The sequence below is a fragment of the Dyella marensis genome (genome assembly GCF_049532885.1).
GTDB classification, from domain to species: domain Bacteria; phylum Pseudomonadota; class Gammaproteobacteria; order Xanthomonadales; family Rhodanobacteraceae; genus Dyella_D; species Dyella_D marensis.
The window spans coordinates 3,189,837-3,417,021 of record NZ_CP064029.1 but is presented as its reverse complement, the minus strand read 5'-3'; the positions used below and the strand labels follow the sequence as shown (position 1 = coordinate 3,417,021).

The window sequence follows — 227,185 nt, the reverse complement described above, 5'->3', positions numbered from 1 at the left end:
TCGAACAGGCCGAACTGGCCCGAACCCGGTTCCACGCGGATCTCCGGGAACAGGTGCCAGCGCACGCGGTCGATCTGCGGCAAGGTGAGCGCGGTGGGGAAGATCTGCGGGTACATCGCCCACAGGCGTTCCTGGAAACCCTCGGCGTCGACCGACTCGTACATCTCGTCCTGGCAGATCACCAGGTGCGCGGGAATCACCGCATCCAGCCCGCCCGCGTCGAACTGCTTGCGGCTGATATTGGCCAGCACCACGCCGTAGCCCCAGGGCATGATCAGCTTGCCCTCGTACGGGTGGCCCGGCGGGTGGCGCAGCGCCGGATCGCGCTGCAGCAGCTTGTAGACCTCGCTGGCGCAGTCGCGCGCCTGCATCAGCGGGTTGTGCTCCTTCACGCTGGCGCGGCCGGTGAGCAGGGTGAACAGGGTAGGGTCGGCCTGCTGGATGGTGTCCGGCTTCCAGTCCTTCACTTCCAGCGCGAGCAGGCCGCGGCGGGGATGGAACACGATGAAGTCCGGGCGGCGCTGGCGCGGGCCGATCGGCACGTCGTACCACAGCAGGTAGTCTTCCTCGAGCTTCTGTTCCAGGCGCTCGGAAAAGCGCTTTTCGCCGCTGGTCATGCGCGACAGGCAGCTGTTTCTGGTTGGAATGAGCGTTGCCACCGTCGCTTCCCTTTTGCGTGTGGCGGCGACGTTAGCGGATCGCGGATCGGTGTCAATTCGCGGTTGGCATGGCAGGCCGCATGGGACGGGGCCTGGCGGAGGGTGCATGATGGCCGTTCCCACCCCGAGGAGCCTGTCATGGATGCCTCTTCCTTGCCGCAGATCCACGAGCTCTACCCCTACCTGCGCGTGCACGACGCCGCGGCCGCGCTGGCCTTCTACCAGCAGGTGTTCGGCGCCACGCTGCGCCTGCGCCTGGACGAAGCCGGCACCGGCCGCATCGGCCATGCCGAGCTGGTGTTCGGCGAGCACATGGTGCTGATGCTGTCCGACGAATATCCCGAATACGGCATTGTCGGGCCGAAATCCGTCGGCGGCACCAGCGTCACCCTGCATTTGCACGTGGACAATGCCGACCGCCTGATCGACCGCGCGGTGGCCGCCGGCGCCGAGCTGGTGCGCCCGCCGGCGGACGCGTTCTACGGCGAGCGCGGCGGCACGGTGCGCGATCCGTTCGGGCACGAGTGGCTGATCGGGCATTCGATCGAGGACGTGAGCCCCGAAGAGATGCAGCGGCGCTACGACGCGCTGATGGCCGGCGGCTGATACATTGGTTGCGATCGCAACCGTCGCCGGCATTTTCCAGATTTCACCATCGGGGGTTTGCATCGCCCGGATGCTGTGTTATCCATACGCCCCATGACCTTCTCCTCCGCCCGCTATTACTTTTGGTTTTACGGCTATCCGATGCCGGCGGCGGAGGAAGAGGTGCGATCGTAAGCAGAACCCGACGACCACACTTCCGAAAAGCCGCCAGCCACCACTGGCGGCTTTTTTCATGGCCGCCACTGGACCCCCACCCAGGAATCCGAGCCATGACCTTGCCGCACACCGACGACCTGCGCATCCGCGCGATCACTCCCCTGAGCACACCCGCCGAGGTGATGCGCGACTGCCTTGCCGGCGAACGCGCGCTCGACACCGTGGCGCATGCGCGCAGCGCCGTGCACGACATCCTCGCCGGCCAGGACGACCGGCTGGTGGTGGTGATCGGCCCCTGCTCGATCCACGACACCAGCGCCGCGATGGAATACGCACGCCGCCTGCTGGCGCAGCGGCGCCGCTATGCGGACACGCTGGAGATCGTGATGCGCGTGTATTTCGAGAAGCCGCGCACCACGGTGGGCTGGAAAGGCCTGATCAACGACCCGGATCTCGACGGCAGCTTCCGCATCGACAAGGGCCTGCGCCTGGCGCGCACCGTGCTGCGCGACATCAACGAGCTGGGCGTGCCGGCCGGCTGCGAATTCCTGGACATGATCACCCCGCAGTACATCGCCGACCTGGTGGCCTGGGGCGCGATCGGCGCGCGCACCACCGAGAGCCAGGTGCATCGCGAACTGGCCTCGGGGCTGTCCTGCCCGGTGGGTTTCAAGAACGGCACCGACGGCAACGTCAAGATCGCGGTGGATGCGGTGCAGGCCGCCTCGCAGCCGCATCATTTCATGGCCGTGACCAAGGACGGCCGCACCGCCATCGCCAGCACCATCGGCAACGAGGACTGCCACGTGATCCTGCGCGGCGGCAAGCAGCCGAACTACGACGCGGACAGCGTGGATGCCGCGTGCGAGGCGATCGCACGCGCGGGCCTGGCGCCGCGCCTGATGGTCGACGCCAGCCACGCCAACAGCAGCAAGCAGCCGGAGAACCAGCCGCGGGTGATCGACGATATCGCGCTGCAACTGGAAGACGGCGAGCGCCGCATCATCGGCGTGATGGTGGAAAGCCATCTGATCGGCGGGCGCCAGGAACTGGTGGCGGGCGAAGCCTTGCGTTACGGCCAGAGCATCACCGACGGCTGCATCGATTGGGAGACGTCGCTCGGTGTGCTGGAACGCCTGGACGAAGCCGTGCGCCGCCGCCGTGCGGGTTCGGGCGTGGCGGCGCGGCTGCGGCAGGCGGTGGGTTGCTGAGCCAAGGCCCGGGGCAGTTTCGCGTCGGCTCCGGCTGGGATCGGCCGCGTGCCGGCCTTTCACGGGCGCCGGCACGCGGCCTGCCCTAAGCTGCCTGCTTCATCCATTCCAGGCCACGCCATGAACTACGAGATCAAGCATCAGCCGAACGAGCGACGCTTCTCCACCGCGGTCGAGCTGGAACTGAGCGTGCTCGACTACACCTTGTCGCCCACGCCCTCCGGTGAAGTGATGACCATCACCCATACCGGCGTGCCGCAGCCGCTGGAAGGACGCGGCATCGCCTCGGCCCTGGTGAAAGCCGCGCTGGACCATGCACGCGCGCAGCATTGGAAGGTGCGTCCCGCATGTTCCTACGCCGATGCATGGATGCGCCGCCATCCGGAGTACGAAGACCTGCGCGCGGGCTGACCGGCTCGCTATCATCGCGCGGTCGCTGCGATGGTCGCCGCGGCTTCCAGGGAGATCGCCATGAACAGCACCGCCCCGGGCAAGCCCCGGCCCAGGACGTACCGGCGCTTCCATTATCTGCGCGCGCGTCCGCGCCTGATGGTGTCGATGGGCATCTTCGCCGCCGCGCTGGCCGCCTTGCTGGTGTATGGCACGCGCGCCTCTATGGCGCTGCTGCTGGCTTTCGATTTCGCCGCACTGGTCTACCTCAGCCTGCTGGCCGTGCTGTTCGGCCGCGCCAGCCCGGAGCTGATGCGCTGCCAGGCGCGCGCGCAGGACACGGGGCGCTGGGGGTTCCTGTGGAGCGCGATCGTGCTGACCGCGGTGGTGATGGTCGCGCTGGGCGCGGAACTGCACGGCGGCGCGGAAGGCGGCATGGCCTCGATCGTGCTGGCCGCCGGCAGCATCGTGCTGTCCTGGCTGTTCATGAACACCATGTTCGCCATGCACTATGCGCATGGCTATTACGGCGACTTCGGCAAGAAGCACGAAGGCCTGCAGTTTCCCGAGACGCCGGAGCCGGACTACTGGGACTTCGCGTATTTCGCCATCGTGATCGGCATGACCTTCCAGGTCTCCGACGTGCAGATCACCAGCCGCTACCTGCGCCGCGTGGCGCTGCTGCACAGCGTGATCGCGTTCTTCTTCAACGTGTTCATCATCGCGTTGAGCGTGAATGTGGTGGCGGGCAAAGCGTAGGTTGGGGTGAGCCGCAGGCGAACCCCAACGATGTGGCACGGCTGAATGTTGCGGTGTTGGGGTTCGCCGGTGGCTCACCCCAACCTACGCCGTGGCGTGGTGGCTTCAGTCGCGGAAATTGTCGAACTGCAGCGGCAGCTCCACTTCCGCCTTGCGCAGCACCTGCATCGCCAGCTGCAGGTCGTCGCGCTTCTTGCCGGTCACGCGCAGCTTGTCGCCGTTGATCTGCGCCTCGACCTTCAGCTTGGCCTCCTTCAGCGAGGCCACCAGCTTCTTGGCCACCGGCTGCTCGATGCCTTGCTTGACGGTGATCTTCTGCCGCGAACCGCCCAGGTTGGTTTCCGGATCGGCCACGTCCAGCGCCCGCACGTCGATCTTCCGCGACACCAGGCGGCCGCGCAGGATGTCCAGCATCTGCTCCAGCTGGAATTCGCTGGGCGCGCTCTGGGTGATCACGAACTTGTCCAGCTCGAACTTGGCCTCGGTGCCCTTGAAGTCGAAGCGGGTGGACAGCTCGCGGTTGGCCTGGTCGACGGCGTTGGTGAGTTCGTGCTTGTCGACTTCGGAAACTACGTCGAAGGAAGGCATGTGGGCATCTCGCAAGGGGAAAACGGTAGGGAAGTGTACGCGGGTAGGGGATAATCCGTCCCCTCGCAGCTAGGGTAGGTGATGGCGTGAAGGTGGATGTACTGGTGATCGGCGCGGGTGCGGCCGGCCTGATGTGCGCGATCGTGGCCGCGCAGCGCGGGCGCAGCGTGCTGGTGCTCGACCATGCCAACAAGCCGGGCAAGAAGATCCTGATGTCCGGCGGCGGGCGCTGCAATTTCACCAACCTGGGCGTGACGCCCGCGCAGTACCTGTCCGCCAACCCGCATTTCGCCAAGTCCGCGCTGGCGCGCTATACGCCGGCGGATTTCATCGCGCTGGTGGAAAAGCACCGCATCGCCTACCACGAGAAGGAGCTGGGCCAGCTGTTCTGCGATGAATCGTCGAAACTGATCGTGCGCATGCTGCTGGACGAATGCGCCGCGGCCGGCGCGCGCGTGGAAACCAGTTGCGCGGTGGACCGCGTGCGCAAGACCGACGAGGGCTTCGCCGTGCACACCGCGCGCGGCGAGCTGCATGCGCAATCGCTGGTGGTGGCCAGCGGCGGCCTGTCGATTCCCAGCATGGGCGCCACCGGTTTCGGCTACGAACTGGCGAAGCAGTTCGGCCATCAGGTCTTGCCCACGCGCGCCGGCCTGGTGCCGCTGACCCTGAGCGGCAAGCACCAGGAGCGCTACCAGGATCTGTCGGGCCTGGCCTTGCCGCTGGTGGAGGCGCGCGTCGGCAAGCGCGCTTTCCGCGCCGGCATGCTGTTCACCCATCGCGGCGTAAGCGGGCCGGCGATCCTGCAGATTTCCTCGTACTGGCAGCCGGGCGACGACCTGCGTATCGATCTGTTGCCCGACCAGGACGCGGCCGGTTGGCTGCATGCGCAGCGCAATGCGCGCCCGGCGATGGAGCTGAAGAACGTGCTGGGCGACCTGCTGCCGCGCCGCCTCGCGCAGCGCCTGTGCGAGCTGTGGTTCGAGAGCCGGCCGATGAAGCAGTATCGCCCCGCCGAGCTGGATGCGATCGCCGCCCAGCTGCGCGACTGGCCGCTGGTGGCGAGCGGCACCGAGGGATATCGCACGGCCGAAGTCACGCTCGGCGGCGTGGATACGGACGGACTCTCCTCCAGCACCATGCAATCGAAGCTCGTGCCCGGCCTGTACTTCATCGGCGAAGTGGTGGACGTGACCGGTTGGCTGGGCGGCTACAACTTCCAGTGGGCATGGGCCTCGGGCCATGCCGCCGGGCTGGCGGCCTGAGTCACGTGCCATCCACCTGGCGTGGCGCACGGTGACCGACCTGTGTTCCGTTTTCCCTTGCTGAGGAATTCTCCATGAAAGTCGGTTTTATCGGCCTGGGCGCGATGGGCAGCGCGATGGCCAGCAACCTGCTCAAGGCCGGTCACAGCGTGACGGTGTGGAACCGTTCGCCGGCCGCCACCGAACCGCTCGCTTCGCTGGGCGCCAAGGTGGCCAGCACGCCGGAGCGCGCGGCGCAGGGCGATGCGCTGTTCAGCATGCTGTCGAACGACCAGGCGGTGCGCGCGGTGGTGCTCGAAGGCGGCCTGCTCGAGGAGATGGACAAGGGCGCCGTGCACGTCAACCACGCCACGGTGTCGGTGGCGCTGGCGCGCGAACTGGCCGCCGCGCATGCGCAGCGCGGGATCGATTATCTCGCCGCGCCGGTGTTCGGCCGGCCGGACGTGGCGGCCGCCGGCAAGCTCAACATCGTCACGGCAGGCAAGCCCGCGGTGCTCGAACGCATGCGGCCGCTGCTGGAAGCGATGGGCAGCGCGATCTGGCCGATGGGCGAGGAACCCGAGCGCGCCAACGTGGTGAAGATCGCCGGCAACTTCATGCTCGGCGCGGCGATCGAAAGCATGGCCGAGGCTTCGGCTTTGACACGCGCGCATGGCGTGAGCGCCGGCGATTTCCTGCATCTGATGACCAGCACGCTGTTCGCCTCGCCGCCGTACCAGGGCTACGCCAAGCTCATTGCCGAACAGCGCTTCAAGCCGGCCGGCTTCGCGCTGCCGCTGGGCTACAAGGACATCAACCTGGCGCTTGCGGCCGGCGACGCCGCGCGCGTGCCGCTGCCGTTCGCCAGCGTGCTGCGCGACAGCCTGCTGGAAACGCTGGCACTGGGCGACGAGGACGTGGACTGGTCGGCGCTGTCGACCGTCGCCGCGCGCCGCGCGGGCTTGAAGGACTAAGGCGCGGCTTTGCGGGCTTGGCGCAGCCGCGCCAGCCACACGTCGAGCTGGTTGGCGAAGGCCTGCTTGTCGCGCGGATGAAAGGCGGCGGGGCCGCCGGTATCGACGCCGGCGCCGCGCAGTTCTTCCATGAAATCGCGTAGCCCCAAGCGCTGCGCGATGGTGTCGGGCGTAAACAGCTCGCCGCGCGGATGCACCGCGAGCGCGCCCTTGGCGATCACCTGCGCGGCCAGCGGAATATCCTGTGTCACTACCAGGTCGCCAGCGGCCACGCGGTTGGCGATCTCCGCGTCGGCCACGTCGAAGCCGCCGGGTACCTGGATGGCGCGTACGAAGCGCGACGGTGGCGTGCGCAGGAACTGGTTGGCCACCAGGGTGACGTGCACCTGTTCGCGCTCGGCGGCGCGGAACAGGATCTCCTTGATCGCCACCGGGCAGGCGTCGGCATCGACCCAGATCTGCGCACCCGCTTTGGCGGCGGGCAGCTTCACGGCTGGCCGTTCCAGTGCAGCGTGCCGTCGACCACGGTGTTGGTGCGGCCGCCGATCCAGACCGTGCCGTCGATGATGCGCACGCGCAGGCTGGCGTCGTGGCCGATCTCGCGGCCCTGGCTCACCGTATAGCCGGCAGCCAGCGTGCCCTGCGGCTCGGCGTGGGCGATATAGGCGGCGATCAGGCCGTTGGCGGCGCCGGAGGCAGGGTCCTCGACGATGCCCACGCCGGCGGGGAAGGCGCGCACCACCAGCTGGTAGTCCGGATGCGCGGCACGCGCGAACGCGCACAGGCCCAGGCTATCGGTGGCGCGGGCCAGCGCGCCGATGGCCGCGTGGTCCGGCTGCCAGGCGCGCAGGCTGGCCTCGTCGGCGCATTCGGCCAGCCACCAGTGGCGGCCGCCGGCGACATAGGCCGGCGGCAGCGTGCCCAGCCCAATGCCGGACAGTGCCGCGGCGAGCAGCGGATGGGCGCCGGCGCCGGTCTTCTCGACCGTGGCCTGCGGTGATTGCAAGAGCAACTGTCGGCTGTCGCCCGTGCCTTCGATGCGGATCGGCAGCACGCCGGCGCCGCATTCCTGCCACAGCACGCCGTCGCGCGGCGCGGCCAGGCCGCATTCGAGCACCGCATGCGCGCTGCCGATGCTGGGATGGCCGGCGAAGGGGATTTCCTTGTGCGGGGTGAAGATGCGCACGCGGTAGCTGGCCTCGGGACTGGACGGCGGCAGCAGGAAGGTGGTCTCGACCAGGTCGGTCCAGCGGGCGAAGCGCTGCATCTGCGCGTCGCTCCAGCCGGTGGCGTCGGTGACGACGCCGAGGTGGTTGCCGCCGCCGTGGGCAGCGGCAAAGACGTCCAGATGCAGATAGCGGATGGGGGGCATGAGGGGAAGCGTGTGGCGGGGAAGAAGCACTTAGCCGCGCATGATACGTCGCGCGGGCACGCCAGGGCGAGGTCGACAAGCTCCGGCCGGCCCGCCAAGATGCGCGCTTTGCCGTACCCGCGCACGGAAACCGTACATGCTGATCACCCTGCTGCTCATCGCCGTCAACTGCATCGTGTCCTTCATCGCGTTCAACAACGCGCGCCTGATGCAGGACCTGATCCTGTGGCCGCCGGCGATCGAGAAGAAGAAGGAATACCACCGGCTGGTGACCTACGGCTTCATCCATGCCGACTTCTACCACCTGCTGTTCAACATGATCACGCTGTTCTTCTTCGGCCGCGCGATGGAGCCGAAGTACACGGCCTACCTGGGCAAGACCGGCTTCCTGCTGTTCTACCTCGGCGCGCTGGTGGTCTCGATCCTGCCGACCTATATCGCCAACCGGCATAACGAGCGGTACCGCAGCCTGGGTGCGTCGGGCGCGGTGTCGGCGGTGCTGTTCGCCTTCATCCTGGTGGCGCCGTGGGCGCGCATCGGGGTGTTCTTCGTGCCGATGCCGGCGATCGTCTATGCGGTGCTGTACGTGATTTATTCGATCTGGATGGACCGCCACGGCCAGGACAACGTCAACCACAGCGCGCATCTGTGGGGCGCGGCGTATGGCGTGGCCTTCACCCTGGTCATGAAGCCGGACCTGGTCTCACACTTCCTTAGCGAACTGGCGCGCCCGCGTTTCTGAACGCCGCCGCCCGGGGTTCAACCGGCGCCGGAAGAGGGCGTTTCCGCTCAGTGCGCATTCAACGCACCGGGCCTAGCGTGGCGCCATCAACCTCCGCGAGGTGCCCCATGAAACGCCTGCTTGCCGGCCTGACCCTGGTTGCCGCCACCGCGGCCCTGTCGGGTTGCTACTACGATCCGGGCTACAGCTACGTCCGCAGTTCCAGCTATGTGGGCGACGCCTATTACGGCTCCGGCCGCACGGTGGTCTACGACGACGGCTATTACGCGCCGGCCTATCCCACCTATTACAGCGGCGGCTATTACGGCTGCTGCTACGCCCCGCCGGTGACGGTGGGCATCAGCGGCGTGTGGTACGGCGGCGGTTCGCGCTGGCACGACCGCGGCGGCCGCTATTACCGCGGCGGCGGCAACTGGCGCGGCGGCAACTGGAGCGGACATCGCGGCAATTGGAGCGGCGGCCGCGGCGGGCACTGGAGCGGCCACGGCCGCTGAGTCCGCCCTGGCCCGCTGAGGGCCGGCCCGGCACAATCGCTGGATGGGCTATCCGGGCAAGCTTCTGCCGCAACGACTCAACAGGCTCATCGTCCTCGTGGCGGTGGGCCTTTTGCTATCCGCCTGCGGCGGCCTGCGCTACTACGCCCACGTGGCGCACGGGCAGAGCCAGCTGCTGTTGAAGCAGCGCCCGGTCGACCGGGTGATCGCCGACCCCGCGACCAGCCCCGCCCTGGCCAGGCGCCTGGAGCTGGCCCGGCAGGCGCGCCGCTTCGCCTCGCAGCAGCTGGGCCTGCCCGACAACCGCAGCTATACCCGCTACGTGGAACTGGGCCGCCCCTACGTGGTGTGGAACGTATTCGCCACCCCGCGCTATTCGGTGGATGCCGTGCGGCATTGCTTTCCGGTCGCCGGCTGCGTGGCCTACCGCGGCTATTTCGACGAGGCCAGGGCCAAGGGCGAGGCCGCGCGGATGAAGGCGGAGGGCGACGACGTCTACGTCGGCGGCGTGTCTGCCTATTCCACCCTGGGCTGGTTCGCCGACCCCATCCTCAGCAGCATGCTGCGCTGGGACGACGACGAGCTGGCCGGCACCATCTTCCACGAGCTGGCGCACCAGCTGATCTACGTGCAGGACGACAGCGCCTTCAACGAATCCTTCGCCAGCTTCGTGCAGGAGCAAGGGCTGAAAGAATGGCGCGCCTCGCGCAAGCTGCCGCCGCTGCTGGGCCGCGAGCAGGCCGAAGACGACGGTTTTACCAGGCTGGTGCTGGATCTGCGCAACCGCCTGCGCCAGGCCTATGCCAGGGGCGGCGACGAGGCGGCGCTGGAGGCGGCCAAGCAGGCGGAGATCGCCGCGTTCCGCGAACGCTATCGGCAGTGGCGCGAGGCGAACTGGCCCGACGACCACCGCTACGACGCCTGGGTGGCGGCCCCGATCAACAACGCGCGCCTGCTGCCATTCGGCCTGTACGACCAGTGGAAACCGGCCTTTGCCGCGCTGTTCCACCAGGGCGAAGGGCAGTGGCCGGTGTTCTACGCCGACGTGCGCCGGCTGGCGAAACTGCCCAGGGATGCGCGTAACAGCGAGCTGCGCCGTCTTGCCGGGGCAACGGCCGGCGGGCAGGCTCCATAAGCCTGGATCGTTCCTGAAACGAAACGCTGTGTTGCCGTATGGACGTCCAGACGGCCATAACCGGTGTATGGTCGAGCCTTTCGCGTGCGTGGAGAAGGCCCTTGAAGCTGGTGTCCTGGTGGCTCGGTATCCGTTTCTGGAAGCGCGTGCTCGCGGGTTTCGTGCTGGGCGCGCTGGCCGGCTGGGCGTGCGGACCGGGCGCGGTGGCGTGGTTCCAGCCGCTGGGCGACGTGTATGTGGCCTTGATCAAGATGATCGCGGTGCCGCTGGTGTTCTTCGCCGTGGTCAACAGCGTATCGAGCCTGCACGGCGTGCAGCGCATGGCGGCGCTGGGCGGACGCACCTTCCTGTGGTTCGCGGTGACGGCCGCGCTGGCGGTGGGCGTGGGGCTGCTGGTCGGGCATCTGACCAACCCGGGCCTGGGCGTGGGACAACTGGCGATGGCGGCCGACTACAAGGTGCGCGAAGTGCCCTCGGCGGTGAAGGTGCTGCTAGACGTGGTGCCGACCAATCCGTTCCGTGCGCTGTCCGAGGGCAAGATCCTGCAGGTGATCTTCTTCGCCGGCCTGCTCGGCCTGGCCCTGGTGAAGATCGGCGAGAAGTCCGCGCGCCTGCGCGAGCTGTTCGGCGAGGCCAACGACGCCATGATCCAGGTCACCCGCTTCGTGCTGGAGATGACGCCGATCGGCACCTTCGGCCTGATCGCCGCCCTGGTGGCCGGCTACGGCTTCGAGAAGCTGCTGCCGCTGGGCAAGTTCGTGCTGGCCTTGTATGCCGCGTGCGCGGTGCAGATCGTGCTGGTCTACGGCGGCCTGCTGCTGGCGCACGGGCTCAGTCCGCGCCGCTTCTTCCGCGGCGTGCTGCCGGCGATGCAGGTGGCTTTCACTTCGTCCTCGAGCTTTGCCTCGATGCCGGTGGCGCTGCGCAGCGTGACGCAGAACCTGGGCGTGGCGCCGGCCTATGCCTCGTTCGCGGTGCCGCTGGGCGCCAGCATCAAGATGGACGGCTGCGGCGCGATCTATCCGGCGATCAGCGCGATCTTCGTCGCGCAGTACTTCGGCCTGACGCTGGAACCCGCGCAGTACTTCGTGATCCTGCTGGCCTCGGTGCTCGGCTCGTTCGGCACCGCGGGCGTACCCGGCACGGCTACCGTGATGGTCACCCTGGTGCTCAGTTCCGCCGGCCTGCCGGTGGAGGGCATCGGCTATCTGGTGGCGATCGACCGCGTGCTGGACATGATGCGTACCATGACCAATGTCACCGGCCAGATGCTGGTGCCGGTGCTGGTGGCGCGCGAGCAGGGGCTGCTGGATATGGACGTCTATCTGGGCGAGGCCGCTCCCACCGCCTTGCACGCGGAGCAGGAACCCGCGCGCTGACTCAGGGGCCGTGCTTGCGTCCGGCCATGTGGCGCAGGTAGGCGAGCAGGGCGTCCAGGTCGGCGTCGCCCAGCACCTTGGCGTCGAAGCCCGGCATCTTCGCCTGCGGCCAGTGGCGCAGCGACTGCGGATTGCGCACGTAGGCGCGCAGCAGGTCGGCGCGCAGGTATTCGGTGGGGTTATAGGGCACGTTGAGGTCTGGCCCCAGCCTGGCGTCGCCCTGGCCGTTGAGCGTGTGGCAGGCCAGGCAGATGCGCTGGAACACCTCGAAGCCGCGGCGTTCGGGGCTGGCGGCGGCCAGCTTCGGGTCCGGCGCCATGGCCGGGAAGCGTGCCGCCACCGCGTCGAGCTTGCGGATCGACGCCAGCTGGTAGGGCCACTGCTCGGGATTGATGCCGCCGGCCTCCGGCTGCGTCCACACCACGTAGAACGGCCCGGCGCTCTGGCTCTTGCCGGGCAGGGCGGGCCAGGGCTGGCCCGGGTCTTCAACAGCGAGCCAGGCCTGGGCGCCGTGACCGTCAAGGACGTGACCGTCCAGGATCAGTGCGGCCGGCACCTCGGCGGCGAAACCATCGCTGGCGACGAACTGCAGGTGGTCGCCCGCCGCCGCCCCGGCCAGCAGCGCCTTCAGCGGCACGGCGCGGTAGCGCATGGCGCGGTGGTAGGCGACGTCCTGGGGGATCTCGATGCCGCGGGTGTCGGGGCGCGCGGCCAGCTGGCGGCTGTCCAGCGTCTGCACGCCATGGCCCAGGTCGATCTTGAGCTCGGCGGCGCCGGCGGGCAGGGCGATCAGGAGTGCGAGCAGGCACAGGCGGCGCAGAAGCATGGGTGGTTCCCGGGAAGGAAAGCGCGGCATTGTGGCATGCGCTTTCCGGCCGGCACGGCCGCGGAGGCCGATGCCTGCAGCTCGAAACCCGTTCCCGGATTTTGCCCGGGTTTTCCGAAGCTGGCGGAAACCTGAACCGATCTAAATCCGCTCTTGAACTATGTCCGGCCCGACCGCACTAACCACTCGTATCGCCGTGAGGCGAAATGAGATGGGGCAGAAGACCGCGCCATCGGGGGCCGCCTCTGTTTCTCCCCCTCTTTGTTGAGGACGGCCTGACAAGACCCCGGTAGCTACTCCCCTGGCTACCGGGGTTTTCATTTTTCCGGCCCTTGGAAAGGTTCCCAGGCTCGCGTTCCAGCGCGGCGCACGGGGATAATCGCGGACGGCTCGCGCCGCTTCCTTCCCCGCCGGATACCCGATGATCATCCGCTCCCTGCTCGACACCGACCTGTACAAGTTCTCCATGATGCAGGTGGTGCTGCACCACTATCCGGCCGCCCAGGTCGAATACCGCTTCAAGTGCCGCAACCCGGGCATCGACCTGGTGCCGTACATCGAGGAAATCCGCGCCGAACTCGACGCGCTGTGCAGCCTGCGCTTCAGCGAGGAAGAGCTGAACTACCTGCGCTCCTGGCGCTTCATCAAGAGCGACTTCGTCGACTTCCTCGGGCTGTTCCAGCTCAATGCCAAGTACGTGAGCATCGAGCCGGCGGCCAGCGGCAACGGCGAGATCGAGATCCGCATCGTGGGGCCGTGGCTGCACACCATCCTGTTCGAGGTGCCGCTGCTGGCCATCGTCAACGAGGTGTACTTCCGCACTACGCATCCTGGGCTCGGCCTGGACGAAGGCCGCCAGCGCCTGCGCGACAAGATCGCCCTGCTGCGCGACACGCCCGGCTACGAAGGCTGCCGCATCGCCGACTACGGCACCCGCCGCCGCTTCTCGCGCGAGTGGCAGGCCGAGGTGGTGGAAGCGCTGCGCGACGGGCTGGGGCCGAAGCTGGCCGGCACCAGCAATGTGTGGCTGGCCTGGAAGCTGGGCCTGACCCCGCTGGGCACGCTGGCGCACGAATACCTGCAGGCGCACCAGGCGCTGGGACCGCGCCTGCGCGATTCGCAGGTGGCCGCGCTGGAAACCTGGGCCAAGGAGTACCGCGGCGACCTGGGTATCGCACTGTCCGACGTCTACGGCCTCAACGCCTTCCTGCGCGATTTCGACATGTACTTCTGCAAGCTGTTCGACGGCACCCGCCACGACTCCGGCGACCCCTTCGCCTGGGGCGAGCGCGTGCTGGCGCACTACCGCGCCAACCGCGTCGACCCCAGCAGCAAGGTGCTGGTCTTCAGCGACGGCCTGGACATCCCCAAGGTGATGCAGCTGTACCAGCACTTCCGCGGCCGCTGCCTGCTGGCCTTCGGCGTGGGCACCAACCTGACCAATGACGTGGGCCCGGCGCCGCTCAACATCGTGATCAAGATGATCCGCTGCAACGGCCAGCCGGTGGCCAAGCTCAGCGATTCGCCGGGCAAGAACATGTGCGAGGACAAGGCCTATGTGGCGTATCTGCGGCAGGTGTTCGAGATACCCGCGCCGGCTGAAGAAGCCGCCTGAGAGACAGGTTGCGGTTCGCCACACGCTCGTCATTCCGGCCTGCGCCGGAATGACGAGCAAAAAAAAAGCCGGGCCAGGCCCGGCTTTTTCGCAGGTAACGCCGCTCAAAACGCCGGCAGCACCGCACCCTGGTACTTCTGCTCGATAAAGGCCTTGATCTCCGGGCTGGTCAGCGCCTTGGCCAGCTTCTGCACGCGCGGGTCGTCCTTGTTGTCGGGGCGGCCGACCAGGTAGTTCACGTAGGGCGAATCCTTGCCTTCGATCAGCAGCGCGTCCTTGGTCGGATGGAGGCCGGCGGCCAGCGCGTAGTTGGTGTTGATCAGGGCCAGGTCCACTTCGTCGAGCGTGCGCGGCAGCATGGCCGCTTCCAGCTCGCGGAACTTCAGGTGCCTGGGATTGGCGGTGATGTCCTTCTGCGTGGCCAGCTCGTCGTTCGGATCCTTCAGCGTGATGATCCCGTGGTGCGCCAGCAGGAGCAGGGCGCGGCTGTTGTTGCTCGGGTCGTTCGGCAGGGTGACCGTGGCGCCGTCGGGCAGGTCGGCGATGTTCTTGAGCTTGCGCGAGTAGGCGCCGAACGGCTCGATATGCACGCCGGTAACAATGGTGAGCTGGGTGCCGCGCTGGCGGTTGAATTCGTCCAGGTAGGGCTTGGTCTGGAAGTAATTCAGGTCGATCGCCTTCTCGGCCACCTGGGTATTGGGCTGCACGTAGTCGGCGAAGACCTTGATCTCCAGCTCCACTCCTTCCTTGGCCAGCAGCGGCTTGACCTGCTTGAGGATCTCCGCGTGCGGCACGGCGGTGGCGGCGACCACCAGCTTCTGGCTGCCGCCGGCAGCGTCGCCGGAACCGGAGGACGAGCACCCGGCCAGCGCGAGCAGGGCGGCGAGGGCGAGGAGCAGCTTCTTCATGGGCGTCGGAATCCTTGATGCGATGCACAAGAATAGCCGTCCATACGGCCGCTTGCAAAGCCGGCCCGATGGCTGGCCCGATGGCTGGCGCAGGTTGGGGTGAGCGCAGCGAACCCCAACACCAAGCTGGCCTCAATGCCGGGTATAGCGCGCCACCACGCGGTCGCCGACCATCTGCAGCAGCTGCACCAGCACGATCAGCAGCACCACCGTGACGAACATGTAGTCCGACTTGTAGCTCAGGTAACCGTAGCGATACGCCAGGTCGCCCAGCCCGCCCGCGCCGATCGCGCCGCCCATCGCGGTATAGCCGACCAGGGCGATGGCGGTGACGGTGGTGCCGGCGATCAGGCCGCCGCGGGCTTCCGGCAGCAGCACGTGCAGCACGATCTGCCAGGTGCTGGCGCCCATCGCCTGGCTGGCCTCGATCACGCCGCGCTGCACTTCGCGCAGCGCCGTTTCCACCAGCCGCGCGAAGAACGGCGCGGCGCCGATCACCAGCGGCGGGATCGCGCCGCGGATGCCCAGCTTGGTGCCGACCAGGGCATAGGTCAGCGGCATCAGCACGATCATCAGGATGATGAAGGGGATCGAGCGCAGCACATTCACCACCAGCGACAGCGCCGCATAGAACGCCGGCATCGCGCGCAGCTGGCCCTTGCCGGTGAGGTACAGCAGCACGCCCAGCGGCAGGCCGATCAGCACGGTGAGGGCGAGCGAGCCGCCCAGCATCAGCAAGGTGTCGATGCAGGCGTGGCCGATCTCCGCCCAGTCGTCGATGTTCGGAAACAGGCTTTGCAGCAGGGGCGCGCTCATCGGGTCAGTTCCTCGATCTCGATACCGGCGGCGCGCAATGCCACCAGCGCCTGGTCCACGTTGTCGCCCTGCATCGCCAGGGTGAGCTGGCCGTAGGGCAGGTCCTTGATGCGGTCGATGCGGCCGGCCAGGATGTTGAAATCCACGCCGGTGTCGCGCGCCACGCGGCCCAGCGCCGGCGTCCACGTCGCCTCGCCGCGGAACGACAGGCGCAGGATGCGGCCCGGCACGTGCGTGTACGGCGCCAGTTCGCCGGCGGCTTCCTCCGGCAGCGCCTCGTTGACAAAACGCTTCGTAGTGGGGTGCTGCGGATGCAGGAACACGTCCGCCACCGCGCCGTGCTCCACGATGCGGCCGGCGTCCAGCACCGCCACGCGGTCGCACACGCGGCGCACCACGTCCATCTCGTGGGTGATCAGCACGATGGTGAGTTTCAGCTCGCGGTTGATCTCGGCCAGCAGCTCCAGCACCGAGGCGGTGGTCTGCGGGTCGAGCGCGCTGGTCGCTTCGTCGCACAGCAGGATGGACGGCCGGTTGGCCAGTGCGCGGGCGATGCCGACGCGCTGCTTCTGGCCGCCCGAAAGTTGCGCCGGGTATTTGGCCGCATGGGCTTCCAGGCCCACGCGGCGCAGCAGTTCGTCCACGCGTGCGGCGATCCTGCCGGCGTCGCGCTCGCCGGCCAGGCGCAGCGGGAAGGCGATGTTGTCGGCCACCGTCTGCGAGGCGAGCAGGTTGAAGTGCTGGAAGATCATGCCGATGCGCCGCCGCTGCGCGCGCAGCGCGGCATCGCCCAGGGTGGTCATCTCGGTGTCGCCGATGCGGATGCTGCCGCCGCTGGGGCGCTCCAGCAGGTTGATCAGGCGGATCAGCGTGGACTTGCCCGCGCCCGAATGCCCGATGATGCCGAACACCTCGCCGTCGGCGATGTCCAGGCTGAAGGGCTGCAGGGCGGGGATGTCCTTGCCGTCGACGCGGTAGGACTTGTGGACATCGGCAAAGCGGATCACGACGGGCCTTGGACAGTGACCGGGAGGCGGCATTCTATGCCACGCGGGGCTTTGGCGTAGACTGCCGCCACCCTTGACGGAGCTTTGCCATGACCACGGTCTACGACTTCAGCGCGCGCGACATCGACGGCAACGAGCGTTCCCTCGCCGACTGGCGCGGCAAGACCCTGCTGATCGTCAACGTCGCCTCCAAGTGCGGCTTCACCCCGCAGTACGAGGGCCTGGAAAAGCTGTGGCGCGCCGGCCGCGACCGGGACCTGGTGGTGCTGGGCTTCCCCTGCGACCAGTTCGGCCACCAGGAGCCCGGAGACGAGGCCGAGATCAAGAACTTCTGCAGCCTCAGCTACGACGTCACCTTCCCGATGTTCGCCAAGATCGAGGTCAACGGCGCCGGCACTCATCCGCTCTACAAGTGGCTGAAGAGCGAGGGCAAGGGCATCCTCGGCAGCGAGGCGATCAAGTGGAACTTCACCAAGTTCCTGGTCGGTCCCGACGGCGAGGTGGTGAAGCGCTACGCGCCCACCGATACACCGGAAAAGATCGCCAAGGACGTCAAGGTTCAATTGGCCGGCTGAGCCGCTACGGCTTTCTGTGGCAGCGGCGCTTCCGCGCGCAGCCCGGCCAGCATTTCGGCGATCGCATCGATATCGCGGCTGGCGCCGGGCGCGCCGGCCGGCGGGTCGTAGTTGTTGAGCATGATGGCGAACGCCAGGCGTTCGCCGCCGGCGGTAGTGACATAGCCGGCCAGGCAATGCACCAGCGACATGCTGCCGGTCTTGGCGCGCAGGTTGTTGTTGGCCGGCGTGTCGCGCATGCGCCACTGCAAGGTGCCGTCCACGCCGGCCAGCGGCAGCCCTTCGAACAGCACCGGCGCATACGACTGCGCGGCGAGGAAGGACAGCAGGCGCGCCATCGCGTTCGGCGTGCTTAGGTCGCGGCGCGACAGGCCGGTGCCTTCCTCGATCACCGTGCTGCCCGGCGGCAGGCCCATCTGTTCGAGCAGCTCGCGCAGGCCGCGCATGCCCCAGTTCTCGGTGCTGAGAAAGCCGCTGGGCGGCGAGGGGCCTTGCATCGCCGCGGCCTGCGCGCGCACGCCGGCGATCAGCAGCAGGTTCTGCAGATACAGGTTCTGCGAGCGCTTGAGGCCGCGCTGGAGAATCTCGCCGACGGGCGGCGATTGCACTTCGGCGATGATCTTCGCGTCCTCGCGCAGCTCTTCGTCGCTCTGCGGCCAGTGCAGCGCGCGCACGCCGCCTTGCAGCGCCACGCCATGCCGCGCCAGCGCGCTGCGCAACTGCTCGCCGGCGAACAGCGCCGGATCGTACGCGGCCAGCTTGAAGCGCTGCGGCGGCGTGCGCGCGGCGATGCTGCCGAACGCATACAGCGTGCGGTCGCCCGGCGCGCGGTAGAGATTGATGTCGTTGCGCACGCCGCGCGCGCTGGTGGCGATGCGGTTGGCGACCTCGGGCACGGCGCCGGCGGGGTCCAGCGTCACGATCGCCGGCCGGCCTTCCGCGCCGGGGGCGACCGTCACTTCGACCTGGTTTTCCTGCACGCTCAGCGCGGACGTGGGCACGGCGAACCAGCTCTGCAGGTCCGATGCTTCCCAGCCCGAACCCATCGACGGACTGGCGAAATAGCTGTCGTCCGCGACCAGCCCGCCTTTGACGGTGCGGATGCCGCGCGCCGCCACCTGCTGCGCCATGTGTTCCGCCCAATCCGCCGTGGCGCGGTCCGCACCCAGGGTGGGGTCGCCCATGCCGTAAAGGATCAGCGGGCCGTCCAGCACGCCGTTGCGCACCTGCTCGCCGGCCAGCAGGCGGGTGGGGATGCGGTAGTCGGCGCCGACCTCGCTCAGCGCCAGCGCGGCGGTGAACAGCTTGGCGGTGGAGGCGGTCTGGTACAGCCGGTCGCCGTCGTGCGCGTACAGCGTGCGGCCGCTGTCCAGCGACACCACCGCGATGCCCCAGCGCGCGCCGGCGAAGCGCGGCTGCGCGATCTGCGCGTCGATGCGCGAGGCCAGCGACGAGGCTTCGTCGGCACGGGCGGCGCCGCACAACGCGGCGAACAGGGCGAGCAGGGAGCTGATCCGTAGCAGTTGGTTCATGGCGCGCAGTATTACGCAGCCTCGCGCAGATGCGGCAGCGGGGCGATCCACGCATCGCGCCGGCGCAGCCGCCAGGCGATCCAGCCCAGCCCGGCGCCGCGCACCGCCATGAAGGCCAGGAATGCCAGCCACAGGCCGTCGTTGCCCCAGCCGCGCGCGGCCCAGGCGAGCAGGGCGAACAGCGCCACCGCCAGCAGCATGCCGTCGCGCATTTCGCGTCCGCGCGTGGCGCCGATGAACAGGCCGTCCAGCAGATAGCTCCACACCGCTACCACCGGCAGCGCGGCCAGCCACGGCAGTGCGTGATAGGCCACCGCGCGCACTTCCGGCAGGCTGGTCTGCAGGTCCACGAACAGTGGGCCGCCGCCGGCGAACAACAGCGCAAAGCCGATGCTGCCCAGCAGCGACCAGCCGCCGGCCACCACCAGCGCACGCCGCAGCGCCTGCGCATCGCGCGCGCCGATGGCGTGGCCACACAGCGCCTCCACCGCATTGGCCAGCCCGTCCAGGCCGAAGGCGGTGAGCATCAGCCCGTTGAGCAGCAGCGCATTGGCCGCCACGGTGGCGTCGCCCAGGCGCGCGCCGAGCAGGGAGATGCTGAAGAACACGCCTTCCAGCGCCAGCGTGCGGATGAAGATGTCGCGGTTGACCATCAGCAGCGGCCGCCAGTGCGCCCAGCCGCGCAGCGCCTGCCAGTCCACGCTGCCCGGCCAGCCTTGCACGGCGCGGCGCGCGCGCCACAGGCCGTACAGCGCGCCGCACCACTCGCCGCAGGCGGAAGCCAGTGCGATGCCGGGCACGCCCCAGCCGAAGCCGAGTACGAACAGCAGGTTCAGCGCGATATTCACCAGGTTGGCCACCAGCAGCAGGGCCAGCGTGGTGCCCGCCCGCTGCGCGCCGATGAACCAGCCTGCCAGCGCGTAGTTGAGCAGGGCGGCCGGCAGGCCGAGCAGGCGCAGCTGCACATAGCCCTGGCCGCGTTCGGCCAGCGCCGGCGTGGCGTGCATCTGCCCGATCAGCCACGGCAGCAGCGGCAGCATCAGCAGGCCCACCGCCACGCCCAGCACCGCGGCCAGCAGCAGGGCCTGCACCTGCACCGTGCGCAGGGCGGCGCGGTCGCCCGCGCCCTCGGCCTGCGCGGCGAAGCCGGTGGTGCCCATGCGCAGGAAGCCCAAGCTCCACACCGGCAGGGCGTAGATCGCGCTGCCCACCGCCACGGCGCCAAGATCCTGCGTCTGCGGCAGATGCCCGGCCACGGTGCTGTCGACCAGGGCCACCAGCGGCACGGTGAGGTTGGACAGGATCATCGGTACGGCCAGCGCCCACACCCGCCGATGGGTGGGACGGTGGCGCCAGGCTTCGAGAAGGGTCGACATGGGCGGCGGATGGCGGGGGACGGCGCAGCGTAGCGCTGAGCGCGGCGCCGTGGAAAACAGCGCATTGACGCCCGAGCTGGTAGTCTTGCCGGCCATTGCCTCGCCGGCCCCCATCCATGCATGGGCCTGGACCGGTTCCACTTTTCCCCCTTTGCGAGATCACCATGCAGATTGCCGAGAGCTCCGTCGCTTCCTTCCATTACACGCTGACCGACGACCAGGGTCAGGTGCTCGACAGTTCCGAAGGCCGCGAGCCGCTCACCTATCTGCACGGCGTCGGCCAGATCGTGCCGGGCCTGGAGAAGGCCATGACCGGCCGCCAGGCCGGCGACCAGTTCAAGGTCGACGTGGCGCCGGAAGAAGGCTACGGCGTGCACCACGCCGAGCTCACCCAGTCGGTGCCGCGCGAAGCGTTCCAGGGCGTGGAGGACATCCAGCCCGGCATGCAGTTCCAGGGCCACGGCCCGCAGGGCGTGATCAACGTTACCGTGACCGCGGTGGACGACCAGGTCGTGCATATCGACGGCAACCACCCGCTGGCCGGCAAGACCCTGCACTTCGCCATCGAAGTGACCGACGTGCGCGCGGCCACCGAGGAAGAACTGGCCCATGGCCACGTCCACGGCGAAGGCGGCCACGAGCACTAAGCAGTGATGCGCGCCGGCCCGGTCTCGACCGGGCCGGCTTTTTTTATGGGCGCCGTGCGCCCGCTTGCCCGCTCAAGGATCGAGTCGCCATGCAGGACTCCCTGCGCATCGCCATCGTCGGCTACGGCGCCGCCGGCCAGGCCGCGGCGCTGTTTCTCGCCGCCCAGGGACACGCGCTGAGCGTGTACGAGCAGGCGGCCACGCCCGGCCCCGTCGGCGCCGGTTTCCTGCTGCAGCCCACGGGCCTGGGTGTGCTGTCGCGTCTGGGGCTGCATGAAGGCGCGCTGGCGCAAGGGCAGCGCATCGAGCGGCTGCATGGCGAGAATCGCCGCGGCCGCCGCGTGATGGACATGCGCTACGCCGACCATGCGCCGGCCTGCTTCGGCCTGGGCCTCACCCGCGGTTCGCTGTTCACCCTGCTGCGCGATGCCTATGGCGATGCCGCGCGCATCCATACCGGCGTATGCATCGATGCAGTGGCCGAGGACGGCATGCACCTGCGCGACAGCGCCGGCGGCATGCACGGCCCGTTCGATCTGATCGTGGTTGCCGACGGCGCGCACTCGCGCCTGCGGCGCCATCTGCCGCAAGCGCAGCGCCGGCGCGAGTCGGTCTATCCCTGGGGGGCTATGTGGTGCCTGCTGCCCGCGGGCGACTGGCCGCACCGCGGCGAGCTGCGCCAGCGCTATGCCGGCACGCGCGAAATGATCGGCCTGCTGCCGGTGGGGCGGCGGGTGGACCGCGAGGGCGACTGGCTCACTTTCTACTTCAGCCTGCCGGGCGAGCAGGTGGACGGCTTCGACGACGCGGCGCTGGCGCGCCTGCGGCAACGCGTGGAAGAGCTGTGGCCCGAAGCGCTGTATTTGCTGGACGGCATCGACACGCCCGCGCACTTGCATCGCGCGCGCTATCGCGACGTGGTGCTGCGCCATCCGGTGCACGGCCGCGTGGTCTTCGTCGGCGATGCGGCGCACGCGATGAGCCCGCAGCTCGGGCAGGGCGTGAACATGGCGCTGCTGGATGCGCAAGCGCTGGCCGATGCGCTCGCCGCGCAGGCCACGACCGATGCGGCCCTCGCCGATTACGCGCGCCGCCGCCGCCATCATCTGGCCGTGTACCAGCGCATCAGCCGCTGGCTGACGCCGCTGTTCCAGTCGCAGCGCGATGGCCTGGCGTGGTGGCGCGACGTGGCCTTCCATCCGCTGAGCCGCCTGCCGCTGGCGCGCGGGCAGACGCTGAAGATCCTTACCGGCACGAAAAAGGCCTGGTGGCGTTGACCACCGGGCCTGCCCGGCAAAACGGCGGCGCTCAGTACCAGTCGAGCAGCGAGATGCCCACGCCGAGGTAGGTGGCGTTGTGGTTGTAGTCGATCATGCTCTCGCCGTAGCCCTTGAACAGTTCCATATAGGCGCGCAGGTTGCCGGTGATCGGGAAGGCCCAGCTGAGCTGCGCCGCACCGTGGCTGCGGTCGCCGCCGCGCAGCGAGTGACGCAGCATCAGGCCGAATTCCTGGCCGTTCCATTCGTGCACGATCTGCACGTCGCCGCGGCCCATGTAGTCGCTGATGTCCGGATTGTTGTCGTCCTTGCCGTGCTCCGGCACGCGCCACCACGGGCGGAACATCACCGTCCAGCCGTCGCGCTCGAAGCCGATATTGCCCATCACGCGGTTCCAGCTGCGCGACAGCGGATTGGAGCGGCCGTTGGATTCGTGGTTGATGCCGATGCCGAGCAGGCGGCCGTCCCAGCCTGCCACCTGATAGTTGGTGTTGAAGATCAGCAGCGCTTCGGGTTCGTAGTTGGTCTCGCGGAACGGACGCGAGATCTTGTTGTTATAGACCTGCCAGCGGGACGACTGCGTATAGCCCACCCACAGGTCGCCTTCGTCGCCGAACACGCCCTGCCACACCTTGGTCTTCAGGCTGAGCTGGAATTTCGCTTCGACATTCTGCAGCTGCTGCGGCGTGCCGACCGTGTTCAGCGGATTGGGGCTGTGCGGCTGCGCGTTCTGGTTGCTGGTGGCGAATACCGGCAGCAGATAAAGCGGCTTGTAGCCGCGCACGTTGAAGGTGCCGAGCTTGCTCTCCGGCGACAGCTCCCAGCGCGAATCGAGCAAGGACATCGGGCGGCTGACTTCCGGATTGCCCTGCGTGGCGCTCTTGTCGGAAGCGAACACGCCCGGCGCCGCGGCGTTCTCGTTCATGCGCTTCTGCGCGGTGGGCAGGTTCACGCGGCCGGTGGCGCGGTCGTAGCAGGCCAGGCGCTGCGCGTCGCTCTCGATCGCGGTGCAGGCGCGGATGTCCATCGGGTCGGGATTCTGCGCATGCGCGCGCGGGCCGAGCAGGCCGGCCGCCAGCAGCAGCGCCAGGGTGACGTTCGTTCGCGTCATTGCGTACTCCACCAGAAACGGGGCGTGAGGAATTCATTGAGGGGAAGGCGCGGCCGAACGCGGGTGCCGCACACGAAAACGCCGGCCGCGGCGGACCGCGGCCGGCGTCAGGGTGCCGGAAGCTCAGCGCTGCTTCAACCAGCGCGCATACGCGGCCTTGCTCAGATGCTGCGCGCCGCCGGACGCATGCAGGAAGTCATTGGCGAGCGGCGGATAGGCGGAGGCATCGTCTTCGGTGACGTACGCCTTGCCGTTGGCGAGCGCGGCGAAGTCCGGCGGCGGACCGGCGTCCTTGACCGCGGGCATGCTGGAATTGACGGTGACCTGGCCTTGCGCACTGTTGAACTGCGCGCTGTCCTGGCCGGGTTGCGGTGCGGGTGCGCTCTGCGCCTGCGGCATGGGCTGAGGCATCGGCTGCGGCTGCGCTTGCGGCTGCGGCATGGGTTGCGGTTGCGCCGGTTGCGGCGGCGGCATCGGTTGCGGTTGTGCCTGCGGCGGCGGAGGCGGCGGAGGCATCGGCTGCGCGGGCTGGTTCTGCGCCATCAAGGTGCCGGCGAACAGCAGCGAGCCGGAGGCAAGAAAACTAAGCAGGGGATTGCGGGGATTCATCGTCGATGCTCCATGCCAGAATGACTGGCTCGAGGACGGAAGGCGCGAGGACGTGGAAGCGGCCGCAGTGCCGGGCCGGCATGGCTCGTCCCGCGCTGAGGACAACGCTAACAAAGGCCGGATAAATGCCTGCACAACCATTCGATGTGGTCGGTGTGAAAACTTCGTCGTCGCCGTCTGCACTTCCGCCGGGCAAGCCGCGTCTCACGCTGGCGCAGGCGCAGCGCCTGCAATTGGCCGCACAGGGGCTGCTGCGCGCGCCGCGCCGCCGCGCACGGCGCGCCGACGTGCTGGATGCGATCACGCGCATGCGGCTGCTGCAGATCGACACCATCCACGTGGTGGCGCGCAGTCCTTATCTGGTGCTGCATTCGCGCGTGGGCGATTACGAACCGGCATGGCTGGACGAAGCGCTCGCGCAAGGCAAGCTCGCCGAATGCTGGGCGCACGAAGCCTGCTTCGTGCCGGCCGCCGACTACGCCTGGCATCGCGCGTGGGGCGTGCGCCGCGGCACGCATTGGGCATACCGCCATGCCGAGCGCATGCATCGCGAACAGCGCGCGGACATGGACGGCCTGCTCGAACGCATCCGCGCCAACGGCGCGGCGCGCGCGGCGGATTTCGAACGCGAGCAACCGGGTGCGGCCAGCGGCTGGTGGTCGTGGAAACCCGAGAAGCGCTGGCTGGAAGCGTGGTTCGCGCTGGGCGAGCTGATGGTGAGCCGGCGCGAGCGGTTCCAGCGCGTCTACGATCTGGCCGAGCGCGTGATCGCGCAGCTGCAGCCATCGTTCGACGACGCGCCGCTGGGCATGGAGGAGGGCGCGCTGCGCCGCCGCTTCATCCTCGACGCCGTGCGCGCGCTCGGCATCACCCAGGCGCGCTGGATCGCCGACTACCACCGGCTCAAGCCGGCGGTGACCGACAGCGAGCTGGCGCCGCTGGTGGCTTCAGGCGAGCTGATCGAAGTGGCGGTGGCGGACTGGAAGGTGCCCGGCTACGTGCACGCCGACCATGCGGACGAACTGGCGCAGGTACTGCGCGGTGGCCTGCGCGCGACCTATACGACCCTGCTGTCGCCGTTCGACCCGCTGGTGTGGGATCGCGCGCGGGCGCAGGCGATGTTCGGATTCGAATACACCATCGAGTGCTACGTGCCGGCGGCGAAGCGCCGCTACGGCTATTACGTGCTGCCGATCCTGCGCCGCGGGCAATTGGTGGGCCGGCTCGATGCCAAGGCGCATCGAGCCGAATGTGTATTTGAGGTGAAGGCGCTTTACCTGGAAGAGGGCGAAACGCCGACGCCGGCCTGGATCGCCGACGTGGCCGAGGCGATCGCGGCAACCGCGCGCTGGCACGGCACCCCGAAGATCCGCCTCGGCCGCTGCCGCCCCGCCAGCGTGGCGGCAGCGTTGCGCGCGCACTGGCGCGCCATGGACTGACGGCTCAGTGCGAGCCGCCGCTGGCCGGAACCACCGGCTGCGGCGCGCAGGCCTTGCCGTGCAGCGCCTGGTGCAGCTGGTTGGCCAGCGAGGTGCAGCGGTTGCCGAGCTGCGGGCGGATATCCGGATCCAGCGAATCGCGCAGCAGGCTTTCGCGCATCGCCTCGTAGCGACCCTCGATCTGGTCCGCCGGATAGATCGCCGCGGCCTGGTGGCAGGCGATATAGGTGTTCAGATAGTTATCGCAGGCGGGGATGCCGGTCTGGTCCGGCAAGGCCTGGCTGGGCGCGGTTTTCGGCTTGCTGGCGGGGGCGCGGGTGGTGCTGGCGGGCGCCGTGCCGCGGCTGCTGCTGGTGGTTGTGGTGGAGCTCCCGCTGGAGCTGGGTCGGGTGGTTTTGTCGTTGCATCCGGCCAGGACAAGTCCGCCGGCGAGCACGAGCAGGGCGAGGCGCGAGGGAAGTCTGGTCATGAGCATCTCCTTGACTGTCGGCCCCGGGCGGGCCGTGCCGCGATATGGAAAGTTGAGCAACGCCCGGTTGCCAAAAGGCAGTCGCAATAGACACTGAGCGTCGTAAAGAAAAGCTGAATCGAATGGCGTTTTGGGTGAAGAACGGGCGGAAATGCTGCCGTGATTATTTCTGTTCAGTTTTCCCCGTGCACCCCGTTATTCGCTTTCCGCCCTTTGAAACAGCTATGATGTGCGGACTGTGTTTGCCGGGGTCACCTGTTTTGTGACCCGATGCCGCTGATCAGCGATCCGCTTCATCGCCTCACCCCTAGGGTTTTCCTTAGCAGCTCAGTAAGTCGGCCGTTCCGAAGGAACGGCTGAGCCTCAATCAAAACCTTTAGGAGTGTTTCACATGTCTGATCGTCAGATCGGTACCGTCAAGTGGTTCAACGATGCCAAGGGCTTCGGCTTCATCAGCCGTGACAACGGCCCGGACGTCTTCGTCCACTTCCGCGCCATCCAGGGCAACGGCTTCAAGAGCCTGGCCGAGGGTGACAAGGTCAGCTTCAAGGTCGTGCAGGGCCAGAAGGGTCTGCAGGCCGACGAAGTGCAGAAGGCCTGATCCAAGGCATTCTTGATCGATTGAAAAGGCCGGGCAGCGATGCCCGGCCTTTTTTTACGCCTTTCGGCATGGGGTCTTCCCACATACCCGTGCGAAAAATCCGCTATGCTCGGGCCACTGTGTTTGTCAGGTCACGCGTGCCCCGATGTACGGTTTCACCCGCATCGCTCCACCGATTCCCTGCATGCCCAGTAAGTCGTCGGTCGCAAGGGGGAGACCGGCCTGTCTCAGTGTCGATTCGATCGGAGTGAGTCATGTCGGATGGTAATCGTGAAACCGGCACGGTGAAGTGGTTCAACGACGCCAAGGGGTTCGGCTTCATCAGCCGCGAAAACGGTCCCGATGTCTTCGTGCATTTCCGCGCGATTTCGGGTTCCGGATTCAGGAGCCTCAAAGAAGGCCAGAAGGTCACCTTCAAGGTGGTCACCGGCCAGAAGGGGCTGCAGGCCGAGGACGTGGCGCCTGCCTGAGAGGTCGGGGTAAAAACCGCCGCAAAGAACGAAAGCCGGGCAGCGATGCCCGGCTTTCTTTGTTCATGGGCTCCGGCGGCATCACTTATCCTTGAAAAAAAATCGGCTATGCTCGCTTCACTGTGTTCGCTGGCCACGCGCGTGCCCGATGTCCCGGCCCTTGCCTCGCATCGCTTCACCGGTTCCCTGCAGCCCAGTAAGTCGTCGGCCGTAAGGGGGAGGCTGACTTGTCTCAAATCGAATCGATTGGAGTAAGTCATGTCGGAAGGTAATGGCCGTGAAACCGGCACGGTGAAATGGTTCAACGATGCCAAGGGGTTTGGCTTCATCAACAGGGGAAACGGCAAGGAGGACGTCTTCGTCCACTTCCGCGCGATCCAGGGCACGGGCTTCAAGAGCCTGAAAGAAGGTCAGACGGTGACTTTCAAGGTGGTCAACGGCCAGAAGGGCCTGCAGGCCGAGGAAGTGATGCCGGCCTGATCTTCAGGTCGAACCGAACGGAAAAGGCCGGCGCAAGCCGGCCTTTTTCTTGCGCGCCGCCTGCACGGGAACGCGTGCTAGCCTGCCGTTTTTCCGCTGACGGAGTGCCCTGTGCAGGAAGCATCGGCCGAGCTACCGACCGCCATCGCGCCCGCCACGGCCGGCGATGGCGCATCTTCCGAGCTGCTGCTGACGCTTCCCGCGCAGGCGCCGTCGGCCCTGCTGTACTGGCTGCCGGCGATGGGCGTGGCCGCGCGGCATTACCTGCCGCTGGCGCAGGCGCTGGCCGCGCGCGGCATCGCGGTGGCCTTGCACGAATGGCGCGGCATCGGCTCCAGCAACCGGCGCGCCGGGCGGCACAGCGACTGGGGCTATCGCGAACTGCTGCAGCTCGATCTCCCCGCCGGCCTGGCCGCGGCGCGCGAACGCTGCCCGGGCCTGCCCTGCGCCATCGGCGGGCACAGCCTGGGCGGCCAGCTCGGCTCGCTCTATACCGGCCTGCATCCGCAGGATTTCGAGGCCCTGGTGCTGGTGGCCAGCGGCTCGCCGTACTGGCGGCGTTTCCGCCGCGGCGCGCTGATCGGTGCGGCCTATGCACTGGCGCCCGTGCTGGCCGGCCTGGTCGGCCATCTGCCCGGGCGGCGCCTGGGCTTCGGCGGCAACGAGGCGCGCGGCGTGATCGCCGACTGGGCGCGCAGCGGCCGCACCGGCCGCTACGCCGCCGCCGGCCTGCCGGACGACCTGGAAAGCGCCATGGCGCGCGTGCGGCTGCCGATCCTGGCCCTGCGCCTGCGCGACGACTGGCTCGGCCCCCAGGCCTCGCTGGACTGGCTGCTGGCGAAGATGCCGCAGGCCCGGCCCGCGCGCGCCGTGCTGGATCCGGACGAACTGGGCGTCCCCGCCGACCACTTCGCCTGGATGAAGCAGCCGGCCGCGGTCGCCGCGGCCATTGCCGATGGCCTGGCGCAGGTCCAGCGCCGCGACCGGGTGCAAGCCGCCTCTTGAAGCGGGGAGCTTTCGCCGGCATGTGGCGGATTCGATTCTTTGCCGGCATCTGCCCATGAAACTGTTCACCCCGTTCGTCCAGCGCAGCCTCACGCTGCGCAACCGCATCGCCGTCGCGCCGATGTGCCAGTACTCCGCCGTCGACGGCATGCCCGACCACTGGCACCTGGTGCACCTGGGCAGCCGCGCCGTCGGCGGCGCCGCGCTGGTGATCGCCGAGGCCACGGCGGTGTCCGCGGAAGGGCGCATCTCGCCGCAGGACGTCGGCCTGTGGAACGACGCGCAGCGCGATGCCTGGCGCCCGGTCACCCGCTTTATCGACATGCAGGGCGCCATCGCCGGCGTCCAGCTGGCCCATGCCGGCCGCAAGGCCAGCGCGCAGCGCCCCTGGGAAGGCGGCGGCGCGCTGCGCGAAGGAGCCTGGACGACGGTGGCGCCCTCGGCGATCCCGTTCGATCACGACTGGCACACCCCGCAGGCGCTGGACGACGCGGGTTTGCGCCAGGTGATCGAGGATTTCCGCCGCGCCGCCGAACGCGCGCTCGCCGCCGGCTTCCGCCTGGTCGAGCTGCATGCCGCGCACGGCTATCTGCTGCACCAGTTCCTGTCGCCGCTGAGCAACCATCGCCAGGATGCCTACGGCGGCAGCTTCGAAAACCGCACGCGCCTGCTGCGCGAGATCATCGCCGCGGTACGCGAGGTGTGGCCGGCGGAACTGCCGCTGTGGGTGCGCATTTCCGCCACCGACTGGCACGAAGGCGGCTGGGACATCGAGCAGAGCGTGCGCCTGGCGCGCGAGCTGCCGGCGCTGGGCGTGGACCTGGTCGACGTCTCCAGCGGCGGCCTGGTGCCGCACGTCAAGATTCCGCTCGGCCCCGGCTACCAGGTGCCGTTCGCCGCGCGCATCCGCCGCGAAGCGGGCATCGCCACCGGCGCGGTAGGCCTGATCACCGAAGCGGAGCAGGCCGCGCGCATCGTCGAACAGGACGACGCCGACATCGTGCTGATCGCCCGCGAAAGCCTGCGCGATCCGTATTTCCCGCGCCGCGCGGCGCAGCAGCTGGGTGCGTCGATCGACGCGCCGGTGCAATATCGGCGGGCTTGGTAACCAGGAAAAACGACGTGGACCAGAACCCGCTGCTGATCGAAGGCCGCCTGCACGACCTGGGCGACGGCTTCACCGTGCGCCGGCTTTTGCCGGTGCTGCAGGCCCGCCATGTGGGGCCGTTCGTGTTCTTCGACCTGATCGGGCCGGCTGCCTTCGCGCCGGGCAAGGGCATGGACGTGCGGCCGCATCCGCATATCGGCCTGGCCACCGTGACCTGGCTGTTCGAAGGCACCATCCGCCACCGCGACACCGTCGGCAGCCTGGCCGACATCCGCCCCGGCGAAGTGAACTGGATGACCGCCGGCCGCGGCATCGCCCATTCCGAACGCACGCCGCCGGACGAGCGCCGCGACGGCCAGCGCATGCACGGCGTGCAGGTGTGGGTGGCACTGCCGCGGCACGACGAGGAAGTGGAGCCGGAGTTCCACCATCACGGCGCCGATGCGCTGCCGCGCATCCGCCGGCCCGGCGCCGAGCTGGTGCTGATCGCCGGCACGGCTTACGGCGAACGCTCGCCGGTGAAGGTGTTCGCGCCGATGTTCTTCGTCGAGGCCACGCTGGAAGCCGGCGCCGAGCTGCCCTGGCCGGACGAGCACGTCGAACGCGGCGTCTGCGTGATCGACGGCGAAGTCAGCTGGGGCGGCTTGAACGTACCCGCCACACACACGGCGGTGCAGACGGGAGACACCGCCGCCCCGCTGAAGGCCGCCACGCGCAGCCGCGTGATGCTGTTCGGCGGCGCGCCGCTGGATGGCGAGCGGCATCTGTGGTGGAACTTCGTGTCCAGCCGCAAGGAGCGCATCGAGCAGGCCAAGCTGGAATGGCAGGAGCAGCGCTACGGCAAGGTGGCCGGCGACGAGGAAGAATTCATTCCGCTGCCGGTGCGTTGATGCTGCGTCCGCGCATGCGCCCGCGGGGGCGCGGCGCTAGGCTGCAGCGATGCCAGAGGGAATCCGCATGTCCGCTTATGCCAGCTTCCGCGAGTTCTATCCGTTCTATCTGGGCGAACACAGCGACGTGAATTGCCGGCGCATGCATTTCGCCGGCAGCACCCTGGTGCTGGCGGTGGTCGCGTTCGCCGTGATCACCGGACACCTCGCCTGGCTGTGGCTGGTGCCCGTTGCCGGTTACGGCTTCGCCTGGGTCGGCCACTTCGTGTTCGAGAAGAACCGCCCGGCCACCTTCCGCCACCCGCTGTACAGCCTGATGGGCGACTGGGTGATGTATTGGGACGTGTTGCGCGGACGAGTGAAATTGTAGGTTGGGGTGAGCCGCAGGCGAACCCCAACGATGCGGCAACGTTGGGGTTCGCCTGCGGCTCACCCCAACCTACGCTGGTTTTCAGCGGTATCTCTGATGACACGACTGGCACGTCTCGCCCACCGGCTTGAGCGCCGCCGCGAGCGCCGCGCAATCGGCCGGGGCGGCCTGCACCGCGGCCTGCAGCTGGGTATGCAGCTGGTTGGCCTCGTCGATAAAGCCCTGGTCCATGCCGGGGAAGGCGGGGACGATGTCCGACGAGGTCGACAGCAGCCGCTGCAGATGCCCGGCATTCGCGGCCGCTTCGCAGCGCTGGCCCTTGACCGCGTTGCGCAGCGCGCCGGAGTGGTGCGCCATCACGTCCATCACCGCATGCGGGAAAGGATTGCGCTGCTTGAGCGCGTTCATGGCGAAGACGGTGCCGACGATGCCGATAGCCAGGCCGAGGACGATCAGAAGTGCTGCGCGCATGCTTTGCCTGATTCCTGCTATGAAACGGACCGCCCGCGAGGTTAGCACGCGGCCTCGCGGCGCCCGCCGCCCGCTCCCGCTAAAATGGCGGGCTTTACGCACCGAACGATCCACCCCATGTACATGATTCCTTCGACCCGCCGCGGAGCGCGCGCATGAACGACGTGGCCTTTCCCGCCGAACGCTTCCAGGGCGTGGAGCGCCTGTACGGCGTGGGCAGCGTGGAACGCCTGCGGCAGGCGCACGTCTGCGTGATCGGCATCGGCGGCGTCGGCTCCTGGGCGGCCGAGGCGCTGGCGCGCAGCGGGGTGGGGCGGCTGACCCTGATCGATGCGGACGAGGTCTGCGTCTCCAATACCAACCGCCAGCTGCATGCGCTGGATGGCGAGTACGGCAAGCCGAAAGTCGAGGTGGTCGCGGCGCGCGCCAAGGCGATCAACCCGGCCATCCGGATCGATGCCATCGAACGCTTCCTCACCCCGTCCACCCTCGACGAACTGCTGGACCGCGGCTACGACGTGGTGCTCGACGCCTGCGACGCTTTCCGCGTCAAGCTCGAAGCCATCGCCTGGTGCCGCCGCCGCAAGCTGCCGGTGGTGAGCGTGGGTTCGGCCGGCGGGCGCACCGACCCGACCATGATCCGCGTGCGCGACCTCTCGCGCACCGAGCACGACGCCATGTTCAGCCTGATCCGCAAGAAGCTCCGCCAGGACTTCGGCTTTCCGCGCAATCCCGACCGCTACTTCGGCGTGTCGGCGGTGTACTCGCTGCAGAACGTGCAGTACCCGCAGGCGGACGGCACGGTCTGCGGCACGCGTCCGCCGGGCGGCGATGCCTTGAACCTGGCCTGCGGCGGCGGCCTGGGCGCGGCCACCCACGTCACCGGCACCTTCGCCTTTGCCGCGGCGGGCAAGGTGCTGGAGAAGCTGCTGGAAAAGAAACCGGCGGCCTGAAGCCGCCGGTTGTCGTGGTTGGCCATGCCAGGGCGATGGCGCATTCCTTCCGTGGGCTAGGCCAGGATCGTCAGTTCCATGGCCTTGGCGGTGACGCGGTTGGCGCCGGTCACCCGCACGAACAGCGGGAACCTGCCCGGCGTCGGCGGGATCAGCCATTCGCCCCAGGCGTGATCCGGCTCGCCCCCGGCCAGCGCGCTCAACGCCGTCATGCCCAGCAGTTGTCCACCGTGCTGCGGATCGCCGAGGAATACCTCGGCCCAGCCATCGGCACGCTGCGCCAGGTCGGCGCCGACGCTGATGCGGAAACCGGCGTACCGGCCGCCCGGCAGCTCCGCGTGGTCGGACACCAGTTCGCCATGCGCGTTGCGCACCGCCAGCGGCCTGGCCGGCAGCGTCAGCAGGGTGGGCGCGGCGGGTGCCGACGTGGCCCGCAGCGCCGTCGACGCGACCACCAGCGGGAACCATCCCTCCTTGTTCTGCGCCGGGCTGTCGTTGGTGATGCTGATGGCGTTGTGGGTGGTCGCCTGGCCGCTGGTGCTTTCGACGGTCGGCACGAAGTAGACGGCGCTGTTGTCCGCCAGCACCACGCCGGAGCGGTATTCGTTGCCCGGCTTGACCTTGGCGTTGCCGGTGCTGCTGGAGATGCGGATCACCGAGGCCGACGAGGTCAGCGCGTCGGGGTTGAGCTGCAATCCCGCGTTCTTGAATGCCGCCGACTTCTGCAGCGCCGCAGCCAGCGCATTGAGCACTTCGGCCTGGCCGCCGCCGCCCTGGCTGATGTACTGCACGGTATCCAGCACCCGCTTCTGCTGGTCCTGCAGCACGATCGTGTACTTGACGCCGGGCAGCGGGATATTGCGCAGGCGGATCACCGCGAAATCGGTATGGCGCACGTGCGTCTGCGGAGCCAGCGTGCCGTCCGCGCGTTTCCAGCGGATCTCGTTGTCGGGGTCGACCACGGCGTAGATGCGGTATTCGCGCCGGGTGCTGCCCGCCGGCAGCGCGGGCGGTTCGAACGCGCAACGTGCCCGGCCGATGCCGCGCGGCGGAATCACGTATTTGTCGTCGGCCGCCGAGCGCTGGCTGTCCGGATGCGGACGCGACGGATCGGCCAGGTTCGCGTCGAGGAATTCGACCGCGGCGGTGCCGATGGTGATGCGGGCGCCGGTTTCCTCGCGCGAGATGCTGTCGACCTCGACGTAGTCGAAGCGCACCTTGACCGGCTTGCTGGCGCCGTCGGGTGCCAGGCCGAGCTTGCTGCCGAGGCTGAAGTTATGCACGCGCACCTCGAGCATCAGCTTGGCGCCCGGCGCCACCGCACCCGACACCGGCGTAAGCAGGCCGGTCGTCTTGCTCGGGGTCGCGTAGCAGGCCAGGCCGCCCCGGATGCGGCGGGCATTGTCGAGCGTGTTGAAGCCCGAGCCATCCGGCAGGAAGCGATACGGCAGATTCAGCGCGGCGTCCGGCGCGGCATAGGTTTTCGCCCACCACTCCTGGCCGACGCCCTCGGTGAAGCTGGTGGCGCTGGACATCTTGAGGGTGCCGTCCTTGGTCGCGTAGAACAGCGGCTGGAACGCATAGCCCATGTTCTTGTTGAAGCTCGGCTTGGTCAGCAGCAGCTTGCGGGTGCGCGCGCCGGTGATGTTCTCCAGGCGCTGGTTGTTCCAGCCGTGGCTGCCGCCCGTCGAGGTCTTGAAACTGGCTTTGAAGTTCGTGCTCATGACGAGATAGTCGGCGTTCGCCTCGAACGAGACCGTCGTGTCGGAACTGCCGCTCAGGGTCTTGCTGTACTCGAAGCTCGAGGTGCCGGCCGCCGTGGTGCTCCAGCTGATGTCCTGGGTTTCGCTGTTGCCGTTGCAGAAATACAGGATCGGCGTGGTCAGCGGTTCGGTCACCGTGACGGTTTGCCCGGGCGTGTCGCCGGGGCGGCGGATTTCGCCCATGTCGGCGGGCGCGTAGGCGACGTTCATTCCCGGCGCCAGCACCGGATAGCTCAGCGCGTTGCCGTTCTGATGGGTGGGCTGGTAGACGTCCGGCAGCGTGCTGCCGTCGCAGGAAACCGCCTGCTGCGGAAACGGGCGCGGCATCGAAATATCGACGAATACGAAGTCGCCGTTGTCCGCGGTGCGCCCCAGCAAGCGGTAGCGATAGATGTCCACGGTGCGCAGCACATAGCTCAGCGCGTCGTCGCTGTTGGTGCTTGCCGACAGCTTGGTGGAAAGGCTGCTGACCGCGCTGCTGAATTCGGTGCTTTTTTCGTTGTAGGCATAGCCGAACTTGACGGTCTCGGTCACGTTCAACGACATGCCGGTTTTCTTGACGTCGCCCATCGTGACGCCCGCGCCGATGGTGAGCTCGTCGCTGTGGTTGAAGGTGTTCGCCACGGTGCTGGTGTGGGTGGTGGTCACCTGTTTGCTCTGCTCGTCGGTATAGGTGACGTTGAAGCCCGCCTGGAGGCTGACGTTGACGATGCCCAGCGGGCTCGGCGGATCGTTGTTGGGCAGGTAGTCGATATGCTTGGGCGGCTCCTGCAGGATGTAATTGGTGCTGACGATATTGTTGATGGTGATGCGCACCGGCGGCGCCAGCCGGGTCGAACGCCCCTTGAAATCGTAGGCAACGATGGCGATGCCGGTGTTGTTGGCGTTGTCGAATCCGGGATCGCTCGATGCGTTCTTCTCGTCATAGCCGGCGACGGTGATCCCCTGGTCGCCATCGATGTTGAGCGTGCCCCGGTGCAGCGTGACCACGCCGGGCTTGCCTGAGCCGTTGTTGGTGAGGCTGGCCACTGCCAGGGTGTCGGTCGGCGACGGTGGATTGAGCTGGCCGTCGAACAGATTGGCCGCCTTGGCATCGAGCTGGACGATCAATTCGCCGGTGTCCTGGGTCTGGACTTGTCCATACCAGGCGAAATTCCACGCCGGCGCCGCCGAACCATCGCCTCCGGCCTGCGCCGCCGAGATGGAGAAGCCGACCGCCTTGACGTAGTTGTAAGTCCCTTCGTAGAAGTCGAACTTTCCCCGATTGGTGGCCAGCACCGAATACACCACCGCCAGCTGTTTGCGGCCGAGCGTGTAGCCCTTGGCCGGGTCCAGCCGGTACTGGCCTGCGGCCAGCGCGAACACCTGCTTTCTCGGGCCCTGCAGAAAGACCGGATCCGGCGTCGTGCGGCGGGCCCGGAAGTCGTCCCGGTTGACCGCCTTGTGGTGGTGCCGCACCGCCAGCACCGCGCCCTCCTTGGCGGCGTAGTACGGATCGCGATCGAGCATGGTGACGATCAGGTTGCAGATGTTGTCGTTGTTTCCGCTGCGGCGGCCGTCGGCGTGATAGATCACCGCTACCTGCTCGCGTCCCAGGCCGGCCAGCACGCCATCGATCCTGCGCTGTCCGGTCAGGCCCAGGAAATCGCCCACCGCCATGTCCAGCCCCGTATTGCCCGTGACGTTGTCGGCGACCGTGATCTTCTCGCGTTGCGCCAGGCTGGCCGTGCGCCTGTCGGCATCGACCGAGTAGTCATAGACGACGGCCTGGATACGGATCTTCTCGGGGTTCGCGCGTTCCGCCGCGTGGTAGACCACCAGGATCTGCCGCTTGCCGTTGCCGCTGAAGTCGCCCGTCTTCACGATCACCGTGCCGGGCCGGCGCTGCGACTCGCCCAGGCGAGGCAGGAAAGCCAGCGGATCCGGCAGTCGGATCGCCGTGTGCGAGCCCGGCAGGCCCCATGCGAAGTTGAACACTTCCAGCGTCAGGTCGCTGCCGGTGGTCTCGCGCACGGTAATGATCTCGTCGCGCGTGCGGCCGCCGACCACCAGGCCGTCGAGGTCGGCAATCGCCAGGGCCCCCGGGGTCTGCATATGCATGTGGTCGGCACGCAGGTCCACGTTGTCCGTGAAGGTGAAGGAGGGAAGCGCCGTGCCGGCCGCGGCGGCGGCGCCGCCAAGATTGGAGATCGTCCACGTGACCCGGGCATGCTGGTTATTGATCTTCACCAGCGCATGGCGCTTGAGCGCAAAACATTCGTCGTAGTCGTCCGTCATGACCCGTCCCACGGCGACGGCATGGCGCAGATAAGCGTCCGATGTGCCATCGGCGGCGTCGAAGTCGTGGGACTTCGACTCTTTCAGCTGTCGATTGTCCTTGAACAGATGCGCGTTGAACCTGGCTCGCGCATCGTTTCTGGACCAGGTCAGCACGCCAAGGCCTTCGTCGCGAAACAGTACGCGGCTGTTGGCAGTCCCGAACGGATCGGCGGCGCCCGGACCGGCCGCTGCATGGAGCGACTGCGTGGCAAGAACTTCTTTCGCATCGACGGACATGGCATTCCCCTGGGTGATGACGGTCGCCCGGCCGATGCCGGGTGCAACCACGGAGGGGCGACGCTATCGCCTCGAACGGGCGCGGTATGTAGCACAAATGCGCCACATGGCCGGGGCGGCGGCGTCCGCATCGAAATGCAAACGGGCAGGCCCAAGGCCTGCCCGTCAGGGGGCGCGCCCGCAGCGCGCCGTTCGATTTTCCTCACCGCCATCCCGGCCCGCGCCGGGATGGCGGCTTCGTGCTATTTGAGAAGACGCAACGCTCTTACCAGCCCATGTAATGGCCACCGTTGATGGCCAGGTTGGTGCCGGTGATCCACGCCGCCTCCTCGCCGGTGAGGAAGGCCACCGCATGGGCGATCTCCTCCGGCTTGCCCAGGCGGCCGACCGGGATCTGCGCCACGATCTTCTCGCGCACTTCCTCCGGCACCGCCATCACCATGTCGGTGGCGACGTAGCCCGGCGACACCGTGTTCACGGTGATGCCGAACTTGGCGTTCTCCTGCGCCAGCGAAATGGAGAAGCCGTGCATGCCGGCCTTGGCCGCGGCGTAGTTGGCCTGGCCGTACTGGCCCTTCTGGCCGTTGATCGAGCTGATCTGCACGATGCGGCCCCACTTGCGCCCGCGCATGCCGTCGATCACCGGGCGGGTGACGTTGAAGCAGGCGTTGAGGTTGGTGTTCACCACGTCCATCCACTGCTGGTAGCTCATCTTGTGGAAGGTGGTGTCGCGGGTGATGCCCGCGTTGTTGACCAGGATCTCGACCGGGCCGGCCTGGGCCTCGATCTCGCGCACCATGGTTTCGCACGAAGCCGGATCGGACACGTCGCCCTGCACCAGCACCACGTCGTAGCCTTCCTGTTTCATCGCGGCGCGCCACGCCTCAGCCTTGGCCGGGTCGCGGTAATTGGTGGCGACGCGATGGCCCTGGCGGGCCAGATACCGAACGATGGCGGTGCCGATGCCGCCCGTGCCACCCGTGACCAATGCCGTGCGCTGCGTCATGCCGTTGTCTCCATAGATGCGCGAAGAGTGCGAGAAAGCCGAACTGGTGTTGCCTGGCCATGTTGATAGGGAAACATGGCAATTCGTCGACGTAAGGAAACCGCCATGCGCGCGATGCGCTGCGCCGTGGCGGCTCGGTCTTTATAGCGGTTTATGCGGCCGGAAGGCAGCGCTTCAGCAGGCCAGGCGTTCGCTGCAGTGCGGCAAACGCGTGGGATCGAAATGCGCGAGCGCCTGGGACAGCAAGGCCTCGGGATGGTTCGCTTCCATCCCGCAGGGAAGTTCGAGAAAACGCAGGGCGCGGCGCAGGGCCGGCAGCGGATCGCGCGGATCGACCGGATGCGCATTTTCAGACTTCGAGAGCTTGCGCCCCTGCGCATCCACCGCCAGCGGCAGGTGCAGATAGGTCGGCGAGGCCAGTCCCAGGCAGCGCTGCAGCCAGAGCTGGCGCGGAGTGGAATCGAGCAGGTCGTTGCCGCGCACCACCTGGGTGACGCCCTGCCAGGCATCGTCGACCACGCAGGCCAGCTGGTAGGCGTAGAAGCCTTCCACCCGCCTGATCACGAAATCGCCGGCCGACTCACGCAGGTTCTGCCGCTGCGGGCCTTGCAGGCCGTCGACGAAGCCCACCTCCACGTCAGGCACGCGCAAGCGCCAGGCCGGCGCACGCGACGGATCCGGCGCCGCCACGCAGCGCCCGTCGCGATGCATGCCGCCGGCCGCGGCCAGGTCGGCGCGGCTGCACCAGCAGGGGAAGACCTGGTCGCGCTCGCGCAGCTGCTCGAAGGCCGCTTCGTAAGCGTCAAGGCGATGTGATTGGAACAAGGCCGGTTCATCGGCGACGAGTCCGAAGGCGGGCAGGGCGTCGAGGATGCCGCGTGCCGAACCGGGCACTTCGCGCGGCGGGTCGATGTCCTCCATCCGCAGCAGCCAGCGGCCCCCGGCGTGGCGCGCGCACAGCCAGCTGGCCAGGGCGGCGACGAGGGAACCGAAGTGGAGTTGGCCGGTCGGAGAGGGGGCGAAGCGTCCGCGATAGGTCATCCATGCATTGTAGGGGGCAGCGGCGCGGCCGCTCTTGAAACCGGTACGCTTTGCCACGATTACTTGCGTGCGGCCTCGCCGCATTCCCTTTTCATGACTGCCCAGAGAGACAGCCATGCGTCGCATCGCACTGTTCCTGCTTACCAATATCGCCGTCCTGTTCCTGCTCAGCATCGTGTGCCGGCTGCTCGGCATCGACCAGTGGGCCGCCTCGCGCGGGCTGGGCGGCATGCCCGGCCTGCTGGCCTACGCCGCCGTGTTCGGCATGGGCGGCGCCTTCATCTCGCTGGCCATGTCCAAGTGGATGGCCAAGATGTCCACCGGCGCCCGCGTGATCGAGCAGCCGCAGAACGAGGGCGAGCGCTGGCTGCTCGACACCGTGCGCCGCCACGCGCAGAACGCCGGCATCGGCATGCCCGAGGTGGCGATCTACGACGCGCCGGAAATGAACGCCTTCGCCACCGGCATGAGCAAGAACAGCTCCCTGGTGGCGGTCAGCACCGGCCTGCTGCAGCAGATGGACCGCGAGCAGGTGTCGGCCGTGCTGGCCCATGAGATCGGCCACGTCGCCAACGGCGACATGGTTACCCTGACCCTGATCCAGGGCGTGCTCAACACCCTGGTGATCGTGGCGGCGCGCCTGGTCGGCCGCGCGGTGGACAGCTGGCTGTCCGGCGGGCGCGAGCGCGACGGCGGCGGCATCGGCTACTTCGTGTCGGTGATGGTGCTGCAGCTGGTGTTCGGCCTGTTCGCCTCGATGATCGTGATGGCCTTCTCGCGCTGGCGCGAGTTCCGCGCCGACGCCGCCGGCGCCCAGCTGGCCGGCCGCGGCGCCATGATCTCGGCCCTGCAGCGCCTGCAGGCCAACCACGGCGAGAGCACCCTGCCGCAGACCATCGCCGCGTTCGGCATCTCCGGCCATCTGGCCTCGGGCTTCCAGCGCCTGTTCATGAGCCACCCGCCGCTGGACGAGCGCATCGCCGCGCTGCAGCAGCGGGCCTGAGCACAGGGTTTTTCCCGGGAGGCGGGCGCGCGGCGCCCGCCTCCCTTGTTATGGTTCGACATCGTCAACGTTCCGCATCAGCCATCCACGCCAACACAGCGTCCATGACTATGACCACCGAAACCCGCAAGTTCGAAGCCGAAGTCGCCCAGGTCCTGCACCTGGTCACCCATTCGCTGTACTCGCACAAGGAAATCTTCCTGCGCGAGCTGATTTCCAACGCCTCCGATGCCTGCGACAAGCTGCGCTTCGAGTCGATCGCCCAGCCCGACCTCCTGGCCGGCGATGGCGAGCTGCGCATCGACGTGAGCTGGGACCCGGCCGCGCGCACCGTCACCGTGCGCGACAACGGCGTCGGCATGAGCCTGGACGAAGTGGTGGCCAATATCGGCACCATCGCCAGCTCCGGTACGCGCCGCTTCCTGGAGGCGATGAGCGCCGAGCAGAAGACCGATGCGCGCCTGATCGGCCAGTTCGGCGTGGGTTTCTATTCCGCCTTCGTGGTGGCCGACCGCGTCACCGTGCTGACCCGCCGCGCCGGCGCGCCGGCCGGCGAGGGCGTGAAGTGGGAGAGCGACGGCAAGGGCGAGTACTCGCTGGAGGGCCTGGAGCTGGCCGAACGCGGCACTACCGTGATCCTGCATCTGAAGGCCGGCGAGGACGAATTCCTGCAGCCGTGGACGCTCAAGTCCCTGATCACCCGTTATTCCGACCACGTGGCCTTCCCGATCCGCATGCCGCTGGAAGTGGACGGCAAGCCGGGCGAGGAATGGGAAACCGTCAACGCCGCCTCGGCGCTGTGGACCAAGCCCAAGTCGGAGATCAGCGACGAGGACTACCAGAGCTTCTACAAGTCGCTCGGCCACGACTTCAACGACGCGCTCGCCTGGACGCACAACCGCGTCGAAGGCAGCCAGAGCTTCACCACCCTGCTGTACATCCCCGCGCAGCCGCCGTTCGAGCTGATGATGGGCGGGCGCGACGAGCGCAAGGGCCTGAAGCTGTACATCAAGCGCGTCTTCATCATGGACGCCGCCGAGGAGCTGCTGCCGAACTACTTGCGCTTCGTGCGCGGCGTGGTGGACGCGGACGACCTGCCGCTCAACGTCAGCCGCGAGATCCTGCAGCAGAACCGCCAGCTCGAGCGCATCAAGAGCGCCTGCGTGAAGCGCGTGCTCGACCTGCTGGAAAAGCTGGCGCGCGACGAACCCGAAAAATTCGCCACCTTCTACAAGGCCTTCGGCAACACGCTGAAGGAAGGCATCGTCGAAGACCACGCCAACCGCGAACGCATCGCCAAGCTGCTGCGCTTCGCCTCGACCAAGGGCGAGGGCGCGGCGCAGACGGTGTCGCTGGACGACTACATCGGCCGCATGGCGCCGGGCCAGGAAACCATCTGGTACATCACCGCCGACAGCCATGCGGCGGCGCTGGGCAGCCCGCAGCTGGAGGCGTTCAAGGCCAAGGGCATCGAAGTGCTGCTGATGTCCGACCGCATCGACGAATGGATGCTCGGCAGCCTCAGCGAATACGCCGGCAAGAAGCTGCAGAACGTGGCCAAGGGCGAGCTGCCGCTGGACGAGGCGGACAAGCAGCGCCAGGAAGAAGCCAGCAAGGCCGCCGAGCCGCTGCTGCACAAGCTGAAGGAGCTGCTGGGCGAGCGGGTGAAGGACGTGCGCGTGTCGGCGCGCCTGACCGATTCGCCGTCCTGCCTGGCGCTGTCGGATTTCGAGATGGCCCCGCATCTGGCCCGCCTGCTGCGCGAAGCCGGGCACGACGCGCCCGAGAGCAAGCCGACGCTGGAGATCAATCCGCGCCACGCCCTGCTGCAGCGCGTGGAAGCGGAGGGCGACGAAGGCAAGGCGCGCGACCTGGCCAACCTGCTGCTGGAGCAGGCGGAGATCACGGCCGGCGCGCAGCTGCCGGATCCGGCGGGCTTCGTGCAGCGCATGAACCGCGTGCTGCTCGGCTGAGCGAAGCATCCGCTCGCGCATGAAAAAAGCCCGCCGGCGACGGCGGGCTTTTTTTGTGGGCTCGGACCTGAGGCTCAGCGGCCCCGGCTGGCCGGAGGCGTACCGCCCGGATTGCCGGCCGGCGCGTTCATGGACGGCATCGACTGCAAGGCGCGCTCGGCGCCGGTCGGATAGCCGAACCCGCCCTGGTGGCCGTCGAAGCGCGGAGCGTGCATGCGCCGCGGCCAATCGTCATTGGCCAGCATCAGCCGGCGCCCATCCAGGTTCACCCAGTGCCAGCGGCCGATCGGCACCGGCTGCGCGGACAGATAGGCGAAGCCGGCGTCGTACTTGCCGTCGTCGCGCGGCGAAGCTTGCAGCGCGACGTTGATGATGCACTGGCTGCTGATCGCCTTGCCCTTCCAGTGCGCGGGGCCGGAGACCATCTCGTCCAGGTTGGTGCGCAGCAGCCGTTCCATCACGGGAGGCAGCTCGCGCGCCGGCGAGGCGCTGGTGATCTTGCCCGCGGCGTCGACGTTGACCAGGACGGGCAGGGTTCTTAAGGGAAAATCGCTGAGCGATTCGCTCGCCATCGCCGCCTGCGAGGCGACGAGCGACAAGCCCAGTACCGCGAGGAAATGCATGCGCTTCATGGCTGGCTCCTTGGCTGGAGGGTGGGGGCCTCCGGGCCGCTGTCGCGGCCTCCTCCCGCGCGGACTGTGATCCTGGCCCGGGCCGGTGTCAACGCGGCAGGGCCGCGGCGAGCCGGGCGATGCGCCGCGCCTCGATGCCGATCTCGCGCAGCTGCCCCGTTGGCGAGGGACTCTGGCCGCAGAAGAACAGCCCCGGCGCGGCGGCTGCGCCGGTGACGCGCGGCTGGCCCTGTGCATCGAGCGCTTCGGGCGTGCCGGGCAGCAGCGTGCGCAGGTCGGGGCGGAAGCCGGTGGCGAGGATCACCGCGTCGAAGGCTTCGGTCACCGCCTTGCCGCCGGTAGCAGGCGAGGGTTCGAACGCCACGCTCTCGGCGCTGAAGTGTCCGATGCCGCCGCGCACCTTGATCCGTCCGGCGCGGATCGCCGCCACCGTGCCGATATCCAGCAGCGGAATCTTGCGGTCCTCGGCGATCATCCGGCGCGGCCCTTTGGATGCCTTCACCAGGCCCAGGCGTTCGATGGAACCGACGGCGAGGCGGATCGCCGGCGCGTTGAGCGCATCGGCCAGGGCTGGCGGCAGGGCGGCCTGGCTGACCGCCCAGGTGAGGATGGGCAGGCCGAGCAGTTCGCGCGGCAGGATGCACACCGGGCTGCGCACGGCCAGGGTGGTATCGACGCCGGCATCGGCCAGGTCCAGCGCGATCTCGCCGCCGGAATTGCCGAAGCCTACTACCAGCACGCGGCGGCCGGCGTAAGGCACGGGGTTGCGGTAGCTGCTGCTGTGGATCACGTCGCCGCGGTATTGGGCCTGCCCGGGCCAGGCCGGTACGTGCGGGAAATCCGCCCAGCCGGTGGCGATCACCACGATCGGCGCGTTCCATGCGCGCGTCGGCGTTTCCACCCGCCAGCCGTGTTCCGTGCGCAGAACGGCGCGCGCGGCGCTGCCGAATTCCGGCCGCAGCTCGAAGTGCGCCGCATAGCTTTCCAGATACGCCACCACCTGCGCCCGCGACGGATAGCGCGGATAGCCGCGCGGCATCGGCAGCCCCGGCAGGCCGGAATGGCCGCGGTCGGTGTGCAGGTGCAGGCGGTCGTAGTGGCGGCGCCAGACCGCGCCCACCGTGGCGGCCTTCTCCAGGATGACGCTGCGCAGGCCCTGCTCGCCGAGCATGGCGGCGCAGGCCAGGCCGGCGGGGCCGGCGCCGATCACCAGGGCGTCCGTGTCGCTCATCGGTGCATGCCTTCGTCGGGTGGCGGTGCGGCGATTATGGGCATTCCACCGCGCCTTCGCGCCGGGCCGGCGAAGGTCGCGGCGAAGCTGCGAAACTAGCGGCCTGGTTTCTCTCCAAGCTCCGGTGCCGATGACCGCCCTGATCCTGCTGTTCGCCTGTCTCCTGCTCGGCCTGCTGGTGCAGCGCCATGCGCGGCCGCCGGCCGGCACGGTGCAGGGCATCAACTGGTGGGTGATCAACATCGCGCTGCCGGCGCTGGTGCTGCAGCTGGTGCCGAAGGTGCAGGTGAATGCGCAGCTGTGGTTTCCGGTGGCCACCATGTGGATCACCTTCTTCGGCGCCTGGGCCTTGTTCGCCGCGCTGGGGCGCGGGCTGGGCTGGTCGCGCGGGCGCGTCGGCGCGCTCACCCTGGTGTGCGGGCTGGGCAATACCTCGTTCATGGGCTACCCGATGATGCAGGCCCTGCACGGCTCCGAAGGCCTGACCCTGGCGGTGGTGGCCGACCAGCTCGGCTGCTTTCCGCTGCTGGCTTCGGCCGGCGTGGTGGTGGCCAATCTCTACGCGGGCGGCTCCACCGATACGGGCGCGATCGTGCGGCGCATCCTCACTTTTCCGGCGTTTCTGGCGCTGGTGCTGGGCGGCATCGTCGGTGCGCTGGGCGGCTGGCCGCCGGTGGCCGACGGCGTGCTGGGCGCGGTCGGCAATACGCTGACGCCGCTGGCGCTGTTCTCGGTGGGCCTGCAGTTCAAGTTCAGGCTCGGCGAACGTCAGGCCGCGCCGCTGGCGCTGGGCCTGGCCTGGAAGCTGGCGCTGGCGCCCTTGATCAGCCTGGCCGTCGGCGTGGCGGCGGGCGTGGGCGGCCTGGTGCTGACCGTGGGCGTGCTGCAGGCGGCGATGGCGCCGATGATCTCGGCGGCGATCCTGGCCGACGAGCACGGGCTGGAACCGTCGCTGGCCAATACCGTGCTGGGCGCGGGCATCGTGCTCTCGCTCGCCACCGTGCCTTTGGCCAATCTGCTGCTCGGCGGATAATGCCGGCATGACTGCATCGACCGAACTCAACGCCGTGCGCGTGGACGTATGGCTCTGGGCCGCGCGTTTCTTCAAGACCCGCAGCCTGGCCAAGCAGGCCATCGACGGCGGCAAGATCGACGTCAACGACGCCGGCTGCAAACCCGCCAAGACCCTGCACGCCGGCGACCGCCTGCGCATCAGCCGCGGCGAGGAACGCCTGGAAGTGGAGGTGCTGGCGCTGAGCGAAAAGCGCGGCACGGCCCCAGCGGCACAGGCCTTGTACCGCGAGACCGAAGCCAGCGCCGCGGCACGCGAACAGGCGCGCGAACAACGCCGCCTGGTCGGCGCCGCCGGCCCGCTGCGGCGCCCGGACAAGCAGGAACGCCGGGAATTGCGACGCTTAAAGGACTCTCTCTGAGCAGCGCATCGCAGTTTGTCCGGCGCTTCTGAGCGAGCATGCGCATCGGCTACGGCGCGGCGCGATGGCGTTCCGCCCCGGCAGCCAGCGGAAAAGGGGCCGCGCATCATGTCTGGAATCGGATTCTTCAAGCGCCTGCTCGGTGCCGCGGCACAGGAGCAGGCAGAGGCCGTGCGGCTGCAGGCGCCGGAAGGCGCGCGCGTGCTGATGGTCGACGACTCGCCCACCTTGCTGGCCGTGCTCGGCCGGCAGCTCGGCCAGGAAGGCTATGCCACGCTGCGGGCGCTGGACGGCGAAAGCGCGCTGGAGGTGGCGCGCGCCGAACAGCCGGCGCTGATCTTCCTGGACATCGTGCTGCCCGGCATCAACGGCTTCGCCGTGCTGCGCACGCTGCGCCACGACCCGCTCACCCGCGACATCCCGATCGTGATGATCAGCGGCAACCAGCAGGCCACCGAGCAGTTCTACGTGCAGCGCTTCGGCGCCGACGACTTCCTCAAGAAGCCGTTCGGCCGGCGCGAGGTGCAGGTGTGCATCGACCGCCTGGTGCGCACCGGCCGCCTGCCGGCGCGTGTGGTGGAAGCGGTGGAGGTGGCGGCGATGCCGGAGCTGCCGTGCGAGGAGCTGCCGAGCGGATTGTCCGGCCTGGCCGTATAACGACGGCGTAGGTTGGGGTGAGCCGCAGGCGAACCCCAACACCGGGTTCCTGGGGCGCGCCACGTTGTTGGGGTTCGCCTGCGGCTCACCCCAACCTACGCCGAATGCCTGGTCCCGACAAAAAAAGCGCCGCAGCGTCATCACGCTGCGGCGCTTCGTTTTTCCAGCCCTTCAGGCCGCGGGCAACATCACTTCAGCTCGAACCGGTCCAGCTCCATCACCTTGCCCCACGCCGCCACGAAGTCGCGCACGAACTTCGCCTGGGCGTCCGCGCTGCCGTAGACCTCGGCGACCGCGCGCAGGATCGAGTTGGAACCGAACACCAGGTCCGCACGCGTGGCGGTCCACTTCAGTTCGCCGCTCTTGCGGTCGCGGCCTTCGAAGGTTTCCTTCGACACCGCCTTCCACTCCGTGCCCATGTCCAGCAGGTTGACGAAGAAGTCGTTGCTCAGCGTGCCGGGACGCTGGGTGAAGACGCCGTGGCGGCTGTGGCCGACGTTGGTGTCCAGCACGCGCAGGCCGCCGACCAGCACGGTCATCTCCGGCGCGCTCAAGGTCAGCAGCTGGGCCTTGTCGACCAGCAGCACCTCGGACGGCACGCTGTAGCGCTGCTTGAGGAAGTTGCGGAAGCCGTCGGCCACCGGTTCCAGCACGGCGAAGGATTCGACGTCGGTCTGCTCCTGCGAGGCATCCATGCGGCCCGGCGCGAACGGCACCGTGGCCTCGACGCCGGCCTGCTTCGCGGCCTGTTCTACCGCGGCATTGCCGCCCAGCACGATCAGGTCGGCCAGCGAGACGCGCTTGTCGCCGGACTGCGCCGCGTTGAACTCGTGCTTGATGCGCTCCAGCACCTTCAGCACCTTGGCCAGCTGTTCCGGCTGGTTCGCCGCCCAGTCCTTCTGCGGGGCCAGGCGGATGCGCGCGCCGTTGGCGCCGCCGCGCTTGTCCGAGCCGCGGAAGGTGGACGCCGAGGCCCAGGCGGTGGAGACCAGCTCGGCGGTCGACAGGCCGGAGGCAAGTACCTTGGCCTTCAGCGCGGCGATGTCCTGGGCGTCGATCAGCTGGTGGTCGACGGCGGGGATCGGGTCCTGCCAGATCAGCGCTTCGGCCGGTACTTCCGGGCCGAGGTAGCGCGCGCGCGGACCCATGTCGCGATGGGTGAGCTTGAACCAGGCGCGGGCGAAAGCGTCGGCGAATTCCTCGGGGTGCTGGTGGAAGCGGCGCGAGATCTTTTCGTAGGCCGGATCGATCCGCAGCGAAAGATCGGTGGTGAGCATGGTCGGGCGATGCTTCTTCGAGGCGTCGTGCGCATCGGGGATCACGTCGCCGGCGTCCTTCGCCACCCACTGGTGCGCGCCGGCCGGGCTCTTGCTCAGTTCCCACTCGTAGCCGAACAGGTTGTCGAAGAAGCCGTTGCCCCACTTCGTCGGGGTGGTGGTCCAGGTCACTTCCAGGCCGCTGGTGATGGCGTGCGAACCCTTGCCGCTGTTGAAGCTGCTGCGCCAGCCCAGGCCCATTTCCTCGATGTCGGCGCCTTCCGGTTCCACGCCCACGTGGTCGGCCGGGCCGGCGCCATGGGTCTTGCCGAAGGTGTGGCCGCCGGCGATCAGGGCCACCGTCTCCTCGTCGTTCATGGCCATGCGGCCGAAGGTCTCGCGGATGTCCTTGGCGGCGGCCAGGGGATCGGGCTTGCCTTCCGGGCCTTCGGGGTTCACGTAGATCAGGCCCATCTGCACCGCGGCCAGCGGGTTCTCCAGATCGCGTTCGCCGGAATAGCGCTTGTCGCCACCCAGCCAGGTGGTCTCGGTGCCCCAGTAGACGTCTTCCTCCGGCTCCCACACGTCCGGACGGCCGCCGGCGAAGCCTAAGGTCTTGAAGCCCATCGATTCCAGCGCGACGTTGCCGGCCAGGATCATCAGGTCGGCCCAGGAGATGTTGCGGCCGTACTTCTGCTTCAGCGGCCACAGCAGGCGGCGCGCCTTGTCCAGGTTGCCGTTGTCCGGCCAGCTGTTGAGCGGCGCGAAACGCTGCTGGCCCGCACCGGCGCCGCCGCGGCCGTCGCCGGTGCGGTAGGTGCCGGCGCTATGCCAGGCCATGCGGATGAACAGCGGGCCGTAGTGGCCGAAGTCGGCCGGCCACCAGTCCTGCGAATCGGTCATCAGCGCGTGCAGGTCGCGCTTGAGCGCGTCGTAATCGAGTTCGCCGAAGGCCTTGGCGTAGTCGAAATCGCCATCCATCGGATCGGTCAGCGGGGAATGCTGGTGGAGAATCTTCAGATTGAGCTGGTTGGGCCACCAGTCCTTGTTGCTGGTGCCCGTCTTGCCGGCGTGATGGAAGGGGCACTTCGACTGGCCCGCGTCGGGCGCGGTCTCGGAGGTGGGCGTGACGATGTGGGGATCTTGATTCACAGGGGGATTCCTTCTAGTCGGAGTGGCTGGCGTCGGCTGGCTTGCCGTCCCAATCTACGCAGATGGGTTCCTTAGGTGAACTAGATTGTTCTGATCTTTCTGATAGCTTCGAGCTATGGCTTAAGCCGCCTCGGGGCCGATCAGCTTCAAGGCCATCTCGCGCGCCGCCAGCCGCACTTCCTCGACGAAGGCCGGATCGTCGATGGTGCGCGCCAGCACCATGCCGCCCACGCACAGCGCGGTGATGGCCAGGCCGCGCTTGCGCGCCTCCTCGCCCTCGCAGCCTTCCAGGCCGCCGCTGAGCATGCCGGCCATGTGCTCGACCAGCTTGCAGTAGGCCATCCGCGCCTGCGGCCCGGCGCGCGCCGCGTCGGCGGGCAGGGCCACCAGCGGGCAATGGCCTTCGACATCTTCCAGGTGCGCGGTGGACAGGTAGATGTTCACCATCTGCTGCGCGCAGGCGGTGCCTTTGGCGTCCGGGTCGAACTCGATACCGCTCCAGCGCTGCGACGGATCGAAGTGCATGTACGCCGCGACCGTCTCGGCATACAGCTCTTCCTTGGCCTTGAAGTGGTTGTAGAAGCCGCCGCGGGTCAGCCCCGCCTGCCGCATGATTTCGTCGATGGATACGTCGGAAAAACCGCGGCGATTGAACAGCTCGCGCGCGGATTCGACGATGCGCTCGCGGGTTTTCTGCTTGTGTTCGGCGGTATAGGGCATGGCGGCGTCATGCAGGGGAAGGGAAGCCGCGCAAGCGTACTCCCGCCGCAGAATATGTTCTTGAACATATGAAGTTCGCCGGCAGACTTCGTGGCCATCCCCCCGGGGCAGGAGCCCCTCACCTATGGAGGCACGACCATGAAGCTGTACTACGCAGAGACCATGAATCCGCGCAAGGTCTGCGCGGTGGCGAAGTACCTGGGATCGCCGGTGGAGTTCATCCGCGTGGACCTGAGCAAGGGCGAGCATCGCGCGCCGGCCTTCCTGGAGCAGAACCCGAACGGCAAGGTGCCGCTGCTGGTCGATGGCGAGCTGCGGCTGTGGGAGAGCACCGCGATCATGGCGCACCTGGCGGTGCAGGCCGGTTCCGATCTGTGGCCCGCGGATGCGGCCAGCCAGGTGGAAGTGCTGCGCTGGCTGTCCTGGGACATGGTGCATTTCTCGCGCCACGGCAGCTCGCTGTACTTCGAGCACATCATCAAGCCCTGGGCCGGCCTGGGCGAGCCCAATGCCGCGGCGGTGGAAGAGGCGACCGGCTTCTTCAAGCGCTTCGCCGCGGTGCTCGACGCGCACCTGGCGACGCGCGATTACCTCGTAGGCAACCAGCTCAGCATCGCCGACTTCGGCGCCGGCGTGCTGTTGCCGTGGGCGAAGGAAGCGCGCCTGCCGGTGGCGGGCTTCGCCAACATCGAGCGCTGGCATGAGCGGCTGATGGCGCTGCCGGCGTGGCGCGAGCCGTTTCCGGCGCCGGTGCCGGCGGCTGCGTAAGACCGTTCGCCTCACTTGAGAGAGCCCCTCTCCCCTTGGGAGAGGGGTTGGGGTGAGGGTACGGGCGGAGCACAAGGGTGATGTGCACCGCTCCGGCCGAACCCTCATCCGCCTGCCGGCACCTTCTCTCCCACGGGGACTACCTTCGGGTCGCCGGAGGGAGAAGGATCTGCTTCTGGAGATTGAGGCCGGTCAAAGCAGGGCTTTGAGACGGTACAAAACCTCCAGCGCCTCGCGCGGCGTCAGCGCATCCGGATCCACTTCGTCCAGCGCACGCTCCGCCGCCGACGGTTCCGCCGGCGCGAACAGGCCCAGCTGCGGCGAGCTGTCCGCCTTCGGCTTCGCCGCCGACGCCTGCTGGTGCATGCCGCGCTCCAGCTCCGCCAGCGTGCGCCGCGCATCGGCGATCACCGACTTCGGCAGGCCGGCCAGCGCCGCCACCTGCAGGCCGAAGCTGCGGTTGGCCGGGCCTTCCTTCACCGCGTGCATGAAGACCAGCTGCTCGCCGTATTCCACCGCGTCCAGATGCACGTTCGCGATAGTGGGATATTCGCTGGCCAGTTCGGTCAGCTCGAAATAATGCGTGGCGAACAAGGTGTACGCACGGCTGCTCGCCGCCAGGTGTACCGCCGCCGCGCGTGCCAGCGCCAGGCCGTCGTAGGTGCTGGTTCCACGGCCGACTTCGTCCATCAGCACCAGGCTGGAAGCGGTGGCGTTGTGCAGGATATTGGCCGTCTCGCTCATCTCCACCATGAAGGTGGACTGGCCGCGCGACAGGTCGTCGCCCGCGCCGATGCGGGTAAAGATGCGGTCGACCGGGCCGATCGCCGCCGCGCTGGCCGGCACGTAGCTGCCGATATGCGCGAGCAGCACGATCAGCGCGTTCTGCCGCATGTAGGTGGATTTACCGCCCATGTTCGGGCCGGTGATCACCAGCATGCGGCGCGCGTCGTCGAGATGCAGGTCGTTCGGCTCGAACGGTTCGGCGCGCACTTTCTCCACCACCGGATGGCGGCCGCGCTCGATGTGCAGGCCGGGCTCGTCGGTGAGCGTGGGCGCGCTCCAGTCCAGCGTCGCGGCGCGTTCGGCCAGGGTGAACAGCACGTCCAGCTCGGCCATCGCGGCGGCGGCGGATTTCAGCGGTTCCAGGCGCTGGGTCAGCGTGTCGAGCAGCGCTTCGTACAGCGCGCGCTCGCGCATCAGCGAGCGCTCCTTGGCCGAGAGCACCTTGTCCTCGAAGGTTTTCAGTTCTTCGGTGATGTAGCGCTCGGCGTTCTTGGTGGTCTGGCGGCGCGTGTAGTGCGTGGGCGCTTTTTCCGACTGCGCCTTGCTGATTTCGATGTAGTAGCCGTGCACGCGGTTGTAGCCGACCTTGAGCGTGGCAATGCCGCTGGCGGCTTTCTCGCGCTCTTCCAGTTCGACCAGGTACTGGTCGGCATGCGTGGACAGGCGGCGCAGTTCGTCCAGCTCCGCGTCGTAGCCGTCGGCGATCACGCCGCCGTCGCGCTGCAGCACCGGCGGCTGCGGCACCACCGCGGCGGCGAGCAGGGCGGCGTTGTCGGCATGGTCGCCGATGCGTTCGACCAGCGCGTGCAGCAGCGGGCTGTCCAGCGCGGCGATTTCCGCCCGCAGCAGCGGTGCGGCGGCGAGGCCGTCGCGCAGCGTGGACAGATCGCGCGGACGCGCCGAGCGCAGCGCCACGCGGGCCAGGATGCGTTCCAGGTCGCCGATGCCGCGCAGGCGTTCGCGCAGGCTTTCGTAACCGCGGCCGTTCATCGACGCGTTGTCGAGCAACGCGCCGATCGCCTGGTGGCGCCGGCGCAACGCCTCGCGCGAGCGCAGCGGGCGGTTGAGCCAGCGGCGCAGCAGGCGCGCGCCCATCGGCGTCACGCTTTCGTCCAGCACGCCGAGCAGGGTGTGTTCGGTGCGGCCGCTGGGGTGCGTGTCCAGCTCCAGATTGCGGCGCGTGGCGGCGTCCATCGCGATGGTCTCGCTGGCGCTTTCCACCGACATGCCGGAGACGTGCGGCAGCGCGCTCTTCTGCGTTTCTTCCACGTAGCCGAGCAGGCAGCCGGCCGCGGCGATCGCCAGCGGCAGGTTGTCCACGCCGAAGCCGCCGAGGTCGCGCGTGCCGAAGAAGCGGTTCAGTTCGCGCCGCGCGGCATCGCTGTCGAAATGCCACGGCGGGCGCCGGCGCAGGCCGGGCAGGCCGCTGACCAGCTTGGGCCAGGCCACGGCTTCGTCGACCAGGGTCTCGGCCGGCTGCAGCCGCGCCAGCTCCGCGGCGAGGGCTTCGGCGCTGGGCACTTCGCTGAGCAGGAAGCGGCCGCTGCCCAGGTCCACCCAGGCCAGGCCGTAGCTGGCCTGCGGACCGGCGGCGATGGCCAGCAGCAGGTTGTCGCGGCGTTCTTCCAGCAGGGCGGCGTCGGTGACCGTGCCCGGCGTGACGATGCGCACCACCTTGCGTTCGACGATGCCCTTGGCCAGCGCCGGATCGCCGATCTGCTCGCAGATCGCCACCGACTCGCCCAGGCGCACCAGCTTGGCCAGGTAATTCTCCACCGCGTGATACGGCACGCCCGCCATCGGAATCGGCTGGCCGGCCGACTGGCCGCGCTGGGTGAGGGTGATGTCGAGCAGCCGCGCCGCCTTGCGCGCGTCGTCGTAGAACAGCTCGTAGAAATCGCCCATGCGGAAGAACAGCAGCACCTCGGGGTGCGCGGCCTTGGCCGTCAGGTACTGGCGCATGAGCGGGGTGTGTTCGAGATGCGTGTCCGTCATCGGTGTCCGTGCAATCCGGTGGCTCTTCCGGCTGGCGCTGGCGGGCAGGCGCGGGCCGCGAAGAGTGCGGCGGCCGGGGAAGATGGAGCGAAAGCGCCGAAGCATACGGCCTGGGGCAGCTTCGATCCATGCCGCTTTCCGGCGCCATGCCGTAAGCCCGACGTAAGTCGCTGACGCGGCAGCTATCGGCCGCACGCACGGCGCGATCCCGGGGTATTTCAAAAACGCCGCGCGAGTTCGTCCTCCGGGGGTCTTTGGTCACTCGCGAGCTTTCCGCTTGAACATCCGTCTCACCGTCTCCGATGGCGGCGCCTTGAAGCTGGCGCCGGGCTTGCGCCGCCCGGCGCCCGCCGTGCCGGGGCGCGGCTGGCTGGCCTCGCTGCGGCAGCGCCAGGACTGGCCGCGCGCACCGCGCGCCCGCCTGCGCGAAGCGGCCAAGTACCTGGCGCGCGCGCTATGCCTGCCGCTGCTGCATACCGGCTACCTGCGCTTCGTGCAGGGCGATGCGCGCATGCATGCCTGCTGCCGCCGCGATCCGCGCCTGTTCGAGCGCCATCTGCACCGCTTCGTCAACGACCAGTGGCGCCGCCGCGAACGCCTGCGCGCGCTGCTCTCGCACTACCGCTTCATGCTGGCACGGTTGCCGGCGCCGCTGTTCGACGCCATCTACGTCGAAGGCGGCGTGCCGATCGGCCTGCTGGCGCTGAAGGACGGCAGCGAGCTGGTGCTGAGCCTGCGCCCGTCGATCGACAAGGGCTGCGAAGGCGAGCTTGGCATCCATCTGGAGGAAATCGGCGGGCGCACGCTGTATCGCGTGGTGTGCACGGTGATCGACGACGGCCGCGCGCTCGCCATCGGCTGCCTGCAGGGGCCGGGCGGCGGCGATGCGCGCGAGCTGGTGCGCGAGCTGACCAAGCAGATGCACGGCCTGCGCCCGAAGCAGCTGATGCTGGGCCTGGCCTGCGCCTTCGCGCGCCACGCCGGCATCGCCCGCGTGGTCGGCATCGCCAATCGCGCCCACCCGCTGAACCGCCGCCGCGCCGGGCAGTTCCAGGCGGATTACGATGCGTTCTGGACGGAACAGCATGGCGTGGCCGAGGACGGCTGGTTCGCCTTGCCGGTGGAGCCGCCGCGCAAGAGCGAGGCCGACGTGCCCAGCCACCACCGTGCCGCGTTCCGGCGCCGCGAGGCGCTGCGCCTGGCCGCGGAAGGCGTGCTGACCGCCGCGCTCGGCCGCGCGGCGCCGCAGGCCGAAGCCGTGGCCGCACCCGCGCCGCGCGCCGCCGCACCGTTCATGCCCTTTTTGCCGCAGGAGCCCGCGTGGATACCGTGAGCCCTTCCACCGACCAGCCCGGCACCCGCACGTCCGCGCACGTCGCGCGCCTGGAGGAGCTGTGCCGCACGCATCACCGCGCGCTGCTGGCCTTCCTGCAGTGCCGGCTGCAGTCGATTTCCGATGCGCAGGAAGTGGCGCAGGAAGCCTATGTGCGCATGCTGACGCTGGAGCGTCCCGAAGGCGTCGACGACCTGCGCGCCTATCTGTTCCGCACCGCCTCCAACCTGGCCATGGACCGCCTGCGCCAGCGCGGCATCCATGCCCGGGCGGTGGACGAAGTGGCGATCCGCGAGCCGCAGACCGCGCCCGCGCCGGAGCGCCGGGCCATGGCGGTGGAGCGCCTGCACGGCCTGCGCCAGGCCCTGGGCGAACTGCCGCCGAAAACACGCGAGGCCTTCATGGCGCACATGATCGAAGGCCTGGATTTCCGCGCGGTGGCGAATGCCATGCGCTTGAGCGAGCGCATGGTGCGCTATCACGTTACGCGGGCCCTGGCGCATTGCCGCGCCCGGGTCGACCAGCTGGAGGAAGGCTGATGTCCGGCATCACGACGATCGAAGAAGCGCGCCTGCGCGCCGCCGCCGACTGGTGGCTGCGCCTGCGCGAGCCGGAAGTGTCCGAGGCGACCTTGTCGCAATGGATTGCATGGTCCGCACGCGAGGAAAACCTCGCCGCGTTCGAGCGCCTGGGCGCGCTCGCCGACGACGTGGTGCAGCTGGACGGCGCCTCGCGCGACGTACTGCGGCGCGGCCTGCCCACGCCGCGCGCGAAGAAAAGCGCGCGTCCATGGCTGCCGATGGCGCTGGCCGCGGGTTTCGTGGCGGCGACCGCGGGCGGCTATCTGGCCTGGACTTTCCTCACCGCCACGGTGGCGCGCGACTACGCCAGCCAGGTGGCGCAGCGCCAGGACGTGCTGCTGCCGGACGGCACCAGGGTGGCGCTGGGCGGCGCCTCGCGCATCGCCGCGCGCTTCGACAGCAACCTGCGCAGGGTGGAGCTGAGCGAAGGCGAGGCCTTCTTCCAGATCGCCCCGGACGACATGCCGTTCGAGGTGCGCGTGGGCGAAGTGCGCATCCGCGACGTGGGCACCTCGTTCGACGTGCGGCGCGGCGGCGACCGGGTGATGATCGAGGTGGCCGAGGGCCGCGTGATGGTCAACGCGCCCGGCAACGTGAGCGTGCAGGAAGCCACCGCCGGTCAGCGCATCGTCTACGTGCCGGGGCAGGGCCTGCAGGTGGCGCAGTCCGATCCGGCGCGCACCGCCTCCTGGCGCGAGCACCGCCTGGAGTTCGACAACGAGCCGCTGGACGTGGTGGTGGCCAGCCTCAATCGCTACAGCAAGCGGCCGGTACGCATCGCCGATCCGAAGCTGGCCGCGCTGGCCTTCACCGGCACCATCCGCACCGACGCCATCGACCGCTGGCTGGAGGCGCTGCCGCAGGTGCTGCCGCTGCGGGTCGAGATGCGGCCGGACGAAGTGGTGCTGAGCGACCGGGGGCCGATCGCGCGTCAGTGAGCCGCAAGCCTGGCGGGTATCCGGCTGAATCGATGCCGGCTCCCGTCGCATAAGAACAATTCCTAATGAATTGTCGACCATGTCACACTCGCGGTTTTCGTCGGGGAAGCGGCGGGGGACATGCGGCGTTTCGGTTGGCTGTTCGTTTGCGGCTGCATCATGGCGTCGCCATGGACGCTTGCCGCCGCCGGTGATGACAGCGCTGTCCCCGCCACGCAGCCGTTCGCCATCGCGGCCCAGCCGCTGGCGCCGGCGCTGATCGCCTACGGCGGGCAGGCCAATGTGCAGGTGCTGGTTTCCGGCGATCTGGCCGCCTCGCTGCGCTCCTCGCCGGTGCAGGGCTCGTTCGCCCGCGAGGCGGCGCTGACCGAGCTGCTGCGCGGCACCTCGCTCACCTATCGTTTCATCGGCGGCAATACGGTGGTGGTCAAGCCGGCGGCCGCGCCCGCGCCGGGCCACGCCGAGCCGCCGCCGGTGCCGGTCACCAACCTGGCGGCGGTGCAGTCGATCGGGCTGTTCGCCAACGGCTACCGCGCCGACTACGCCAGCGGCTCCGCGCGCCTGGAGGCCGATCCGGCCGACCTGCCGCAGTCGGTAGGCGTGGTCACGCGCGACCTGATGGACGCGCGCCAGGACCGCACCGTGCCCGACGCGCTGCGCACCCTGGCCGGCGTGCAATACCTGGATACCGAAGTCGGCCTGCCGGAGTTCCGCATCCGCGGTTTCCGCACCGGCAACGGGCTGACCGACGGCATGCCCAATGCGGTGGTCGGCGTGGGCGATCTGCCGCCGCTGGTGGCGGTGGACCGCATCGAAGTGCCGCGCGGGCCGCAGTCGATCCTGGGCGATGTCTCCAGCAACAACAATTTCGGCGGCCTGATCGGCCTGGTGATGAAGAAACCGCAGGCCGCGCCGGTGCACCGGCTGACCTGGGCGCTGGGCAGCCACGGCGACACGCAGCTGGACGGCGACTTCGCCGGCAAGCTCGATCGCGACGGCCGCTGGCTGTACCGCCTGGTGTTCTCGGCCGACCGCACCGACCGTACGCCGCAGGGCTATGCGGGCCGGCGCACCAACTTCGTGGCGCCTTCGCTGGGCTGGGACGGCAGCGATACGCAGTGGATCCTCGGCCTGTCGCGCATGGTCAACCGCTTTCCGGTGCCGGACCACGTGGCCTGGACGGACGACAGCGCCGCTTCCGCCACGCCGCGCGACGTGCTGCTGGGCAATGCGCAGGACCACGCGCTGTTCCGCACCACCCGCTACTACTACCTGTTCGAGCACGCTTTCGACGACGTCTGGTCGCTGCGCAGCCGCGCGCAGTACGTGGACGAGGTGGGCACGATGCAGGCCTGGTGGATCTATTTCCAGGACGACGGCAACGCCTTCGCGCTGGCTGACAAATACCGCTACAAGGACGCGTTCTACACGCTGCAGAACGAACTGGTCGCGGCCTTCGACGCCGGCTCCACGCGCCACAAGGTGATGCTCGGCTTCGACTACTCGCGCGCCCGCGTCGGCCGCTTCGAAGACGTGCAGGCCACCCTCGGCGACGGCAGCATCGACATCCTGGGCGGGGCGAAGCTGCCGCCGGTCGATTCGCTGACTTCGGACCAGGAGCTGCATCCGTTCGGCATGAACAAGTTCGCCTTCTCCGGCGACCCGTGGGTGACCGACAGCGGCCTGTTCCTGCAGGACCACATGCAGCTGGGCGAACACTGGAATGCGCTGGTGGCGATCCGCCGTGCCGCCTATGTGCTGTCGACCCAGCACCGCGACGGCTCGCCGTGGGTGCGGCGCAAAGTGCAGTGGGTGCCCAATCTCGGCCTGGTCTACAAGCCGGCGCCCGGCGTGGCGCTGTACGCCAGCCTGTCGCACGGCTTCCAGCCGGACACCGTGCTGGGCCGCAACGGCAAGCCGCTGCTGCCGGTGCTGTCGCGCCAGCTGGAGGCCGGCGCCAAGTTCGACCTGGCGCAGGACCGGGCGCGCCTGACCGTGGCCTGGTACCGCATCGCGCTGGACCGCAGCACCGACCTGATCTCGCCCAAGCCGCCGTACTTCGGCTACCGCGGGCCGGGGCAGACCAACCAGGGCGTCGAGGCGGAGCTCAACGGCCGGCTGGCGCCGGGCCTGGACGTGAGCGCCAGCTACACCTACGCGCGGGTGGAGAAGCACGACGGCTCGCCGGTGCCGGGCGCGCCACGGCACCGGGTGGACGCATGGGCCAGCTACCGCTTCGATCCGGCGGCGCGGGCCGGCTGGGGCGTCGGCGCCGGCGTGCATGCGCGCAGCCACGCCGACGGACTGCTGACCGACGGCCAGACCGTGTTCCGCAACCCCGGGCAATACAGCCTGGACGCCAACGTCTTCTATCGCGCGCCGCGCTGGAGCGTGACCCTGGGCGTGCGCAACCTGCTGGGCCGGGCACTGCGCGCGGACGATTTCGACGACAGCTTCGTGCCGCTGGTGGAGCGGCGCAGCGTGCTGCTGAGCGGCAGCTACGATTTCTAGCGGCCACCGCCACGGCCAAGTGGCGCCCCCGTCAAGTCTTGGCCCACGCGCGCATAAGGGGTAGAACAGCCCGCTGCGCATCGTCGATCCGATGCGGCCGTTTCCCCACGGAGTTTTCATGTCACTGCCGTCCGTCCCCACCGACGCCGACCTCGCCGCGCTCGCCCGCGACGTCGCCGCGGCCGCGCTGGCCGCCAAGCTCATGCTGGTCACCGCCGAGTCCTGCACCGGCGGCTGGATCGCCAAGGCGCTGACCGATCTGCCCGGCAGCTCGGCCTGGTTCGACGCCGGCGTGGTCACCTATAGCTACGAGGCGAAGGAAGCGCTGCTCGGCGTCAATCCGCGCACGCTCGAACGCACCGGCGCGGTCAGCGAGGAAACCGTGCTGGAGATGGTTTCCGGCGCGCTGGCGCGCTTCGGCGCCGGCATGGCGGTGGCGGTCACCGGCATCGCCGGTCCCAGCGGCGGCACCGCCGACAAGCCGGTGGGCACGGTGTGGATCGGCTGGAAGCGCCGCGGCGGCTACGCGCACGGCCGGCTGTTCCAGTTCGACGGCGACCGCGAGGCGATCCGCCGCCAGACCGTGGCCGCCGCCCTCGCCGGCGTGCGCAAGGCGCTGACCGACTGACCGGGGTTCGCCTACACGGGCAGGCTTGACCGGTATGGGATACTGCCTGTCTGCGTGATCGCAGCCCCTGAGACACGGCCGGCGCATCATGCTTTCCACTTAACCGCCACTCCTCACGCATTCGGGATACAAGACGATGGATGACAACAAGCGCAAGGCGCTCGCTTCCGCCCTCGGCCAGATCGAGAAGCAGTTCGGCAAGGGCGCGGTCATGCGCATGGGCGACCGCACCGACGACGTCATCGACACCGTGTCCACCGGCTCGCTGGGCCTGGATATCGCGCTGGGCGTGGGCGGCCTGCCGCGCGGCCGCGTGGTCGAGATCTACGGTCCGGAATCCTCCGGCAAGACCACCCTCACCCTGCAGGTGATCGCCAACTGCCAGAAGAACGGCGGCACCGCCGCCTTCGTCGACGCCGAGCACGCGCTCGATCCCACCTACGCCGCCAAGCTGGGCGTCAACGTGGACGACCTGCTGGTCTCGCAGCCCGACACCGGCGAACAGGCGCTGGAAATCGCCGACATGCTGGTGCGCTCCGGCGCGGTGGACGTGGTGGTGGTCGACTCGGTCGCCGCGCTCACGCCCAAGGCCGAAATCGAAGGCGAGATGGGCGACTCCCACGTCGGCCTGCACGCCCGCCTGATGAGCCAGGCGCTGCGCAAGCTCACCGCCAACATCAAGAAGTCCAACTGCCTGGTGATCTTCATCAACCAGATCCGCATGAAGATCGGCGTGATGTTCGGCAACCCCGAGACCACCACCGGCGGCAACGCGCTGAAGTTCTACGCCTCGGTGCGCCTGGACATCCGCCGCATCGGCGCGGTGAAGAAGGGCGAGGAAGTGATCGGTTCGGAAACCCGCGTCAAGGTGGTCAAGAACAAGGTGGCGCCGCCGTTCCGCCAGGCCGAGTTCGAGATCCTCTACGGCGAGGGCAGCTCGCGCGAAGGCGAGATCATCGAGCTGGGCGTGGCGCAGAACCTGATCGAGAAGTCCGGCGCCTGGTACAGCTACAAGGGCGACCGCATCGGCCAGGGCAAGGAGAACGTGCGCCAGTTCCTGCGCGACAACCCGAACATCGCCAACGAAGTGGACCGCGAACTGCGCGCCCGCCTGCTGGTGAGCGGCGGCGGCAAGACCACGGCGTCCGAAGAAGCGCTCGAGGAAGCCTGATCGACGCCAGCGCGGCCCGGCCATACTGGCCGGGCCGCGCCGATCCCGGCGATAGAGGGCAGGGAAGATGCCTAAGTTGCGTTGGACTTTTCTTGCTGCGATCGCTCTAGGAGCGGTAGCGGTGCTGGCTACGGCCGCGTTCGATCACGCGAGCGCGGCGCGTCATGCGCAAGCGGAGGCAGGCTTGGATGTGAGGCAGCTGGCGCCGGGCGTATGGATTTCCGAGCAGATCGGGCCTGAGCAGCTGGGCAGCCTGAAGTCGCAGGGATTCCGCACGGTGATCGACCTGCGCCCCGATAACGAAGTCGCCGGGCAGCCGCCCGCCAGTGCGATGAGCACGGCTGCCGCGGGGCAGGGCTTGGCCTTCGACTACATTCCGGTAAGCCACGGGGACGTGCCCGCCGGCGCCGTCGAGGCGCTGGGCCGCAACCTGGCCCAAGGCCAGAAACCCGTCCTGCTCTACTGCCGCAGCGGCCGCCGCGCCGCGCGTACCTGGGCGCTGGCCGAGGCTTCGCGCCCCGGCGGGCTGCAGACGGCCTCCATCCTGCAGGCGGTCCACGCGGCCGGCCAGGATGCCGCCGACCTGGCGGACCAGATCGCGGCCCGCGTCGCCGCGCGGCCCGCCACGCACTGATCGGTACGGAGACAGCGCATGGCCATCACCGAAACCCCCGCCATTCCCCTCCGCCGCAGCCTGACGGCGCGGCTGGTGGCGCAAGCCGTGGTCGCCGCCGTCGGCCTGGCCATCGGTGCCGTGGTCGGCCTGGTCGGGGCGCTCTGGTTCGGCCTGATCGACCTGGTCTGCTGAGACGAACAGCCACGCATGCCGAAAGACCGCTCCAGCGACAAGAAACCCGCCGGGAAAAAGGACAGGGCCACAGCCTACGCCAAGGGCCTGGGCATGCTCGCGCGCCGCGAGCACTCCCGCCGCGAGCTGGGGCGCAAGCTGCGCCAGGGCGGCTACGAGGCCGATGAGGCCAGCGCGGCGCTGGACCGCCTTGGCGCCCAGCACTACCAGGACGACGAACGCTTCGGCGAGATGCTGGTGCGCAGCCGCGCTGCCCAGGGCTACGGCCCCGCGCGCCTGCGCGCGGAGCTCAAGAGCCACGGCCTGTCCGACGCACGCATCCGCGCGCTGCTGGACGCCGCGGAGGTGGACTGGGCCGAGTCGGCCGCCGCGCAGCTGCGCCGCCGCTATGGCGGCAAACCCGCATCGGACCCGGCCGAAAAGCAGCGCCGGGCGCAGTTTCTCTTGCGTCGGGGCTTTGCCGCCGCCACAGTAAGAGGTCTTACCCACGCCGAAGTGGACGAGTTGGCCGACGAAAGCGACTGATCGCCCGGCTGCGTCGCGGCGTGGCCTCCACGGCGCCCACACCGACGATCCGCACGCAATGAAGACGGCCGACATCCGCTCCACCTTCCTCGAATTCTTCCGCTCCAAGGGCCACACCATCGTGCCGTCCAGCTCGCTGGTGCCGGCCAGCGACCCGACCCTGCTGTTCACCAACTCGGGCATGGTGCCGTTCAAGAACGTGTTCCTGGGCAGCGAGAAGCTGCCGTACAAGCGCGCGGCCGACGTGCAGCGCTGCCTGCGCGCCGGCGGCAAGCACAACGACCTGGACGCCGTGGGCTACACCGCGCGCCACCACACCTTCTTCGAGATGCTGGGCAACTGGTCGTTCGGCGACTACTTCAAGCGCGACGCCATCCAGTACGCCTGGGAGCTGCTGACCGGCGTGTTCAAGCTGCCGGCGGACAAGCTGTGGGTCACCGTCTATCACACCGACGACGAGGCCTACGACATCTGGCACAAGGAGCTGGGCGTGCCGGCCGAGCGCATCGTGCGCATCGGCGACAACAAGGGCGCGCCGTTCGCTTCCGACAATTTCTGGCAGATGGCCGATACCGGCCCCTGCGGTCCCTGCACCGAGATCTTCTACGACCACGGTCCGGACATCGCCGGCGGCCCGCCCGGTTCGCCGGACGAGGACGGCGACCGCTACATCGAAATCTGGAACCTGGTGTTCATGCAGTTCGACCGCGCGCCCGACGGCACGCTGTCGCCGCTGCCGGCCCCGTGCGTGGATACCGGCATGGGCCTGGAGCGCGTGGCGGCGGTGCTGCAGCACGTGCATTCCAACTACGAGATCGACCTGTTCGCGCACCTGATCAAGGTGGCCGGCGAACTCACCGCCACGGCGGATCTGGCGAACAAGTCGCTGCGCGTGATCGCCGACCATATCCGTGCCTGCTCCTTCCTGATCGTCGACGGCGTGCTGCCCTCGAACGAAGGCCGCGGCTACGTGCTCCGCCGCATCATCCGCCGCGCGCTGCGGCACGGCTGGATGCTGGGCGTGCGCGGCGATTTCTTCTGGAAGATGGTCAAGCCGCTGGTCGAGGAGATGGGCGCGGCCTATCCGGACCTCGCCGCGAAGCAGGCCTTCGTGGAAGAGGCGCTGCGCACCGAGGAGCAGCGCTTCGGCGAAACGCTGGAGCACGGCATGCGCCTGTTCGACGAAGTGGCGGGCAAGTCCGGCAGTAGCATTCCTGGCGCCGACGCGTTCCGCCTGTACGACACCTACGGCTTCCCGGTCGACCTCACCGCCGACATCGCGCGCGAGCGCGGCATGTCGGTGGACATGGAAGGTTTCGACCGCGCGATGGAAGAGCAGAAGGAGCGCGGCCGCAAGGGCGGCAGCTTCAAGGCCAAGGGCAACATGCCGGCGGAGCTGGCCAGCCAGCTCAAGCCCACCCGATTCCTGGGCTACGACGCCATCTCGGCGCAGGGCTGCCAGGTGGTGGGCATCGTGCGCGACGGCATCCAGCTGCAGCAGCTGGCGCAGGGCGAGGAAGGCCTGGTGATCCTGGACCGCACGCCGTTCTACGCCGAATCCGGCGGCCAGGTCGGCGACACCGGCAGCCTCGCCAACGGCGCCGGCCGCTTCGACGTGGCCGACACGCTCAAGATGGGCGGCGTGTTCTTCGGCCATGCCGGCCAGTGGCAGGGCGCGCAGCCGCTGCGCGTGGGCGATGCGGTGGACGCGCTGGTCGACGGCGCGCGCCGCCAGGCCATCGTGCTCAACCACTCCGCCACCCACCTGCTGCACGCCGCGCTGCGCGAAGTGCTGGGCGAGCACGTCACGCAGAAGGGCTCGCTGGTGGCGCCGGAGCGCCTGCGCTTCGACTTCGCGCACTTCAAGCCGGTATCGCGCGAGGAACTGTCGCGCATCGAAGACCTGGTCAATGCCGAGGTACGCCGCAACGCGCAGGCCGAAGTGCATCACATGGGTTACAACCAGGCGATCGAGTTCGGCGCGATGGCGCTGTTCGGCGAGAAGTACGGCGACGAAGTGCGCGTGCTGCGCATGGGCGACTTCTCCACCGAGCTGTGCGGCGGCACCCACGTGGGCCGCACCGGCGACATCGGTCTGTTCAAGATCGTCAGCGAGGCCGGAGTGGCTTCCGGCGTGCGCCGCATCGAAGCGGTGACCGGCGCCGGTGCGCTTGCCTATGTCACCGACGAAGAGCGCCGCCTTGGGGAATTGTCCCAATTGCTGTCGACCAGCGGCGAGGAAGTGGTCGACAAGCTGCGCCAGCTGCTGGACAAGCAGAAGAAGCTCGAACGCGAACTCGAATCCATGCGCGCCAAGGCCGCCGGCTCGGCTACCGCCGACCTGGCCGCCGCCGCGCAGGACGTCGACGGCATCAAGGTCGTCGCCGCCCGCCTGGAAGGCCTCGATGCGAAGGCGCTGCGCGACAGCATGGACCAGCTCAAGCAGCAGCTCGCCGACTGCGTGGTGCTGCTCGCCGGCGCCGCCGACGGGCGCGTGTCGCTGGTGGCTGGCGTCAACGGCAAGGCGCTCGGCCGCATCAAGGCCGGCGACGTCGTCGCGCACGTGGCGAGCCAGATCGACGGCAAGGGCGGCGGCCGCGCCGACATGGCCCAGGGCGGCGGCTCCGACACCGCCGCGCTGCCTGCCTTGCTGGCTGCTTTGCCGGCATGGATTGGCTCGCGTCTGAATTGATAAAACCTAGGTGAATAGACCACATGCCATAGGCCCAGCGCATTGCGCAGCCCGCGCGCGCTCGGCTAGTATCGGTCGAATGTCGGCTACGCGCGTTGTGGCGTAGCCAGCCGGCGGCCGCTCTCGAGCGAACGCCGTTGTGCCGGGGAAGGCGGTAGGGCCTTCGATGGTTCGTCGAAACTCGGATGGTGTAGCTCAGGGGTGAGGTTTCACCATCCGCTGGCCTGTGACCACATAGCTTTCATGGAGTGGCAAACATGTTGATTCTGACCCGCAGGGTCGGCGAAACCCTGATGATCGGCGACGAGGTGACCGTCACCGTCCTGGGCGTGAAGGGCAATCAGGTGCGTATCGGCATCAACGCGCCCAAGAACGTAGCCGTGCATCGCGAAGAGATCTATCAGCGGATCCAGAACGAGCACAAACCTGAAGACGGCGGCTCCGACAGCCACTGACCGTCTGAAGGCTTTACGAAAGACCCATCGGCCGGTATCCTTGCCGGCTCCGCAGAAATGCGGACAAAAATGGAGAGATGCCCGAGAGGCCGAAGGGGCTCCCCTGCTAAGGGAGTATAGGGTCAAAAGCCTTATCGAGGGTTCGAATCCCTCTCTCTCCGCCAGATACGCAAAACGCCCCTTTCGGGGCGTTTTGCGTATCTGGCGGAGAGAGAGGGTACAGAGAACCGGTTGCTCGGCTATGCCGAGCAACCGGTTCGACAAATTTGTCAGGAACAAATTTGGACAGCCGCAGGCTGGCCCCGCAGCGCGCAGCGCGAAGGGGTTGGGCCCATGGATGGGCCCAACAATCCCACGCGTCACGGCAAAGCGCACCGCACACCGAAGCCCAAAACAAAAAACGCCCCAACGGGGCGTTTTGCATTTCGCGAAGAACGTTTAGTCGAGAGCTAGTCTCTTGAAGGCCCATGCTTACCCACAGCGCACTGCCACTGGATGACTCGCTGCGCTCGCCCCTTTCGGGGCCGCCCTTCGGGCGTTCTTCGCGTTGCGCGCTCGTCCGGCCTACGCCGGAATGACGAACTAGGAGCCGACCGCCAATCCCCGCAACTCGACTTCGCTCGGCGTCACCTTCAACACCGACCCGTGCTCATACCAATCCCCCAGCACGATCCGCTCAGCCGCCTTCCCATCCAGCTCGAAACCATGCACCGCTGGCCGATGCGTATGCCCATGAATCAACCGCGTCACCCCGGCACGCACCATCGCCTCAGCCACCGCACCGGCGTTGACATCCATGATCGTCTCCATGGTGCTCCCCGTATGCGCCTTACTATCCTCTCTCGCCTTCGCCGCAAACGCTCTACGCGCCTCCAACGGCATCGCCAGAATCTGTGCCTGCCATTCCGCCGTCCGCACCTGCTTCCGCACCGCCTGATAAGCCACATCATCGGTACACAAAACATCCCCATGCATCAGCAGGGTAGGCCGCCCGTACAAGTCATGCACGGTGCCATCCTCCAGCAAGCTAAACCCCGCCCGCCGCGCAAACTTCTCGCCCAGCAGAAAATCCCGGTTGCCCACCATGAAATACACCGGCACCCCGGCATCGCTCAGCGCCTTGGTCGCGGCAGCAATCCGCGCCGGCAGTTCCGCGTCGTCGTCATCGCCGATCCACGCCTCCACCAGATCGCCGAGGATGTACACCGCATCCGCACCAAGCGCTTCGTCGCTGGCCAGAAACTCCTCGAACAATCGCGTGATCCGCGGCCGCGCCGCATCCAGATGCAGATCGGCAATGAACAACGTATGCATCAGCCCTTGGTCCCTTTCTTAGGCGCGGGCTTCGCAGCGGGGGCGGCAGGCGCAGCAGCCGGAGGTGTCGCCGCGCTCGCCGCTCGCGCCGGTGCCTCCTCGCCGATCACATAGGCGCTGTCCACCACCGGCAACGGATTCGGCACGTCATTGGCAAACGGCCCCAGCGCCCGCGTCGGCAGCCCGGCGATCTTGTCGACCACGTCCATGCCCTTCACCACCTTGCCGAACACGGCAAAGCCCCAGGTCAGCCCGCTCTGGTTGCCGACGTAGTCCAGCCGGCGGTTGTCCACCAGGTTGAAGAAGAACTGCGAGGTGCCCGAATTCGGATCCGCCCCGCGCGCCACGGCCAGCGTGCCGCGCAGATTGGAAAGGCCGTTGTCCGCCTCGCTGGCGATCGCCGAATGCGTGCGCTTGGGCTGCAGGTCGCGCGTGTACAGCCCGCCCTGCACCATGTAGCCGGCGATCGCGCGGTGCATCACCGTGCCGCTGTAGAAGCCTTCGCGCACGTACTGCAGGAAGTTCGCCACGCTCTTGGGCGACTTGTCCGGATACAGCTCCACCGTGATGTCGCCCACCGTGGTGTGCAGCACCACCTGCGGATGCGGGAGGTTGGACGGCGTCGCGGCCGGCGCCTGCTTCACCGCCTGGGCGGAGAGCGCGAAGGGCAGGGCGAGCAGGGCAAGAAGGCTAAGGATTCGTCGCATGGCGTGTCGGGCGGCGTCAGGCATCCGCGCATGATACGCGGCGCCGGTGAGGGTGGCCTTAAGAGCGTCGGCGCAGGAAAACGCGGGCCGCACGATCAGAAGGTGGTCAGGTCGAGGGTGAGGCCCAGTTCGGCCATCGGCGGGCGCTCCTGCTCCAGGTCCGCCTCGGTCAGCGGATGCTGTTCGATCCAGGCCGCCGGCAGCCCCAGGCGCAGGCGCTGGGCGGTGGCGGCCAGGCGCATCTGCGGCAGCGATTCGGCGCGGCGCGCGCGGCGGAACAGCACGGCCAGGCGCAGCAGGGCGGTGATCTGCCGGGCCAGGGCGCGGTAGCGCTGCGGCAGGGCGGAGAACAAGGTCTTCTCAGGCTTGCGGCGATGCGCTTCCACCACGGCGGCAAGCAACTGCTGCTCCTGGCGCGAAAAGCCGGCCAGGTCGGCGTGGCGCAGGATGTAGGCGCCATGGTGATGGTGCTGGCTGTGCGCGATGGCCAGGCCGATCTCGTGCACGCGCGACACCCACGACAGCCATTCGCGCGCCTCGCCGTCCAGCTTCCAGCTCTTGGCCACCTGGTCGAACAGCATCAGCGCGGTGGATTCCACCCGCCGCGCCTGGGCGCGGTCCACGCCGTAGCGCGCGGCCAGCGCGTCGATGCTGGCGGTGCGCGGGTCGGTGCCGCCGGCGCGGCCCAGCAGGTCCCACAGCAGGCCTTCGCGCATCGAGCTTTCGCACACGCGCATGCGCTGGATGCCCAGCGCCTCGAAGGCGGCTTCGAAGATCACCACGCCGCCGGCAATCACCGGCGCGCGGTCGTCGGACAGGCCCGGCAGCTTCAGCGCGCCGATCTGGCCCTGGGCCAGCAGGGCGTCGCGCAGCTGGGCCAGCGAGGCCGGCGTGATGCCGTCGTCGGAGAACTTCATGGCCTGCACCACGCCGCCGATCGCCTTGGCCGTGCCGGAGGAGCCGAAGGCATCCACCCAGCCGGCCTCGCGGTAATCCTCGGCGAACTGCTGCAGCAGCACGCCCAGTTCGCCGGTGGCGCGCTGCCAGCGCTTGCGATTGAGCTTGCCGCCGGGAAAGAAGCGCATGGTCGAGGCGATGCAGCCGGCCTGTACGCTTTCGGTGTGCATCGGGGCCAGGCCGCGGCCGATGATGAATTCCGTACTGCCGCCGCCGACGTCGATCACCAGGCGGTTCTCGCGCGAGGCGGGCAGGTCGTGCGAGGCGCCCAGGAAGATCAGGCGGCCTTCCTCGCGGCCGGAGACGATTTCCACCGGATGGCCCAGCGCGGTCTCGGCGGCGGTCAGGAAGGACTGCGGCGAAGCCAGCCGGCGCACCGTATTGGTGGCCACCGCGCGCACCCGGGCCGAGGGCAGGCCGGCGATGCGCTGGCCGAAGCGGGCCAGGCAGTTCAGCGCCCGCGCGCGGTGCTCGGCGTCCAGCGTGCCGTCGGCGCGCAGGCCAGCGGCCATGCGCACGGTGTCGCGCAGGCGGTCGATCACCCGGGGTTCGCCATGCTCCACCCGCGCCACGACCATGTGAAAGCTGTTGGAACCCATATCGATGGCGGCGATCAGCTCGCCATCCTTGATCGGGGACTGCTCGCCTTGAATCATCCGGGGCTCGTATTCCGTGCGATTGAGTACGAATTCTCGCACGCAGGCGCCGGCCTGCGTCAGTCCGCGGCACCTCAGCCGCGGACGGCCTTGGGCACCGTGGGGCTGAGCTTGTTCAGCAGATACTCCTGCGCGCTGTGCGGCGCGGCGTCGCCGGCCTCGGCGCGGGTGTAGCGGCCCTCGCTGTCCAGCAGCCAGGCCTGGGTGTTGTCCGCCAGATAGTTGGCCAGGGTTTCGTCGTACACGCGCTGGGCCAGCGCCGGTTCGAGGATGGGGAAGGCCACCTCGATGCGGCGCATCAGGTTGCGCTCCATCCAGTCCGCACTGGCGCAATAGGTTTCCGGCGCGCCGTCGTTGGCGAACCAGTACACCCGGCTGTGCTCCAGGAAGCGGCCGACGATGGAACGCACGCGGATACGCTCGGATACGCCCGCCAGCCCCGGCCGCAGAGTGCAGGCGCCGCGCACGATCAGGTCGATCTCCACCCCCGCCTGCGAGGCGCGGTACAGCGCCTCGATCACGTGCGCTTCGTTCAGCGCATTGAGCTTGGCCACGATACGCGCCGGCTTGCCGGCCCGGGCATGCGCGGTTTCGCGTTCGATCTTGGCCACCACGCTCTTGTACAGCGTGAACGGCGAATGCAGCAGGCGCTTGAGCTGGATCATGGGACCTAAGCCGGAGAGCTGCTGGAAGACCTTGTGCAGGTCCTCGCCGATCTCCGGTTGCGCGGTCATCAGGCCGATGTCGGTATAGGCGCGGCTGTTGGCCTGGTGATAGTTGCCGGTGGACAGGTGCACGTAGCGGCGCAGCACCTCGCCTTCGCGGCGCACGATCAGCAGCATCTTGGCGTGGGTCTTGTAGCCCACCACGCCGTACACCACCTGCACGCCGGCTTCCTGCAGGCGCGTGGCGAGGCGGATGTTGGCCTCCTCGTCGAAGCGCGCGCGCAGCTCGATCACCACGGTGACGTCCTTGCCGTTGCGCGCCGCTTCCACCAGCAGGTCCACCAGCGGCGTGTCGGCGCCGGCGCGGTACAGGGTCTGCTTGATCGCCAGCACGCTCGGGTCCTGCGCGGCCTGGCCGAGCAGTTCCACCACGGTCATGAAGGACTCGTACGGATGGTGCAGCAGCACGTCGCGCTCGCGCAGCACTTCGAACTTGCACTTGCTGGCGTCGAAGGCCTTGGGCAGCTGCGGGGTGAAGCGCGGGAACTTCAGCGCGGGGCGGTCCAGGCTGTCGTACACGCTGCCGGCGCGGATGATGTTGACCGGGCCGTCGCAGCGGTAGACGTCGTTCTCTTCCAGCTCGAAGTTGGCGATCAGCATCGACACGATCGCCTTCGGGCAATCCGCGCCGATTTCCAGCCGCACCGGCTTGGCATAGCCGCGGCCGAGCAGTTCCTCGCTCAGCGCGCGCGCCAGGTTCTCCACCTCGGCTTCCTCGACCATCAGCTCGCTGTTGCGCGTGACGCGGAACTGGTACGAGCCGGCCACCTTGAAGCCGGGGAACATCTGGTCGACGAAGCCCTGCAGCAGCTCGGCCAGGAACACGAAATGGTCGCCCTCGCCGCAGACCTCGTTGGGCAGGCGGATGATCCGCGGCAGCGAGCGCGGCGCGCGCACCAGGGCCATGTGGCCTTCGCGGCCGAAGGCGTCGCGCCCCTTCAGCACCACGGCGAGGTTGAGGGTCTTGTTGAGGATGCGCGGGAACGGATGCGCCGGGTCCAGGCCCAGCGGCGACAGCACCGGCAGCACTTCGTTTTCGAAATAACCCTGCAGCCAGCGGCGCTGGCGCTCGCTCCAGCGGTCGCGGGTGAGGAAATGGATCTCCTCGGCGTCCAGCGCGGGTTTGAGCTCGTCCTGCCAGGTGGTGTACTGCGCGTCGACCAGGTCCAGCACGCGCTTGCGGATGCGCGCCAGCAGCTCGCCGGAGGGAATGCCGTCCGGCCCCGGCGCGGCCGAGCCGAAGCTGTGGTGATGCTTGAGCATGGCCACGCGCACCTCGAAGAACTCGTCGAGGTTGTTGGCCACGATGCTGAGGAAACGCAGGCGCTCCAGCAGCGGCACGGCGGTGTCGCGGGCCTGGGCCAGCACGCGGAAATTGAATTCCAGCGCGGCCAGCTCGCGGCTGAGGTACAGCTCGGGGGCGGCGGGGTCGATGGTGTGGTCGATCACGGGGGACGACGAGGACGGTTTACGGCGCATCGCGGCATTCTGGCCGATGCGGGGCGCAAGCTCATGCGGCGGTGCCGCGTAGTGTGATGTGGGATTCATCTGGCTTCGCCAAATCGAATCCTTCTCCCCTCCGGGGAGAAGGTGGCGGCAGCCGGATGAGGGGCCGGGGCTTGCGGTGGAAGATCGACAGGGCGAGGCGCGCTTGCCGCTCCTGCTTGGCCGCTCCGCCCGACCCCTCACCCCAGCCCTCTCCCCGGAGGGGAGAGGGAGTAAGTCCTCAGGCCTCGTCCGGGCCGCCGGGCTTCAACAGCCGCTCATGCCCGAAGCAGCACGAGAACGTCGACCCCTGGCCCGGCTCGCTCTGGATCTCCAGCCTGGCCTGGTGCAGGTTCAGCACGTGCTTGACGATCGACAGGCCCAGCCCGGTGCCGCCGCTGTCGCGCGAGCGGCTGGAGGAGACGCGGTAGAAGCGCTCGGTCAGGCGGGCCAGGTGCGCGGCGGGGATGCCGAAGCCGGTGTCGCTGACCGAATAGGTGGCGCCTTCCGGGGTGCGCTTCCAGCGGATGGTGATGTTGCCGCCGGTGGGGGTGTAGCGCACGGCATTGCTGACCAGGTTGGACAGCGCGCTGTGCAAGTCCTTGGACGAACCCAGCAGGTCGGCCTCGGCGGTGTTTTCCACCGCGATATGGTGGCGGCCCTGGCTCAGCGCCTCGGCTTCCTTACGCACGGTGGCCAGCAGCGGCGACATCGGCACGCGTTCGTCGGTGACGTGGTCCTGGGTTTCCAGGCGCGACAGGGTGAGCAGGTCTTCCACGATCTGGCCCATGCGCTTGGACTGCGCGCGCATCTCGCCGAGCACCGGCGCCAGTTCCGGCACGTCTTCCGGATCGATCAGTTCCAGATAGCCGTGGATCACCGTCAGCGGCGTGCGCAGCTCGTGCGACACATTGGCCACGAAGTCGCGGCGGATCTGCTCCAGCCGGGTCAGGTGGCTGATGTCGCGCGCCAGCAGCAGGCGCTGGCGGCGGCCGAACGGCAGCAGGGTGACATTGATGTGCCGGTTCGGATGGCCGGGCGCGACCACGTCGTTGAGCGGCTCGTGCGCGCCGTCCTGCAGCCAGCCGGCCAGCTCGGTGGTGCCCAGGCGCTCATGCAGGTGGATGCCGCGGTCCTGCGGGCGGCGCAGGCCGAGCAGGTCTTCGGCGGCGTGATTGAACCAGCGCACGTGCTGCTCGTTGTCGAGCAGCACGACGGCATCCGGCAGGCTGCCGGCGGCGCTGCGCAGATCGCGCAAACTGGAGGCAATGCGACGGGAACGCGTCATGAAGCGGTCATGCTGCAGGGGGCTGATGGTGGGGTGCGGCGGCATGATGTGCCGTGTTTCATGACGGATTCGGGTCAGCAGCAAGACGGTTTCCGCGATAGCGACAAGCGCCACGCCAAGCACCGCGCGGTCGCCCGCCCAGGCGCCGATCAGGCCGCCCAGCACGAGGCCGGCCGCGAGGGCGGCCGGCAGTTTCCACGAACGATCGAACGGCTCAGGCATGCAGTCGGGCCATGGTCGCCACAAGGCGGGCAAGCATATCGGCAAATGCTGTCGACAGCCGCCGCCGGCCCGGCAATCGCCGGCGGGCGCTTAGACGCTGGCCGAGAAACGGTAGCCCGCGCCGCGCACGGTCTGCACCATCTCGTCCAGCTTCCACGGCTCCAGCGTCTTGCGCAGGCGGCGGATATGCACGTCGACGGTGCGCTCCTCCACGTACACGCTGCCGCCCCACACGTGGTCGAGCAGCTGCGCGCGCGAGTAGACGCGCTCCGGATGGGTCATGAAGAAGTACAGCAGGCGGTATTCGGTCGGGCCGATCGGCACCGAGTCCTCGCCGGCGAACACGCGGTGGGCCGGGCCGTCGATGCGCAGGCCGCCCAGCTCCACCATGCCCGAGCCGTCGTCGCCCTGGCTGCGGCGCAGTACCGCCTTGATGCGGGCGATCAGCTCGCGGGTGGAGAAGGGCTTGACCACGTAGTCGTCGACGCCGGCTTCCAGGCCGTTGACCCGGTCCATCTCCTCGCCGCGGGCGGTGAGCATGATGATCGGGACTTCCCGGCTCAGTTCTTCCTTGCGCAGGCGCCGGGCCAGTTCCAGGCCGCTGGTGCCCGGAAGCATCCAGTCGAGCAGGATCAGGTCGGGGACCTGTTCGGCGATGGCGATCTGGGCAGCCCGGGCATCGGCGGCGTGGACTGCGTCCATGCCGGCCTTGCGCAGAGCGAAGGCGACCATGTCGCGGATCGAAGCTTCGTCTTCGACGATAAGAATGCGCTTGTGCACGCGTAGGGGTCCGCTTGGGGGCCTGTGACGCAAATATTGCAACGATTCAATGTTACGCCCCTATGACATTTCACGAGAACGCAACGAAATCGTCGATTTTTGGCCCCGGCGGCGGGGTGCCGGCGGGCTTTCAGCGCCCCGCGCTGAAGCACAGGCGGCCGGCGCAGGCCTGGTTCGGCTGCTGCTGCAGCTGCTGGGTGCGGCCGTCCGGGTTGTCTTCGGTCTGCACGCGGCGCTTGCGCAGCTCCATCACCAGCGGAGTGAGGTCGGCGATGCGGGCCTGGATGCGGGCGCGGGCGTAGTAGTCCAGGTCCTGGCGCTTGAGCAGGCGCTTGAGCTGTTCCATGGCGTCGAACGGGCGGCCGGACAGATAGCTGGCGTCGGCATAGGCCTCGCCCGCGCGGATCGCCTCACCGGCTTTCTCGCTGGCGCGGGCGTAGCTGCGGTAGAGCTCGGGCTCGTCGGCGTTGTCCAGCATCGGGCGCAGCATGTCGGCGGCCTGCACGGCATCCGCATGGCTGCCGCCTTCGGTGAGCGCATGCGCATAGCCCAGCGCGATGGCGCGGTTGCGCGGCGACTGCCCGTTGAGCGTGGCATACATCGCCAGCGCCTCGCCGCGCTGGCCGGACTGCAGTTTCGCGTCGGCCATGGCCAGCTGCACGATCTGGTTGTCCGGATGGTTCTTCAGCAGCGGCTGCAGTTCCTCCACCGCCTTGGCGCCGCGGCCACTGCGGGTAAGCGCGAGCGCATAGCCGTAGTGGTTGGCCGGCGTGTTGAATTCCTGGTGCTTGTCTAGGTTGTTCGCGTAGTAGGTGCTGAGCGGCAGCGCGTCGCCGGACAGCACGCGCACGCGCTCGCGCATCAGCGCATAGGTGTCCAGGCCGTCCTTCTGCCCGCGCGCGCCGGCCAGCACGGTCGGGTCTTTCACGTAGGCGATCGGCGCGGTGCTTTTTTCCCACTGCGTCTTGGTGAGCGTGGGCGCGGTGGGACGCAGCTTCTGCTGCGCGGCCAGGGCGTCGGCGCGCGACTTGGCGTCGCTGATGCGCGACAGCGTCACCGGGTGGGTCTGCAGCAGTTCGGGCACGTCGCGGTCGCCGCCCGCGCCGGCGCGCAGGGTGTCCTGCATGCGCTCGAAGAAGGTGGCCATGGCGTTGGGATCGTAGCCGGCGTTGGACAGCGTCTGGATGCCGGCGCGGTCGGCCTCGACCTCGTCCTTGCGGGTGAAGTTGATCTGCCGCTGCAGCATCAGGCCCTGGCCGCCCATCAGCACCGCGCCGGCGGCGTCGCCGGCATGCGCGCCGGCGCCGGCGGCGATCGCGCCCAGCAGCACCAGGGCCATCAGCGGCGCATCTTTTTTCGAGGACTCGAACGCGCGCTGCAGGTGGTTCTGCGTGATGTGGCCGATCTCGTGCGCGATCACGCCGGCCAGTTCGCTTTCGCTGTTGGTGATGTCGATCAGGCCCGAGTTCACCGCGATATAGCCGCCGGGGGCGGCGAAGGCGTTGATCACGTCCTCCTTCACGATGAAGAAGGAGAAGTGGTCCTTGGGCTTGTCGCTGGCGGCGACCAGGCGGTAGCCGAGGTCGTTGATGTAGTCGTCGAGCAAGGCGTCGTCGACCACCATGTCCATCGAACGCATCTGGCGCAGCATGGCGGCGCCGTATTCCTGCGCCTCCTGCGGGGAGACCAGGGCGTTGGCGGAACTGCCCAGGTCCGGCAGGCGGACATTGGTGTCCTGGGCGCCCGCGCCGAAGCTCAGCAGGGCGCAGGCCAGGGCGGTCGCCAGACGGGTGGTAACGGTACGTGGTGCCATGCGCATAGGTAGGTGACAATAGCACTTGTGACCGCGTCCCATGGGTCCGGTTCACCGTCTCAGGCGGCTTGTTTTCAGGGGCCATGGCCCCCAGTTAGGCCGCCATCGCCGTTTCTTTTCCGGAGTCCGTCGTGCCCAAGATCGAGGTCTATTCGACCGGTTACTGCCCCTACTGCGTATCCGCCAAGAACCTGCTGAAATCCAAGGGACTGGAGTGGACCGAGGTGATGGTCGACACCGATCCGGCGCGCCGCGACGAAATGCTCCAGCGCAGCGGCGGCCGCCGCACGGTGCCGCAGATCTTCATCAACGACCAGCACGTCGGCGGCTTCGACGACCTGGTCGCCGCCGACCGCAGCGGCAAGCTGGCCCAGCTGCTGGGGAGCGCGGCATGAGCGACCATGACAACGGTGCGGACAAGAGCAAGGACCGCGTGGCCGAGTTCACCGCGTTCCGCCAGCGCATGAACGAACGCATCCTGGCCGAGGACAACCAGGTCGTGCGCCGCTTCTTCGCCCTGGACACGCAGACCTACAAGCCCGGCGCCCTGGACGTCAAAACCAAGGAACTGCTCGGCCTGGTCGCCTCGATGGTGCTGCGCTGCGACGACTGCATCAGCTACCACGTGGCCCAGTGCAAGGAAGCCGGGGTCAGCCGCGAGGAATTCTTCGAGACCTTCAGCGTCGGCCTGGTGGTGGGCGGTTCCATCGTGATCCCGCACCTGCGCCGCGCGGTGGACTTCCTGGACCAGCTCGAAGGGCGGGAATAGGGAATCGGGAATAGAGAATAGGACGAGCCCGCCCCCCGACAAGCTGGCGGGGCGGCGTTTTTACCTATTCCCCATTCTCTATTCCCTAATCCCGGCCCGGCTCCGGGCCACCATGCGAGTTTGCGAAATGCTCCGTACGAGGATTTGCAACGCCGCGGCGGGCGCCCGCACTGGCCGCTCCTGCCGGCATCGGGGATAATTCATAGGATTTTTCGGCCGGCCTTCCCCCGCCGCGCCGCCCGATTTCTTTCCTCCAAGGAGTTCCCCCATGAGCAAGACCATCGCCGTAATCCCGGGTGACGGCATCGGCCCGGAGATCATGAAGGCGACGCTGCGCGTGCTCGACGCCCTGGACTGCGGCCTGTCCTACGAGTTCGTCGACGCCGGCATGGTGGCGCTGGAGAAGCACGGCGACCTGCTGCCCAAGGACACGCTGGACGCCATCGCCAGGCACAAGATCGCCCTGAAGGGCCCGCTGACCACGCCGATCGGCGGCGGCTTCACCTCGATCAACGTCACCCTGCGCCGCCACTTCGACCTGTACGCCAACGTGCGTCCGGCGATCAGCTTCCCGGGCACCAAGGCGCGCTTCGAGAACATCGACATCATCACGGTGCGCGAGAACACCGAAGGCGCCTACCTGTCCGAAGGCCAGACCCTGTCCGAAGACGGCGAGGTCGCCACCTCGATGGTGCGCAACACCCGCAAGGGCAGCACGCGCATCGTCAAGTACGCCTTCGAGATGGCGCGCCAGAAGGGCCGCAAGAAGATCACGGCCGTGCACAAGGCCAACATCATGAAGACCAGCTCGGGCCTGTTCCTCAATGTGGCCCGCGAAGTGGCCAAGGAATATCCCGACATCGAGTTCAACGAGATGATCGTGGACAACACCTGCATGCAGCTGGTGATGAGGCCCGAGCAGTTCGACGTGATCGTCACCACCAACCTGTTCGGCGACATCCTGTCCGACCTGTGCGCCGGCCTGGTCGGCGGCCTGGGCCTGGCCCCGGGCGACAACATCGGCGCGGGCGCGGCGATTTTCGAGGCCGTGCACGGCTCGGCGCCGGACATCGCCGGCAAGGGCGTCGCCAACCCCTGCGCGCTGCTGCTGGCGGCGGCGGACATGCTCGACCACCTGGGCATGGCGGAGAAGGGCAACAAGGTGCGCGCGGCCATCCGCGACACCCTGACCAACGACCGCGACGCCGTCACCCCGGACCTGGGCGGCAAGGGCAATACCGACAGCTTCGGCGACGCCATCGTCAAGCGCGTCAAAGCGGCCTGAGTTTTCCGCCGTTTCACGAAAAAGCCGCGGCGTTTGCCGCGGCTTTTTTCTTTTCTGCCGTCATTCCGGCGCAGGCTGGAATCCAGTAACGATGCCACACGATTATCGCGAAAGCGCTGGGTGGTTTTCCGCTTCTATTGCGGCGCTTTCACCACTGGATTCCGGCCTGCGCCGGCATGACGAGCCCTGCTCAGCCGAACATCCCCGGCTGGTAATCCCCGCCCGCCGTATGCGCCGCCAGGTTGATGCGGTTCCAGCTGTTGATCAGCGTGACCAGCAAGGTCAGGTCGACCAGCTCCTTCTCGTTGAACAGCTGGCTGGTCTGCTGGTACAGCGCGTCCGGCACCGAGTCGCCGGGCACCAGGCGGGTCAGCGCCTCGGCCCAGGCCAGAGCCGCGCGTTCGCGTTCGCTGTAGCACGCCGCTTCGCGCCAGCCGGCCAGCAGGTACAGGCGCTGCTCGGTTTCGCCGGCGGCGCGCGCGTCCTTGGTGTGCATGTCCAGGCAGTAGCAGCAGCCGTTGATTTGCGAAACGCGGGTCAGCACCAGTTCGATCATGGCCGGCTCCAGGCCGCCGGACTTGAGGTTCTTGCTCAGCACGAACAGCGGCTGCAGCGACTTGAAGTGATGGGCGATATTGAAGCGGGACATGGCGGTTTCCTTGAAAGGGAACGGCCGCAATGGCCGCTCTTCAATGCAAGGACGCAGACGCCGCGCGTTTCGTGACCGCTTCCAGCCGCGCGAGTTTTTCCGGATGGCGGATCGAGTGAATCGCGGTGATCCGCTCGCCATCGCACTCCACCCACAGCGCGGAAGTGAGGCGGCCGCCGGTCCAGATCAGCAACGCCGGCGCGCCATTGAGCTGGCTCAGCTGGCGCACGGTTTCCGGGCCGCCGGAATGCAGCGCGATCTGGCGATACAGCCGCGCCACGCGATCCTGCCCGTACAGCGGACGCAGCACCGCGCGCACCACGCCGCCGCCGTCGGAGATATGCACGGCGTCCTCGGCGAACAGCGCGCGCAGCGAATCGAGATCCGGGCGGTCCATCGCGGCGAGGAAGCGCTGCAGCATGCGCTGCTGCATCGAATGGTCCACGTTGAAGCGCGGGCGTCCTTCGCGCAGCCGCGTCTTCGCGCGATGCACGCGCTGGCGGCAGGCGTCCTCGGCGATGCCCAGGATGGCGGCGGCCTCGGCGTGGCTGTAGTCGAACACTTCCTTCAGCAGAAACGCCGCGCGTTCCTCGGGGCTGAGCCGCTCGAGCAGCAGCAGGAACGAAAGGCTCAGCGTCTCGGCGCGTTCGAGCTGTTCCGATGGCGCTTCGTCCATCGGTTCGAGCGGCTCGGGCAGCCAGGGGCCGGTGTAGTGCTCGCGCTCGGTCTTGGCGCGGCGCAGGCGGTCCAGGGCGAGGCGGGTGGTGACGGTGACCAGCCAGGCTTCCGGGTCGTCCAGGGTGGAGGTGTCCTGCTCGTGCCAGCGCAGCCAGGCGTCGTGCAGCACGTCTTCGGCATCGGCCGGGCGGCCGAGCATGCGGTAGGCCAGGCCGAACAGGCGCTGGCGATGCTGCTGGAACAAGGCGGTCTGCGGGTCCATGGGCGGCTCCTGAGCGTGGATGACAAGGCCAGGACGCGCCAGGCGGGCGGAACGTGACCGCCTCAGCGGAAGAACGGATACGGGGCCAGGAACACCAGCCAGATCATCAGCACGATGCCGATGTATTTCAGCACCCGGAACAGCCGGGGGCTGCGCTTCTTGAAGGCCCGGCTGCGTTCGCGCGAGCGCTGGTTGAGCGCGAACATGCGATTGACGAAGCCGGTCTTCTCCTCCGGCGATTCGGTATTGGGCGAAGCGGTGATCTTGCCCATGAAGGCGCCGACGCGGCGATTGACCGCGGTCATCAGGCGCGTGCGCAGCGGGCGCTCGACGTCGGCGAACAGGATCACGCGGGTCTGGTCGGTGCGGTTCTCGGCCCAGTGCACGTAGGTTTCGTCGAACACCACGTCCTTGCCGTCGCCCCAGGCGTGGATCTCGCCGTCGACGAAGATGCGGCAGTCCTCGGAGTTGGGCGTGATGAGACCCAGGTGATAGCGCAGCGAACCGGCGAACGGATCGCGGTGCGGATTGAGCTTGCTGCCCGGCGGCAGCAGGGCGAACATCGCCGCCTTCACGCTGGGAATGGCGTTGAGCAGCTTCACCGTCTCCGGGCACAGCGCCTCGGCCGAGGCCAGCGGCTCGCCGTACCACTTCAGGTAAAAGCGCTTCCAGCCCTGCTTGAAGAAGCTGTTGAAGCTGGCGTCGTTGTGCTTTTCCGCGGCACGGATAAAGCCCTCGTCGAACAGGTGCATGGCTTCTTCGCGGATGACCTGCCAGTTCGCCTGCAGCAGGTCCAGCTGGGGGAAGCCGCGGCGGTCCAGGATCGGCCGCGCCGGCACCGCCGAGAAGGTGTACATCAGCAGGTTGTACGGCGCGAAGATCGCCGAATGGTCGACCAGCTGCCGGTCGAAGCGCAGGCGCGAGCGGCCGCGCAGATGCACCGCGAGCACGCACAGCGCGAACACGGCGAAGATGAGCAGCAGGATCAGGCGCGGAGCGAGGATCATGTCGTGGGCGGCGAAGGCGGAAAGACCAGCCGCCATTCTACTCCCAAGCCTGCCGCCGCCTTGAGGCTCAGTGCCGCAGCACCCGCACCGCGCCCTTGCCGGGGCGGTAGCCCTGGGCCAGCGCCCGCTGCACATAGGCCACCGCCTGGCGCACCGCGGCGCGCGGCGTGCGCCCCTTGGCCAGTTCCGCGGCGACCGCGGAGGCCAGCGTGCAGCCGGTGCCGTGGCCTTCCACGCGCAGGCGCGGGTGGCGCAGTTCCATCACGCCGGCGGCGTCGTAGAAACGGTCCACCACCTCGCCGCCGCGGGCGTGGCCGCCCTTGAGCAGCACGGCCTGCGCGCCCAGCGCGCGCAGGTCGCCGCCGGCGCGGTCGTAGTCGCGGGCGTTGCGGATGGAGTAGCCGAGCAGGGCTTCGGCTTCCGGCAGATTGGGCGTGAGCACGTCGGCCAGCGGGATCAGCTCGCGCACCACGGCCTGCACCGCGTCTTCCGCCAGCAGGCGCGCACCGCTGGTGGCGATCATCACCGGATCCACCACCAGCCACGCGGGCTGGCGCCGGCGCAGCTCGCGCGCCACCAGCCGCACGATCGCCGCGTTGCCGAGCATGCCGGTCTTCACCGCGCCGATGGCGAAGTCGTCGAACACCGCATCGAGCTGGCTGCGGATATGCGCCAGCGGCACCGGATGCACGGCGCTGACCCCGCGCGTGTTCTGCGAGGTGATGGCAGCGATGGCGGAAAGGCCGTGCACGCCGCGCGCATGGAAGGCCTTGAGGTCGGCCTGGATGCCGGCGCCGCCGCCGGAGTCGGAGCCGGCGATGGTGAGGGCGATGGAGGGGGGATTCGTCGACACGTTTTTTTGCTCGTCATTCCGGCGCAGGCCGGAATCCAGTTACAGCAACGCTGGGTAAAGGTCGTTCCATTCAGGGTTTTCGCCTTCGATAAGGCGAATCTTCCACTGCCGCTTCCAGTTCTTCAGGGCTTTCTCGCGGAGGATGGCCGACTCCATGGTCTCGTGCAGTTCGTACCACACGAGATCATGGGTGTCGTATCGCCTGGAGAAACCATCGACCACGCCATGTTTATGCTGCCATACGCGCTTCAGGAGGTCGCTGGTCACGCCTGTGTAGAGGGTGCCGTTGTGTCCGCTGGAGAGCATGTAGACGCAGGGTTGTCGCCTGTCCATGGCGTGGTCGCTACTGGATTCCGGCCTACGCCGGAATGACGGTGAAGGGGTGAGGTTGCTCTAATTCTACAAAGCCTCCGAGGCGAAATCCGCCAGCCGCGAACGCTCGCCGCGCCGCAAGGTGATATGCGCCGAATGTTCCCATCCCTTGAAGCGATCCACCGCGTAAGTCAGGCCGGAGGTCGTTTCGGTGAGGTAGGGCGTGTCGATCTGCTCCACGTTGCCCAGGCAGACGATCTTGGTGCCGGGGCCGGCGCGGGTGATCAGGGTTTTCATCTGCTTCGGCGTGAGGTTCTGCGCCTCGTCGATGATCAGGTAGCGCGACAGGAAGGTGCGGCCGCGCATGAAGTTCAGCGAGCGGATCTTGATGCGCGAGGCGAGCAGGTCGTTGGTGGCCTGGCGGCCCCAGCTGCCGCCTTCCTCGGGGTTGGCGAGCACTTCGAGGTTGTCGGTGAGCGCGCCCATCCACGGCGTCATCTTTTCTTCCTCGGTGCCGGGCAGGAAGCCGATGTCCTCGCCGACCGAGACCGTGGCGCGGGTCATGATGATCTCGCGGTAGCGCTGCTGGTCCATCACCTGGGCCAGGCCGGCGGCCAGCGCGAGCAAGGTCTTGCCGGTGCCGGCGGTGCCGAGCAGGGTGACGAAGTCGACGTCCGGATCCATCAGCACGTTGAGCGCGAAGTTCTGCTCGCGGTTGCGCGCCGCGATGCCCCACACGGCATGGTTGGCATGGCTGTGGTCGTCCAGCAGCACCAGGGTGGCTTCTTCCTCGTCGACGTGCAGCACGCGCAGCTCGACGCTGTTGTCGCCGGGCAGGAACAGGCACTGGTTCGGATGCCAGTCCTCGTCGTCGCGGCGCTTGACCTTGTAGAAGGTGCGGCCGCGCTCGTTCCACGACTGCACTTCGGGGTGGCGGTCCCAGAAGTCCTCGGTCAGTTCGGTGGAGCCGGTGTAGAGCAGGGCGAAATCGTCGAGCGCGCGGTCGTTCTCGTAGTCCTCCGCATCGATGCCGTAGATCTTGGCCTTGATGCGCAGGTTGATGTCCTTGCTGACCAGGATCACCGCGCGGTCGGGATTCTGGTCGCGCAGCTCGATCACCGCGGCCAGGATCAGGTTGTCGGCCTTGCCGTGGCCGTTGGTGGCGCGCTGCTGGAAATACAGTCGGCCCACCGTGTTGTTGCGTTTGAGCTTGATGCCCTGCGGGCTGCTCAATTCCAGCCCGTTGCTGATGCCGTGGCCATTGCCGCGCTCGATCAGCTCGTTGAGGAAGCGGCTGACCTGGCGGCCGTTGCGCGAGACTTCCGAGCCGCCTTTCTTCTTTTCGTCCAGCTCCTCCAGCACCGTCATGGGGATGAACACGTCGTGCTCCTCGAAGCGGAACAGCGACGTGGGATCGTGCAGCAGAACATTGGTATCGAGAGCGTAAATGCGCTTGCTTCCGGTCATACGGAAGTTGCCTCGCTGGCGTGCTGGTTGAGAAAACGCGGCATGCGGGATGCCGTGGGAATCCGGCCCCGCGGGCCGGAACATGCGCGTCCGTGCCGCCTGCGCGGTGAGCGCCGACGGGACGGAGCGGATAGGTCGGAAGGGTTCACTTGGCGGGGATGGCGTCGAGCACGGCTTGAGCGTGACCTGGGACTTTGACGTTGCGCCATTCCTGCACCAGCCTGCCTTCGGGATCGATCAGGAAGCTACTTCGTACGACACCCATGTGACGTTTTCCGTACAGCACCTTCTCGTGGATCACGTCGAAGGCCTGGCACCAGGTTTCCTCGGGGTCGGAAACCAGCGGGAACGGCAGCTCCTGCTTGGCGGCGAAGTTGGCGTGCGACTTGACCGAGTCGCGCGAGACGCCGATCACCTCGGCGTTGCGCTTGCGGAACTTCGGGTAGAGATCGCGGAAGTCCTTGGCTTCGTTGGTGCAGCCCGGCGTGCTGTCCTTGGGATAGAAGTACACCACCACCCATTGGCCCTTGAGGCTGTCGAGTTTCAGCTCGCCGCCGTCGCCGAGCGGGCCTTTGAGCTTGGGGGCTTTTTTGCCGAGGTCTGGCATGACTGCTCCTGCGAAGCCAGCACCTGGCTTCGTCTTGTGGTTTTAGTGGGGGAGTGAGGCTGGCGGCCGGTGGCCGGCACGGAGGGGAAGGCGGCGCGTCGTGCGATGGTGCTCGCTCGATCTGCGTACTGCATGCGCGCCGGCCCTCCGGTATTGCCTCTTCGGGGCCAAGACTAGCGCGCCTGCGGCGGCGGATGACAGCCCTTGCCAACCGCGGCGTGGCGGGGGCATGCTGGCTTTCCCTCGCGCTGGGGCCCGGAAGAAGTTTTTGGCGGCCCCGCTCTGGAATCCAGGCGCTTAGAACTTGACCGGATCCATGATGGCATCCAGGTTGAGGCCGTCGCAGAACTCCAGGAAGTCGTCGCGCAAGGCGGCGATGTGCGTGTCGGCGGGAATGCCCACCGTGATCTGCGCCTGGAACATCGCCGCGCCGGTCTGCATGGCCTGGTAGCGCATGGAGTGCAGCTGTTCCACCGCGATGCCGTGGCGGTCGAAGAAATCGATGATGCGCACCAGGATGCCGGGACGGTCGGCCGAGATCACTTCCACCAGGTAGGGCAGCAGGCGCGAGGCCTGGCTGCGGCCGTCGGTGCGGTAGTGCATCAGGTGCACGTCTTCTTCGCGCGCGAACTTGGCCAGGGCGGACTCCAGCTTCGCCACCGCGTCCCAGGAGCCGGTGGCCAGCAGGGTCAGCGAGGTGTCCACGCCGATGGTCGACACGCGCGCGTCGGCCAGGTTGCAGCCGGCATCGGCGATGCGGCGGGCCAGGTTCAGCAGGGGAGTGCGCGGCGACGGGGTCAGGGCCTGGATCAGCAGCTGGTGGTCGTTGCCGGTACGCGAGGAACGGTTCAAGGAGGTCGGCCTGTAGCGTGGACCCGCGCAGCGCGGGACGGCGGCGCAAGGCCCGGCGAGCTTACTTGTCGCCCCTCCGAGGTCGCAAGTAACATGCGATTTCAGCCTTTTACGGGCTCTTTCTCCTGTCAGTCGGGAGAGTCTCTGTATCCGCCTATCCTTTTCGCTCAGAGACTTAAGCGCCTTCTCGATATCTCATGTTTCCAATTGGAAATCGTTTCTGTCACTGAAGCGTTTCCTTTGGTGTGCTGAGTGCCACCGAGTTCTCCCGGAGCTTCCCGAGGGCGTCGGCGGCAGCGACCATCCGGTGGGTAGGCACGTGGGCATAAATCCGGGCGGTCGTGGTGATGACCGAGTGGCCGAGCCACTCCTGGACCAGCTTGATGTCCCCCACGACCTCCAACAGGCGGGTTGCGCAGGTATGGCGGAGGCTATGGATCACGCAGTCGGGGTCAGTGATCCCCGCGTCCTCCCTGGCGTTCTTCCAGGCCCTCTGAGCCCGTGCCTTGGTCAGGATGGAGAAGGGGCCACCCTCGACGTGCTTGCACCTCTCCAGGGCATCTGCGGCCTCTGTGGTGACCGGGATGGTTCGGACCGAGGAGCCCGTCTTAAGCTCATGCCGCCGCCACAAGCGGATTTTAGTGGAACCGCCGGACGTCACGATGTCCCCCCATCGGAGCAGCAGGGCCTCGTTGAGGCGCATGCCGGTCTCCAGAAGCACGCGGAAAAGCTGGAGGCAGTGATGGCCGTCGATATCGGGGCCGCGGGGACGCTTCGTCGCGGTGGTCAGGACCGCGGCAAACAGCTTCTTCTCGTCCTCTGTGCTGAGGACGTACATCCGAGGCTTGGTCTTCTTCAGGAGCTTCACGCGCGGGACGTGTTTGGGACCGTCCGGCCAGGTCGTGCTGACCCGAAGGAGGCGCGAAGTAACCGCCAGGACGCGATCTACACCGCCTGGTGAAAGTTTCCTCTCCACCGCGAGGTAGGAGGTGAACTTCTTGAGCAGAGCTTCATCGATCTCGTCGAGGATTTTGTTCTCTCCGAAGAACTCGGTGACGTGCTTGAGATTCGCCCGGTGCGTCGAGCCGCTGCGGATGTCCCCCCATACTTCAGGGTCACGGAAGCAGCGTTTGATCGCATCTCCAAGTTGAACGCGGGCTGGTCCGGCACGCAACGCTGCTCGGACCGTCGAGGTGTCTTTCCCATGCACCAAGCGAAGAAGGTCCGCTTTAGAGATATCCGGATTCGCAGTGAGGGCATCGACAGCAATGCGCTCCATTTTAAGCGCCGCCTGCTTGTCTCGCGTTTTGGACGAGAAGGGCACGCGGCGGTTGTTCACTTGCACCCGGATCATGTAGTACCGGCGATCAGGTTGGCCTTGGATGGCCTTGCCCTTAAGGGTGACCGACATTTTCGTTCCTCCATAAACAAAAAACCCGCCACATGGGCGGGTTCGTTGGTGTTTCGCGAGCGCTCTTAGCGCTGCAAGCGGTCTAATTTCTTGTTGAGGAAGGTCGCGAACTCGATTGCGAATCGCTGGCCCTCCTCGGTGACGATGATGTCGTTGTGTTTCAAATTGATGCTGTTGCGCTCTTTGACGATGAGTTTCTTCGCCTCTGAAGTCTTGTCGTGCCGGGCGGAGAACATGTCCAACTGCTTGGACAATCCTCCTCCCTTTACCCCTCCCACTGCGTCCTCCAGGTCAGCTTGCTTGATTCCTGGATTCGCTAGCACAGCCAGCAGCGTCGCCGTGCTCGACAGAGTTAGCTGCTTCTGGTCGGGGAATGATTGCCGAAGCTTTTGGATCACCGAGAAGGCGAACTGCGCCGCCTCCGATGGAGTGAGGTTGCTCATCTGGAATCCTGATTGGGGGTAGTCCCCTCTGAATGTAGATCATCCACAACCCGCAAGCAACGCGGATCGTAGAGGGTTGTGACCGATCAATCCAGAACTCACCTCTCCTATACGATTCAATGAGATGGAACGATACGCTTGGGGGGCGAAGGGGTGCCACAAATGCTCCAACAGTTAACGATCTAGGAAAGTGGATGGTTAGCAAAGGATTCGAAGATGACAATACGCCGATGGCGTCACTATTCGACGCTTTGCGACAGGAGGCAGGCACAAACTCTTGCGATTGCCTCTGTTTCGGTCGTGTTGGGGGTTTGGTCGAGTGCGTCATTCAGCCGCACCCAGAATGAGAAGGGGCTCACATTCGGCCTCCGTGCCTGTAGGGGCTCCCTGACGCGCATTTTCCGTTCTGCCTACAGGCAGCGACGATGAACGACACAGCGAAGATCGCGTAGGCCAATAGGAGCCCTGCAAGGAACCCTCGCTCCTTCGTAAGCGTCGCGAGGAAACCCAGGAGGGCGCAGAGGCCCCCCAGGGTCAGGAAGTACCAGAGAGTCCTGCCGGTCATGGGAGGCGCGCCTGGTGCTCGATGGGGTGCATCGTGCCGGCCGATCCGCGGACCACGCACTTCCGCAAGTTCTCTCGACTGACTCCGTTGTGTGTGATGAATCCCATGTTCAGATCTCCGGGTTCAGGGGGAGGGTGACGACGACGCGGAGGTGGCGCAGACGTGCCTGTCCATTCGCCCACAGCTCAGCGTCGTACAGCGCGCCAGCTCGGACGGACTCGCACCAGCGGCGGCCCTCCTGCTCGAATTGGATGGCGTAGAGGTTGGCGTCGACGTTTCTGGTGGTGGCCTTGCGGGGCATGGTGGGTCTCCTAGGGTGGACTGCGGGCATGAAAAAGCGGCCTCGTGGACGGCCGGGGTGGTAGCGCGAGGGTGGTAGTGCGAGCGGCTATCCTTTGACCCAGTGAATTTCACGGGGGCAGGGAATGTCGCTTACGACGGATCAGGTAATCCAGGTTTGGAATGCAGTAGGCACGTGGATATCAGGCATAGCCACCTTCTGTGCTGTCCTTGTTTCCCTTTACCTTTTGCGGCGCTCCGAAAAAGTACGTCTTCATGTAACCGTGGGGACATACGTACGGTTTGGTGGAGAAGGTGAGCCATCCGAAGACATACTGATGGTATCTGTGGCCAACTTAGGCGATCGGCCTGTGCGTATTGAGTCGTTGATCTGGGAGCTGCCTAAGCAGAAGAGTGAGTGGCGACACGCCTATCAGATGTTTAATGAGTCCGATGGTGAACACTTACCCAAGCAGTTGGTACACGGTGAGCGAGCGAACTTCACGCTCTCCGATGAGGACTACTCGTGGTCCCTACGTTTCGCGGGACAGTTTCTGAAGGAGCTGAAGGATAGTGAGATCAGCGGCGTAAGACTCGTCGTTACAACGTCAATTAATCAATCTGTCAAAGTGAAGTTAGAGCAGGAGCTAATTAATCGTCTCAAAGAGGCTAAGGAGTTTGCGCGCAAGCAGAAGTCGAAAAAGGACGCTGCAAACTGAGTTCCACCTGTTCATAGCGGACTGCTATTGGCGAGTGTAGGCTGCCCCCCCATGGATGAGGGCGAGCGCTGCTTCTACTACAAGGGCTTCTTGCTCATGTGCGACCCGACCCCTCTGGAGTCAGGAGGGTTTCGTGCGAACGCCGTGATCTGCCGTCCGAATACTGAGGGACAGCTCGAAGGACAGACGGTGATCGCGGAGTCGCCTAAGGGAATCCACTTGATCTCTGAGGAAGCCGCGGTGGAATACGCGAGGTCATGGGCGGTCGATTGGGTAGACCGAAATCACCCGGGTTAGAAGGGTGCCCGGCTTCACGCATTCATCACAGCCTTGTTGGCGACCATTGAAGGCTCAGGGACTCCTAAGGGGATCGCATGGAATTCGCGACGAGAGTGCGCAAAGCGCTTGTGTGGATCAGTGTTGCATTGGCGTTTGCGGTTAGCTGTGAGGTCGCTGCGCAAGCTGCAAGCGACGTTAGGTACACATACAACGCCAAGGGCGAACGAACTTCCAAAACCGTGGACGGCGTGACCACACGCTTCCTCTACGATGAAGGGGGCCGCCTAATCTCCGAAATTAGCCCTACGGGCACACGATCCTATGTCTATGTAGAAGACATGTTGGTTACCACCGTTGACACGCCTGCAACTGTTGGTGCGAATTCCAGCGTCAACTACGTTACGACAGACCAGACCGGAAGCCCGCGAGCTGTTTCCGATAATGCTGGTAACTTGATTTGGCAGAACCCATATAAGAGCAATGCTTGGGGAGATCAGCCAACCCTGTCGAATGGCTATTCGCTCAATATTCGATCGGTGGGGTCTTACTACGACCCCGAGACCGGAATGATCTACAACTTGAACCGCTACTACGACCCGAACACGGGGCGTTTTATGCAGGCCGACCCTGTAGGCATCGCTGGCGGGATCAACCCGTACGCAGCGGTGAGCAACAATCCTTTGAATCGCATTGATCCTGACGGACTCCGGGATATTTTTGTGGGCGGTGCGGATGATGCCAGTAGCGGAATCGTAAAGGGGTACTACGACAGCTACAGTAAATCGCACCCCGACTCCGCGTACTACTCCTGGAAACAGTTGGACGATATCGTCAAAGACATCAACAACACCGCAAAAAACTCTCCCGGCGACCCCATCAACCTTATCGGGCACAGTTACGGTGGCGATACGGCGGCAGCAGCAGCACTACAGGCGTGCGGCAAGGTCAATCTCCTCATCACCATTGACCCTGTTAGTCGATTCCATTCGCGGGACTTACAGGCACTGAGCGGCAGCGTTGGCACGTGGGTCGACGTTAATGCGCAGGGAGGCAGCGCTTTCCAACGAGACAATTTCATTGCTGGCTGGGGCGGTTCCTGGGACGCTAAGCCGAACGGAGTCGCGGGCTCATACATTGAAGATCATTTCACTTCGCACAGAGATTTCGACCAAATGATGCATGCGTCCGGTCCCGGCACTAATAGCCCCGCACAGGTTCTTGGTGGTGCCCCGCTTGTCAACCCGCCTTTCATTTCTAGGTAACGACGATGACGCAGCTAGGTCGTGGATTTGAGGTGGCCGCTTCAATCGCGGGCGCATGCCTCTTGCTGGGCGCCTGTACTTACGGCCCTAAGGACATCCGAATCACCTCAGTGTCCGTAGTGGATTTTAAAGACCAGCCTCAAATTGATTATGTCGATCAAGGCTCTCGACCTTCGATTGCGCTCTCACGCATCGATTTCAGCACTAATACGGACTTGCTCGCGCTAGCGCGACGGCATGGCTACAACGTCACGTTTGCCATTGGTCCATGCAGCAAAGACGGGGTGGTGGATAACGGCGCTGGAATGGGCTACGTCTATTGGGGTAAAGCGCACATCTATTCGGATACTAGGGAAAGTGACCTGTCTGGATATGCCGAGGCAATTGCCAAAGGTCCGCCATACACATATCAAGCGTACGCAAAGAGGTTGACGTCAGATCCTGCCAAGCCGCTTTGTTTCACACTCAGGGGAGGGGCTATGTGGGGAGCCGGAAAGCTGCGCTCGAATGATGCAGAGATACCGACAGGGCCTTAGTGCCTCCAGAAAGCGTAGGTGACGTCGGCGTGGTCCACAAAGTCCACGTCGCCGTTGAGCTTCATGTCCCGCAGATAGCGTCCCGTGTCGAAGTAGCTCCGCAGGTTCTCGGGGATGCTGCTGAGCGTCCCGCTGTCCTCAAGGAACTGCTCGACCCAGTCCAGTTCGGAATCAGCTTCGCCAGCGCGGCAGTCTTCAAAGTGGCGTTCTTCCGGGGCGCCGCCAATGTCGTCGCAGTGCTGCACATAAGCGGCCCAGGCGTCGCCGTGCGCCTCGATCATCTCGACGTACTCGACCAGTTCCGCGAGGTTCGGCTGTTCACCGAAGGAGGAGGGCAACTCGTCATAGTCGTGGATCGCGTACTCCTCCGCGCTGGGCACCTCGCCGCGCCCATTGCAGACGTGGCACGTCGCCATTACGCCTTCGGATAGGTGGACGTGGCCAGCAGCGCAGGAGTTGTTGGGGCAGCCCACGGCGACGTTCGGGTACTTCGACTCGCGCAGCATCTCGTCGATTTCGCTCTGCACATCGGCAACGTCAAGGCCAGCGAGGTCAATCCAGCGGCCATGCAGCACGCCGTTGTTGTAGGAGGCCAGGCAGGCGACATAAATACGGGGCATCGGCATTCCTTTGGGCAACAAAAAACCCGCCTTGCGGCGGGTTCGGTTATTGGTCGGTGCGTCTGTACTTAGTGTGTCGGGTCGGACACTACGTTGCCCACATAGACATGCGAAGGTGCGTCTTTGATCCCCGAGACACTGTAGTAGTACGAAGGCCACGGATCGGCTGATGTCGGACTGTAGACAAGGAAGACGTACAGCTCGACAGGGGCCTTTCGACTTACAGCTTGCCGGTTAGCCGCGGCTTTCGCCGCGGACTTGGCTTCGTCAATCTTTGCATTGGGTGGGACTACCTGCTCTAACACCGGTCATCTCCTACGCCACATCAGTGAGCCATCAGCACCTTGATTGCGACAACCACGACGGCAGTGATACCGCCTACGCCAGCCACCACGACCGCGCTCAGTGCCGCCACCGGATACCAGCGGGTTTCCGCGAGAATCTTGCGGGTTTGTGCGTGTAACAGCATGGTCTCAGCTCGCTTCTTAGCGATGTCCGCGCGCTCCACGGTGAGGGCGGACGGGTTTGTTCCTTGAGTCATCGTAGCACTCTGCTAGGTCCACTGGTGCCCACTCGGCGAATGGGCACTCATTGAGCTATAGGGCGGCGCTGCGTTTGTGGATCGACCATCCGGCGGGTAAGCCCGACGTCGGCCCGATGTACTCCAGCGACTCCACGGTGGCGTCCATCAGGCGCACGAGTCGGTAGCGGAAGCGGCTCATGCGCAGTACTCCCCATCAAGCCGTGCCCAGGCGTAGGCGCCCAGCTCGGACAGACCGTGTTGCACCTTGCGGCCATTGCGAATCACCTCCCAGGTAGGGCGGCCTCGCGTCTTTCGGATGGTGTAGGAGTTGCTTCCATAGCGGATGCCCATGCTCATGCCTCCGTATCCACAGTGCGGAGGCACCAGCCGTAGATGGTCACGGTTCGCTGCTGTACGTCCTGCTTTACCCAGTGGTGAATTACCCACAGAGCTTGGAATGTGGCATCGAGCGGGTGCCGTCCACCCCTGATCCTCGGGCGCCATCCGCGCACCTCTCCCGCCCACACTCGACGCTTGAACCTCAGCATCCTGCTCGGAGCCATGGTCAGCCCCCCAGGTGCAGCAGGCGGGCCACACCGAGACCCAGCGGAGCCCCGAAGGCGATGCACAGCAGCATCACGAACACGATCCCGGTCATACGTCTTCTCCTGTTCCGTTGAGCCGGCCACCAAGGGCCGGCTGTTGGTCTTCTGCGGTGGCGGTACTCCCCGCCAGTCACTTGCCTGGGCATGTCTGCCTCCCTCGTTCCGTCGTACCTCCGGCGATCCAGCCGGCTCACCGTCACGCCTTCAATGGCGCTTGCGATGAGTCCTGAGGGCTCATGACATGCGTCACTATCGTGAATAGTTTCCAGTTGGATATCGAAAGGGCGTAGTAACCCCTTGGTTGCCGCAGCGGCCCTTGCGAGCCGCCTTGGCTTCCATATCTCGCCTACCGTGCGTTTGCCATCGCAGGGCAGGCATCCTCAGTTGTGAAGGATCAAGAGCCTAGGAAGCCGTTTCGGTCGTCCCGTGTTTCGATCTACAATACTACATCGTTTCCAATTGTCAATCAGTTGTCCGTAAAGCGGTACCCGGTAGACAGGTGGCAGAGCCACCATTCGCCGCTCGTTTCCCTTGGGGGCCAGTTGGCTAGTCCCTTGGTTCCCATGCGGCTCCGCGCTTGCCCTGAGGGCGGCTCGCGGTTGCCTAGTGGTCCATCACCGCGCCGGCAGGAGACCTGCGGGCTAGTCAGTGGCGATCCGTGCCGTGACTTGCTGCGCATCCTACCACACGATTTCCAATCGTCAAGTATTTCCTGTTGGAGCGCATGTGAGTCCCGTGGCTGCCCGGCAAAGATCAGGGCAGGGCGATGCCAGGGACGGACGTTGGGCGGCCCGTGGTGGTCGATTGGTGGCCGATAGGAGCCGAGTCGAAAACGACAGATCAGAACAGACGCGAACACGAACATGCACACGGCCAATAAGGCCAGCATGGGCATCAGCGGGGCGCCATGAGGGCGCCCGTGGGCGCGTGCTGCATAGGCCATGCAATCTGCAACGCATCGAATCAATGAGTTAGCGCGGCAGGTGCCGCACAGGGTGCCGGCGGAGCCTTCTTGCGCATAGATGATCGCGCGCGAGGCCGTGAGGATTCGAGGGGGTACCGGGGGGATCGCGCGATCTTCCGAGAGTCAGATACCCCAACGGAAATCTGCGGTGAACATTTGAGGCCCCTTAGGGGGCTTTGGTGCTGCACCTGGCTAGAGTCTGCTGACTCAACTGAGTCGGCGTCTTGTCCTTCTGCTCATAAACCTGAGCTGCGCCTGCAAGCAACGCAATACGCGACTTCAGAGGTGCCGCCTGGTCACGTGAGATGGTTTCGTATAGGGCGGAAGCAGGTACGCCTGCATCGCGCGCTTGCGCCATCACAGCGGTGAGGTCGGCCACATCTGCACAGGGGGTTGCAGCGAAAGACGGCGCGACAGCGGAGGCCGCCAGAGCGAGTGCAACGAGCTTCATGCTAAGTCCCTGTTCCTGTTGACCGATAAATATAACGCACAGCATAGGAGCGAAGCGACAGAAGGAGTTACCTATAGGTAACCCTTAGGTCACCCTCATGGCCTCCTCGCGATCGTCCCTGAGTTCCTTCTTCCATCACCTTCTTCCACCATCCCCAAGGATTGATGGAGTAGGCGTTGTGGAATTGACATCCCCTATGGATGTCCTCCTGATCCTCAGTGGGGATCGCGGTGAAGCCCATGCCCCAGCAGACGTTGCACGGTAGGCTGTCCTTCCCGCTGCATTGGGGGCATTCTCGGACGTGGTAGAAGCCTGCGTGGATGAACTCACCTTGATGGCAGCTCCAGCACGCGCGGTTGATGTAGTAGACACCGGACAGCACCCCGCATACGTTGCAGATGCCACGTAGCTCCTTTTGAGGTTTCGATGGGGAAGGGGGTGACCAATGCGCCATCCCCCAACCCTATACCTGGTCGGTCTCACCGCTTGCGAGTGGTCCTCCTCGCGGTCTTCACTGCGACCACCTCAGATGCCCTCACGACCTCCCAAGGGCCGTCTGTGGACTTGGCCAAATAGCTAAGCCACGAAAAGGTCTGCTATGGATCGGAAGCGGACATCAGTCATAGGCTTCGGCGTTGCGTGCGACCTCTGCAACCAGATCTTCCCACGGCCACTTGACTGTTGCATATCTGCGATAGAGCAGAAGCTGCTTGTCGACCACGCTGATCAGCTCCGCCAAGGGATCATAGGCAACAACCAGTCCTCTGCCACCCTCATCAACCTGGAGCTCGGGAAACCGAGCCAGCACGGTCTTCAAATTGCCAAACTGAATTCGCGGTTCCTGACCATGGGCGATTTTGTAGATCTCTCTTGCGCTCAGTCCATTTACCAGCTTCTCGTCCGTAGACGACATAATGGCCGCCATGGATAGTGCGTAGATGCCCGTCGAGCGCTGCCTAGTTCGAATGCCCTCGCAAACACGCGCGGCAAATGCCTGATAGAGCTGGTTTTGCTGCTCGGCAACATGCATTGCGGCGTGCTCCACGCCTGCTACGTCATCAATTACGATTTCGCCGTCAGCCGGTACGGCCTCCTCTATTCGCTTCTCGACGTCGAGGTACCGAAGCGCCAACGTTTGCAATAGCCCGACGCTCTCGTAGGAGATGTCCGCAAGCAAGTCCAATACAGCATTGGCCGGGCGCAAATTCAGGCGATTGCATCCCTTCCGGAAAACCTCCTTGAGCTCAGCCGGTTGCCACGTCACATTGATTTCCTCGATCCGACCGGCTAAGTCTGGATTAAGGCTAATCAGCATGTTCTGACTCGTCCAAACACCAACAACAACGACAAATGTTTGGTAGTCCCACAATGTCTTCAGGTCGAATGCAACCAAACGCTGTTGCTGTACCGCTAGATAGTGGAAATCCTCGATCACAAGCGTACGCCCTGACGCCTTGATCACAGAGGCGATGAACTCAAGGTCATTGATGTCTTTGCCGACGGCCTTGTCCTTAATCTCCCATTTTCGTTCGCCCTCGACCACAACCTCGCCTGTAACCTTTGCCAAGAGTTTGAATCCGGCCTCACCTGTCGCAGACGCCTTACCTTTGAAGGAATTGGCTTCTGTGCGCTCGACTTCGAGACGAATCTCAAGTCTTGCGAGTGCATCACGAAAAACGTCGACCGGCGTATAGCCCAGGCGGCACTGAACAATAATGGGGTCGGCCAAGACCTTCTGTCGCAACCAGGACTTGCCCGCCTTTGATGCCCCTCGAATGGCTACATGGCTCTGCTGGCGTTCCATAAGTCGTCGAAACTCGCGATCGAGCGAACCGCGATCCACATACGACAAGTCACTCACCTGCGGTTTAATACCGAAGACTTCGTGGGTTTTCATCGGAGGCCCCTGTAAGACATGAAACACCGATCTTAGTCGAAATATCAGGGAGTGCGCGGCTGTAACTCTGAGGCATGGCTCCCGAATAGGTAGCTTCGCGGCGGTGCAGGTTGTAGCCAAAAAAGAGATCCCTGAATGAGGCGGCTCTTTGAAGCCTCTCGTGCTGGATGAATGTCTGGTTTGGGTCGGAAGCAGGCCTTTTCCGAAATATATCCGCAAAGGCTCTTCCGCGCCGAGATCGTCAGCAGGCAGGTGATCTGCGCCTACCTGGGCGATGTTCAACCCGAGCGAAACCGCGGCCATCACACCACCGAGTTCCAGAGGAGCAGCTCGGCTTCACGGCGATTCGCTAGACCCTGAGATACGAGCTTCTGGCCGTCGATGGTTACCTTGTTCCACAAGCGCCAAGCGGCCGGTACGGCATCGAACTTCAACTCATTGATGACGCGGCGGACCGTGGAAGTGCGGAAGTTGCCGGAGCCGATGTTGAACACCAAGGCCACCAGGGCGTCGAACTGAGGGCCACCAAGTGGGACGTCGATGCCTGAGGCGACAGCCTGGGCTACGGACTGTACGTCTTGTGCCAAGAGGCGGCGGGACTCCACTCGGGAAATGGTCATCCCTGGTTTGACTTCGAGGCCGGCGTGGCCGACACCGATGGTCCAGATGCCCGCTACGTCCTTATAGGCGGTCAGGCGCTCCCCTTCGGCTTCCACGAGGAAAGCTTCGAGGCGCGGGGTGAGTTGGTAGGATATTGCGGCTCCTTTTGGGGCGATCAATTGAGAGGGGCAGGGAAATCCAATGTCACCAGTTACAAGAGGCATCCTCAGCCGAGTCTTCTTTATCAAGGCAGCGAAGTACGGAACTGCCTTCACTCTCGATGTTGGTGGCGAGGAGTATCTCGTTACCGCGCGCCATCTCTTTGATTTGGCGGTGGACAATCGGGAGGTTCTGCTATTTCGCAACAAGCAGTGGATGCCGCACGAACTGAGGGGGCTGATCTTCAGCAGAAGCGAAGCCGACATTGCTGTGATGCGTCTACAACAACGGCTGACCCACGCCGACTTTGTTGTAAATCCCACGACTCAGGGCATGGTTCTTGGGCAAGATATATATATTCTTGGCTTCCCGCATCTTATGCACACGGACGTTGGAGACCTGCTCGGTGGGAACCCCGCTCCTTTGGTAAAACGAGGTACTGCTTCCAACATCGGAGGAGGTGACCCCGAGGTGTTTTACGTAGACACTCTGTCCAATGTGGGCTTTTCAGGCGGGCCATTGGTTTTTAGTGCGCCGAGCAGTCCTGGAGACGTGCGCATCGCCGGGGTGATCTCGGGTTTTAAGACATACCATGAGCCAGTGATCGGTAAGGATGGAAAGCCCACGGGGGATATTGTGGAGCTGAACACTGGCTTGTTGATGGCGTACGGAATCAAACACGCTCTCGGCCTCATTGAACGAATGCCTAAATAGCAACGTGCAGTGCTTTCAGTAGTTGTCGTAGTAGTTATCGCGTGGACGGCTTAAGCCGAACACCGACTCCTCGAATTTCCGCAGCTCCAGCTCGAAAAGCTCCTCGGCCCGTTTGTCTTCCTCTTGGGTGACATCGCGGTCGAGGTAGTCGGTCCAGAACTTCACAGCTAATGCCAGGGCATCCAATCGGTCGTCGTGACGTAGTGCGCCGCGATCCCGCGTGATGCGTGTGAGCTGATAGAACAACTGGTACTGCGAGTCGTCCTTCTGATCCGCGCGGAGTAGTGCGGCGTCCACCACAAGCCTGTGCTGGTTCATCACCGGCTCCAGGGTGTCGATGATGCGACGCTCCTTCTGCCCGATGCTACGGACCTCCTCGATGGCGCAGGGGTATATCCGGCGAAGCACGGGCTCCAACAGCTTCACGAACATGCCGTCGCCGAAGTTCGATTCGACCAGGATGGTCTTGACCTTCTCGGCTCGGGCTACGTGAGCGATCTGCTCCAGCGTCTCGTCCGAGTAGCCACCCTTGAGCCCCCCGGCGCGCCGCAGGAACACCATGCCGCGCAGTAGCTTGGTCACCGCGTAACCCGTCTCATCCCCGCCGCGTCCGGAAGGATCGATGGACATCACCGATCCGGTGAACTCCTCGACGTCCTTGGCGACGTACATGGGGCGATGCAGGCGGTCGCCAGTGAACCCCACGGACGGGATGTCCTGGAGCACGTACTCGGGACCGGAAGACCACATGATGCGGATCGGGGCGGCTTCGCGATCCACGTCCATCACCAACAAGTCCGTCAGCTTGAGCGGGTAGCGCTCCGCATCGGACAGCGTGGTGTCGAGCATGAACTGGAGCATGAAGCCCGAGCGTCCATAGGACGCCTCTCGCTTCAGTAGATCTTCCTCATGGAACCGCGTGGGCTCCACGGGACTCCAGGGCGGACCTCGGCCGTCCTCGAAGGCTTCTGCGATGAACGGAGCGAGCCTCCCCAGGTATTGGAGGTAGTGCTTCTGGTCCTTGGGGTAACGTGCGGGCCAGACGCGAATCTCGTAGCCGCGGGCGGGAAGGAGGTTGTAGATCGACTCCTCGGTCTGAGGCGTGCCGAGATAGATGATCTCGGAGGACGCCAGAGGTTTGAGGATCGCGTCGAACTCCTTGATGAGTTCTGCGAGCTTCTCTCTCTGCGTGACCGTGGCCGAGTTCTTCACCACCTCCACGTCGTCGGCAATGATGGTGTCCGCGCGGGAGCCGGTGAGCTGACCAGTGATACCCACGGACTTTACCGAGGGGGACTGGTCGGGCAGGGCGGGGCCAACGTCGAAGGCGAGGTTGGAGTTTCGCTGGTCGCCGCGTGGCTTCAGATGGGCCAGCTCAGGAACGGTTTCGATCAGGCGCTTCACGAAGATCGAGAAGGCGTCTGCGCGGTCCTTGGAGGCGGACACAACGAGAATCTTGTGCTGAGGGTCTTTCCACAGCAGCCAGCACACGTAGGCCGCTGTAAGCCAGGACTTACCGATACCTCGGAACGCTTCAATCACTCGGCGCCGAGGGCCGTGTTGCAGATACGACGATATGTCGTACTGAACAGGAGTGGGCGCCGGGAGGTTGAGGTGCTTCCAGATGTGGAAGACGAGGTTTCGGAAGTCGAGGAACGGGTGATCCCGTTCTGTCATTTAGTGCAGAATCGCCTTATCGGGACTTATTGGGGAGGGGGAAATGGACGGTCAGACATCAGAAGTAAAGAAGGCGAGCGTCGCGGAGCTTTACGGCCGTCTGCACGCGTTAGACAAAGAGCGCGGTCCTAGATCAGCCAAGTGGAGCCGAGTCGCGTTGCGAGTGTTGGCTATTCTTATGGCGGCTTTGGTGGTTCTGGCCGCGCTTTCTTGGGTGATCATTCCAACCGGAATGCCTTACCTGGTGCGATCCCTCGGCGTTCTTTCCGCCGCTGTCTACATCGTTTGCGGATTTATAGCCCTGACATTCCTGATTCGTGGAGTCCCCCGCGCATGGTCGCCGTTCAAGTATCACGCCAAAGATATTGACGATCAGCTGGACCGCGAAAGAGGACTGATATCATTATTTAGTCAATGCGGAATCAACGATCTGAAAGAAGTGGCCGGACGTATTGAGGTCGAGCTTAAGATAGTCACTCGAAGAATGAATACATTCACTGTGGCCGTGGGACTTACATCGGTTTGTCTCGTCGTTATCTCGAAAGGGCCGAAAAACATCGTGCCCTTTGTGATGGATGATTCGACGCTTGCTCTACTACTCGGCTTGCTTGTAGTGCTAGTCGCCTTTCTCGTTACGATGCTCATGTCTATGGCGGCTCAGCTAGAAAGGATGTCCTTCATTCTTGCGAGAGCCGCTGAGGTGCCGAGGGGCTAGTTGATCGAGTCACCCTGCGGATCGAAGGGGTACTCACTGAGCTTGTTGGTGAGCTTGCTCATCGGGCTTCCAGGAGATGGCAGGGCTTCGATGCCATTGTCCTTCACAAACTGACGGGCAACGTTGAGTATCGCAGCGAGCCCCTTCTCGCCGGCAGGCATCGCTTCGATGCTCTCAGTGAGCTTCTCGGCGATAGCGGTGTGAAGGGCGTTGAGGGCCTCCTTACTGGCCGCCACTGGAGCCCCCTAGGACGCGCTGGAACAGCCGCTCAAGGGCCGAGGTGCCCAAAGAGCTGAGGATGCATGCGAGGCCCACCAGGGCCGGCAAGGGCATCGCGGGGAACACGATCAGGGCGAAGCCCGCGGAGGCGCCCAGGGCACCGTTGAGGATGGAGCGAGCGATGGCGAGGCGCCAGTCGAAAGGTTTGCCCTTAGCCAACACCTGGGCGAAGCCGATGGCGGCGCCGAACAGAAGCGGGAAGGCAATGAGCTTGGTGTCGTTGTGCATGTCTTTGGGTTATTGGAGGCCCTGACTGAAGGCCGTGAAGTCCGCCGTGGCGGACGTGATGCCGTCCGAGACGGTCCAGCGGAAGACCGCGCTAGCAGTGAGGCCAGATGTGCTTCCACTGGTGGCCCGAATCTGAGCGCTGCTTCCGTCGCCCACTTGGTTGGCGGTGATCTGCGTCGATCCGGAAATACGGGCGATGGAGAAGGTCAACGGCGCGCGTCCTCCAGTGACCAGAGGCGCAGAGTTGCCGATGGTGAAGGTGCCCTTGCCTGGCGACATTCCGGAGATGGTGCTTGCCGAGATGCTTAGCGGCGTATAGGCCGTCCACGCCAGAAACCAGCCGCCATTCTCGCGGCGATAGATGTTCTGCACGTCGGCCCAGCCGCCACCTGCGCGGCGGCGGACAACAGAAGGAACGGCCCAGCCGCCCCCTTGTCTACGTAGGATTCCCACGGCTCACCAAATCCAAAGGTCGCCGTCTTGGGCCTGGCCGCCAGGATCGCCGCCCTGGACATAGACGCGTGGGTATTCGACCCAGGCAGTGCCATTGGCGGCAAGTGTCTGTGATCGGTTATAGGATCGAATCGCGCCGTCGACTCGAAAGATACCACCCTCATTGTTGAGGTTCGGTCCTCCCATGATCTTCACACCGGCAGCGCTAATGGCAATTCGTTCGGTCACTCCCTGCCCGGGGCTTCCGGTGCCCATGTGCAACCAGCCATCTCCCGTCATCCAGATGCGACCTTGAGAGCCGCTGTCAACGAGACCAATCCCCCCGCCGTAGCTACCAGAGACCGTAAGGGCAGTGTTGTACTCAGCGACGCCTGGGTTCCCGTCCCCGCTAAAGCGGAGGCGACCGGTCCATGCACCCCATGTGCCGCCGGACTTGTGCCGGCGATATCGAACGGATTCTGCGGGAGCTGTGAAGTCCCATAGCTCCTGCTGAATCCAGTCGTCGTTGTGCTTCGTCACTCGTCCGAAGTACCAGCCCGTAGAGGGCGCATTGGACGCATTCGACGCCATGTACCAGCCGTTGGTGTCGGCGCTGTTCCAGTCGGTGATGATCGTCCCCGTCACGCTGAGGGAAGAGCGTGCGTCCAGCTTGGTGGCCGGATTGAAGTTCGCTGTCGTCCAGATATTTCCGCCACTAGACAGCGTTGCGTTCCAGCTCCCTTGCGCGTTAACGAACGAGAAGTTCCCGCCAGTTTTGTAGAGGTAGGAGTCACCGGAGCCGAAGTAAAGCACGCCATCGGTCGCGACTCCGTTCCACCCGCTCAATCGGAACGAGTTATTGCTGATAACTACAGGGCCAGTGAAAACAGGAGCGTCGGTCGAAGCCTTGGCGCCGAGTGCGCTTTGAAGACCGCCAATGTCGGAGAGGCTCAGGGTAACCGCGCCGATCTTTCCAGCCACACTCGTGACGAGCTGCTGATTGTCGATACGGTCCCAGGCCGTGCCGTCGTAGACGGCCATGTCGCCGGAGACGTAGCTCATACCGCCCACGGTGCCGCCCTTCGAAATGAAGTAGAAGTCACCGAGCTTCGGGGAGGACGGCAGGGTGCCCAGTGAGGCGTCCCAGGAGCCACGGTAGATCACGGCGCCGATGGCCGTGAGGCGCGCCTGTTCGGCCCAATGAAAGGCCGAGTAGTGCCCCGGGGTAACCTGGATGTTGACCGCTGCGTTCGCGAACTGGTCCGCAAGGTTCATGCTGGACTCGGCGGAATCCTTGTAGGTCTTCGCCGCCTCCGCGGAGAAGCCAGCGCTGTCCTTGGACGCGGATGCGGCGGAGGCGCTGCTGCTGGCCGATGTCTCCGATGTTTTCGATGCGGTGGCGGAACCTGAGGCTGACGTTGCTGACGCGGAAGCCTCTGCGGCCCTCCGCGTGGCAACCGATGCCGCCGACGCCGCTGACGCCGCGTCGCCCACAATAGACGCCGCAGAGGCAGCAGCAGCGTCGGCGGCGTGCTGGGCATCCGACGCAAAGTTCGCTGCTTGCGACACGAGCGTTCTGGTTTGTGCGACAGCGCCCGTCAGGTCGTTGACGAGATCGCTGACGTCCTTCTGAAGCTGGGGGAAGGAGGGAAGCGAGTGGTTGTTGCCGATAGCGTCCGTGATGACGACCGTTCCAGAAGGCTTCGACAGGAGATCGATCATCTGGTACTCGCGGGTGTCCCAGCGGTCCACGAGGGCCGATAGGCGCGCAGCCAGGTCAGCGTTGCTGACATAGCCGGGGGTTTCGTTGGTTGCGATGCTTACCTCAATCCGAATGCGTAGCCGGTGATCCGGCTGAGATGGAATGCGTAGTCTCGATTGCCGCCAGAACTCGTGCGGACGCGATAGGTGCTATCGCCCGATGTGGCACCGTCGATGTGCATGACCGTGCTGATGATGGAGTCCCCGGATCGCAGGTAGTAGTTCTGTGATTTGAGGGTGACCCAATTCCCGCCGACCAGGCGCTCGAAGCTCACGACACCGTTGCAGGGATCGCCTGCGGAGTTGTACATGCTCAGTTCGAGAAAGATGATGGGCATCTGCACTTCGCCGAGGCGTACCGGCGACGTCAGAACGAAGTTCGGAGAGACCGCCCCTTGGGCGTCCATATTGCCTTCCCAGCTCCAGGTAGCGGACTGCTGGAGGGTGCCGATCATGTTCTGCGCTTGGATGGTGCCGGCGAACTTGGCGTTGCCGCTTCGGTCCATGGCGAACACAGCGTTGTTCCAGTTCTTGACGCCTGAGCCCACCCACAAGGGATAGGCATCGCCAGGGTTGTTCGTCATCTCCACGCGGAACTCGGTGGGGTTGATGATGCCCCCGTTGGCATCGAGCTGGAAGGTGCGAAAAGTGCCGCCGTTGACTTCGCCCATGTTGGCGGTCAGGGCCGCAAGCGAGTTGACTTTGATCTTGTTGGCCGTGATCGAACCGTCCACGACGAGCTGACCTTGGATGCCCACGGTGCTCACACCGCCGACCGTGCCAATGACGAAGGGATACTTGATCTGCTGCACGCCGCCGTTGCTGGTGTACGTGGGAGACACAAAGGCAAACCTGTCGGCCATCACCACGAAGTTGGAGCCCGTTTGCGAATCGACGCCGAGGCCGATGCCGGCGATCACAGGTGTTCCATCGACCTTTCCGCCATTGATGCGAACCGTCCAGTTCGCGGACCACTTGCCATCCGGGTCAGCCGCGCCCGCGGCCATGGCCTCGAAGCGCTGCTGGAGGTGGGCGAAATTGCCATTGGCAAACGCCTTGACCTCTTGCTGGGACACGCTCTGCGCGTAGTCCTTGGTCGCATAGGTGGTCTGGAGGCTCGTGTTGATCGCCTGCGTCTTGGCGTCGAACTCGGACTTGGCCTGCGTGATCGCCGTGGTGCGTGCCTCGATTTCGTTGGCGACCGACTGGCGGATATCCAGGATGTCCGCAGAGTGCCCGCCGAACTTTGCATAGATGTCGGTGATCTGCATCGCCATTGCCTGGGTGTCATCCACCAGGGTAGTGATGTGGGTTTCCACCCCTGCGAATCGCGCCAGGTCTTTGTGGCGGTTGGCGAGGGACAGGTCGCTCCGTAGAACCTCCTGCAGAAGGGTGTTCGCGTTAGCGTCGATCTCGCCGATGCGCCCGATGAGGAGCTGCATCACGGGCGACTGGAGGAGCTGGTCGATGATCTGCTGGATCGGTAGCGAGGGATTGCTTCCGCCCGGGTTGGGCCAACCAGAGCCACCGCCGGGCAGTCCGTGGCCGCCATAGGTGCCGAAGTCGATCTGCTCCTGGACGATGTAGAGGAGCTGGCGGGCATTGAGGTTAACGTCGGCAGCGGGAAGCTGCGCGCCGTCCTTGACCGTGACCATCATGCGGTCTCGCGGGGAGAATCGGCGGAGGGTGACCAAAATGCCTTCGGGCACCGCGTGGGCCAGTTGAATCTCGGTGGGGCCAAGCCACTTTAAGCTTTGCTCCACGGCATCCCCCACATCCCCTGCGAACACCCGGATGTCATCCGAGTGCAGGTAGGGGAAGGGGATGGTGTACGAGGCTCCGGCCTTCGCCGTGTACATGACGAAGGAGTAGCCCCGTGCCAGTTCTGCCATGTCTCTCCGTTAGTTGGCGGTGTCGGGGAACTGCTTTGCGAACTCGTTGATGCCGTTGCGGACGCCCAGCATGTTCTGGAACCACACCAGCTTGAAGACGTCCTTGACGTCCTTCTTGGTGACAGAGCCGTTGGCGATCTTCCCTGGAAGCCCTGCGAGGGCGTAGAGGGACTGGGCGGTGCTCAGGGTAGGAATGCCCGCCACGCCGGTATCCAGGCCGGTACCTCGGCCATGATCGAAGAACCCGCGATCCTCACCGCCGAGCAACTGACGGACGTGGAGGTCTCGTGCCACGGTGTCGACCATCATGGGTAGGATCGACGAGTAGGCCGCCTGCTGGAACGCCTGCTTGCCCAGCTCACCGGGGTCAAGGAGCTTCTCGCGCATCTCCGGGTCACCCACGGTATTCACGTAGTTCCTGGCGGCCATGCCGATGCCCGCGAAGAAGGTGGAGCCGACCCACATCTTGGCGGTCTGCCAATCGTGCATGTGCAGCCCGTTGAGTAGCGAGCGCTCGTACGAGCTGGTCATGAAGGACCGGAACTGCCAGAAGATCTTGCCGATGGACGAGTGCATGATCTGAGCGGTGTCGGACACGTCGCCTTCCGTCACGGCCCTCCGCGTCACGCGCCACATGTAGGCTGAGTAGGACGCGCGCTCGTCCGGCGTCCAATTGTTCCAGTCCGCCGCGACGTCGTCGATCTTCTTCTTACCCCGCAGGCGATTGAATAGCGCCTCCTGCATCCCTTCCGTCAGCCCGTCGTTCCTCAAGCGGTACACCTGGGTCTTGGTGAGCTTGGCGTAGTTGGCCAACTGGAGGGTCTTTGCGGCCACCGCTCGGGCGGCCAGGCGTTGCAGGTAGGTCTGTACGGGTGTCATGAAGGAGGCGATGCCGGCGACGCGCTTGGCATAGGCCATCGTGTTCTCCAGGCCATTGAGCGTGCGGTCCATGGCGGAGGCCGTATGGCCGCCATAGGAGACCCCTTCGTCAATCCGCAGGTACGGTTGGTTTCGCAGGTAGTCCGTGCCGGGCGCGATGATGTCCTCCAGCCAGCGCGCCTCATTGAGCGACAACTCGCCCGACTGCATGCGACGAAGCATCGCGCGGGAACCCGGGATGGCCGAGAGGGTATTGCGGAACCCCGCGGCGCCCACGGTGGTCCCCAGGCCCTCGATCATCGAGAAGCCGACCTGGAGCATCGTCGTCAAGTAGTTCTGGCTGCGCAGAATGCGGGACGCGCGGGACAGCATGGCGTGCGGCTGGTCTTCGGTGGAGCGGCCGAGGATGCTGTTGGTCACGATGTCCAGCTTGCGGGCGATGTCGCCACTGCCGGACTTGACCGATTCCTGGTTGAGGAACTGCTTGTACTCCTCCAGGCGCTTCGGCGTGCCGACGTCTGCCTTCTTCTTCAGGGCGGCCCACCCTGACATCTCGCGGATGTACTCGGAGGTCAGCTTGTCCACGTTGTTCTCCAACAGGTCCGCGATGGAGACCCGGTGGATGTTGCCCAGCTCGTCGCTGAGGTCCGTCGCGAACGACTCGTCCATGACGATACGCTGTTTGGCGTGGCTGTGGACAGACGCCTCGGCTTCCTGCGTGCGGAGCTTCTCCACCAATGCGGCGGCTTCCTTGTTCGACTTACCGGCTTCGGTGAGGAGCTGCTCCACGGTATCTACGTCGCGCGCATGAAAGCCGCCGTGCGGTACCGCCGTTTCGGCCATGGTGGCCTTGTCGTAACCGCGACGTGCCCACGCTTCGGCCACGATGCGGCCGTAGTCGTCGTCCAGGGGGAGCCCTGCGGCGGAGCGTCCGGCCTTGATCGCCGGAGCGATGAGGTCGTTTACCACATCGGCGAAGCGAAGCCCTTTGGTTTGGAGGACATCGATCCACCCTTTCGCGGAGTGGACGCGCGGTAGCCAGTTCTGGTGCGGAGGCGTGGGGCTCTCGAAGCCTTCGACACCGGCCGCGTGGAGTTCGTCCCACACGGACCGGGTGGCGCGGTTCACCGCGTCGCGTACCCCCGCGGCTTCGGCCGACGCGTTGAACGTCGGGTCACGCATCGCGCGCCCAGCCTGTTCCATGAACTCGGCTTTGCCGTAGTCGAACCGCATGCCGTTGGCTTTCTTGTACTCCTCCCACATCGGCTCAAGCTGCCGCCGGAACTTGGTCTCGATGGTGTCCCGCAGGCGCAGGCTCATCTCGGATGCCGACTCCTCGACTGCGACGTTCTTGTCCTTGTAGCCGAGACCGTCACGCAGGAGCTTCTTGGACTCATTGCTTACCGCGCCGGACTTGTTGGCGCCGAGCTTGGCGGCCAGAGAAGCACGCGCCGAGGCCCACTTGGTTTCCTTGGCGGCGCCCGTGGTGGCCGAATCGTCCACGATGGACTGCTGCCAGTCCTTGGTGAGGACGTCGGGGCCATCCATGGTGTCCACGAAGGAACCCTTCACACGGGCCGCGCCCAGGCTGTCGGCGGTGGGCGAGGGGTTCACACGGTCCCGTGCGATGTCGTTCGCTGCCTTCGCCATGGCACCTACTTCGCCCTGACGGAATCCGAGGACGCCACCCAGGCCAAAGGAGAGGGCGCCGGCCGCCGCGATATCGCTGCCGCCGATGGAGGGGTTGTACGAGGAGGAGAGGGCCTCGGATGCGGAGCCTTGGCCGGCGTTGACCAGGCCAGCGCGGAGCGCGTTGGTGAGGCGTGTACCCTTCGAGGTCACAGCCAGAGGCGCCAGGGCAGCACCCACCGCGAACTCGATGGGATCAGTCGCGCCGGCTGCGAGGTTTCCCAGGAAGCCGAACTGCGCCACGGTGTGCTGGGCGTCGGTGTTCTGCCGCGCGTACGGATACAGCGCGTCCATGTGGGCCGCCGATACCGCTTTATACGCCAGAGGCATCTGGTCGTCAGCGATGCCGAGGCGGCGCCACTCGGCCATCTTCTCCTCGAAGGGTTTGCCTACGAAGGTCGGGTCGACCTCGAACTTCCGCGACTCCCACGCCCTGTCGATCCAGCCGATCTTGCCGGTGGCCGCATGGGCGCCGATCAACTCGCCGAAGGACGTGGCGTCCTTTTCATGCTTCGCTTGCTCGTCAGCGACGAGGCGTTGGTGCTCGGACTGGAGGGCTGTGGGTTGGCCGACGGTGGGAACAAGGGGAACGGTGGAAGCCGGGATGTTCTGGTAGTCGGCCATTGGTCCTGTTACTTGGTGGAGTTGATGAAGTCCGTGAAGGACTGAGAGGCACGCTCAGGCGCCGTGAGGAATGCGCGCGCCTTCGTTCGCTGCTCGGGCGTCCGGAGACCCTGCGGAAGGCTCACTTCGTTCCAGCCGTGCATGTAGTTGTCGACGGCGCCGCGGGGAATCTCATCGAGATGCTTGAGCTTGTCCTCGGTCGTACCGAAGTCCAGGCCGAACTGCTTGATGCCCTGACGGGTGACGATGTCCCGCTCGGCCTCCTGCTTCTTCCAGGCGCCGAACTTCGACGCGGTATCGGAAGCGACGACCTCGACGAGGCGCGCTTCTTTGGTGTGCTTGCCCGTGGCCGGGTCGGTCACGGTGACCTCCTCGGTCAGCGGCATCCGCACGTTCCCGTGCATGGAGAACAGGAGCCACTTGTTCGGCGCGTTGGGGGAAGGGGCAAACCCCACGGTGTCCTCCGGATCAACGATCTTGTCTTTGACCAACTGCGCCTTCTTCTCCCTGCCCAAGGCGGTCATTGCTTCGCCGACCGTCTTGGCCTGGTCCGCGGTGTACGCGGTGCCGAACGTCGGTTCGTAGCGGTCACCCACCTGGACATGGTTGGCCTTGAACAGCGTCATGGCGTGCTCGATGGCACCGTTCGGGTCGCCATGGAACTGACCGTTGTTGATCGCATCGGTCGCGTACTGGAGGACAGCAGTCTCCACATAGCCCGGATTGGCGACCTTCGTGGAGCCATGGGGAGATAGCGACAGCCACGCGCTGTCCTCGAAGTCCTTGGGGAGCTTGCTGTCGAGCTTCTTCTTCACCTGGTTACGCTGTTCGGCGAGCACCTCAGGCGACACTTCCTTGGCCGCCGTGGCGGCAGCAAGGGCCTGCTGGGGATTCGCGTGGTACAGCGATACCTGGCGGTCGTACATCTGATAGGCGGCGAGCGTCTTGGGCTCCATGTTTGCTTCGGTCCAGCCGGGCGCCACGTTTTGCGACATCTTGTAGAGCTGGTAGCCCATCTCGAAGCGGGCTGGGTTCGCGGTGTCGGCTAGGCCCGTCGTGATCCGCTGGAAGCCGTCGCTCTTGGCGTTGTTGCGCGCCGCGGCCAGGAGGAACTGTTTGGAGCCAGTAAAGTCCTTGGAGGCGATGGAGGATGCGAGGGAGTCTTGGAGAGCCTTCTCACCAGCCGCATTGACCTTCGACGCTCCGAGCTGCTCTACATGGATCGGATCGCCATTTAGGTAGGCCATGCGGAGGGCTGCGTCGTCCTGATCCTTCTTGGTCTTCTCAGCGGCCTTCTGCTGCGCCTCACGGTTTCGATTGTGGAGCGTTGCTGCCCACTCAGGACTCATCTTGAACCGCGCGCGGTACAGCTCAATCTCCTTGTCTCCTAGCCCGCCCACGTCCGCCTTATCGTTGAGGTAGAACAGGGACTTGGTGAGCTGCCCTTCCTGGGCCTCCCGCTGTTCCTTCTCCTGGAGCGAACGCCCCTGCTTGGCGGCCGTATCGATCTGTTCGCGGTAGATGTCGTGGAGGACGCGCCCGCCGGCACCGAACTGACCGTCCAGGGTCTTGAGGGTCTGGTCAATGTTGACCTTGCCCGACGACAGGGCAGCGATGGCTGCCTTGGCGGTGATGTCGTCGCGCTCGTAGTCGTGGAGGCCCGAGAGGTCGGCCTGCTGCTGCCATTGCTGGAGCATCTCCGGCGTGAGCGCCTGCGCTTTGGTCATCTCGCCAACAAGGATCGCCTGGTGGTTCTCCTCATCGCGCTTCAGCGACTCCGTGATGGAGTGCTTGGCGTAGTCGATCTTCCACTCGGGCTGCGCCTTGGCGACAGCCGTCATGAACGACTTGCGCGACTCCTCGGGCATCTCGTTGTTCTGGACGTACTCCAGTGCTTTCGACTGGATGTACTCGTTGATGTCCGTGCCGGGTTCCAGGCGGGCCAGTTCGGGCTTGAGGTCTTGCTCGAACTGGTAGCGATGACGGAGACCATCGGACTCTTGGTACGCCTGGGTGAACACCTTGCCGTGAGCTTCCAGCTCATCGGCGGTCTTCTGGACGCCAGTGACCGCGGTTTCCGCCGCAGCCGCCTGTCCGTCCTTCTTGTCCTGCGTGTTCTTGGCTTCTTCGTCGCGAATGCGTTGGCGCTCGCCGGCGCGAGATTGCGTGTCGGCCATCTCGCCGGCCACGCGGTTCAACGCGTGGGCGACGGCCCAACCCATGCCACCACGGCCCGCCGAGTCGACGTTCGCGCGGACTTGCAAGGGTACGTTCGCGCTCTGCGAGGAGTCGATAGTCTGGCGAGGGTCGATACGGGTGGTGTCGTTGCGGGGCATGGGTGGTCTCAGGGTTTCTGCTTGGCTCCGGCGCTAGTGGCGGCGACGGATGCCGATTGGACAAGGGAGGCGGCGAGCTGCCCGTTGATTTCCGAGTAGCGCGCGTTGGCCTGCTCTCCGGCTGCGTCGATGCCGTTCTCGCGGTTCTTCTCGATGCGGGATACGTCACGGCTGGCCTGGAACTGGATATCGCTGAGCACAGCGTCGGCGGAGTTACCGCCCACACCCGACTCCGCCGCAGCGGCTCGGGCAGATGCTCGGGCTTCGCGTGCTGCTTTGATGCGGTCCTCCATCTGCGCGGAGGCGTTCTGGTCGACCTGCTTTTGCTGCTGCTTGAGCTGCGCCTCGACCGCGTGTTTGTTCTGGTTGGCCTGATAAAGGCCGACACCAGCCGACACGACGGCCAGGGCGAGAGGGATGGCTACGGGGCCACACATGGGTCTAGGGTTCCGAACTCGATAAAGCGGTGGCCGTTGCGCTCGTGGACTTTCCACGGCTTGAAACCCAGGTGGACGAGCCAGCGCTGAGCGCGGGTGTAACGCGCGTCCACCAGGTTGAACATGCCGAGGTACATGGGTGACCAGGCGGCGATGTAGTGGCGACAAAGGCGGAGGAACTCGCGGCGAATCGCCCCTCGCGGCCCCGTGGAAAGAAACCACGGCGTGCCAAAGCGCGGATCACCGGGGTAGTCCGCCACACCGAACATCGCCTGCACTCGGCCGCCCCAGGACGCCGCATAGACCTCGCGGCAGTTCTCGAAGGAGTACGTCAGGGCTTCGAGGGGCGACTCCCAGCCGTAGGCCAGGAGTTCCTGCACGTCGTCCTCATGAAGCCGGGGGGCGAGATCGTGTAGCGCCTCCAGCGTGGGTGCGTGGATCGTGATGCTCACATGCGGACCTTAGTGGTGTAGAGGGCTTCCCAGGCGGCCGATTGCCACCAACAGGGGTAGGGCGAGTCGCTGTCGAAGGCGATGCGTACATGCTCGGCGTTGGAGGCCACGAGGAACGTGTGCTCGCCGTCGTGGACCTTGGGGACGCTCAGGCGGAACGCCTCGTCGCCCACGGTGCGGCCAGTGAACGTGTGCACCAACTGCGGGACCAGTGTATCGATAGCCTCGGGGCGACCCTTGGGGTACACGAGGCATCGGAAGAACGCGGCGGCAGCGAAGCGCACTGTCATGCGGCGGAGCTGGAGGCGACCGATCAGCTTGGAGATGCCGTTCTGGTCTTTGACATAAGGCTGCGAGAGTGTGACGCGGCGCCGGTAGCGGTAGCCGACCACGACGCGTCCCTGGGCAGCATTACCCTGCAGACGGAGGGTCTGCCCGCCGTTCACCAGCGTGGCCCCCGTGGTTTCCAGGTAGGCACCCGGCGAGGGCCAATCGGTCGTCTTCAGGACTACGAGGTTCTCCAGCGTGGGCAGGATGAATGGCACCGTGATGTCCGTGTAGTTGCCGAAGGGCTGGTACACCGGGGTGACGACCTCGCGCCGATCGAGATGGATATCAAAGTCCGAGGACACCAGCGGGAAGACCGGCGCCTGGGACAGGTCCATCCGCAGCAGCTCCACGCCACCACCCGGTGACTTGGCGATCACATAGAGGTCCGGACCGATGGCGTGCATATGCACGACCGCGCCGGCCGTCTCGATCTTCCAGGGGTGCCACGCTGACTGTTGCTTCTGATCTCCGTTCCACTTGAACTGGTGGACGAACACCTGGGGACCGCTGGGAGCTAGGTGTGAGATCAAGAGGAGGTCCGCGTCGGGAACCGCAGTCATGCAACGGGTGTTGCCGGGCACATAGGCGGGGACATGGGCCGTGACGTTGGCGGCCTCCGGCGTTACCTGCTCATTAGAAACGAAGTATTCGCGCACGGTGGTCCAGGTGCGCTTCGAACTGTCATCGCAGAAGAACAGGCTGGTGCCGGCCATGACCGGCTTGATGGTCGGCGAGACCTCGAACGCGTTCACCAGGTCCACCTTGACGGTCTTGGGGGTGAGCGTGGGGACGCCGCTGAGCTGAAACACGGTCTTGTTGCCCGAGGCGAACAGCAGCAGCACCTTCTGGTAGGAGATCAGATGAGTGATTTCCGACACACCCTCCGAGGGCATCGTGATGTCGATAGTGTCTGAGTCGAGAAGCGAGGTGACCGTGGTCCGCCAGAAGTTGAAGTAGCGGCCGATCTCGGACATCAGCACGTTCTCACCCACGACGATCACGAGACGGTCGCGGTGATAGCCGACGTTGCCGATCCGCTGACCCACCATGGAAGGCAGAGGGACCGACGTCTCGTCGCCCGCTAGGCGCTTCTCGTAGTCGAGAGGCCCGTAGCTGAAGTAGAAGCCATCCGGGTTCACGCTGTCCGGGATTCGCTTCAGCCCATGCGGCATGGACGCGCCATCCAGCGTGGACAGCACCCCCGGTTTGGCAACCTCCTGCCACACTTTGTAACCGGCACCCTGCACGTAGTAGCGGCCGAAACTGCTATCGGCGGCGCCGCGGACCTCGAAGATGGCGGTACCCGAGGAATCTTTCGGGAGGTCTTGGAACGTCTGCACCGACCCGGAGATCACACCCGGCACCTTCTCGCCCGTCATGCGGACGACGACCTCGCGGTTCGCGATGATCGTGTAGTCCTCAATGGTCGTGGCGCGCAGGGAGACATACGGATCGAACTGCGTGTTGAGGTAGGCCCGGCTGGGTTCATCCGCGACCACCAGGTACTCCTTGCCGGTGACGTGATCGAAGACGCGGACGCGGCCTTGGTAGATCACGACCAGGTAGCGCTCGCGGGCGTCACGGACGATGGAGTGGAAGAAGGCGTTGTCGGGGATGTCCGACGCGAGTACCTGAACGAAGGTGGCGGGCGGCCTCGGGCCGGCGCCGCGGGCAGGGCTCAGGTTGCAGTTCATGGCTTCTTCGAGCTGGGACGCTTGGCGAACCGACGCGTCCTGCTGGGAGACCCCGCCAATCATCGACGGGGTGGTTCCGGAGATCAGCGGCATCAGCGCTGCCAGACCTCTTGCACGTCCTGGGAGTCGTTGAACATGTTCCCGCGGGGCTCGTAGAGGCGTTCTTCGTCCAAAAGGATCGACAGCGCGAACCGCTCGTCGTCCTTGGTGTATTTGTAGTTCGCATCGGAGCCGAGCTGGTCCGTCTGGAACTTGGTGACTGCGATGACGGTGATGTACCGACGCGCCGATTCAGGCAGCTTCTCGAAGTCGAATAGCCAGACGACGTTGGCCGTGGGGCCTGCGTCCGGCGTGAAGATGTCGGTCTGGTCCGTGCCGTTCCACAGGAGCCCATTGCGGGGCACGATGCGGCGACCTTCGGCGGTCGAAGGGGTCACGGAAAGAACGTTGGCGGGGAGCACGACTCGACCATCCGCTGCGGGAGTGAAGGAGTAGTCGTAGTCCTTGTTGAAGTACCAGCCACGGGTCAGCAGCTCGCGCCATTTGGTGCGCAAGGTGGTCTGCGCAACGGCCGCGTCGGTGAAGCCGAGATCTTCAAGGGTGTTCACTGGAACCTCGCCGATTGCCTTGAGCATCTCGTTGACGGCTTCCAGTTCGGTGGTCGGCGTGAGTTCCATGGGTTCCTTAGGGGCGAAAAAAACCCGCCACACCGGAGTGACCGATGTGACGGGTAGGGGAGGCGCTTAGGCGACCGCGATTTCCACGGAGCCGTCGCTACGCAGCGGGTCGTGACCCAGCGCGAACTTCGACAGCATCAGGGTGCCCTGACGGCGGACGTCGTAGGCATCCTCGACGGCGAGGTCCAGGAGCTTCAGGGTCGCCACGGCGGACTTGTGGAAGACCACCGAGATCGTCTTGCTGAAGTCGGCACGCCGCGACTGGACGAGGCTGGCGTTCGCCGTGTCGTCCTTGTTCGGCATGTGGTTGGTCTTCAGCAGCGGGATGCGAGCGATCGAGTAGATCACCGCGTCCTTCAGGGAGTCGGCCGACTGTGGGTTGAAGTCGCGGTTGACCAAATCCTTGAGCTGGGTCAGCGCGTACCACTGGACGGGCTTCACCGCGGCCGTGATCTCCTCGTCCGGCACACCCTTCTCATCGAAGTTCTGGCGCGCGGCGCGGATCGCATCTGCGAGCTTCTGCGCATTGGTCGCCATGTCGGTGGCCGTGATAATCATGCCGCCGGGAATGCCGTCCACCGGGCCGGTGGTCTTGCGGGCGGACAGGATCGCGCAGCGCAGTTCGTTGAGCTGCCGCTGTTTCGCCAGCTCGGCGCCCTGCTTCTTGGTGTACTCGCTGCGGACGTCGTAGTGGTTCATCGCCTCGTCGATGTTCGGGATGAACACGTGCGAGATCAGCATCGGATCGAGGTTCACGATCACCTCACCGTGCTGGACGTTCATGCCCGTGATCTCGGTACCCGGTACGTGGTACTCGGAGCCGATGGTGCCGATGGCGGGGAACGACGCCGACTTACCGTGCTGGATGTTGCGCTCGGTCACCTTGCCGGCCAGCTTGTACTCCTCGACGAACGAGGTCAGTACCTCGCCCGCGTACTGCTTCATGAACAGCGCCTTGTCGTCGCCGGTATTCTTTACCTGACCAAGGCGGTTCGGATTGGCGTTAGCCATTAGATGTTGCGTGCTTCCTTGTTGCGTTGAATAGGAGCGCGTCTCGCGACGGGCAGGGTGGTCGGCTCACGCCGATGTGCTTTCAGAACTCGCTTTCGCGCAGGCGATCCAGGACTTCCTGGCGGAACGCCGGGTCGGTCTTGTAGCGTGCGTCGCGCATCGCCGAGGTCACTTCATGCTGGGACTTGAAGGGCTGCACGCCGGTACTTGTGCCGCCGCCTTTCAGCATGGCGCCAGGTGGTGTGCCCCGCTTGGATGCGAAGCGCGAGGCGAGACCCTCGACCGCCAAAGCAGCGACCGCAGGCTTTCCGGAGGTGACCGCGTCGTTGAACGCGACCTTCTCGGCTTTCGACAGGTTGTTTGCTGCCCACTCAATCAGGGCTTGGTAGTTGTCGGCGCCGCCTGCGGCATCGAAGACCGCGGCATCGTAGGCATCGGCCTGGGCCTGCTTGCCGGCGATGTAGGTGTCCACCTCGGTACGTGGGATGCCGGCCTTCGCCAGAGACGCGTAAGTCTCCTCGGAGAGTTGGCCCTTATCGGCGTACTCGGTGTTCAGCGCATCCCAGTCGAGCCCGGCGTTCGAGACGGCGGCCTGTGCGGCCTCGTCGGACGAGCCGTTGTCCGGGATTTCCTTGCTCGGCTTGGCCGACGCACCTTCGGTATCACCCTCGGAGCTGGCGGGCGGCTGCTGGGTGCCCTTCAGGGCTTCATGGGCGGCCACTAGCTCCTCGACGGTCTTGTAACCGCCGAAGGTGGTTTCCTGCTGGGTCGTGGTGGCCTGCTGCTGGCCCGGGTCGGCCGGCGGCTGGTCCGTGGAGAGCGTGATCTGCGACTGTTCGCTCATGGTGCTCAGCGGAAGTTGTAGATGTTCAGGCCGCCGTCCTTCTCGTCGGCTTCCTTGAACTTCGCCAGCGGATCGGCGACCGCCTTGGTCTTCTGCTTGGGGTCAGCCGGTTTGTCGGTCGGCTGCTCGGTCTGCGGAGTGTCAGTTGCCACTCATGTCTCCTTGGGGCTGCTGTTGTGCCATTGCGGCGTTTGCGATGTTGGGGGCGGCACGGATCGCCGCTTGCTGCATGGTCTGGCTCTCCTGGTCCTGCTGGAGTTCTGCATCGCTTCGGATGAGCCCCTTCATGACGAGATCGGACGCCGCGCCGAGGCGGTACAGCAGCTCGCCCGAGTTGACACGACGGGCGAACTCCTCGGGACCAAGGGCTTCCTTGGAGGCGTCGCACCACTCGATCAGCTTCCGCATGTCCTGGCCACGGCCGAGGGCTGCGACGCCGACAACGATGCGGGGCTTGATGAGACCCTTGGGCAGCTCGGGGAGCCGGTGGGCGCGCTGAAGGCGATCCATCACTCGGCGGACGAGGGGGATCATCAGGTCTTCCGCCAGGAGCGAATAGACGTTGCCGAGGACTTCCTCCAGCTCCATCGCTAGGTAGCGAATCTCCTCAGCGGTTACGCGGTCGCCATTACGCTGGATCGACGTGCGGACACCGAAGGCGGCCTCTAGGCGCCGGGTGAGCGTGTCGATGAACTCGGTAACGAAGCGAAAGTCCGCGTACTTGTCCTGGGAGACGGCCTGGAGCTGGCTCGCCTTGAAGCGCAGCACATCACCGGATTCAGCCTTTGTGATCTCCTGCGGGCGAATCGACGCGTTCTCGTCGAGTGCCCACAGCACCTTCGCAGCAGCAGCGGCACCCTTGAGGGCCGCCTTGGTCAGCTTCTCCAGCGCATCGAAGTCGCCGAAGTAGTCGTAGATCAGGCCCGAGCCGTAGTCGAGCGCGTCTTCCACCGGGATTCGGAAGGGAATCCAGGGGCACGCGTCGATGGGATAGGAGCCCTCGGAGCCGGGAACGACAACCCCGTTGACCTCCTGGTAGACCTGCCAAAGGTCGCCGTCTCGGTAGATGCGGGTGTACAGCTCGACGTCCTTCTCCGGACCTTCGTCCTTGGAGGCGCCGCCCTTGTCCTTATCGAGCTTCAGTGCTGCTCTCAGGGTTTCGTCGAGGGTGGACGGGGCCACGCTATCAAGCGTCAGCATCTCCAGCACGCTTCCCATGCCGTCGCGGTGCACGACGATACGGGTGAGCGGATAGAACTTGGCGTTGCCTTCGTCTGGGATGTAGATCAAACCGTTGCCGACACCCACGGCGTGGCGCATGGCGGTCCCGAGGACACTGCGCATGCCGGAGGTTTCGATGTCGTTGATGACAGTACGCTCGACTTCGGCGAGGCCCATCTCCAGTTCGCCCTGTTGGATGCCCGCCTGTTCGGCAAGCTGGGCGGCATCGACGCCGTCCGGAGACAGCTTAAAGAAGCTCGCGTTGGCCGGGAGGATCGCCAGTAGGAGCCGGGAGGACAGGGAGTTGACGCACTTAGCGCCGGTACCCTGGTAAGGCGTGGTCCGCGTGCTGGTGGACTTGCCCTTGGTGACTTCTTTGAACAGCGTCGGGAGCGTTAGAGCCGCGCACTTCTTGGCGCGAGACTCCGCCTCGTTACGGTCAGACTTGAGCTGTTGGTAACGGGCCGCTGCCGGGACGGTTTGCGGCTTCTGCTGGGTCAAGTCGGGATGACTAGGGAGCTACCGTAGGGAGCCGATGAGGAGGCGTTGTTGAGGTCGATGCGCAGCTTCTTCCGGCCGAAGGTCGATGCTTCGGAGCCGGCTTCCGCCGCGGCGTAGCCATCGCGCACCGTGGTCAGGATCGCGGGACGTTCCTGCTCGGTGGCTTTGGGCGCTTTGGGCTTACCGCCCATTGCGCTCGTCTTGTTCCCTGGTCCGCTGGCGCAGGAGGCGGAGAACCAGGCGTCGCTCGCCGGATCGCATCAGGAACTCGTCGTGGTCCTCGGAGGCGTCATAGACGACCTCGGGGTACGCACCGGCCAGCTCGTCGATCAGGTCGTAGGCGTGGAGGGGGATTTGGTCCATGGGAGCCCTTAGGAAACGAGGGGTGACCTAAGGGACTCCTTAGGGGAGGAAACAGGTTTCCTCCTATGCTGTGACTTTTACCCCTTGAACCAAACGGGGGCGGCCCCAGGTGGCAAAGACCTAAACCGTTGTGGGGGAGATCACATGACCAGGTTAGATGACATTCTGAAGGAAGCGCAGAAGCTGTACGAGGAGCGCCTCAGGGACGATCAAGCTCCTATCGATAATGTGCCTCTATTCTTGTCCTTGCACCGCGATATCGAAAATGACCTGTACTCCAAGAAGCATCAGTTCGAGTCGATGCGAATCGGCATCACCATAAGTCCCAAAAACGCGGAGCGTTTTACTGTCAGGTTACAGGCCGACAAGACGGTCATTGATGTTGTCGTCGAGCGTCGGCGGCAACCTCGGCTGGGTTTTGTCGGGTTAGCGCGCGATCCCGAGGAGGGCGCTGAGCTAAACTATGGCGAGCCGCAGTTCTTCAACGATGAAAGCACGGGTAAGGAGCAGATTTACCGTGCAGTTCAGAAGGCTCTGACCGAACTAGTGAGTAGCCGGTGAGTCGTTGAAACCTGGAGGGGGCAGAGATTGCCCCTTTCCTTATTGGGCTACGCGTTCGCTACCAGAAGCGCCTTGGCCTTGTGAAGAAGGTCGACAAACCCTGCGTCGTTGACGATTCGGCAATCGCTTAATGTCATTTTGATGCCGGCTTCGGATATGTGGTCGGTGTTCAGTCCAGCGCCCGGCCGAGAAACCCAAACGACGCGGCCTCCGAGGCTCCGGATCATATCGGCCTCGTTGTCGAACCGGACATCGGAGAAGACGACTACCTTGGGTGGGAACATGTCCGCCTTCAACGCCTCCAGGCGCCACTGGGCTACCTTGATCCACAGGTCTGGGTCGATCATCTCCCGGCCCCATTCGGTCCCAAGGGTCTGCATGAGCTGCCGCGGGGATTTACCGCCGAGCTCCGGGATCGCCTGCTCCTTGGTCGGGCCGTCCAGAAGATCCTCCAGAGGTATTCCCAGCAGGCCCGAAATGAACTCGCGTATGGGGGCGGCGAAGGACATGTGCACGGCTTCGCCGGCTTCCGAGATCAGCATCTTGGCAAGGGTATCCTTGCCGCTACGGGCCACGCCCGTGATGCCGATGATCTTCATGGTTTCCAGAGGTTCACCTCGTTGGTTTTGAAGTTGTAGTCGCCGTGGCGAAGGATGCGCGCAAGGCGGGCTTGGGTGAGCGCGTCCCCCTCCGAGAACCCCTTGGCCTCATACGCGCTCACGACGGCGATCCAGAGGCCGCCGAGATGCTCATTCGGATCAGCGTCCGAATTGGCTTCGTGAAGCGGATTGAGGATGAGGTCTGCGTTCTTCGGACCGATCCCCTTGCAGCCTGGGTAGTTGTCCGTCGTGTCCCCGGTAAGCGCTTGCTTCATCCAGAACAGGTCCGCTTCGTGCTGCGAAATGGTTCGAGTACCGAGCTGAGGTCGCTGGGGGTTGTAGAGGCGGCAGGGAAGGGTCTGCATGTCCTTGTCGATGGACACCACGATGCGCTTGCCTGGGCAGCGCTTGGGTGCGGGGGCAGTCGCCAGGAGTCCAAGGATGTCGTCACCCTCCAGATACTCGCGAGTGATGATCCGATCCTCGTACAGCTCCTTTAGGTAGCCATCGACTGCATCCCACAAGGCCGGCTTTGGCTTGCCGCCTCGGTTGGCCTTGTAGTCGGGGTAGAGGCTCTTGCGGAAGTTCGTGGAGACCGACAAGGGCAGGAGGAAGTCCGTAGCGCCGAGCGTGTCGCAGAGGTCTTCGATGTAGCCCTCTAGGTCCGCCTTTGCCTTCTCGGGATTCGTGATCTCCGTTGCGGAGTCATCGTCCTCGAACTTGAACGTCTTGGTGTTCGAGAAGGCCAGTTGGTAGCGGAGAACGTCGGCGTCGATCAGGAGCGTGAGGCTCACGCGGTGAGCTTGAGCTTCGCAGTGACGCGCAGGGACTTGCCCATGCGACGATGGTCTTCGTACAGGTGTTCCTGGAAATCGATTGCGCCGGAGCGAATCAGCTCCTCGGCCAGGTCGCGGGCCATGACGCGCTTCACATGCTGACGGAAGTGGTCCAGCTCACGAAGGTCTGTGCTGCGTTCCATCATGGAGTACGGCAGCAGGTTCTCATTGGACACTGTGAGAATACGAGGCTCCGGGAGGTTGCCGATGGCGGCCTGCATATCGGCGAGCTGACGCTGGAGATCAGCCTTAGTCGTGGGTTTGGTCACTTGGATTTCCTGCGGAGAGGCCAGTTGGAGAACTGCTTGAGGCCGTAGGACACGGCAACGGTCGCGCCGACCATCGCTTTCCACCAGTCGGGGATGGCGGCGTCGAGCGCAATGAAGCCGCCTTGGACGTACTGCACCATCCCAGGGATGAAGCAGAGAACCAGCGGCAGCATGACGATCACGAACAGGGCGTTAGACTTCCAGCCGGAGCGCTTGATTGCCTCGATCTCCCACTGACCTTCCTGCTGAGCCTTGGTGATCTTGGCTTGCAGCACGGCCAGCTTGAGGTTGTGCTCAGCAGCGTTCTCGCGGGCCTTTAGGGTGCGGCTTTGGTTGATAGAGTCGATGCTGCCGCCGAAGACAAACTTAGCGGCGGGACCGATGACGGACAGCCAGTTCATGCGGACCAACTCTTGGCGTCGATCTCGATGGCGATGAACTTGCCGGGAATGATGAGCTTTCGTCCATCCGAGGTCTCAAGGCGGTGAGATGTCGGACGGACGCATAGGGCGACGACGCCCCAAACTTCGATCCTGTCGCCACCTGGGAAGTGATAGGTGCGCTTGCGCTCACCTTTGATGATCTTGAACGCGGGTGTGGTCATCGGTTCTCCTGGAAATAGGCGGCCACCCGGAGGAGTTCCTCCGGGGTCGCGTCGGATTTGATTGCGTTCGCACGGGACGAGATGACCCGAACGTTGCCCGTGATGTAGCCCTTATCCGGATCGATGCGATCCACCGTGGGCGAGTTGGAGCCTTGGGCGCGGCCTCCGGTGTTCCGGTACAGCGGTAGTCCCAGCACGGGGCAGAAGTCGGGGACCACGACATCCTCAACAGTGAGGTCGAAGGGGATGCCCCGCTTATGCGCCCGGTACTTGGTGATGGACAAGAGACGACTAGCCGGCGTGGCCGGAGTGCTCAATGGCACTCCGCCCAATTGCGACCGATCTTGAACTCGCCATCCAAGGGGCAGCGGAAACCGAAGTGGTCTCCAGCGGCCCGGATGGACTCCACCGCGGCCCTGCCGACGATCTCGGCAAGGCCCTCGTTGCACTCGATCTGGAACTCGTCGTGGATGTTGGCGATGAACTCGTAGTCCACCCCTGGTACATATCCTTCCGACTGGAGGCGGCGGTCGAGAATGACCAGGGCCTTCTTCATGACGAGTGCTCCTGCGGATTGAAGCAGCGTGTTAAGCGCCGCGTGGTCGGATCGGACGTGTAGCTTTCGGCCATCAAGTCCGAGCAAATAGCCACGCTGATTCGCGGCGCGCTTCACTCCATCCAGGAGCTTGTCGAGGGCGGGGAGCCCATCCAGGAACTTCCGCTTCAACTGCTGACCGGCCTTGCGGCCTTTGCCGATAATCGACCCGATCTTCTCGTCACCCGCTCCGTACAGGAACGCGTAAATGAAGGTCTTCGCGTTATTGCGGGTTGGAAGGCCGGCGGCCTCTTGGTTGACGCTGTGGATATCGCCTTCAAGAATGACGCGGGCGTACTCGCCTGCATCCCAGCGAGCCATGAAGTGCGCCAGGCAACGCAGCTCCAGGCCGGAGGCGTCTGCGCCCACCTGAAGCTTGCCCTGCGGCACACAGAACAGCGCGCGGCAGTCGGTGCCGTAAGGCGCTCCACAGCTCGGCACCTGAGCCATATTGGGGTTGCTGTGGGTCATGCGGCCGGTGACTGCGCCGTTCTGCGTCACGCGACCGTGGATGCGCCCGGTGGCCTTCTTGATGGACTTGAACCACGCCTGCTTGCCTTCGGAGAGCTGGCCGAGGCGCTTCTCGACCATCAGGTACTCGCGCAGCAGCTCCGCTTCCGGATACGTCAGACCTTCGAGCGTAGTCTCGTCCACCTTCGGCTTGCCGCCATCGGTGAACTGCGCGGGCTTCCACTTGTAGAGCTTCTGGAGGCGGTCGGCGATGTGGTCGCGAGAGGCAGGATTGAAGACGACGGTCCTGTACTTCTGGACCGGAACGCCCTTCACGTACCCCTTGGCCTGGTTGTCCCGCTTAGGGACGAACAGAGGGCCATCCTTCGCTTGCCACGGCGGGAACGCAGCGCGTAGCGCGTCGGCCAGCTCAGAGCGCCGAGCGACCAGCACCATCTCCAACTCACGGGCCTTCTCGACATCGAACAGGAACCCATAGGCTTCCTGTCGGTTGATGATCGGAGCGACGTCGTGTTCGAGCTGGATGGAATCCTCGCTGAAGCCTTTGGATAGAAGCTTGTCCCACAGCTCACGGGTGACAATCACGTCCTGGAGACAGTAGTCGTCCATCTCCTGATTCCAGGACGCCCACGGGTCTAGCCCGCGTTCCTTCATCTCCTTGGCGTAGTCGCCCTTCCACTTGCCGAGACGGATGCCCCAGGCTTCCAGCGCGTGAGAGCCGATCATCGATTTGCCGAAGCGCGGGTTCTTCTTGGCGTACTTGAAGTCCCGATCCACCAGGTCCGTGTAGATCAGGCGGGACATGATGAGGGTGTCCCTCACTAGCCCCTTGGGTTTGAACCAGGGGTAGACCTTCTGGATGGCAGGGATGTCGAACTTGATGATGTTGTGGCCGCCGATGGCGTCCGCTTCCATCAAGATGCGAAGGGCCTGCTCGACGGTAACCGCCGCTCCGTGATCGTTTGCCCGGATCGTCTCGCCGGTAACGACGTCGAAGATGGCGAGGCAGTGGATTACGGTCAGTTCGTCGAGGAGTCCATCGGTTTCACAGTCGAACAGCTTCAAGCGTTAGTAGTCGCCGCCCGAGGAGCTGCGGGGAATCGAGTGGCACTGCGGAAGCTTCGCGAGGAACGACTTGCTCTTGCGATAGCCGTAGGCTTCGTACCGAGATACCCGACGCTCAACGCGGTCGATGTGCTGGAGGTTCTGGAAGTTCAGGAGATGCCCCGAGGCATCGCTCACGAATTCCGGATGCTGGAAGACCTGGACGACACCCGGTTCGACCATCTCGGCCGCCACCGCGACACAGGTGAAGTCGAAGGATTCGGCGAGGTCGCGGACCGAGCGATGGAAGCGGAAACCGATCAGATTAAAGGCCGGTTCGTTCTCGCGTTTGAAGCTCGGGTAGGTACCCTCGCCGTCGCCGGTCGTTTCGGTGAACTCAGGATTGATGCGGAAGAAGCCGCACGCCAGTTCCCAATCGGCATGGCTCGCGAAGAACAAGTCGTAGTCCTTGACGGGCGTTCCGTCATAGAACGAGCGGAAGCACCCGCCGGCAATGAACGCCAGAGCGTCCACGCCTTCCGGTAGCTTCCGGAAGATGTCCAGTGCGTACTGACAGATGGAGGTCATGGTCAGTCCACCAGGGCCTTCATGCGGTCGGCGATGCGCTCAGCGCGGGTCGCCTCATCGGCGTGGTCGCGGGCGGCTTGGAGGGCAGCATGGGCGGCCGACGCTTCCGCTTCGGCAGCGGCGCGGCGGTTGTCGGCCACGCGCTGGAGGCGGGCCACGTCGCGTTCGTGGCGGCGGATGACGGTCTCGACGCTGAAGGGGGACAGCAGGTCCAGAAGACGGGCGATGAGGTTCATTCGAGTTCCTGTACGGTGATGGTGATGAGCACGCGTCGGCCGCCCTCGTGGTACTGCGCGGTGGCCTGTGGTGTGGACTTGGGGAGATAGGGGAAGCACGCGGACGCCGCCGCGGTGAGCGGGGCGTCCTTGGGGATGTAGACGACGTGCGTGACGGGCTCCGGAGAGCCCATCAGTAGTCGCCTGAAGGTGTCGCGCTGTCCGACTCGTCGCCGTACAGGTCATTGCCCGCCACAAGTTCCTTCTCGAACAAACGGCCGGTGGTCACGTCGTATCCCAACGGGATCACCTTGCCGGTGGCCTGGCCGGTGAAGCGGTCCTTGAGGATGCGGAGGATCGTCGTCTGTCGCACTTCCTCGTCCTCGGCCTGCTGGTCGCGCTCCAGGCCGAACATGAAGTGGCTCCAGAAGCCGATGGAGCGGGAACCCTTGAAGTGGCGGATCATCACGCGCCCACCTTCCTCGTGCGGCTTACCCTCCGGGGTCGCCAAGTGAGAGATGCCGTAGAAGCAGATGTTGTGCGCCTGAGCGAAGGAGGCGATTTCCTCCATGATCTTCTCCAGGGCTTTACGCTCATCTTCCTCAGCGGCCACCACGGCCGTCAGGTGGTCGAAGAAGATGTGCTTCACTCCTTCGCTGACCACGAGGTACTTCATCTTGGCGAGGATCGTGGGCCACTCGGTCGAGCCGAACGAGTCGTACATGAAGACGTTTCTGCTGGCTTCGATGCGCTCGAAGGAGGCCGTTAACTCCTCCTCGGTCCACGAACCGTCAGGCACGTGGAATCGCTTGCCGGAGTGCTTGCCGGCCACACGCTTCGCGGTCTCTACCGGCGGTTGCTCCAAGTAGAACAAGCCGCACTTCTCGTTGAGCGTGATGGCGGTGTGCTCGATTTCCTGGGTGAACCAGTCGGTCTTGCCGACGCCCGTACCTGCACCGAAGAAGTAGACCTCGCCGTAGCGGCGGCCGTAGGTGTAATCGTTGAGGGACGGGAGGAACCAGGGCAGGCCGCGGACTATCTTCGCCAGGGCTCGCTCGCGCACGTCGCCGAAGGTCACGATGCCGTCTGGCCGATACACCTTGGCGTTCCAGATGGCGGTGATGATCTCGCGGGCCTTGCCCTGCTGAATTAGCTCGTTGGGGTCTTTGGCCGGGAGGTGGGCGATCTTGCACTTGCCGGGAGTGAATAGCTCGGAGCACTCCTTGGCGGCGTCCTGACCTGGCTCGTCCATGTCGAACATGAGGACGATCTCCTCGAACTGTTCGAGCCACTCCAACTCACGAGCGAGGGACTTCTTCGCTCCCTGGGCACCGTTCGGAAGCGAGACGACAGGCCATTTGTTCTCTTGTGCCTGGGAAACCGACAGGGCGTCGATCTCGCCCTCCGTGATGACGATGCGACGTCCGGGGCTCCAGAGGTGCTGCCCGAACAGTCCGCACTTTTTCGAGTCGCCACGGAAGCTGAAAGTCTTGTCCGCGTATCGGAGCTTCTGCGCAACGATCTCGCCGTCTCGGTGGTAGTTGGCGATCTGCACCTTCTTTTCGTGGTGTTCGCCCACCATGTAGCTGTACTTTCGACAGGTTTCTTCAGTGATGCCGCGCTTGCCGAGAGCTGCGACCTCACCGTGGATGAAGTCGCTCATGCGCTTTCCTTTGGTTGTAGAGGTGACGGGCTCGCCGTCACCCTTCTCGTAGTAGCCGCAGCCGAAGCAGTGGCCGTGCCCATCGCTGTAGCGTCCGAGGTTGTCTCTGCTACCGCACGCGGGGCACGGCTCCTTGCGGACGAACTCAGACTCGGTTCTTTCCACGCTGCACGGACCACATGGTCTTGCGCTTGGTGACGCCGACCTTGCGCTTGAGTGCCGACACGATCAGCTCGGCGCTGCCTTCGATCTTCTGGCCCTTCGGCACGGAGATGTTGGCGAAGGCTTCGCGCATAGCGGTGTTCACGGATTCGGTCATGCTTTCTCCTTGAGGGCCTTGATGAGATCGTTGATGTCGCCCTCGTAGAAGCCGAGGTCGGTCATCACGTTGCGGATGAGGGCGTGGGTCAGGCGCGGTTGGCGCGGACGCGGGGGCCTGATGGGATTCGCAGAGCGGCGCTGCGTATCGCTGAAGGAGTAGCGGATGTAGCGCTGCTTCGTGGCGTCCTGCTGTTCTTCCTTCAGGACATCGAAGCCGGCCGCGACAAGCTCGTCAACGCGCGAGGCCAGGCGGCGGATGCGATAGACGCCCTCGGCCTGCCAGGACGTGATGTGCTTTTCGGACAGCAGGTGATCGCGAACGAGGATCGCTTGTCGGGACAGCTTCATAGGAACTCCTATCGGATGGTTTTGAGCGGCGACTCGGGGCCGTAGACGGTCTTGACGTCTTCGGTGAAGTCGTTGGTGTGGACCATCTGCAACGTGTGCAGGGCGGCTCGCTGCGCGCTGGTGAAGGAGCCATAGGGCTCCAAGTGGTCGTTCAGGCCGCCGATGAGGCACACCTGGATCGCTCGGTGGTTCATGTCGCGAGACATGGCGCCGGGAAGGTTTAATGGGCGGCCTTCTTCGACCGTCCCGTCTCGTCGGATCACGTAGTGCACGCCGATCTGCGAGTAACCCTGACGACGATGCGCGGCGGCCAGCTCGGCGGCGCCGATGTCCTCGCTGTCGCGGGTCATGGAGCACGTTACGTAGAGCCGGTCCACCGCGGTCAGCGGTTTCAGCTTCACTTGAGGATGTAGATATGGACGACGGTATGGGCGGGTTCGCCTTTGGCGGCGAAGCGCTTGCGGCTGACGAGGTCGATGACCTGGACGTCATCCTTCCAGTAGCCGCTGGTATGCGTGATGGCGTCGAGCGGCCCCTTGGCGTAGTTGTCGGTGTCGCCCTTGGGGCGGACCAGCTTCGACGTCTTGGCGCGAGTGCAGATGGATTCGACGATGACCAGTAGGTTTGCTTCTAGACCGATGAGGTCCGTCAGGCCGGGGAGGTGGTTCTCCGCGGCATCGAGCCATTGCTTGTAGGGCTTTGCGTGGTAAGTGCCCCATCGGGTCACGCGGGGGCGAGAAGCGGGAACAGGTTCGAGAGGGATGGGAATGGAGGCGACGTGAGCCGCCCCCTTCCATGCGTCGGTCAGTCCCGACAAGACGGCGTCAGAAATCGCCGTCTCCGTCATCGGTGCCGGTCTCGGCGTCGCCGCCGTTGGGGGCGCTGGTCGACATGGCGGCGCTCAGCTCGGACTCGTCGGCTTCGTAGCCTTCCTCCTCGTCGCCCAGGCCCAACTGCTCGGCGCTGTAGCCACCCTTGGTCACCAGGTCGAGCACCTTGACGGCCAGAAGGCGGCACGACAGGTAGAACAGCTTGCTCGACGGGACAGGGCCGGACGTCGTCTCGAAGCCAATGCGCAGCACGGAGCCGCCATAAATGTCCGGCGGGTTCTCCATCTTCTTGCCGCGGGCATCCAGGATGGTCGGCGACTGCTTCCAGGTCTTGCCGGTCTTCTTATTGACGCCGCTGGCCTTCATCTTGAAGTTGATGAGGATGCGGCCGGTCTCGTCGCCTTCCTTGTCCACCTCCTCGGTGAACACCGGAGCCTTGCTGTATGCCTTGGTGAACTTCTTGCGCTCGGACTCGTCCTTCAGCGACGCGAGGTGCTCGTCCCAGGCAACGTCGCGGCGACGCTCCAGCTCGGCGATCATCTTCTGCGCGTCTTCGGCATTCGGGTCGAACGCCAGTCGGACGGCGTACTCGCCTTCCGGCTTGAACTTGGTGTCCGGCACGTTCAGGGCCGGGTATACCGCGACGCCGCGCGGGGTGTTGAGCGGCGGTTGCTTCTTCGGGTTTGCCATCAGTCTTCTTCGTTTTCCTTACTTGCTTCGTTGGCGACCTCCGTCAACGCCGGGTCGATCCCAGCGTGGAGAAGGGTTTCTCGGGTGAGGCGGGAGAGGGAGCCGGAGTTGTCCAGCTCCCGATAGGCATCCCGCAGGAGCACGTTGAGGCTCATCGGTACTTCTCGCTCAATTCGCCCTTGGCGTATTCACGGACGACGTTGAAGGTGTCCTCGTTCTGATAGGCGCAATCGCGGTCCATCCGGTCAAGCGTGTGGAGCGCCTGAGATCGATCGATGCGTAATGCGTCCGTAACGAGGTAGAAGGCGGCAACCAGCGCGATGACCTGGTTGGCTGGCGGGAGGTCTTGCAGTGCGTTGATGACCTGGAACGCGCCCGTAGCGGCTTCCACGGGTTCGCGGAAGCCGAGCTGGGTTCGGATGTCAGGCACGAGTGGGCGAACGGCGAACGCGTAGCGCTTCGGCAATACCCGCATAGACAGAGAGACGCTGCATCAACGGCAGGCGCTGTGCGTTGACGGCCATGCGCGTCATGCGCTTGGTGTAGAAGGGGGCGACGGTGCGCTTCTTGGGCATCGTCAGCCCCTCGACCAGATGGCGATGCCGACGATCAGCAGCCAGAGCAGGGCGGCGATCCAGAGCGGTGAGGCGATCCACCACCAGCTCCACGTGATGACCTTGGTCAGCTTGAGGACCACGAAGACGACGAACAGCGAGGAGAGTCCGAGGTTCATGCTCAGGCTCCCGCGACCAGGTGGCGGGCGAACGAACGGAAGTCGCGCACAGTGCCGTGCACGTCCTGGTCGTAGATCGCGAGAACCACACCGTACTCGTCCACGGCGGTGTAGGTGTCCAGCTCGGTGTTGAATTGGATGCTCATACAATCCTCTATCGTTTCCAATTGGAAAGTGACTAGGCAAAGAAATAGGCGGACTCCTCCACTAGGGAGAGGTCCAGGTCGCCAGAAGGGGGAAGTGGTGGAAGGTCAGTCGCCAGTTCAGGAGCGAGCTGTGCAGAGAGTTCGTCCCGGAAATCGGTCAGAACTTCTCGGGTGTATTGGTCCACGAAGGCGGCTCGGAGGGATGCGGCGAGAACGTGCGTATTGGCTGCATGCGTGCCGAACGAGTCATGGATCATCGCGAAGGCGGCGATTTCGTTATCCGAGGCAGTGCAGACGGTGAGCATCATGTGCGAGGCGTCGCACGAGTGGACGAAGTTGGGAGAGATGCCGAGAGCCTGTCTGCGGCCGTCGAGTTTTGTTCCTTCTAAGCTGTGACTTATATACGTCCGACGCCCGCCAACGTGCGTATTGATGCGGCTTCCGATGCTTTCTCTGTACTCCTGGAGAACCGGAAATCCAGCCGGGGTCGTCCAGCTCACCGGCGTGTCGCCCTTAGCGGCCACCTTAGCGGCGGCCTTCAGCCAGTCCATAGCTTCGCGAGCCGCGATCACGACCTGGCCAATGCAGTCCCAAAGGACATCCGCGAGATACTGAGCGGCGTCCCATGCGCAGTCCTCACCCTCCTTCTTAAGGGTGTCCACGATCTGGTCACGCATGCCCGCCTTGGTGACCCCATATGGCAGGGTCATCACAGGACGCTTCACGAGGTTCCTGGTGAGGCGGCCATCCCATACCAGGGCCATTAGGTTGCCACCCTCTGCCTCCGCCTTGATCCGCTCCGCAGCGACTTTCATCACCTGCGTATAAATGTCGGCCGGCTTCTGCTGTGGGATGAGGTTGGTCGCTGCGCCTCCGATGGAGTCCCTCAGCATCGCCGAGAAGTTCTGGAGGCCGTTGCAGGAGCCGTCGAGGGCGACAGGGATGTGGGAGACGAACTCCTCGCCCATGGCCTTGTAGCCGGCCCACTCGAAGCATGCAGCCAAGGCACACCAGGGGGAGTCTGCTTTGGTCCAGAACCTGTGACCATCCAGCGGGTCGAGCGCCGAATCGAGAATGGCTTCCTCGTTCTCGTTTACCCATCTCACGCGATCCTCGAAGGGCACCTTGTCCACGCCAAAGACGTTGGCGAGGTGGATGGCGAGCCATCTGGCTCCCTCCTTGCCGAGAGGCATGCCCTCGGCGAAGACCAGTAATGCCTTCGTCTGGTCGTCCCCCTGGGGATTCAGGGTGCCAGGTATGGGGTAGACGCGGCCTCGGAAGTCCAGGGAGTGCGGAAAGAAAATGACCGCCTCGGGGGCGAACCGGGCGGCCAGAGCGATCTTGTTGGCGGCGGAGATGCGTTTGGAGGTGCTGCGCGCGTTCCGCTCGTAGACCTCAAACCGTCGTCGCTTCCAGTCCTTGAATGCCTCCGGGTTCTCCTCCTTCCAGGCATCCATGTGTTCGGCGGCTACGGGGAGGCCGGGGACCTGCTCCAGATCACGATGAGGGAGGTCGCCGACCCCGCCGCCTGCCTCCCAGGCTTCCTTCATGACGTCCAGGACGGCCGTGTTGATCTTCCAGGGGGTCGCTTGGATGGCGTTGAGGGCCTCATAGACAAGAGGCATGTCCGCGTTGTCCAGCTCACGGAGGTACGCCTTGTTCCGGGTGCGGACAATGGGAACCAGGCCGCCGGCATCGGTGAGATAGCCGCCGCCTTTAGAGGCTTGCCAGGGAACCGGGGGGACCAGCATCGGAAGCCGGACAGGGGCGAAATGCGCGGCAGCGTCATGGGCCTTGTCGAGCCATTCGAGAACCTGCTCGGTGCCTCGAATTAGAACGCGCTCGCGGGTCTTTCCATGTGAGGAGTCGTTGTAGAGGTGGGCAAAGCCCGTGGCCTCTATGAACAGCTCAACCATCTTCATTCCGAAGTGGATGCCGTCGTGATCGGGAAAGACGAACTGATCCAGTTCTGTCCGCCGCATCGCAGCCCCCATGACGTTTCGGGAGTGACGCTGAGAGGTGCTTTTCTTCAGGACCGTCTGGAGGTGTTTGTACAAGCCGGGGGAGACCTCGCGGAAGCGCGAGTAGTTAACGGAGTCCTCGATGGACGTTGCGATGGCTTCTGCAACCGTCTGGACGCGGGACTCTCCAGAGGAAACGGCGTTGAGGCAATGTCTGGCGGTGAGATATGCCAGCTCGGAGGAGGGAAACTTCTCAGCCCAGCGGACGGCGGTGTGCTTCTTTCCTGGCTTGCCGTTGCGGGCCTCGGCTACAAAGGAGTCGATGGCTTGGGAGAGGGGGGCGATGGTGTCGCGAATGAGGCGCCGACCGGGGCCGCTGTCCGCTTCTTCCTGGCGATGCCGCTCCTTCTGGTAGCGGTCGATGCCCAGGGTCAGGCTTTCTTCTTCAAGGGCGATCTGGCGGGCTCTGAGGTCTTGCTCGGTCTGCTGCACGATATCCATGCGTTCTCCCAAAAGAAAAACGCCCCGGCTCCGCGAGGGAACCGAGGCGTTCAATAGGTTTTCTGTGGACCTCTTTAGGAGGTCTTTAGGGAGGGAACTGTCGTTCCCCCTAGGCTGTGACTTTTATTCCTCGTGGCACCTTGCGATGGCACCTGGGCGGCGCCGGATTGGCACCCAAACGGAACCCCTGGCGGCTCTTCTTGAGCTAACGCGTTGTATTGGGTTCGTTTGTTTTTCTAGTAACATGCAGGGCTTGGCTTCTGGCCGGAGTATGTCTTGAAGATTCGTGGAAGCATCTGCGCCCTGGCGACCCCGTTCACGTCGGACGGCGCGCTGGATCTGGACGCCTTCGGGCGGCTGCTGGACTACCAGATCGCCGGCGGGACGCAGGCCGTGGTGGTGGCCGGTTCCACCGGCGAAGCCCACATGCTCGAGCACGACGAATACGACACCCTGCTGGCCTTCGCGGTGAAACGCGTGGCCGGACGCATCCCGGTGCTCGCCGGCACCGGCGAGGCAGGCACGGCCAGGACCGTAGCGCTGACCCGCCGCGCGCGCGAACTGGGCGCGGACGTCGCGCTGGTGGTGGCGCCGTTCTACGTGCGCCCCACGCAGGAAGGCCTGCGCCGGCATTTCCTCGCGGTGGCCGAGCAGGGCGGCCTGCCGGTGATCCTCTACAACGTGCCCGGCCGCACCGGCTGCGACCTGCTGCCGGAGACGGTGGCCGCGCTGCGCGACCATCCGGCCATCGTCGGCATCAAGGAAGCGGTGGGCAGCGACGAGCGCATCCACGCCCTGGCGGAACTTGCGCGCGCCGATTTCGTCTACCTGTCCGGTGACGACCCGACCGCCGGCAAGGCCATGCTGGCCGGCGCGGCCGGCACCATCTCGGTGGTGGCCAACCTGGCGCCCAAGGCCTTCCGCGCGCTGTGCGACGCGGCGGCCGCGGGCGACGCGGCCGCCACCGCGCGCTGCGACGATGTCCTCGCCGCGCTGGTTCAGGCGTTGAACTGCGCTCCCAACCCGATCGCCGTGAAGGCCGGCCTGCCGGCGCTGGGGCTGGGTTCGGCGGTGCCGCGCCTGCCCCTGGTCGAACTGCAGGAAGGGCCGGAACGGGCGCGCATCGCCGAAGCGCTGGCGGCTCTGGCATCCTTGGCAAACGCGGCCTGACGGCCGCCCGATCTCTCAACGGAACTCCAATTCAATGAAGAAATCCCCGCTCCTCCTCGCCATGCCGGCCCTCGCCCTGTCCGCCTCGCTGCTTTCCGGTTGCGGCATGTTCCGCTCGGAGAAGGCCTGGGAGGCCGCCAAGCAGGAAACGCCGCTGGAGATCCCGCCGGGCCTGGATACGCCGTCGACCAGCGCCGCCCTGGTGATCCCGGAGCAGGGCGCCAACAACCCCACCTCCAACGGCGCCACGGCGCGCGTGGGCAAGGGCGGCGGCGTGATCGCCGACGGCTTCGTGCTCACCGACACGGTCGACAACGCCTACCGCCGCGTCGGCCAGGCGCTGGAGCAGGGCGACATCGGCCAGGTGCTGAGCCACGACGACGCCGGCCATGCCTACACGCTGAGCGTGGTGGCCTCGGCCACGCAGGGCAGCAAGCCGGGCTTCTTCCGCCGCATGTTCGGCGGCGGCAAGAAGGACGCCTCCGCCCCCGCGCCGGGCGCCGCGCCGCATCAGGTGCAGGTGGTGATCGGCCCCAGCGGCCAGAGCGCCAGCGAAGTGCGCGCGCAGGGCGATGCCGCCGCCGTGGCCAAGGTGGTGGATACGCTGAAGTCGCGCCTGGGCGGTAATTGATTCCGCGCCCCGGTTGCTCATTGAACGAAAAAGCCGCCCATCGGGCGGCTTTTTTATAGGGCGAAGTCCGAAGAAAAGATTCGGAACAGTCGGAAAATCAGCGCTGCAGCTGGTCCAGCTTGCCCGGCTTGTTTTCCCATTCCTTGGCGTCCGGCAGGCCGTCCTTGCGCTCGGTGATCACCGGCCAGGCCTTGGCCAGTTCCGCGTTGAGCGCCACGAAGGACTCCTGCCCGGCGGGCACGTCGTCTTCCGGATAGATGGCGTTGATCGGGCATTCCGGCTCGCACAAGGTGCAGTCGATGCACTCGTCCGGATCGATCACCAGGAAATTCGGGCCTTCGTGGAAGGCATCGACAGGGCAGACTTCGACGCAGTCGGTGTACTTGCACTTGATGCAGTTGTCGGTGACGACAAAGGTCATGCGATCGCGGGCCTGTGTATGCCGGATGGGCCTGTGCGGCCCGGAAGTGGCGCTCCCTACGAGGTTCGAACTCGTGTTCCCGCCTTGAGAGGGCGGTGTCCTAGGCCACTAGACGAAGGGAGCGAAAAGCACCGGAGCGCGCTAGTATAGCGAAATTGTTGCGGCCGGCAATGCCCTCCGTGACAGCTGTCTCATGCCCGAAGCCATGCGCAGCCACGGGTTCCGACCCGGCGCCAGCCTAGGCCCAAGGCCATGCGGCAACCCTTTCGCTGCAAGGATTCAAACCGCTTGAACTTGAAAGCAAGGAACGAGGCCACGCCATCGCTGCGCATCATTCCGCGCGAGCAGCACGTGATATCGCGCAAGAACATCAGCAAGGCCGCGCTGCGCGTGCTGTACCGCCTCCATGAAGCCGGCTACGACGCCTTCCTGGTCGGAGGCGCCGTGCGCGACCTCCTGCTCGGCGGCCATCCCAAGGACTTCGACGTGGCCACCAACGCCACGCCGGAAGACGTCAAGAAGCTGTTCCGCAACTGCCGCCTGATCGGCCGCCGTTTCCGCCTCGCCCACGTGGTGTACGGGCCGGAGATCATCGAGGTGGCCACCTTCCGCGGCACCGGCGAGGACGACGGCAACGAAGGCGGCGGCGACCGCCACATCGTCGACGGCCGCATCGTGCGCGACAACGTATGGGGCAGCATCGAGGAAGACGCGCTGCGCCGCGACTTCCGCGTCAACGCGCTGTACTACGACATCAGCGACTTCTCCGTGCGCGACTACGTCGGCGGCATGCAGGACGTGGAGAACCGCGTGCTGCACCTGATCGGCGACCCGGTCACGCGCTACCGCGAGGACCCGGTGCGCATGCTGCGCGCGGTGCGCCTGGCGGCCAAGCTCAACTTCCGCATCGACGCCGCGGCCGCCGCGCCGTTCGAGGAACTCGGCCCGCTGCTGCTGGATGCCTCGCCGGCGCGCCTGTTCGACGAATCGCTCAAGCTGTTCCTGAGCGGCCATGGCCTGAAGAGCTTCCGCATGCTGGAGAAGAGCGGCCTGCTGAAGTTCATGTTCCCGGCCACCGCGCGCTCGCTCAAGCGCGGTGACGAGGCGCTGCGCAAGCTGATCGAGGAAGGCCTCGGCAGCACCGATGCGCGCGTGGCCGAAGGCAAGTCGGTGACGCCGGCCTTTCTGTTCGCCGTGCTGCTGTGGGGCGAGGTGCGCGACCTGGCGCATGCGTGGATCGTCAAGGGCGTGGAGAGCGCCACGGCCTGGGGCCGCGCGGTGGCGCACGTGGTGTCGGAGCAGTGCCAGCGCGTGGCCATCCCGCGCCGCTTCACCATCACCATGGAAGAGATCTGGGCGCTGCAGCCGCGCTTCGAGCAGGTGCAGCGCAAGCGCGTGTTCCGCCTGATGGCGCACCCGCGCTTCCGCGCCGCGTTCGACTTCCTGCTGCTGCGCGGCACCGAATCCCAGGCGATCGACCAGCTGGGCCAGTGGTGGGCGCATGCCCAGCAGCTGTCGCACGAGACGCTGGCCGCCGCGCTGTCCGGCACCGGTGCCGACGTGCCGTCGGCGGGCGATGCCGAGCCCGCGCCGGCGAGCAAGCCGCGCAAGCGGCGGCGCCGCAAGCCGGGCGGCAAATCCGGCGGCAAATCGGGCGCGGCGTGAGCACCGCCTATGTGGCGCTGGGCAGCAATCTGGGCGATTCCCGGCGCTACCTGAGCGAAGCCATCGAAGCGATGGCGCAGTTGCCCTCGACGCGGGTGACCGCGCGTTCGCGCCTGTACCGCACGCCGCCGTGGGGCATGCTGGAGCAGCCGCCGTTCCTCAACGCCGCCGTGCAGCTGGATACCGGGCTGAGTGCGGACGAGCTGCTGGACGCCCTGCTGGCGATCGAGCGCGCCGCCGGCCGCGTCCGCGAGGGCGAACGCTGGGGACCGCGCACGCTGGACCTGGACCTGCTGCACATGGACGGCGTGCGCCGCGACGGCGAACGCCTGACCCTGCCGCACCCGCGCATCGCCGAACGCGCCTTCGTGCTGCTGCCGCTGGCGGACCTGGCGCCGGAACTGGAGCTGCCGGGGCAGGGCAAGGTGGGCGCGCTGCTCGCCGCGCTCGATCGCAGCGGCTGTGAAGTGCTGCCTTGAGCCTTTTGTGCAATGCGGCGGATAATCCGCTTCTTACCCATCTGAAGGCGTTGCCGTGTACGTCCAGAATGCCAGTGCTCCCGCCCGCAAGCCCGTGACGGTGCCCGGCCTGCGGGCCATGAAGGCGGAAGGCAAGCCGATCGTGGTGCTGACCGCCTACGACTACAGCTTCGCCTGGCAGCTGGAAACGGCCGGCATCGACGTCGCCCTGGTCGGCGATTCGCTGGGCATGGTGGTGCAGGGGCATGCGAGCACGCTGCCGGTGACGCTCGATCACATGGTCTACCACACCGCCGCCGTGGCGCGCGGCCTGTCCGCCACCTTGCTGGTGAGCGACTTGCCGTTCATGAGCGACCGCGACGTGCCGCATCTGCTCGACGCCGGCGCGCGCCTGGTCGGCGAAGGCGGCGCGGCGATGGTGAAGATCGAAGGCGCGGCGCCGCATATCCTCGACGGTATCCATGCGCTGGCCACGCGCGCCATTCCGGTGTGCGCGCACCTGGGCCTCACGCCGCAATCGGTGCACAAGTTCGGCGGATTCCGCATCCAGGGCCGCGAGCAGGAAGCCGCCGACCGCGTGGTGGCCGAGGCCAAGGCGGTGGAGCAGGCCGGCGCGGATCTGCTGGTGCTGGAAGGCGTGCCGACCTCGCTGGGCGAGCGCGTCACCAAGGCCGTCGGCATTCCCGTGATCGGCATCGGCGCGGGCCCGCATTGCGACGGCCAGGTACTGGTGCTGCAGGACATGCTGGGCATCACGCCGGGCAAGCGCCCCAAGTTCAGCAAGGATTTCCTGGCCGGACGCGATTCTGTGGCGGCTGCGCTCGCCGCGTATGCGGAAGACGTGCGCAGCGGCGCCTTTCCCGCACCCGAACACTGTTTCAGCTGAGACACACCCATGCAGACTGTGCAAGACGCCGCGGCCTTGCGTGCCGTGATCCGCGGCTGGCGCTCCCAGGGCCAGACCGTGGGATTCGTGCCGACCATGGGCAACCTCCATGCCGGCCACCACTCGCTGATCAAGCTGGCGCGCGCGCGCACCGACCGCGTGGTGGCTAGCGTGTTCGTCAACCCGACCCAGTTCGGCCCGAACGAGGATTTCGACCGCTATCCGCGCACGCTGAGCCAGGACCAGGCCGGCCTGGCCGAGCAGCACTGCGACCTGGTGTTCGCGCCCGACGTGGCCACCATGTATCCGTTCGGCCCGGCCAGCAGCGTGAGCGTGCACGTGCCGGCTATCACCGACACGCTCGAAGGCGCGCACCGTCCCGGCCATTTCGACGGCGTGGCCACCGTGGTGTGCAAGCTGTTCAACCTGGTGCAGCCGGACGTGGCCGTGTTCGGCCAGAAGGACTTCCAGCAGCTGAAGGTGATCGAGCGCATGGTGCGCGACCTGGCCCTGCCGGTGAAGGTGATGGGCGCGCCCACCCTGCGCGCCGACGACGGCCTGGCGCTGAGCTCGCGCAACCAGTACCTGTCGCGCGACGAGCGCGAGCTGGCCCCGCAGATCTACGCCACCCTGCAGCAGATGCGCGAGCTGGTCGAAAAAGGCCACGCCATCAAGGTGGTGGAGCAGGCCGCGGCCTCCAAGCTGGCCCGCGGCGGCTTCGATCCGGACTACGCCGCGATCCGCCGGGCCGAGGACCTGTCCGAGCCGGCCGAAGGCGAGCGCGAAGGCCTGGTGGCGCTGATCGCCGCCCGCCTGGGCAAGACCCGCCTGATCGACAACTTGCCTTTCGACTGAGGCACCCCACATAGCGCGGCATCCGGCCTCGTTGCGGCCGGACGGCCCGCCCATCGATAATTGCCCGCTACGCAGACCTTTTCTGCTGGAAGTCATGCCATGAACCTGAACATGCTCAAGGCCAAGATCCACCGTGCCACGGTGACGCACGCCGAGCTGCACTACGAAGGCTCGATCGCGATCGACGGCCTGCTGCTCGATGCCTCCGGCATCCGCGAGTACGAGCAGATCCACGCGTGGAACATCAACAACGGCAAGCGCTTCGTCACCTATGCGCTGCGCGCGGAAGAAGGCTCCGGCATCATCTCGGTGAACGGCAGTGCGGCGCACCGCGCCCAGCCGGGCGACCTGATCATCATCGCCGCGTTCGCCCAGCTGTCCGAGGCCGAGGTCGAGCAGTTCCAGCCGACCCTGGTGTACGTGGATGCCGACAACCGCATCTCGCATACCAACCGCTCGATCCCGAAGCAGATGGCCGCGGCCTGAGGCCGCGGCTCAAGGCAAAAACTGCCGGAATTGGCACGTGGCGCGCTACTCACGCGCCACTCAATGGCTCTAAGATCGGGGTTCCCCTTCCCGCCAAGTACGAGCCCATGTCGCAGCAGCGCAGTCCGTCCTTCCTGGCAGCACACGTCGAACGTCTTTCGCGCACCCATCTGCGCGACTTGCTGAAGGACCGGGAGCGCGGCGAACGCCTGCGCCACCGCGTGGGGCCGCTGCTGCTGGACCTGAGCCGGCAGAAGCTGGACCACGAAGCGCTGCAGGCGCTGGGCGAGCACGCCGAAGCCAGCGGCTGGCAGCAGGCCCGCGACGCCATGTTCGCCGGCGAGCCGATCAACACGTCCGAACACCGCGCCGTGCTGCACACCGCGCTGCGCGGCGGCGCCTCGCGCCTGCCGCCGGTGGCGCCGCGCGAGGCGCGCAGCGAGATCGAACGCACCCTGCAGCGCATCGACGAACTGGTGCGCGCGATCGAGCGCGGCGACGCCGCCAGCATGGGCCTGCCGCCGAAGATCACCGACGTGGTGAACATCGGCATCGGCGGCTCCGACCTCGGCCCCCGCCTGGCCGTGCGCGCGCTGGCGCCGTTCCACGTGCCGGAGCTGCGCAGCCACTTCCTCACCAATGTCGACGGCCAGGCCGCCTACGAGCTGATGCGCCAGCTCGACCCGCGCCGCACCCTGGTGATCGTGGTCTCCAAGACCTTCACCACGCAGGAAACCCTGCTCAACGGCAACGTGCTGCGCGACTGGATCGTGCGCTCGTACGAGGGCGATGCGCGCGCCGCGTCGAAGCATTTCCTGGCGGTCAGCGCCAACACCGCCGAAGCCGAGCGCTGGGGCGTGGCCACGTCCAACATCTATCCGATGTGGGATTTCGTCGGCGGCCGTTTCTCGCTGTGGTCCGCGGTGGGCCTGTCGCTGGCGCTGGCCATCGGCATGGAGCATTTCCGCGCGCTGCTCGCCGGCGCGGCGCAGATCGACGACCACTTCCGCAGCAAGCCGTGGCAGGAAAACCTGCCGGTGCTGCTCAGCCTGGTCGAATACTGGAACCGCAATGCGCTGGGCCGCAGCAGCCGCGCGGTGGTGCCTTACGCCGATCTGATGGGCGACCTCACCTCGTACCTGCAGCAGCTGGAAATGGAGAGCCTGGGCAAGCAGGTGACTCCGCAAGGCGAGCCGGTGCCGCAGTCCACCTCGCCGGTGGTGTGGGGCAGCGTGGGCACCAATGCGCAGCATGCGTATTTCCAGTCGCTGCACCAGGGCACCGACACCGTGCCGCTGGAATTCATCGGCGTGGTGCGCCCGGCGCATCCGCTGCGCGCCAATCACGACGCGCTGCTGTCCAACCTGCTGGCGCAGGCCGCCGCGCTGGCGCTGGGCAAGACCTTCGACGAGGCCCTCGCCGAGAGCAAGGGCGGCGACGAACAGGCACGCCGCGTGCTCGCCGCGCAGCGCACCTTCCCGGGCGACCGCCCGAGCACGGTGATCCTGCTCGATTCGCTCACCCCGGAAAGCCTGGGTGCGCTGATCGCGCTGTACGAGCACAAGGTGTTCATGCTCGGCCACCTGTGGAGCATCAACGCGTTCGACCAGTGGGGCGTGGAGCTGGGCAAGTCGATCGCGCGGCAGATCCTGCCGGCGCTGGAAGGCCAGACGGACGATCTGTCTTCGTTCGACACCGCCACCCGCGCCTTGCTCGACGAGATCGCCCAGCGCCGCGAGGGTTGATTCTTTCTTACGTCGCCTGGTGCCGCGCCAGCGCCCAGGCTACGTGTTCGCGCACCAGCTCCGACGGATGCGCCGCACGCGCACGTAGCGCGTCGAGCACTTCGCCCGAGCCCGGCGCATTGCCCAGCGCCACCGCGATATTGCGCAGCCAGCCCTCGTAGCCCGTGCGGCGGATCGCCATGCCTTCGGTGCGGCGCAGGAATTCCTCTTCGCTCCAGGCGAACAGTTCCACCAGGCGCGCGCCATCCAGGCTGTGGCGCGGTGCGAAGTCGGGCTCCGCCGCGTCGCGCGCGAACTTGTTCCAGGGGCAGATCAGCTGGCAGTCGTCGCAGCCGAAGATGCGGTTGCCCATCGGCGCACGCAGCTCTTCCGGAATGCTGCCTTTGAGTTCGATGGTGAGATAGGAAATGCAGCGGCGCGCATCCAGCCGGTACGGCGCGACGATGGCCTGGGTCGGGCAGATATCGATGCAGCGGCGGCACGTGCCGCAATGCGCGGTGGCGGCTTCGTCCACCGGCAGCGGCAGGTCGGTGTAGAGCTCGCCGAGAAAGAAATACGAACCCGCGCTGCGGTTGATCAGCACGGTGTGCTTGCCGATCCAGCCCAGGCCCGCATTGCGGCCCAGGGCTTTCTCCAGCACCGGCGCCGAATCCACGTAGGCGCGGTAGCCGAAGTCGCCGACCTTGGCGTGGATGCGCTCGGCCAGCTTCTGCAGGCGGTTGCGCATCAGCTTGTGGTAGTCGCGGCCCAGTGCGTAGCGCGCGACATAGCCGGCGTCCGCGTCTTCCAGCACGGCCCAGGCGTTGCGCGTGCCGGGCGGGATGTAGTCCATGCGCACCGAGATCACGCGCAGGGTGCCCGGTTCCAGTTCGGCCGGGCGGCTGCGCTTGGTGCCGTGGCGGGCCATGTAGTCCATCTCGCCGTGGTGGCCGTCGTCCAGCCAGCGCCGCAGGTGCTGCTCGTCCTCGCCCAGCTCGATGCCGGCGATGCCGGCGTCGGCGAAGCCGAGCTCGCGCGCCCAGCGCTTGATGTCCGCGGCGAGCGCGGCGTAGTCGTGGGCGAGGGCGGAGTAGGCGGACATGGTGGGCATTGTAAGTCCGCCGGGCCGCGGCCTCCGCCTATAATCCGGCGCATGACGCCACGCCCGCACAGCCACGAGCTCCATACCGTCGACCAGGTGCGCGCGCTGGATCGCCGCGCCATCGAGGTGCTGGGCATTCCCGGCATCGAACTGATGCGCCGCGCGGCCGCGGCCGCGTTCGCCTCGCTGCAGCGCCATTGGCCGCAGGCGCGGCGCATCGCGGTGTACTGCGGGCCGGGCCATAACGGTGGCGACGGTTTCCTGCTCGGCGCGCTCGCGCTGCAGGAGGGCTACCAGGTGATGCTGTTCGCGCTCAGCGGCGAAGCGCGCGGCGATGCCGCGGCGGCGCGCGCGCGTTTCGAGGAGGCCGGCGGACAGGTGCAAATGTGGAGCTCCGTCACCGGCCTGCCGGTGGCCGACGTGCACGTGGATGCGCTGTACGGCACCGGTCTCGCGCGCGCGCCGGAGCCCGCGGTGGCCGACCTGCTGTGGCGGTTGAATGCGGGCGGCGAACCGATCCTCGCGCTGGACGTGCCTTCGGGCCTCAACGCCGACACCGGGCAATGCCCCGGCGAGGCGATCAAGGCCGATGTCACCGTCAGCTTCATCGCGCACAAGCGCGGCCTGCATACCGGCCAGGCGGCGGACCGCGTGGGCGTGCTGGAGCTGGATACGCTGGACTTGCCGGAAGAACTCTGGGGCGGCATCGCGCCCGACGCCGAGCTGCTGCACGCCGCCACGCTGCCGCCGCGCCCGCGCCATGCCCACAAGGGCAGCAATGGCCACGTGCTGGCGATCGGCGGCGACCTTGGCACCGCCGGCGCCATCCGCATGAGCGGAGAAGCCGCGCTGCGCGCCGGCGCGGGGCTGGTCAGCGTGGCGACGCGCGAGGCGAATCTCACCGCGCTCAACAGCGCCCGTCCGGAACTGATGGCGCACGGCGTCGACGGCCCGCAGTCCCTGCAGCCGCTGCTGCAGCGCGCCGACGTGCTGGCGCTCGGGCCCGGCCTGGGGCAGGGCGCCTGGGGCCATGCGCTGTGGCTGACCGCGCTGGACATGGCCATGCCGACGGTGCTGGATGCCGACGGCCTCAACCTGCTGGCGCGCGAGCCGCGGGTGTTCGAAGCGGCCACGGTGATCACGCCGCATCCCGGCGAAGCGGCGCGGCTGCTGGAAAGCTCGGTCGCCGGGATCGAAGCCGACCGCTACGCCGCGGTACGCGCACTGGCGCGCAAATACGGCGCGGTGGCGGTGCTCAAGGGCGCCGGCAGCCTGATCGCCGACCCGCATGGCCGCGTGGCCGTCTGCCCCTGGGGCAACCCCGGCATGGCCACCGGCGGCATGGGCGACCTGCTCACCGGCATCGTCGCCGCCTTGCTGGCCCAGGGCTGCGAAGCCTGGGAAGCCGCCTGCCTGGGCGTCGGCCTGCATGCCCGCGCGGGCGACGCGGCCGCCGCCGACGGCGGCGAGCGCGGCCTGATGGCTACCGACCTGCTGGCGCCGCTGCGCCGGCTGCTCAACGGACTCGACGCATGACCACCCTGCAGCAGGCGCTTCCCGACGAACAGGCCACCACCGGCTTCGCCGCGCGCATGGCCGGCGCGGTGGACGAGGGCGCGGTCATCTACCTGCACGGCGACCTGGGCGCGGGCAAGACCAGCTTCGCCCGCGCCTTCCTGCAAGCCCTGGGCGTGGGCGAGCGGGTGAAAAGCCCGACCTACAGCCTGGTCGAGTCCTACCGGCTGGCCGCCCGCACGGCCTGGCACCTGGACCTGTACCGCATCGCCGACCCCGGCGAACTGGAATGGCTGGGCCTGGACACGCTGGCCGACCCCGCCGCCCTGGTGCTGGTGGAATGGCCGGAGCGGGGCGCAGGGGCCTTGCCCGCGCCGGATCTGCAGATCGACCTGGCCTACGCCGGCACCGGCCGCACCGTTCAGGTGGCCGCACGCAGCCCGCGCGGCGAGCGCCTGCTGGCGCGGGTGCCAGCCTCAAGCTGAGGCGCGGCGCTAAGTATCCGTCGTTAATGAGATTTTGGGTTCCGTCTCGCCCCCGGGCGAAACCCTTCCGTCAGCGCGGCTTGCGTCCGATAGCTGGACCCAGCCTGACAAAACAGCTGCAGGTTATGGATATTTCAAGGAAAAAGCACTTGCATTCAGGAAAGTGCTGAGCTTCAATGCGCGACCATGAGGGGATATCCGGCCAGCATCCGTCAGTTTTCCTGTCTCGTCGCCCTGGCGATGGCGCCGCTGTGCGCCGTCCACGCCACCGACGTGAAGTCGGCCCGCGTCTGGGCCGGCCCGGAATACACCCGGCTGGTGCTCGATGTATCCGGTCCCGTGGACTACAAGACCCGCCAGGACGGCGACCAGCTGGTGATCGACCTGGGCCGCAGCGCCCTGGGCGATGACTACTCGGCGCCGAAGTCGCAGGGCCTGCTCAAGGGCCTGGACAGCAGCCAGCAGGGCAACCGCCTGCAGCTGGTGGCCAAGGTCGACCCGTCCAGCCACTACAAGAGCTTCGTGCTGCAGCCGCAGGCCAGCTACGGCTACCGCCTGGTGGTCGACGTCTATCCCGGCAGCGGGGTGGCCTCGTCGGCCAAGGCCGCGCCCGCACCGGCCCCGGTACAGGACGACAGAGACGATGACGCCGCGCCGCCGCCCGCGCCGGTGACGGTCAAGCTCGCTGCCTCCAGCAAGAACAGCCTGCGCTCCACCCAGAGCGGCATGGCCTCCACCCGCCAGGCCGCCGCGCTGCTCAACGGCGAGCGCAAGGTGGTGGTGGCGGTCGACGCCGGCCACGGCGGCCAGGACCCGGGCGCGCACGGCCCCGGCGGCACGCTGGAAAAGAACGTCACCCTGGCGGTGGCGCGCGAGCTGGCCGCGCAGATCAACAAGCAGCCGGGCATGAAGGCGGTGCTGACGCGCGATGCGGATTTCTTCATCCCGCTCAAGCAGCGCTACGAGATCGCCCGCCGCAACAACGCCGATTTGTTCGTCTCGGTCCATGCAGACGCCTTCGTCAACGGCGACGCCAAGGGTTCCTCGGTGTGGGTGCTGTCGCCGCGCGGCAAGACCAGCGAGGCGGCCCGCTGGCTGGCCGACCGCGAAAACCGCGCCGACCTGATCGGCGGCGTGTCGCTGGACGACAAGGACGACAGCCTCGCCGCCGTGCTGCTGGACCTGCAGCAGGGCTACGCCATGCAGGCCAGCGAAGCGGTGGCCACCAATGTGCTGAAGGCGCTGGGCGGCCTGGGGCCGACCCACCGCGGCTTCGTGGAGCGCGCCAACTTCGTGGTGCTGCGCTCGCCGGACGTGCCCTCGATCCTGGTCGAGACGGCCTTCATCAGCAATCCGGACGAGGAGCGCAAGCTGCGCGATCCCTCGCACCAGGCGCACCTGGCCGAAGCCGTGATGGGCGGCGTGCGCAGCTATTTCGAGGCGACCCCGCCGCCGGGTTCGTGGTTCGCCGCGCAGGCCGCGCGCCGCAACGGCAACGTGGTGGCGTCGGCGGCGAAGAACGACGATGACGACGGCGACGGCAATCCCGTGTCCACCGCTGCCAACAAGGCGGTGGCGCAGGCGATGACCGGTTCGAAGTCGGGCGAGGTCAAGGTGGCCAGCGTGAAGGCCGACAGCGAACGCGCCGACGCCAACGTGCGCGACCTGCACCGCGTCACCGCGGGCGAAAGCCTGCGCAGCATCGCGCGCCAGTACGGCGTGAGCATCACCGCGCTGAAGAACGCCAACCGCAGCATCAACAGCGACACGGTGCGCGCGGGCATGGTGCTGGCGATTCCATCCGGCTGATCCATCCGGCCGATCCGTTCGGCCGATCCGTTTGGCCGATCCGTTTGGCTTGTTCCGCCGCAACATGTTGTTTTTACGAACGCCACCCCTCGGGTGGCGTTCCTGCTTTAAGCTTGCGCGATGCCTGTCATCCGTCCCCTGCCTGCTGAACTCATCAACCAGATCGCCGCCGGCGAAGTGATCGAACGGCCTTCCTCCGTCGTGAAGGAACTGGTCGAAAACAGCCTCGACGCCGGCGCCACCCGCATCGAAGTGGATATCGAGCAGGGCGGCCAGCGCCTGATCCGCATCCGCGACGACGGCGGCGGCATCGAGCCGGACGACCTGCCGCTGGCGGTGGCCTCGCATGCCACCAGCAAGATCCGCAGCTTCGACGACCTCGAACACGTGGCCAGCATGGGTTTCCGCGGCGAGGCGCTGGCCTCGGTCTCGTCGGTGGCGCGCTTTGCGCTCACCTCGCGCGCACGCGGACAGGACACCGCCTTCCGCATCGAAGTGGACGGCGGCAAGCTGCAGGCGGCGCGCCCCGCGCAGCATCCGCAAGGCACCAGCGTCGAGGTGCGCGACCTGTTCTACAACGTGCCGGCGCGGCGCAAATTCCTCCGCGCGGAGCGCACCGAGTTCGCGCATATCGACGACCTGCTGAAGTCGCTGGCGCTGGCGCGCGGCTCGGTGGAATTCCGCCTCAGCCACAACGGCAAGCCGGTGCGCATCCTCAAGGCCGCCAAGGACGAACAGGCGGCTCTGCTGCGGGTGGCTGACGTGCTGGGCGAGGAATTTCCCGCGCAGAGCCTGCGTATCGATCATGTGGCGGCCGGCCTGCATCTGTCGGGCTGGGTCGGCTTGCCCACGGCGTCGCGCTCGCAGGCCGATTCGCAATACTTCTACGTCAACGGCCGCCTGGTGCGCGACCGCATCGTGGCGCACGCGGTGCGGCAGGCGTATGCCGACGTGCTGTTCCACGGGCGGCACCCGGCCTTCGTGCTGTATCTGGAACTCGATCCGGCCGGCGTCGACGTCAACGTGCATCCGGCCAAGCACGAAGTGCGTTTCCGCGAGCAGCGGCTGGTGCACGACTTCCTGTTCCGCACCCTGCACGAGGCCCTGGCGCAGACGCGCGCGGGGCAGGTGGGCAGCGTGGTCGACTCGGTCGACACGGCGCCCACGCTGGTCAGCTATGCCGCGGCCGCCTCCGCCGGCGCGGCCGTCACCTCCACGCCGGCCTGGTCCGGGCAGTTCAGCCAGAGCCGCCTGAGCCTGGGCGTGCGCGACGAGCCGCTGGCCGATTACGCCGCGCTGCTGGGCGAGTCTTCGCGCGAGGCGGTGCCGGCCTATGCTGCCAACACCCCGATGCCGCCCGCGCAGGACGACGAGGCGCCGCCGCTGGGCTTCGCCATCGCGCAGCTCAAGGGCATCTACATCCTGGCCGAGAATGCGCACGGCCTGGTGCTGGTGGACATGCACGCGGCGCACGAGCGCATCACCTACGAAAAGCTCAAAAGCGGCCGCGCCTGCAGCAACCTGCGCTCGCAGCTGCTGCTGGTGCCGCTCAACGTGTCGGTCAGCGCGAAGGAAGCCGCCGCCGCCGAGGAACACGCCGACGCGCTGGCCGACTGGGGCCTGGAGCTGTCGCGCAGCGGCCCGTCCGGCGTGGTGGTGCGGCGCATCCCGGCCTTGCTGGAAGGCGCCGACGTGGCGCAGCTGTGCCGCGACGTGCTGGCCGAGCTGGCCCTGCACGGCAGTTCGCGCCGCCTGCAGGAGCTGGAGAACGAACTGCTCTCCACCATGGCCTGCCACGGCTCGGTGCGCGCCGGCCGGCGCCTCACCGCGCCGGAAATGAACGCGCTGCTGCGCGAGATGGAGGCCACCGAGCGCTCCGGCCAGTGCAACCACGGCCGCCCCACCTGGACCCAGCTGGGCCTGGCCGAGCTGGACAAACTGTTCCTGCGCGGGCGCTGAGCCGGCGCTTGCGGCTGCGGCAAATAGACGTCCATACTCGGGCTTCCTCTGTCGAGCGGGCCGTGCCATGTCGCGTAGCGTTGCCTTTGCCCTCGTTGTCGCCTTGAGCTTTGGAGTCGTCGCCGTGCAAGCCGAAACCGCCACTGCCGCCGCTGCCGGCGACTACCCGCACGAGATCGAGCAGTGGCGCGCCAAGCGCACCGCCAACCTCACCGCGCCCACCGGCTGGCTCAGCCTGATCGGCCTGGAATGGCTGCAGGAAGGCGCCAACCGCATCGGCAGCGCGAGCGACAACGACATCGTGCTGAAGGCCGGCCCGGCGCATCTGGGCGTGGTGACGCAGGGCAAGGACGGCGCGCTGCACATCGTGCTGGATGAAAAATCCGGCGCCACCATCGACGGCAAGCAGGTGCGCGAAGCCGCGCTGATCGACGACATGCATGCCGGCGAAGCCACGCCCACCACGGTGGCGTTCGGCAGCGCCAGCTTCTACGTGATCGAGCGCGATGGCCGCAAGGCGCTGCGCGTGAAGGACAGCAACGCCGAAACGCGCAAGCACTTCCTGGGCATCGACTACTTCCCGATCGACCCGTCCTGGCGCGTGGTGGCCGACTGGGTGCCGTTCGATCCGCCGCACAAGCTGGAGATCGGCTCGGTGATCGGCACCATCGACAAGGTCGACGTGCCGGGCAAGGCGGTGTTCCAGCGCGACGGCCACACTTTTGAACTGCTGCCGTACCAGGAAGAACCGGGTGGTGAACTGTTCTTCGTGCTGGCCGACCGCACCTCCGGCAAGGAGACCTACGGCGCCGCGCGTTTCCTTTACGCCGCGCTGCCGAAGGACGGCAAGGTGGTGCTGGATTTCAACAAGGCCTACAACCCGCCCTGCGCATTCACACCGTTCGCCACCTGTCCGCTGGCGCCGCCGGAGAACCGGCTGGATGTCGCGGTGACGGCGGGCGAGAAGAAGTATCGCGGCGGCCATCATTGAGCGCCGTGCGTTCGCTCGTCGTTGCGGGCGCGGCGATGGCCGCGCTATGGACTGCGCCGGTGTATGCGCAGCCCAGCGACTACACGGCACAGGTCGAGCAGGCGCGCGCCGAACGCGTGACGAAGCTGAAGCGGGCGGATGGCTATCTCACGCTGATCGCTTCCGGTTGGCTCGAGCCAGGTGACAACACGGTCGGCGCCGCCGCCGACAACCGTTTCCAGGTGCCGGGCGCACCCGCGCATCTGGGCGTGCTGCATCTCGATGCCAATGGCGCGGTGGATCTGCGCACCGCCGACGGCGTGACGGTGACGATCGACGGCCATCCCGTCTCCGCCGCGCCGATGCTCACGCAAGGCGCGCACGGCGAACGCAAGCCCACCCGCGCCTATCTCGGCGCGGAGCGCTATCTGTACGTCGTCGAAAGCGGCAAGCAGCGCGGGCTGCGGGTGAAGGACAATGCCGCGCCGCTGCGGACGAACTTCCCCGGCATTCCGTATTTCCCGATCGATCCCTCGTGGAGGATCGAGGCGCAGTGGCAGGCCTACACCACGCCGCACACGCTGCGCATCGCCAACGTGGTCGGCACGGAAAACGACGAGCCGGTGCCGGGCCAGGCGGTGTTCGAACGCGGCGGCCAGCGCTACACGCTCACGCCGATGGAAGAGGACGGCCGCCTGTTCTTCGTGTTCAGCGACCGCACCGCCGGCAAGCTCACCTATGGCGGCGCGCGTTTTCTCTATGCCGACATGCCGAAGGACGGCAAGGTGACGCTGGATTTCAATCTGGCCGAGAACCCGCCGTGCGCGATCACGCCGCACGTGGTGTGCCCTCTGGCGCCGCCGGAGAATCGGATGAAGCTGGAAGTGACCGCGGGCGAGCAGAAGTTCCACGGCGCAGGGCACTAGATCGCCCGGCGTAGGTTGGGGTGAGCACAGCGAACCCCAACAATGCGCTACGGCTGAAAGTGCAATGTTGGGGTTCGCTGCGCTCACCCCAACCTACGCCGGAGGGTTTCCTTCGAATCAGCGTCCCTTGAACTCCGCCTTGCGCTTCTCCAGGAACGCCGTGGTCCCTTCGCGCATGTCTTCCGTCGAGAACGCCAGCGCGAACGCCTGCGTCTCGAACTCCAGCCCCTGATCCAGCGCGGTCTCGCCGCCCTGCAGCACGGCGTCGAGAATGCCCGCCGCCGCCAGCGGCGCCGAGGCGGCGAGCTGGTCGGCCAGCGTGTCCACCGTTTCGTCCAGCGCCTCCGGCGCCACCACGCGGTTGACGATGCCCAGCTCGCAGGCGCGCTGGGCGCCGATCATCGCGCCGGTCAGGCACAGCTCCAGCGCGGCGCCGCGGCCGGCCAGGCGCAGCAGGCGCTGGGTGCCGCCGAAGCCGGGGATCAGGCCGAGATTGATTTCCGGCTGGCCGAAGCGCGCCTTATCGCTGGCCACGCGCAGGTGGCAGGCCATGGCCAGCTCCATGCCGCCGCCGAGGGCGAAGCCCTGGATGCGCGCGACCACCGGCTTGCCCAGGCGCTCGATGGAGCTCATCAGGCGCTGGCCGGCGCGCGAGAAGCCCTGCGCCTGCACCGGCGTGTAGCCGTTCATCTCGGCGATGTCCGCGCCGGCGACGAAGGCCTTGTCGCCCGCGCCGGCCAGCACCACGGCGCGCACGGCGTCGTCCTGGGCGGCCTGGGCGAAGGCCAGGGTCAGTTCGTTGAGGGTGTCGCGGTTCAGCGCGTTGAGCTTGTCGGGGCGGTTGACGGTGATCAGGCGCACCGCGCCGCGATTGCCGATTTCCAGATTGCGATAAGCCATGGCGGTTCCCAGCGGAGGTCGAAAACGCCCATGGTAGCAGTGGGGTTGCGGCGGGAACCTTTGCCGCCGCGGGCGTTCTCATGCCGGTGGCGCCGGCACCCCCGCCCGGCCCCGCTGCACGCGCCCGGCAAACCCCTTACGATGGCCGGGCTTCGCGCATCCGCGATGGAGGATAGGCATGACACGACTGCGTTGGTTGGCCCATGGCACGATGCTCACGATGCTGATGAGCGCGGCGATGGCCACGCATGCGCAGAGCCGCGACAGCGCGTCCGACGCGCAGGCCGCGGGGCTGGACAAGAACAAGCTGTCCTATGCGATCGGCTACCAGATCGGCAGCCAGTTCGCCAGCGGCGACCCGGACGTCGACATCGCCGTGATGCAGCGCGCGATCCAGGACGCCTACACCAAGCGCCGCCCGTCCGTGCCGATGCAGGACATGCACGAGCAGCTGCGCCGCCTCGACAAGCACATGCACGACAAGGCGGAGTCCCAGTTCCAGCAGCTGGCCAATTCCAACGCCAGCAAGAGCGCCGACTTCCTCGCCAAGAACCGCCAGAAGCCCGGCGTGGTGCAGCTGCCTTCGGGCATCCAGTACCAGGTGCTAAAGCAAGGCACGGGCAAGGACCAGCCGGCGGTGAACAGCACCGTCACGGTGAATTTCCGCGCCACGCTGATCGACGGCACCGAGTTCGACAGCTCCTGGGCGCACGGTTCGCCGGTGAGCTTCATCGTCAACAACAAGGTGATCCCCGGCTGGCAGGACGTGATCCAGCGCATGCACGTGGGCGACAAGTGGCGCGTGGTCATTCCGCCCGCGCTGGCCTACGGCGAACGCGGCAACCTGCCGCGCATCGGCCCGAACGAGGCGCTGGTGTTCGAGATCGAGCTGCTGGAAATCAAGCAGTAAGGGCGGCGTTCGCTGCCCGGGGCGGGGCCTTCGGCGAGAGCCTGCTCAAGGCCTCCGCGTGGCCCGCGCCGGCTCTGGTTGCTCGCCAGACAAGGAAGAGTGAGGGAGTGTACGTCCGTACACGACCGAGCGATGACGCAGGATGGCGGGCAACCAGAGCCGGCCCTCCGGGTTGCCGTTGAGTGGCTCCCAGGCGGCAGCGCGCGGCTTGACCTGGCAACCAGCCAGGCCCGCGCCACGCGCTGCCGCCTGGGAGCCACTCAACGGCAACGCGGGCTACGCGGAGGCCTTGAACAGGCTCTAAGATCAGCGGTCCATGCCGAACGATCCCGCCCCCATCCCTGCCGCCGTCCTGAGTCCCTGCATCGGCATTTGCCGGCTCGACGAGCGCGGCTATTGCGAGGGCTGCCTGCGCACCGGCGACGAGATCGCGCGCTGGCGCGCCATGAGCGACGCCGAACGCCTGCGCTACATGCACGAGGTACTGCCGGCACGGGAACCGCAGCCATGAGCGACTCGCTGGCGCCGGTCGCCGCCGCCGTGCTCCCGCTGGCCGAGCCGCCGCAGGGGCCGGGCTGGAACCACCGCGAGATGGCCGAGCTGATCGGCGATGCGCCGCGCCGTCCCGCCGCGGTGCTGGTGGGCTGGCGCGAAGGCGTGCAGCCGCGCCTGGTGCTGACCGTGCGCAACGACAGCCTGCAGGCGCATGCGGGGCAGGTGGCGTTTCCCGGCGGGCGTACCGATCCGGAAGATGCCGACGCCGTCGCCACCGCCTTGCGCGAGAGCGAGGAGGAAGTCGGCCTCGATCGCCGCCTGGTCACGCCGATCGGCTTTCTCGACAGCTTCGACACCATCAGCGGCTACCGCATCACGCCGGTGGTGGCGCGCATCGCGCCGGAAGCGAGCCTGTATCCGGCACCGGCGGAAGTGGCCGAAGTGTTCGAGGTGCCGCTGGCGTTTTTCCTCGACCCGGCCAACCTGCGCCGCTACACCATGGATTTCCGCGGCCATCGCCGCGAGATGGTGGAATTCATCCACGGCGGCCATCGCATCTGGGGCGCGACGGCCGCCATGCTGGTCAACCTGCTGCACCGCATGGGACGTCTATGACTGCTGCATACACCACGCTGATCGATGCGCGCACGCTGGCGGCGCTGCCGCCGCGCGAGGTGCTGATCGTCGACTGCCGCTTCGAACTGGCCGTGGCCGGCGGCGATCCGGACAAGGGCGAGCGCGCGTATCGCGAGGGGCATATCCCGGGCGCGGTCTATGCGCATCTGGATCGCGACCTGTCGGATCTCTCGCGCAAGAGCGAAGGGCTGGGCCGGCACCCGATGCCGTCCGAGCAGGCGTTTTCCGCGGTGCTGTCGCGCTGGGGCTGGCGTCCGGGCCTGCAGGTGGTGGCTTACGACGCGGCTGGCGGCGCGCTGGCCGCGGCGCGGCTGTGGTGGCTGCTGCGCCTGGCCGGCGTGCGCGAGGTGGCGGTGCTCGATGGCGGTTTCCAGGCATGGCAGGCGGCGGGCTTGCCGCTGGAGTCCGGCGAGGTGGCGCGCGAGCCGAGCGACGTTGCGCTGCGCTACGACGCCTCGCGCTACATCGTCGATCACCGCGCGATTGCCGATCGCTCGGAGTTGCTGATCGATGCGCGCGCCACGCCGCGCTACCGCGGCGAAGTGGAACCGATCGACCGCGTGGGCGGCCATGTGCCCGGCGCCTTGAATCGCCCGTATTCGGACAATCTCGATGCGGACGGCCGCTACAAATCCGCAGGGCAGCTGCGCGGCGATTTCGCCGCCTTGATCGGCGACATGCCGCCCGCGCAGGTCGTGCACATGTGCGGCTCCGGCGTCACCGCCTGCCACAACCTGCTGGCGATGGAACACGCGGGGCTGGCGGGTTCGCGCCTGTACGCGCCGTCGTGGAGCGGCTGGGTCAGCGATCCGGCACGGCCCGTCGAAACCGCGTAACCGCGTAACCGTAGGTTGGGGTGAGCGCAGCGAACCCCAACAATGCGAAGCGCCCGGCGGTGCGGTGTTGGGGTTCGCTGCGCTCACCCCAACCTACGCCGTGGCGCCGTGGCGATTATTTCTTTTTCAGGCGTGCCACCAGCTGCTGCAGCACCGCCTGCGTTTCCTCGCTGAAGAACGCATCGACGAACACGCCGATCGGCAGCTTTTCCGGATCCGCCCACACTTCGGTCAGATCCGCGCGCGCCAGCTGGCGCGTGGCCAGCATCGCGCCCGCCGGCAGCGCCAGCAGTTCGTTGAGCCAGTGCAGGGCGCGCGTGGTGACCTGGTCCACGCCGGTCAGCTCGTCGACGAAGCCGAACGACAGCGCCTGCTGCGCATCGATCATCGCGCCGGCCACCAGCAGCCGCTCCGCGCGATACGGGCCGACCACGCGGCGCAGCGCGAGCTGGATGCAGTCCGGCACGATCAGGCCGACCTGCACTTCGTTCAAGCCGATGCGGTACGGGCCTTCGGCCATCACGCGGTAATCGCAGAACAGCGACAGCACCGCGCCGCCCGCGGGTGCGTGGCCGGTAATCGCGGCCACCACCGGCACCGGCGCCATGGCGATGGCCGAGCAGGTGGCGAAGAAGGTGCTCCAGAAGCGGCGCACGCCGTCGCGGTCCTGGCCGAGCAGGGCGGGCACGTCGACGCCCGCGGAGAACATGCCGGACGTGCCCGACAGCACGATGCCCGCGGCGCCGTCCTGCACGGCGGTGGCGATGGCCGCCTGGATCGCGTGCAGCAGTTCGAGGTTCAGCGCATTGACCGGCGGGCGCGCGAGATTGATCTCGACGATGGCGTCGTGCTTGACGAGGTTGAGCATGGCGGCGTCCCCGGACGAAAGAAGTAAGGCCCGCGAGCGTAGCAAACTCGCGGGCCTCGCCGGCGCTTTAAACGCCGGGCTTACTGCTGCGGCTGGTCGGTCTCGGCCCAGCGGTAGCGCACCGCGTAGTCCAGCGTGGCCTTGCCGCCGGCCGGCACTTCGATGCGGAATTCCAGCAGGTCGGGCTTCTGCTCCGAAGGCTTGGTGCTGGACGACTGTAGCGTCCATTCGCGCCAGCGGCTGGGATGTTCGCGCACCGTCACCGTGCGCGCGCTGTCGCCGGCATTGGTGAGGGTGATGCGGAAGGCTTCGTCCATCGAACGGCCGGCCTTGTCCAGCTTGAACTGCGTGCGTTCGCGCTCGGCGCGCAGGTCGAAGGCATTGCCCAGGGTGATGGTGGCGTCGCTGCCCTTGGGCGTGTCCTCGATGCGGCCCTCGCCGATGAATTGCGGCGTGCCGTTGCGGTCGGTGGTCATCACGCGCAGGTTGCCGGCCGGCAGGCTGTCGAAGGCGCGCAGCTTCAGCGTGCTGGTCACGGTATTGCTGCCGCCGGTGTTGAAGTCGCGGTTGGTCGCCGGTTGCGGCGGGGTCCAGTGGCCGCCCGTTTCATACAGCAGGGTGCGTTCGCAATCGAGCTGGCGCGTTTCGTACAGCGGCACCTGGCTGACGCTGCCGTCGGGCAGGTTCACCGCGCCGGGCAGGGTGTAGCTGCGGTAGTCGGCGACCGAGCCCTGCTGCGGCATGTCCGCCGCCTGCGCCTTGGCGTTGAAGGACATCATCCGCGGCGCGGCGGCCGGCATCGGGCCGGGCGTGCGGGTGATCTGCGGCTCGCCGGCGATCAGGGTCAGGTGCACGTCGTTCCAGTCGCGGCCGCTGCGGTTGGCGATGCTGGCGCGCGATTCGAAGCGCAGCTTGCAGCCGGCGCCCGGCAGCACGGTGCCGATATACGCCGCGCGCCAGCCGAGGCCGGCGGTGGGATAGCTCAAGGTGGCGCGCGCATTGCCGGCCCTGGCCGCATCCACGCGCAGTTCCAGGCTGGAGCCGGTATTGAAGTGGCCGCTGGCGCGCACCGCCGCGTAGTCGCGGATCAGGCTGGTGCGGCCGCTGGCATCGCTCACCAGCAGGCCGTTGCCGGCGCGCAGCAAGGTGCCGCTGGCCAGTGGCTGGCCGTTGCTGCCGAGCACTTCCACCGGCTGGCCGACCAGGCTGCCCAGCGCGGCGTCGCGGCCCTGGGCCAGCAGCAGGCGCTGCGACAGCACCTTGGCGGCGTCGCCTTCGACGTCGAGCGAGAGCGCTTCGGTATCGAGAAAGGCGGGCAGGCCGCCGAGGCTTACGTCCTGCACACCCTGCTGCAGATCCAGCCGGCGCGGTTCGCGCGCCATGGCGTAGCCGCTGTCCACGCCGCTGCCATCGCCGCCGGTGAACAGGGAGGCGTCGTCGCTGCGGTACAGGGTCAGCTCGGTGCGTTCGGGCGTGGCCGCGGCGGCGGTGCCGGCCAGGGTGGTGGCGCAGGCCAGGGCGAGGGTGGTGAAGGGGAACTTGCTCACGGGCGAACTCCTTTCGTTGGGCGCCGCCGATCTTACGCAGCGCGCATGAAGATGCGGCATCCGTGGCCGCCAATGCGTTAACCCCGGATCGCGCCGGCTGCGTTGTGGCCGACCCGGAGGAATTCAGTGCGTGGCGAAGAAGCCGCGCAGCGCGGCCAGGTCGCGCGTGAGCGCAAGGCCCAGCGCCAGCAGGATGCGCGCCTTCTGCGGGCTGAAATCCTCGCCCGCGATAAAGCCCGTCTCCTGCAGGTAGCGCCGCTGCGCCACGCTCCCCAGGGGCGAGCGGGTGCACTGCACCACCGCGATACCGCCGGCGATGGCCGCTTCCAGCGCGATGCGCTCGGCCTGGGTGACCAGGCCCGGCGCCAGGCCCGCGGAGACGATGCCTTGCGCACCCTTGGCCAGTGCGGCTTCGATCATGGTGTCGTCGGCGCCGACGTACGAATAGGCGATGTCCACGCGCGGCGGCCGCGCATCGTCGGGCAATGCCGTGAACGCCGCGCCGGGGGCATGGCGGCCTTCGGGACGGCGGCGGTAGCGGATGCGGTCCGGATCGACCGTGCCGAGTACGCCGTGATCCATCGAGCGGAACGTATCCAGCCGCAAGGTGGAAACCTTGATCACGTCGCGCGCCGGATAGATGCCGTCGTTGAACACCACCAGCACGCCGCGCCCGCGCGCATCCGCATCGCCGGCCACGCGGATCGCACCCAGCAGATTGGACGGCGCATCCGAACCCACCGCGCTCAATGGCCGCTGCGAACCGGTAAGCACCACGGTCTGCGGGATATCCAGCGTGAGGTTGAGGAAGAACGCGGTTTCTTCCAGCGTGGCCGTGCCGTGCAGGATCACGAAGCCGGCCAGCTCCGGCTGCTCGCGCGACAGGCGCCGCAGGGTGGCGCGCAGCTCGAACCAGTCGGCCATGGTGAGATTGTTGCTGCCCACCGAACGGAACGGCACCGGCACCGCTTCGGCCACGCCGGCGATTTCAGGCACGCGCGCGAGGATCTGCGCGACGTCCAGCTTGCTGCCGTGCTCCGGGTAATCCATCAGGTCGGTGCTGGAAGTGCCCAGCGAGGCGATGGTGCCGCCGCAGCCGATGATGGCGACGCGGGGGAGGGCGAATGTCGTGGACATGACGGCGGGATTCCTTCGCAACTCAAGTCGGCGCCAGATGCGCGCCAGCCGCGAAGCTTAGCTAATGCGTCATCCCGGCGCAGGCCGGGATCCAGTAGCGATGCGCTGCATGGAGATACGGGCCCAAAAAGGTCGGGCCTTTGAAGCTTCCAGCGATGGTCGAACGGTGACGTTACTGGATCCCGGCCTGCGCCGGGATGACGCTGGTTGGCGGTGTGTTGCCTATCAGGCCTGCTCAGCCGCGTCGCGGATCGCCTGCGGCAGCGGCACCGGCTTGCCCGTGTGCGGGTTCATCCAGACCATCACCACGTGGCCGTCGCTGTACAGCTTGTCCGGCTGTTCCGCATCGACGATGCGATGCCCGATGGTCATCGAGCTGTTGCCCAGGCGCAGGCAGAACAGTTCCACCTGCAGTTGCGCCGGCCATTCGATCGGGAAGCGGTAGTTGATCTCGCTCGCCGCCAGCACCGGCATCGATTGCTCGTCGAACCACGGCCCGGGCACGTGCTTCAGCCACTGCAGCCGCGCTTCTTCCAGATACGTGAGGTAGTTGGAATTGTTGACGTGGTTGAAGGCGTCGAGATCACGCCAGCGCACGCCGATGGAGGCGGTGAACAGCGGCTGGACTTCCGCCGCGGCATCCGCGGCGGGGCTCGATTCGGTGATGGTGAAACTCATGCGGTCTTCTTCCGTACGGCCTTGGTGTCGCGGCCATTGCTCTTCTGTGCACCGGTCTTCTGCGCGCCGTTCTTCGGCGCATCGTTCTGCGCCTGCGCCGGCTTGATGCCCAGGTGCGGCGCAAGGAAGCGGCCGGTGTGCGAAGAGGCCGTCTCGGCCACCGCTTCCGGCGTGCCGGCGACCAGGATGCGTCCACCGCCGGCGCCGCCCTCGGGGCCGAGGTCGACGATCCAGTCGGCGGTCTTGATCACGTCGAGGTTGTGCTCGATCACCACCACGGTATTGCCCTGGTCCACCAGCTGGTGCAGCACGTCGAGCAGCTGCTCGATATCGTGGAAGTGCAGGCCGGTGGTGGGTTCGTCCAGGATGTACAGCGTGCGGCCGGTGTCGCGCTTGGACAGCTCCTTCGACAGCTTCACGCGCTGCGCTTCGCCGCCGGACAGCGTGGTCGCGCTCTGGCCCAGCTTGATGTAGTCCAGGCCGACCGCGCGCAGGGTTTCCAGCTTGCGCGCGATGGTGGGTACGTTCTCGAACAGCTTGAGCGCGTCTTCCACCGTCATGTCGAGCACGTCGGCGATCGTGTGGCCCTTGTAGGCGATCTCCAGCGTCTCGCGGTTGTAGCGCTTGCCGTGGCAGACGTCGCAGGGCACGTACACGTCCGGCAGGAAGTGCATCTCCACCTTGATCATGCCGTCGCCTTCGCAGGCCTCGCAGCGGCCGCCGCGCACGTTGAAGCTGAAGCGGCCGGCGGTGTAGCCGCGCGAGCGCGCTTCCGGCACCTGCGCGTACAGCTCGCGCAGCGGGGTGAACAGGCCGGTATACGTAGCCGGATTCGAACGCGGCGTGCGGCCGATCGGCGACTGGTCGATATCGACCACCTTGTCGAACAGCTCCAGCCCTTCGACCGACTTGTACGCCGCCGGCTGCTCGCTGGCGCCGTTGAGTTCGGCGGCGGCGAGGCGGAACAGCGTGTCGTTGATCAGGGTCGACTTGCCCGAGCCGGACACGCCGGTGATGCAGGTGAACAGGCCGGCTGGAATGGCCAGGTCCACGTTCTTCAGGTTGTTGCCGGTGGCGCCGCGCAGATGCAGCCAGGAGTCCTTGTCCTCCTGCTCGCGGCGCTCCTTCGGCACCTCGATCGCGCGGCGGCCCGAAAGATACTGGCCGGTGACCGAGCGCTTGGAGGCGAGGATGTCCTTCAGCGTGCCCTGCGCCACCACTTCGCCGCCGTGCACGCCGGCGCCGGGGCCGATGTCGAGCACGTGGTCGGCCAGGCGGATGGCGTCTTCGTCGTGCTCCACCACGATTACCGTATTGCCCAGGTCGCGCAGGCGGGTGAGCGTGCCGAGCAGGCGCTCGTTGTCGCGCTGGTGCAGGCCGATCGAAGGTTCGTCCAGCACGTACATCACGCCGACCAGGCCGGCGCCGATCTGCGAAGCCAGGCGGATGCGCTGCGCTTCGCCGCCGGACAGCGAGTCGGCCTGGCGGTCGAGCGTGAGGTAGTTCAGGCCCACGTCGTTGAGGAAGCTCAGGCGCTCGCGGATTTCCTTGACGATCTTCACCGCGATCTCGCCGCGCCAGCCGGTGAGGGTGAGGGTGTCGAAGAAGCCCAGCGCGTCGTCGATGGAACGCGAGGTGAGCGAGGGCAGGGCGTGGTCGGCGACGAACACGTTGCGCGCCGAACGGTTCAGGCGCTGGCCGTGGCAGTCGGGGCACGGATGGTCCGCGATGTACTTGGCCAGTTCCTCGCGCACCGCGGGCGATTCGGTTTCCTTATAGCGGCGCTCCAGGTTCGGCAGGATGCCTTCGAAGGAGTGCTCGCGGGTGACCTTGCCGCCGCGTTCGGTGAGGTAGCGGAACTGGATCTTGTCGTTGCCGCTGCCGTACAGCACGGCCTTCTGCACGCCGGCCGGCAGCTTCTGCCAGGGCGTGTCGACGTCGAAGCGGTAGTGGTTGGCCAGCGAGATGATCAGCTGGAAATAGTGCGCGTTGCGGCGGTCCCAGCCGCGGATCGCGCCGCCGGACAGCGGCAGCTCCGGATGGCCGACCACGCGCGCCGGATCGAACACCTGGGTCACGCCCAGGCCGTCGCAGGTGGGGCAGGCGCCGATCGGCGAGTTGAACGAGAACAGGCGCGGTTCCAGCTCCGGCAGCGAGTAGTCGCACACGGGGCAGGAATAGCGCGAGGACAACAGCTGTTCCGGTGCCTTCGTATCGTCCATGTCGGCCAGGATCACCAGCCCGTCGCCCAGGCGCAGCGCGGTCTCGAAGGATTCGGCCAGGCGCTGCTTGATGTCGTCGCGCGGGCGGAAGCGGTCGATCACCACTTCGATGGTGTGCTTCTGGCGAAGGGTCAGCGGCGGCACGGCGTCGAGCTCGTACACCACGCCGTCGACGCGTGCGCGCACGAAGCCCTGCGCGCGCAGCTGGTCGAACACCTGCACGTGCTCGCCCTTGCGCTCGCGGATCACCGGGGCCAGCAGCATGAAGCGCTTGTCCGGATCCAGCGCCAGGGTGGCGTCCACCATCTGGCTCACCGTCTGCGCTTCCAGCGGGATGCCGTGGTCCGGGCAGCGCGGCGTGCCGACGCGGGCGTACAGCAGGCGCAGGTAGTCGTAGACCTCGGTGATGGTGCCCACGGTGGAGCGCGGGTTGTGCGAGGTGGATTTCTGCTCGATCGAGATGGCCGGCGACAGGCCTTCGATATGGTCGACGTCCGGCTTCTCCATCATCGAGAGGAACTGGCGGGCGTAGGCCGACAGCGACTCGACGTAGCGGCGCTGGCCTTCGGCATAGATGGTGTCGAAGGCCAGCGAGGATTTGCCGGAACCGGACAGGCCCGTGATCACGATCAACTGGTCGCGGGGGAGGTCCAGATCGATGTTCTTGAGGTTGTGCGTGCGCGCGCCGCGGATGCGGATGGTGTCCATTGAACGCCGGGGAGAAGTCAGTAGGAGGGGGAAAAACTGCACTATACCAAACTCGCCAGGTCAGTTATTGCCGCTGGCGGGGTCGGGGAGGAATCGGGGGAGAAGCCTGAAAGTGGGGTTCCATCAAAGTGTTAACAAGTGGCTTGGCTTAATACGCGTTTTGGCCGCAAGGCCGATGCAGCGAGACCAGTACACATGCGCAAGTGGAAAGGATGGGGGCTCTCCCTGGCGCTGGTGGCATCCATGGGCACGGCCTCGGCCGCGACCCAGCCCAGCGAAGAGCAGGTGCGCCAGCTGATGGAAGTGGTGGGGGTGGGCAAGATGCTCAGCCAGATGAACAGCCAGGCCGTGACGGTGATGCAGCAGTCGCTGCCGTGCATCCCGGCCAGCTACTGGCAGGGCTACATGGACAGCAACGGCACCCAGCAATTCATCGGGCGGCTGGTGCCGATCTACCAGCGCCATTTCAGCGCCGACGAGATCGACGGCATGCTGAAGTTCTACCGGTCGCCACTTGGCCAGAAAGTGATCACCGAGATGCCGACCACCATGGGCGAGGCCAACCAGGCCGGGCTGCAGTGGAGCAAGGAGCGCAGCGACCAGATGATCGCCGAGCTCAAGCAGAAGGGCAGCCTCGACGCGGGCGGCCGCTGCCCGGCCGAACATGCGGCGGCGGCCACCGGCGTGGCGGCAGGCGCCGCGGCGGCGAATGCCGCCGGCGCCGATGACGACGACGAGGCCGCGGCCGAGGCGGCTCCGGCCAAGAAGGCGGCGCCGGCGAGCAAGGCGAAGGGGAAGGCGACGACCAAATCGAAGTCGACCAGAAAGGCCCCGGCCAAGAAGACGCCCGCCAAGACCACCACCAAGGCGCCGGCCAAGCCCGCCGCGGCGCCGGCCAAGCCGGCTGCCGATACCGGCAAGGCCAGCACGCCCGCGCAATAGCCGGGCGCCTGCCGGGGCCGGCGGACCGCCGGCGACACCCGCCTGGAGCGCGCCGAGGCCCGCCGGTTGGGGGTAACCGCGGAGCCGGAACGGGCCTGGCACCGCCGCCGCGAGCCAGGGTCGCCGGCGGCCGGGGCTATCGGATTGATCCTTGGGATTTTTTTGGTTATGATCGCCGGCTCGCGCAAGCGAGAACACCCAAGAGAATAACGACAGAAGGGATATTCCCATGAGTTATGCAGTCATCAAGACCGGCGGCAAGCAGTACCGCGTCCAGCAGGGCGACGTCCTGCGCGTGGAGCTGCTGAACGCCGAAGAAGGCGCCAGCGTGAAGTTCGACGAAGTGCTGCTGGTGGGTTCGGGCGAGACCATCACCGTCGGCGCGCCGACCGTGACCGGCGCCACCGTCTCCGCCACCGTGCGCAAGCATGGCCGCGCCGACAAGGTCCGCATCATCAAGTTCCGCCGCCGCAAGCACCACAAGAAGCAGCAGGGACACCGTCAGCATTTCACCGAAGTCGAGATCACGGGCATCAACGCCTGATCCGCCAATCTGGAGTAATCAGTCATGGCACATAAGAAAGGCGTAGGTTCTTCGCGCAACGGCCGCGATTCGAACCCGAAGTATCTCGGCGTCAAGATCTACGGTGGCCAGGCCATCGAAGCCGGCAACATCATCGTGCGTCAGCGCGGCACCAAGTTCCATCCCGGTACCGGCGTGGGCCTCGGCCGCGACCACACCCTGTTCGCGCTGGTCGACGGCACGGTCGAGTTCAAGACCCGTGGCGAGAAGAACCGCAAGTACGTGAACGTCGTCCAGGGCTAAGCCCGGCCGGCGCAGCGCAAGAGCCCCGCTTCGGCGGGGCTTTTGTTTTTGGGCGGGAACAGGAAATTGGGAATGGGGAATAGGGAATAGCTTAAGAGCCCCCGCACCCAGCCTCCTCTACAATTCCCGAGATCGCGTGGTTTTGCGATTCCCTATTCCCCATTCCCTATTCCCTATTCCCGGCACCCAAGCCATGAAATTTGTCGACGAAGCCATCATCAAGGTCCTGGCCGGTGACGGCGGCAACGGATGCATCAGCTTCCGTCGCGAAAAATTCATTCCCTTCGGCGGTCCCGACGGCGGCGACGGCGGCAGCGGCGGCTCGATCTGGCTGGTGGCCGACGAAGGCCTCAACACCCTGGTCGACTTCCGCCACCAGCGCGCGTTCAAGGCGCAGCGCGGCGAGAACGGCATGGGCAGCGACATGTACGGCAAGGGCGGCGACGACACCGAAGTCCGCGTGCCGGTCGGCACCGTGGTCACCAATGTCGACACCGACGAAATCATCGGCGACCTCACCGCCCACGGCCAGCGCCTGCTGGTGGCGCAGGGCGGCAAGGGCGGCCTGGGCAACATCCATTTCAAGAGCTCGGTGAACCGCGCGCCGCGCAAGTCCACGCCCGGCACCCCGGGCGAGGTGCGCGAGCTGAAGCTGGAGCTGAAGCTGCTGGCCGACGTCGGCCTGCTCGGCTTCCCCAACGCCGGCAAGTCCACCTTCATCCGCGCCGTGTCGGCGGCCACGCCGCGCGTGGCCGACTACCCGTTCACCACCCTGCACCCGAACCTGGGCGTGGTCAGCCTGGGGCCGGACCAGAGCTTCGTGATCGCCGACATCCCCGGCCTGATCGAAGGCGCCGCCGAGGGCGTCGGCCTGGGCATCCAGTTCCTGCGCCACGTGGCGCGCACGCGCCTGCTGCTGCACCTGGTAGACATCGCGCCGATCGACGGCTCCGACGTGGTGGAACAGGTGCACGCCATCGAGCACGAGCTGCAGAAGTTCGACCCCGAACTGCTGCAGCGCCCGCGCTGGCTGGTGCTGAACAAGGCCGACGTGCTGCCGGAAGACGAGCGCCAGGCCGTGGCCGAGGACATCGTGCAGCGCCTGGGCTGGACCCAGCCGTGGTTCCTGGTCTCGGCCATCGCGCGCGACAACACCCTGGCGGTGTGCCAGCAGATCCAGCGGTTCTTCGAGGCGCAGCGCGAAGTGCAGGAAGGCCGCACCGACATGCTGCCGGGCGACGTGCGCCTGCGCGGGGACGCGCCGCACGACTGAGCGCGCGCGCCACGCCGTCTCCCGCGCCGTCCCGCGCCCCGCCCGGAGCACCCCGCACGCATGAAGCTGCAAGCCCGCATCGCCGGCTACCGCCGGCTGCGCGAACAAGCCCTGTGGCGGCTGCTGGCCGCCGACCACGCGCCGGAACTGATCGGCCTGCTGCAGTCCCTGTTGCAGGACGGCGAGCGCCGGCTGCCCGCCTCGGCCCTGCATGAGCGCCTGCAGGACCACCTCGACACCATCAATGCCTCCGAGCTGCCCACCGAGCTGCCGCGCACCGCGCAGGCCTACGTGGCGCACTGGCTGGCGCAGGGTTATCTCGAACGCCGCCTGCCGGAAGGTTCGAGCGAAGAGGAATACGAGCTGTCGGCGCAGGCCGTGCAGGCCGTGCGCTTTATCGCCGGGCTGCACTCGCCGCGCCACGCCGCCACCGAAAGCCGCCTGTCGCTGGTGATCCAGCAGCTGGTGCAGCTGGCCGAGCAGACCGAGACCGATCCCGCCACGCGCCTGGACAGCCTGCTGGCCGAACGCGCGCGCCTGGACGCCGAGATCGAACGCGTGCGCAGCGGCAAGCTCGACGCCGTCGGCGGCCAGCGCGCGCTCGAACGCACGCGCGAGGTGATCCAGCTCGCCGACGAACTGGCCGAGGATTTCCGCCGCGTGCGCGAGGATTTCGAACGCCTCAATCGCGAATTCCGCGAACGCATCATCGACGACGAAGGCCAGCGCGGCGACCTGCTCGACCGCCTGTTCGAAGGCGTCGACGTCATCGCCGACAGCGAGGCCGGCCGCAGCTTCGGCGCGTTCTGGAAACTGCTCAACAATGTGGAGCAGAGCAACCAGCTCGACGCCGCCATGGAAACCGTGCTGTCGCGCGGCTTCGCCCGCCGCCTGCAGCGCGAGGAGCGCCAGCTGCTGCGCGGCTTCACCCGCGTGATGCTGGAGCGCGGCGGCCAGGTGCACGACGTGATGCAGCACTTCGCGCGCAGCTTGCGCGGCTTCGTGCAGAGCCGCGGCTACCTGGAGCAGCGCCGCCTCAATCAACTGCTGAAGCAGGCCCAGGCCGAGGCGCTGCAGCTGCGCGACGAACTGGGCGCGCATCGCCGCCTGCCGCTCGAACTGCCGCTGACCGGCGCGCGCCTGCGTTCGCTCTCGCAGTGGCGCCTGCACGATCCGCGGCATGCGCGCATCGACGGGCGCATCGATCTCTCCGGCGCGGCCGCCATTTCGCTGGACAGCGTCGGTGCGCTGGTGGCGCAGTCCGAAATCAATTACCGCGGCCTGCGCCGCGACCTGCACGAACTGCTGCAGGACACCCCACAGCTGTCGATCGGCGCAGTGCTCGCCGCGCGTCCGGCCGAGCAGGGCCTGGGCAGCATCATCGGTTATCTCTCGCTGGCCACGCGCCATGGCGTGGTGGCCGAAGGCGAGCTGGAAGAAGTTTCGTGGCAGGGCGGCGACGGGCAGTGGCGCCGCGCGCGCGTGCCCCTGGTGTGGTTCATCAAAGAGAAACGCCATGAATTTGCATGAAGAAGCCGATCTGGCCGTAACGGTGCCGGCGCTGCCGGACGCGACCGCCAAGGGCGCGCTGTTCGATGGCGACACCGGTGTGCTGCCGCTGGAAGTGCGCCGCGTGCTGTGCCAGCTGCTGGCCGGCCCCAGCATCGACGCCGGCCGCCACGCCGCGCTGTGGCCGGTGCTGCTGCGCTACGAGGCCACCTTGCATTCGCAGCTGTGCGAGCTGTTCCTGGAACTGGTGATCGACCGCGAGGCCGGGGTCGCCTTCGCGCGCCAGGCCGACACCAGCGAACTCGACACGCCTGTGCTGCTGCGCTCGCTGCCGCTCACGTTCATCGACACCGTGCTGCTGCTGCACCTGCGCCAGCAATTGCTGGAAGGCGAGGCGCACGGGCGCCGCGCGGTGGTGGAAGAGGGCGCGCTGGTGGATGCGTTGTCGGTCTACGAAAGGAATTTCTCCACCGACCGCGCCGGCTTTGCCAAGCGCGTCGCCGCGGCGATCGCCAAGATGCGCGAGAGCCACGTGCTGGAACGCCTGCGCGGCAGCGAGGACCGCTACGAGGTCTCGCCCACGCTGAAGCTGCTGTTCTCGGCCGAGGACGTGCAGGCGCTGACCCAGGTGTACCGCGAGCTGCGCGGCGCGGACGTGGTGCTGCAGGAGGCTGCGGATGAGCAGTAAAAGCAAGGCGCCGGCGAAGACGGCCGCCGCCAAGAAAACGGCAAGTAAGGCCGTGGCGAAGCAGCCGAAGGCAAAGAGCGCGAGCGTCAGCGACAGGGCCGCGCCGAAGAAAGCGAAGGCAGCGAAGCCGGTTGAACCGATCCAGCCGCCTGTGGCGGTTGCCGCACCGGAACCTGATTCCGGCGCGGCATCTCCCGTGCGCCCGTCGAAAACCAAGACGGCACGCCCCGCCGCGCCTTCGCTGTTCCTCTCCGACCTGCCCGACCCGCGCGATGAGCAGTTCCGCATGCGCCGGCTGCAGGTGTTCAACTGGGGCACCTTCAGCGGCCTGGTCGATATTCCGATCGCCGAGAAGGGTTTCCTGTTCGTCGGCCGCTCCGGCTCCGGCAAGTCGACCCTGCTCGATGCGATGTCCGCGCTGCTGGTGCCGCCCAGCCTGGTCGACTTTAACGCCGCGGCGCGCGAAGCGGACCGCAGCGGCCGCGACCGCAGCCTCGCTTCGTACGTGCGCGGCGCCTGGGCCGACCAGCACGACAGCGACTCCGGCGAGATCGCCACCCAGTACCTGCGCAAGGGCAGCACCTGGTCGGCGCTGGCACTGGAATACCGCAATGCGCTGGGCGAGACGGTCTCGCTGATCCGCCTGTTCTGGATCGCCGGCAACGGCTCGGCCGCGGCCGACGTACGTAAGCACTACATGGTCACCGAGCGCGCGTTCGACGTGGCCAAGGAGATGGACGGCTTCGACCTGGACCTGCGCCGGCTCAAGGCCAGACTGGGCGACGAGGTGCATCATTTCGACGCCTTCGCCGGCTACGCGGAACGCTTCCGCCGCCTGCTCGGCATCCAGAACGACATGGCGCTGAAGCTGCTGCACAAGACGCAGTCGGCCAAGAACCTGGGCGACCTCAATCATTTCCTGCGCGGCTTCATGCTGGAGGAGCCGGAAACCTTCGCCGCGGCCGACCGCCTCGTCGCCGATTTCGCCGAGCTCGATGCCGCGCACAAGGCCGTGGTGATCGCGCGGGAGCAGGTGCAGACGCTGGCACCGGCGCGCCAGGCCTACGACGAACTGCAGGCGCTGCGCCGCGAGACTTCCGCGCTGCGCGAGCAGCAGCAGGGCGTGGACCTGTTCCGCGAACAGCGCCGCCTGCGCCTGCTGGACGACCGCCGCGCCGAACTCGATGTGCTGGCGCAAGGCCTGGAAGGCGAGCAGGCGCAGCGCAAGCAGGCGCTGGAGAACCACGACCAGCGCCTGGCCGATATGGAGCGCCAGCGCCGCGAGCAGGGCGGCGACGCGGTCGACCAGCTCGAACGCGAGCGCGCCCAGGTGCAGCGCGAACGCGACGAGCGCCTGCGCCGCCGCGACAAGCTCGAAAGCGCTTGCCGCGAACTGGGCTGGACCCTGCCGGGCACGGCGCGCGCGCTGGCCGAACTGGCCGGGCAGGCGCGCGAATTGGCCAGCGGCGTGCGCAGCCAGGGCGGCGCGCTGGAAGAACAGATGGACGCGATCAAGCGCGACAGCGGCCAGGCCGCGCAGCGCTTCGCTGCGGTGCGCGCGGAAATCGACGCGCTGAAAAAACACCCTTCGAATATCCCCGCGCCGATCCAGGCCATGCGCGCGCGGCTGTGCGAGGAACTCGGCTGGTCCGGGAACACCGTGCCGTTTGCCGGCGAGTTGCTGCAGGTAAAGGACGAATTCGCCGCCTGGCGCGGCGCGATCGAGCGCGTGCTGCACGGCTTCGCGCTGTCGCTGCTGGTGGACGAGCAGCAGTACGCGGCGGTGGCGGCCTGGGTCAACAAGACCCATCTGGGCGGCAAGCTGGTGTACTACCGCGTCGGCCGCGTGGAAGCCTTCGGCCAGCGCAAGCCGGACGGCCGTTCGCTGGTGCATCGGCTGGAACTGCGCGACCACGCGCATCGCGCCTGGCTGCAGGCCGAGCTGGCGCGCCGCTTCGACTACGCCTGCGTCGACAACGCCGCGGCGCTGCGCCAGGCCGACCGCGCGATCACGCGCGAAGGCCAGGTCAAGCATCCCGGCGACCGCTACGAGAAGGACGATCGCCGCGCCGCCGACGACCGCCGGCACTGGGTGCTGGGTTTCGACAACCGCGACAAGCTGGTGCTGTTCGAGAAGGAAGGCCAGGAACTGGCGCAGTCCATCGCGCGCACCGGCGACGCGCTGGCCCAGCTGAAGGCGCAGCGCGACCGCGACGGCGACCGCCGCGTCGCCGCCGCCGCGTTCGCCGGCATCGAATGGGAAGAGATCGACATCGCGCCCAAGCTGCAGCGCCTGGCCGATATCGAGGACCAGCTGCGGCAATTGAACGAAGGCGACGCAGGACTCAACGAGCTCGGCCGCCGCCTCGATGCCGAACGCGCGGCGCGGCAGCAAGCCGCCAAGTCCTACGAGGAAAGCGCGGCCGAACGCATCGCGGTGGAGCGCGAGCGCCGCGGCGTGGAAAACCAGCGCGAAGCCTGCGCCATGCGCGCCAGCGCCGCCGCGCTGACGCCGCTGCAGCAGGAAGGCCTGCAGGCCCGCCTGCCGGCGCAGCCGCTGCTGTCGCTGGAGAACATCGATCACCAGTTCCGCGCGCTGGAGCGCGCGCTGCACGAGGTGCTGGACGGCCAGGCCGAACGCGACCACCGGCTGGTGCAGTCGGTGGAGGAATGCTTCCGCGCGTTCTGCCGGCGCTGGCCGCAGGACAGCGCCGATTTCACTCCGCGCCTGGATTCCGCCGAAGGCTTCCTGGCCCGCCTGCGCCGGCTGGAGCTGGACGGCCTGCCCAAGCACGAGGCGCGCTTCTTCGAGCTGCTGCAGAGCCAGAGCAAGCAGGACCTGCTGGTGCTGCAGAAACATATGACCGAGGCGCGCAAGTCGATCGGCCAGCGCATGGAAGAGGTCAACGAAAGCCTGGAGCGCGTGCCGTTCAACCGCGGCACCTTGTTGCAGATCGAAGTGAGCGACCGCGGCCTGCAGGAAGTGCGCGATTTCCAGGCCCAGCTGCGCGACGTGCTGATGCAGCACCCCACCGAGGACCGCGAACGCGCCGAGGCGCAGTTCGCCGTGCTGCGCGGGCTGGTCGAGCGGCTGGGCGCACCGGATCCGGAACTGCGCCGCTGGCGCGAGCAGGTGCTGGACGTGCGCCTGCATGTGGAATTCATCGGCGTGGAGATCGAGGCGGAAACGCGGCGCCAGGTTGAGGTCTACCGCAGCGGCGCCGGCAAATCCGGCGGCCAGCGCCAGAAGCTGGCCACCACCTGCCTGGCCGCGGCGCTGCGCTATCAGCTCGGCGGCGACGACGGCCATCTGCCGCGCTACGCGCCAGTGGTGCTGGACGAGGCCTTCGACAAGGCCGACAACGAATTCACCGCGCTGGCAATGAATATCTTCGAGAACTTCGGCTTCCAGATGGTGGTGGCGACGCCGCTGAAGTCGGTGATGACGCTGGAGCCGTTTATCGGGGGCGCGTGCTTCGTGGACATCAACGGAAGGCACGATTCGGGCGTGCTGTTGATCGAGTACGACGCGGAGGAGAGGCGGCTGGCGTTGCCGGAGAAGGCGCGCGAGGCGGTGGCGTAGGTAAGGGGCCGGGAACGCCACGGCTCGCCCGTCATTCCGGCGTAGCGCCACGGCTCGTCATTCCGGCGCAGGCCGGAATCCAGTGGCGCCAGGATTGGTTTGTCGCGAAAAGCACAAGGCCCAGCCTTTTGGCGTTCTCGCTTGCGTGCAGCGCCTCGTTACTGGATTCCGGCCTGCGCCGGAATGACGAGCAGGGTGCGCCGGCTGGTTTTCCCAATAACGAAAGGGCCGGCTTTCGCCGGCTGGTTTTCCCAATAACGAAAGGGCCGGCTTTCGCCGGCCCTTTGCGCCAACCCGATTCGCTTGATAAAGCCGGCTTACGCCAGCTCGCGGATCTTCGCGTTGAGGCGGCTCTTGTGGCGAGCGGCCTTGTTCTTGTGGATCAGGCCACGCGAGGCGTAGCGATCCATGACCGGCTGGGCGGCGGCGAACGCCTCGACAGCGGCAGCCTTGTCCTTGTTCTCGATGGCCTTGACGACCTTCTTGAGGGCGGTGCGCACCATGGAACGGGCGCTGACGTTGCGCAGGCGGCGCTGCTCGGACTGGCGCGCGCGCTTCTTCGCGGACTTGATGTTGGCCAAGGTAGAACTCCGAAATAGCTTGGGTTGGTTGGAAAAAGGGGGCGATTATGACGGTAATGGGTCGTTGCGTCAACAGCTTAGCGACACCTGGACCGTGCGGATGGGGCCTGCGGGCGGGGGTGGCGGGCCGGTCCCATGAACAGAAGCGGGATTTTGCCACAAACGCGCTGTGTTCCCGCCCGCGGCCGCTGTCAGACTACGCGCTTTGCCGGCGCCGCCAGGGGGCGGAGCGGGCCAGCTTCCATCGATGACCACCACAACAAGAAAGGCACCGGCGCGCGCATGAAGTCACCCAGCATGTTCCGAGGGCTGCTGTCGTTCAGCGGCATGACCATGATTTCGCGCGTGCTCGGGCTGGTCCGGGATATGTCGATCAACGCGGCTTTCGGCGCCAATGCGGCCACCGACGCATTCTGGGTGGCGTTCCGCATCCCCAATTTCATGCGCCGGCTGTTCGCCGAGGGCTCGTTCTCCACCGCCTTCGTGCCGGTGTTCACCGAGGTGAAGGAAAAACGCAGCCACCAGGAGCTGAAAACGCTGATGTCGCGCGTCTCCGGCACCCTGGGCGGGGTGCTGATGCTGATCACGGCGCTGGGCGTGATCTTCGCGCCGCAGGTCACCACGCTGTTCTCGCCGGGCGCGATCGAGACGCCGGAGAAGTTCGAGCTCACGGTCAACCTGCTGCGCCTGACCTTCCCGTTCCTGCTGTTCGTCTCGCTGACCGCGCTGTCCGGCGGCGCGCTCAACAGCTTCCACCGCTTCGGCCTGCCGGCGCTGACGCCGGTGATCCTCAACCTGTGCATGATCGCCGGCGCGCTATGGCTGGCGCCGCGGCTGCATACGCCGATCATGGCGATGGGCTGGGCGATCCTGGCGGCGGGCATGCTGCAGCTGCTGTTCCAGCTGCCGGCGCTGCGCCAGCTGGACCTGCTCACCCTGCCGCGCTGGGGCTGGAGCCATCCGGAGGTGCGGCGCATCCTCAAGCTGATGGTGCCGACCCTGTTCGGCTCCTCGGTGGCGCAGATCAACCTGCTGCTGGATACGGTGATCGCCTCGCTGCTGTTCATCGGCTCGCAGAGCTGGCTGTCCCAGGCCGACCGTTTCCTGGAGCTGCCGCTGGGCGTGTTCGGCGTGGCGCTGGGCACGGTGATCCTGCCGTCGCTGTCGCGCCACCACGTGGCCACCGATGGCGAGGGATTTTCCAAGGCGCTGGACTGGGGGCTGCGCATCACCCTGCTGATCGCGGTGCCGGCGATGTTCGCGCTGATGCTGCTGGCCGAACCGCTGGTCGCCACCCTGTTCCAGCATGGGCGCTTCACCCCGTTCGATACGCGCATGGCCACGCTGTCGATCTCCGCGCTGAGCTTCGGCCTGCCGGCCTTCGCCCTGGTCAAGGTGGTGCTGCCGGCCTTCTACGCGCGCCAGGACACGCGCACCCCGGTGCGCGCCGGCGTGGCCTCGCTGATCGCCAACATGGTGCTGAACGTGCTGTTCCTGGCCGTGCTGTACGCGCTGTGGGCGCCGGCCGAGGTGAAGCAGGGCGCGCTGTTCGAAGGCCTGGCCAAGGTGCCGGGCCTGCACATGGCGCTGGGCGTGGCCAGCGCGGCGGCCAGCTATATCAACCTGGCCCTGCTGTGGTATTGGCTGCGCAAGGCCGGGGTGTACCAGCGGCAGCCGGGCTGGATGCGCCATCTGGGCCGGCTGGCGCTGGCCTGCGCGGTGATGATCGGCGTGCTGCTGGCGGGGCTGTGGCTGTGGCCGGATTGGACCGCGGCGGACAAGTGGGCCCGCGTGTGGCATCTCGCCGCGCTGGTCGGCGCCGGCGGTGGCGCCTATCTCGCCACGCTGTTCGCCGCGGGCTTCCGGCTGCGTGAACTGCGCGGCGTTTGATGCGCCGCCGCAGGCTGCGGTCCTACGGCTATACTCGCGCGATGACCAGACTTTCCAGGGATATCGCCGGTCCGTGCCTGGCGCCCGGCGGTAGCGTAGTCGCCGTCGGCGCGTTCGACGGACTGCATCGCGGGCACCAGGCGCTGCTGACCGAGGTGCACGAGCGCGCGCAGGCGACCGGCCTGACGCCGATCGTGGTGAGTTTCGAGCCGCTGCCGCGCGCCTTCTTTTCGAAGGAGCCGGTGCCGCGCCTGTCCAGCGTGCGCGAGAAGTTGCTGGGTTTCGAGGCGGCTGGGGTGAAGAAGGCGCTGATCCTGCGCTTCAACCACGAGCTCACCTCCATGCCGGCGGAAGACTTCGTGCGCCGCGTGCTGGTCCAGCGCCTGGGCACCCGCGAGGTGTGGGTCGGCGGCGATTTCCGCTTCGGCCACAAGCGCGGCGGCGACGTCGCCCTGCTGGAAAAAATGGGCGCGGAACTGGGCTTCGCCGCCCGCGTGATGCCGCCGGTGCTGCTCGACGGCGCCCGCGTCTCCGCCACCCGCGTGCGCATGCTGCTGGCCGCCGGCGAGTTCTCCGGCGCCGCGCCGCTGCTGGGCCGGCCCTTCGTGATCGAGGGCAAGGTGGAATACGGCAACCAGCTCGGCCGCGAACTGGGCTACCCCACCGCCAATATCCACCTGCGCGACCGCGTGCCGCCGGTGCAGGGCATCTTCGCCGTGCGCGTGGGCCTGGGCGAGGGCGAATGCGCTTGGCCGGGGGTGGCCAGCCTCGGCGTCCGCCCCACCGTCAACGAAGTGGCCCAGCCGCTGCTGGAAGTGCACCTGTTCGATTTCGAAGGCGACCTCTACGGCCAGCGCATGGCGGTGGAGTTCGTGGCCAAGCTGCGCGACGAGCTGAAATTCGACGGCCTGGACGCGCTCACCGAGCAGATCCGCCGCGACGCCCGCATGGCGCGCGAGGTGCTCGGCATGAATCCGCGCCTGACCGAGGCATGGACTTGAGCTTTCCGCTTCAAGCCGGCGCTTCCACGCCGGCCGCACACCCCACGGCGACGGCACGAGGGCCGCGCCCGACAACCCCGATGGCATCCGAGCAATGACCCAGGATTACAAGAACACCATCAACCTGCCGCAGACGGACTTCCCGATGCGCGGCGACCTGCCCAAGCGCGAGCCGCAGTGGCTGGCGGAATGGGAAACGGTCGGCCGCTACGCGCAGATCCAGCAGCGCACCGCCGGCCGCGACAAGGTGTTCGTGCTGCACGACGGCCCGCCGTACGCCAACGGCGTGATCCACCTGGGCCATGCGGTGAACAAGGTGCTCAAGGACGTGGTGGTGAAGTCGCGCCTGCTGGCCGGCTACCGCTCGCCCTACGTGCCGGGCTGGGACTGCCACGGCCTGCCGATCGAAATCGCGGTGGAAAAAAAGCACGGCAAGGCCGGCGACAAGCTCGACGCGGTGGCCTTCCGCCAGAAGTGCCGCGAGTACGCGCAGGCGCAGATCGACCTGCAGCGCACCGACTTCAAGCGCCTGGGCGTGCTCGGCGACTGGCAGAACCCGTACCGCACCATGGACTTCAAGTTCGAGGCCGACATGCTGCGCGCGCTGGCGCGCATCGTCGACAACGGCCATGTGATGCGCGGCTTCAAGCCGGTGTACTGGTGCTTCGACTGCGGCTCGGCCCTGGCCGAGGCGGAGATCGAATACGCCGACAAGGTCTCGCCGGCGATCGACGTGGCCTACGACGCGCTCGACCCGAAGGCGCTCGCCGCCAGGTTCGGCGTGGACGCGGGCGACGCTATCGTGGCCATCCCGATCTGGACCACCACGCCGTGGACGCTGCCGGAAAGCCAGGCGGTGTCGATGGGTGCGGAACTGGAATACGCCCTGGTCGAAGGCCCCGCGCGCGACGGCCGCCGCGTGCTGCTGGTGCTGGCCTGCGCGCTGGTGGAGAAGGCTTCGCATCGCTATGGCGTGGAGCATCCGCCGGTGCTCGGCCACGTCGCCGGCCAGGCGCTGGAAGGCGTGCTGCTGCAGCACCCGTTCTACGAGCGCACGATTCCCGTGCTGCTCGGCGAGCACGTGTCGGCCGAAGACGGCACCGGCGCGGTGCACACCTCGCCCGACCACGGCGTGGAAGACTTCGTGGTTTCGCGCAAGTACGGCATCGAGACGCTCAACTACGTCGAGCCGCGCGGCACCTATCGCGCGGACACGCCGCCGGCCGGCGAGCTGGCGCTGGCCGGCACCCATCTGTGGAAGTCCAACGACGCCATCGTCGAGATGCTGCGCGGCCGCGGCGTGCTGCTGGCCCACCACAAGATCGAGCACAGCTATCCGCATTGCTGGCGCCACAAGACGCCGGTGATCTTCCGCGCCACCCCGCAGTGGTTCATCAGCATGGAGCAGGCCGGCCTGCGCAAGGCGGCGATGGATTCCATCCGCCAGGTGCGCTGGGTGCCGGGCTGGGGCGAGGAGCGCATCGCCGGCATGGTCGGCGACCGCCCGGACTGGTGCATCTCGCGCCAGCGCACCTGGGGCGTGCCGATCGCGCTGTTCGTGCACAAGGGCACGCAGGAGCCGCATCCGCGCTCGGTCGAGCTGCTGGAGCAGGTGGCGAAGCGCGTGGAGCAGGGCAGCATCGACGCCTGGTACGCGCTCGATCCGGCCGAGCTGCTCGGCGACGAGGCCGCGGACTACGAGAAGGTCAACGACGTGCTCGACGTCTGGTTCGATTCCGGCGTCACGCATTTCGCCGTGCTCGGCCAGCGCCCGGAGCTGCAGCAGGGCGATGCCGATTCGTACAAGGTGATGTACCTGGAAGGCTCGGACCAGCACCGCGGCTGGTTCCAGTCCTCGCTGCTCACCTCGGCCGCCATCCACGGTCGCGCGCCCTACGACGACGTGCTCACCCACGGCTTCACCGTGGATGCGCAGGGCCGCAAGATGTCCAAGTCGCTGGGCAACGGCATCGAGCCGCAGGACATCATGAAAAACCTGGGCGCGGACATCCTGCGCCTGTGGATCTGCTCCACCGACTACCGCAACGAGATGTCGCTGTCGGACGAGATCCTCAAGCGCGTCTCCGACATGTACCGCCGCATCCGCAACACGGCGCGCTTCCTGCTGGGCAACCTGGACGGCTTCGATCCCGCGCGGCACCTGCTGCCGGTGGAAGACTGCCTGCTGCTGGACCAGTGGGCGGTGCAGCAGGCCTACGACACCCAGCAGGCGGTGGCGGCGGCCTACGACCGCTACGATTTCCCGGAGATCGTCCAGCGCGTGCAGAACTTCTGCACCAACGAGCTGGGCGCGCTGTACCTGGACATCACCAAGGACCGCCTCTACACCATGCCGACCGACAGCCGCGGCCGGCGCAGCGCGCAGAGCGCGATGTACCGCATCGCCGAGGCGCTGGTGCGCTGGCTGGCGCCGGTGCTGAGCTTCACCGCCGAGGAAATCTGGAAGGCCCTGCCGGGCCAGCGCAGCGATAGCGTGCTGTTCGAAACCTGGTACGACGGCCTGTCCGCCGCGCAAGGGTCGCCGGAGCAGCGCCGCTACTGGTCCGACCTGCTGGCCATCCGCGACACCGCCTCGCGCGTGCTCGAAGGCATGCGCAAGGCCGAGCAGATCGGTGCCTCGCTGGAAGCGAAGCTGGCCATCCACGCCGACCCCGCGCTGGTGAGCCGCTATGCGCCGGCAGCCGATGAGCTGCGCTTCTTCTTCATCACGTCCGACGTGCGCCTGGACGTGGCCGGCGGCCAGCCGGACACCGCCGTGCTGTCGGAGCTGGAAGGCGCGGACGTGTGGGTGTCGGCCACGGTCAGCGACGCGGCCAAGTGCGTGCGCTGCTGGCACCGCCGCGACGACGTCGGCCAGCATGCGCAGCATCCGGAACTGTGCGGACGTTGCGTGAGCAATGTCGACGGCCCGGGCGAAGACCGCCGCTGGTTCTGAAGACGCGGGCGGCCGGCGCGAGCCGGCCGCTTTCTTTGAGTCCCTTGCATGGACGACGCATGAGCAAGCAACCCAACGCCCTGTCCTGGCTGTGGCTGTCCGCCCTGGTGATCGTGCTGGACCAGGCGAGCAAGTGGTGGGCGCTGTCCGCGCTGCAGCCGGCCGGCGTGCAGCACGCCGTCATCCCGGGCTTCCTCAACTGGACCCTCGCCTTCAATACCGGCGCCGCCTTCAGCTTCCTGGCCGACAGCGCCGGCTGGCAGCGCTGGTTCTTCGTCGGCCTGGCCGTGCTGATCAGCGGCGCCCTGCTGGTGTGGCTCAAGCGCACCGCGCGCGCCGACTGGCGCACCGCGCTGCCGCTGGGCCTGATCATCGGCGGCGCCCTGGGCAACCTGATCGATCGCCTGCACGCGGCCCAGGTCACCGACTTCATCCAGGTCCATTACCAGGACTGGTACTACCCGGTGTTCAACATCGCGGACTGCGGGATTACCGTCGGCGCCGTGCTGCTGATCGCTTTCGGCCTGTTCACCGGCAAGCAGGCCGGGGGCGTGGGATAATTCCGGTCTCGGCGCCCCGCGCGCCGGCCAGCGACAGTCGAGGCTTCACGTGGACATTCTTCTCGCCAACCCCCGCGGCTTCTGCGCCGGCGTCGACCGCGCCATCGCCATCGTCGAGCGCGCGCTCGAGTCGTACGGCGCGCCCATCTATGTGCGCCACGAGGTGGTGCACAACCGCTACGTGGTGGACAAGCTGCGCGCCAGCGGCGCCGTATTCGTCGAGGAACTGCACGAAGTGCCCGACGGCGCCACCGTGATCTTCAGCGCGCACGGCGTGTCCAAGGCGGTGCGCGAAGAGGCCGACAGCCGCAAGCTCAACGTGTTCGACGCCACCTGTCCGCTGGTGACCAAGGTGCACATGGAAGTGGCGCGCCTGGGCCGCACCGGCCGCAGCGTGGTGCTGATCGGCCATGCCGGCCATCCGGAAGTGGAAGGCACCATGGGCCAGTGGAACCCGGCCAATGCCGGCGAGATCCTGCTGGTCGAATCGGTGGAATGCGTGGCGAAGCTGGAGCCGCGCTTCCCGCACGAGCTGTCCTACGTCACCCAGACCACGCTGTCGGTGGACGACACCAAGGCGATCATCACGGCCCTGCGCGAAAAGTTTTCGGACATCGAAGGCCCGCGCAAGGACGACATCTGCTACGCCACGCAGAACCGCCAGGACGCCGTGCGCCGCCTCGCCGACGCGGTGGACCTGATGCTGGTGGTCGGCTCGGTCAACAGCTCCAACTCCAACCGCCTGCGCGAACTGGCCGAGAAGCAGGGCGTGCGCTCCTTCCTGATCGACGGCGCCGAACATATCCAGCGCGAATGGCTGGACGGCGTGCAGCACATCGGCCTTACCGCCGGCGCCTCCGCCCCGGAGAAGCTGGTGCGCGACGTGATCGCGCGCCTGCAGTCCTGGGGCGCGGGCGAAGTGCGCGAGCTGGACGGCGAAGCGGAGACCATCACCTTCGCGCTGCCGAAGGAGCTGCGGCTGGCGGAGGGCGGGACGTCGGCCAGGCTCTGAGGCCGCTCGACGTTTAAGAAAAAGGCCCGCTTGATGCGGGCCTTTTTGCATGCGGGTGCCGGAAACGGGTGCCCGATCGGTGCGGGCCGGGATGCCCTCGGATAAGCCGTGGCTCGGCGTTTCCGTCCAGATAAAGTATGTCCATGGATACCTTAAATTAAGGTATCCATGGACATACTTTAAGTGGCGATGTATGCTAAGTGCATGAAAAGCCTGAATGAACTCGTCCCAGCGCCGCGGCGCAAGCCTCCCTCCCTATCTGCTTTCCCCAGCGAGGTCGGCGCAAGGCTACGCCGCCAGCGCATGGCGTTTGGCTGGCGCCAGGCCGATCTCGCCGAACGGGCCGGTGTGTCCGTGCAAACCGTCAAGGCGATGGAGAAAGGGGAGTCCATCGCTTACGAAAGCCTGCTTCGACTGCTGCTTGCCCTCGGCCATGGCGCGGACTTCCTGCGCATGCTGGAGTCCCCCCACTTTCCGACGCTGCGCGCGCAGGAGCTTTATCTGGAGCTGTCGGCGACGGATACGCTGAAGGCCAGGCGCGTGCGGCCCGTGGCGGAGGCACCGCGGTGAACTTCACCGAGGCCTGGCTCCAGGCCAAGAACCACCAGCTCGAAGTCTGGACCGAGCATCTTCCGGAGCCCGTCCTGGTCGGTCGTCTCAACTACGAGACGGAAACCAAGGCCGGATATTTCGAGTGGAGCGACGAGGCGCGCGAGCGCCAGCTGCAGCTTTCTCCCTTCACGCTGCCGCTCCACGAAGCTGTCTGGTCCAGCCGGAACGCCGGCGACCTGCCCACGGAATATCGCGGCCTGCCGGGCATGCTCAACGACGCGCTGCCGGACGGCTGGGGCCTGTATCTGCTGGACAAGGCGCTGGCCCGGCTGGCGATCAAGCCGGAATACATTTCTCCCGCCGTCCGCCTGGCTTATCTGGGCCATCGCGCCTGGGGTTCGCTGAGTTTTCGCCCGGCCATCGATGACGATCACGGCGAGGAGATGTCGCTCGAAGTGCTCGGCCGAGGCGTCGAGGCGACCATCGAGGGCCATCTCGACGAGGTTTCCGACGAACTTCTGCGCGCGGGAAGTTCTCCTCAAGGCGCTCGTCCCAAGGTGATGGTGGACCTGTCGGACGACCATCGGCGCGCACGCGTCACCGCCGGTGTGCCGGAGCAGGGATACAGCGCATGGCTGATCAAGTTCGCCGCACGCAACGAACCGGCGGATGCTCCAATACTCGAACTCGCCTATATGCAGTGCGCCCGCGAAGCAGGCGTGGACGTGATGGAAAGCCTGCTGCTGGAGGTCAATGGCAAGCCGGCTTTCGCTACCCGCCGCTTCGATCGCGCGGCAGGCGCGCGGGTTTTCTGCCAGTCGCTGGGCGGACTGATTCATTTCTCGCATCGCGATCTCGGCCTCGATTATGCGAACGTGGCCGAGATCATGCAGGCGCTTTCGATACCGGAAGCGGCTTATCCGCAGGCTTATCGGCGTGCCGTATTCAATGCCGCGATGAGCGTGCGCGACGACCACGCCAAGAACTTCGCCTTCATGCTGGACCGCCGCGGCCAGTGGCAGCTGTCGCCGGCTTTCGATCTGACCTATATGGAAGGCCCCGGCGGACATCACACCACGACTTTCGCCGGCGGCACGTCGGCGGATCCCACGCGCGAGGATCTGCTTCGCCTGGCGGATCACTACCGCATCGATCGCGGCGAGGCTGCGCGGATCGTCGACGACATCGTGGCGGTCGCATCGGAGGCCGGTGCGGCAGCGCTCAAGCTCGGTGCGAACAAGCAGACGGTTGCCCCTGTCGCTCGCCGCCTGCAGGCCGTGGCGCGTTCGCTGTCCAGCGTTTGAGATAAGCATGGGTGAATAAGAAAGCCCCGGAAAGCACGCCTTTCGGGGCTTCCGTTTTTCAGCCGGCTTACTTGCCCGCAAACGCCTGCGTCGTCGCCTTCAGGTCGGCGATGGTCTGCGCCAGCTCGTTATTGGTCAGCACCTCGGCTGCCGAGCGCGCTTCCAGCGGGCCCAGGTTGCTGATCAGGTTGGCGGCCTTGGCCAGGATCGAGATGCTCAACTCGTTCATCGCCTGCTGGTGGGCCACGGCGTTCTGCTGCGACAGGTTGGTGGTGGCCACCGCGTTCGAATAGGCCAGGTTGGACAGCATGGCGGGCTGTTCGGCAATCGACTTGAGGTTGGCGATGGCGACGGCGCCGATGATGTCGTCGGGAAGATTGGCCATGGTGATGCTCCTTGGAATGATGGTGATGGGGTAGGGATGGCTTTGCGGTGCCTGCGGCGGGCAACCGTCAGGGCGCGTGCGGCGACGGTTCTTCGCCGGCGATGCTGCGGCCCAGGTCCTGGAACAGTTTTTCCGCGTTCCTGCCGATCTTCTCGATGGCCGAATCGTCGTTGCCGTCGGCGCTTTCGATCATCGATACGCACTTGGCCACCACGGCGAGGCGGATCAGGTTCATCGCCTGCTGCTGGGCCACCGCGTTCTGCTGGCGCAGGTTCTGGTTGAACACCTGCTGGGCCAGTTCGAGATTGGCCAGGATGGCCGGTTGCGCTTCGAGCGACTTCGCATTGGAGATGGCGATGGACTGCACGATGTCGTCTGGCAGCGAATCGCCCGAAGCCAGGTTCGGGGATGCCGGCCCGGCTTGCTCGTCCACTTCGTTGAGCCTGGCGCAGGCGCGCGCGACGGTGCCGATGTCGTCGCCTTGGGCAGGCACGATGCGCTGCGTCCTGGTATCGACGATCCGGTAGGCGGCGCCGGTGCCATGCCCGGTTTCCGCACCTGGTTCGTGCGCCGGCAGGAACGTGGGCTCGATGAGATATCGCTTCACTTCAAGGACTCCTTTCTTGAGGGGATGATCGTTGTCGGCTGGAAAAAGGCGCTGATCCTGCGACCGGATGCACAAGCAGGCCGCCGGCGGGAAGGGCGCGGCAGGGCTTTCGTGGTCAGGCGAATGGGAATGGCGCGGGGGTGTCCGAACGGAAGCCGCATCGGCGGCGGCCGGCCGCGCGTGTTCCATGCTGAGCGTGCGCAAGACGCGCCGCGATTCGACGATCCATGGTCCTGCCCCCTGTGTCGTGCCCCTGCCACGCAGCCCGCGGCGTAGCGCTGGCCGGGGCATCACAGCAGGCGGAGGAGCGGGCCGTCAAGGCAGCGGCGCGGGCATGGCAAGCGATGGCGGCGCCTGCCCGAACAGCACAAAAAAAAGCCCTGGAAAGCTTGGTTTCCAGGGCTTTTCTTGTTTTCGAGCTGGTGCCGGAAATAGGAATCGAACCTACGACCTACGCATTACGAATGCGTTTTAGTATTTACTAAAATCAATGAGTTATCCATTTAAACCGAATTGATGCCACACTTGTGCCACATTCATGGCAAGGGCAGCAAGCATGGCAACGTATCGGCGGCGAGGTCGGTATTCGTGGGAGGCGCAGGTACGCAGGCGCGGATGGCCGTCCCAGACCAAGACCTTCGATACCAAGGCGGAAGCTGAAGCCTGGGCCGCCATGATCGAGTCCGAAATGAACCGCGGCGTGTGGCTCGATCGCAGCGAAGCCGAGGCCATTACGCTCGGGGCACTTCTGGACCGCTACGAAACGGAAGTGGTGCCGGCATTGAAGGGCGCCATCAGGGAAAGGTCCGTGCTCCATCTGTGGCGGCAGACGCCCTTGGCGAAGCGGACGGTGGCCACCATCCGAAGTGGCGATGTCGCGCAGCAACGCGACACCTGGCTGGCAGATGGACTGGCTCCAGCTACTGTACTGCGACGCTTGGCACGCCTCTCGCATCTGTTCAATACGGCACGGAAGGAGTGGGGCATGGAGAGCCTCTCAAATCCCGTGGAGCTTGTGCGCAAGCCCACGCCGAACAATGCACGCACGCGGCGGGTTGCGACGCCCCCTGGCACCAGCCGTAATCGCAGTCGCACGCAAGACGAGCTATCACGCATCATTGAGGCCAGCGAGTCGCGTGTGCTTCCTACAATCATCACGCTGGCGGTAGAGACGGCGATGCGGCGTAGCGAGATCGCCACGTTGCGCTGGGAGAACGTCGATTTGGAGCGACGAGTAGCGCATCTGCCGGACACGAAGAATGGCAACAGCCGCGACGTACCACTGTCGAAGGCCGCAGTGGATGCGTTTGCCGCGCTGCTGCCGAATCGCGAGGGCAAAGCACGTCGGCGCAAGACACCGGCTGTACCCTCCTCTCTTAATGGCCCGGTCTTTGCGGTCCATCCAGATGGCATTACTCAGGCATTTGAGCGCGCCGTACAGCGAGCTCGAAAAGCATACGAAGTAGAATGCGTGGAGCACGGTCGCGAACCAAAACCCAGTTTCCTGAGAGACTTGCGATTTCACGACCTTAGGCATGAAGCTACTTCTCGCCTGGCCTCGCGTTTCCAACTTCACGAGCTGGCAAAGATTACTGGTCACCGTGACACGCGGATGCTTCTGCGGTACTACCATCCGGACGCAGCAGATCTAGCGAAGCGGATGTGCTGATTAGCGAGAGGAGCGTTGCGGACTTTGCCGTTAACGGCAAAGTCGATGGTGTGTACACATTGGCCGCAGCGCCGCAGGCGGCTGGAAAAGAATCGGTCCAGGCAGGTCTTGTGCACGAGAGGCGTTTAGGCAGGTGTTGCGCAGAAGTTTTCCGTTAACGGCAAACTTGGCGGACTAGTAAGGTTTCGCCACCACGTTGCGAAAAGGGCTTGCCGTTGTCGTCTCTGTGGCTAGGCATCCGCTTTTTGTGGCTATTGGTTCTAGGAGGGCAAGGTGACTTTTCCTGATGACGAGGCCGTATACATCTCCCTTCGAAAAGGGACGTATGAAAGGTTGCAAGCGGTCATTACGGACTTTGGCGTTGATTCAGTGATCGAATTCTTGGAGGCAATAGCGGATGGAAGTTTCGGCGTCTATGACATGAGCGAGTCGTCAAACGAGAACCTCGCTCGTGAACAAGAGTTTCAAGAGGAGGCTATCAATTATGATCAGGAGGTAAAAAAACTTTGCATCCTGCACTTCTTCAAAGAACCGCGCTACGTTGTAGATATGAGCCGATATCGGGAAATGATCGACATGGTGTCCGGACTGGACACGAACGTGCGGGAGGGCTTGGACAAATATCTCAACGAAAGCAAGATCCTTTCGGACATCTATCTCAAGGTCCGCAACCATTTTCAGCTCGGGGCGTTCGCGGCATGCCTTCACGGTGAACGGATCGAGTCTCGCGATTCATTACCCCGCCTTCCCAGCGTCGCTGACATTGACGGCAGATTTCAAATTGAGATGGGGGATGTTTATCGCCGCGCTGATCACACCGTTGCCAAGCGCATAGAGCAGGGTACGTGATGACTGGCGGCGCCCGATTTTTTCGATAGATACCGGTCTGGAGGTGCGGAAGTTTTCCGTTAACGGAAAAGTGGCCGGAGTTATCCACAGAACTTCCCGCACAACTATCGGAGCTATCTATGGGTAAGAAAACCTATGGGCTACCTATCGGTTTAGGGGAGGTCCGATTCAGCGCGTCGGAGAGGGCCAATTCGGCGTGACCATGGCTATGGCAGGGGGCCGATTCAGCGTAATCTTCAGGGCCGGATTCGGCGTGGATAACTCCAGTTACTAACAGGCTTAAAAACAGCCCCTCTGGGCCGACAGCCGTCATCGGCATCTGCATGGGGACCAGCTTGGTGTCAGTAGATCGTTCTGGCGTGTGCAGCAAAGGGGGCCGATTCGGCGTGCGCGTATCAGCTGGCAAGGGCAACCGGTGCTGACCTTGCGCCTTGCCAGCCGGTGATGGCTAATCTTTAAAGGGCACCGGTGGAGGAGACGCCATCAGCATGACGCCTCCAGTAACTCGTCTAACCTTTGCTTGCGGATAGACGACTAGTGCCGACCGCAATGCGAGTTGGAATTTCTTCTTGAAATCCTTGCCCGGGTCTTTGCCTTGGTATTCCTGGCCAAACTGTTCACGCAAGCTGGACCAGTGCACGATGGCGGGGCGCGCACCAATTCTGTGAAGGCGTTGCGCCAACCACATGTACACATCCATGGCTAGTGCGGAACCTTTCAGATCGGTGTAAGCACGTAGGTCCAATGGTACGGCGTGTTGTTTGAGGGTCTGATAATAGTCGTCGGAGAGCGTCATTGAGCCAGGCCAGAACGAACGCTCATGTTCTCTCGAAGAAAGCCATGCTTCGAAGTGCTTTATAGGCTTTCCATCGTATGTGTGAGCCCGATCTTCAGAGTTGTAACCGAGCGTCATGCGACATGCAGCCAGCGCCTGCACCTGTTTGCGAAACATGGTGAAACTGCCTCGTTTCCCACCATTGGATTGTTTGCCGAGCATACGAAGAAACCCGCTTGCGCTATCTCCAATTGGTATCTCTGGTGTGTTATGCCGAACTGCGTAAGTGTTCATCCATGCGAGCATGAGGCGAGGAAGTGCGCCATAGGGGAGGGGTTGCTGTACATAGTCTTGACCTGTCCATATGCGCCCAGCCTCGACCAGTAGCGCGACACGCCCCGATCTTCGCTCGAACGACGTGCCATTCACCTTTGATCTGGGTAAACCCACCTGGCACAAGATCGAATGCATGTAGTGTCGTTCGTCATCTCTCGGAGGAGTGGCTGCTATTAGCGAACCAGTAGAGATCAATCGCTCGGCACGTACCCGTCTTTCACGAAACTCAGGTGCGTGTATAGCGATAGTTTCCTTTTCCCGGTAGGGCGAGGCATTGACGCTCATTTAGAGCCCTCGCCAGGACGCGACGAAAGTTCGTGCCGTACAGCGGCAACTCTTGCGCGCCGCCTTGCTACCTGCTCGACTTTGGTCGGTCGCCCCCTTCGTTGCGGCCTATCGACCGCGTCATTCACGGGTTCTGATTGGCCCGCAGCAGCCACGTGAGTAGCCAACCAGCACTCCACATCTTCTACTCGCCAGAGCAACCGCTTTGTCCCCGGTAGGCGACAGATGGGCGGCAGAGAATGAGGCTTGCGCGTGGCGTCGCAACGTATGCTCGCTACGGACTTATGGATGTACTTAGAAAGCTGCTCAACGGTTAGAAGAGCTTGCATGGGCGTGACCTCTCCGTCCGTGCCGATTGAACCTGGCACAGGCGGATGAGTGCGCGGCAGTCACAACGCCCTGGCGTTCGAGCCAATAACCTTTGGATTAGCCAATCCTCGGGTGGGTACATTGATGACGGGGTTTTGCCCCAAGTTTCCCTGCTCTCCTGGCGATCTGTTCCATTTCTCCGGCCTCATCCTGACCGGCGGACAGCTCGACTTACTCTTCAGGCGATTGCCTCGCGGCATCCTTTCTTACCAATCGTCTACTTCCGCTTTTCGACGAATGGTTGCTGAGCAGGTCGTTGCTTTGTTCCATCGTCGAGGGGCGAACTCGAAACGATTTCAATAGCTCAGAGCAACGAGCCTTCAGCGCATTGAATTTAGGTTATCAGCAGTTCTGCGCAATGTCATGCAGTTAGTCCGATGGCGATGCATAACGATTGCCTACTTGATTCCGGCTATCTGCAGATGCGGCCTGCGATTTGAGGGCGGTAGGCTGCTGCGGGCGGAAGCCATCGGAAGGTAGTTGTCTATCGATCTGCGTGGGGCTAACGCAGCCCGACGTCGAATGACGGCGCCGAGTGCTAGTACACCCGATCGTGGGTGACTGAAAAGCTCTCGCGATCCAGATCCTTGTTACCGTGGATACAATTGCGTGGCTGCCTCGGCCAGTCGTCTTGCGCGGACGGCGATGGCGTCCTCGTCCCAAGTTTCACGAATCATCAAATCCCCATTGAGGCTCAACACTGTATTGGCGATCAGCAGGTTCTTCTTGACGAGGAAGGGCTTGTTCTGGGCCTCGCGATTGACCGACAGATTGAGCAAGGTCAGGTTGCCCAGCGTGGGTATGGCTTTAGTGCGACGGCGAATGGCTTGGTGGTGATACGACAAGGTGCCGCCCACCTGTTCCTGTTGTTCGGCCGCTTGGTTCTCGGCGAACGTCGCCTGGCTGCCGTCCGGCAGTGTCCAATGCTCGTACCACGACCTCGGCAGGACGTGATCAATGTCTAGATTGGATAGGTCGGGAATGATCGGCTCTTCGGTGCGCTTGGTTAGACGCAGCCAGCCCTCCAGTTCGGTGAGCAACATCTTGCACCGTCCGGTATCAAGGTTGCCGTAGTACGTCGACGCAGTCTGGAATGCATGAATAAATTCGGCGTCGTCTGGCCAGCGTGCCGCAGGGCTATTTGGCGACGAGGCCAGCAATTCCTTCAGGGCAGCGCGCGTAGGTTCGCCTTTAATCCACTGGCGCAAAATCGACATGAACCAGTTGTTGTAGTTCTTCTGCGTCAGTCCACAGACGGCACGACGGACGATGTAGGACACGATGTCGTTGAACATCGCTGCCTTCTCGCTGTCGGTCGCGTCGGACGTAGAAATGCGCAGAGCTAACGGGTGGGTGGTGGTGGTATCGAACGGTTGAAGGCGTCGCCCGAACCGAGCTATTGCCAAATCGCCTTTGCCTTCGATCAGTTGGAGATAGTGCTTACCGTAGATGTCCAGCATGTCTAGCTGCTGGGTACTGGAAAGCCCCTGAGCGAAATTTTTAAAATCCACGTACAGGCGGGCTAAATCGCCCTCCTGTCCTGTCTGCGCACGGATGACCGAGAAGATCAGCCATTCTAGGCGGGGCTTGGTGATACGGCCCCGCCGCTCGCCGACCTTCCATGTGTCTTGCTCGAACTGCTTCCACTTTGCTTCATACAGTGAGGCCGGATCTTCATTGCCGCTATCCACGGTCATGAACAGGTGGTTGCGGATCAGGTCTGTGGCGTGTAGTTCGGCGCCCCGACCGTTCAAGGTTTCGAAGATTACTTGGGCGTCGTCGCCCTTCTCCAACTGAATAAGGACCACTTTTAAATCCGTCAGGACAGCCATGACTAGGGCTTCCACGGCATCCGCGCCGCCATTGGCTTCAATCCAGGTCTTGGCCCATTCGGCGAAGTTCCAGATGGCGTTGAGCGCCCCTGGATGGACAATGCCGATCCGCCGGAACGTGCCGGCCTGGGTGAAGTGGGCGGGGTACCGTGCTTGCAGGGTGGCCAGCTTGTCGGCCGTCATAGCCGACACAAACGCTTTCTGGTCCGAAAAGGTCGGCCAGACCTTGAACACCTCGACCTCGGCATTGGCCATTGTGGAAGGGTTGGGGTTATCCAGGACTGCGGCTAGGTATGAATCGTAATCGTTGATCTTCAGCTCACGAGCGGCCAGACGGATACCCGCTAGGACGTACTGCAGCGTAGTCAGGCGTTGCTGGCCGTCGATAATGTGGAGGGTATCCACGCCTCGCAGCCCGACCCTGTCTTGAGGCTCTACCACAATGGCACCCAGGAAATGCGGCGCGGGCTGGGTATTTGTTAGTCTTTCTTCCGCCTTGTCCTTGATATCTGCCCAGAGCAAGGGCCACTGCTTTTCCAGTGTCCAAACATAGGCCCGTTGATAGAACGGGACCTTGTACTGCTTTCTATCCTGGAACACCTGCTGGATCGTCCAAGTCTCCGACTTCATTCCCCCTCCGGTTGTATACCCCTGGCGATCCATTATGCCGCTGAAAGATCTCGCCTTTGGGGCTGCGCCTCAGTTCTTTATCCCCCGGCGAAAAACAACCCCAGGAGGCATAGCCTGAAAGTGCCCTGTCCCGGTATTCTCACTATGTTTCCGTGGCCATCTGCATCTAAATCGATGTGTCCTGGCCAGGACGGCAGACCACAACGAGAGGGAGCCTTCGCGGTATGGCCGACAATCAATCCAGGGATATCAAGATCGAGGCCAAGCAAGACTTCTTGAAGTCGTTAGCCTCTAACGTAAGTCCGATTACGGCCGTATCGGAATTGATATGGAACGGCTTTGACGCAGGTGCCCAACACGTCAAAGTCATTTTGGAGCCTAACGACCTCAACGGTCTTTATGCCATTCGCGTTTCGGACGATGGCGAAGGTATCGATAGAAGCAAGGTCGATGCCCTGTTCGGCGGATTGGGCGACTCCTGGAAAGCGAAGTCTCACCGCTTCAAGGGCCGCACCCTTCACGGGAAAAATGGCAGGGGCCGCTTCCGGGCCTTCGCGCTGGGCGAGTGTGTCGAGTGGCGTACTACATATCTGGACGGTAACACGCCCAAGACGTACACGATCACCGGACGCGCGAGTCAACTGACCGGTTTCCGGGCCTCACCGCCCTTGGACGCTGAGACCACCATATTGGGAACGGAGGTTGTTATTGAAAACCTCGACTCCCATTTCCCATCGCTGACTAAAGACAGCGCACATCTAGAAATCACTAAGCAGTTTGCAGCCTATCTGACCGAATGTCCCGGCCTGGTGCTGTACTACAACGGAGTCAAGATCGATCCCGCGTCGGTCCAGAGTTACAAGGAAGATTTCCATCTTGGAGACATCGGACTTCGGAGCGGCAAGCGCGTTCCGGTATCCATTACGATCATTGAGTGGGCCGTTCAAACCGACAGAGTTTTCGAGCTGTGTGACAAGGCGGGAGTGTCGCTGCACGAAGTGGTCGTAGGACCTCAGATCAAGGCGCCCGGCTATCACTTTACGGTGTACGTGAAGTCGGACCATTTCCGCGACCTCGACAAGGAGAACTTGCTAGGCCTACCGGACTTGAACCAGGACGTATCCGACATCCTTTCGGTGGTAAAAGCGAAGGTCAAAGAGCATTTCCGCCTTCGTACCCTGCAGCATCGCAGCGAAACGATCCAGCGTTGGAAAGACGAGAAGATCTATCCTTACGAGGACAAAATCGAAGTCAACGCATCCGAACAGATCGAGCGCCAGGTCTTCGATATCCTCGCCGTCAACGTCGAAGACCATCTACCTTCTTTCGACGAGGCTCCATCCAAGTCGAAGAGGTTCACCTTCCGTTTGCTGGCCCAAGCAATTCGAGAGAATCCGGATTCCGTTCGCACGATTATGGACGAAGTCTTGAATCTAAAAAAAGACGAACAAGACGATCTGGCGACCCTCCTTCAAAAGACGACGTTGTCCAAAATTATTACGTCGGCCAGGATCGTGGCAGACCGCTTGAATTTCGTGGAAGCACTCAGCGACTTGCTTTTCAATAAGGAGAGCAAGAAGCAGCTCTTAGAGCGCGACCAGCTCCACAAGGCCTTGGAAGTTGAGTCGTGGATCTTCAAGGAAGACTTCAACCTTGCCGGATCGGAGAAGACGTTGGAAGACGCGTTGGCTATCCACATAGCCAAGCTCGGCAAGCGCGAGGATGACGAGAGCGATCTCACCGATCCGGTCCTGCGTGAGGACGACAAGGGCGGTCGAATTGATCTGATGTTGGCCCGCTCTATGCAGCCAACACAGGGAAGCCATGAATACTTGGTAGTTGAGTTGAAGCGGCCGAAGCAGAAGATCAACTCGGAAGTGCTTGGTCAAATCAAGAGCTATGCATTTGCAGTAGCTAAAGACTCGCGGTTTGATCAGAAGCGGACCAAATGGACCTTTATGGTGGTGTCTAACGAGATGGATGAATTCGCCAGGCTTGAAAGCCGCCAGAAGGACAGGCCCGAAGGTGTAGTTTTTCAGAGTGATGATTCAAGCATCACGGTCTGGGCCAAGACATGGTCGGAAATTCTGAACGATGCGCGGGCTCGGTTGAACTTTTTTAGCCAGCAACTCGATTATCAGGCCGACTCTGACAGTGAACTTGACTATTTGAAGCGCGCGCATTCGAAGTACATCCCTGAAGACTTGGCGGAGCTGGCGACAGGTGTTAGCGCATGCGCAGACAGGGAGTCCTAGCAATGTTCCCGATTGTTCGCGCGTAGTGGCGTGCGAGGCAACGGGTGCCATTGGGCGGAGGCCAAAGGCTAGGCGCTGAGCCCTTGCAGTAGATTGCAGAAGTTCTCAGCGTTATCGCCTGCCTACGATGACCTGCGCCACAAATTTGCCACACGCGGACCGCGAAATCCCGCGATCCAATGCAAAACAGCGCATCACACTGCAACGTGTAATGCGCTGTTTTAGCTACAAAAAATGGTGCCGGAAATAGGAATCGAACCTACGACCTACGCATTACGAATGCGCCGCTCTACCAACTGAGCTATTCCGGCAGCGAGCCGCGAATTCTACGTAACGGCCGAGGGGGGCGCAAGCGGCGAGGGTGGCGGCTGTTTTGCCGGGCGATTCATGGGCTTGCGTTCTGCGCCTGATTTTTCGGACTACTCCCAATGCCTTAAGCACCGCCGTCCGTTCCAGAATGCCTGCAGCCGATTCAGGCCACATGTAGGCGCAGCGGTAGTGGGGAGTCCGATACGGACGACCACAAGGGGGCATGCGGGCAAGCGTCTGATCCGCGGTGATCCACGCGGCTTTGCGGGATGGAAGCGTCCCCGGCAGCAGGAGGAAGTCTGGCAATGCGTCTCACAAGTACCGAGATATGGGCGGGAGTCGCCAGGGACTGGTTAGGACGATTCGGCGAGCAAGTGTCGGATCAGGCGCGGGCGTCGATTCAGACGCCGGAGCACTGGTTTCTCCACGCCGCCGTGGGCGTGGTGCTGCTCGGCGCGGTCGCGGCGGCATGGCTGCTGCTCCGCCGCCGCCTGGCGCCGGCGCGCAGCGGCAGCGCAACGCCTGCGGCACCGGTGGACCAGGCCATGCTCGCGACGATCAGCCACGATGTGCGCACGCCGCTCACCGGCATCATCGGTACGCTCGAACTGCTCGGCTATTCCGAGCTCACGCCGCGCCAGCGCTCGCTGGTCGAAGGCGCCGAACACGCATCGCGAACCTTGCAGCAACGCATCGAGAGCCTGCTTGCGCTGGTCTGGCTGGGCGCCGGTGCCGCACCGCGCGGCGGCTGTTCCTTCATGAATGACGCGGGCCACGGACCGTCCTCGGCAGAGGCGGACCTGTCCGGGCGGCCGGAACCCGATGCGTCGACCCGCGAAGACGCGCAGCGGGTCGTGCGGCGCCTGCTCGACGTGTTCGGCGAGGATGCGGCCGCCATGGACGATTACCTGCGGCTGATGTGCAACGAGGAGCAGCGCCTGCTGCTGCATCTCGACGGGCGCGATCTGCAGCGGCTGCGCGAAGTGGCGCATTACCTGTGCGGCATGGGTTCGTTCTTCGGCGCACAGCGGCTGTCCGTGCTGGCCGGCGCCGTCGAGCCTGGCCGGGACGCGGAAGAGGTGCTCGGGCACGCCAAGGCCCTGCACGATTATCTGGCTGGCTTTATCGATGCGCTGCGTGCAAGCAGCGAGGAAGCTTCCGCAGCTGCAAATAATACGAATGCGATTTCGGATACATCGCATGGAAATGCATCGGGTGCCGCATTAGAACATTGAACGCTGCGCGCAGGACTTCCCAGCGCGAGTTTTCCGGGACATCGCATCAGCGGACCCGCCGTGGCAAGTCCCGGCATGTCCGCCATCCAGGCGCTACGAAGCCAAGGAGATTTCTTAAGTGAACACCACGAACGACGCGAACATCCGGATCATTCTGGCCGACGATCATCCGATCATTCGCAAAGGCGTCATGGCCGTGCTCGGCGGCAGCGACATATCCGTCGTCGGCGAGGCGTCCTGTCCGGTGGAATTGCTGTCCCTGCTCAGCCGGGTCGAATGCGATGCCGTGGTCACCGACTACATCATGCCCAGCGACAGCTCGCCGGACGGCATCCGCCTGATCGAACGGCTGCGCGAGCTGCGGCCTGAGCTGCCCATCGTGGTGCTGACCATGCTGCGCAACGTCGCCTTGCTGCAGGCCCTGCTGACGGCGGGCGTGAAGGCGATCGTGGACAAATCCACCGCCATGGCCGAGATCCATACCGCGGTGCGGCTTGCGGCCACGGGCCACGTCTTCGTCAGCGCCACGTTCGAAGGCCGGCTGTCGCGCTTCGGCGCGCACTCGATCAACCGCCTGACCGATCGCGAGGGCGAAATCATCCGCCTGCTGGTCGCCGGCATGAGCGTCACCGAGATCGCGCGCAAGCTGGACCGCAGCGTCAAGACGGTGAGCAAGCAGAAGACCGACGCGATGAAGAAGCTGGGCCTGCGCTCGGACATGGAGATCTACGCCTACGCCACCGAAGTGGGCTACTGAGTCCGCCGCGGCGCCATGCGCGGCACGAGCCATGGCGATTCATCACAGGGAGGCCGCGGCATGTTCACCGCCGTCATCGTCGACGATCACCCCATGATCAATGGGGCGATCCGCAACATGCTGGAGCGGACCGGGGAGTTCAAGGTGCTGGCCGAATGCACCAGCGGCCAGCTGGCGCTCTCCGTCGCCATGGAGCTGCAGCCGGACCTGCTGGTCATCGACCTGGACATTCCCCAGCCGGACGGCATCGAAGTGATCTGCCGCCTGCGCGAGGGCGGCGGGCCGATGGCGATCCTGATGATTTCCGCCAGCGAGGAAACCGTCAGCGGCGTGCGCGCGTTCCGCGCCGGCGCCGACGGCTTCGTGCACAAGTGCGCGCCGATGGAGGACGTGGTCGCCGCGGCGCAGCTGATCGTGCGCGGCAAGATCTATTTCAGCCGCGGCATCATGGATGCGGCGTCCAGCCTGGCGGCGAAGGGCACGCGCAGCCCGCTGCACGAGCTGGGGCGGCGCGAGTTCGAGGTGTTCCGCTGCCTGGCGCTGGGCATGGCCAATATCGACATCGCACGGCACATGTCGATCAGCAACAAGACCGTCAGCGCGCACAAGCGCAACCTGATGGACAAGCTGGGGCTGGCGAACATCCGCGAGGTGATCGAGCTGGCGCGCCAGCACCGGATCATCGAATGAAAGCTCAGGCGCGCCGCCGCGCACCCTGCAGCAGCCGCAGCACGCCGGCGCAGGCCAGGATCACCACCGCGCAGCCGGTCGGCGGCCACCAGCAGCGCGCTTCGCGCAGCAGGCCCACGCTGACGAGGAAGCACGCAGCGAGGGCTATCAGCGCGACTATCCACGCCGAGCGCAGGCCGGGCAGTCCGTACAGCAGGAACGGAAACGCCAGCAGCGCCGCGCCGATCGCCAGCTGCCCGCTGAAATTCAGCGGCGCCAGCGTGCTGCCGTCGTGCATCGATTCCAGCAGGTTGGCCTGGTATTCCACGCCGGGCATGCGCTCGCTGCCGCCGGAAGCGGAGGTGTCGAGCAGGTCGCCCAGGCCCGCGGCGGTGGCGCCGATCAGCACCCAGCGGTCCTTGAGCAGGGCAGGTGGCACGCGGCCTTCGAGCACATCTACATAGGACACCTGGTCGAAGCTGCCGGCGGGGCCGGCGAAATGCAGCATGACGTAGTCGTCGCGCAGCCATTGATAAGGCGAGGCGCTGTCCAGCGTCGAACGATGCAGGCTCAGCGGCTGGCCTTGCGCCGCGGAGGCCTGGCCGAAGTCGCGCACCGCGAGCGCCAGCGCGGGCCAGTAGGGACTGCCCAGCCCGGCGTGCAGATACGCACCGCGCACCACGCCGTCCTCGTCCTTCGCCGCGTCCACGTGGCCGAACGCCGCCGCGGCGCTGGCGATCTGCGGCGGCGGCAGCATTTCTTCCAGCGTGCCGCCGAGATCCGCCGCTTCCGGAAACACCGGCATCACCACGCGGCCGTTGCGCCGCATGGCCTGCGCCAGCGCCTGGTCGTTTTCCGGATGGCGCAGGTCCGGCTCGGCCATGGTGATGTCCATGCCCACCGCGCGCACGCCGGCTTCGCTCAGGCGGTCGAGCAGGCGGGCGTGGGTGGCGCGCGGCCACGGCCAGTTGCCGAGTGCGGACAGGCTCTTCGGATCGATCGCGACGATCGCCACCGCGTCGCCGGGGCCGTAGCTCCAGTGGCGCATGTGCAGGTCGTAGAACGCGTTGTCCAGGCGCACGGGCAGGCCGCTGGCCAGCACCAGGGTGAGCGCCGCCACGCCGATCATCCAGCCCAGCGCGCGCGCCAGCAGCGCCATCGGATGGAAGCGCTTCATGCGCGGACGCGCCGCCGCTGCAGCTTGGCGACGGCGCGTTCGCTCATCGCGTCACAGCGCCAGCCACAGCAGCGCCGCGCCGCCGCCGGCGATGGCCCAGCGGCAGGAGGCGCAGCTGATGCGCGTCTTCTGCGCGGGACTCCACGGGCCGGCGTAGCCGTCGACGTCGATGGTCTGCACGCGCACGTACCACTTGCCGGACTTGAGCTTCTTCAGGTCCAGCTCCGGCTTGTCGACCGTGGCGTCCACCTCGGGCTTGGCGAACTGCGGATCGCGCGCCAGCTGCACGTGGTAGTGCTGCCCGGGCGTGCCGCCGGGCCAGCTCAGCACCAGGTCGCCGTTGGAGCGCTTCGGCTCGCCCGGCACCGGCACCGGCGGTTCTTCCACCAGGTCGAACGGCAGCGCATGCGTATACGGACCGACCTTGCCGCTGCTGTCGCGGCTGGCCACGCGCCAGTAGTAGCGGCCCAGCGGCAGCGCCTGCGGCGCGCGCGTGCCGTCGCCGCGGGCGTTGTCCTGTTCGGCCAGCACCTGGCCGAAAGCGGCGTCGGCGGAAAGCTGCCACCGGTAGGAAACGGCCTGCACGCTCTCGGTCCAGCGGAACTCCGGGCGCTTGTCGCGAACCTTGCTGTCCGGCTGCGGCGACACGATCAGCGGTGGCTGCGGCGTGCCGTCGATGGTGACGTTCGGGCAGACGCCGTCCAGTCCTTCCAGCGCACCCGCGCCTATGCCGCGCACGCGCACGGCGTAGCTGCCGTCCGGCAGGTCGGGCAGGGTGGCGGTGCTGGTGCTGACCACGCGGTCCAGCAGCAGCGCTTCGAACTTGTCGTTCGGCGCCAGCTGCAGCCGGTAATGCTCGGCGCCGGCCAGGGCCGGCCAATGCAGTTCGACCGGGAACTGATTGACCGGGCCGCTCGGGCAGGCGATCGCCGGCGCCGGCAGCAGCTCCTGCGGCTGGCCCGGCGCGGCGCCGTCGGCGGTGGCCACGCCGCGGCCGGATTTCACCAGCACGTGGCGCTTCTCGCCGCCCACGTCCACCTTGCCGCCCACCACTTCGGTGCGTGCGGCGCCGTCACCGGCGACCACGCGGAAGTGCGTGCCGCGCACGCTGGAAATGGTGCCCGGCGTGGACACGCTGAAACGCGCCGCGCTGCCGGTCAGCGGATGCACGTCGCTGTTGACGCGCCCGCGCTGCAGGCGCAGCCGCGTGTCGACCATGCCGGTATCGCCATAGGCGCTGAGCCGGTCCAGCGCCAGCTCGCTGTTGGCCTGCACCAGCACGCGCGAGCCGTCGGCGAATTCCAAGGTGAGGCTGGTGTCGTTGCCGGTGCTCAGGCTGGCGCCGTAGCCGAAGCTCATGCCGGCCTTTACCGGCACCGGCGCGGCGCTGTCGGGCAGCTTGGCCGTGGCCTCGCCGATCACCGCCACCACCTTGGCCTTGGCCGGCTCCAGGCGCAGCCAGGCGACCGGGATATGGAGGGTCATGCCCGGCGGCAGGTGCAGGGGATCGGCGACGTGGTTGTAGTCCTGCAGCTTCTGCCACGGGACCTCGGACTTCAGATAACGGGCGGCCAGGTCCCAGATGTTGTCCTTGGGACGTACGCGGTACGTCCAGTCGGACGACGGCGCGGCCTGCGCGACGGTGGCCGCAGCCAGCGCGATGGCGAAAACGATGCGTTGAACGATCGGGGCGGTGCACGTACGGCGCTCGAGCCTGGGCCGCCCCCAAACCCTGTATGTCATGGGAAAACCTCTTTCCTGTTGCGCCCCCTGACGCTCACCGCGCGGTCCCTCCGGGTCGATGGATCGTCCAATCCATCCAACGCCCGTGCGGATTCAGACAAATTCTATTGTCGCGGACGCCCGGAAAAATAGCTAACCAAGCCCTTGCTCGGCGGTCAGCCGGTTCAGCTTGGTGAGCAGCGCCTCCACCTCGGCCGCGTAGCCGGGCAGGCGGGGCAGGGTTTCCGGGGCCGCCGCGCCGTGCAGCGCTTCGAGCAATTGCCGGCCCCGGTTCAGCAGCGGACCGTCGTCGAACAGCTGCAGCGCGCCCAGCAGCCGGTGCAGGCTGAGCGCGGCGGCGGCCGGGTCGGCGTGCTCGACACTGCGGCGCAATTCGCCCAGGTCGTCGTGGCTGGCGCTGGTGAAGGCGCGCAGCATGTCCGAATACAGCGCGGGGCCGTCTTCGGCTTCGGCCATGCCGGCCAGCGGCGTGGCGCGGCCGGGGAGCCCGGCACCGGCGCCCGCCACGGCAGCGTTCTCCGGCAGCCAGCGTTGCAGCGCCTGGCTCAGCGGCAGCAGTTGCAGCGGCTTGGCCAGCACGTCGTCCATGCCGGCCTCGCGCACGCGCACCGCTTCGCCGGCCAGGGCGTTGGCGGTCATGGCGATGATCGGCAGGCGCCGCGCGGCGCCGCTCTGCGCCTCGTGCCGGCGCCATGCCGCGGCGAGTTCGTAGCCGCTGAGGCCCGGCATGTTGCAGTCGGTGAGCAGCAGCGCGTAGTCGTGGCCGGACAGCGCGTCGAACGCGTCCGCGCCGTTGTCGACCACCTCGCAAGCCAGACCCAGCAGGGCGAGCTGGCGCTGGATCAGCTGCTGGCTGACCGGATGGTCTTCCGCTACCAGGATGCCGCCGCGATGGGTGGACAGGCCGGCGAAGGAGGCCGGCGCCGGTGCGGCCGCTTCCGGTGTGGCGGGCAGTTCCGCATAGGCCTCGTCGCGCAGCTCCAGCGCCCCCAGACACGCACGCAGCAGCGCTTGCCAGCGCAGCGGATTGGCGCTGAGCCACCAGCGTTCGTCGCGCTGCTCGGTGCCGCCGGAGGGCAGCGCCTCCCCGGTCACCGCCACCACGTGCGAGCTGATGCGCGTCTCGCTGTCGCGGTCGGCCGGCTCGACGAACAGCAGGCTCGCCGCCATGCCTTCGCGCAGCGGCTGCTCCGGCGGCGCCAGCTCCACCGTCAGGCCCAGCGACTTCAGGTGTTCGCCCACCGCCGCGGCGATGTCCGGTGCGGCCAGCCGCACCACCGCATGGCGGCCGCGCAGCGAGGCCGGTGCGGCCGCTTCGCGTTTTTCGACCGGCAGCCACACGTCGAAAGCGACGGTGGTGCCGATGCCCGGCGTGCTGTCCAGTTCCACCGTGCCGTCCATCAGCGTGGCCAGGTGCCGGCAGATCGCCAGGCCCAGGCCGGTGCCGCCGTAGCGCCGGCTGGTGGAGGCTTCGGCCTGGGTGAAGGGATTGAACAAATGGGCCTGCTTGTCTTTCGCAATGCCGATGCCGGTGTCGCTCACGCTGATGCGCAGCTGCTGCCGCGCGCCATCGTCGCCCAGCACCACCAGCCGCACCGCCACGCTGCCGCGCTCGGTGAACTTGGTGGCATTGCTCAGCAGGTTCAGCAGGATCTGCCGCAGGCGCACGCTGTCGCCGCGCAGCGTGCCGGCGACGGTGGCATCCACCGTCAACCGGATCGCCAACCCTTTGGTTTGCGCGCGCGCGGCCATCACGCTCACCACATTGTCGGCCAGCACGCGCGGATCGAAGGCGCTGTCGTCCAGGCGCAGGTCGCCGGCCTCGAGCTTGGAGAAATCCAGGATGTCGTTGAGCACCTGCAGCAGCACGCCGGCGGAGTCCTCCACCGCGCGCAGCAGTTCGCGCTGCTCGGCATTGATCGGCGTGCGGCCGAGCAGTTCGAGCATGCCGATCACGCCGTTCATCGGCGTGCGGATCTCGTGGCTCATGGTGGCGAGGAAATCGGCCTTGGCCTTGGAGGCGCGCTCGGCCACGTCGCGGGCGATGCGCAGCGCTTCGTTGCGCGCATTCAACTCGGTGGTGTCGATGAAATAGCCGGCCAGGCTGAGCCGGCCTTCCGGCAGCGCGCGCGGCGCGAGCATGGCGTGGATCCAGCGCAGGCCTTCGGCGCCGAACGCGCGGAAGTCGAGCGAGCGCGGCGCCAGGTCGTCGCCGAGCGGCGAGATCAGGGCGAGGAAGGCGTCGGCGTCGTCCGGATGCACGCGTTCTTTCAGCGGCCGCTCCTGCAGCACGTCGCCGTCGCGCAGCAGCTCGCGCGTGTCCAGGCCGAACAGGGCCTGCACGTCGCCGGCGGAAAACGTCACGTGGCGCGTGCCATCCGCATCGCGCTGCAGGGTGAACACCACCACCGGGATGTGCTGCACCACTTCGCGCAGGCCCCGGTCGGCGCTGCGCGCGGCGCGCTCGGCGGCGAGTTCGTCTTCGCTCTGCCGCAAGCGCTCGTTCTGTCCGTGCAGCCGCCAGGCCAGCGCCATGGCAGCCACCGCCACCAGGATCAGCAGGCCGGCCAGCATCAGGGTGGCGCCGGTGACCGGCACCGCCTGGTTATCCACCAGGGAGTTGTCGATCCAGGCGGAGGCCAGCGCGGCGGCGGCCGGCCGGGAGAACGCAAGCCTGGGGCAAGGACGGCGTAGCGTGGTTGGCATGGCGTTCCTGGACGTCACGGTTCCGATCGGGTGCGCGGCAAGCGCGCCGGCGACCGGCGGCCTGCTGTGGTTGGCGATGCTCCCCGTGGCGCAGGCGGCCGGTGTCCATGTCCCGCTGCGCGTTCATGCTACTGTTGCCGCCGTTCCGGTACAAACCGGACGGACCGGCCGGGGGGAGCCCGCCGGGGCAGTTGGCAAGGGGGTTACCCAGGCAAGGCAGGGCACGTTGCGGGTCATCATTTCCGACGATCATCCCGTCGTACTGATGGGATTGAAGGCAGCCCTGCAGGGCTACGGCGAGCGCTTCCGCATCGTGGGCGAGGCGCGTAGCGGCAAGGAGCTGTTCGCGCTGCTCGAACGCGAGCCCTGCGACCTGCTCATCACCGACTTCGCCATGCCCGGCGACAACCCCGACGAAGACGGCCTGGCCATGCTCGCCCGCGTGCGCGAACACTGGCCGCAGCTGCCCATCCTCGTGCTCACCATGCTCAGCAACCCGGCCCTGGTGCAGGGCATGCTCGCCGCCGGCGTGCGCGGCGTGGTGGACAAGATGGCGATGACCCGCGAGCTGATGCTGGCCATCGACATGATCAAGGCCGGCCGCGTGTACCTGAGCGAACGCACCCGCCGGCAGATCGAGGGCGGCGACGAAACCAGCGCGCTGTCGCCGCGCGAGGCCGAGGTGGTGCGCTTCCTCGCCCAGGGCGTCACGGTTTCCGAGATCGCCCGCCGCACCGGCCGTAGCGTCAAGACCATCAGCCAGCAGAAGCGCGACGCTATGCGCAAGCTCGGCCTGGACGGCGACAAGCAGCTGTTCGACTACGCGCGGTCCAACGGGCTGCTGTAGCCCTTCCCTCAACCGGATTCCTTCCCGGCCGGCCCCGCTGGCCGGCCGCTTCGCGTGCCTGAATGCGGGGTTCAGCCACATATCACGCCATTTCGGTCAATTGCGTGACTTAAAGCACATTCCGTGCGCACTAGGACTTTTCTGATTCAAAGCGTGCTCCCCGTCACCAAAATGTGCCATGCCAAGTGCGACGGGGCACGTCCGCTCTTTCGGGGCTCAGCGCCCACCCCGTGCCGCACCCGGTTTCCCGCATACCAAGGATGCGTATGTGTCGGCGAGCTAACGCTGGCGGTACCCAGGCACTAGCCCCCTGGCGCCTGGGTGCCGGGATCCTCATTCCATGCGGGATCCACATGCAACGGATGGCATCGGCAGTCGGAGCAACGGTCATTCGGGAAAGACGATGAGCAGGAATCGCAACGGGTCATGCACGCAGGTCGCCGCCACGGCAGGGCTGTACGCCAAAGCGGGACGGGCATGAACGCTGCCATGGCCTGGCCGATCCGGCGCCGCTCCCTGCTCGATGTGCTCCGCCTGGTCGGGGATGCGCGCACGCGGCCTTATCACAGCCCGCGCGACATGCAGCTGTGGCGCGAACTGGCCGAGCTGGTCGCGCATACCAGGCAGGACGAACCGGCGTCGCTCGCGCGCATCCGCCAGCCCTTGCTCCGCCGCATCCTGGAAGCCGAATGGGGCGCGCCCGCCCTGCACGACGAAATCGCCCTGGCCATGCTGCGTACCGAAGAGAGCCTGCTGGCGGTCGATCCGGACATGTGCGACGTGCTGCGCCGCGCGGTAACGACGCTCAAGCGCCTTTATTGAGCGCCGCTCAGCAGCGGTCGATCGCGATGGTGTGGCCGCAGCTCACCAGTTCGATGCGCGCGTCGTCGTCGTTGCGTTCGCGCGCGAGCATGCGCGCCAGCTTGATCGCCGGACCCAGGCGCAGGCCGCCGGAAACCGGCAGGTCGCCGGTCCACAGGGTCCATCGTCCGTTCTGGTCTTCCTGGATGCGGTAAACGATGGTCTGCATGATGTCGCCCCCCCCCGGCTGGCGCGCGCGGCGGCATGCCACCGTCGCGCGCGCTGCCTTGCTGTGGACCGGCGCCGTGCTCAGGCGCGCTTGAACAGGCGCACCACGAACAGCAGCACGATCGCGCCGAGCGTGGCGGTGACGATCGAAGCGATCAGTCCGCCGCCGAGGCTGATGCCGAGCAGGCCCGACAGCCAGCCGCCGATAAAGGCGCCCACGATGCCCACCACGATGTCGACCAGCAGGCCGAAGCCGCCGCCCTTCATCACCACACCGGCCAGCCAGCCGGCGACCGCCCCGATGACCAGCCACGCCAGGATGCCGTGCGTCATGTCATGCCCTCCGTTCGTTGATGGAACGGCCGTGCGGGAGTGCCCCCGTGTCCCGGCCGCATGGCCCGCCGCGTGCTGCGGTCGGGTCGGGCGGCAGTCTAGGAAGCGCGCTGCGGCGGCTCTTTCAGATAAGTCCTACTTGCACGCAACGAAGCCGTTTTCGTGCGGCAGCTGTTCAGGCTGATCCGAGCGCCGTTGGCGTTGTTCTTGCTGCCACGGTTTCTTTCGGCCACCTGATCGATTGACGACCTTTTCACGGCACGTGGCGGCAAACTCCGCCGCGCGTGCATTTCGTGATATGGCGCGCAGTTTTTACGGAAAGGAACATCGCCGCCGCTCCTCCCGGCAGAGGAGCGGACGACCGGCAGGGGATCGAAGCTCGCGTGCGGAGCCGCGCGAATTCTTCGACGCAAGTGGACCGACCGCTTCACGCAAGCGGCGGACCGGCTCGCGGCAGGGCGGGGGCGTGGAACGACCTCCAGGGGGTACGCGAGCTGGCAACGGTGCGGTGCCTATCGGTAAGGAGGCTGTCATGCAGGTGCTTCGTTCCAGCTATCGCCGCGGCTCATTCCATCGCGATGGGCCTCCCCCGGCGTCGCCACCAGGGCCGCATCCCGCGTAAACCGCGCGGAAGGGGATTCCTGATTTTCATCTGATTCGATCCGCCGCCCGCGGGGCGGCGCGTCGCCGTGCGTCCGCGCGCCTGCGCGGGCCGATGGCGGCTGCGGTGCGTGCCCATTCGTGCAAAGGAGAAACCGTCATGCAGGTGCATCGTTCCGGCCGCTTCGGCCGCCGCCCCCTGGTCCAAAGCATCCTGCTCGCGCTGGCGCCGGTGATCGCGCTGCCGTTCACCACCGGCGTGGCATTCGCCGCGTGCACCACCGCCGGCACCACGGTTACCTGCGCCACCGGCTCCAGCACCAACAATCTTTCCAACAGCACGGCCAATGTCACGGTGAACGTGCAGACCGGCGCGGTGGTCAGTTCGCCGCCGATCGTCGGCGGCAACTCGCTCACGCTCACCGGCAACGGCATCACGCTCAACAACCAGGGCACGATCGATCCCACCACCAACAGCGCGGGCCTGTCGCTGGTGATGGCCGGCTCGGTGCTCGGCAACGCCTCCGCCAACACCATCGCGGTGAACAACCTGGCCGGCGGCTCGATGCGCGGCATGTTCAACATCGCCACGCTGTTCGGCTTCGGCGGCCAGGCGCTGACCGTGCAGAACGGCGCGGGCGGCACCACCACCATCGCCAACGCCGGCACCATCGGCATGTCGCTGCTCGGCGGTGGCAACACCGCCGACGCGGGCGCGGTGGTGACCTATGGCGGCGCCAACGCCAACCTCACCAATACCGGCACCATCACCGGCCGCATCGGCCTGGGCGCGGCGAGCAGCGGCAGCAATACGTTTCTCAATGCCGGCACGGTCAACGGCAGTATCTACCTCGGCGACTCGGCCGCCGGCAGCACCTTCACGGCGGTTTCGGGTTCCAGCGTCAACGCTTCGGGCGGCACGGCCATCGCCGGTGTGATGACCGGCGTCACCGGCGTGAAGCTGGCCGCGGCCGGCACGGTCAGCGCGGGCACCGGTGCGAACAACACGCTGGTATTGCAGAACTCTGCCGCGGGTCCCGGTTCGGGTACGGGCGGCGCTGCCACCACCATCGGCGCCGCCGGTTATCTCGGCTTCCAGCATCTGACCGTGCACAGCGGCACGTGGAATCTGCAGGGCGCGCTGGTCAGCACCGACGCCACGCTCAACGACGGCCTGATCAATTTCGACAACGCCAACGTGTTCGGCAGCGGCTCGTTCACGGTCAACGGCGGCGCGCTGGCCTCATCCACCGCGGGCTTGTCGCTGGGCAATAACGTCGCGCTCAACGGCAGCCTTACGCTCGGCGGCACCAACAACTTCGGTTTCGGCGGCGTGCTCTCCGGCACGGGCGGCCTGGCGATCAATACGACGTCGCCGATCACGCTGTCCGGCGCCAATACCTTCGGCGGCGGCGTCGCGCTCAATGCGGGCGGCCTGGTGTTGGCGAACGGTTCCGCGCTGGGCAGCGGCGCGCTGGGCGTGGGCGGCAATGTTTCGTTCGATGCCTCGGTGGGCTTGTCGCTAAGCAATACCGTCAACCTTGGCGCGGGTGGCACGCTCAATCTGCTCGGTGGGCAGCCGCTGGTGTTCAACGGAGCGATGAGCGGCACCGGCGGCCTGGTGAAGGGCGGCAGCGCCTTGCTTACCTTGAATGGCGCGAACAGTTTCAGCGGCGGCCTGGCGCTCAATGCCGGCGGCCTGATGCTGGGCAATGGCGGTGCGCTGGGTACCGGTGCGTTGAACGTCGGCGGCAATGCCACGCTCGATGCGTCGCTTGGCCTTTCGCTGGGCAATGCCGTGAACCTCGGCGCCGGCACTTCGCTCAACCTGCTGGGCGGCCAGGCGCTGAGCTTCAATGGCTTGATCGGCGGCAGCGGCGCGCTGGCGAAGAACGGCGGTGCGCTGCTCACCTTGAATGGCGCGAACACATTTACCGGTGGCCTGTCGCTCAATGCCGGCGGCTTGATGCTCGGCGACAGCGGTGCGCTTGGCACCGGCGCGTTGAACGTGGGCGGCAACGCCACGCTCGACGCTTCCGTGGGTTTGTCGCTGGGCAATGCAGTGAACCTTGGAGCGGGCGGCACGCTCAGCCTGCTCGGCGGGCAGGCGCTCAGCTTCAACGGATTGATTGCGGGTGCCGGCGGCCTGGCCAAGAGCGGTAGCGCGCAGCTCACCTTGAATGGTGCCAACACCTTCAGCGGCGGCTTTGCGCTCAATGGCGGCGGCCTGCTGCTCGGCAATGCCGGAGCGCTTGGCACCGGCGCATTGAATGTCGGAGGCGCCGCCACGCTCGACACCTCCGGCGCATTCGCCTTGAACAACGCCATCGCGATCGGCGGCGGCGGTTCCTTGAATCTGCTCGGCAGCAATGCGCTCACGTTGAACGGCGGTCTTTCCGGCGCGGGCAGCCTGCTGAAGAGCGGCGCTGCCACGCTCACGCTCGGCGGTGCGAACAGCTTCACCGGCGGCCTTTCCATTCTCGGCGGCACGCTGGCGCTGGGTGCCGGCGGCAGTCTGTCGCCGAGCGCGGGCATCACGCTTTCGGCGGGAACGAATCTCGATCTGTCGGGCGCGGGCACGGATCAGGCGATCGGTTCGCTCGCCGGCCTCGGCGGTTCGTTGAATCTCGGCGCCCACACGCTCACCCTCAATGGCCTGGGCGACACCAGCTTCGCCGGCAGTATCGCGGGCACCGGTGGACTGGTGAAACTGGGCACCGGTATTCAGACCCTGGCCGGCGCCAGCAGCTTCGGCGGCGGCGTGGCTCTGAACGCAGGCGGCCTGCTGCTCGGCGATGGCGCCGCGCTGGGGACCGGCGCGCTCAGCGTGGGTGGCAATGTCTCGCTGGATGGCACGGGTGCCTTGTCGCTCGGCAATGCGGTCAACCTCGGCGCGGGTGGCACGCTCAATCTGCTGGGTGGCCAGCCGCTTAGCTTCAATGGCGTGATCTCCGGTGCCGGTGCGCTGGTAAAGACCGGCGGCGCGCTGCTTACCTTGAATGGCGCGAACACCTTCGGCGGCGGTCTTGCGCTCAACGGTGGCGGATTGCTGCTGGGCAATGCGGGTGCCTTGGGCACCGGCACGCTCGGCGTGGGTGGCAATGTCACGCTCGATGCGTCGGCCGGGTTGACACTGGGCAATGCGATCAGCCTCGGCGCGGGCGGTTCGCTCAACGTGCTCGGCGGCCAGCCGCTGGTGTTCAACGGCGGACTCACCGGCGCGGGCGGCTTGATCAAGAGTGGCGGGGGTCTGCTGACCTTGAATGGCGCCAACGATTTCAGCGGCGGCCTGGCGATCAATGCCGGCACGCTGGCGATGGGCGCTGCCGGCAGCCTGACGGCCAACGTCGATGTTTCGCTCGCCGCCGGCGGCACGTTCGACTTGAGCGGCGGCGCGAACCAGACCATCGGCACCCTGGCCGGTCTCGGCGGCACCGTCAATCTCGGCGCGCAGACGCTCACACTGGGCAACGCCACCAGCCAGAGCTTCGGCGGCCTTATCGCCGGTACCGGCGGCCTGGTGAAAGTCGGCGCCGGCATCCAGACGCTCACCGGTGCCAACACCTTCAGCGGCGGTCTCGCGCTCAATGCGGGCGGCCTGCTGCTCGGCAACGGCGCCGCGCTTGGCACGGGCGCCCTCGGTGTCGGCGGCAATGTCACGCTGGATGGCACGGCTGCGTTGTCGCTGGGCAATGCGGTGAATCTCGGCGCAGGCGGCACGCTCAACCTGCTGGGCGGCCAGCCGCTCACCTTCAATGGCGCGATCGGCGGCACCGGAGCGCTGGTGAAGAACGGCGGCGCGCTGCTCACCTTGAATGGCGCCAACACCTTCAGCGGTGGGCTTGCGCTCAATGCGGGTGGCTTGCTGGTGGGCAACGGTGCGGCGCTGGGCACGGGCGCCTTGAACGTCGGCGGCAATGTCACGCTCGATGCTTCGGCCGGACTCACGCTGGGCAACGTCATCACGCTCGGCGCGGGTACTTCGCTCAACGTGCTCGGCGGCCAGCCGCTGGTGTTCAACGGCGGGCTTGTCGGTACGGGCGGCTTGATCAAGAGCGGCGGTTCGTTGCTGACCTTGAATGGCGCCAACACTTTCAGCGGCGGCCTGGCGATCAACGCTGGCACCCTGGCGATGGGCGCGGGCGGCAGCCTCAGCGCGAACCTCGACGTGTCGCTTGCCACCGGTGCGACGTTCGACCTGAGCGGCGGCGCGAACCAGACCATCGGTTCGCTGGCCGGCCTGGGCGGCACCGTCAATCTCGGTGCGCAGACCTTGACGCTGGGCAACGGCACCAGCCAGACCTACGGCGGCCTGATCACCGGCGCCGGCGGACTGGTGAAAGTCGGTACCGGCATCCAGACGCTGACGGGCGCGAACAATTTCACCGGCGGCGTCGCCTTGAATGCGGGCGGCCTGCTGCTCGGCAATGGCGCGGCGCTGGGCACCGGCACGTTGAACGTCGGCGGCAACGTCATGCTGGACGGTACGGCTGCATTGTCGCTGGGCAATGCGGTGAATCTCGGTGTGGGCGGCGCGCTCAACCTGATCGGCGGCCAGCCGCTGAGCTTCAACGGTGCGATCTCAGGCGCCGGTGCGCTGGTAAAGAACGGGGCCGCGTCGATCACCCTCAATGCCGCCAACACCTTCACCGGCGGCACCACCATCAACGCCGGCACGATCGCCCTGGGTGCGAACGGCAGCCTCGCCGCGAATGGCGCATTGAACCTCGCCGGTGCCGGCGCAAGCCTCGATCTTTCCGCGGCAGGCGCCGATCGGGTGATCGGCGATCTGTCCGGCGTCGCGGGCAGCAGCATCCTGCTCGGCACGCACAATCTTGGCTTGGGCGGCGCCGCCAACCTGAGTTTCGGCGGCGGAATCGGCGGCAACGGCGGCATCGTCAAACTGGGCGCCGGCATCACTACGCTCACCGGCGCCAATACTTATCTCGGCGGCACCACCATCAATGCCGGCACCCTGGCCCTGGGCGCAGGCGGAAGCCTGGCCGCGAATGGCGCGGTGAATCTTGCCGGCGCGGGTGCGGCTTTCGATATCGGTGCCGGCGGCAACCAGGCGATCGGATCGCTGGCCGGCATCGCGGGCAGCACGGTGAACCTGGGCGCGAATGCGCTCACGCTGGGCGGCGCGGCCGATGCGGATTTCAGCGGCGCCATCGCCGGTACCGGCGGCTTGATCAAGAACGGCGCGGGTATCCAGACGCTCGGCGGCGCCAGCACGTTCAGCGGTGGACTGACGCTCAACGCCGGTGGCCTGGTGGTTGGCAACAATGCGGCGCTGGGCACGGGGGCGCTCACGCTGGGCGGCAACGCTTCGCTTGCCGCCAACGGCAATATCAGCCTGGCCAATACGATCGGCCTCGGCGCCGGCTTTGGTTTGAATGTGCTGGGCAACGGTGCGCTCACGCTGGGCGGCGTGCTTTCCGGTGCCGGCAGCCTTGCCATGAATGGCGCTTCCACGCTTACGCTGACCGGTGCCAACACGTTTACAGGCGGCACCTCGATCAATGCGGGCACCTTGGCCCTGGGCGCCGGCGGCAGCCTCAGTTCGACGGGTACGGTAACGCTCGGCGGCACCGGGCTGTTCGATATCTCCGGTGGCGGCAATCAAACGATCGGCTTGCTCGCCGGTGCAGGCGGCAGCGTCAATCTCGGCGCCAGCACGCTGAGCTTGGGCGGCGCGGGCAGCGGCAATTTCGCTGGCGCCATCGGCGGCACCGGTGGCTTGATCAAGCTCGGCGCCGGTACGCAGACCTTGTCGGGCAACAACAGCTTCACCGGCGGCATTGCGCTCAATGCGGGTGGGCTCAGCCTGGGCAGCAACACCGCGCTCGGTACCGGCACGCTCACCGTGGGCGGCGCCGCCACGCTCGATGCCACCACCGCGCTCACGCTTGCCAACAGCATGCTGCTCAATGCCGACCTGACTTTCGGCGGCAGCAACGCGCTCACCCTCAATGGCAACCTCAGCGGCAACGGTGGCGTGATCAAGAACGGCGCGGCCGCGCTGACCTTGAACGGGGCCAACAGCTATCTCGGCGGCACCTTCATCAACAGCGGCACGCTGGCGCTGGGCGCGGGTGCCAGCCTTGCGGGCAGCGGCACGGTGAATGTTGCGGTGGGCGCCACCTTCGATCTGTCGGCCGGCAACGGCACGCAGACCTTCGGCACGCTCACCGGCGGCGGCACGGTGAACATGGGCGCCAACACGCTCAATGTCGGCGGCGCCACCAATGGAACCTTCAGCGGCGGCATCGCCGGCAGCGGTGGCGTGGTGAAGATCGGCGCGGGCGTGGAGACCTTCACCGGCGCCAACACCTATACGGGCGGCACTGTGATCAGCGGCGGCACGCTGGCACTGGGCGCGGGCGGCAGCCTTGCGGCGAATGGAGCGGTGTCGCTGGTCAACGCGGGCACCGCGTTCGATATCAGCGCGGGTGGCAACCAGGCGATCGGCACGCTGTCCGGCGTGGCCGGCAGCAACGTGAACCTGGGTGCCAATACGCTCACGCTCGGCGGTGCGGTGGATGCCAGCTTCGACGGTGCGATCGGCGGTACCGGTGGCCTGATCAAGAACGGCGCGGGCATCCAGACGCTCAATGGCGCCAGCACGTTCAGCGGTGGCATCGCGCTCAATGCGGGCGGCCTGGTGGTCGGCAACAACGCGGCTCTGGGCACCGGCGCGCTCAGCGTCAACGGCGCCGGCACGCTGGCCGCCAACGGCAATATCAGCCTCGCCAACAACGTGACGCTGGGCGCCGGCCTCACCGTGCAGGGCGGTGGCGCGCTGACGCTGGGTGGCGTGATTTCCGGTGCCGGCAGCCTGACCATGAATGGCGGCTCCACGCTCACGCTCACCGGCGCCAACACCTATACCGGCGGCACCACGATCCAGTCCGGCGTGCTGGCGATCGGCGCGGGCGGCAGCCTCGCCGCCAACGGAGCGGTGACGCTCGGCGGTACCGGCAGCTTCGATATCTCCGCGGGCGGCAACCAGACCATCGGCTCGCTGGCCGGCGCTTCCGGCAGCGTCAATCTCGGCGCCAACACGCTGACCTTCGGCGATGCGAGCAATCAGACCTTCGCCGGCACCATCGGCGGCACCGGGGGCTTGTTGAAGACCGGAACGGGCACGCAGACCCTGTCCGGCAACAACACGTTCAGCGGCGGCGTGGCGCTGGTGGATGGCGGCCTGATCGTGGGCAGCAATAGCGCGCTCGGCACCGGCACGCTCACCGTGGCCGGCGCGGCCACGCTGGACGCGAACAACGCGGTCACCCTTGCCAACAACATCGTGCTCAATGCCGGGCTGACGGTGGGCGGCAGCAATGCGCTGACGCTCGATGGCAACCTCAGCGGCCTCGGCAGCCTGACCAAGCAAGGCGCGGCGACGCTGACCTTGAACGGCGCCAACACCTACAGCGGCGGCACGCTGATCAACAGCGGCATCCTGGCGCTGGGCGCGGGTGCAAGCCTCAATGCGGGCGGCATCGTCAATGTGGCCACCGGCGCCACTTTCGATCTCTCCGCCGGCAACGGCACGCAGGTGTTCGGCACGCTCACCGGCGGCGGCACGGTGAACATGGGCGCCAATACGCTGCACGTCGGCGGCGCCACCAACGGCACCTTCAGCGGCGGCATCGCCGGCAGCGGCAGCCTGGTGAAGGATGGCGCGGGCACCGAGACGCTGACCGGCGCCAACACCTATACCGGCGGCACCACGATCAATGCGGGCACGCTGGCCATCGGCGCGGGCGGCAGCCTGGCGGCGACGGGTGCCGTTGCGTTGATCAATCCCGGCGCCGCCTTCGATATCAGCGCGGGCGGCAACCAGGCGATCGGTTCGCTGGCGGGCAGTGCGGGCACCACGGTCAGCCTGGGCGGCAACGCGCTCACCCTGAACGGCGTGGGCAACACGAGTTTCGCCGGCACGATCTCCGGCACCGGCAGCCTGATCAAGAACGGCGCGGGCGTGCAGACGCTGAGCGGGGCCAATACGTTTACCGGCGGCGTCGCGCTCAATGCGGGCGGGCTGAGCGTGGGCAATGCCGGTGCGCTGGGCAGCGGCGCGCTGACGGTCAATGGCGCGGCGACGCTCGACAACACCACGAGCCTGAACCTCGCCAATGCGGTGAACCTCAACGCCAACCTCGACGTGGTGGGCAGCAATGCACTCACCTTGAGCGGCGCGATCGGTGGCACCGGCGGCTTGATCAAGGACGGTGCGGCGACGCTCACGCTGAGCGGCGCCAATAGCTATACGGGCGGCACCACCATCAATGCCGGCACGCTGGCGCTCGGCGCGGGCGGCAGCCTGAGCGCGGCCGGCACGGTGACGCTCGGCGGCACCGGTACGTTCGATATCGGCGCGGCCGGCAACCAGACCATCGGCGCGCTGGCCGGCACCGGCGGCACCGTCAACCTGGGCGCCGCCAGCCTCACGCTCGGCGGCGCGGCCAGCAGCGTGTTCGCCGGCGCCATCAACGGCAGCGGCGGGTTGATCAAGAACGGCACCGGCGTGCAGACGCTGTCCGGCGCCAGCATCTTCAGCGGCGGCGTGACGCTCAACGGCGGCGGCCTGCTGGTAGGCAACAACGCGGCGCTCGGTACCGGTGCGCTCAACGTGGGTGCTTCGGCGACGCTGGATGCGAGCGGTCCGATCGCACTGGCCAACGGGGTCACGCTCGGCGCGGGCGCCGCGCTCGACGTGCTCGGCGGCAGCGCGCTGAGCTTGAACGGCGCGGTGAGCGGCAGCGGCAGCCTGGTCAAGGACGGCAACGCCACGCTGACCTTGAACGGCGCCAACACCTATACCGGCGGCACCACGATCAATACGGGCACGCTGGCCCTGGGCGCGGGCGGCAGCCTGGCGGCGACGGGGGCGGTCACGCTCAACGGCACCGGCGTGCTGGATCTCAGCGCAGCGGGTGGTGCGCAGACCATCGGTGCACTGAGCGGCGCGGGAGGTGGCATCAATCTGGGTGCGAACGCCTTGGCTTTCGGCGACGCCAGCAACCAGACCTTTGCCGGAACCATCAGCGGCACCGGCAGCCTGGTGAAGAATGGCAGCGGGGTGGAGACGCTGTCCGGCAACAACAGCTTCACCGGCGGTGTTGCGCTCGATGCGGGCGGCTTGATCGTCGGCAGCGCGAATGCCTTGGGTACCGGTGCGCTCGCGGTCAACGGCGCGGCCACGCTCGATGCGACCGCGGCGCTCAACGTCGCCAACAACGTCGCGCTCAATGGCGGCGCCACGCTGACCTTGCCCGGCGCCGGCGGCGCGGTGAATCTCGGCGGCGTGGTCAGCGGCAGCGGCAGCCTGGTCAAGGACGGTGCCTCCACGCTCACGCTGGGTGGCGCCAACACCTTCACGGGTGGCGTCACGCTCAACGGTGGCGGCGTTCTGCTGGGCAACAACAACGCGCTCGGCAGCGGCGCGCTCACGGTCAATGGCGCGGCCACGCTCGATGCGTCGGCTCCGGTCTCGGTGGGCAATGCCATCGCCCTCGGCGGCGGCACCACGCTGACGCTGCCGGGCGCGGGCGGCGCGCTCACGCTCAATGGCGCGATCAGCGGTGCCGGCAATCTGGTCAAGGACGGTGCGTCGACGCTCACCTTGGGCGGCGCCAATACCTTCACCGGCGGGTTGACGAGCAACGGCGGCGGCCTGGTTCTCGGCAATGCCAATGCACTCGGCACGGGTGCGCTCGACGTCGCGGGGGCCACCACGCTCGATGCGACCGGGCCGCTCACCGTGGCGAACGACGTCACGCTCGGCGCCGCGCTCAGCCTGGGCGGCGCGCAGGCGCTGACGCTGGGCGGCACGCTTTCCGGCAGCGGCGCGGTGAACGTGGGCGGTACGGCGCCGATCACCTTGAACGGCGCCAACAGCTTCACCGGCGGCGTCACGCTCGGCGGCGGCAACCTGGTGGTGGGCAATGCCACGGCGCTGGGCACCGGTGCGCTGACCGCCAACGGCGGCTCGCTGCAATCCAATGCCGCGGTGACGCTCGCCAACAACGTCAGCATCGGCGGCAACGGCCTCACCGTGCAGGGCGCGGCGGATCTTGGCCTCAACGGCAGCCTCACCGGCACCGGCACGCTGGACAAGCAAGGCAGCGGCACGCTCACGCTCGGCGGTGCGCTGGGCGGCTTCGGCGGTTCGCTGGCGGTGAACGGCGGCACGCTGACCGCCACCTCGCCGTACAGCGGCGGCATCAGCGTCGGCACCGGCGCCACCGCCAACCTGCAGGGCAGCGGCAGCAGCGCGACCGTGAACGGTGCGCTGGCCGGCACGCTCAACCTGGGCGCCGGCAGCGCGGTGAACGTGGGCTACGGTGCGCTGGGCGGCATCACCGGCACGGTGAACGGGCAGGGCGCCGGCACCGCGGTCAACCTCACCGGCACCGGCGAGGCGACGCTGCCTTCCGGCACGTTCAACAACATCGACAACCTCAACGTCGGTGCGGGCGGCACGCTCGGCATCGCCGGCGGCACCGCGGCGAGCTTTGCCGGCGGCAGCACGGTGGGCGGCAACCTGGTGGTGAACAGCAACGGCAGCCTGGGCGGCCCGGCGACGATCGCCGATGGCGGCGCGCTGATCGGCAGCGGCACGGTCGGCGGCAATGTCACCTTGAACGGCACGCTGGCACCGAGCGGCCTGCCCGGCGCGGGTGGCATGGCCGGTGGCAGCGGCGCGGCGGGCAGCACCATCACGCTGGGCGGCTTGAGCAGCGGCGGCAGTGCGATCACCGATATCCGCGCCACCGCGGCGGGCACCAGCGACCACGTGCAGGTCAACGGCGCGGCCACGCTCGGCGGCCAGCTGGTGGCGCTGCCGGCGGCCGGCTCCTACGCGCCGACCACCACCTACACCATCCTCAACGCCACCGGTGGACTGAGCGGCAGCTACGCGAGCGTGGTGCAGAACCTGCTGCCCTTCCTCACCGCCAGCGTCACCACGCAAGGCAACGCGGTGCTGCTGACGCTGACCCAGGCCGGCAGCGGCGCGCCCACCGGCACGCCGTTCAACCAGTACCCGGGGCTGTCGTCCAACCAGGTGGCGATGGCGGGTGCGCTGCAGACGATCTCGCAGCAGACGCCGCAGCGCCTGGCCACCTTGCTCGGCTACGCGCGCGGCCTCACCAGCGACCAGGTGATCGGCTCGTTCGACACGCTGACCGGCGAGACCTATGCCTCGTCCACGCGCTACGAACTCAACGGCCAGGGCCAACTGCTCGATACCGTGTTCCATCGCCTGAAGCTGGCGCGCGATACCGGCGAGCAGGGCACGGCGGTGTGGGCGGAGCCGTATACGTACAGTTCCAGCCGCGACGCGAGCAATGGCATTGCCCAGACCGACTACCGCATCCGCGGCGTGATCGTCGGCGCGGATACCACGCTCGGTTCCGATCTGCGCCTGGGCGCGCATGCCAGCTTCGGCAATTCGCGCACCCAGGTGGACAGCCGCCGCGACCGGGTCGATATCGACCAGTACACGCTGGGCCTGCATGCGCTGTACATGCCGGTGGAGCAGTGGTGGGTGGAAGGCGCGGCTTCGTATGGCTGGCAGCGCGCCAGCGGCGACCGCAGCATCCAGGTGGGGCCGCTGTTCGATTCGCGCGCCAGCTCGCGCTACGACGGCACGTCGCTCAACGCCGGACTGGAAGGCGGCTATCGCTTCAACACCGGCGCGTGGCATCTGGAGCCCTTCGTCGGCGCCTACTACGCCAAGGTGAAGTACGACGCCTTCACCGAGCAGGGCGCGGGCGATGCCAACCTCGCCGTGGGCCGCTCGCGCGCCAGCAGCATGGCCTACGGCGCGGGCCTGCGCGTGATCGGCGATTTCGCCAGGCAGGCCAATGGCACGCAGATCCATCCGATCTTCCTGCTGCGCTATCTGCACGACACGCGTGCCGATGCGGATGCCACCACCAGCGTGGCTTTCGCCGGCGCACCGGACGTGGGCTTCGCCGTGCACGGCACGCCCGGCGTGAGCAACCACTGGCAGGCAGGCGCCGGCTTCAGCTTCGACATCTCGCCGCAGGCCAGCGCCTACTTCTACTACACCGCCGATATCGCCAGCCGCGGCGACAGCCATGCCGCCAACCTGGGCGTGCGCTGGAGCTTTGCCGCGCCGGCCGCGGCGATGGCGGCGAGCGCGCGCCGGATGGACGCGCTGCCGGCGGCGCCGCTGGCTCCGGCCGCCGCGGCCGTGCCGGCTGCCGCGCCCGCGGCGGACGATCCGTCCTCGCGTGGCGACAAGGCCGCGCCGGTGGTTGCCGGCGCCGCGCTGGCCGCTTCCGGTGCGGGTGCCGCCGAAGCGGCCAAGCCAGCAGCTACGGACGACGCCCCGCTCGGCAAGTGCAAGCCGCGCGCGGCGGCGGGCGCCAAGAAAGCCGCGATCGCCAAGAGCAAGCGCACGGGGCCGCGCCACGTGCCGGCGCCGGGCACGGGTGCCAAGCCGGCGGTGGTGGTGAAAAAGAAGAAGGCGGTACCGGCGAAGCCGAAGCCCGCTGCCGCCGAGCCGCTGTGCGACGGCTGAGCGCCGCCGCCTTTGCCCCCTCTCCCCGCCGGGGAGAGGGTTGGGGTGAGGGGCCGCGCGGAGCGGTGCGCGGAGGGTCGTTACAAGCTCAAAAGCTCTTGCTCGCCCGGTAGAAACATTACCGCGAGCACCCGCCCCTCATCCGGCTGCCGCCACCTTCCTCGCTCCTCAAAGCCGGGCACATCCATGTGCCCTCCCCGCGTACTCCCCGGAGGGGAGAAGGGTTCCTTCGGTTAGAGCTGCACCACGTCGAAGTGCACGTCCGGATTGACCTCCGCCGCGTAATCCACATCCTTGCGCCCGAACCCGAACAGCTTCTGGAACTCCGCCTTGAAGCCTTCGTAATCGGTGATCTGCTTCAGGTTGGCGGTGGTCACGGTCGGCCACAGGGCCTTGCAGGCCTGCTGCACGTCGTCGCGCAGCTCCCAGTCGTCCAGGCGCAGGCGGCCTTCGTCGTCCAGCGGCGCCGGCTTGCCGTCGGCGCGGTACATGAACTCGCGCAGCAGGCGGTTGGCCTGCTCGATGCAGCCTTCGTGGATGCCCTTCTCCTTCATGATGCGGAAGGCCAGGGACACGTACAGCGGAATGACCGGGATGGCCGCGCTGGCCTGGGTTACCACCGACTTCATCACGCCGACGCGGGCGTCCAGGCCGGGGTGGCGCTGGCGCAGCTCGCGGGCGGTGTTGTCCAGGTGCTGCTTGGCCTTGCCCAGGGTGCCGTGCCAGTAGATCGGCCAGGTGATCTCGGTGCCCACGTAGCTGTAGGCGATGGTCTTGGCGTCGGGTGCGAGCACGCCGGCCTGGCTGAGGGCGTCGATCCACAGCGCCCAGTCCTCGCCGCCCATCACGGTGACGGTGTCCTTGATCTCCTGCTCGGTGGCCGGTTCCACCGTGGCCTGGATCACCTCGTCCTTGTCGGTGTTGACCGAAGTGGCGGTAAAGGTTTCGCCCACCGTCTTGAGGGCCGAGCGCACCACCTCGCCGGTATCCGGCAGCTTGCGCACGGGGGAGGCCAGCGAATAGACCACCAGGTCGATCGGGCCGCCCATCTCGTTCTTGATGATCTCGATGGCCCGTTGGCGCGTCTCGTTGGCGAAGGCGTCGCCGTTGATCGACTTGCTGTACAGGCCGGCCTGCTTGGCCGCCTCGTCGAAGGCCCAGGCGTTGTACCAGCCGGCGGTGCCGGGCTTGCTCTCGCTGGAGGGCTTCTCGAAGAACACGCCCAGGGTGGCCGCCCCGAAACCGAACGCCGCCGCGATGCGCGAGGCCAGCCCGTAGCCAGTGGAAGCGCCCAGCACCAGCACCCGCTTGGGGCCGGCCGGGGCGGCGGCGCCCGCCTGGCGGGTGATGGCGATCTGCTCCAGCACGTTCTGGCGGCAGCCGGTGGGGTGGGCGGTGACGCAGATGAAGCCGCGGATCTTGGGGTTGATGATCACGAGTCTCGGGTCCGTCTTGGGGCGTGAAAGCGGGGCATTTTAGCCAAATGGCGCCGTTTTACCCGTACTGGCACGTAGGTTCGGGCGGGTCCGGGACCCGGCCCGGCCTGCTCGTGCCCGCCGCACGTTTTCCACCGGTAGCCATAACCCATTAGAATCTCCAGGTTTAGCCCCCCGCTTTCCCATTCCTTCTTCCCATCCAACCAACCCGGACGGCCGTATGCCTCGCCAAAAACCGCTTTCGCTCTACCGCAACATCGGCATCATCGCCCACATCGACGCGGGCAAGACCACCACCACCGAACGCGTCCTGTACTACACGGGCAAGAAGCACCAGATCGTCGACGTGCACGACACCAAGGACGGCAAGGGCTCCACCACCACCGACTATCTGGAGCAGGAGCGCAAGCGCGGCATCACCATCCAGTCGGCCGCCGTGTCGACCGAGTGGAAGGGCCACCAGATCAACGTGATCGACACCCCCGGGCACGTGGACTTCACCATCGAAGTGAACCGCAGCCTGCGCGTGCTCGACGGCGCCGTGGTGGTGTTCGACGGCGTGGCCGGCGTGGAGCCGCAGACCGAGACCAACTGGCGCCTGGCCGACCAGTACAACGTGCCGCGCATGTGCTACGTCAACAAGATGGACCGCATCGGCGCGAACTTTAAGCACGCCGTCGAGGGCATCAAGAACCGCCTGGGCGCCAACGCGCTGCTGTGCCAGGTGCCGCTCGGCAGCAACGACGAGTTCATCGGCATGGCCGACCTCGTCGCCGGCCTGGCCTACATCTGGCAGGGCGACGACAAGGACAGCACCTGGGAGAGCGTCCCGCTCGACCAGGTCGCCAGCCATCCGAAGTGCCAGTTCAGCGCCACCGGCGACCGCGAGTGGGTGGCCAACCTGGCCAAGCTGCACGAGGAAACCATCGAGCGCGCGCTGGAGATGGACGACGAGGCCTTCGACAAGCTGCTGCACGCGGGCGACGTGGAAACCTACGTCAAGAGCGGCGATTTCAGCCTGGAGCTGCTGAAGAAGGCGATCCGCAAGGGCTGCGTCAGCGGCAAGCTGGTGCCGGTGTTCTGCGGCTCCTCCTACCGCAACAAGGGCGTGCAGCAGTTGCTGGACGCCGTGGTCGACTACATGCCCTACCCGGGCGAGAACGGCGGCATCGCGCTGGTCGACGAAGACGGCCACGTGGTCGGCGAGCAGGGCGTGGTGGACGACGCTCCGGCGCGCCTGCTGGCGTTCAAGGTGATCAACGACCAGTTCGGCAGCCTCACCTTCTGCCGCATCTACTCCGGCGTGATCAAGAAGGGCGACACCCTGCAGAACGTCACCCGCGGCAAGAAGGAGCGCATCGGCCGCATCGTGGAAGTGCAGGCCAATGCCACCAAGGACATCGAGGAAGTGCGCGCCGGCGACATCTGCGCCTTCGTCTCGCTGAAGGAAACCGAGACCGGCGACTCGCTCACCGATCCGGCCCATCCGGTGCTGCTGGAGCGCATGCGCTTCCCCGACCCGGTGATCAGCGTGGCGGTGGAGCCGAAGAACCGCAACGACATCGACAAGCTGTCCTCCGCCCTCTACAAGATGGTGAAGGCCGACCCGTCGCTGAAGCTCGAAGTGGACAAGGAAACCGGCGAGACCGTGCTCAAGGGCATGGGCGAGCTGCACCTTGAAATCACCATCGACCGCATGCGCACGGAGCTGGGCGTCGACGCCAGCATGGGCAAGCCGCGCGTGAGCTTCCGCGAAGCGTTCGGCAAGACCATCGAGCACACCTACACGCACAAGAAGCAGTCCGGCGGTTCGGGCCAGTTCGCCGAAGTGAAGATCATCTTCGAGCCGGGCGAACCCGGCAGCGGCGTGATCTTCTCCGACGAGATCGTCGGCGGCCGCGTGCCGCGCGAGTACATCCCGGCGGTGGAACATGCGGTGACGGTGGAGTCGCGCGAAGGCCAGGTGGCCGGCTACGAAGTGCTCGACTTCAAGGCGCGCCTGGTCGACGGCAAGTACCACGACGTGGACTCGTCCGCGCTGGCGTTCGAAATCGCCGGCAAGGCCTGCTTCCGCGAAGCGCACAAGATGTCCAACCCGAAGCTGCTCGAGCCGGTGATGAAGCTCGAAGTGGTGACCGAAGCCGACTACCTCGGCGACGTGATCGGCGACATCAACCGCCGCCGCGGTTCGATCAGCGACCAGGGCCAGCGTGGCACCAACGCCTTCGTGCAGGGCTTCGTGCCGCTGGCGGAGATGTTCGGCTACATCAACTTCCTGCGCTCGGCCACCAGCGGCCGCGGCACCTTCACCATGGAGTTCGACCACTATGAGGAAGTGCCGGCCAGCATGGTCGCGAAGCTGATGGAGAAGGAAGGCGCGAAGTAATTCTTTCGCCTTGCCTGATCGAGAAAGCCGCCGGGTTCGCCCGGCGGCTTTTTTATGGCGCCGATTTTTACGGCGCCCATAAAAATGGCCCCCTTGCGGGGGCCAGGCCATCCGTTGGGAAATAGCCTGTCGGGAGGGTTGAAAGGGGGGTCAAGACCGTCCCGACGGGTGACTAGATACCGGTCGCAACGTGAAGGCGCCGTCAGTGCGAACGAGCTCCGTATCACGGCTTTGAAAAGCGTGACGCAGCACCCGGATTCCCGCCTTCTCGGCGGATTTCACGCCTTGCCCATGGACCCGGATGCAAGCCGTCGCAGAGTCTCGCCCGTGCCCGGAGGTAGAACCTCGCGGTTACTTTCGAGGCACTCCCAGGCCCCCGCACAGGGGGCCTTCTTTTTGCGCCGCCCGCGGCATCGGCCATCTGTCAGGCAGGCAGACATTTCTTAAGGAAGTAACCTCCGGGTTTGTTCCTACGAAAACAGCGCATCGTCGGCTAGCCACGGGGCAGGTGTCATGGGATCGAACGGAAATGGGGAAGGGCGCCGCGTCCTGCGGCGCGTGGGTGGATGGTGGCGCTACGGCGTGATCGCCGGCGTGCCGCTGGTGGTCGCCGCAGGCCTGGGCTACGCCGGCGGCTGGCTGACGCCGGGGCGGCTCACGGCGCAGAAACTGGTCGACCAGCTGCAGTCCAATGCCGGCGTGCATCCGGGCTATCGCCGCAACCACGCCAAGGGCGTGTGCGTGGCAGGCACGTTCACCGGCAATGGCGCCTTGCAGTCGTATTCGAAGGCGCAGGTGTTCGCGCCGGGCGTGGTGCCGGTGGTCGGGCGCTTCGCCATTCCCGGCGGCAACCCTTATGCGCCGGACAGCAGCGCGCCGATCCGCAGCATGGCGCTGCGCCTGACCCAGCCCAACGGGCAGCAATGGCGCACGGGCATGAACAGCATGCCGGTGTTTCCGGTGGCCACGCCGCAGGCCTTCTACGAACTGCTGCAGGCGCAGCAGCCGGATCCGGCGAGCGGCAAGCCGGACCAGGCCAAGGTCGGCGCGTTCTTCGGTGCGCATCCGGAAGCCGGCGCGTTCCTGGCCTGGGTCAAGACGGCGAAGCCTTCGTCCAGCTATGCGGTGGACAGCTACTGGAGCTTGAACGCGTTCGAGCTGGTCGACGCGCAGGGCGCGCATCACCCGGTGCGCTGGCGGATGGTGCCGGAGGCCAGGGCGGACGGCAGCGCGGGGCAGGGCGAGGATTATCTCGCGGCCGACCTCGTACAACGCCTGGCGGCCGGCCCCTTGCGCTGGCACCTGCTGGTGACGCTGGCCGATCCCGGCGATCCCACGTCCGACGCAACCAAGGCGTGGCCGGCAAGCCGCCGCGAAATCGATGCCGGCACGCTGGAGCTCACTTCCACCCAGCCGCAGGACAGCGGCCCCTGCCGCGACGTCAACTACGACCCGCTGGTGCTGCCCGACGGCATCCAGGCTTCGGACGATCCGCTGCTGCCCGCGCGTTCGGCGGCCTACGCCGCTTCGTACCTGCGCCGCACCAGCGAAGAGGCGCACCTGCCAGGTAGCGCGACCGCAAAGAAGGAGGCCCGCTGATGGCACGCCCGACCGATATGTTCGTGTGGCCCGCGCGGCTGCTGCATTGGCTGATGGCCGTCCTGATCATCGCGATGCTGTTCATCGGCGTGGGGATGGTGGCTTCGGTATCCGAGCGCCATGACTGGCTGGTGCGGCTGCACAAGCCGCTGGGCGTGGCGATCCTGGTGTTGGCGGTGGTGCGGCTGATCGTGAGATGGCGTAATCCGCCGCCGCCTCTGCCTGCCGATCTTCCCGTGCTGCAGAAGTGGGCGGCACTGGCTTCGCACTGGTTGCTGTACGCCTTGATGCTGACTCTGCCGCTGGTCGGCTGGGCGATGCTTTCGGCGGGCGGGTATCCGGTGATGCTCAGCGCTTCGCTGCGGCTGCCCTCGATCCTGCCGGCGAATGCGGTGGCGTTCGCGGTGCTGCGGCATCTGCATGCATGGCTGGCGGTGCTGCTGTTCGCCACCTTCCTCGCACATCTGGGCGCGGCGCTCTATCACGGACTGGTGCGCCGGGATGGCGTGCTGGGCAGCATGGTGGGGTGGCGGCCGCGCCGCTGATAGTCGGCATGCCGGCACGAGCGAGGTCATGCACCGGCCCCGCTCGGCCCCTGCGCGGTACTGCGTGCGCGTAAACGTTCTCGCCGCGTTTCACCCGGGGATCGGTGCTCGAACGTCACCTAAATGCAGACGTTGACTGCACGTTCGAGTATCCATTGCATAGCGCACCGCTCACCCGGCCATCACGATGGCTTGGTCACGATGCGTTGACACCACAGGGGTGACACCACAGGGAGAATCACCACGATGAAGCTGCGCTATCTCGCATGGGGCCTGCTTGCCGCGGGCGTGTCGTTGAGTTGCAGTTCGGTCGTGTGGGCGGCTGGCCCCGCGCAGGGCATGGGTAGCGCCGCGCCCGGCACGGTGGACCGTTCGATCAGTCCGCGCTGGCACGTCTATACCTTCGTCAAGGACGGCATCGAGTACGTCCAGGTCAACGATGCCGCGGGGCGCGTGCGCGCCGGCGTCGCGGCGGCTGCGGGGGTGCATCTGGTGTTGCCGATGGGTGTCGATGCCGAGCGCGTTTCCACGCCGGAATCGCCCTTGGCCGTGGCTGCCATCCGTGGTGCGGAAACGGTCTACAAAGATGGGCTGGTGAGCTTGAGCGTCGGGCTGAACGATGCCGGCCAATATGTGTGGACGGTGGCCGATGCCACCCTGGCGGGTGGGCGCTACGCGCCGGCGGACGATCCGTCGAACTGCAAGCAGGATCCCAACAGCTGCCCGATCAACCGCCGCGTCACCATGGCGACCACGAATCTTTCGCCGGCGGACGGCGACATCTCCAACTGCAAGCAGGATCCGAACAGCTGCCCGATCAATCGCGCCAATCCGCAGCAGTCGATGCGCCTGTCGCCGCAGGACACGCCGGATTCCAACTGCAAGGAAGACCCGAACAGCTGCCCGATCAATCGAATCGGGGAACAGTGAGTTCCTGGCGCAGCGTCACCTGGACGCTGCGCCCATCCACCATCACGTCGCCGTTGAACAGCTGCGCCCGCAGGCGCAGCTCGCCGAGCCCCAGGCCCAGCGTGCCCAATCCCTTGGTGATCTTGTCCTGTGCCGGCGGGGCCATCGGCACGCCTTCGCTGCGCACGCTCAGGTGGATGGTGGTGCCGCTGTCGGTGGTGTGCGTGTCGGTGGTCAGCGCGATGCGGTCGCTCGGGCATTCCTTGAGCAGGTAGGTCACCGCTTCGCAGGCGAGGCGATACAGCAGCGACAGCGTATTGCGCGGCAGCCGGCTCCACTGGCCATGCACGTTGGCCTGGTAGGCAATGCCGAGCGAGTCGAGCACCTGCACCAGCGGACCTTCGCTCAAGGCATGCGGATGGCCCGCGCCCATCGGCGGCGACAGCGCATCGGCCATTTCCTTCAGGCGCGAGGTGGTCATGGTCAGGGTGCGCTTGTAGGTATCCACTTCGCCGCGGTTGGGCGAGTGATCGAGCTGGATCAGCAGATGGCGATGCGCACGCGCCAGCTCGCCGCTGACATAAGCCAGCTCGAACGAGCTGCGCTGCAGCTTCATCTCCGCCAGGTGCTGTTCCAGCCGGGCCTTGTCCAGCTGGTCGTCCACCGCGGCGAGCGCATGTTCCAGCCGCGTGGTCTGCATGCCGAGCACGGTGGAGATGGTGAGGAACAGCGCCATCATGGTCTGCGTCATCAAGGTGGCGATGTCGAACATCTCCGGCATCAGCGCAACGATGCCGAAGCTGGCGATGGCGCCGATCACCGCCGCGCCCTTCCAGCCCCGGGTGATGGCGAAGTACGCGGCCGGCACGAACAGCACCGCCTGGCCGACGAAGCGCAGCGCGGTGTCCTGGGTGCCCGACAGCGCCAGCACCTCGACTGACATCGCGATCACCGTGATCACCGAAGCCTGCAGCAGGCTGCGATTGGCCATCCATACGCCGCTCAGCGAACGCTGCTCGTGCCACTGCTGCGCACCGGCCAGCGCCAGCGGCACCACGGCGAGCATGCCGCTATAGGTGCCGAGGAAATAATCGGAGACCAGGTCGGTCAGCGGCTTGCGGCCGAAGCGCGCCGCCTCGGGCATCAGCGAAGCCACCATCAGGCCGTCGGCGACCAGCACCACGCTGGCGCCGAAGATGCACACCAGCACGCTGCCCAGGCGGATATCGGGAAACGCGGCGCCGGGCAGGCGGTCCTGGCACAGGGCGACCACCGCCATCAGCAGGGCGATCGGCGGCACGATGGAGGCGAGATAGAACGCCCAGCCGAACATGGCGACGCCGTCGTAAAGATCGTAGGCGAGCAACAGGGTTTCGCTGACCAGGAACGCCGGCCAGTAGCGCCGCGGCGTCAGCAGCAGGACCGCGAGTTTCAGTCCGCTGGCGGGCACGAAGTGGGCGAAGCCCACTTTGCGCAGCAGCATGTAGGCGATGCCGTAGATGATCGCGACCGCGAGCTGCCGCCCTAACCATCCAAGCCTGGATTCCATGTTTGCGCCAGCCGCTCCGCTCCCCGATTCGGTGGCAAATTAGGGTCACTGGCGTGAAATGTCCGAGAAGATTCCTGCGGTAACAACCGGCTGTTGCAAAGCTCATAAGGAATGACAAAACAGCGTGAAAACGTGCTTAGTCCAGGCTGTCGCCATGTCATGTGCCGCGTGACGCAAGCGTCGGGAAAATGGGCGATCGCATCACGCTTTTTTCTTGTCGTTACGCCTCCGGATGTCCATTGGCATGACCATCGGCGATCGCGGCGAAGCAAAAAGAACCGGCCTGCGCCTTGCCGTGCGCACGCCGGGTGACCGGCAAACCCGTCAATCGTGCAGGCCGTGCGCCTTCAGCACGTCGGCGATATCCATGCGCCAGATATTGCGCGAGCCGTTATTCGGACCGTTCAGCCGCTTCTGCAGCGAGCCGATGTCGTCGCGCTTCTTGGGGAACTGCACGTCGTCCTGCCGGTTGCTGGACACATACAGCTCGCCGAAACCCGGACCCAGTGTGGGCGCGTTCTCCAGGGCGGCGGTGTTGACGTCGCCGCCCAGGTGTTCCGGCTTGCCCCAGCGGCCATCGGCCTGGCGGAAGGCGATATAGATGTCGGCGCTGCCCAGCGAATCGCCTTCGTTGCCCGCATAGAGCAGGAAGCGTCCCTTGGGATCGATGCACGGATCCATGCGGTTGTGCTCGCTATCGCCCAGGTCCACCCGCTCCGGCGCCGAATAGCCCTGGCCGGCGGGATGGATCACGTACACCTGATAGAACTTGCCGGAATCCGGCCGGTGCGCGGAGAAATAGATGTCGCCATTGGCCGCCACCGTCGGGTTGTAAAGCATGGCCCCGTCGTTATGCGCGCCATCCACGTGCACCGGTTCGCCCCAGCGGCCATTCGACTGCCGCTCGACATACCACAGGTTGGTGCCGGCGAAATGCTGCCCGCCCATCTCCGCCGTCACCGGCGCCTCGCCGGCATGCGGCGGCCGGTTGGAGACGAAGTACACGCGCTTGCCGTCCGGGGCGAATGCCGGTTCGGAGTCGTGCCACTGGCCGGAGAACGGCGCCACTTCCGGCGCGGACCAGCTGTTGCCCTGGCGATGCGCGAGCAGGATGGTGTCGTCCTTCTCGGCGAAATCGGAGCGCAGGAACAGCAGGGTCTGGCCATCGGGCGACAGCGCGGCGGTGGTTTCCTGCAGGCCGGTGGAAATCACGCCGGGGCCGAGCAGATCGGCGGCGCCGACAGGTGGGGCGCAACCCAGCGCAAAGGCGGTCGCCCAGGCGAACGTATGCAACTTCATGTGTGCTTCCGTGGATGGCCGGGCCATGCCGGCCCGTGCGTACGGTGCGCGCAGGTGCGCAAGCGTGCCGTGCTTTTGTGACGAGCGGTTGCGGCAGCGTGGCGAGCGGTCCGGACGGACGCTCAGGCCATGCCCAGCGCCAGCCGCGCCTGCGCGCGGAAGCGGCGGCTGAGGTTCAGCCGCGTGCCGTCGCGCAGCACCACTTCGGCATTGCCCTGGAACAGCGGGTGGATCTCGCGGATGCGCTCCACATTGACCAGGGTGCCGCGATGGATGCGCAGGAAGCGCTGCGGATCCAGCGCCTCCAGCAGATGGCTCAGCGTTTCGCGGTGCAGATAGCGCGTGCCGGCGACATGGATATGCACGTAGTTGCCGTCGGCGCGGATCCAGTCGATATCGTCGGTGGCGATCACGCGGATGCTCTCGCCCACACGCACGCTGATGCGTTGCGCATGGGTGGGGAGCGACACGGGCATGCTGTTAATGACGCTTGGCGTTGCCGTCTGCAAGCCCGCCCACACGCGCCGTATGCGTGCCATCGCCTGGTCGAAGCGCGCCTGGTCGATCGGCTTCAACACGTAGTCCACCGCATCCGCGTCGAACGCACGCAGTGCGTGCTGCCCGTAGGCGGTGGCGAACACCACCATCGGCAAGGTCTCGGGCTTGAGCTTGTGCAGCAGCTTGAAGCCGTCCATGCCGGGCATGCGGATATCCAGGAACACCAGCGCCGGCTCCAGCGCGGCGATCGCCTGCAGCGCTTCATGGGCATTGCCGCATTCGCCCACGATCTGCACGTCCGCATGCGCGGCCAGCGCCTGGCGCAGCGCCAGGCGCGCCAGCACTTCGTCGTCCACCAGCAAGGTGCGGATCGGCTGCATGCTCATGCCACGTGCTCGGTGGCGTATTCGCGATAAGGAAAACGCAACTCCACCCGCGTGCCGCCTTCGTTCCTGCGCGCCAAGGCCACGCTGGCCGCGTCGCCGAACAGCACCTGCAGGCGCGTACGCGTATTGCCCAGCCCGAGGCCTTCGGCCATGCCATCGGGCAGGCCCAGGCCGTCGTCGTCCACGCGCAGGTACAGCTGCGCGCCTTCGCGGCGGCTGACGATGTGCAGGCGGCCGGGTTCGGGTTTGTCGAGCAGGCCGTGGCGCAGCGCGTTTTCCACCAGCGGCTGCAGGATCATGCTGGGCACCGCGGCGCGCACGGTGTCGGCGGCGACGTCCAGCTGGGTGCTCAGGCGGTCCTGGAAACGCACCTGCTGGATGTCGAGATAGCAGCGCAGCAGTTCCAGCTCGCGCGACAGCGGCACTTCCAGCGCGTGGCGTTCTTCCAGGGTCAGGCGCAGCAGGTCGCTGAGCCGGGAGATCATCAGGCGCGCCTGGTGCGGATCGGCCAGGGCCAATGCCGAGATGGCATTGAGCGTGTTGAACAGGAAGTGCGGCTGCAGCTGCACGCGCAGGGTGCGCAACTGCGCCTGCGCCAATTGGGATTCCAGCTGCGCGCTGCGCAGGCGTTCGTCGCGCAGGCGACGGCGCGAATCCAGCCCGCGCAGCACCGCCAGGATCACCCAGTACATCAGCAGGGCGAAGTGGTAGCTGAAAGCGAACTGCATGCGCACGAAGCCGGCGTACGTGCCGACCGGCGCATGGCCCGGACCGGCGACGTTCCAGAAGATCGCCAGATGCGCCAGCAGCTGCGCCAGCGCCACGGCGAGGCTGGCCGGTACGTGCACCGCCGCGTAGCGGCGCCAGTCGCCGTCCGCCGCCTGCCGTCCGAGCCAGGCGACCAGCGGCACCAGCAGCATCCACAGATAGAAGTCGCTGAAGTTCCAGGTGGCCACGCGCGGCCAGTTCGGCACTTCGCCTTCGCTGATCTGCGACAGGCCACCGCTCAGCGTGTACGAGGCCGCCAGCAGGGTCCAGAAACCCAGCGGCATGGCGAGGCGGGCCCAGCGTGGCGTGGTGTTTGCGGCGGACACGAGGTTCTCATCGGCAACCGGGAATGGGCATCCAGTGTGGGGCGGATGCCGATGCCCGGGTAGTGCCGCAGGTCTCAGGGGTTGCGGGCGCGGGCGACGTCGGCCACCGCGCTGTGTCCGGCCAGCCAGCCGCGCAGGTCGAACGCATGCACCCGGCGGTCCGGCGCGTTGAAGTACAGCGTGGCGTGATCGGACGACAGCCGCGCCTCGATGCCGGTCAGGCCCAGCGGCTGCGGCGTGCTCCAGCCTTCGCCGCGCGCGAAGGCGATGAACAGCTCGCTGCCCGCCGGCCCCGCCGGTGCGCGCTTGGAACTGAAGACGATGAAGGACTGGTCGGGCGCCACCGCCGGATCGAAATCGCCGGTCACGCCGTCGCTGAAGGGCAGGGGCTGCGGCGCCTGGTACTGGCCATGCACGTTGCGGCTGCGGAACAGGCGGAACGCACCCTTGCCATTGGCATCCGGATCCGTGCGCATGAAATAAAGCGTGCCGTCCGCGGCCAGCGCGGGCGCAAACACGGAGGAGTTGGTGTTGAGCAGCGCAGCGATGCGCTGCGGCGTACCCCAGCCGTCCTTGCCGCGCGCCACCTGCCACAGGTTGCCGCCGCGCCCCGGAAAACGCTGGCCGTCGAACACGCCGTCCAGTGCCGCGCCGCCGTCGTGCTCGGGGCGGTTGGAGATAAAGACCAGCGAGGCACCGTCCGGCGCCATCGCCGGCTCGATGTCCTGCCATTGCGTGGAGAACGGCAGCGGCTGCGGCACGGACCAGCGGCCGCCATCGCGCGAGGAGAAGAACAGCCGGTAGGTCTTGTCCACCTGGCGCGTGAACACCACCGAACGATCACCGGGCCCGAACGCCGGCGAGGCGTCCTGGGCGCGGTCCCACGGCCCGGCCACCGGCGCGCCGTCGCGCGCATGCGCATCCAGCCAGGGCGCCAGCGACACCTGCCACAGGTTGTCGCCGTCCTTGTTCCAGTCGGCCTGCTCGCCGGGCACGCGGCGGTCGCTGACGAAGTAGAGGGTGCGGCCGTCCGCGCCCAGTTGCGCACCCATGGCGTGCGTGCCGCCGTTGACGGCGTCGCCAAGGTCCTGCGGCGTGCTCCAACCCTGCGGCGTGGCGAAGGCGATGGCCAGGCGGTACGGCTGCGTCTTCGCACTCTTGATGCTGGCCACCATGAAGGAGCCGTCGTGCGCGATGGCCGGGTCGCGCACGGTCAGGTCGTCCGCGCCGAATGCCACCGGCTCCGCCGCCTGGTAGCGGCCGTCCTTATGCACGGAACGCAGCAGGCGCAGCTGGCCGTCCGCGCCGCAGCCGATGTAATAGAGCGTGCCGTCAGGACCGACGTCGGGTGCGAATACCGAGTGGCAGGTGTTCACCGTATCGGGCAAGCGCTCCGGCGCACCCCAGCCTTGGCCTTGCCGCGCCACGCGCCACAAGTTCATGCCGCGGCCGGGGTAGCTCTTGCCGCCCATCACCGTATCGAGCACTGCCCCCTTGCCGTCGGCCGGACGGTTGGAGGCGAACACCAGGAAGGATCCGTCCGGCGACATGGCCGGATCCGCATCGCGCCACCGGCCGGAGAACGGCGCCGTTCGCGGTTCCGACCAGCCCTGCCCGGTGCGTTGCGAGACCAGGATGGCGTAGTGCTCGTGGTCGCTGCTGCCGCGCGAGAAGTAGACCGTATTGCCATCGGGCAGGAACGCAGCCGGGCCTTCGTCGCCGGCGCCGGAGATCACGCCGGGCGCGAACAGCGCCGCTGCCGTGGGGTTGTCGGTCGCGGCGGCGGTGCCGCCGAAGGTGAGCAGGAAAGCCAGGGGGAGCAGGCGGCGCATCGGTCGTGCCTCGTCATGGGAACCACGGCGAGGCTAGATGCGCACCGGGCGGCGGTCGCGCCTCCGGTGACGAGCGGTGCCGCGAGCGTGACCAGCGGTCGACCGGTCAGGTGGACACGGCCTTGCCCACCCTGCGGCCCGCGCCCAGCCGCCACTTCAGATTGACCCCGAGCGTCCCCGCCACGATCAGGGCCAGCCCCGCCAGTTGCACCGGCGCCAGCCGATGCCCGTAGATCAGGTAATCCAGCAGCAAGGTCACCAGCGGATACACGAACGCCACCACCGCGATGGTCACCACCGGCAGGCGCGGATACGAGGAATAGAACAGCATGTAGACGATGCCGCTGTGGATCACGCCCAGCCCGCACAGCCACCACCAGTGCGTGCCGACGTGGAACACGCCGGGGCTGGAAAATCCCGCCAGCATCAGCACGCCCACCCAGCATTGGATCATCACCAGCGCAAACGGCCGCTCGCGTCCGATCGTGCGCGACATCAGCAAGGAAGCACCGCAGAGCAGCGCGCCCAGCAGGGTCAGGCCGATGCCGATCAGGTACGAGGTGTCGGCGTCGCGCCACAGCTTGAGGGGATCGGCCGAACAGGCCACGCCGATAAAGCCCAGCAGGGTCCAGCCCAGGTCCGCCGGATGCGTGCGCTCGCCCTGCAGCAGCGCGGCGAGGATCAGCATCACGAACGGGAAGAAGTGATAGACCAGGGTGGCCACGCCGATCGACGAACGCGCCATGCCGGCGAACAGCGCCACCCAGTTGAGCACCAGCAGGATGCCGCTGAACACGGCGCCGCGCAGCAGGGCGCGATCCTGCCACAGCCCGCGCAGATAGCCGCGGGCCAGGCCGAGCACCAGCAGGAACAGGCCGCCGAACAGGCAGCGGTAGAACACGGCGGTGACGGCGTCCTGGCCGCTCTCGTGCACGAACACGCCGACCGAGCCGATCAGCAGTTCGGCGAACAGCAGCTGGAGCAGGGCCGCGCGCGAATCGCCGCGGCCGGGCAGGGAGGTCATGGCGTTTTCTCTGTGGGCGACGAGGCCAGCGTAGGCCGCTTGCCTCAACCGATACAGATTCAGATAGGATGAAATTAGACCGATACAGTTGGGAGGGCGCCATGCTGCTCTACGAACGCCTGGCCGGCGAACTGCGCGGCCAGATCGCCCGCGGCGCCCTGCGCGCGGGCGAGCGCCTGCCGTCGATCCGCCAGCTGGCGCAAGGCCATGGCTTGAGTGCGGCCACCGCGGTACAGGCCTGCCTGCAACTGGAACGGGAGGGCCTGGTGCTGGCGCGTCCGCGTTCGGGCTATTACGTGCGGGCCGCCGCGCCGCCGCCGCCCGATGCCAGGCCGATGCGCCGGCGCGCGCCGGGCACGGTGAACAACCCTGCGTTGCAGGAGGTGCTCGACATGCTGGCGCGCGGCGACGTGCTGCCGCTGCACAGCGCCACGCCCTCGCTCGCGCTGTTGCCGCAGGCGGCGCTCACGGCGGCATTGAGCCGCAGCCTGCGCCACCATCCCGCCGTAGCGCTCGACTACGCGCCGCCGCAAGGCCTGCCCGCGCTGCGCCGGCAGATCGCCCGCCGGTATGCGCAATTGGGCGCCGCGGTGTCGCCGGACGAGATCGTGATCACCGCCGGCGCGATGGAAGGCATCAGCCTTGCGCTGCGCACGCTCACTGCGCCGGGCGACGTGGTGCTGGTGGAGACGCCGACGTATCACGGCATTCTGCAGGCCGTAGCGACGTTGCGCTTGAAGGTGCTGGAGGTACCGAACCTGCCCGGGCAGGGCATCGATGCGGTGCGGCTCGATCAACTGCTGCAGCAGAACCGCGTGCGCGCGGCGGTGCTGGTGCCGAACTTCAACAATCCGCTGGGCAGCGTCACCAGCGACGCGGCGAAGCAGGCGCTGCTGGCCAGTTGCGCGCGGCATGGCACGGTGGTGATCGAGGACGACGTCTACGGCGATCTCGCTTGGTCAGGCGAACGCCCATCGCCGCTGCGCCGCTGGGATACGCGCGGCAACGTGATCAGTTGCGGTTCGTTTTCAAAATCGCTGTCGCCGGGCCTGCGCCTGGGCTGGATGGCGGCCGGCGCATGGACGGATGCGCTGGTGCGCGCCAAGTATTTCTCCACCGTCGGCGCGGCCAGCCTGCCGCAGCTGGCGATGGCCGATTACCTGCAGAAGCACGATCTGGAACGCCATCTGCGGCGCCTGCGCCGCGCGCTGGCGGACAACGCGCAGCGCCTGCACGAGGCGATCGCGCGGCACTGGCCGGCGGGCACGCGCGCCTGCGAGCCGCGGGGCGGCCTGTCGCTGTGGCTGCAATTGCCGCCGGGCGGCGATGGCGAGGCTCTGTTCGAGGCGGCGCTGGGGCAGGGCATCGGCACTTCGCCAGGCGTGCTGTTTTCCAGCCGCGGGGATTACCGCGATTGCCTGCGCCTGAGCTGCGGGATGCCGTGGGATGCGCGGCTGGAGCAGGCGCTGAAAAAACTCGGCCAGCTGGCGGCGCGCCAGCTGGCCTGAGCGGACGGGGGCTTATTCCTCGTCTTCTTCTTCCTCTTCGTCTTCCTCGTCTTCCTCGAAGGCTTCGAGCTCTTCGACGCGCACGAAGTTCGGCGCTTCGTCGGCGAAGGCGACGGCACGGCCGTCGGCGCACATCGGGCGGACGCTGCGGCGGCGGGTGCCGCCGGTTTCGGATTCGACCAGGGCGAAGCAGACGATGGCCTGGGCGCTTTCTTCGCCGGCTTCGTCGTAGACGGCGACCCAGCCGGTGGCGGGCATGATCTGGAGGATGTTGTCGAGGTTCGACATGGGGGTTCCCGGTTGGCGAAAGCCGCCTAGAGTGCCGGGTGGGTATGACGCCTGCAAGCGTTGCTTCGCAAGCTTGCCAGGCCCAGGTGCGCGGGCATCGCACGCCGCGGGCCATGTTCCTGGCCTGGCTGGGTTCCTGCCCGTTCCACTGCTTGCGCTCCACCTGTGGCCATCCTCGTGGGTGGCTTCATACCTGAAACCCTTCGTGGCGCCGCCCCATGTTCCTATGCTGTCGCCGCCGCGCTGGCCACGGCACGGCTTGCGTATCGCTGGACGCCGGCCTTCTCGTGCTCGCTCGTGCGAAACAGGCCATTCGCTTGGGCTGGGGTCAACATCCGCTTGCCCATCGTGTCGTGGCGTCCTTCATCGAGCGCTTCCGCCGCGATGGCGCCCAGGTGTGCCAGCGTGGCCTGCATCGGTCCGCACCCCAGGCTGATGCGCCGCACGCCCAACTGTTCCAGCGCCTGCGAGCCCGGTGCGCCCGGATAGCCGGCATAGACGTTGAGCGGCACCGGCAGCCATTGCACGAGCGTTGCGATGTCCGCGGCCTCGGCCAGGCCGGGAACGAAGATGCCATCGGCGCCGGCATCGACATAGGCCAGCGCGCGCTTTCGGGTTTCCTCCAGGCGCGCTTCGGCCGGCAAATCGCTCAGATACGTATCGATGCGCGCATTGATGAAGAAAGGCAGGTCACGATGCCGCGCAATCCTCCGCACGCAGGCAATGCGCTCGCTGAGCACGCCGGGATGCGCCAGCGTCCGCGTGCCCGCTTCGGTGCCGTCTTCGATATTGATGCCCACCACGCCCAGCTGGATCAGCGCCTCGGCCAGGTTGCCGGTGTCCTGGGCATCGAGCGCATAGCCACGTTCGATGTCGACGCTGACCGGCGCGCCGACCACCCGGCAAACGCGCCGGCAGGCCGCCAGCAGATCCTGTACGGGCATCTGCTCGCCGTCGGGATAGCCCAGCGCCCAGGCCATGCCGGCGCTGGTGGTGGCGATCGCCTTGGCGCCCGCGTTTTCGATCACCCTGGCACTGGCGGCATCCCAGGCGTTGGGCAGCATCAATGGCCCTGGGCCGGCATGCAGTTGATGGAAAAGCTCGGCACGCTCTCTCTGTTCGCGGTTCATGCTGCTGGCCTGTGGTTGCGCCCGACGCCGGGCAGGTAAAGCAGACCATGGGGCGGCCCGGCCCGCTGTCAGAATCTTTAGCGACCGCCTCGAGTAACTCCGATGGCGCTTGCATAAGCTCTGCCGACGACCCGGAACAGGGCATACAATCATTCGATGGACTATCAGCTCGTCATCAAGTTCTGGCGCAAATCCCTGGCCGACGAAGCCTTTCTCGCGGCCATCGAGGGCAAGTTGAAGGAGGCCTTGGGCGATGCGGTCGAACTGGAGGGCTACGACGTCAGCCCGAAGGAGATCAATCTTTTCATGCTCACCGCTGACCCGCGGCATGCCTTCCGGCGCGCCAAGGATGTGCTCGATGGATTGGGCGTTCTGAACGGCGTTTCGGCCGCCCACCGCCTGGTCGGCGGCACTCGCTTTACGTCTATCTGGCCGCTGCGCGCCACGCGCAAGTTCAGGCTGCCGTAGCGCCAGTGAAAGCCTGGCAGTGCGTTGCCGAAAAATTCCACGTCCCCAACACTCCCCGTTGACCATCCGGGTGCCACGTTGCGGCCATGGTGCAACCCCATCGCCAGGCCCTGCTGATCGTCGACGTCTTCAACGACTTCCGTTTCGAAGGCGGTACCGGACTGGCAGAGCAGTTCCGCCCGGCGATCCCGCAGCTTGCGCTGTTGCGCGAGCATTTCCGTGGCCGGGGCGTGCCGGTCGTCTACGTCAATGACAACTTCGACCGCTGGCATGAGGACCTGCACGGCGTGGTCGCTTACACGCGCGAAGCCGGCCCTGCCGTATCGCGTGAAGCAGCCGATGCGCTGATGCCGGGGCGCGAGGACGTGCGTCTGCTGAAGTCGCGCCATTCGGCGTTCTACCGCACGCAGCTGCCCGCGCTGCTGGAACACTTGCAGGTCGGGGAGCTGGTGCTGGCGGGCATGGCCGGCGATGCCTGCGTGTTCACCACCGCGCTGGATGCGCACGTGCATGGCTACAAGGTGCAGGTGGTGCGCGATGCCATCGCCAGCCAGACGCAGGCGCGCAACCGGCGCGTGCTGGAGCATTTGCGCGAGACGCTGGGCATGGCCACGCCCGGCGTGGAAGAGCTGGTCAGCCGAATCCCCCGGGAAGGCCGGTGCTGAGGTGGGCGCCGTCGGCGGCGATGCGCACGCGATGGTGCTCGACGCAGGCCTGGCGTTCCCGGGCCAGGCGGTAGCTTTCGCGCAGTTTCCCGTAGCTCAGCAGGTGCATGGCGGTGGCGCAGGTGATGCGCGCCACGTCCAGCAGCGGGCGGAAATGGCTGTGGCGGAACTGCGCGCCATAGCGCGAGGGGATGGGGATGGAAACGACGTCGACGCCGCTTTCGCGGCAGGCGCGGATCAGCAGCGAGGCCTCGTAGGCGAAGCCGTTCGTGGTGGCGGTATCGGCCAGCTCGAGTACGGACGGCG

At 66.5% G+C, this 227,185-nt stretch carries 207 protein-coding genes, 3 tRNA genes and 2 pseudogenes (2 of these 212 only partly in view); 96 read left to right on the top strand and 116 right to left on the bottom strand.

The window, feature by feature from the left end; translation table 11 throughout:
* Positions 1–617: the start of a DEAD/DEAH box helicase gene (locus ISN75_RS14700; RefSeq protein WP_167254269.1), read on the bottom strand. The gene continues 1,213 nt to the left of window position 1, outside the view; only the first 617 of its 1,830 coding nucleotides appear in the window; it begins with the start codon at positions 615–617; its stop codon lies off the left edge, out of view.
* A 180-nt stretch (positions 618–797) separates the two neighbouring features.
* Here ISN75_RS14700 and ISN75_RS14695 point away from each other — a divergent pair, with 180 nt between their 5' ends.
* The 4 genes from ISN75_RS14695 (at position 798) to ISN75_RS14680 (ending at position 3,781) form a co-directional block, all read left to right on the top strand.
* On the top strand, positions 798–1,265 hold the full coding sequence (locus tag ISN75_RS14695) for a VOC family protein (protein ID WP_167254271.1): 468 nt from the start codon (positions 798–800) through the stop codon (positions 1,263–1,265).
* A 269-nt stretch (positions 1,266–1,534) separates the two neighbouring features.
* Positions 1,535–2,632: a 3-deoxy-7-phosphoheptulonate synthase gene (locus ISN75_RS14690; RefSeq protein WP_343818706.1), complete on the top strand. Its 1,098-nt coding sequence runs from the start codon at positions 1,535–1,537 to the stop codon at positions 2,630–2,632.
* Positions 2,633–2,752: 120 nt separating this feature from the next.
* A complete protein-coding gene (locus ISN75_RS14685; RefSeq protein ID WP_167254275.1) occupies positions 2,753–3,043 on the top strand; it encodes a GNAT family N-acetyltransferase in 291 nt (96 codons plus the stop codon).
* A 60-nt stretch (positions 3,044–3,103) separates the two neighbouring features.
* On the top strand, positions 3,104–3,781 hold the full coding sequence (locus ISN75_RS14680; RefSeq protein WP_246866605.1) for a DUF1345 domain-containing protein: 678 nt from the start codon (positions 3,104–3,106) through the stop codon (positions 3,779–3,781).
* A gap of 105 nt (positions 3,782–3,886) precedes the next feature.
* Here the strand turns inward: ISN75_RS14680 and ISN75_RS14675 are convergent, their stop codons facing one another.
* A complete protein-coding gene (locus tag ISN75_RS14675; protein WP_167254277.1) occupies positions 3,887–4,369 on the bottom strand; it encodes a YajQ family cyclic di-GMP-binding protein in 483 nt (160 codons plus the stop codon).
* Positions 4,370–4,455: 86 nt separating this feature from the next.
* Between ISN75_RS14675 and ISN75_RS14670 the strand changes: the two genes are divergently transcribed.
* Together ISN75_RS14670 and ISN75_RS14665 are read left to right on the top strand one after the other, a co-directional pair.
* Positions 4,456–5,634: an aminoacetone oxidase family FAD-binding enzyme gene (locus tag ISN75_RS14670; protein WP_167254279.1), complete on the top strand. Its 1,179-nt coding sequence runs from the start codon at positions 4,456–4,458 to the stop codon at positions 5,632–5,634.
* 74 nt (positions 5,635–5,708) lie between these two features.
* The gene (locus ISN75_RS14665; protein ID WP_167254281.1) at positions 5,709–6,587 is read left to right on the top strand and encodes an NAD(P)-dependent oxidoreductase; all 879 of its coding nucleotides are present in this window, start codon (positions 5,709–5,711) and stop codon (positions 6,585–6,587) included.
* Here ISN75_RS14665 and ISN75_RS14660 read toward each other — a convergent pair.
* Both ISN75_RS14660 and ISN75_RS14655 read right to left on the bottom strand, forming a co-directional pair.
* Complete coding sequence (locus ISN75_RS14660) at positions 6,584–7,078, bottom strand: YaiI/YqxD family protein (protein WP_343818707.1); 495 nt, start codon at positions 7,076–7,078, stop codon at positions 6,584–6,586. The two genes, ISN75_RS14665 and ISN75_RS14660, sit on opposite strands and share 4 nt — an antisense overlap.
* The gene (locus ISN75_RS14655) at positions 7,075–7,959 is read right to left on the bottom strand and encodes a PhzF family phenazine biosynthesis protein (protein WP_168647067.1); all 885 of its coding nucleotides are present in this window, start codon (positions 7,957–7,959) and stop codon (positions 7,075–7,077) included. Before ISN75_RS14655 ends, ISN75_RS14660 begins: the two co-directional genes overlap by 4 nt.
* 136 nt (positions 7,960–8,095) lie before the next feature.
* On the opposite strand from ISN75_RS14655, the gene ISN75_RS14650 reads away from it, so the two are divergent.
* From ISN75_RS14650 to ISN75_RS14635, 4 genes are all read left to right on the top strand, one after another.
* Positions 8,096–8,701: a rhomboid family intramembrane serine protease gene (locus ISN75_RS14650; protein WP_167254285.1), complete on the top strand. Its 606-nt coding sequence runs from the start codon at positions 8,096–8,098 to the stop codon at positions 8,699–8,701.
* A gap of 107 nt (positions 8,702–8,808) precedes the next feature.
* Positions 8,809–9,195, top strand: a complete 387-nt coding sequence (locus ISN75_RS14645) for a hypothetical protein (protein WP_167254287.1) — start codon at positions 8,809–8,811, stop codon at positions 9,193–9,195.
* Between the two features lie 103 nt (positions 9,196–9,298).
* On the top strand, positions 9,299–10,330 hold the full coding sequence (locus ISN75_RS14640) for an aminopeptidase (RefSeq protein ID WP_343818900.1): 1,032 nt from the start codon (positions 9,299–9,301) through the stop codon (positions 10,328–10,330).
* 101 nt (positions 10,331–10,431) lie between these two features.
* Positions 10,432–11,709 (top strand): dicarboxylate/amino acid:cation symporter, encoded by a 1,278-nt coding sequence (locus ISN75_RS14635; protein ID WP_167254291.1) that lies wholly within the window; start codon positions 10,432–10,434, stop codon positions 11,707–11,709.
* Between the two features lies 1 nt (position 11,710).
* On the opposite strand, the gene ISN75_RS14630 is transcribed toward ISN75_RS14635, so the two are convergent.
* On the bottom strand, positions 11,711–12,535 hold the full coding sequence (locus ISN75_RS14630) for a cytochrome c (protein WP_343818708.1): 825 nt from the start codon (positions 12,533–12,535) through the stop codon (positions 11,711–11,713).
* Positions 12,536–12,956: 421 nt separating this feature from the next.
* Here ISN75_RS14630 and pncB point away from each other — a divergent pair, with 421 nt between their 5' ends.
* Entirely contained in the window at positions 12,957–14,150 is a 1,194-nt protein-coding gene (gene pncB, locus ISN75_RS14625; RefSeq protein WP_167254295.1) for a nicotinate phosphoribosyltransferase, read from the top strand.
* 104 nt (positions 14,151–14,254) lie between these two features.
* On the opposite strand, the gene ISN75_RS14620 is transcribed toward pncB, so the two are convergent.
* The 3 genes from ISN75_RS14620 to ISN75_RS14610 form a co-directional block, all read right to left on the bottom strand.
* Positions 14,255–15,058, bottom strand: a complete 804-nt coding sequence (locus ISN75_RS14620) for a MetQ/NlpA family ABC transporter substrate-binding protein (RefSeq protein WP_343818710.1) — start codon at positions 15,056–15,058, stop codon at positions 14,255–14,257.
* Between the two features lie 132 nt (positions 15,059–15,190).
* On the bottom strand, positions 15,191–15,874 hold the full coding sequence (locus ISN75_RS14615; protein WP_343818712.1) for a methionine ABC transporter permease: 684 nt from the start codon (positions 15,872–15,874) through the stop codon (positions 15,191–15,193).
* A complete protein-coding gene (locus ISN75_RS14610; RefSeq protein WP_343818714.1) occupies positions 15,871–16,881 on the bottom strand; it encodes a methionine ABC transporter ATP-binding protein in 1,011 nt (336 codons plus the stop codon). Before ISN75_RS14610 ends, ISN75_RS14615 begins: the two co-directional genes overlap by 4 nt.
* Before the next feature lie 89 nt (positions 16,882–16,970).
* On the opposite strand from ISN75_RS14610, the gene ISN75_RS14605 reads away from it, so the two are divergent.
* Complete coding sequence (locus ISN75_RS14605) at positions 16,971–17,456, top strand: glutathione peroxidase (protein ID WP_167254303.1); 486 nt, start codon at positions 16,971–16,973, stop codon at positions 17,454–17,456.
* Here the strand turns inward: ISN75_RS14605 and dacB are convergent.
* Both dacB and ISN75_RS14595 read right to left on the bottom strand, forming a co-directional pair.
* Positions 17,441–18,988 (bottom strand): D-alanyl-D-alanine carboxypeptidase/D-alanyl-D-alanine endopeptidase, encoded by a 1,548-nt coding sequence (dacB, locus tag ISN75_RS14600; protein ID WP_343818716.1) that lies wholly within the window; start codon positions 18,986–18,988, stop codon positions 17,441–17,443. The two genes, ISN75_RS14605 and dacB, sit on opposite strands and share 16 nt — an antisense overlap.
* 11 nt (positions 18,989–18,999) lie before the next feature.
* Positions 19,000–20,364, bottom strand: a complete 1,365-nt coding sequence (locus tag ISN75_RS14595; RefSeq protein WP_168647074.1) for an MATE family efflux transporter — start codon at positions 20,362–20,364, stop codon at positions 19,000–19,002.
* A 164-nt stretch (positions 20,365–20,528) separates the two neighbouring features.
* Here ISN75_RS14595 and ISN75_RS14590 point away from each other — a divergent pair, with 164 nt between their 5' ends.
* The gene (locus ISN75_RS14590) at positions 20,529–21,011 is read left to right on the top strand and encodes an FKBP-type peptidyl-prolyl cis-trans isomerase (RefSeq protein WP_167254309.1); all 483 of its coding nucleotides are present in this window, start codon (positions 20,529–20,531) and stop codon (positions 21,009–21,011) included.
* 89 nt (positions 21,012–21,100) lie between these two features.
* Positions 21,101–22,288, top strand: coding sequence for an FAD-dependent oxidoreductase (locus ISN75_RS14585; RefSeq protein ID WP_168647075.1), 1,188 nt, complete (start codon positions 21,101–21,103; stop codon positions 22,286–22,288).
* A gap of 31 nt (positions 22,289–22,319) precedes the next feature.
* Here ISN75_RS14585 and ISN75_RS14580 read toward each other — a convergent pair whose 3' ends face one another.
* On the bottom strand, positions 22,320–23,399 hold the full coding sequence (locus tag ISN75_RS14580) for a phospholipase A (protein ID WP_168647076.1): 1,080 nt from the start codon (positions 23,397–23,399) through the stop codon (positions 22,320–22,322).
* 123 nt (positions 23,400–23,522) lie between these two features.
* Positions 23,523–24,008, bottom strand: a complete 486-nt coding sequence (locus tag ISN75_RS14575) for a hypothetical protein (RefSeq protein WP_167253832.1) — start codon at positions 24,006–24,008, stop codon at positions 23,523–23,525.
* A 125-nt stretch (positions 24,009–24,133) separates the two neighbouring features.
* Here ISN75_RS14575 and ISN75_RS14570 point away from each other — a divergent pair, with 125 nt between their 5' ends.
* The gene (locus ISN75_RS14570; RefSeq protein ID WP_343818719.1) at positions 24,134–25,447 is read left to right on the top strand and encodes a winged helix-turn-helix domain-containing protein; all 1,314 of its coding nucleotides are present in this window, start codon (positions 24,134–24,136) and stop codon (positions 25,445–25,447) included.
* Positions 25,448–25,451: 4 nt separating this feature from the next.
* On the opposite strand, the gene ISN75_RS14565 is transcribed toward ISN75_RS14570, so the two are convergent.
* On the bottom strand, positions 25,452–25,916 hold the full coding sequence (locus ISN75_RS14565) for a hypothetical protein (protein WP_167254317.1): 465 nt from the start codon (positions 25,914–25,916) through the stop codon (positions 25,452–25,454).
* A gap of 391 nt (positions 25,917–26,307) precedes the next feature.
* Between ISN75_RS14565 and ISN75_RS14560 the strand changes: the two genes are divergently transcribed.
* From ISN75_RS14560 to ISN75_RS14530, 7 genes are all read left to right on the top strand, one after another.
* Positions 26,308–26,517 carry a cold-shock protein gene (locus ISN75_RS14560; RefSeq protein WP_026636216.1) on the top strand — a complete coding sequence of 70 codons (210 nt, stop codon included), beginning with the start codon at positions 26,308–26,310 and terminating at the stop codon, positions 26,515–26,517.
* Positions 26,518–26,771: 254 nt separating this feature from the next.
* Positions 26,772–26,987, top strand: a complete 216-nt coding sequence (locus tag ISN75_RS14555) for a cold-shock protein (protein WP_167254319.1) — start codon at positions 26,772–26,774, stop codon at positions 26,985–26,987.
* A 258-nt stretch (positions 26,988–27,245) separates the two neighbouring features.
* Positions 27,246–27,467 carry a cold-shock protein gene (locus ISN75_RS14550; protein WP_167254321.1) on the top strand — a complete coding sequence of 74 codons (222 nt, stop codon included), beginning with the start codon at positions 27,246–27,248 and terminating at the stop codon, positions 27,465–27,467.
* Between the two features lie 96 nt (positions 27,468–27,563).
* Positions 27,564–28,472, top strand: coding sequence for an alpha/beta fold hydrolase (locus tag ISN75_RS14545; RefSeq protein ID WP_423385175.1), 909 nt, complete (start codon positions 27,564–27,566; stop codon positions 28,470–28,472).
* A 55-nt stretch (positions 28,473–28,527) separates the two neighbouring features.
* Positions 28,528–29,580, top strand: a complete 1,053-nt coding sequence (locus tag ISN75_RS14540) for an NADH:flavin oxidoreductase/NADH oxidase (RefSeq protein ID WP_343818724.1) — start codon at positions 28,528–28,530, stop codon at positions 29,578–29,580.
* A 14-nt stretch (positions 29,581–29,594) separates the two neighbouring features.
* Complete coding sequence (locus tag ISN75_RS14535; RefSeq protein ID WP_343818725.1) at positions 29,595–30,470, top strand: pirin family protein; 876 nt, start codon at positions 29,595–29,597, stop codon at positions 30,468–30,470.
* A gap of 67 nt (positions 30,471–30,537) precedes the next feature.
* Positions 30,538–30,840, top strand: coding sequence for a DUF962 domain-containing protein (locus ISN75_RS14530; RefSeq protein WP_167254327.1), 303 nt, complete (start codon positions 30,538–30,540; stop codon positions 30,838–30,840).
* A gap of 81 nt (positions 30,841–30,921) precedes the next feature.
* Here the strand turns inward: ISN75_RS14530 and ISN75_RS14525 are convergent, their stop codons facing one another.
* A complete protein-coding gene (locus ISN75_RS14525) occupies positions 30,922–31,311 on the bottom strand; it encodes a cytochrome c (protein WP_343818728.1) in 390 nt (129 codons plus the stop codon).
* A gap of 155 nt (positions 31,312–31,466) precedes the next feature.
* On the opposite strand from ISN75_RS14525, the gene ISN75_RS14520 reads away from it, so the two are divergent.
* Positions 31,467–32,264 (top strand): tRNA threonylcarbamoyladenosine dehydratase, encoded by a 798-nt coding sequence (locus tag ISN75_RS14520; RefSeq protein WP_168647080.1) that lies wholly within the window; start codon positions 31,467–31,469, stop codon positions 32,262–32,264.
* 56 nt (positions 32,265–32,320) lie between these two features.
* Here the strand turns inward: ISN75_RS14520 and ISN75_RS14515 are convergent, their stop codons facing one another.
* From ISN75_RS14515 to gluQRS, 3 genes are all read right to left on the bottom strand, one after another.
* Positions 32,321–36,583 (bottom strand): hypothetical protein, encoded by a 4,263-nt coding sequence (locus ISN75_RS14515; RefSeq protein WP_343818731.1) that lies wholly within the window; start codon positions 36,581–36,583, stop codon positions 32,321–32,323.
* A 265-nt stretch (positions 36,584–36,848) separates the two neighbouring features.
* Positions 36,849–37,589: an acetoacetyl-CoA reductase gene (phbB, locus tag ISN75_RS14510; RefSeq protein WP_167254335.1), complete on the bottom strand. Its 741-nt coding sequence runs from the start codon at positions 37,587–37,589 to the stop codon at positions 36,849–36,851.
* A 174-nt stretch (positions 37,590–37,763) separates the two neighbouring features.
* The gene (gene gluQRS / locus ISN75_RS14505; RefSeq protein WP_343818902.1) at positions 37,764–38,630 is read right to left on the bottom strand and encodes a tRNA glutamyl-Q(34) synthetase GluQRS; all 867 of its coding nucleotides are present in this window, start codon (positions 38,628–38,630) and stop codon (positions 37,764–37,766) included.
* 115 nt (positions 38,631–38,745) lie between these two features.
* On the opposite strand from gluQRS, the gene htpX reads away from it, so the two are divergent.
* Together htpX and htpG are read left to right on the top strand one after the other, a co-directional pair.
* Positions 38,746–39,633, top strand: coding sequence for a protease HtpX (htpX, locus tag ISN75_RS14500; RefSeq protein WP_167254343.1), 888 nt, complete (start codon positions 38,746–38,748; stop codon positions 39,631–39,633).
* Positions 39,634–39,737: 104 nt separating this feature from the next.
* Positions 39,738–41,606 carry a molecular chaperone HtpG gene (gene htpG, locus ISN75_RS14495; protein ID WP_343818732.1) on the top strand — a complete coding sequence of 623 codons (1,869 nt, stop codon included), beginning with the start codon at positions 39,738–39,740 and terminating at the stop codon, positions 41,604–41,606.
* Positions 41,607–41,680: 74 nt separating this feature from the next.
* Here htpG and ISN75_RS14490 read toward each other — a convergent pair whose 3' ends face one another.
* Both ISN75_RS14490 and ISN75_RS14485 read right to left on the bottom strand, forming a co-directional pair.
* Positions 41,681–42,238, bottom strand: a complete 558-nt coding sequence (locus tag ISN75_RS14490; protein ID WP_167254347.1) for a hypothetical protein — start codon at positions 42,236–42,238, stop codon at positions 41,681–41,683.
* A gap of 88 nt (positions 42,239–42,326) precedes the next feature.
* On the bottom strand, positions 42,327–43,469 hold the full coding sequence (locus tag ISN75_RS14485) for an NAD(P)/FAD-dependent oxidoreductase (RefSeq protein ID WP_343818734.1): 1,143 nt from the start codon (positions 43,467–43,469) through the stop codon (positions 42,327–42,329).
* A 130-nt stretch (positions 43,470–43,599) separates the two neighbouring features.
* Here ISN75_RS14485 and ISN75_RS14480 point away from each other — a divergent pair, with 130 nt between their 5' ends.
* The 3 genes from ISN75_RS14480 (at position 43,600) to ISN75_RS14470 (ending at position 45,559) form a co-directional block, all read left to right on the top strand.
* Positions 43,600–44,502 (top strand): AEC family transporter, encoded by a 903-nt coding sequence (locus tag ISN75_RS14480; protein WP_208399703.1) that lies wholly within the window; start codon positions 43,600–43,602, stop codon positions 44,500–44,502.
* A 7-nt stretch (positions 44,503–44,509) separates the two neighbouring features.
* The gene (locus tag ISN75_RS14475; protein WP_343818737.1) at positions 44,510–44,902 is read left to right on the top strand and encodes an RNA-binding S4 domain-containing protein; all 393 of its coding nucleotides are present in this window, start codon (positions 44,510–44,512) and stop codon (positions 44,900–44,902) included.
* A gap of 108 nt (positions 44,903–45,010) precedes the next feature.
* Positions 45,011–45,559, top strand: a complete 549-nt coding sequence (locus tag ISN75_RS14470; protein ID WP_343818739.1) for a response regulator — start codon at positions 45,011–45,013, stop codon at positions 45,557–45,559.
* A 188-nt stretch (positions 45,560–45,747) separates the two neighbouring features.
* Here ISN75_RS14470 and katG read toward each other — a convergent pair whose 3' ends face one another.
* Positions 45,748–47,949: a catalase/peroxidase HPI gene (gene katG / locus ISN75_RS14465; protein WP_343818903.1), complete on the bottom strand. Its 2,202-nt coding sequence runs from the start codon at positions 47,947–47,949 to the stop codon at positions 45,748–45,750.
* A 138-nt stretch (positions 47,950–48,087) separates the two neighbouring features.
* On the bottom strand, positions 48,088–48,687 hold the full coding sequence (locus tag ISN75_RS14460; RefSeq protein WP_168647085.1) for a TetR/AcrR family transcriptional regulator: 600 nt from the start codon (positions 48,685–48,687) through the stop codon (positions 48,088–48,090).
* A 138-nt stretch (positions 48,688–48,825) separates the two neighbouring features.
* Here ISN75_RS14460 and ISN75_RS14455 point away from each other — a divergent pair, with 138 nt between their 5' ends.
* A complete protein-coding gene (locus ISN75_RS14455) occupies positions 48,826–49,455 on the top strand; it encodes a glutathione S-transferase family protein (RefSeq protein ID WP_343818740.1) in 630 nt (209 codons plus the stop codon).
* A gap of 192 nt (positions 49,456–49,647) precedes the next feature.
* Here ISN75_RS14455 and mutS read toward each other — a convergent pair whose 3' ends face one another.
* A complete protein-coding gene (mutS, locus tag ISN75_RS14450; RefSeq protein ID WP_343818742.1) occupies positions 49,648–52,236 on the bottom strand; it encodes a DNA mismatch repair protein MutS in 2,589 nt (862 codons plus the stop codon).
* A 277-nt stretch (positions 52,237–52,513) separates the two neighbouring features.
* On the opposite strand from mutS, the gene ISN75_RS14445 reads away from it, so the two are divergent.
* From ISN75_RS14445 to ISN75_RS14390, 12 genes are all read left to right on the top strand, one after another.
* Positions 52,514–53,569 (top strand): VirK/YbjX family protein, encoded by a 1,056-nt coding sequence (locus tag ISN75_RS14445; protein ID WP_343818744.1) that lies wholly within the window; start codon positions 52,514–52,516, stop codon positions 53,567–53,569.
* The gene (locus tag ISN75_RS14440) at positions 53,557–54,108 is read left to right on the top strand and encodes an RNA polymerase sigma factor (protein ID WP_343203580.1); all 552 of its coding nucleotides are present in this window, start codon (positions 53,557–53,559) and stop codon (positions 54,106–54,108) included. The genes ISN75_RS14445 and ISN75_RS14440 overlap by 13 nt, the downstream gene beginning before the upstream one ends.
* Entirely contained in the window at positions 54,108–55,088 is a 981-nt protein-coding gene (locus tag ISN75_RS14435; RefSeq protein ID WP_343818746.1) for a FecR family protein, read from the top strand. Before ISN75_RS14440 ends, ISN75_RS14435 begins: the two co-directional genes overlap by 1 nt.
* Before the next feature lie 159 nt (positions 55,089–55,247).
* Complete coding sequence (locus tag ISN75_RS14430) at positions 55,248–57,599, top strand: TonB-dependent siderophore receptor (protein WP_167254363.1); 2,352 nt, start codon at positions 55,248–55,250, stop codon at positions 57,597–57,599.
* A 118-nt stretch (positions 57,600–57,717) separates the two neighbouring features.
* Positions 57,718–58,227, top strand: coding sequence for a CinA family protein (locus tag ISN75_RS14425; protein ID WP_167254365.1), 510 nt, complete (start codon positions 57,718–57,720; stop codon positions 58,225–58,227).
* A 136-nt stretch (positions 58,228–58,363) separates the two neighbouring features.
* Positions 58,364–59,398, top strand: coding sequence for a recombinase RecA (gene recA / locus ISN75_RS14420; protein WP_167254367.1), 1,035 nt, complete (start codon positions 58,364–58,366; stop codon positions 59,396–59,398).
* Between the two features lie 190 nt (positions 59,399–59,588).
* The gene (locus ISN75_RS14415) at positions 59,589–60,032 is read left to right on the top strand and encodes a TIGR01244 family sulfur transferase (RefSeq protein ID WP_343818905.1); all 444 of its coding nucleotides are present in this window, start codon (positions 59,589–59,591) and stop codon (positions 60,030–60,032) included.
* An 18-nt stretch (positions 60,033–60,050) separates the two neighbouring features.
* Entirely contained in the window at positions 60,051–60,206 is a 156-nt protein-coding gene (locus ISN75_RS14410; RefSeq protein ID WP_168647088.1) for a hypothetical protein, read from the top strand.
* A 15-nt stretch (positions 60,207–60,221) separates the two neighbouring features.
* Positions 60,222–60,731, top strand: a complete 510-nt coding sequence (locus tag ISN75_RS14405) for a regulatory protein RecX (protein WP_343818751.1) — start codon at positions 60,222–60,224, stop codon at positions 60,729–60,731.
* A gap of 58 nt (positions 60,732–60,789) precedes the next feature.
* Entirely contained in the window at positions 60,790–63,423 is a 2,634-nt protein-coding gene (alaS, locus tag ISN75_RS14400; protein WP_343818753.1) for an alanine--tRNA ligase, read from the top strand.
* 257 nt (positions 63,424–63,680) lie between these two features.
* Positions 63,681–63,878 (top strand): carbon storage regulator CsrA, encoded by a 198-nt coding sequence (csrA, locus tag ISN75_RS14395; protein ID WP_167254377.1) that lies wholly within the window; start codon positions 63,681–63,683, stop codon positions 63,876–63,878.
* Positions 63,879–63,949: 71 nt separating this feature from the next.
* Positions 63,950–64,042 (top strand) — tRNA-Ser (locus ISN75_RS14390).
* A gap of 418 nt (positions 64,043–64,460) precedes the next feature.
* Here the strand turns inward: ISN75_RS14390 and ISN75_RS14385 are convergent.
* The 7 genes from ISN75_RS14385 to ISN75_RS14355 all read right to left on the bottom strand — a co-directional run bounded on the left by ISN75_RS14385 (position 64,461) and on the right by ISN75_RS14355 (position 73,831).
* Entirely contained in the window at positions 64,461–65,192 is a 732-nt protein-coding gene (locus tag ISN75_RS14385; protein ID WP_343818754.1) for a UDP-2,3-diacylglucosamine diphosphatase, read from the bottom strand.
* A complete protein-coding gene (locus tag ISN75_RS14380) occupies positions 65,192–65,899 on the bottom strand; it encodes a peptidylprolyl isomerase (protein ID WP_167254381.1) in 708 nt (235 codons plus the stop codon). The genes ISN75_RS14385 and ISN75_RS14380 overlap by 1 nt, the downstream gene beginning before the upstream one ends.
* A gap of 95 nt (positions 65,900–65,994) precedes the next feature.
* Positions 65,995–67,512 carry a Ppx/GppA phosphatase family protein gene (locus ISN75_RS14375; protein WP_167254383.1) on the bottom strand — a complete coding sequence of 506 codons (1,518 nt, stop codon included), beginning with the start codon at positions 67,510–67,512 and terminating at the stop codon, positions 65,995–65,997.
* Positions 67,513–67,586: 74 nt separating this feature from the next.
* Positions 67,587–69,716 (bottom strand): polyphosphate kinase 1, encoded by a 2,130-nt coding sequence (ppk1, locus tag ISN75_RS14370; RefSeq protein WP_343818756.1) that lies wholly within the window; start codon positions 69,714–69,716, stop codon positions 67,587–67,589.
* A gap of 247 nt (positions 69,717–69,963) precedes the next feature.
* Positions 69,964–71,232: a phosphate regulon sensor histidine kinase PhoR gene (gene phoR / locus ISN75_RS14365; RefSeq protein ID WP_168647092.1), complete on the bottom strand. Its 1,269-nt coding sequence runs from the start codon at positions 71,230–71,232 to the stop codon at positions 69,964–69,966.
* Positions 71,233–71,322: 90 nt separating this feature from the next.
* Positions 71,323–72,012 (bottom strand): phosphate regulon transcriptional regulator PhoB, encoded by a 690-nt coding sequence (phoB, locus tag ISN75_RS14360; RefSeq protein WP_026636248.1) that lies wholly within the window; start codon positions 72,010–72,012, stop codon positions 71,323–71,325.
* Positions 72,013–72,142: 130 nt separating this feature from the next.
* Positions 72,143–73,831 (bottom strand): M48 family metalloprotease, encoded by a 1,689-nt coding sequence (locus tag ISN75_RS14355; protein WP_168647093.1) that lies wholly within the window; start codon positions 73,829–73,831, stop codon positions 72,143–72,145.
* A 125-nt stretch (positions 73,832–73,956) separates the two neighbouring features.
* Between ISN75_RS14355 and grxC the strand changes: the two genes are divergently transcribed.
* From grxC to ISN75_RS14340, 3 genes are all read left to right on the top strand, one after another.
* A complete protein-coding gene (gene grxC, locus ISN75_RS14350) occupies positions 73,957–74,220 on the top strand; it encodes a glutaredoxin 3 (protein ID WP_167254389.1) in 264 nt (87 codons plus the stop codon).
* The gene (locus ISN75_RS14345) at positions 74,217–74,594 is read left to right on the top strand and encodes a carboxymuconolactone decarboxylase family protein (protein ID WP_168647094.1); all 378 of its coding nucleotides are present in this window, start codon (positions 74,217–74,219) and stop codon (positions 74,592–74,594) included. The genes grxC and ISN75_RS14345 overlap by 4 nt, the downstream gene beginning before the upstream one ends.
* A gap of 268 nt (positions 74,595–74,862) precedes the next feature.
* Positions 74,863–75,879 carry an isocitrate dehydrogenase gene (locus ISN75_RS14340; protein WP_167254393.1) on the top strand — a complete coding sequence of 339 codons (1,017 nt, stop codon included), beginning with the start codon at positions 74,863–74,865 and terminating at the stop codon, positions 75,877–75,879.
* A gap of 190 nt (positions 75,880–76,069) precedes the next feature.
* On the opposite strand, the gene ISN75_RS14335 is transcribed toward ISN75_RS14340, so the two are convergent.
* The 11 genes from ISN75_RS14335 to ISN75_RS14285 form a co-directional block, all read right to left on the bottom strand.
* A complete protein-coding gene (locus tag ISN75_RS14335; RefSeq protein WP_167254395.1) occupies positions 76,070–76,528 on the bottom strand; it encodes a carboxymuconolactone decarboxylase family protein in 459 nt (152 codons plus the stop codon).
* A 40-nt stretch (positions 76,529–76,568) separates the two neighbouring features.
* The gene (gene sigJ / locus ISN75_RS14330; RefSeq protein ID WP_167254397.1) at positions 76,569–77,468 is read right to left on the bottom strand and encodes an RNA polymerase sigma factor SigJ; all 900 of its coding nucleotides are present in this window, start codon (positions 77,466–77,468) and stop codon (positions 76,569–76,571) included.
* 62 nt (positions 77,469–77,530) lie between these two features.
* Entirely contained in the window at positions 77,531–78,457 is a 927-nt protein-coding gene (locus ISN75_RS14325) for an aspartyl/asparaginyl beta-hydroxylase domain-containing protein (protein ID WP_279589716.1), read from the bottom strand.
* 85 nt (positions 78,458–78,542) lie between these two features.
* Positions 78,543–79,328 (bottom strand): bifunctional hydroxymethylpyrimidine kinase/phosphomethylpyrimidine kinase, encoded by a 786-nt coding sequence (gene thiD, locus ISN75_RS14320; RefSeq protein WP_168647095.1) that lies wholly within the window; start codon positions 79,326–79,328, stop codon positions 78,543–78,545.
* A 39-nt stretch (positions 79,329–79,367) separates the two neighbouring features.
* A complete protein-coding gene (locus ISN75_RS14315) occupies positions 79,368–79,661 on the bottom strand; it encodes a GIY-YIG nuclease family protein (protein WP_168647096.1) in 294 nt (97 codons plus the stop codon).
* A 66-nt stretch (positions 79,662–79,727) separates the two neighbouring features.
* The gene (locus ISN75_RS14310) at positions 79,728–81,107 is read right to left on the bottom strand and encodes a PhoH family protein (RefSeq protein ID WP_167254403.1); all 1,380 of its coding nucleotides are present in this window, start codon (positions 81,105–81,107) and stop codon (positions 79,728–79,730) included.
* A 145-nt stretch (positions 81,108–81,252) separates the two neighbouring features.
* Positions 81,253–81,714, bottom strand: a complete 462-nt coding sequence (locus ISN75_RS14305; RefSeq protein ID WP_167254405.1) for a peroxiredoxin — start codon at positions 81,712–81,714, stop codon at positions 81,253–81,255.
* Between the two features lie 297 nt (positions 81,715–82,011).
* On the bottom strand, positions 82,012–82,566 hold the full coding sequence (locus tag ISN75_RS14300; RefSeq protein ID WP_243868001.1) for a glycine cleavage system protein R: 555 nt from the start codon (positions 82,564–82,566) through the stop codon (positions 82,012–82,014).
* A gap of 223 nt (positions 82,567–82,789) precedes the next feature.
* Complete coding sequence (locus tag ISN75_RS14295; protein WP_343818764.1) at positions 82,790–83,977, bottom strand: tyrosine-type recombinase/integrase; 1,188 nt, start codon at positions 83,975–83,977, stop codon at positions 82,790–82,792.
* 65 nt (positions 83,978–84,042) lie between these two features.
* Positions 84,043–84,420 (bottom strand): hypothetical protein, encoded by a 378-nt coding sequence (locus ISN75_RS14290; RefSeq protein ID WP_343818766.1) that lies wholly within the window; start codon positions 84,418–84,420, stop codon positions 84,043–84,045.
* Positions 84,421–85,094: 674 nt separating this feature from the next.
* Positions 85,095–85,286 carry a hypothetical protein gene (locus ISN75_RS14285; protein ID WP_343818768.1) on the bottom strand — a complete coding sequence of 64 codons (192 nt, stop codon included), beginning with the start codon at positions 85,284–85,286 and terminating at the stop codon, positions 85,095–85,097.
* 124 nt (positions 85,287–85,410) lie between these two features.
* On the opposite strand from ISN75_RS14285, the gene ISN75_RS14280 reads away from it, so the two are divergent.
* Entirely contained in the window at positions 85,411–85,983 is a 573-nt protein-coding gene (locus tag ISN75_RS14280; protein WP_343818770.1) for a hypothetical protein, read from the top strand.
* Between the two features lie 374 nt (positions 85,984–86,357).
* Entirely contained in the window at positions 86,358–87,524 is a 1,167-nt protein-coding gene (locus tag ISN75_RS14275; RefSeq protein ID WP_343818771.1) for an RHS repeat-associated core domain-containing protein, read from the top strand.
* A gap of 532 nt (positions 87,525–88,056) precedes the next feature.
* Here the strand turns inward: ISN75_RS14275 and ISN75_RS14270 are convergent.
* From ISN75_RS14270 to ISN75_RS14245, 6 genes are all read right to left on the bottom strand, one after another.
* Positions 88,057–88,680, bottom strand: a complete 624-nt coding sequence (locus ISN75_RS14270; protein WP_343818773.1) for an antirestriction protein ArdA — start codon at positions 88,678–88,680, stop codon at positions 88,057–88,059.
* Between the two features lie 325 nt (positions 88,681–89,005).
* Entirely contained in the window at positions 89,006–89,221 is a 216-nt protein-coding gene (locus tag ISN75_RS14265) for a hypothetical protein (protein ID WP_343818775.1), read from the bottom strand.
* A gap of 55 nt (positions 89,222–89,276) precedes the next feature.
* Complete coding sequence (locus ISN75_RS14260) at positions 89,277–89,402, bottom strand: hypothetical protein (protein ID WP_343818777.1); 126 nt, start codon at positions 89,400–89,402, stop codon at positions 89,277–89,279.
* Positions 89,403–90,938: 1,536 nt separating this feature from the next.
* Positions 90,939–91,223, bottom strand: coding sequence for a hypothetical protein (locus ISN75_RS14255; RefSeq protein WP_343818779.1), 285 nt, complete (start codon positions 91,221–91,223; stop codon positions 90,939–90,941).
* A 616-nt stretch (positions 91,224–91,839) separates the two neighbouring features.
* A complete protein-coding gene (locus ISN75_RS14250; RefSeq protein ID WP_343818781.1) occupies positions 91,840–93,120 on the bottom strand; it encodes a hypothetical protein in 1,281 nt (426 codons plus the stop codon).
* Positions 93,121–93,422: 302 nt separating this feature from the next.
* A complete protein-coding gene (locus ISN75_RS14245) occupies positions 93,423–93,836 on the bottom strand; it encodes a lysozyme (RefSeq protein ID WP_343818783.1) in 414 nt (137 codons plus the stop codon).
* An 85-nt stretch (positions 93,837–93,921) separates the two neighbouring features.
* Here ISN75_RS14245 and ISN75_RS14240 point away from each other — a divergent pair, with 85 nt between their 5' ends.
* On the top strand, positions 93,922–94,593 hold the full coding sequence (locus tag ISN75_RS14240) for a serine protease (protein WP_343818785.1): 672 nt from the start codon (positions 93,922–93,924) through the stop codon (positions 94,591–94,593).
* A gap of 15 nt (positions 94,594–94,608) precedes the next feature.
* Here the strand turns inward: ISN75_RS14240 and terL are convergent, their stop codons facing one another.
* Positions 94,609–96,270, bottom strand: a complete 1,662-nt coding sequence (gene terL, locus ISN75_RS14235; protein ID WP_343818787.1) for a phage terminase large subunit — start codon at positions 96,268–96,270, stop codon at positions 94,609–94,611.
* Positions 96,271–96,313: 43 nt separating this feature from the next.
* Between terL and ISN75_RS14230 the strand changes: the two genes are divergently transcribed.
* Complete coding sequence (locus tag ISN75_RS14230; protein WP_343818788.1) at positions 96,314–96,985, top strand: hypothetical protein; 672 nt, start codon at positions 96,314–96,316, stop codon at positions 96,983–96,985.
* On the opposite strand, the gene ISN75_RS14225 is transcribed toward ISN75_RS14230, so the two are convergent.
* The 17 genes from ISN75_RS14225 to ISN75_RS14145 all read right to left on the bottom strand — a co-directional run bounded on the left by ISN75_RS14225 (position 96,982) and on the right by ISN75_RS14145 (position 114,635).
* Complete coding sequence (locus ISN75_RS14225; protein ID WP_343818789.1) at positions 96,982–97,221, bottom strand: hypothetical protein; 240 nt, start codon at positions 97,219–97,221, stop codon at positions 96,982–96,984. The two genes, ISN75_RS14230 and ISN75_RS14225, sit on opposite strands and share 4 nt — an antisense overlap.
* The gene (locus tag ISN75_RS14220; RefSeq protein WP_343818790.1) at positions 97,208–97,492 is read right to left on the bottom strand and encodes a hypothetical protein; all 285 of its coding nucleotides are present in this window, start codon (positions 97,490–97,492) and stop codon (positions 97,208–97,210) included. The genes ISN75_RS14225 and ISN75_RS14220 overlap by 14 nt, the downstream gene beginning before the upstream one ends.
* A 9-nt stretch (positions 97,493–97,501) precedes the next feature.
* A complete protein-coding gene (locus ISN75_RS14215; protein ID WP_343818791.1) occupies positions 97,502–97,864 on the bottom strand; it encodes a hypothetical protein in 363 nt (120 codons plus the stop codon).
* An 84-nt stretch (positions 97,865–97,948) separates the two neighbouring features.
* Entirely contained in the window at positions 97,949–99,646 is a 1,698-nt protein-coding gene (locus tag ISN75_RS14210) for a pyocin knob domain-containing protein (protein ID WP_343818792.1), read from the bottom strand.
* Between the two features lie 98 nt (positions 99,647–99,744).
* Positions 99,745–101,577: a phage tail fiber protein gene (locus ISN75_RS14205; protein ID WP_343818793.1), complete on the bottom strand. Its 1,833-nt coding sequence runs from the start codon at positions 101,575–101,577 to the stop codon at positions 99,745–99,747.
* Positions 101,578–101,586: 9 nt separating this feature from the next.
* Positions 101,587–104,769: a hypothetical protein gene (locus tag ISN75_RS14200; protein ID WP_343818794.1), complete on the bottom strand. Its 3,183-nt coding sequence runs from the start codon at positions 104,767–104,769 to the stop codon at positions 101,587–101,589.
* Positions 104,770–104,777: 8 nt separating this feature from the next.
* Positions 104,778–107,105 (bottom strand): hypothetical protein, encoded by a 2,328-nt coding sequence (locus ISN75_RS14195; protein WP_343818795.1) that lies wholly within the window; start codon positions 107,103–107,105, stop codon positions 104,778–104,780.
* Positions 107,106–107,113: 8 nt separating this feature from the next.
* Entirely contained in the window at positions 107,114–107,542 is a 429-nt protein-coding gene (locus tag ISN75_RS14190; RefSeq protein ID WP_343818796.1) for a virion core protein, T7 gp14 family, read from the bottom strand.
* Entirely contained in the window at positions 107,527–107,994 is a 468-nt protein-coding gene (locus ISN75_RS14185; RefSeq protein ID WP_343818798.1) for a hypothetical protein, read from the bottom strand. The genes ISN75_RS14190 and ISN75_RS14185 overlap by 16 nt, the downstream gene beginning before the upstream one ends.
* Positions 107,991–110,111, bottom strand: coding sequence for a hypothetical protein (locus ISN75_RS14180; RefSeq protein ID WP_343818800.1), 2,121 nt, complete (start codon positions 110,109–110,111; stop codon positions 107,991–107,993). Before ISN75_RS14180 ends, ISN75_RS14185 begins: the two co-directional genes overlap by 4 nt.
* The gene (locus tag ISN75_RS14175) at positions 110,111–110,695 is read right to left on the bottom strand and encodes a hypothetical protein (RefSeq protein ID WP_343818802.1); all 585 of its coding nucleotides are present in this window, start codon (positions 110,693–110,695) and stop codon (positions 110,111–110,113) included. Before ISN75_RS14175 ends, ISN75_RS14180 begins: the two co-directional genes overlap by 1 nt.
* Before the next feature lie 66 nt (positions 110,696–110,761).
* A complete protein-coding gene (locus tag ISN75_RS14170; RefSeq protein ID WP_343818804.1) occupies positions 110,762–111,706 on the bottom strand; it encodes a phage capsid protein in 945 nt (314 codons plus the stop codon).
* Positions 111,707–111,788: 82 nt separating this feature from the next.
* Complete coding sequence (locus tag ISN75_RS14165) at positions 111,789–112,550, bottom strand: capsid assembly protein (RefSeq protein ID WP_343818806.1); 762 nt, start codon at positions 112,548–112,550, stop codon at positions 111,789–111,791.
* Positions 112,551–112,555: 5 nt separating this feature from the next.
* Positions 112,556–112,702, bottom strand: a complete 147-nt coding sequence (locus ISN75_RS14160; RefSeq protein WP_343818808.1) for a hypothetical protein — start codon at positions 112,700–112,702, stop codon at positions 112,556–112,558.
* Positions 112,692–114,272 (bottom strand): portal protein, encoded by a 1,581-nt coding sequence (locus tag ISN75_RS14155; RefSeq protein ID WP_343818809.1) that lies wholly within the window; start codon positions 114,270–114,272, stop codon positions 112,692–112,694. Before ISN75_RS14155 ends, ISN75_RS14160 begins: the two co-directional genes overlap by 11 nt.
* Complete coding sequence (locus ISN75_RS14150; RefSeq protein WP_343818811.1) at positions 114,269–114,463, bottom strand: hypothetical protein; 195 nt, start codon at positions 114,461–114,463, stop codon at positions 114,269–114,271. Before ISN75_RS14150 ends, ISN75_RS14155 begins: the two co-directional genes overlap by 4 nt.
* Entirely contained in the window at positions 114,453–114,635 is a 183-nt protein-coding gene (locus ISN75_RS14145) for a hypothetical protein (protein WP_343818812.1), read from the bottom strand. Before ISN75_RS14145 ends, ISN75_RS14150 begins: the two co-directional genes overlap by 11 nt.
* Positions 114,636–114,779: 144 nt before the next feature.
* Between ISN75_RS14145 and ISN75_RS14140 the strand changes: the two genes are divergently transcribed.
* Entirely contained in the window at positions 114,780–115,196 is a 417-nt protein-coding gene (locus tag ISN75_RS14140; protein ID WP_343818814.1) for a hypothetical protein, read from the top strand.
* Between the two features lie 47 nt (positions 115,197–115,243).
* On the opposite strand, the gene ISN75_RS14135 is transcribed toward ISN75_RS14140, so the two are convergent.
* The 22 genes from ISN75_RS14135 to ISN75_RS14030 form a co-directional block, all read right to left on the bottom strand.
* Positions 115,244–115,795: an adenylate kinase gene (locus ISN75_RS14135; RefSeq protein WP_343818816.1), complete on the bottom strand. Its 552-nt coding sequence runs from the start codon at positions 115,793–115,795 to the stop codon at positions 115,244–115,246.
* On the bottom strand, positions 115,792–116,589 hold the full coding sequence (locus tag ISN75_RS14130; RefSeq protein ID WP_343818818.1) for a phage exonuclease: 798 nt from the start codon (positions 116,587–116,589) through the stop codon (positions 115,792–115,794). The genes ISN75_RS14135 and ISN75_RS14130 overlap by 4 nt, the downstream gene beginning before the upstream one ends.
* On the bottom strand, positions 116,586–116,900 hold the full coding sequence (locus ISN75_RS14125; protein ID WP_343818820.1) for a hypothetical protein: 315 nt from the start codon (positions 116,898–116,900) through the stop codon (positions 116,586–116,588). Before ISN75_RS14125 ends, ISN75_RS14130 begins: the two co-directional genes overlap by 4 nt.
* The gene (locus ISN75_RS14120) at positions 116,897–117,301 is read right to left on the bottom strand and encodes a hypothetical protein (protein ID WP_343818822.1); all 405 of its coding nucleotides are present in this window, start codon (positions 117,299–117,301) and stop codon (positions 116,897–116,899) included. The genes ISN75_RS14125 and ISN75_RS14120 overlap by 4 nt, the downstream gene beginning before the upstream one ends.
* The gene (locus ISN75_RS14115; RefSeq protein WP_343818824.1) at positions 117,298–117,504 is read right to left on the bottom strand and encodes a hypothetical protein; all 207 of its coding nucleotides are present in this window, start codon (positions 117,502–117,504) and stop codon (positions 117,298–117,300) included. Before ISN75_RS14115 ends, ISN75_RS14120 begins: the two co-directional genes overlap by 4 nt.
* The gene (locus ISN75_RS14110) at positions 117,501–117,788 is read right to left on the bottom strand and encodes a hypothetical protein (protein ID WP_343818826.1); all 288 of its coding nucleotides are present in this window, start codon (positions 117,786–117,788) and stop codon (positions 117,501–117,503) included. The genes ISN75_RS14115 and ISN75_RS14110 overlap by 4 nt, the downstream gene beginning before the upstream one ends.
* A 29-nt stretch (positions 117,789–117,817) precedes the next feature.
* On the bottom strand, positions 117,818–119,635 hold the full coding sequence (locus ISN75_RS14105; RefSeq protein WP_343818827.1) for a DNA polymerase: 1,818 nt from the start codon (positions 119,633–119,635) through the stop codon (positions 117,818–117,820).
* A gap of 3 nt (positions 119,636–119,638) precedes the next feature.
* Positions 119,639–120,202, bottom strand: coding sequence for a hypothetical protein (locus ISN75_RS14100; RefSeq protein WP_343818829.1), 564 nt, complete (start codon positions 120,200–120,202; stop codon positions 119,639–119,641).
* Between the two features lie 2 nt (positions 120,203–120,204).
* Positions 120,205–120,438: a hypothetical protein gene (locus ISN75_RS14095; protein ID WP_343818830.1), complete on the bottom strand. Its 234-nt coding sequence runs from the start codon at positions 120,436–120,438 to the stop codon at positions 120,205–120,207.
* On the bottom strand, positions 120,435–120,611 hold the full coding sequence (locus ISN75_RS14090) for a hypothetical protein (RefSeq protein ID WP_343818831.1): 177 nt from the start codon (positions 120,609–120,611) through the stop codon (positions 120,435–120,437). Before ISN75_RS14090 ends, ISN75_RS14095 begins: the two co-directional genes overlap by 4 nt.
* Positions 120,611–122,080 (bottom strand): toprim domain-containing protein, encoded by a 1,470-nt coding sequence (locus ISN75_RS14085; protein WP_343818832.1) that lies wholly within the window; start codon positions 122,078–122,080, stop codon positions 120,611–120,613. Before ISN75_RS14085 ends, ISN75_RS14090 begins: the two co-directional genes overlap by 1 nt.
* 145 nt (positions 122,081–122,225) lie before the next feature.
* Positions 122,226–122,399: a hypothetical protein gene (locus tag ISN75_RS14080; RefSeq protein ID WP_343818833.1), complete on the bottom strand. Its 174-nt coding sequence runs from the start codon at positions 122,397–122,399 to the stop codon at positions 122,226–122,228.
* Complete coding sequence (locus ISN75_RS14075; protein ID WP_343818834.1) at positions 122,396–122,749, bottom strand: helix-turn-helix domain-containing protein; 354 nt, start codon at positions 122,747–122,749, stop codon at positions 122,396–122,398. Before ISN75_RS14075 ends, ISN75_RS14080 begins: the two co-directional genes overlap by 4 nt.
* Positions 122,750–122,757: 8 nt before the next feature.
* Positions 122,758–123,099 carry an N-acetylmuramoyl-L-alanine amidase gene (locus ISN75_RS14070; RefSeq protein ID WP_343818835.1) on the bottom strand — a complete coding sequence of 114 codons (342 nt, stop codon included), beginning with the start codon at positions 123,097–123,099 and terminating at the stop codon, positions 122,758–122,760.
* A gap of 47 nt (positions 123,100–123,146) precedes the next feature.
* Positions 123,147–123,596 (bottom strand): RusA family crossover junction endodeoxyribonuclease, encoded by a 450-nt coding sequence (locus ISN75_RS14065; protein WP_343818836.1) that lies wholly within the window; start codon positions 123,594–123,596, stop codon positions 123,147–123,149.
* Positions 123,574–124,269, bottom strand: coding sequence for a hypothetical protein (locus ISN75_RS14060; protein WP_343818837.1), 696 nt, complete (start codon positions 124,267–124,269; stop codon positions 123,574–123,576). The genes ISN75_RS14065 and ISN75_RS14060 overlap by 23 nt, the downstream gene beginning before the upstream one ends.
* Positions 124,269–124,424, bottom strand: coding sequence for a hypothetical protein (locus ISN75_RS14055; protein WP_343818838.1), 156 nt, complete (start codon positions 124,422–124,424; stop codon positions 124,269–124,271). The genes ISN75_RS14060 and ISN75_RS14055 overlap by 1 nt, the downstream gene beginning before the upstream one ends.
* On the bottom strand, positions 124,421–124,699 hold the full coding sequence (locus ISN75_RS14050; RefSeq protein ID WP_343818839.1) for a hypothetical protein: 279 nt from the start codon (positions 124,697–124,699) through the stop codon (positions 124,421–124,423). The genes ISN75_RS14055 and ISN75_RS14050 overlap by 4 nt, the downstream gene beginning before the upstream one ends.
* Positions 124,692–124,844, bottom strand: a complete 153-nt coding sequence (locus ISN75_RS14045; RefSeq protein WP_343818840.1) for a hypothetical protein — start codon at positions 124,842–124,844, stop codon at positions 124,692–124,694. Before ISN75_RS14045 ends, ISN75_RS14050 begins: the two co-directional genes overlap by 8 nt.
* Before the next feature lie 2 nt (positions 124,845–124,846).
* Positions 124,847–125,002, bottom strand: coding sequence for a hypothetical protein (locus ISN75_RS14040; protein ID WP_343818841.1), 156 nt, complete (start codon positions 125,000–125,002; stop codon positions 124,847–124,849).
* Positions 125,003–125,004: 2 nt separating this feature from the next.
* The gene (locus tag ISN75_RS14035; RefSeq protein WP_343818842.1) at positions 125,005–125,148 is read right to left on the bottom strand and encodes a hypothetical protein; all 144 of its coding nucleotides are present in this window, start codon (positions 125,146–125,148) and stop codon (positions 125,005–125,007) included.
* 32 nt (positions 125,149–125,180) lie between these two features.
* A complete protein-coding gene (locus ISN75_RS14030; RefSeq protein ID WP_343818843.1) occupies positions 125,181–127,610 on the bottom strand; it encodes a DNA-directed RNA polymerase in 2,430 nt (809 codons plus the stop codon).
* A gap of 276 nt (positions 127,611–127,886) precedes the next feature.
* Here ISN75_RS14030 and dapA point away from each other — a divergent pair, with 276 nt between their 5' ends.
* On the top strand, positions 127,887–128,780 hold the full coding sequence (gene dapA / locus ISN75_RS14025; protein WP_168647097.1) for a 4-hydroxy-tetrahydrodipicolinate synthase: 894 nt from the start codon (positions 127,887–127,889) through the stop codon (positions 128,778–128,780).
* A gap of 34 nt (positions 128,781–128,814) precedes the next feature.
* On the top strand, positions 128,815–129,411 hold the full coding sequence (locus ISN75_RS14020) for a hypothetical protein (protein WP_343818844.1): 597 nt from the start codon (positions 128,815–128,817) through the stop codon (positions 129,409–129,411).
* 97 nt (positions 129,412–129,508) lie between these two features.
* Here ISN75_RS14020 and fdxA read toward each other — a convergent pair whose 3' ends face one another.
* Positions 129,509–129,832 carry a ferredoxin FdxA gene (gene fdxA, locus ISN75_RS14015; protein WP_167254411.1) on the bottom strand — a complete coding sequence of 108 codons (324 nt, stop codon included), beginning with the start codon at positions 129,830–129,832 and terminating at the stop codon, positions 129,509–129,511.
* 47 nt (positions 129,833–129,879) lie between these two features.
* Positions 129,880–129,955, bottom strand: a tRNA-Glu gene (locus tag ISN75_RS14010).
* Positions 129,956–130,120: 165 nt separating this feature from the next.
* Between ISN75_RS14010 and pcnB the strand changes: the two genes are divergently transcribed.
* From pcnB to pgi, 6 genes are all read left to right on the top strand, one after another.
* Positions 130,121–131,497 carry a polynucleotide adenylyltransferase PcnB gene (gene pcnB / locus ISN75_RS14005; RefSeq protein WP_343818845.1) on the top strand — a complete coding sequence of 459 codons (1,377 nt, stop codon included), beginning with the start codon at positions 130,121–130,123 and terminating at the stop codon, positions 131,495–131,497.
* Positions 131,494–131,976 carry a 2-amino-4-hydroxy-6-hydroxymethyldihydropteridine diphosphokinase gene (folK, locus tag ISN75_RS14000; RefSeq protein WP_343818846.1) on the top strand — a complete coding sequence of 161 codons (483 nt, stop codon included), beginning with the start codon at positions 131,494–131,496 and terminating at the stop codon, positions 131,974–131,976. Before pcnB ends, folK begins: the two co-directional genes overlap by 4 nt.
* 55 nt (positions 131,977–132,031) lie before the next feature.
* Complete coding sequence (gene panB / locus ISN75_RS13995) at positions 132,032–132,862, top strand: 3-methyl-2-oxobutanoate hydroxymethyltransferase (protein WP_167254417.1); 831 nt, start codon at positions 132,032–132,034, stop codon at positions 132,860–132,862.
* Positions 132,863–132,871: 9 nt separating this feature from the next.
* A complete protein-coding gene (gene panC / locus ISN75_RS13990) occupies positions 132,872–133,717 on the top strand; it encodes a pantoate--beta-alanine ligase (RefSeq protein WP_167254419.1) in 846 nt (281 codons plus the stop codon).
* Positions 133,718–133,816: 99 nt separating this feature from the next.
* Positions 133,817–134,203 (top strand): aspartate 1-decarboxylase, encoded by a 387-nt coding sequence (panD, locus tag ISN75_RS13985; RefSeq protein ID WP_090450268.1) that lies wholly within the window; start codon positions 133,817–133,819, stop codon positions 134,201–134,203.
* Between the two features lie 107 nt (positions 134,204–134,310).
* Complete coding sequence (gene pgi, locus ISN75_RS13980; RefSeq protein ID WP_168647099.1) at positions 134,311–135,948, top strand: glucose-6-phosphate isomerase; 1,638 nt, start codon at positions 134,311–134,313, stop codon at positions 135,946–135,948.
* 7 nt (positions 135,949–135,955) lie between these two features.
* On the opposite strand, the gene queG is transcribed toward pgi, so the two are convergent.
* Positions 135,956–137,029, bottom strand: coding sequence for a tRNA epoxyqueuosine(34) reductase QueG (gene queG / locus ISN75_RS13975; RefSeq protein ID WP_246866607.1), 1,074 nt, complete (start codon positions 137,027–137,029; stop codon positions 135,956–135,958).
* A 51-nt stretch (positions 137,030–137,080) separates the two neighbouring features.
* On the opposite strand from queG, the gene ISN75_RS13970 reads away from it, so the two are divergent.
* The 6 genes from ISN75_RS13970 (at position 137,081) to ISN75_RS13945 (ending at position 144,693) form a co-directional block, all read left to right on the top strand.
* Positions 137,081–138,565 (top strand): NAD(P)H-hydrate dehydratase, encoded by a 1,485-nt coding sequence (locus tag ISN75_RS13970; RefSeq protein WP_168647101.1) that lies wholly within the window; start codon positions 137,081–137,083, stop codon positions 138,563–138,565.
* Complete coding sequence (gene tsaE / locus ISN75_RS13965; protein ID WP_167254434.1) at positions 138,562–139,029, top strand: tRNA (adenosine(37)-N6)-threonylcarbamoyltransferase complex ATPase subunit type 1 TsaE; 468 nt, start codon at positions 138,562–138,564, stop codon at positions 139,027–139,029. Before ISN75_RS13970 ends, tsaE begins: the two co-directional genes overlap by 4 nt.
* Positions 139,030–139,215: 186 nt before the next feature.
* Positions 139,216–140,838 carry an N-acetylmuramoyl-L-alanine amidase gene (locus ISN75_RS13960; protein WP_343818849.1) on the top strand — a complete coding sequence of 541 codons (1,623 nt, stop codon included), beginning with the start codon at positions 139,216–139,218 and terminating at the stop codon, positions 140,836–140,838.
* 120 nt (positions 140,839–140,958) lie between these two features.
* Positions 140,959–142,797, top strand: a complete 1,839-nt coding sequence (gene mutL / locus ISN75_RS13955; protein WP_168647103.1) for a DNA mismatch repair endonuclease MutL — start codon at positions 140,959–140,961, stop codon at positions 142,795–142,797.
* 67 nt (positions 142,798–142,864) lie between these two features.
* Positions 142,865–143,788 (top strand): DUF1684 domain-containing protein, encoded by a 924-nt coding sequence (locus tag ISN75_RS13950; protein ID WP_168647104.1) that lies wholly within the window; start codon positions 142,865–142,867, stop codon positions 143,786–143,788.
* Between the two features lie 5 nt (positions 143,789–143,793).
* Positions 143,794–144,693, top strand: coding sequence for a DUF1684 domain-containing protein (locus ISN75_RS13945; RefSeq protein WP_343203655.1), 900 nt, complete (start codon positions 143,794–143,796; stop codon positions 144,691–144,693).
* A gap of 117 nt (positions 144,694–144,810) precedes the next feature.
* Here the strand turns inward: ISN75_RS13945 and ISN75_RS13940 are convergent, their stop codons facing one another.
* On the bottom strand, positions 144,811–145,593 hold the full coding sequence (locus tag ISN75_RS13940; RefSeq protein ID WP_168647105.1) for an enoyl-CoA hydratase-related protein: 783 nt from the start codon (positions 145,591–145,593) through the stop codon (positions 144,811–144,813).
* Positions 145,594–145,771: 178 nt separating this feature from the next.
* On the opposite strand from ISN75_RS13940, the gene ISN75_RS13935 reads away from it, so the two are divergent.
* The 3 genes and pseudogenes from ISN75_RS13935 to ISN75_RS13925 all read left to right on the top strand — a co-directional run bounded on the left by ISN75_RS13935 (position 145,772) and on the right by ISN75_RS13925 (position 148,470).
* Complete coding sequence (locus ISN75_RS13935) at positions 145,772–146,503, top strand: FKBP-type peptidyl-prolyl cis-trans isomerase (protein WP_168647106.1); 732 nt, start codon at positions 145,772–145,774, stop codon at positions 146,501–146,503.
* Between the two features lie 316 nt (positions 146,504–146,819).
* Positions 146,820–147,613 (top strand): annotated as a pseudogene (locus ISN75_RS13930) (CoA pyrophosphatase).
* The gene (locus ISN75_RS13925; RefSeq protein WP_168647107.1) at positions 147,610–148,470 is read left to right on the top strand and encodes a sulfurtransferase; all 861 of its coding nucleotides are present in this window, start codon (positions 147,610–147,612) and stop codon (positions 148,468–148,470) included. The pseudogene ISN75_RS13930 and the gene ISN75_RS13925 overlap by 4 nt, the downstream one beginning before the upstream one ends.
* Positions 148,471–148,585: 115 nt before the next feature.
* Here the strand turns inward: ISN75_RS13925 and ISN75_RS13920 are convergent, their stop codons facing one another.
* From ISN75_RS13920 to uvrA, 5 genes are all read right to left on the bottom strand, one after another.
* Positions 148,586–149,338, bottom strand: a complete 753-nt coding sequence (locus ISN75_RS13920) for an enoyl-CoA hydratase/isomerase family protein (RefSeq protein ID WP_168647108.1) — start codon at positions 149,336–149,338, stop codon at positions 148,586–148,588.
* A gap of 80 nt (positions 149,339–149,418) precedes the next feature.
* Positions 149,419–150,885, bottom strand: coding sequence for a DUF4139 domain-containing protein (locus tag ISN75_RS13915; RefSeq protein WP_343818854.1), 1,467 nt, complete (start codon positions 150,883–150,885; stop codon positions 149,419–149,421).
* A 123-nt stretch (positions 150,886–151,008) separates the two neighbouring features.
* A complete protein-coding gene (locus tag ISN75_RS13910; RefSeq protein WP_343818856.1) occupies positions 151,009–152,022 on the bottom strand; it encodes an asparaginase in 1,014 nt (337 codons plus the stop codon).
* 225 nt (positions 152,023–152,247) lie between these two features.
* Positions 152,248–152,700, bottom strand: a complete 453-nt coding sequence (locus ISN75_RS13905; protein WP_167254455.1) for an acyl-CoA thioesterase — start codon at positions 152,698–152,700, stop codon at positions 152,248–152,250.
* On the bottom strand, positions 152,697–155,630 hold the full coding sequence (uvrA, locus tag ISN75_RS13900) for an excinuclease ABC subunit UvrA (RefSeq protein ID WP_168647111.1): 2,934 nt from the start codon (positions 155,628–155,630) through the stop codon (positions 152,697–152,699). Before uvrA ends, ISN75_RS13905 begins: the two co-directional genes overlap by 4 nt.
* A gap of 195 nt (positions 155,631–155,825) precedes the next feature.
* Here uvrA and ISN75_RS13895 point away from each other — a divergent pair, with 195 nt between their 5' ends.
* From ISN75_RS13895 to ISN75_RS13865, 7 genes and pseudogenes are all read left to right on the top strand, one after another.
* Positions 155,826–156,572 (top strand): DUF2059 domain-containing protein, encoded by a 747-nt coding sequence (locus tag ISN75_RS13895; protein ID WP_167254459.1) that lies wholly within the window; start codon positions 155,826–155,828, stop codon positions 156,570–156,572.
* A gap of 229 nt (positions 156,573–156,801) precedes the next feature.
* A complete protein-coding gene (gene rplU / locus ISN75_RS13890; protein ID WP_167254461.1) occupies positions 156,802–157,116 on the top strand; it encodes a 50S ribosomal protein L21 in 315 nt (104 codons plus the stop codon).
* Between the two features lie 24 nt (positions 157,117–157,140).
* Positions 157,141–157,398, top strand: coding sequence for a 50S ribosomal protein L27 (rpmA, locus tag ISN75_RS13885; protein WP_026636285.1), 258 nt, complete (start codon positions 157,141–157,143; stop codon positions 157,396–157,398).
* Between the two features lie 193 nt (positions 157,399–157,591).
* Positions 157,592–158,671: an Obg family GTPase CgtA gene (gene cgtA, locus ISN75_RS13880; protein WP_168647112.1), complete on the top strand. Its 1,080-nt coding sequence runs from the start codon at positions 157,592–157,594 to the stop codon at positions 158,669–158,671.
* A gap of 60 nt (positions 158,672–158,731) precedes the next feature.
* On the top strand, positions 158,732–160,201 hold the full coding sequence (locus tag ISN75_RS13875; RefSeq protein ID WP_343818861.1) for a DUF3375 domain-containing protein: 1,470 nt from the start codon (positions 158,732–158,734) through the stop codon (positions 160,199–160,201).
* Positions 160,188–160,868: a DUF4194 domain-containing protein gene (locus ISN75_RS13870; RefSeq protein ID WP_168647113.1), complete on the top strand. Its 681-nt coding sequence runs from the start codon at positions 160,188–160,190 to the stop codon at positions 160,866–160,868. The genes ISN75_RS13875 and ISN75_RS13870 overlap by 14 nt, the downstream gene beginning before the upstream one ends.
* Positions 160,858–164,436, top strand: a pseudogene (locus ISN75_RS13865) (ATP-binding protein); the annotation flags it as partial. The gene ISN75_RS13870 and the pseudogene ISN75_RS13865, both read left to right, overlap by 11 nt.
* A gap of 332 nt (positions 164,437–164,768) precedes the next feature.
* On the opposite strand, the gene rpsT reads toward ISN75_RS13865, so the two are convergent.
* A complete protein-coding gene (gene rpsT / locus ISN75_RS13860; protein WP_167254468.1) occupies positions 164,769–165,032 on the bottom strand; it encodes a 30S ribosomal protein S20 in 264 nt (87 codons plus the stop codon).
* A 282-nt stretch (positions 165,033–165,314) separates the two neighbouring features.
* Between rpsT and murJ the strand changes: the two genes are divergently transcribed.
* From murJ to ISN75_RS13825, 7 genes are all read left to right on the top strand, one after another.
* Positions 165,315–166,922 carry a murein biosynthesis integral membrane protein MurJ gene (murJ, locus tag ISN75_RS13855; RefSeq protein WP_168647114.1) on the top strand — a complete coding sequence of 536 codons (1,608 nt, stop codon included), beginning with the start codon at positions 165,315–165,317 and terminating at the stop codon, positions 166,920–166,922.
* A gap of 41 nt (positions 166,923–166,963) precedes the next feature.
* Entirely contained in the window at positions 166,964–167,923 is a 960-nt protein-coding gene (locus ISN75_RS13850; RefSeq protein ID WP_167254472.1) for a bifunctional riboflavin kinase/FAD synthetase, read from the top strand.
* Positions 167,924–168,017: 94 nt separating this feature from the next.
* Positions 168,018–170,879 (top strand): isoleucine--tRNA ligase, encoded by a 2,862-nt coding sequence (gene ileS / locus ISN75_RS13845; RefSeq protein WP_168647115.1) that lies wholly within the window; start codon positions 168,018–168,020, stop codon positions 170,877–170,879.
* Between the two features lie 59 nt (positions 170,880–170,938).
* Positions 170,939–171,439, top strand: coding sequence for a signal peptidase II (gene lspA, locus ISN75_RS13840; protein ID WP_168647116.1), 501 nt, complete (start codon positions 170,939–170,941; stop codon positions 171,437–171,439).
* Between the two features lie 49 nt (positions 171,440–171,488).
* Positions 171,489–172,451: a 4-hydroxy-3-methylbut-2-enyl diphosphate reductase gene (gene ispH, locus ISN75_RS13835; RefSeq protein ID WP_167254478.1), complete on the top strand. Its 963-nt coding sequence runs from the start codon at positions 171,489–171,491 to the stop codon at positions 172,449–172,451.
* A gap of 204 nt (positions 172,452–172,655) precedes the next feature.
* On the top strand, positions 172,656–173,021 hold the full coding sequence (locus ISN75_RS13830) for a helix-turn-helix domain-containing protein (RefSeq protein WP_167254479.1): 366 nt from the start codon (positions 172,656–172,658) through the stop codon (positions 173,019–173,021).
* Positions 173,018–174,307: a HipA domain-containing protein gene (locus ISN75_RS13825; RefSeq protein ID WP_168647118.1), complete on the top strand. Its 1,290-nt coding sequence runs from the start codon at positions 173,018–173,020 to the stop codon at positions 174,305–174,307. The genes ISN75_RS13830 and ISN75_RS13825 overlap by 4 nt, the downstream gene beginning before the upstream one ends.
* A gap of 67 nt (positions 174,308–174,374) precedes the next feature.
* On the opposite strand, the gene ISN75_RS13820 is transcribed toward ISN75_RS13825, so the two are convergent.
* Together ISN75_RS13820 and ISN75_RS13815 are read right to left on the bottom strand one after the other, a co-directional pair.
* Positions 174,375–174,692 (bottom strand): RebB family R body protein, encoded by a 318-nt coding sequence (locus tag ISN75_RS13820; RefSeq protein ID WP_167254484.1) that lies wholly within the window; start codon positions 174,690–174,692, stop codon positions 174,375–174,377.
* A 67-nt stretch (positions 174,693–174,759) separates the two neighbouring features.
* Entirely contained in the window at positions 174,760–175,299 is a 540-nt protein-coding gene (locus ISN75_RS13815) for a hypothetical protein (protein WP_343818870.1), read from the bottom strand.
* A gap of 673 nt (positions 175,300–175,972) precedes the next feature.
* Between ISN75_RS13815 and ISN75_RS13810 the strand changes: the two genes are divergently transcribed.
* Both ISN75_RS13810 and ISN75_RS13805 read left to right on the top strand, forming a co-directional pair.
* Positions 175,973–176,968: a site-specific integrase gene (locus ISN75_RS13810; RefSeq protein ID WP_343818872.1), complete on the top strand. Its 996-nt coding sequence runs from the start codon at positions 175,973–175,975 to the stop codon at positions 176,966–176,968.
* A 273-nt stretch (positions 176,969–177,241) separates the two neighbouring features.
* Complete coding sequence (locus ISN75_RS13805) at positions 177,242–177,817, top strand: hypothetical protein (protein WP_343818873.1); 576 nt, start codon at positions 177,242–177,244, stop codon at positions 177,815–177,817.
* 448 nt (positions 177,818–178,265) lie between these two features.
* Here ISN75_RS13805 and ISN75_RS13800 read toward each other — a convergent pair whose 3' ends face one another.
* A complete protein-coding gene (locus ISN75_RS13800; protein WP_343818874.1) occupies positions 178,266–179,213 on the bottom strand; it encodes a replication protein RepA in 948 nt (315 codons plus the stop codon).
* Positions 179,214–180,172: 959 nt separating this feature from the next.
* Positions 180,173–182,044 (bottom strand): DUF262 domain-containing HNH endonuclease family protein, encoded by a 1,872-nt coding sequence (locus ISN75_RS13795; RefSeq protein ID WP_343818876.1) that lies wholly within the window; start codon positions 182,042–182,044, stop codon positions 180,173–180,175.
* A gap of 224 nt (positions 182,045–182,268) precedes the next feature.
* On the opposite strand from ISN75_RS13795, the gene ISN75_RS13790 reads away from it, so the two are divergent.
* Positions 182,269–184,299 carry an ATP-binding protein gene (locus ISN75_RS13790; RefSeq protein ID WP_343818878.1) on the top strand — a complete coding sequence of 677 codons (2,031 nt, stop codon included), beginning with the start codon at positions 182,269–182,271 and terminating at the stop codon, positions 184,297–184,299.
* Positions 184,300–184,534: 235 nt separating this feature from the next.
* Here ISN75_RS13790 and ISN75_RS13785 read toward each other — a convergent pair.
* Positions 184,535–184,610, bottom strand: a tRNA-Thr gene (locus ISN75_RS13785).
* A 432-nt stretch (positions 184,611–185,042) separates the two neighbouring features.
* Here ISN75_RS13785 and ISN75_RS13780 point away from each other — a divergent pair.
* From ISN75_RS13780 to ISN75_RS13770, 3 genes are all read left to right on the top strand, one after another.
* On the top strand, positions 185,043–185,843 hold the full coding sequence (locus ISN75_RS13780; protein ID WP_423385077.1) for a histidine kinase dimerization/phospho-acceptor domain-containing protein: 801 nt from the start codon (positions 185,043–185,045) through the stop codon (positions 185,841–185,843).
* A gap of 118 nt (positions 185,844–185,961) precedes the next feature.
* Positions 185,962–186,600: a response regulator gene (locus ISN75_RS13775; protein WP_167254629.1), complete on the top strand. Its 639-nt coding sequence runs from the start codon at positions 185,962–185,964 to the stop codon at positions 186,598–186,600.
* 60 nt (positions 186,601–186,660) lie between these two features.
* Entirely contained in the window at positions 186,661–187,290 is a 630-nt protein-coding gene (locus ISN75_RS13770) for a response regulator transcription factor (RefSeq protein WP_167254631.1), read from the top strand.
* Positions 187,291–187,294: 4 nt separating this feature from the next.
* On the opposite strand, the gene ISN75_RS13765 is transcribed toward ISN75_RS13770, so the two are convergent.
* The 3 genes from ISN75_RS13765 to ISN75_RS13755 form a co-directional block, all read right to left on the bottom strand.
* On the bottom strand, positions 187,295–188,446 hold the full coding sequence (locus ISN75_RS13765; RefSeq protein WP_246866609.1) for a CHASE2 domain-containing protein: 1,152 nt from the start codon (positions 188,444–188,446) through the stop codon (positions 187,295–187,297).
* A 51-nt stretch (positions 188,447–188,497) separates the two neighbouring features.
* Complete coding sequence (locus ISN75_RS13760; protein WP_343818883.1) at positions 188,498–190,189, bottom strand: FecR domain-containing protein; 1,692 nt, start codon at positions 190,187–190,189, stop codon at positions 188,498–188,500.
* Positions 190,190–190,321: 132 nt separating this feature from the next.
* On the bottom strand, positions 190,322–192,895 hold the full coding sequence (locus ISN75_RS13755; RefSeq protein ID WP_343818885.1) for an ATP-binding protein: 2,574 nt from the start codon (positions 192,893–192,895) through the stop codon (positions 190,322–190,324).
* A gap of 226 nt (positions 192,896–193,121) precedes the next feature.
* Here ISN75_RS13755 and ISN75_RS13750 point away from each other — a divergent pair, with 226 nt between their 5' ends.
* Both ISN75_RS13750 and ISN75_RS13745 read left to right on the top strand, forming a co-directional pair.
* On the top strand, positions 193,122–193,742 hold the full coding sequence (locus ISN75_RS13750; protein WP_167254637.1) for a response regulator transcription factor: 621 nt from the start codon (positions 193,122–193,124) through the stop codon (positions 193,740–193,742).
* A gap of 477 nt (positions 193,743–194,219) precedes the next feature.
* On the top strand, positions 194,220–194,564 hold the full coding sequence (locus ISN75_RS13745) for a hypothetical protein (protein ID WP_343818886.1): 345 nt from the start codon (positions 194,220–194,222) through the stop codon (positions 194,562–194,564).
* 7 nt (positions 194,565–194,571) lie between these two features.
* Here ISN75_RS13745 and ISN75_RS13740 read toward each other — a convergent pair whose 3' ends face one another.
* Entirely contained in the window at positions 194,572–194,772 is a 201-nt protein-coding gene (locus ISN75_RS13740; protein ID WP_343818888.1) for a hypothetical protein, read from the bottom strand.
* A gap of 80 nt (positions 194,773–194,852) precedes the next feature.
* On the bottom strand, positions 194,853–195,104 hold the full coding sequence (locus ISN75_RS13735) for a GlsB/YeaQ/YmgE family stress response membrane protein (protein WP_167254643.1): 252 nt from the start codon (positions 195,102–195,104) through the stop codon (positions 194,853–194,855).
* Positions 195,105–195,864: 760 nt separating this feature from the next.
* On the opposite strand from ISN75_RS13735, the gene ISN75_RS13730 reads away from it, so the two are divergent.
* Positions 195,865–208,263 carry an autotransporter-associated beta strand repeat-containing protein gene (locus tag ISN75_RS13730; RefSeq protein ID WP_423385076.1) on the top strand — a complete coding sequence of 4,133 codons (12,399 nt, stop codon included), beginning with the start codon at positions 195,865–195,867 and terminating at the stop codon, positions 208,261–208,263.
* A 233-nt stretch (positions 208,264–208,496) separates the two neighbouring features.
* On the opposite strand, the gene fabV is transcribed toward ISN75_RS13730, so the two are convergent.
* Positions 208,497–209,699, bottom strand: a complete 1,203-nt coding sequence (fabV, locus tag ISN75_RS13725) for an enoyl-ACP reductase FabV (RefSeq protein ID WP_167254647.1) — start codon at positions 209,697–209,699, stop codon at positions 208,497–208,499.
* Positions 209,700–209,919: 220 nt separating this feature from the next.
* Between fabV and fusA the strand changes: the two genes are divergently transcribed.
* The 4 genes from fusA to ISN75_RS13705 all read left to right on the top strand — a co-directional run bounded on the left by fusA (position 209,920) and on the right by ISN75_RS13705 (position 215,159).
* Positions 209,920–212,085: an elongation factor G gene (gene fusA, locus ISN75_RS13720; protein ID WP_167254649.1), complete on the top strand. Its 2,166-nt coding sequence runs from the start codon at positions 209,920–209,922 to the stop codon at positions 212,083–212,085.
* A gap of 513 nt (positions 212,086–212,598) precedes the next feature.
* Positions 212,599–213,684 (top strand): catalase family peroxidase, encoded by a 1,086-nt coding sequence (locus ISN75_RS13715; protein WP_343820151.1) that lies wholly within the window; start codon positions 212,599–212,601, stop codon positions 213,682–213,684.
* A complete protein-coding gene (locus ISN75_RS13710) occupies positions 213,684–214,229 on the top strand; it encodes a cytochrome b (RefSeq protein WP_168647127.1) in 546 nt (181 codons plus the stop codon). Before ISN75_RS13715 ends, ISN75_RS13710 begins: the two co-directional genes overlap by 1 nt.
* A gap of 246 nt (positions 214,230–214,475) precedes the next feature.
* Positions 214,476–215,159: a hypothetical protein gene (locus ISN75_RS13705; protein WP_343820150.1), complete on the top strand. Its 684-nt coding sequence runs from the start codon at positions 214,476–214,478 to the stop codon at positions 215,157–215,159.
* On the opposite strand, the gene ISN75_RS13700 is transcribed toward ISN75_RS13705, so the two are convergent.
* From ISN75_RS13700 to ISN75_RS13675, 6 genes are all read right to left on the bottom strand, one after another.
* The gene (locus tag ISN75_RS13700; protein ID WP_343820148.1) at positions 215,137–216,687 is read right to left on the bottom strand and encodes an MASE1 domain-containing protein; all 1,551 of its coding nucleotides are present in this window, start codon (positions 216,685–216,687) and stop codon (positions 215,137–215,139) included. The genes ISN75_RS13705 and ISN75_RS13700 overlap by 23 nt on opposite strands.
* A 324-nt stretch (positions 216,688–217,011) precedes the next feature.
* Positions 217,012–217,986, bottom strand: coding sequence for a PD40 domain-containing protein (locus ISN75_RS13695; RefSeq protein ID WP_168647129.1), 975 nt, complete (start codon positions 217,984–217,986; stop codon positions 217,012–217,014).
* Between the two features lie 122 nt (positions 217,987–218,108).
* Complete coding sequence (locus tag ISN75_RS13690; protein WP_168647130.1) at positions 218,109–218,870, bottom strand: LytR/AlgR family response regulator transcription factor; 762 nt, start codon at positions 218,868–218,870, stop codon at positions 218,109–218,111.
* Positions 218,867–219,964: a sensor histidine kinase gene (locus tag ISN75_RS13685; protein WP_343820144.1), complete on the bottom strand. Its 1,098-nt coding sequence runs from the start codon at positions 219,962–219,964 to the stop codon at positions 218,867–218,869. Before ISN75_RS13685 ends, ISN75_RS13690 begins: the two co-directional genes overlap by 4 nt.
* 74 nt (positions 219,965–220,038) lie before the next feature.
* Positions 220,039–221,796 (bottom strand): hypothetical protein, encoded by a 1,758-nt coding sequence (locus ISN75_RS13680; protein WP_343820142.1) that lies wholly within the window; start codon positions 221,794–221,796, stop codon positions 220,039–220,041.
* A 106-nt stretch (positions 221,797–221,902) separates the two neighbouring features.
* Entirely contained in the window at positions 221,903–222,820 is a 918-nt protein-coding gene (locus ISN75_RS13675; RefSeq protein ID WP_167254665.1) for a DMT family transporter, read from the bottom strand.
* Positions 222,821–222,921: 101 nt separating this feature from the next.
* Here ISN75_RS13675 and ISN75_RS13670 point away from each other — a divergent pair, with 101 nt between their 5' ends.
* Positions 222,922–224,328 (top strand): PLP-dependent aminotransferase family protein, encoded by a 1,407-nt coding sequence (locus ISN75_RS13670; RefSeq protein WP_167254667.1) that lies wholly within the window; start codon positions 222,922–222,924, stop codon positions 224,326–224,328.
* A gap of 12 nt (positions 224,329–224,340) precedes the next feature.
* Here the strand turns inward: ISN75_RS13670 and ISN75_RS13665 are convergent, their stop codons facing one another.
* Both ISN75_RS13665 and ISN75_RS13660 read right to left on the bottom strand, forming a co-directional pair.
* Positions 224,341–224,616 (bottom strand): hypothetical protein, encoded by a 276-nt coding sequence (locus tag ISN75_RS13665; RefSeq protein ID WP_167254669.1) that lies wholly within the window; start codon positions 224,614–224,616, stop codon positions 224,341–224,343.
* 224 nt (positions 224,617–224,840) lie between these two features.
* On the bottom strand, positions 224,841–225,746 hold the full coding sequence (locus ISN75_RS13660; RefSeq protein WP_343820139.1) for an isocitrate lyase/phosphoenolpyruvate mutase family protein: 906 nt from the start codon (positions 225,744–225,746) through the stop codon (positions 224,841–224,843).
* Between the two features lie 156 nt (positions 225,747–225,902).
* Between ISN75_RS13660 and ISN75_RS13655 the strand changes: the two genes are divergently transcribed.
* Together ISN75_RS13655 and ISN75_RS13650 are read left to right on the top strand one after the other, a co-directional pair.
* Positions 225,903–226,214, top strand: coding sequence for a hypothetical protein (locus tag ISN75_RS13655; protein WP_167254673.1), 312 nt, complete (start codon positions 225,903–225,905; stop codon positions 226,212–226,214).
* A gap of 86 nt (positions 226,215–226,300) precedes the next feature.
* Positions 226,301–226,879 (top strand): cysteine hydrolase family protein, encoded by a 579-nt coding sequence (locus ISN75_RS13650; RefSeq protein ID WP_167254675.1) that lies wholly within the window; start codon positions 226,301–226,303, stop codon positions 226,877–226,879.
* Here the strand turns inward: ISN75_RS13650 and ISN75_RS13645 are convergent.
* A protein-coding gene (locus ISN75_RS13645) for a glycosyltransferase family 2 protein (protein ID WP_167254677.1) crosses the window boundary here: on the bottom strand, positions 226,848–227,185 show its end. It continues 478 nt past the right edge of the window; only the last 338 of its 816 coding nucleotides appear in the window; its start codon lies off the right edge, out of view; the stop codon is at positions 226,848–226,850. The two genes, ISN75_RS13650 and ISN75_RS13645, sit on opposite strands and share 32 nt — an antisense overlap.

Excerpts from the sequence above, each read along its gene's own strand:
- ISN75_RS14145 (WP_343818812.1), bottom strand. The coding sequence starts at position 114,635 with ATGGACCAAATCCCCCTCCACGCCTACGACCTGATCGACGAGCTGGCC.
- ISN75_RS14485 (WP_343818734.1), bottom strand. The coding sequence starts at position 43,469 with ATGAGCGACACGGACGCCCTGGTGATCGGCGCCGGCCCCGCCGGCCTG.
- ISN75_RS14275 (WP_343818771.1), top strand. The coding sequence starts at position 86,358 with ATGGAATTCGCGACGAGAGTGCGCAAAGCGCTTGTGTGGATCAGTGTT.
- ISN75_RS13820 (WP_167254484.1), bottom strand. The coding sequence starts at position 174,692 with ATGGCCAATCTTCCCGACGACATCATCGGCGCCGTCGCCATCGCCAAC.
- ISN75_RS14230 (WP_343818788.1), top strand. The coding sequence starts at position 96,314 with ATGGACGGTCAGACATCAGAAGTAAAGAAGGCGAGCGTCGCGGAGCTT.
- ISN75_RS13765 (WP_246866609.1), bottom strand. The coding sequence starts at position 188,446 with ATGAAGCGCTTCCATCCGATGGCGCTGCTGGCGCGCGCGCTGGGCTGG.
- ISN75_RS13730 (WP_423385076.1), top strand. The coding sequence starts at position 195,865 with ATGCAGGTGCATCGTTCCGGCCGCTTCGGCCGCCGCCCCCTGGTCCAA.
- ISN75_RS13755 (WP_343818885.1), bottom strand. The coding sequence starts at position 192,895 with ATGCCAACCACGCTACGCCGTCCTTGCCCCAGGCTTGCGTTCTCCCGG.
- ISN75_RS14605 (WP_167254303.1), top strand. The coding sequence starts at position 16,971 with ATGACCACGGTCTACGACTTCAGCGCGCGCGACATCGACGGCAACGAG.
- ISN75_RS13830 (WP_167254479.1), top strand. The coding sequence starts at position 172,656 with ATGAAAAGCCTGAATGAACTCGTCCCAGCGCCGCGGCGCAAGCCTCCC.
- ISN75_RS14200 (WP_343818794.1), bottom strand. The coding sequence starts at position 104,769 with ATGGCCGACTACCAGAACATCCCGGCTTCCACCGTTCCCCTTGTTCCC.
- ileS (WP_168647115.1), top strand. The coding sequence starts at position 168,018 with ATGACCCAGGATTACAAGAACACCATCAACCTGCCGCAGACGGACTTC.
- ISN75_RS14170 (WP_343818804.1), bottom strand. The coding sequence starts at position 111,706 with ATGGCTAACGCCAATCCGAACCGCCTTGGTCAGGTAAAGAATACCGGC.
- ISN75_RS13905 (WP_167254455.1), bottom strand. The coding sequence starts at position 152,700 with ATGAGTTTCACCATCACCGAATCGAGCCCCGCCGCGGATGCCGCGGCG.
- murJ (WP_168647114.1), top strand. The coding sequence starts at position 165,315 with ATGAAGTCACCCAGCATGTTCCGAGGGCTGCTGTCGTTCAGCGGCATG.
- ISN75_RS13705 (WP_343820150.1), top strand. The coding sequence starts at position 214,476 with ATGAAGCTGCGCTATCTCGCATGGGGCCTGCTTGCCGCGGGCGTGTCG.
- ISN75_RS13800 (WP_343818874.1), bottom strand. The coding sequence starts at position 179,213 with ATGAGCGTCAATGCCTCGCCCTACCGGGAAAAGGAAACTATCGCTATA.
- htpG (WP_343818732.1), top strand. The coding sequence starts at position 39,738 with ATGACTATGACCACCGAAACCCGCAAGTTCGAAGCCGAAGTCGCCCAG.
- ISN75_RS13920 (WP_168647108.1), bottom strand. The coding sequence starts at position 149,338 with ATGCTCAACCTCGTCAAGCACGACGCCATCGTCGAGATCAATCTCGCG.
- ISN75_RS13870 (WP_168647113.1), top strand. The coding sequence starts at position 160,188 with ATGAATTTGCATGAAGAAGCCGATCTGGCCGTAACGGTGCCGGCGCTG.
- ISN75_RS14575 (WP_167253832.1), bottom strand. The coding sequence starts at position 24,008 with ATGAATCCCCGCAATCCCCTGCTTAGTTTTCTTGCCTCCGGCTCGCTG.
- ISN75_RS14285 (WP_343818768.1), bottom strand. The coding sequence starts at position 85,286 with ATGCCCCGCAAGGCCACCACCAGAAACGTCGACGCCAACCTCTACGCC.
- ISN75_RS14335 (WP_167254395.1), bottom strand. The coding sequence starts at position 76,528 with ATGTCCCGCTTCAATATCGCCCATCACTTCAAGTCGCTGCAGCCGCTG.
- ISN75_RS14385 (WP_343818754.1), bottom strand. The coding sequence starts at position 65,192 with ATGCATACGTTGTTCATTGCCGATCTGCATCTGGATGCGGCGCGGCCG.
- ISN75_RS14455 (WP_343818740.1), top strand. The coding sequence starts at position 48,826 with ATGAAGCTGTACTACGCAGAGACCATGAATCCGCGCAAGGTCTGCGCG.
- htpX (WP_167254343.1), top strand. The coding sequence starts at position 38,746 with ATGCGTCGCATCGCACTGTTCCTGCTTACCAATATCGCCGTCCTGTTC.
- ISN75_RS14410 (WP_168647088.1), top strand. The coding sequence starts at position 60,051 with ATGGCCATCACCGAAACCCCCGCCATTCCCCTCCGCCGCAGCCTGACG.
- ISN75_RS13680 (WP_343820142.1), bottom strand. The coding sequence starts at position 221,796 with ATGCGCCGCCTGCTCCCCCTGGCTTTCCTGCTCACCTTCGGCGGCACC.
- ISN75_RS13745 (WP_343818886.1), top strand. The coding sequence starts at position 194,220 with ATGAACGCTGCCATGGCCTGGCCGATCCGGCGCCGCTCCCTGCTCGAT.
- fdxA (WP_167254411.1), bottom strand. The coding sequence starts at position 129,832 with ATGACCTTTGTCGTCACCGACAACTGCATCAAGTGCAAGTACACCGAC.
- ISN75_RS14030 (WP_343818843.1), bottom strand. The coding sequence starts at position 127,610 with ATGGATATCGTGCAGCAGACCGAGCAAGACCTCAGAGCCCGCCAGATC.
- ISN75_RS13670 (WP_167254667.1), top strand. The coding sequence starts at position 222,922 with ATGCTGCTCTACGAACGCCTGGCCGGCGAACTGCGCGGCCAGATCGCC.
- ISN75_RS14055 (WP_343818838.1), bottom strand. The coding sequence starts at position 124,424 with ATGAGCCTCAACGTGCTCCTGCGGGATGCCTATCGGGAGCTGGACAAC.
- ISN75_RS14175 (WP_343818802.1), bottom strand. The coding sequence starts at position 110,695 with ATGGAACTCACGCCGACCACCGAACTGGAAGCCGTCAACGAGATGCTC.
- mutS (WP_343818742.1), bottom strand. The coding sequence starts at position 52,236 with ATGACGGACACGCATCTCGAACACACCCCGCTCATGCGCCAGTACCTG.
- ISN75_RS14060 (WP_343818837.1), bottom strand. The coding sequence starts at position 124,269 with ATGGCAAACCCGAAGAAGCAACCGCCGCTCAACACCCCGCGCGGCGTC.
- ISN75_RS13655 (WP_167254673.1), top strand. The coding sequence starts at position 225,903 with ATGGACTATCAGCTCGTCATCAAGTTCTGGCGCAAATCCCTGGCCGAC.
- ISN75_RS13695 (WP_168647129.1), bottom strand. The coding sequence starts at position 217,986 with ATGAAGTTGCATACGTTCGCCTGGGCGACCGCCTTTGCGCTGGGTTGC.
- ISN75_RS14180 (WP_343818800.1), bottom strand. The coding sequence starts at position 110,111 with ATGCCGCTGATCTCCGGAACCACCCCGTCGATGATTGGCGGGGTCTCC.
- ISN75_RS13950 (WP_168647104.1), top strand. The coding sequence starts at position 142,865 with ATGTCGCGTAGCGTTGCCTTTGCCCTCGTTGTCGCCTTGAGCTTTGGA.
- ISN75_RS14540 (WP_343818724.1), top strand. The coding sequence starts at position 28,528 with ATGAAACTGTTCACCCCGTTCGTCCAGCGCAGCCTCACGCTGCGCAAC.
- ISN75_RS13795 (WP_343818876.1), bottom strand. The coding sequence starts at position 182,044 with ATGAAGTCGGAGACTTGGACGATCCAGCAGGTGTTCCAGGATAGAAAG.
- ISN75_RS14665 (WP_167254281.1), top strand. The coding sequence starts at position 5,709 with ATGAAAGTCGGTTTTATCGGCCTGGGCGCGATGGGCAGCGCGATGGCC.
- ISN75_RS13760 (WP_343818883.1), bottom strand. The coding sequence starts at position 190,189 with ATGACATACAGGGTTTGGGGGCGGCCCAGGCTCGAGCGCCGTACGTGC.
- ISN75_RS13810 (WP_343818872.1), top strand. The coding sequence starts at position 175,973 with ATGATCGAGTCCGAAATGAACCGCGGCGTGTGGCTCGATCGCAGCGAA.
- ISN75_RS14425 (WP_167254365.1), top strand. The coding sequence starts at position 57,718 with ATGTCACTGCCGTCCGTCCCCACCGACGCCGACCTCGCCGCGCTCGCC.
- ISN75_RS13895 (WP_167254459.1), top strand. The coding sequence starts at position 155,826 with ATGCGCAAGTGGAAAGGATGGGGGCTCTCCCTGGCGCTGGTGGCATCC.
- ISN75_RS13715 (WP_343820151.1), top strand. The coding sequence starts at position 212,599 with ATGGGATCGAACGGAAATGGGGAAGGGCGCCGCGTCCTGCGGCGCGTG.
- ISN75_RS14675 (WP_167254277.1), bottom strand. The coding sequence starts at position 4,369 with ATGCCTTCCTTCGACGTAGTTTCCGAAGTCGACAAGCACGAACTCACC.
- mutL (WP_168647103.1), top strand. The coding sequence starts at position 140,959 with ATGCCTGTCATCCGTCCCCTGCCTGCTGAACTCATCAACCAGATCGCC.
- ISN75_RS14590 (WP_167254309.1), top strand. The coding sequence starts at position 20,529 with ATGCAGATTGCCGAGAGCTCCGTCGCTTCCTTCCATTACACGCTGACC.
- ISN75_RS14315 (WP_168647096.1), bottom strand. The coding sequence starts at position 79,661 with ATGGACAGGCGACAACCCTGCGTCTACATGCTCTCCAGCGGACACAAC.
- rplU (WP_167254461.1), top strand. The coding sequence starts at position 156,802 with ATGAGTTATGCAGTCATCAAGACCGGCGGCAAGCAGTACCGCGTCCAG.
- ISN75_RS14040 (WP_343818841.1), bottom strand. The coding sequence starts at position 125,002 with ATGAACCTCGGACTCTCCTCGCTGTTCGTCGTCTTCGTGGTCCTCAAG.
- ISN75_RS14570 (WP_343818719.1), top strand. The coding sequence starts at position 24,134 with ATGCCTGCACAACCATTCGATGTGGTCGGTGTGAAAACTTCGTCGTCG.
- ISN75_RS13935 (WP_168647106.1), top strand. The coding sequence starts at position 145,772 with ATGACACGACTGCGTTGGTTGGCCCATGGCACGATGCTCACGATGCTG.
- ISN75_RS14075 (WP_343818834.1), bottom strand. The coding sequence starts at position 122,749 with ATGAAGCTGTCCCGACAAGCGATCCTCGTTCGCGATCACCTGCTGTCC.
- ISN75_RS14645 (WP_167254287.1), top strand. The coding sequence starts at position 8,809 with ATGAAACGCCTGCTTGCCGGCCTGACCCTGGTTGCCGCCACCGCGGCC.
- cgtA (WP_168647112.1), top strand. The coding sequence starts at position 157,592 with ATGAAATTTGTCGACGAAGCCATCATCAAGGTCCTGGCCGGTGACGGC.
- ISN75_RS14035 (WP_343818842.1), bottom strand. The coding sequence starts at position 125,148 with ATGAGCATCCAATTCAACACCGAGCTGGACACCTACACCGCCGTGGAC.
- ISN75_RS14120 (WP_343818822.1), bottom strand. The coding sequence starts at position 117,301 with ATGAACTGGCTGTCCGTCATCGGTCCCGCCGCTAAGTTTGTCTTCGGC.
- ISN75_RS13910 (WP_343818856.1), bottom strand. The coding sequence starts at position 152,022 with ATGTCCACGACATTCGCCCTCCCCCGCGTCGCCATCATCGGCTGCGGC.
- ISN75_RS14620 (WP_343818710.1), bottom strand. The coding sequence starts at position 15,058 with ATGAAGAAGCTGCTCCTCGCCCTCGCCGCCCTGCTCGCGCTGGCCGGG.
- ISN75_RS14250 (WP_343818781.1), bottom strand. The coding sequence starts at position 93,120 with ATGAAAACCCACGAAGTCTTCGGTATTAAACCGCAGGTGAGTGACTTG.
- ISN75_RS13740 (WP_343818888.1), bottom strand. The coding sequence starts at position 194,772 with ATGCAGACCATCGTTTACCGCATCCAGGAAGACCAGAACGGACGATGG.
- ISN75_RS14345 (WP_168647094.1), top strand. The coding sequence starts at position 74,217 with ATGAGCGACCATGACAACGGTGCGGACAAGAGCAAGGACCGCGTGGCC.
- ISN75_RS14020 (WP_343818844.1), top strand. The coding sequence starts at position 128,815 with ATGAAGAAATCCCCGCTCCTCCTCGCCATGCCGGCCCTCGCCCTGTCC.
- ISN75_RS13770 (WP_167254631.1), top strand. The coding sequence starts at position 186,661 with ATGTTCACCGCCGTCATCGTCGACGATCACCCCATGATCAATGGGGCG.
- ISN75_RS14515 (WP_343818731.1), bottom strand. The coding sequence starts at position 36,583 with ATGTCCGTCGATGCGAAAGAAGTTCTTGCCACGCAGTCGCTCCATGCA.
- ISN75_RS14270 (WP_343818773.1), bottom strand. The coding sequence starts at position 88,680 with ATGCCCCGTATTTATGTCGCCTGCCTGGCCTCCTACAACAACGGCGTG.
- alaS (WP_343818753.1), top strand. The coding sequence starts at position 60,790 with ATGAAGACGGCCGACATCCGCTCCACCTTCCTCGAATTCTTCCGCTCC.
- ISN75_RS13675 (WP_167254665.1), bottom strand. The coding sequence starts at position 222,820 with ATGACCTCCCTGCCCGGCCGCGGCGATTCGCGCGCGGCCCTGCTCCAG.
- ISN75_RS14480 (WP_208399703.1), top strand. The coding sequence starts at position 43,600 with ATGACCGCCCTGATCCTGCTGTTCGCCTGTCTCCTGCTCGGCCTGCTG.
- ISN75_RS14090 (WP_343818831.1), bottom strand. The coding sequence starts at position 120,611 with ATGGGCTCTCCGGAGCCCGTCACGCACGTCGTCTACATCCCCAAGGAC.
- ISN75_RS14115 (WP_343818824.1), bottom strand. The coding sequence starts at position 117,504 with ATGACCACACCCGCGTTCAAGATCATCAAAGGTGAGCGCAAGCGCACC.
- gluQRS (WP_343818902.1), bottom strand. The coding sequence starts at position 38,630 with ATGACCTATCGCGGACGCTTCGCCCCCTCTCCGACCGGCCAACTCCAC.
- ISN75_RS14475 (WP_343818737.1), top strand. The coding sequence starts at position 44,510 with ATGACTGCATCGACCGAACTCAACGCCGTGCGCGTGGACGTATGGCTC.
- ISN75_RS14150 (WP_343818811.1), bottom strand. The coding sequence starts at position 114,463 with ATGGGCGGTAAGCCCAAAGCGCCCAAAGCCACCGAGCAGGAACGTCCC.
- ISN75_RS14045 (WP_343818840.1), bottom strand. The coding sequence starts at position 124,844 with ATGCCCAAGAAGCGCACCGTCGCCCCCTTCTACACCAAGCGCATGACG.
- ISN75_RS14355 (WP_168647093.1), bottom strand. The coding sequence starts at position 73,831 with ATGCGCATGGCACCACGTACCGTTACCACCCGTCTGGCGACCGCCCTG.
- tsaE (WP_167254434.1), top strand. The coding sequence starts at position 138,562 with ATGACCACCCTGCAGCAGGCGCTTCCCGACGAACAGGCCACCACCGGC.
- rpmA (WP_026636285.1), top strand. The coding sequence starts at position 157,141 with ATGGCACATAAGAAAGGCGTAGGTTCTTCGCGCAACGGCCGCGATTCG.
- ISN75_RS14490 (WP_167254347.1), bottom strand. The coding sequence starts at position 42,238 with ATGAAGCGCATGCATTTCCTCGCGGTACTGGGCTTGTCGCTCGTCGCC.
- ISN75_RS13875 (WP_343818861.1), top strand. The coding sequence starts at position 158,732 with ATGAAGCTGCAAGCCCGCATCGCCGGCTACCGCCGGCTGCGCGAACAA.
- ISN75_RS13925 (WP_168647107.1), top strand. The coding sequence starts at position 147,610 with ATGACTGCTGCATACACCACGCTGATCGATGCGCGCACGCTGGCGGCG.
- ISN75_RS14580 (WP_168647076.1), bottom strand. The coding sequence starts at position 23,399 with ATGACGCGAACGAACGTCACCCTGGCGCTGCTGCTGGCGGCCGGCCTG.
- ISN75_RS14100 (WP_343818829.1), bottom strand. The coding sequence starts at position 120,202 with ATGACCTCCATCTGTCAGTACGCACTGGACATCTTCCGGAAGCTACCG.
- lspA (WP_168647116.1), top strand. The coding sequence starts at position 170,939 with ATGAGCAAGCAACCCAACGCCCTGTCCTGGCTGTGGCTGTCCGCCCTG.
- ISN75_RS14460 (WP_168647085.1), bottom strand. The coding sequence starts at position 48,687 with ATGCCCTATACCGCCGAACACAAGCAGAAAACCCGCGAGCGCATCGTC.
- ISN75_RS13690 (WP_168647130.1), bottom strand. The coding sequence starts at position 218,870 with ATGAGCATGCAGCCGATCCGCACCTTGCTGGTGGACGACGAAGTGCTG.
- ISN75_RS13660 (WP_343820139.1), bottom strand. The coding sequence starts at position 225,746 with ATGAACCGCGAACAGAGAGAGCGTGCCGAGCTTTTCCATCAACTGCAT.
- ISN75_RS13735 (WP_167254643.1), bottom strand. The coding sequence starts at position 195,104 with ATGACGCACGGCATCCTGGCGTGGCTGGTCATCGGGGCGGTCGCCGGC.
- panD (WP_090450268.1), top strand. The coding sequence starts at position 133,817 with ATGAACCTGAACATGCTCAAGGCCAAGATCCACCGTGCCACGGTGACG.
- ISN75_RS14565 (WP_167254317.1), bottom strand. The coding sequence starts at position 25,916 with ATGACCAGACTTCCCTCGCGCCTCGCCCTGCTCGTGCTCGCCGGCGGA.
- ISN75_RS14140 (WP_343818814.1), top strand. The coding sequence starts at position 114,780 with ATGACCAGGTTAGATGACATTCTGAAGGAAGCGCAGAAGCTGTACGAG.
- phbB (WP_167254335.1), bottom strand. The coding sequence starts at position 37,589 with ATGACGCAGCGCACGGCATTGGTCACGGGTGGCACGGGCGGCATCGGC.
- ISN75_RS13650 (WP_167254675.1), top strand. The coding sequence starts at position 226,301 with ATGGTGCAACCCCATCGCCAGGCCCTGCTGATCGTCGACGTCTTCAAC.
- ISN75_RS13790 (WP_343818878.1), top strand. The coding sequence starts at position 182,269 with ATGGCCGACAATCAATCCAGGGATATCAAGATCGAGGCCAAGCAAGAC.
- ISN75_RS14525 (WP_343818728.1), bottom strand. The coding sequence starts at position 31,311 with ATGCGCGCAGCACTTCTGATCGTCCTCGGCCTGGCTATCGGCATCGTC.
- ISN75_RS14690 (WP_343818706.1), top strand. The coding sequence starts at position 1,535 with ATGACCTTGCCGCACACCGACGACCTGCGCATCCGCGCGATCACTCCC.
- ISN75_RS14685 (WP_167254275.1), top strand. The coding sequence starts at position 2,753 with ATGAACTACGAGATCAAGCATCAGCCGAACGAGCGACGCTTCTCCACC.
- ISN75_RS13700 (WP_343820148.1), bottom strand. The coding sequence starts at position 216,687 with ATGGAATCCAGGCTTGGATGGTTAGGGCGGCAGCTCGCGGTCGCGATC.
- ppk1 (WP_343818756.1), bottom strand. The coding sequence starts at position 69,716 with ATGCGCCGTAAACCGTCCTCGTCGTCCCCCGTGATCGACCACACCATC.
- ISN75_RS14595 (WP_168647074.1), bottom strand. The coding sequence starts at position 20,364 with ATGTCGACCCTTCTCGAAGCCTGGCGCCACCGTCCCACCCATCGGCGG.
- pncB (WP_167254295.1), top strand. The coding sequence starts at position 12,957 with ATGATCATCCGCTCCCTGCTCGACACCGACCTGTACAAGTTCTCCATG.
- ISN75_RS14095 (WP_343818830.1), bottom strand. The coding sequence starts at position 120,438 with ATGAACCTCATCGCCCGTCTTCTGGACCTGCTGTCCCCCTTCAGCGTC.
- ISN75_RS13970 (WP_168647101.1), top strand. The coding sequence starts at position 137,081 with ATGACGCCACGCCCGCACAGCCACGAGCTCCATACCGTCGACCAGGTG.
- ISN75_RS14340 (WP_167254393.1), top strand. The coding sequence starts at position 74,863 with ATGAGCAAGACCATCGCCGTAATCCCGGGTGACGGCATCGGCCCGGAG.
- ISN75_RS13940 (WP_168647105.1), bottom strand. The coding sequence starts at position 145,593 with ATGGCTTATCGCAATCTGGAAATCGGCAATCGCGGCGCGGTGCGCCTG.
- ISN75_RS14630 (WP_343818708.1), bottom strand. The coding sequence starts at position 12,535 with ATGCTTCTGCGCCGCCTGTGCCTGCTCGCACTCCTGATCGCCCTGCCC.
- dacB (WP_343818716.1), bottom strand. The coding sequence starts at position 18,988 with ATGAACCAACTGCTACGGATCAGCTCCCTGCTCGCCCTGTTCGCCGCG.
- ISN75_RS14615 (WP_343818712.1), bottom strand. The coding sequence starts at position 15,874 with ATGAGCGCGCCCCTGCTGCAAAGCCTGTTTCCGAACATCGACGACTGG.
- ISN75_RS14070 (WP_343818835.1), bottom strand. The coding sequence starts at position 123,099 with ATGACCCGCGACAGCGAGGACATCGGCGCCGCCGAGCTGGCCGCCGCG.
- ISN75_RS14650 (WP_167254285.1), top strand. The coding sequence starts at position 8,096 with ATGCTGATCACCCTGCTGCTCATCGCCGTCAACTGCATCGTGTCCTTC.
- recA (WP_167254367.1), top strand. The coding sequence starts at position 58,364 with ATGGATGACAACAAGCGCAAGGCGCTCGCTTCCGCCCTCGGCCAGATC.
- ISN75_RS14585 (WP_168647075.1), top strand. The coding sequence starts at position 21,101 with ATGCAGGACTCCCTGCGCATCGCCATCGTCGGCTACGGCGCCGCCGGC.
- ISN75_RS14435 (WP_343818746.1), top strand. The coding sequence starts at position 54,108 with ATGTCCGGCATCACGACGATCGAAGAAGCGCGCCTGCGCGCCGCCGCC.
- ISN75_RS13710 (WP_168647127.1), top strand. The coding sequence starts at position 213,684 with ATGGCACGCCCGACCGATATGTTCGTGTGGCCCGCGCGGCTGCTGCAT.
- terL (WP_343818787.1), bottom strand. The coding sequence starts at position 96,270 with ATGACAGAACGGGATCACCCGTTCCTCGACTTCCGAAACCTCGTCTTC.
- panC (WP_167254419.1), top strand. The coding sequence starts at position 132,872 with ATGCAGACTGTGCAAGACGCCGCGGCCTTGCGTGCCGTGATCCGCGGC.
- ISN75_RS14380 (WP_167254381.1), bottom strand. The coding sequence starts at position 65,899 with ATGCGACGAATCCTTAGCCTTCTTGCCCTGCTCGCCCTGCCCTTCGCG.
- ISN75_RS14080 (WP_343818833.1), bottom strand. The coding sequence starts at position 122,399 with ATGACCGAATCCGTGAACACCGCTATGCGCGAAGCCTTCGCCAACATC.
- fusA (WP_167254649.1), top strand. The coding sequence starts at position 209,920 with ATGCCTCGCCAAAAACCGCTTTCGCTCTACCGCAACATCGGCATCATC.
- ISN75_RS14265 (WP_343818775.1), bottom strand. The coding sequence starts at position 89,221 with ATGACTCAAGGAACAAACCCGTCCGCCCTCACCGTGGAGCGCGCGGAC.
- ISN75_RS14560 (WP_026636216.1), top strand. The coding sequence starts at position 26,308 with ATGTCTGATCGTCAGATCGGTACCGTCAAGTGGTTCAACGATGCCAAG.
- ISN75_RS14550 (WP_167254321.1), top strand. The coding sequence starts at position 27,246 with ATGTCGGAAGGTAATGGCCGTGAAACCGGCACGGTGAAATGGTTCAAC.
- ISN75_RS14085 (WP_343818832.1), bottom strand. The coding sequence starts at position 122,080 with ATGAGCGACTTCATCCACGGTGAGGTCGCAGCTCTCGGCAAGCGCGGC.
- ISN75_RS14190 (WP_343818796.1), bottom strand. The coding sequence starts at position 107,542 with ATGTGTGGCCCCGTAGCCATCCCTCTCGCCCTGGCCGTCGTGTCGGCT.
- ISN75_RS14165 (WP_343818806.1), bottom strand. The coding sequence starts at position 112,550 with ATGAGCGAACAGTCGCAGATCACGCTCTCCACGGACCAGCCGCCGGCC.
- ISN75_RS14530 (WP_167254327.1), top strand. The coding sequence starts at position 30,538 with ATGTCCGCTTATGCCAGCTTCCGCGAGTTCTATCCGTTCTATCTGGGC.
- uvrA (WP_168647111.1), bottom strand. The coding sequence starts at position 155,630 with ATGGACACCATCCGCATCCGCGGCGCGCGCACGCACAACCTCAAGAAC.
- ISN75_RS14210 (WP_343818792.1), bottom strand. The coding sequence starts at position 99,646 with ATGATCGATCTCCTGTCGAAGCCTTCTGGAACGGTCGTCATCACGGAC.
- ISN75_RS14655 (WP_168647067.1), bottom strand. The coding sequence starts at position 7,959 with ATGCCCCCCATCCGCTATCTGCATCTGGACGTCTTTGCCGCTGCCCAC.
- csrA (WP_167254377.1), top strand. The coding sequence starts at position 63,681 with ATGTTGATTCTGACCCGCAGGGTCGGCGAAACCCTGATGATCGGCGAC.
- ISN75_RS13850 (WP_167254472.1), top strand. The coding sequence starts at position 166,964 with ATGACCAGACTTTCCAGGGATATCGCCGGTCCGTGCCTGGCGCCCGGC.
- sigJ (WP_167254397.1), bottom strand. The coding sequence starts at position 77,468 with ATGGACCCGCAGACCGCCTTGTTCCAGCAGCATCGCCAGCGCCTGTTC.
- ISN75_RS14220 (WP_343818790.1), bottom strand. The coding sequence starts at position 97,492 with ATGCACAACGACACCAAGCTCATTGCCTTCCCGCTTCTGTTCGGCGCC.
- ISN75_RS14195 (WP_343818795.1), bottom strand. The coding sequence starts at position 107,105 with ATGCCCCGCAACGACACCACCCGTATCGACCCTCGCCAGACTATCGAC.
- ISN75_RS14260 (WP_343818777.1), bottom strand. The coding sequence starts at position 89,402 with ATGAGCCGCTTCCGCTACCGACTCGTGCGCCTGATGGACGCCACCGTG.
- ISN75_RS14405 (WP_343818751.1), top strand. The coding sequence starts at position 60,222 with ATGCCGAAAGACCGCTCCAGCGACAAGAAACCCGCCGGGAAAAAGGAC.
- ISN75_RS14520 (WP_168647080.1), top strand. The coding sequence starts at position 31,467 with ATGAACGACGTGGCCTTTCCCGCCGAACGCTTCCAGGGCGTGGAGCGC.
- ISN75_RS14135 (WP_343818816.1), bottom strand. The coding sequence starts at position 115,795 with ATGAAGATCATCGGCATCACGGGCGTGGCCCGTAGCGGCAAGGATACC.
- ISN75_RS14295 (WP_343818764.1), bottom strand. The coding sequence starts at position 83,977 with ATGTCGGTCACCCTTAAGGGCAAGGCCATCCAAGGCCAACCTGATCGC.
- ISN75_RS14310 (WP_167254403.1), bottom strand. The coding sequence starts at position 81,107 with ATGACCGGAAGCAAGCGCATTTACGCTCTCGATACCAATGTTCTGCTG.
- phoR (WP_168647092.1), bottom strand. The coding sequence starts at position 71,232 with ATGCCTGAGCCGTTCGATCGTTCGTGGAAACTGCCGGCCGCCCTCGCG.
- ISN75_RS13960 (WP_343818849.1), top strand. The coding sequence starts at position 139,216 with ATGAGGGGATATCCGGCCAGCATCCGTCAGTTTTCCTGTCTCGTCGCC.
- ISN75_RS14680 (WP_246866605.1), top strand. The coding sequence starts at position 3,104 with ATGAACAGCACCGCCCCGGGCAAGCCCCGGCCCAGGACGTACCGGCGC.
- ISN75_RS14430 (WP_167254363.1), top strand. The coding sequence starts at position 55,248 with ATGGCGTCGCCATGGACGCTTGCCGCCGCCGGTGATGACAGCGCTGTC.
- pgi (WP_168647099.1), top strand. The coding sequence starts at position 134,311 with ATGTCGCAGCAGCGCAGTCCGTCCTTCCTGGCAGCACACGTCGAACGT.
- ISN75_RS14305 (WP_167254405.1), bottom strand. The coding sequence starts at position 81,714 with ATGCCAGACCTCGGCAAAAAAGCCCCCAAGCTCAAAGGCCCGCTCGGC.
- ISN75_RS14375 (WP_167254383.1), bottom strand. The coding sequence starts at position 67,512 with ATGATTCAAGGCGAGCAGTCCCCGATCAAGGATGGCGAGCTGATCGCC.
- queG (WP_246866607.1), bottom strand. The coding sequence starts at position 137,029 with ATGTCCGCCTACTCCGCCCTCGCCCACGACTACGCCGCGCTCGCCGCG.
- ISN75_RS14695 (WP_167254271.1), top strand. The coding sequence starts at position 798 with ATGGATGCCTCTTCCTTGCCGCAGATCCACGAGCTCTACCCCTACCTG.
- ISN75_RS14205 (WP_343818793.1), bottom strand. The coding sequence starts at position 101,577 with ATGGCAGAACTGGCACGGGGCTACTCCTTCGTCATGTACACGGCGAAG.
- ISN75_RS14280 (WP_343818770.1), top strand. The coding sequence starts at position 85,411 with ATGTCGCTTACGACGGATCAGGTAATCCAGGTTTGGAATGCAGTAGGC.
- ISN75_RS14470 (WP_343818739.1), top strand. The coding sequence starts at position 45,011 with ATGTCTGGAATCGGATTCTTCAAGCGCCTGCTCGGTGCCGCGGCACAG.
- ISN75_RS14240 (WP_343818785.1), top strand. The coding sequence starts at position 93,922 with ATGTCACCAGTTACAAGAGGCATCCTCAGCCGAGTCTTCTTTATCAAG.
- ISN75_RS14065 (WP_343818836.1), bottom strand. The coding sequence starts at position 123,596 with ATGACGGAGACGGCGATTTCTGACGCCGTCTTGTCGGGACTGACCGAC.
- ISN75_RS13665 (WP_167254669.1), bottom strand. The coding sequence starts at position 224,616 with ATGTCGAACCTCGACAACATCCTCCAGATCATGCCCGCCACCGGCTGG.
- ISN75_RS14255 (WP_343818779.1), bottom strand. The coding sequence starts at position 91,223 with ATGAAGCTCGTTGCACTCGCTCTGGCGGCCTCCGCTGTCGCGCCGTCT.
- ISN75_RS14290 (WP_343818766.1), bottom strand. The coding sequence starts at position 84,420 with ATGAGCAACCTCACTCCATCGGAGGCGGCGCAGTTCGCCTTCTCGGTG.
- ISN75_RS14555 (WP_167254319.1), top strand. The coding sequence starts at position 26,772 with ATGTCGGATGGTAATCGTGAAACCGGCACGGTGAAGTGGTTCAACGAC.